Here is a 230,686-nt window from a genome sequence, read left to right as displayed (position 1 = left end):
AGGCACAGGGCCGCGTGAGCGGAGTAGACGGTGCTGCCGCGCAGCGAGAACTTCTGCGCGACGTTGCCGCTGCAATTCGCGACCTGGACGACCGTGCCGGGGGCGGTCCCGCCCCAGGCGGCGTCCATACACAGGTCGTTGGCGCGGATGGTGCCGTCGGGGCTGATGTGCCACCGCTGGACGAGGCTGTCGTCGCACGCCGCGAGCGCCAGCGGGGTGCCGTCCGTACCCGCGCCCGCGGTGAGGCACTTGCCGGTCGCCGCGTTCTTCAGCGGAGCCCCCGGCGGCTTCGGCGCGTTGGCCGCCGACGCCGGTCCCGAGGCCGGCGCGGACGCGGGCGGTGCGGACGCGGGCGGTGCGGACGCGGGCGGCGCCGAGCCCGGCGCGGCACCGGACGGCGAGGCTGCCGACGGCGACGGACCGGCCGTGGTCGGCGCGGGCGCCGTCGTGGTGTCGGAGGCGTGCGCGACCGTGGTCGAGGGCGAGGAGGAGCCGTGCAGCGCGAGCCCGAGCCCGATCCCCGCGAGGCAGAGCACGGCGACCGACGCGACGACGACCCGGCCCCGGGTGACGACGGGTTTGGTCCGCGGGCCGGGCTCGGCGGGCCTCCCGGCCGTGCGGCCGACGGGAATGTCGTCGCCTTCCTGGGACGGGGGCAACTCCGCGTCCGGGTCGAGCCGGTGCGCGACCCGCTCGTCCAGCAGCCCGGTGTCCACGACGCCGGCCGAGTCGATGGTGAAGCGCCAGCGGGGCTGATCGGTGCGGCCGACGACGACGACCGTCCACCGGCCGTCCGGGTCGTCGGCCAGCCGCTGGAAGCGTTCGCGGTCCCGGCCGCCGGGCGAGCCGCCCAGCAGCAGCACCCCGCCCGCCTCGTCCTCCAGTGCCGCGTCGGTGTCGGCCGGGTCCTGCGGCTCGGCCGGCGCCCCCGCGCCGGGGACCGGTTTGAAGCCGACGCGGACCACGCGCACCTCGCGGGACCAGGGGCTGGCGGCCAGTTCGCGGGCCCAGTCGTGGGCCAGGGCCCGCGCCTGCCGGGCGTCGCCCTCCAGACCGATGAGCCCGCCGACCTCGCCGAGGTTGAGCAGCACGAAGCCCTTGCCGGTGTTGCCGAGCGGGACCAGCCGCGGATACGGCTCCGGCAGCGACTCCGCCACGCTCGCGCTCTGGAGCCAGCGCAACTGGGCGTGCCAGGTCCGCCCGTCCTGGTCCGCGGTCCACCCGGCCGGTGGCCGCTGATCGGGCGTCCTGAGGTGGAACCAGACGGTCTCGGGCCCGACGACCACCACATGGGCCACCGGAACGGCACGGTTCTCGCGGTCGCAGGCGGTGGCCAGGACGCGGATGACCCGGTCCACGGTCCACAGACCGTGATCGGCACGCGGCGCCGAACCCGGTCGCTGCCCGGACCTTCGCGACCGGCGCAGCCGGGCGCTCCAGTCGGTGCGGCGAGGAAGGCGATCGGCGGATCGGGACGGGGGTGTCACCTGTGTCTCCTTCACTCACGTCTTCACTCGCGTCCGCCCACGCCGTCAGCACGTTCACTCACGTCGTCACAGAGACGGTCGCGCCGCGCCCGCGGTGTGCCGCGCACGCTGTGTCCTGTGAACGGTGGTAGCCCGCCACGGGGGTGTCAACGCCGGGCGCGGGGCGGCGGCGCCCCCTTGGGCCCAGGGGCCCAAGGTCGCCCGCGAGCCCTGGACCAGGCATCGGAGCCGTTCCTAGCATCGACCGCGTCCGGGCCCGGCGTGCCGCCGCGTACCGGCAAGCCCGGCAACGTCAGAAGGGACGCACGATGACGAATCTGAACATCACGTATCAGGAGATGTCGGACAGCGCGAGCAAGATGCGCAACAACAAGGCCGACATCGACCAGAAGCTCACCGAGTGCAAGAACATCGTCGACAACCTCACCGGCTCGGGGTTCGTCACCGACCAGGCGTCCGGCAGGTTCGACGAGGTGCACACCGAATTCGTCACGTCGGCCAACCAGGCCATGGAGACGCTGGACCAGTTGTCGCAGTGGCTCGACAAGGCCGTGGACGCGATGCAGGACATGGACACCCAGCTCGCCAGCTCGCTCAACCAGAAGTAGCGGGCCGCGGCCGGTCCACCGGCGCCGCCCGCACCCCGCGCCGGGCGTGCGGGCGTCCGATCCACGAGGGGGGAACCATGCCCATGATGATCACCATCGCCCGATCCCCCGACTGGTCGGCCGACGTCGCGGTGGACGCCGATCCCACCACCCCGCTCCGCGATGTCGTCAAGAATCTGCTGGACAGTCTCGACGGGTCGCGGCCCCCGACGCTCGGTGGCCCGGCGGAGGCGGCGGTCTACCTCGCCGACCAGCCGCTCGACCTCTCGCTGCCCCTGGCCGGCAGCGGCATCCACGACGGCACCGTGCTCTGGCTCGACCGGCCCGGACCCGCGGAGACCCCGCCCGTCGGCCTGGTGACCGTCCGGGCCGTCGCGGGCGCGGGCGCGGGACGGATCTGGTTCCTCGGCGCGGGCGAGTACCGCGTCGGATCGGGCGCCGACTGCCAGGTCGACGTGGGCGGCGGGCCGCCGGTGGCCGCCGTCGTCCGGATCTCCCTCGACGCCTCGGTACGGGTGCGCGCCGTCGGGCACTCCGCGCTGCTCGACCGCGTCGCCCTGCCCGACCACGACGTGACCTGGCCCGAGACGGCCCAACTCCTGGTCGGGGAGACCTTCCTGGAGGCGCACCCCCTGCTGCGCCCCGACGCGGTCGTCGAGCCCTCGCCCGACGGCGAGTACCTCGACTACAACCGCCCTCCCCGGCTGCTTCCCCCCGTGCAGCACACCGTGTTCCGGCTGCCGTCCCAGCCCAGGCCGCCCTCCCTGAACGCGCTTCCGTGGCTGACCGCGGCCCTGCCCGCCGTCCTCGGCAGCCTCATCGCGGTGATGTTCCACAACCCGATGTTCCTGATGATGGCGGCGATGTCGCCGGTCATGATGCTCGGGAGCTGGTTCACCGGACGGCGGCAGGGCCGGATCAGCCACCGCCGCCAAGTGGCCGAGTACGGAGCCCAGTTGGAGGCGACCGAGGCCGAGATCGCGACGGCGCTCGAACAGGAGCGCCGCGACCGCCGCGCCGCGAGCCCCGACCCCGCCGAACTGCTCGTCATCGCCACCGGCCCGCGGTCCCGGCTCTGGGAACGCCGCCGCACCGACCCCGACCACCTGCTGGTCAGGGTCGGCATCGCCGACCTGCCCACGGCCATCGCCGTCGAACAGGGCGACGGCACGCGGCGCGGCCGGGACCTGCGCGCGGCCCCCGACGTACCGGCCGCCTTCTCCATCGCGGAGGCCGGAGTCGTCGGCGTCGTGGGACCCGAGGGCTGGCCGCGGCACATGGCGCGCTGGCTGACCGGACAGCTCGCCGTCCTCCAGAGCCCCCGCGACGTGCAGTTGTACATCCTGACCGACCCGGCGGGCGAGTCCCTGTGGGAGTGGGCCGCCTGGCTGCCGCACTCCCGGCCGCTGCTGGGCCAGCAGGCCCTGTCCCTGATGGGCGCCGACGCCGAGACCCTCGGCCGCCGGGTCGCGGAACTGAGCGAACTCATCCACGTACGCCAGCAGGCCCGGCTCAACGCCGGGGTCGGCGCCGCGTTCGCGGACCCCGACGTCGTCGTGCTGATGGACGGCGCCCGGCGGCTGCGGGCGCTGCCCGGAGTGGTGGCGATCCTCCAGGAAGGCCCCGCGGTCGGCGTCTACAGCATCTGCGTGGACGCCGACGAGCGGACACTGCCCGAGGAGTGCGCGACCGTCGTCATCGGCGGCGGCTCGCGGCCGGCCACCCTGCGCAGACAGCGCGCCGCGCAGGTCGACGGCATCGTCTCCGACGAGGTCCCGGAGAGCTGGTACGCCTCGGCCGGACGCCGACTGGCGCCGCTGCGCGACGTCAGCGAGAACCAGGGCGACGCCGCCCTGCCCGCCTCCGCGCGGCTGCTGGAGATCCTGGGCCTCGAAGAGCCGACCCCCGCGGCGATCGCCGCCCGCTGGCGTTCCTCCGGCCGTGGCACCAAGGCCGTCGTCGGCTACTCGCTCAACGGGCCGTTCGCCCTGGACCTGGTCAACCACGGCCCGCACGGACTCGTCGCGGGCACCACGGGCTCGGGCAAGTCCGAGTTCCTGCAGAGCCTGGTGGCCTCGCTGGCCGTCGCCAACCGCCCGGACGCCATGACCTTCGTCCTGGTCGACTACAAGGGCGGCGCCGCGTTCAAGGACTGCGTCGACCTGCCCCACACCGTCGGCCTGGTGACCGACCTCGACCCGCACCTCGTCGAGCGGGCCCTGACCTCGCTGAGCGCCGAACTCACCCACCGCGAGCACCAGTTGGCGGCGGCGGGCGCCAAGGACCTGGAGGACTACCTCGATTACGCGGGCCGCAGGCCGGAACTGCCCCCCATTCCCCGACTGGTCATCGTCATCGACGAGTTCGCCTCGATGGCGCGGGAACTGCCCGACTTCGTCACCGGCCTGGTCAACATCGCCCAGCGCGGGCGCTCCCTCGGCATCCACCTGATCCTGGCGACGCAGCGCCCGTCCGGCGTGGTGTCGGCGGAGATCCGCGCCAACACCAACCTGCGGGTCGCCCTGCGGGTGACCGACGCGGGGGAGAGCACCGACGTCATCGACGCCCGGGAGGCCGCGGCCATCACGACGGCCACGCCCGGACGGGCGTACGCGCGGCTCGGGCACAGCTCGCTGATCCCGTTCCAGACCGGCCGGGTCGGCGGCCGCCGTCCCATGGCCGACAGGACCGCCGCGACGGCCGCGCCCTTCCTGCGCCCGGTCTCCTGGCTCGACCTCGGCCTGCCCGCGCCCCAGCGTCCGCGCACCGTCGCCGAGACCGACGAGGTGACCGACCTGTCGGTCCTGGTGTCGGCCATCGGCCAGGCCAACGCCATGCTGGGCATCCCCGCGCAGCGCCGCCCGTGGCTGCCGCCGCTGCCGCTGTCCGCGGTGGTCGACCTGACGGCCGACCCGGTCCGCGGCTCCCGGCAGGACCCGTCCTTCTCGTGGGCCATCCAGGACCTGCCGATGCGGCAGCGCCAGGAGACGGTGACGGTGGACCTGGCCACCTTCGGCCACCTGCACATCGTCGGCGCGCCCCGCTCGGGCCGCTCCATGGCGCTGCGCACCTTCGCCGCCGCGGCGGCCAGCCAGTCCACCGTCGCCGACCTGCACCTGTACGGGCTCGACTGCGGCAACGGCGCCCTGCTGCCGCTCACCCGGCTGCCGCACTGCGGCGCGGTGGTGCAGCGCTCGGAGACCGACCGCGCCGCCCGACTGCTCAGGCGGCTGCACGCCGAGGTGCAGAACCGTCAACGACTCCTCGGCGAGGGCGGGTTCGCCGATGTGACCGAGCAGCGCGCGGCCCGGCCCGAGGCCGAACGGCTGCCGCACATCGTGCTGCTGCTCGACCGCTGGGAGGGGTTCATGGGCACCCTCAGCGAGTACGACAGCGGGTCGCTGACCAATCTGATCCAGACCCTGCACCGGGAAGGCGCGAGCGCCGGGGTGCACCTGGTCATCGCGGGCGACCACATGCTGCTGAGCGGCCGGATGAGTTCGCTGTGCGACGACAAGCTGGTGCTGCGGCTCTCCGACCGCAGCGACATGGGCCTGGCGGGGCTGAACTCGCGGAAGATCCCGGAGAATCTGCCGCCGGGCCGCGGCTACCGCGCGCCCAGCGCGATCGAGACCCAGGTCGGGCTGGTGGCGGACGACCCGGCGGGCCCCGCGCAGGCCGCCGCCGTGCACGCGCTGGCGGCCCGGCTCACCGAGCGCGAGGCGGGAGTCCCCAAATTGGCCCGCCCCAACCGGATCGCGGTGCTGCCCACCCAGCTCTCCTTCGACCAGGCGTGGGAGATGGTGGAGGAGACGCCGAAGCCCATGTGGGCGCTGGTGGGCGTCGCGGGCGACGACCTCGAACCCGTCGGCGCCGACCTGATGGGCGATCAGCCGACCTTCCTGGTCGCGGGACCGTCCAGGTCGGGGCGGAGCACCGCGCTGACCGTCATGACCGAGTCGCTGCTGCGCGGCGGCGTCGAGATCGTCATCGGCGCACCCATGAACTCACCGCTGCGGGCCTTCGAGGGCAGGACCGGGGTGCGCGGTGTCATCACCGCGGACGCCCCCACCGAGCAGCAGTTCTCCGATCTGCTGAACCCCGGTGACGGGCCCGTCGTCCTCGTGGTCGACGACGCCGAGACCTGGCGCGACCTGCCGTGCCGCGACTGGCTGAAGGCGTTCGTGAAGAAGGCGTCGGGAAGCAGGCGGGGCGTGGTCCTCGGCGGGGACGTCGCCTCGGTGGCGATGGGCTTCTCCGGCTGGCAGTCCGAGGTCAAGCGCAACCGGCGCGGCGTCCTGCTGTCGCCGCCCACCTTGAACGACGGCGACCTGGTGGGGGTGCGGCTGTCCCGCTCCCAGCTCGCCGCCAGGGTCGTACCGGGCGCCGCCCTGGTGCACCTGGGCAGCGGCAGCCTGCTGCCCGCCCAGATCCCGCTGCCGCCGGCCGCCGGCGAGCCCGCACGCGACAACTCCGCACACGACAACAGGGAGCAGTGATGGCGGACCTCGTGGTGAAGGACCTCCAGAGCCTCGCGAGCGACCTCAGCGAGCTGATCGGTCAGTTCGAGGGAGCGCTGGACTTCCAGAACGACGACAAGGGCCTGTGGGGTCAGCTCAACGCCAACCTGTCGATGGGCGACTTCGCCGACAACTGGACCGTGCACCGTGACGCGATGGTCAAGTCCATGAAGAGCCTGCGCGACAAGGTCAACAAGGTCGACGAGGCGTGGGCGCAGGCGGACCAGCAGTTGCTGGACTCGTTCGAGGACGGCTGAGCCGATGACTGGGTCCATGGCCGGGCCCACGGCTGGGTTTACGGCTGAGCGCCAGGACGGCTGACGAGCGTCACAAGGAGAACCGCATGTCCATCAGAAACCTCGACTGGTCGCCACTGGACCGGCACTCGGACCCGATCCACACCGACCTCGACGTGGTGAGCGGCGCGCAGACGCGCTACCAGCACATCGCCGACACCATCGACGACGCGATCACCAAGCTCCAGCGGATCGTCGACACCGACAGCGACAGCCTGGCGGGCCAGTACGTGGAGGGCCTGAGGTCCGAGGCGACCAGCGTCAAGGACAGCCTCACCAAGGCCGCGGTGCGCTACCACGACGTCGCCGCGGAGATCAAGAAGTACGAGCCCGACCTCGAACAGGGGCTGAACGAGACGGCCGCCGCGCGCACCGACGCCGAAGAGGCCAAGAACGACCAGACCAAGGCGCACGCCATGCCCGACCCGCAGAAGCAGCCGGACGGCACCACCACCCCCGAGGAGCAGCAGAAGGGCTCCGACAAGGACAAGGCGAACGCCGACGCGGACGGGAAGCTGGCGGCGGCCAAGACGCGGCTGACCAACGCGATGGACGCGCTGAACGTCGCGGGCAAGCGCTTCGGCGACGCGGTCAACTGCAAGAAGTACGACGACGGCCTGACCGACTCCTGGAAGGACAAGCTCGACGCCGTCATGGCCAAGATCAGCCAGATCTTCGCCATCATCGGCATGATCCTCGGAGTCCTCGCGATCCTCATACCCGGTGTGAACGCGCTGATCATCGCCGGAGTGGTGGCAGGCGCGATCACCCTGGTCGCCAACATCGTGCTGTACGCCCACGGCAAGGGCAGCCTGGTCGACGTGATCCTCGGGGCGGTCGGTCTCGGCCTCGCGGGCATCGGCGCCATCGCCTCGCTGGCCGCCAAGGGCCTGGCCAACGCGGCCAAGACGCTCGGCCAGCTGGCCGGCCGGCCCCGCCCGGTGACGACCAACCCCCCGCAACTGCACTGGGGTCCGGGCGCGCCGATCGAGCTGACCCCGATGGGGCCCGCGGCGGGCGCGGGCACCCGCACCGGGCCGAGCGTGATCGGCGGGGTGAACACCGTGCCCGGCGACTTCGTCATGCCGATCAACCCGGCCACCGGCTGGACGAACATGTCGGACTGGTTCAACAACCCCGCCACCAACTGGCTGTTGGGCAAATTCGGGGCCATCACCCCCGAACTGGGCTTCTGGGAGTCGGCGGGACTGCAGTTCAAGGGCGCCGGCGCGATGTGGGGAAAGCTGTTCACCGATCCGCTGAACTTCGCCAAGGACTGGGCGGGCGTCATCGGCGGTCTGAGCGGCTTCCGCGACCTGTCGGCCGTCATGGCGGCCATCGGCGGCAAGATCTCCCCGCTCTGGTACGTCTGGGGCGGCCTCAACGGCGCCTTCGGCATGGGCGGTCTGATCTACACCGGCGGACGCCTGGTCGGCTGGATTCCCGCGGTCAACCCGCCCGGTGCGGCCGCCTCATGACCAGGGGAGACGACATGAGCGACGACCTGGCCGCGCCGGACGGACTGCCCTGGCACTGGGAATGGGTGCCCGACATCCGGCCGGACGACGAGGAGTACGCGGCCTGGACCGCGCACATCGTGGCGCTGTTCGCCGACTGGACGTCCGAGGGCCTGGACTCGGCGCGGCTGGCCTGGCCCGCCGAGGCGGGCGTCGAATTCCCCTTCACGTCCGACATGGTGGGGCAGGGCGCCGCCGCATGGCTGCTGCACCGGGCGGGCCAACTGCCCGCGTGGTCCCGGCTCGCCTGGGGCGCGGCGTTCGTTCAGGGCAGCGCGCGCTGGGCGCCGGTCCCGGTGGTGGTGGAATTCCGCCGCCCCCGGGAGGAGGACCCCAACTACCTGATGGAGGTCGTCGGCGCCTCCGGCCGCGACGGCGACGCCCGGCAGCCGACGATCGACTACGTGACGACCCCGATCGGCGACGGAGTGCAGGTCTTCGCCCTCGGACGGACCCCGGAGGGCGCGGCGTTCGGACGCGCCGAAGCCGCGATGCGCCTGGACGTGCCGCCGGTCGGCGGCGCCGCGAGCGTCAGCTCCGACGTCGTCCTGACCACGGTCGTCTTCGAGATGGGGCTGATGGCGCTGATCAGCGCGGGCGTGGAGCAGTTGATGCAGCAGATCGCCCACGACTGCGCGCCCCCGGCCGACGGGGGCCCGGCCAGGCTCGGGTTCGCCACCACCACCGAGGGGAGCCAGCGGTGATCGACTTCGAACTCGTCCTGCCCGACGGCTGGGTGCAGATTCCGACCACGCCCGACACGACCGCGCTGCGCCGCAGGACCGTCGACGCGGTGATCCGCCACCATGTGCCGGACTCGCTGCCGCGCGACTCGGCGGGCCCGTGGCGGCGGATGCTGCGCAAGGAGCTGACGGAGGCGACGGAGGAGGCCGCGCGGCAGAACGCCCGCTCGGTGCTGCTCCCGCTCCAGGAGTTCAGCGGCGTCCGGCTGCCCGGATCGATGCTGGTGACGGTCCTGGAGAGCCAGGACGAGACCGAGGACCCGGAGAAGCTGCTGGCCTCCCTCCTCGCCGACGCCGGGGCCGGCGGCACCTATCTGGAGATCGGCGGAGCCCCGGCGGTACGGGTCGCCTCGGTGGTGGACAGCAGCCGGGTCGGCCGCAAGGCGCCGTCCTGGCGGGTCTCGTACTACGTCTCGAACCCCGACGCGCCCGGCACCTGGGGGCTGCTGACCTTCACCGTGCTGACCGACGGCGACATCGACGCGGAACCCGTACAGGCCGTCGTGCTGCTCTTCGACATGATCGTCACGACTCTGCGCTGGGCGAACCGCGTCGACGTCCCCACCCAGGACGAGGTGCTGGCCCAACTGGCCGAGATGGACCGGCCCGCGCCGGATCAGCAGCCGACCGGCTCGTCGGCCTCCGCGCGGAGCGAGCCGTCGGCCGACGCCTCCGGCGCGTGAACCGAACGCGAAGAAAGTATGAAGCGGCCCCGGCCACGCTGGTCGTATGACAGTCGTCGCCGCTTCCGCGCCGATCAGCCCGACCCGGGTGCGGATCGCCATCGTGAGCCCGGACATCCTCGCCCAGATCCGCCAGGTCTTCGCCCGTAAGAACCTCGACGTGGAATTCCTGCGGATGCCCTACGTCGAGGTCGCCGTCGCCCCCGCCGCCGCGCCCGCCGTCCCGCAGGTTGGGCAGGACCCGCGCCGGCTGTGCGCGGAGTACCGGCTGAGCGCGGTCGCGGTGGAGAGCCTGCCGCCCGCGGGACCACCGGCCCTGGAGGTACGGCCGCACGCGCCCGCGACCCCCGAGGACACCGCCCCCGAGGACACGGCCCCGGCCCTGTCCCGCCGTCAGCACGAAGTGATGGCCCTGGTCTCCGGAGGCGCGCGCAACGCCGAGATCGCCGCGCGCCTGCACGTGAGCGAGAAGACCGTGAAGAACCACATCAACCGGATCTTCAGGTCGCTGGGTGCCGAGAGCCGGGTCGAGGCGGTGCTGATCTGGCAGCGGGGACAGCGCGGACCGTGGGACGGTACCGACCGGCGCGCGGTCCTGGCTGCTCGGCCGGAGCTTCCTGCGGTCCCGTGTCCAGAGCGCGCAGGAACTCCGTGACGTCGCCGACCTCCTCCGCGCCCAGCTCCCTCAGGCGCGACAGCGCCCGGTCCGCGAGGGCGCGGGCGGAGTCCGGTTCCGCCCGGGCCCGCTTCACCTTGGCGAGACCGAACAGCGTCAGCGCCTCGTGGTAGTGGTCGCCGCTCGACTCGCACAGCGTCAACGCCTCCTGGAAGTACCGCAGCGCCTTCTCGTCGTGGGCGAGCCCGTACTCGGCGCCGCCCAGATTGATCAGGATGTTGGCCTCCAGCAGGACGTTCCCGCAGCGCCGTGACACCGCGAGGCCGAAGGTGCCGTACCAGAGCGAGTCCTCGAACTCGCCCAGCTCGGCGTGGAGCTCGCACAGCACGTCCAGGCAGCCCGCCTCGTAGTACTCGTGGCCGCTGTGGCGCGCCAGGTCCAGGGCCTGACTGGCGTAGGACAGCGCGGCCCGGTACTCCTTGGCCTCACGGAGCGTGGACGCCAGATTCCCCAGCAGGCTGGTGCGCAGGACGTCGTCGCCCAGGTCCTCCAACAGCCGCAGACCGCGCCGCTGTTCGTGCACCGCGGCCTCGTTGTCCCCCAACCGGGAGTAGGCCACGCCCAGATGGTTGAGCAGCACCGCCTGGGCTCGCCGGTCCTCGACCATCTCGGTGCTGCGCACCCCGAGCCGCAGCACCTCGACCCAGTCCTTGGTCTGCCCGGCCGCGTAGAAGTAGTCGAAGAGCAGATAGGCCAACTGCCACGCCTCGTCGTGGCAGCCGATGCGCTGCGCGGTGCGCAGGAGCGGGGAGATGTTGTCCCACTCCTGCACGCACCAGGTCACCAACTCCTTCTGGTCCGCGAAGCGCAGCGGCGCGTGCGGGGCCACCGGGTCGAGGGTGAAGGGGAGTTTGACCGCGTTGGACTTGTAGTCCTGCGTGAGGGTCCGCACATACCAGTGCAGCACCCTGCGCAGCGCCCCCTTGCGGGACTCGGCGCTCTCGCCGTCGCCGGAGACCTCCTCGGCGTAGATACGGGTCAGGTCGTGCATCCAGTAGCCGTTGCCGGTGGTCTCCATCAGGTGCTGCGCGGCGAGATTGCGCAGCGCGGCGGCGGCCACCGGCGCCGGGACGTCCAGCAGCGCGGTGGCCGCCTCCGCGCGGATGCTCACCCCGGGGAACAGCCCCAGCGTGCGGAAGGCGTGCGCCGCCCGCGCGTCCAGCCGGGCGTAGGACCAGGAGAGCACGCCGCGCACCGAGTACAGCTCGTCGTCCGGGATCTGGAGCGCGTCGAGCCGGTACCGCACGTCCTCCAACTCGGCCGCCAGGTCGGCGATCCGCACCTGGGACGAACCGGAGGTCACCTGCTCCGAGGCGATCCGCAGGGCCAGCGGCAGGCGGTCGCACAGCTCGGCCAGCCGCCGGGCCGCGGGCAGTTCGGCGCCGACCCGCGCGTCCCCGATCGAGGTGCGCAGCATGCTCAGTGACTCGTCGGCGGTGAGCGGGGAGAGCGTCTCGCGGTGCGCCGAATAGCGCACCGCGAGGCCGCTGAGCCGGTTGCGGCTGGTCACGACGACGAAGGACGGGCCGTCGCCCGGCAGCAGGTCCTCGACCTGGTCGGCCGACTCGGCGTTGTCCAGCACGATGAGCACGCGCTTGTCCCGGACGATGCTGCGCCACAGCGCGACCCGCTCCTCCTGGTCGGTCGGGACCGTCCCCGCGTGCGAGGAGGCGAGCAGGTGGTGCAGGGCGTCGGCGGGGGAGCGGGCCGGGCGCTTGGGGTCGAAGCCGCGCAGGTTCACATACAACTGGCCGTCCGGGTACGCGTCGGCCAGCAGGTGGGCGCACCGCACCGCCAGCGCGGTCTTGCCCACGCCCCCGACCCCGACGACCATCACGATCCGCGGCGGCGCGGCCGCGCCCCCGCCGTCGGGCGCGGCGTCCCGCGCCGCGTCCAGCACCCGGCGCACCGCGTCCTCCCGGCCGATGAAGTCGGCGACCTCGCGCGGCAGTTGCGCGGGGCGCACCGGGGCCGCGGCGGGAGCGGGGGCGGCGGGCGCGGTGTCCGCACCGGCGCTGTCAGCCAGCAACGACGCGTACAGCGCCCGCAGTTCGGCCGACGGGTCGATGCCCAGATCCTCGGCGAGGAGCTTGCGCAGATCGTGATAGCGGGCGAGCGCGTCGGCGGTCCTGCCGCTGCGGCTCAGGGCCGTGATCAGCAGGGCGCGCAGCCGCTCGTCGTAGGGATGGTCGGCCACGTGGAGCGCCAACCGGTCGGCTGCGGCGGCGGGTTGGGCCAGTTCCAGAAGCAGTTCGGCGTGCTCCACCACCAGCCGTAACCGAAGGTCGGCCGCCCAGGCGCGGTGCTCCGCGCCGAACGGTCCCGGCAGACCGCCGAGCGCCGTGCCCGAGCGCCACAGGGCCAGCGCCTCCTCGAAGACGGTGACCGCGGCGGCCGGTTCCCGCCCGGCGGCCAGGGACCTGGCCCGCGCCGCCAGCCGCCCGGCCACCGTGACGTCGAGGCCGTCGGGGTCGAGCAGCAGCGAGTAACCCGCCGCCGAACTCGTCAGCGGCTCACCGAGACCGTCCAGCGCCCGGCGCAGACCGGACACGTAGGTGTGCAGGCTGCCGACGGCCGTGGTCGGGGGCGACTCGCCCCACACCCCGTCGATCAGACGGTCGCGCGAGACGACCGCGTTCCCGCTCAGCGCGAGGACGGCGAAGACCGCGCGCTGCTTCGGCGGGCCGAGAGCGAGTTCCCGTCCCGCCGCGTACGCGCGCAGCGGCCCGAGCGTCTCAACCCTCAGACGACCGTTGTCCATCACGGAACTCCCAGGAGGCGGTGCCCCGGCCCCGCACGGCACGCGCGCGCGGTTCCACGACTGCGATTCACGTCGTGGTTTCCTCCGCGTCGCATCGTCGCAACCGCACTATAGGCCGCGCCAACACCGTCCGACAGCCCGCACTCCGGCAGCACTGACGCCCCAGGCGTCCCACCGGGCGCGCCGGTGCGCGGGCCGCGGCGGACGCGCGCCCGGCGGTGGCCGAAACGTCATGGAAACCGGGGGTTGACGTGGCCGTGAGCCCGCTCTAACGTTCAGGCAGTTTATTTATCCAGTAAAGAAAGAGTGCGAATGAACGGGTCGTCGGGCGAGGATCTCACCAGCACCGCCGTGCTGGCACTGCTGGGCAGGGCAGGGCCGATGTCGCGGGCCGCGCTCGCGCGGGACCTCGGGATGAGTCCGGCGACGCTGACCCAGGTGACGCGGCGGCTGCTGACGCAAGGAGTGATCGAAGAGCTCGACCGGCAGGAGCCCTCCCGGGGCGGCCGTCGCGGTCGGCTGATCGGTCTGGTCGGCAGCGCCGGCCGGGCGCTGGGCGTCAAGGTGGCCGTCGACCACGTCGCGCTGGTCGACATGCGGCTGGACGGACGGGTCACCGAGACCATGACGGTCCCCTTCGACGCCACGGCGCTGGAGGCGGTGCCCGCGATCGCCGAACTCCTGCGTCCGTTCACCGAGTCCGCGCAGGGGGTGCCCCCGCTGCTGGGGATAGGAGTGGGCGTGCCCGGCACCGTCGACCGCCCGGACAGCGGGGTCGTGGACGCGGCGATGCTGAACTGGGAGAACGTGCCGCTCGGCACCATGCTCGGCGCCTCCTTGGGGCTCGCCGTCCTGGTGGAGAACGACGTCAACGCCCTGGGCAGTGGTGAGCGCCTGTACGGGCGGGGACGCAGCCTCAACGACTTCCTGGTGGTCACCATCGGCCGCGGCATCGGCCTGGCCGTCGTCGCGGGCGGGCACGTCTACCGGGGCGCCCACGGGGGCGCCGGAGACTTCGGCCACGTCCCGGTCGATCCGGACGGGCCGCCGTGCACCTGCGGGAATCGCGGCTGTCTGGAAGCCCTGATCAGCGATGACGTCCTGCTCCGTACGGCGCGCTCGGCCGGCATCCTCGGCGAGGGCGCCACGCCCGCCGACCTCGCGGACCTCGCGAACGGCTCGGGCGGCGCCAACGACTCGGGCGGCGCCGATGACCGTACGGCGACGGCGCGTCGCATCCTGCGCGAGGCCGGACAGCTCCTGGGCCGCCAACTGGCGGGACTCGCCACGCTCCTGGACCCGCAGGAGATCGTGGTCATGGGGGAGGGGACCCGCTCCTGGCCCTGGTGGGAACCGGGCGTCCGGGAGGCGTTCGAACGCCACGCACCCCGCCGCGCCCGGGAACTGGCGATCACCGTCGAGCCGTACACGGACACCATCTGGGCGCAGGGCGCCGCCGCCCTGGTGCTCGCCGCGTCCCTGGACGGCGGCGTCGGCAGCGTCGATCCGCGCCGACGGATCCACGGGCTCGGCGGCGCGGCGGTCGAACGGAGCGCCAGATGACCATCGGCCCCCTTTCCGTACGCCCTGGCCGGGGACCGGTGTCCGCCCCGGCGTCCGTCCCGGCGGCCGCCGCCGCCCGACGGCGGAAGTGGCGCAACCGCGGCGCGGTGCTGTTCTTCCTGGCACCGAGCGCCGTCCCGCTGCTGCTGTTCACCTTCGCGCCGATGGTCTCCTCGCTGTGGATCAGCCTCCACTCCTGGGACCTGATCTCCCCGATGCGCTGGGTCGGATTCGCCAACTACCGCCACCTGCTGGGCGACGGCGACACCCGGGTCGCGTTCCTGCACACCGTGTACTTCATCGCCGGCTACCTCCCGCTGGTGTACGTGGGCGGCCTGGTCCTGGCGCTCGCCCTCAACCGCCGCATGCGGGGCCGCGGCGTCCTGCGGTCGGTCTACTTCCTGCCGGTCATCACCAGTTGGGTGATGGTCTCGCTGACCTGGAAGTGGATCCTCAGCCCCGACGGGGGACTGCTCAACCGGGTCCTGGGCGGCGTGGGCCTGCCCACCCCCGACTGGTGGGCCTCACCGACCTGGGCGCTGCCTTCGGTGATCCTCGCCTCGGCGTGGAAGGACCTCGGCTTCGTCATGGTCATCCTGCTGGCAGGGCTCCAGGCGATCCCGCGGGAGCTGTACGAAGCGGCCACCATCGACGGAGCGAACGCCTGGCAGCGGTTCCGGCGCATCACGCTTCCGCTGCTCTCGCCCTCCACCTACTTCGTCGTCCTCATCTCCCTGATCAACGGCTTCCAGGTGTTCGACCAGGTCTTCGTGATGACCGGCGGCGGCCCCGCCGGGTCCTCGCGCACCGTCGTCGAGGAGGTCTACGACCTGTCCTTCCGGTACGGGCAGGTCGGCGGCGGCTCGGCCCTGTCCTGGCTGCTCTTCGCCGTGATGATGGCCGTCACCGCGGTCATGACCCGAGTCCAGCGGCGGTGGGTGACCCATGCCTGAACTGACCACGACCCCCGCCCGACAGCCCGTGCCCGCGGCGGACCTCCCTCGCGTCCCGCCGTCCCGTACCGCGGACCGGGGCCCGCGCACGAGCACCCGCCGACGGCTGCGGGCCGCCGGCGTCACCGCCCTGGTCGTCCTCGGGGCGGCCGGAATGCTCTTCCCGTTCCTGTGGGTGCTGATCACCTCGCTGCAACCGCACGGCAGCGGGATCTCCGCCCCTTCCCTGATACCCGACACCGTCAGCGCGGACGGCTACCGCAGCCTCTTCCGCGCGATGCCCTTCACCCGGGTCGCCGTCAACAGCCTCTGCCTGGCCCTGGTCTCGACGGTCGTGCAGCTGATCACCAGCTCCATGGCCGCGTACGCCTTCTCCCGGCTGCGCTTCCGCGGCAGGGGCCTGGTCTTCGCCCTCTACCTCGCCACCATGATGATCCCGCTCCAGGTCCTGATCGTCCCGCTCTTCGCGGAGATGAAGGCCCTGAATCTGGTCGACACCTACTTCGCCCTGCTCGCCCCGACCCTCGCCTCGGGCTTCGGAGTCTTCCTGCTGCGCCAGGCCATGGACGCCGTACCCCGCGAACTGGACGAGGCGGCCCGGCTGGACGGCGCGGGACACCTGCGGATCTTCGGCTCTGTGGTGCTGCCGCTGGTACGCCCGTCGCTCGCGACCTTCTCCGTCTTCGCCTTCATGGCCAGCTGGAACAGCCTCCTGTGGCCGCTGGTCATCATCCGCTCGCCGGAGTTCAAGACCCTCCCGCTGGCACTGGCCGACCTCCAGGGCCAGTTCGGCACCCAGTGGAACGTGGTGATGGCCGGATCGGTCCTCAGCACCCTCCCGATCATGGCCATCTACCTCTTCGCCCAGAAGCACGTGGTCCAGAGCGTCGCCCAGTCGGGCCTGAAGTAGCCGGCCGCCCGAGCGGCCCCGCCCCCTGGCGCACCTCCCGAACACCCTCCCACTCGCCACCACCCCGAGGAATCCGCCATGCGCACCCGCCACATCACCCTCGCCACCGGTCTCGCGGCACTGGCCCTGACCAGCGCCTGCTCCCAGGGCTCCGCCACCAGAACGACCTCGGACAACGGTGTGACCACCGTCCGCTACATGACGTTCTCCTCCGCCCCCGACCACACCAAGGACCTCGACACGATCGTCGCCGCGTTCGAGAAGCAGAACCCCACCGTCAAGATCCAGGTCCAGGCCGTCCCCTACGCCAACTACGCCACGACGCTCCAGACCTCGATCGCCGGCGGCACCGCGCCCGACACCTTCGAACTCGACCAGCAGAGCCTGGTCACCTACGCCTCCTCCGGCGCCCTGCTCGACCTGACGGACCCCGCCGCCGAGGAACCGGCCTACAAGGCATCGGCGTACGCCCCGGCCAACCTCGAAGCGGCACAGTACAAGGGCAAGCAGTACGCGCTGCCGGAGTCCTTCTCCACCGTGGTCCTCATCTACAACAAGGACCTCTTCGCCAAGGCCGGCGTCCCCGTCCCCACCGCGGACTGGACCTGGAAGGACGAGCAGGCCGCCGCGCTCAAGCTCACCGACCGCGCCAAGGGCGTATGGGGCGACTACCAGCCCATCAGCTTCAACGAGTTCACCAAGGCCCTCGACCAGGCGGGCGGCTCCTTCTTCTCCGCCGACGGCGCGAGAGCGACCTTCGACAGCCCACAGGGCGTCGCCGCCGCGAGATGGCTGATCGGCAAGAACAACCGGACGATGCCCGACGCCGCGAAGAGCGCGAGCACCCCCGACTTCGACACCAACCTCTTCAAGGCCGGCAAGCTCGCCATGTGGCACAACGGCAACTGGCAGTTCAGCGCCCTGAAGGACGTCCCCTTCGGCTGGGACGTGGCCGTCGAGCCCGGTGACACCCACAAGGCCAGCGCGGTCTTCCAGAACTCCGTCGCCGTCTCCAAGGCCACCGCGCACTCCGGCGCGGCCTTCAAGTGGCTGAACTACCTGACCACGTCCGACATCACCGCGAAGACCCGCGTCGACTCCTCCTGGGAGCTCCCGCCGCTGTCCGACACCGGCAAGGTCGCCGGATACCTCACCGCGGGCAAGCCGGCCAACCGCCAGGCCGTCTTCGACTCCCTGAAGAACCAGGCCGCCTCGCCCGTCATCGCCAAGCAGCAGCAGATGCAGGACATCATCAACAACGCCCTCACCAACGCCGCCGCCGGCCGGACGGACGTCGCCAAGGCGCTGTCGCAGGCGGCCGCGCAGGTCACCGCCCTGCTGAAGTGAGACTTCGGGCGCCCGCGGGAGACCTGACACTCACGCGGGCGCCCGAACCCCCCGCTCCCCGCACCCCTCCGCCACACCCGGCGACACCCGTATCGCCCGCTTAGGAGACACCAGCCTTGTCCACCTCCACGACGCAGTCACCCGGCCACGCGCGCCTCGCCCGCCGCAGCCTGGAGGTGATCACCGCCCACCAGGCCGCCTCCGGGGCGTACCCGGCCTGCCCCGGCTACGAGGTCTACCGCTACTCCTGGTTCCGCGACGGCTCGTTCGTCGCGGAGGCCGCCTCGCGGTACGGCGCGACCGGTTCCGCCGACGCCTTCCACCGGTGGTGCGCCAAGGTGATCACGGACCGCGCCTCCCGTATCGAGCGGATCATCGCCGTACGGGCCGCGGGAGGACAGCCCGCCGAGGCCGATCTGCTGCCCACCCGGTACACCCTGGACGGCGCGGACACCGGGGACGTCGGCTGGTGGGACTTCCAGACCGACGGCTACGGCACCTGGCTGTGGGCGCTCACCGAGCACCTGCGCCGGCACGGCGGCGACCCCGCCCCCTACCGCGAGGCGATCCGCCTCACCGTCGGCTACCTCGCCGCGACCTGGGACCTGCCCTGCTACGACTGGTGGGAGGAGTCCAAGGAGCACCGGCACGGGGCCACGCTCGGCGCCATCCGCGGCGGCCTCGCGGCAGTCGGCGCGGCAGGGCTCGACACGGCGGGGCGCTGCGGACCCACGGTCACCCGGATCGACACCCTCGTCCGAGAACAGGGCCTGTACGGCGGCGGCCTGGCGAAGTGGCTGGGCGGGGCGGCGGTGGACGCGAGCCTGCTGGCCTGCCTGACCCCGTTCGGCTCCGTGGACCCGGCGGGACCGGTCGCGCGCGCGACGCTCGCCGCGATCGAGCGCGACCTGGTGGAGCCCGAAGGCGGCGTGCACCGCTACCTCCAGGACGTCTTCTACGGCGGCGGCCAGTGGCCCGTGCTCGCCGGGCTGCTCGGGTGGCACTACGCACGCGTCGGCCGTACCGGCGACGCCCTGCGCGAGCTGGAGTGGATCGCCTCGCGGTCCACCGCCGACGGACTGCTGCCGGAACAGGCCCCGGGCGTACGCCTGCTGGCGCCGGAACACCTCGCGGAGTGGGAGGAGCGGTGGGGGCCGAACGCCACCCCGCTGCTCTGGTCCCACGCCATGTACCTCATCCTCGCCCATGAACTCGGAGTCTCCGTATGATCCGCCACCGTCCGCACGGCTCGGGCCACCCCTACGAGCCGACCGACGACCAGCGCGTGCCCGTGATCCCGTCGGCGGGTGAGCCGTTCGAGGTACGCGCCTCCACCGGAGCCGATGTCGAGGCCGTGGTGTGCGAGTGGGACGCCGGTGACGGCGTCACCGCGCTGACCGCCGCCGTCGAAGGCGGCACCGACCCGGCCGGTGACAACGGCGGAGACTCGGACAGTCACCTCGCGGCGGCCGCGAGCGGGCGCGGCGACCGTACCCGCTGGGTCGTCCACCCCGCCCCGCTCGCCGAGGGCACGGCCGCCCGCTACCGCTTCGTGGCCACGCACCGCGACGGCCGCACCCGTGCCACGTCCTGGCACACCGTCGCCCCCGCGGTGTGGCGCGAGGGGGCCGCGCTGCTGCGGGTCACCGCGGACACCGGCCGACTGGTCGAGGGGTCCGCCTCCCGCCTGGTGGCCGCCGACGGCGCGGTGCTGCGGGTCCGCTTCGCGCTGCGGCTGGCGCCCGACGCGCATGTGGTCGGCTTCGGCGAGCGCTACAACGCCGTCGACCAACGCGGACACACCCTGGACGCCCAGGTCTTCGAGCAGTACAAGGGGCAGGGCTTCACCACCCGTACGTACCTGCCCATGCCGTTCGCGATGGTGCTCGGCGGGGACGGCGCGGACAACTGGGCCTTCCACGTCCGCACTTCGCGGCGCACCTGGTACGACATCGCGGCGAGCGACCCGGACCTGCTGTGGATCGAGGCGCAGACCCCGCCGGACGGCGCGGTCGAGACGGTCTGCTTCGGCGGCGCGCCCCACGAGTTGCTGTCCGCCTTCCTCGACGAGGCCGGACGCCCCGAGGAACTGCCCGACTGGGTCTTCCGCCTGTGGGCCAGCGGCAACGAATGGAACACCCAGCAAAGGGTGATGGCCGAGATGGACCGCCACCGCGACGAGGACATCCCGGTCGGAGCGCTGGTCATCGAGGCGTGGAGCGACGAGGCGACCTTCACCGCCTTCCGGGACGCGCGGTACCCGGTCACGGAGGACGGCGCTCCGCACCGCCTGGCCGACTTCACCTTCCCGCCGGACGGCGCCTGGCCCGACCCCAAGGGCATGGTCGACGAGCTGCACAGCCGCGACATCAAGGTGCTGCTCTGGCAGATCCCGCTGATGAAGACGCGCCCGGCGCCGCGCGGCCAGGCCGCCGCCGACGCCCGCGCGATGATCGAGCACGGGTACACCGTCATGGAGGAGGGCGGCACGCGACCCTACCGCAACAGGGGCTGGTGGTTCCCCCAGGCGCTGATGCCGGACCTGACCCACCCCAAGGCACGCCAGTGGTGGCTCGCCAAGCGCCGCTATCTGGTGGAGGAGGTCGGCGTCGACGGCTTCAAGACCGACGGCGGCGAACACGCCTGGGGCGACGACCTGCGGTACGACGACGGCACGACGGGCGCGCTGACCAACAATCTGTTCACCGTCGAATACCCGCGCGCGTACGGCGAGTTGCTGCGGGAGTGCGGCAAGGCGCCGGTCACCTTCAGCCGTGCCGGGTTCACCGGCTCGCAGAACGCGGGCGTCTTCTGGGCGGGCGACGAGGACTCCACCTGGGACGCCTACCGGCACTCCCTCACCGCCGGCATCACCGCCTCGGCCTGCGGCATCGTCTACTGGGGCTGGGACATCGCCGGGTTCTCCGGGGACGTCCCGGACGCCGAGCTGTACGTCAGGGCCCTCGCGGCGTCCTGCTTCATGCCGATCATGCAGTACCACTCGGAGTACAACCACCACCGGCTGCCGCTGCGCGACCGTACGCCGTGGAACATCGCGGACCGCTCCGGCGACCCGCGCGTGCTGGAGATCTCCCGGACGTACACCCACCTGCGCGAGCGGCTGGTGCCGTACCTGGCGCAGGAGACCCGCACCGGTCTGGCGCAGGGGAAGCCGCTGATGCGCGGGCTGTTCTTCGACGATCCCCGGGACCGGCGCATCTGGGACTTCCCCGACCAGTTCCGGCTCGGCTCCGCGCTCCTGGTCGCCCCGGTCACCGAGCCGGGCGCCACCGGCCGTGAGGTCTATCTGCCGCACGGCGACTGGGTCGACGTCTGGACCGGGCGGACCCACACCGGCGGCCGGGTCGTCGAACGGGCCGCGCCGCTGGACCTCATCCCCGTGTACGCGACCGCCGACCGATGGGCCGATCTGGAACCGGTCTTCACGACCGGCGGCTGACCGACGCCGCAGAACGGTGGCGCACCCGACGCCTGCTCCGGCTCCGGCTGAGCGGCGTCGGGGCAGGCGTCAGGGCGGCGCCCTCCGTCTCATCCGAGCGTCCGCGGCCGTCCCACGATCGCGCGCACCGTCTCCGTCGGCACCTTCGGCTCGCGCTCCGCCGTGAGCAGGCCGTTGGTCTCCTGGAGGGTGTCGGTCAACTGGGTGTAGCAGAAGCCGGCCAGGCCGGAGTCGACGGCGGCGGTCACCAGGGCGTCGAGGCGCGCGGTGAAGTCCTCCTCGGTGGCCACCGTGTCGTACCCGAACCAGTTCTCGCCGTCGGCCGGTTCGAAGGTGGCGCCGCCGAATTCGCTCAGCACCACCGGCTGGCCCTGGTGGCGTACGCCCTCCAGGGTGAGCCGCTTGCCCGCGGGCCACCGCTCGGTGAACGCGCCCTGGCGCAGGGCCGCGTGGCCGTAGCGGTCGGCCAGGACCGAGGCGTGCTGGGTGTAGTCGTGGACACCCCAGATGTCGGCCGCCGACAGCTCCCAGCCGTCGTTGGAGACGGCGGGCCGGGTCGGGTCGAGCGCCTTCGTCAGGTGGTACAGCGCGTCCATGAAGTGCCGCTGCTCCGGCACCAGCGCCGGATTCGGCACCGACCAGGACTCGTTGACCGGGACCCAGGCGACGATCGCGGGATGGCTGAGGTCCCGGCGGATCGCCTCGGTCCACTCGTGCGCCACCCGCTCCACGGTCGGCGCGCCGAACACGTAGGCCGACGGCATCTCCTCCCAGAGCAGCAGGCCGAGCCGGTCGGCCCAGTACAGGAACCGCGGGTCCTCGATCTTCTGGTGGATCCGCAGCCCGTTGAGCCCCAGTTCCTTGGCGAGTTCCACGTCCCGGCGCAGCGCCTCCCCGGGCGCGGCGAGGTGGGACTCGGGCCAGTAGCCCTGCTGGAGCGCCATGCGCAGGAAGTACGGCCGGTGGTTGAGCAGGAAGACGCCGTCGTCCCAGCCGAGGTCGCGCAGGCCCAGGTAGGAGGAGACCTGGTCGAGGCGGGCCCCGTCGGCGGGGTCGGTGACCGTCACGGCGGCGTCCACCAGGTGCGGCTTCTCCGGGCGCCACAGCAGGTCGTCGAGGTCCTGGCCGTGCCGAAGCGCGGGGACGGAGATGTCGAAGGCGGTCTCCTGGCCCTCGGTACGGATCCGCTGCTCGGCGAGCACCCGCTCGCCGACGGTGAGGCGGACCGTGAGGTCGCGCGGGCCGCGCGGCCAGCGGCTGAGGCGGACCCGGCAGCCGACCCGGGCGTGGGCGACGTCGGGCAGCCAGTGCAGGACGGTGACGTGCTCCTCGGGGACCTCTTCGAGCCACACCGGCTGCCAGATCCCGGTGGTGCGCTCGTACCAGATGACGTGCGGGTCGCGCCGCCAGTCCTGCTTGCCCCGTGGCTGCGCCGCGTCCAGCGGCTGGTCCTCCGCGCGGACCACGAGCACATGCTCGCCGTCGCCGTCGAGAACGTCCGTCAGGTCGCAGGTGAACCCGGTGTGCCCGCCCTCGTGCCGCCCTGCCGGCCGCCCGTCCAGCCACACCTCGGCGCGGTAGTCCACCGCGCCGAAGTGCAGCAGCAGGCGGCCGGAGGCGGGCCGGCGCAGACCGAGGGAGCGGCGGTACCAGACCACCGGGTGGTGGCCGGTGTCGTGGACGCCGGACGCCTTGGACTCGGGCGGGTACGGGACGGTGATCGTCGTGGTGAAGGGCTCGGTGACCGCCGGGTCCATCCAGCGCTCGGCGCGCCCGGTGTCGGCGTCGTCGTGGGCGAAGAGCCAGGGGCCGCACAGGTCGTGCCAGTCGGGGTCGCGGACCAGTTGCGGCCGGGGGTGACCGGCCGCGTCGAGGTGTGTGTGGGGCATGGGGGAGTGCTCCGGAGGTGAGTCTTGACGGATGGCGGGACGCGGGCGGCGGCCGGGTGCGCCGGTCAGCGGTCGTACGGGTCGGCGGGGCGCCGCAGGTCCACGGCGGTCGCGGCGAACGCCAACGGGCCGGGCAGCAGCGGCAGGAGGACGGGCATGGCCCACAGCAGCAGCGCCGCCAGGACGACGGCTCCGGCCAGCAGGGCGGTGCCGCGCGGGTCGGCCAGGGAACGCGCCAGGGCCTCCCGGCCCGAGAGCCGGTGCGGTCCGTCCAGGGCGACCGCGCGCAGGCCGACGGCCGCCGCGCCGAGGGCGAGCAGCATCAGGACCGGCGCCATGAGGGCCGCGCCGGGCAGCCCGGAGCGCAGCAGTTCCTCGTCGAGCAGGAACAGCACGGCGAACGCGGGCGGCACCAGGCCCTTGAGCAGCGCGGGCAGGGTCAGCCGGGCTCGTACCTCGGCCAGCAGGTCGCCGAGCCGGACCTGCACGCCGTTCGCCGCGGTCCGGCGGAACACGGCGCAGGCGGCGGAGAGCGCCGCCGGGGCGGTGACCACCGGCAGGCAGGCCACGGCGGTGACCACGCCCACCAGCAGCATGTCGGCGAAGAGGGTGAAGCCGGAGCCGAACACCTCGCCCGGCTCGCGGTGGGCCCGGCGGGAAACGACGGGTGGGTGACTCATCGGTCCTCCTCAGCTCTTCAGTCCCGAGGTGGCCATGCCCTGCACCAAATAGCGCTGGAACACGAGGAAGAACAGCACGATGGGCAGCACGGAGATCACCGACATGGCGAACATGGGCCCGTAGGCGGAGGTGCTCGACTGGTCGACGAAGCTCCGCAGCGCCAGCGTGATGGTGGCCTTCTCCGGCGAGAGCAGGTAGATCATCTGGGCGAAGAAGTCGTTCCAGGACCAGATGAACGAGAAGATCGCGGTGGTGATCAGCGCGGGCCGGCTCAGCGGCAGGACGATGTGGAAGAACGAGCGGAACGGGCCGCAGCCGTCGATCCTGGCCGCTTCCTCCAGGTCCCTGGGCAGATTGCGCATGAACTGCACGATGAGGAAGACGAAGAACGCGTCCACCGCGAGGAATTTGGGCAGGACGAGCGGCCAGTAGGTGTTCATCATGCCGAGCTTGTTGAAGATGATGTACTGCGGGATCAGCACCACGTGCTGCGGCAGCATCAGCGTGGCCACGGTGAAGGCGAACATCGGGCCGCGCATCCGGAACCGCAGCCGCGCGAAGGCGTACGCGGCCAGCGAGCAGGACGTCACCGTGCCGATCACCGAACCGAGGCCGATCAGCATGCTGTTGCCGAGCAGCCGGGTCACCGACACGCCCGAGACACCGTCGAGCGCGGTGGTGTAGTTGCTCCACTCGAAGTGCCGGGGCCACAGATCGACGCTGGTCACCACCTCGTCGGCGGGCTTGACGGACGTCACCAGCAGCCAGAGCAGCGGGTAGAGCAGGGCGAGCAGCGCGATCAGGGCGACCGTGTGGGGCAGCCGGCGGCGCAGGGTCAGATTCATCGTTCCGCCTCGTCCGCGTAGAACACCCAGGACCGGGAGGTCTTGAACAGCACCGCGGTGACGGCCGCGATGGCGAGCAGCATCAGCCAGGCCATGGCCGAGGCGTAGCCCATGTGCGAGGCGGTGAAGCCGCGCTCGTACAGATAGAGCGTGTAGAAGAGCGTCGAGTCGGCCGGTCCGCCGTTGCCGCCGCTGACGACGAAGGCGGGCGTGAAGACCTGGAAGGACTGGATCACTTCGAGCACCAGGTTGAAGAAGACCACCGGCGAGAGCATCGGCACCGTGACGGACACGAACTGCCGCCAGGCGCCCGCCCCGTCGAGCGCCGCCGCCTCGTACAGCTCCGGCGAGATCTGCTGGAGACCGGCCAGGAAGATGACCATGGGGGCGCCGAACTGCCACACGGTCAGCAGCACCACGACGTAGGTCGCCAGATGCGGATTGCCGACCCAGCCGCCGATGTGGATGCCGAAGGTGCCGAGGACGTTGTCGATCGTGCCGCCGTCGTTGAACAGCGCCCGGAACACCAGCGCGATCGACATGCTCGCGCCGAGCAGGGACGGGGCGTAGAACGCCGACCGGTAGAAACCCCGGCCCCGGCTGCTGAGCCGCTTGAGCAGCATCGCGGCGCCCAGCGCGAGGGCCAGCTTGAGCGGGACGGCGATCACCACGTACTTCAGGGTGGTCAGGACCGACCGCCAGAACCGCGGGTCGGCGGTCAGCATCTCCGAGTAGTTGCGCAGGCCCACCCAGTGCGGGGTGGAGAGCATGTCGTAACTGGTGAAGGAGAGATAGAGGGAGACCGCCATCGGCACCAGGGTCACCGCGACCGCGCCGATCATCCACGGGGTGAGGAACACATACGCGGGCCAGCGCGCCTCCCGGCCGCGGCGGGTGCGCCGGTCCGGTCCCGGCGTGTCCTCGGCCCGCCCGGCGGCCTCGGCCGCCTCGGTCCGCGCGACGCTCATGACTCCAACTCCTGCTTCGCCTGGACGACCAGCTCATGGGCCGCCTTCGCGGGCGACGCCAGGCCGAACTCCACGCGCTGGTACTCGCGGACGAAGGCGCTCTGGATCGCGACGTCACCTTTGGGAGGCGCGGACGGCGGCGGCCGTACGCCGTACTTCTGCATCACCTCGTCGAACTGCCAGACCTTCAACTCCGGTCCTGTCAGCTTGCTGTTCACCTCGGCGGCGATCTTCTGATTGGGCGGCTGGGAGCGGGTGACGCCCAGAATGTCGCCCGCCTGCGGGTCGTTGAGGAGGAAGTTCATCAACTGGGCCGCTTCCTGCGGGTGTTTCGAGTGGGCGCCGATGCCGATCAGCATCGTCGGCTTGAAGTACGACCCCGCCTTGCCGTCGATGGTGGGCACCGGCGCGAAGCGCATCGCGTGCCCGGTCGGGCTGGTGAAGCCGGTGAAGGTCGCGTCCCAGGAGTAGTCCATGGCGTCCAGACCGCGGCTGAAGGCGCTGATGCCCGTCGCGTCGGCCTGCGCGCTGTCCTTGGCCGAGACCACCGCCCCCGCCTTCTGGAGTTCGTGGAAGAAGGTCCAGAAGTCGGCGAGGTCCTTCTCGGTGTAGCCGAGCTCGATGGGGCTCGCGTAGAGCTGCTTGCCGTGGCTGCGCAACCAGTCCTCGAAGACGTCCTCGTTGCTCCCGCCGTCGTTGCCGCCCGCCACGGTCCGCCCGTCGGGGGACTTCAGCTTCAGCCCGGCGATCCTCGCACTGGCGTCGGCCCAGTCCTGCCAGGTCCACGAGGGCTGCGGCGCCGGGACACCGGCGGTGTCGAAGACGTCGGCGTCGTAGACGTAACCGGTGATCCCGCGGCCCATCGGCAGCGCGTACTGCTTTCCCGCCAGGTAGCCGGTGCGCACCAAGGACGTGTCCATCTCGGCGGTGTCGAGGGTGCCGTCCTTGACGTACCGGTCCAGGGGGAGCAGCGCGCCGCCGGTGGAGAACTGGGAGATCTGGCGGTAGTCGAGCTGCGCCAGGTCCGGTATCCCGCCGCCCGCGGCCTGGGTGGACAGCCGCTGCTTGTAGGAGCCGAAGTCGGCGTTGGACATCTGGACGCTGATGTCCGGGTGCGCCTTCTCGAACAGGCGCACCGCCTTCTCGGTACGGGCCTGGCGTTCGTCGTTGCCCCACCAGGAGAAGGTGAGGGTGAGGTGACCGCCCGAGGCGCCGGAGGCGCCGCAGGAGGTGAGCGCGGCCAGCAGAACGGTGCTGCAACCGGCGGCGACCGCCGTGGCGACCGCTCGGCGGCGGAGGAACCGACGCCGGCCGCTTCGGGGCTCGGGCATGGTGGCCTTTCCGGGGTGGGTGGGTGGGTGGGTGGAGCGGTGGCACGAGGCGCCCGCCGCCGCACGGGGGCTGGGAACGGCGACGGGCCGTTCGGCTCACCCGTCGTGGGCGGACGTCGAGGGGCGGGGACGGGCCGTTCGGCTCACCCGTCGTGGTAGACGTCGAGACGGCCGCACATCCCGAACCGTCCGGTCGCGGCGGGTCCGCTCGCGTGGGTACGGGCGTCGGCCAGATGGCGCGCGTCGCCGTCACCGAGAGCGGCCAACTGGTCGCGCGTGGCGGTCACCGCCGCGCGGGCGCCCTCGCGCCAGCGCCGCTCCCAGTCGGCCAGGCGTGGCCGCACCAGCTCGGCCGCCGCGCGGTGGAAGGCGGCCAGCGGCTCCGGATCACCCGCGGCGAGCGCGTCGCGCAGCTCGAGGAACCGGCGGGTGGCGAGGTCACGGCGGGCCCGCGCCGCGCCGACCAGCTCCCGCTCGCTCCCGCTCGTCGGCAGCCGGACCGCCGCCGCGTACACCTCGGGGTCGGTCAGCCGGTCGGGGGGCAGGGTGAGGACGGCGTCGCCCGCCTCGGGGAGTCCGCCGTTCTGCATCACGACGGTGATCCGCAGCCCGCCGCCGTTGACCAGCCGGTGGATGGTGCCGGGGGTGAACCAGGCCACGGTGCCCGCGCGCAGCGGGGTCTCCTCGAAACCGGAGGCGGTCAGGGTCTGCACGGCGCCCTCGCCGTCGGTCACCACGTACCCCTCGCTGCACGTCAGATGGAGGTGCGGGGTGCCGCCGCCCGGCCTGCCGTCCACGGTCGGCCAGTCGTAGACGCTCAGCCGGGAGACCGCGACCGCCCCGGGGAACCCGTCGTAGCCCGCCGTCACCACGGGTGCCGCTCCAGATGGGCGGTGACCGCCGCACGGTCCCAGGCGCCGTCGGCGACATGGACGCGGTACGTACGGTCCAGGACCTCGCCGGGCGCCAGGACCAGCTCCTCGTGGAAGGCGAAGGACGGGGCGACCGCGGCGAACGGGTCGGTGCGCACGAACCAGTGCGCGGGGTGGGTGCCCTTCTCGCCCGCGTGGTCGTTGCCCGGCGCGTGCTCGAAGACGACGGTGGCGTGTCCGTCGCGTCCGTCGTGCTCGCCGCTGTAGGCGAGCCAGGGCGCCTGCTCACCCATGAGGTCGCGCTCGGCGCTGTCGCCGTCCGCGGTGAAGGCGTGCCCGTCGCGGAAGGCGCGCGGCCCGCGCCAGAACAGCCCGGTGTAACCGGCGTCGGGCCGCCCGGCGGTGGTGGGGCTGCCGAACCGCAACGGCTCGGCGCGCCGGTTGGTGACGGCCGAGGACCAGGTCAGGGTCCAACCGCCCTCCTCGGCGGTGACCTCGATCCTGCGGTCCTCCTCGGCCCAGAGCGAGCCGTCGTACGGGTGCCAGGTCAGGCGCTCGGCGATCACCACGCCGTCGGGACCCGCCGACACCTCGTCGAAGCCGACGTGCGCCATCGAGCCGATCCGCTCGGGCAGCGCCACGTACCCCTCGCCGTGCACATACGTGTTGCCGCCCCACAGATTCTGACCCGACAGGTGCGAGGCGGTGAGCTGGAGGCCCTTGTGCCAACGGTGGTCGTTCGGGCGGTAGTCGGTGACCAGACCACCGCCGAGGGTGCGGATCGGGTGGAGGTACGGCTTCGGCGCCTCCCAGGCGGCCTCCGGGCGGTACACGTAGGCGAACAGCTCGGTACCGGTGGCCCGGTGGGTCACGGTGATCCGGTCGTCGTGGACGTGGGTCAGCGACAGCGTCATGCGGCCTGCTCCTCCTCGCGGGCGCCGACCGGCAGCCGGTCGGGTTCACCGCCGTGCATGGCGGCGTAGAACGGGTCGTCGGGGCCGATCTCGCCCGCCCGGACGGTGGCGTCGGTGAAGGCGGACTTGTAGAGCGCGGCGGTGAACTCCACGATCCCGCGGCCGCCTTCGCCGCCGGTCGGGTGCGGGGTTCCGGCCCGGATGTCGGCGACGAGGGCGCGTAGTTGGGCCAGGTGGGAGCTGGGTTCGTCGGGGCCGAAGTCGTTCCAGGCCCGTGCCGTCCGCGCCGGGACGCCGGGGGCCGGGGTGATCCGCCAGTCGGCGTTGCGGTAGCCGTAGAGATGGGTGAGCTCGACGGTCGCCAGCTCGCAGTCGATCCGTATCCGGCTGACCTCGTCGGGGCTGAGCACGCTGTTGACGACGGTGGCGACCGCGCCGCTCGCGAACCGGACCTGGGCGGTGGAGACGTCCTCGGTCTGCACGTCGTGCACCAGCCGGGCGGCCATCGCGCGGATCTCCCGCCACGGGCCCAGCAGGTCGAGCAGCAGGTCGTTCTGGTGGATGCCGTGCCCCATGGCGGGACCGCCGCCCTCGGTGTCCCAACGGCCGCGCCACGGCACGGCGTAGTAGTCCGCGCCCCGGTACCAGGTGGTCTGGCAGTGCGCGACCAGCGGCCGTCCGAAGGCCCCCTCGCGCAGCAGTTCGCGGACGTGGCGGGCGCCGGAGCCGAACCGGTGCTGGAAGACGAAGGCCGCGGTCGGGGCGCCGGGGCCCCGCTCGGCGGCGGCCGTCACCGCGTCGTAGTCGGCGAGCGAGGGGCACGGCGGCTTCTCGCACCACACATGGGCGCCGGTCCGCAGCGCGGCGACGGCCTGCTCCCGGTGGAGCGAGGGCGGCGTGCAGAGGACGACCAGGTCGGGGCGTACCTCGCCGAGCATGGTGTCGAGGTCGGTGAAGGCACCCGGCACGGAGAACTCCTCGGCGGCGGCGCGGGCCGCCTCCTCGGCGACGTCGACCACGGCGACGATCTCCACCGAGCCCTCCGCCGCCACAGCGGCGAGCGCGGGCAGGTGACTTCCTCGGGCGATGGATCCGGTGCCCACCACGGCGGTGCGCAGCGGGAGATTCGGGCGGTGCGGGGACATGCGGGCCCTCTCGTGAGGCTGGCGGTACGTCACGGGCGGTGGCGCGGGAACGGGCTGTCCGGCCGCCGCTCGACCGCCGGGGGCGCGACGGCGGTCCGCCACGCGCCCACGGCGTCCGGGCGCACGGAGACCCCGGCAGGGTCGGCCAGTGGTTCCTTCGCCCGGCTGTTCCAACGTTGTAACCAGTGTGTGTCCTGGCGGTCAACCCTTTGGGCGCGGACGACTGCCGCCTGCACGCGTCTGCGGGACGCTCTGCGTTGAACTGCCCTACAATGAGGCGTCTCCGAGAAGGGCGGGTACGTGACAGCAGTGCGGCTCAAGGACGTCGCCGATCGCGCGGGCGTCTCAGTCAAGACTGTTTCCAACGTTGTACGCGGAATGTCGAGAGTGGCCCCCGCCACCCGAGAGCGCGTCATGGTCGCGGTGAGCGAACTGGGGTACCGTCCGAACCCGTCGGCGGTACGGCTGCGCACCGGCCGCAGCGGGCTGATCGCTCTGGCGGTGCCGTTCCTGGCCACGCCCTACTTCGCCGAACTCGCCCACCACGTCAGGACCGAGGCGTCCCGGATCGGTCTCACCGTCCTGATCGAGGAGACGCTGGGCGACCCCCGCGAGGAGCTGCGGCTGGCCACCGGGCTCGGCGCGGCCCTGCTCGACGGCGTGATCCTCTCCCCGCTCCGGGTGCCCTTCGACCAACTCGCCGCCACCACGGCCGGTTTCCCGCTGGTGCTGCTGGGCGAGCGCGAGGACGGCCGGGAGCAACTCCACGCCGACCACGTCCTGATCGACAATGTGGCCGCCGCCCGTGAGGCCGCCGCCCACCTGGTCTCGCTCGGCCGGACCCGGCTCGCCGTCGTCGGCGTGGACCGGCAGGGCTCGGCGACCAGCAGGCAGCGCCTGGAGGGCTTCCAACTCGCCCTGCACGCGGCGGGTCTGTCCTTCGACCCCCGACTCGCGCCGCAGGTCGAGGAGTTCGACCGGCGCAGCGGGCTGCGGGCGGGCCGCGCGCTGGCCGCCCTGCCCGCCGGGAGCCGCCCGGACGCGGTGTTCTGCTTCAACGACATGCTGGCCGTCGGCGCGATCCGCGCCTTCCACGAGGCCGGTCTCGCCGTGCCCGGGGACATCGCCGTCGCCGGCGTCGACGGCAGCGAGGAGGGCCGTTACGCCACTCCCTCGCTGACGACGGTGGTGCCCGACAAAGCGGCCATCGCCTCGCTGGCCGTCACGTCACTGGCCGGCCGGATCGGGGCGGCGACCCCGCCGGGGCACGCGGTGCACGTGGCCCCGTACCGGCTGGAGGTGGGGGAGTCCACGACGGGGGTGCGGCGTCCGGTGGCCGACTGACCGGCGGTGGCGCACGGGCCGGTCGTGTCCGGGGGCGCCGTGCGGTTTTCTCCGGGGCGCGCGTCGGCGTGCTCCGGGGCGCGGGCCCGTCTGCTCCGGGGCGCGGGCCGGTTTTCTCCGGGGCGCGGCTCCTCAGACCGCGGACGCGAGCGCGACGACGGTGCCGGTCGTCCTGGCCTCCTCCGCGGCCCACACCACGCGGTGGCTGGCCAGACTCGCCGCCGCGTCGGACTTCAGGACGCCGCCGTCTCCGGTGGCGACCGCCTCCAGGAAGGCGTCCATCAGCGCCTCGTCACCCCCGCCGTGACCGTCCGCGGCCGAGGCGCCCGCGGTGGTGCTGGTGTCCACGACGCCCTCCTCGCCGGTACGGAAGTCGACCGTCCTGATGGTGACGCCGTCGCCGTCGAGATAGCCGTGGGTGCCCAGCAGCCGGGTCCTGCGGTGCTCCTGCGGGGTGAAGGCGCTCATCGTGAACGAGCAGGTGGCGCCGTCGTCGAACTCCATCGAGACCACCTGGTGGTCGACGACGTCGTTGTCGCACGCGTAGACGCAGCGCCCGTAGGGACCGGTGCGCAGCGCCTGAAGGACACCGGCCTCGGTGTGGTCCTCGGTGACCGCGGACAGCGGCCAGTAGCGCCGCTCGGGGTCCTCCAGACAGTCCAGGTACAGGCGCTTGGCCGAGTACGGACAGGTGCTCTCGATCGGGCAGTCGGTGCAGCGCGCGGCGGCGCCCGCGGGGGCGGCCTCGGCCCGGAAGTGGGTGAGACTGCCGAAGGAGCTGACCCGGCGCGGCGAGCGGCCGAAGAGGTAGACCAGCCAGTCGATGTCGTGGCACGACTTGGTGAGCAGCATCGGCGCCGAGGTGTCCGAGCGCCGCCAGTTGCCCCGGACGAACGAGTGCGCCTGGTGCCACCAGCCGACCGGCTCCAGGTGCTGGACGCTGACCAGTCGGCCGATCGCGCCCTCGTCCAGCATCCGCTTGAGCGTCTGCGTGTACGGGGTGTACCGCAGGACATGGCAGACGGCGAGCATGATCTTGTTCCGCTCGGCCGCCTCGGCGATCTCCGCGGACTCGGCCTCGGTGGTGGCCATCGGCTTCTCCAGGAGCACGTGATAGCCGAGGTCCGCCAGCGCGACGGCCGGTTCGGTGTGCTGTCTGTCCTGGGTGGCCACGATCGCGGCGTCGGCAAGCCGTCCCGCCGCCGCCAGTTCCGACCAGTCGGCGTACACCCGGTCCTGCGGGACGGCGAACTCCTCGGCCGCGGCGGCGCGCCGCACCGGATCGGGTTCGGCCAGTGCCACCACCCGCCCTGTGCCGGTGACCTGCGCGTGGCGTGCGTAGGTCTGTCCGCGCAGCCCGGCGCCGACGAGAGCTAGAGTCACCCGAGACATAGGATCCTTTCCTATTTATCATGGACTCTCTCATTATTAAGCGCGCAGCAACCAAACTCAAGGGGACGTCGTGACCGAGACTCCGAGCGGCGGCGACCTCTCCCGGCTCCGGCAGCTCAACTCCCTCGCCGTGCTGGGGGAGCTGAGGTCCGCACCGGCGATGACCCTGACCGAGCTGTCCCGGCGGACCGGGCTGTCGCGCGCCTCCACGGAGGACGTGGTGCGCGAGTTGCTGGACAACGGCTGGCTGGCCGAGGTGCCCGCAGCGGCCGGGATGGTGGGCCGGCCCGCCCGGCGGTTCCGGTTCCGCGCCGACGCGGGCCGTGTGCTCGGGGTGGACATCGGCGGCCACAAGATCCTGGCGCTGGTGGCGGACCTGGACGGAACGGTGCTGCACAGCGCCCGGGTCGCGGTGGCGCCGGCCATGGGCCGCAAGGAGCGCCTGGCCGCGCTGGACGGCGCGGTGGCAGGAGCGCTCGCGGGCGGCGGCCTGACCACCGGCGACCTGTGGGCGACGGGCGTGGCCACCACCGGACTGGTGGACGGCGCGGGCAGGGTGATGCTCTCCGAGGCGCTGCCGGAGTGGACCGGCGTGGACGTCGGAGCGCATCTGCGCCGCCTGGTCGGCGGCCCGGCGCTGGTCGAGAACGACAGCAAGCTGGCCGCGCTGGCCGAGTCGTGGTGCGGGGCGGCGCGTTACGCCAAGGACGTGGTGGTGATCCTCGCCGGTCTGCGGACCGGCGCCGGGCTGATCATCGACGGCAAGCTGCACCGCGGCTTCGGCAACGCGGCCGGAGAGATCGGAGCACTGCCCGCCTCGGGCTGGATCAGGGCGCAGGAGCACCTGCGCGCGTGGCCGCCGCAGGCCGGTCCCGCGCCGGAGCGGACCGGGTCGTCGGGACAGGGGCAGGGACAGGGGCGGGGCGCGGGAGCGCACGCGGACACAGCGGTTGACCAGGAGGCCGCGGCCGAGGCGGTGTTCGAGGCGGCGCGGGCGGGCGACCGCAAGGCGGCGGCGGTGGTGCGGCGCTATGTGCGGGACGTGGCCGTCGGGACGGCGGCGCTGGTGCTGACCCTGGACCCCGAACTGGTCGTGATCGGCGGCGGTTTCTCCCGGTCGGCCGACCTGATCGCGGAGCCGCTGCGGCGCGAGCTGGACCGCTGGTGCATCCGCACGCCCGAGGTGCGGATCTCCGAGTTCGGCGACGAGGGGGTGGCGCTGGGCGCGCTGCGGCTGGCCCTCGACCACGTGGACCGGCAACTGCGCGAACGGCACGAACTGGGCGGCGTGGAGCACTTCTCCCGCCGCGTCTGACCGGGCGCGGAGACCGCTGAGAGGAATTCTTCATCTCACGGGTCTTGACTTAATTTCCATGGACTCCATGATTAATGCCACTCGACGACTCCGGCTGACGGTCCACCGCCGGGGCGTGTGGATCCTGGGAGGGCCCGGTATGCGGAAGTCGGTGCGATGGTGTGCGGTGGCGCTCGGGGTGGTGCTGGCCGCCTCGGCCTGTTCGTCGGGCGGGAGCGGCTCGGACGCGGGGGGTTCGGGCGCGGGCGGTTCGGGCGCGGGCGGTTCGGGCGGCAAGGTCACCTTGTCGTACGGGGTGTGGGACGCGACGCAGAAGACGGCCATGGAGCAGCTCGGCCGCGAGTTCACCCGCACCCACCCCGGCATCACGGTCAAGGTCCAGCTCACCCCGTGGGCCGACTACTGGACCAAGCTCAAGGCGGCTGCCACCGGCGGAGCCGCCCCTGACGTCTTCTGGATGAACGGCCCCAACTTCCAGCTCTACGCCTCCAACGGCGTGATCCGCCCGCTGGACGACGGCATCGCCAAGGACAGGACCGACCTGTCCGCCTACCCCAAGCAGTTGGTCGACCAGTACACGTATCAGGGCAAGCACTACGGACTGCCGAAGGACCTGGACACGGTCGGCGTCTGGTACAACAAGACGCTCTTCGACGCCGCCAAGGTCCCCTACCCGAAGGCCGGTTGGACCTGGGGCGACTTCCGGAAGGCGGCCGCGGAGCTGACGGACGCGAGCAAGGGCCAGTACGCCACCGGCGCGGAGCTGACCAGCTTCCAGGAGTACCAGTACAACACCATCGCCCAAGCCGGCGGCTATGTGATCTCACCGGACGGCAAGAAGTCCGGTTACGCCGATCCGAAGACGATCGAGGGCCTGCGCTTTTGGACCGACCTGATCCAGAAGAAGCAGTCGCCCGACCTGAAGACCATGACGGACACCGCGCCGCTCCAACTCTTCGAGGCGGGCAAGCTCGCGATGTACTGGGGCGGCTCCTGGGACTCCCTGGAATTCGGCGGCAACGCCTACACCAAGGACCGGGTCGACGTCGCCCCGCTGCCCACGGGCGAGAAGCGGGCCACGATCATCCACGGCCTCGCCAACGTGGTCTCGGCGCGGACCAAACACGCCGACCAGGCATGGCAGTTCGTGAACTTCCTCGGCTCCGAGCCGGCCGCCGAGATCCTGGCCAAGTCCGGCGCGATGCCGGCGTACAACGGCACGCAGGGCGCCTGGATCGCCGCCTACCCGCAGTTCCACCTCCAGACCTTCCTCGACGAGGTGCCGTACGGCGTCCCGTACCCGGTCTCGAAGAACACCGCCGCCTGGAACGAGGCCGAGTTGACGTATCTCACCAAGGCGTGGAACGGCCAGGAGCCGGTGGACCAGGCGGCGCGCGGGCTGGCCGCGGCGATGGACGACCTGCTCGCCAAGGAGTGACATGACCCTCACGTCCACCCCCGGCGCCGCCGCCGGGGACGTGCAGGCGGCCACCGGCGCCCGGCCGGGGACCGGGCGGCTGTCACGGCTGCCCGGCCGCTTCCGGCGACCGCGCCGCGACCGCGTCACCGAGGCGCTGTGGGGCTACGCCTTCATCGCGCCGACCGGCCTGGGCCTCGCGGTCTTCTACCTGTGGCCGGTCGTGCAGACCGCGTACTTCTCGTTCACCCGCTGGGGCGCCTTCGGCGGCCACACCTGGAGCGGGCTGGACAACTACCACCGGATGCTGCACGACGGCGAGTTCGGCCGGGCGCTGGTCAACACCCTCGCCTACACCGGGCTCGGACTGCTGTCGATCCCGCTGGCGATCGTCTTCGCGGCGCTGCTCAACCGCCGGGGGCTGCGCGGCGTCGGCGTCTACCGCACCTTGTTCTTCCTGCCGGTGGTCACCATGCCGGTGGCGATCGGCATGGTGTGGCGCTGGCTCTACAACGGCGACTACGGCCTGATCAACTACCTGCTGTCGCTGGTCGGCATCGACGGCCCGAACTGGGTGGCCGACCCTCGGGTGGCGCTGTACGCCCTGGTCGTGGTGGGCGTGTGGAGCAGCATCGGCTACAACCTGGTGATCTTCCTGGCCGGGATGCAGGCGATCCCGCGCGAGTACTACGAGGCCGCGGAGATCGACGGCGCGGGCCCGCTGCGGCAGTTCCGCTCGGTCACCCTGCCGCTGCTGTCGCCCACCGCGTTCTTCGTCTCGGTGATCTCGGTCATCGGCTCGCTCCAACTGTTCGACCTGGTCTACGTCATGGCTGGATCGGGCGCCGCGGCCCGCTCCAACCCGGCGTTCCCGCGCCTGGAGACGGTCGTGCAGCTCTTCTACGACCGCGCGTTCGTCACCAACGACCGCGGCTACGCGGCGGCGATCGTGATGGTCCTGCTGCTGATCATCGTCGCGCTGACGGCCCTTCAGTTCCGCATGCAGAAGAGGTGGGTGCACTATGGCTGAGGTCCACACGGCCGGCCGGGCCGCGGACCGGCCCGCCCGCCGCTCCCGGCGCGGACGTCATCCGCTGGTGCACACCGTGCTGATCGCGGCGTCGCTGGCGATGGTCGCGCCGTTCCTCTGGCAGATCGTCACCTCCCTGAAGTCGCTGAGCGACGCGACCCATGTGCCGCCGTCGCCGCTGCCCGGCGGCCACTGGGACAACTACGGCAAGGTCTTCGACCTGCTGCCGTTCGGCCGGCAGTTCCTCAACACGCTGCTGATGTCGCTCGGGCGCACGCTCGGCCAGGTCGTGCTGTGCCCGATGGCCGCCTACGCCTTCGCGCGGCTGCGCTTCCCCGGCCGCGGGATGCTCTTCGGACTGTTCCTGTCGGTGCTGATGGTGCCGCCGCAACTGTTCATCATCCCCCAGTACCAGATCATGTCCGACCTCGGCTGGCTCAACAGCCTCCAGGCGCTGATCCTGCCCGGCATGTTCAGCGCGTTCGGCGTCTTCCTGCTCCGGCAGTCGTTCCTGGCCCTGCCGAAGGAGCTGGAGGAGGCGGCGCGCATCGACGGCGCGGGGCCCTGGCGGATCTACTGGTCGGTGATGCTGCCGCTGGTCCGCCCCGGACTCGTCGCGCTGGCGGTCCTCGCGCTGCTGTGGTCCTGGAACGACCTGTTCTGGCCGCTGGTGGTCAACACCGACCCGGACAAGATGACCCTGTCCGCCGGACTGGCCTCGCTCCAGGGGCAGTTCCAGACCGACTACCCCGTGCTGATGGCCGGATCGCTGCTCGCCTCGCTCCCGGTCATCGCCGTCTTCGTGCTGCTGCAACGGCAGTTCGTGCAGGGAATCGCGCACACCGGGGTCAAGGGCTGACGCCTCCTGTCCCCCTGGTCCCACCCCCTGATCCCACCCCCTGTTCACGCAACCCCCCACCGTCGAAAGGGGATCACATGTCCCTCATCCGATCACTCGCACACACCCGGTCGCGGCATCGCCTCACCGCCGCGCACCGGACCAGGGCCGCCGTGAGCGCGGCGGTCGCCGCCGCGCTCGCGCTGACCATGTCCGGCACGCTGTCCGGCCGGGCGAGCGCGGCAGCCGGAGCGCAGCATCTGGCCGTACCCGCGTACTTCAACCCCTCGGACGCCGCCGGCCGCGCCTTCTGGACCCAGATCGACCAGGCGGGGTCCCGCGTCGGTATCGCCGTCGCGAACCCGTCCAACGGGCCCGGCACCGCGGTCGACAGCGGCTACGCCTCGGCCGTGAGCGCGGCGGCCGGAGCCGGGGCGAAGGTGCTCGGCTACGTCGACACCGGCTACTTCGGCACCACAGGGCGTACCACCCGCGGCGGACAGACCAGCGTCGCCGCGTGGACCGCGCAGATCAACGCCGACGTGGCCAACTGGTACTCCTGGTACGGCTCTTCGGGCCTCGCGGGCATCTTCTTCGACGACGCCCTGGGCGACTGCGGCTCGGGCAACGCGCACGTGAACCTCTACAGCGGCATCAACTCCACCACCAAACAGGCCCACCCGGGCGCCCTCACCGTCGACAACCCCGGTTCGCCCGCCGAGTCCTGCTACGCGTCGGCGGCCGACGTCCTGGTGATGTTCGAGAACACCTACAGCGTCTACGCCTCCTGGACCGCGCCCGACTGGGAGCTGAACTACGCCAACCCCGACAAGTTCTGGCACCTGGTCTACGACACCCCGGCGCAGGCCGACATGGAGAACGCGGTCGCACTGAGCAAGCAGCGCAACGCCGGTTATCTGTACGTCACCCCGGACAACCTGCCCAATCCGTGGGACACCCTGCCCACCGGCGCGTACTGGTCCGACGAACTGGCGAAGGCCGCTGCCGCCGGATCGGGCGGGTCCGGGGGCACCGGCGGCTCCGGCGGGGGCACCGGGTGCACCACCACCGCGGGCTCCGGCGCCATCACCTCGTACTCGGCGTGCGCCTCGGCGGGCACGGCCGTCTTCAAGGCGACCTTCAACAGCTCCGAGAGCTTCCACCACGTCTTCATCAACACCGACGGCAACACCGCGACCGGCTACCAGGCGCCCGCGCCGTCGTCCTCACCGCTCGGCGCGGACTACATGATCGAGAACGGCTCCCTCTACCGCAGCACCTCGACCGGCTGGGCGTGGGCCGCCGCCACACCGGCCCCGACCACCACGATCAGCGGCTCGACGTACACCTGGACGCTGCCGCTGACCGCCCTCGGCTCGCCCCGGGGCACCCAGCAGGTGGAGTTCAACGCCGGCACCGCCTACACGCCGGTGGTCTCCTTCAGCGCGGGCTAGAACCGCCCGCGCCAATGTCCGTGCCCGGCCCGCGACGAACCGCGGGCCGGGCACGGACGACCGGTCACCGGACGAGGCTGCCCGGCACGGAGGCCAGCAGTTCCCGTGTGTACGGGTGGGAGGGCGCGGCGAAGACCTCCTTCACCGTGCCGCTCTCGACGAGCCGTCCGGCCCGCATCACGCCGACCCGTGAGGCGATCTGGCGGACGACGGCCAGATCGTGCGAGATGAAGAGATAGCTGAGACCGAGCTGGTCCTGGAGACCGGCGAGCAGATCCAGGATCTGCGCCTGCGACGACACGTCGAGCGCGGAGACGGGCTCGTCGCAGACCACCAGGTCCGGGTCCAGCGCCAGCGCGCGGGCGATCGCGACCCGCTGGCGCTGGCCGCCGGACAGCTCGGAGGCGCGGCGGCCCAGGAACGCGGCGGGCAGCCGGACCAGGTCCAGCAGATCCGCCGCCCGCCGGGCGCGCTCGGCGCGGGAGCCGATACGGAAGGCCCGCAGCGGCTCGCAGACGATCTCCGCGACGGACATCCGGGGGGACAGCGAGGCGTACGGACTCTGCTGGACGATCTGCATACGGCGGCGCAGTCGGCGCAGCTCACCGCCGTCGAGGCCGGTGATGTCCCGCCCGTCGAAGGTGATCCGCCCGGAGGTCGGCTCGGTGAGCCGTACGAGCATCCGCGCCGTCGTCGACTTGCCCGAGCCCGACTCGCCGACGAGGGCGACGGTCTCGCCCCGGCCGACCCGCAGGCTGACCCCGTCGACGGCCCGTACGCCGAGGCGCCGGTCCCCTCGGCGGCCGGGGTACTCCTTGACCAGGTCCTCGGCCACGACCAGGTCGTCCGCCGCGCCCGGCTCCCCGGCCACGAGCGCCGCTTTCCCCGCGACCGGGCCCGCTCCGTACGCCCGCTCCCGAACGGACCGGAACGCGGCTCGTGACCGGGCCGGAGCCGGTACCGGCGACCGGGCCAGACTCGGGGCCGCCGCGAGCAGGCCGCGGGTGTAGGGGTGCTCCGGCTCTTCGAGCACCTGCCGTACCGGTCCGGTCTCGACGACCTCGCCGCGCGACATGACACTCACCCGGTGCGCCCGGTCCGCCGCGACCCCGAGGTCGTGGGTGATCAGCAAAACCGCGATGCCCCGGTCCCGGGTCAGCGTGTCGATGTGGTCGAGGATCGTCCGCTGGACGGTGACGTCCAGCGCGCTCGTGGGCTCGTCGGCGATGACCAGCCGGGGCCGCGCGGCCAGCGCGATGGCGATCAGCACCCGCTGGCGCATGCCGCCGGACAGCTCGTGCGGGTACTGGCGCGCGACCCGGACCGGGTCGGGCAGCCCCGCCTCGCCGAGCAGGTCGAGGGCCTGCCGGGCCGCCCCCGCCCGGTCGGCGAGCCGGTGGATGAGCAGCACCTCGGCCACCTGGGACCCGACCCGCCGCACGGGATTGAGCGACAGCATCGGGTCCTGCGGGATCAGGCCGATCTCCCGGCCCCTGAGCCCGCGCAGCCCCGTCTCCCCGGCGCGCGCCACGTCGGCGCCGTCGAAGAGGACGGACCCCGCGTCGAGCGAGCCGCCGCGCGGCAGCAGCCCCGTCACCGCGAGCGCCGCCGTGCTCTTGCCCGAGCCCGACTCGCCGACCAGGGCGACCACTTCGCCCGGCTGGACGGTCAGGTCGACGCCGCGGACGGCGGGCACGGTTCCGGTGCGGGTGCGGTAGGAGATCCGCAGACCCCGGATGTCGAGCAACGGACCTGCGGACGGCGGGGATGCGCCGTCCGTCGGTGTCGTGTGCGTCATCGGTCCTCCGTGTCTTCGCCGTCGAGGGAGCGGGCGATGCGATTGGCGGCGAGCACGGTGGCCGCGATCACGAGCCCCGGCAAGGTGGTGAGCCACCAGGCCGTGGCGAGGTAATTGCGGCCGTCCGAGACCAGCGAACCCCACTCCGGCGCCGGGGGCTGCGCGCCGTAGCCGAGGAACGACAGCGAGGACACCTGGAGGATGACCGCGCCGAAGTCGATGGCCGCGTAGACCAGTACGGGACCGGCCGCGTTCGGCAGCACGTGCCGCCACAGCACCGCGGGCCATCGGGTGCCCGAGGCCCGCGCCGCCTCCACATAGCCGGACCCCGCGACCTTCAGTACCTCGGCGCGCATGATCCTGGTGAAGGTCGACACGCTGGTCACCCCCACGGCGAGGGCCACCTTGACGGTGCCGAATCCCAGCGCCGTCACCAGCGCGAGCGAGAGCAGCAGGCCGGGGATGGACAGCAGGACGTCGGTGAGCCGCATCAGCGTGTCGTCCACGACCCCGCCGAGGTAGCCGGCGAGCAGCCCCGCCAGCGACCCGACGACGAGTCCGACCAGTACGGCAAGCCCGCTCGCCTGGAGGGTGAGCAGGGCGCCGTGCACGACGCGGGCGAAGACATCGCGGCCCAACTGGTCGGTGCCGAAGAGGTGTTCCGCGCTCGGCGCCGCGAGCTTGTCCCGCGGCGCCGCGGCCAGCGGATCGCGGGAGGTGAGCAGCCGGGGGAAGAACGCGGTCGGCAGCAGCACCGCGATCAGCAGCGCCGACAGCAGCAGCCCCGGCCGCGTCAGCCAGAACCGCGCGTACCGGCGGAGCCGGGACCGCGGGTGCGGCGACCGCGCGGGCTCGGCGCGGGTCAGGTCCGCGCCCGGCCCCGCGGTGTCCGCGTCCGGGAGGCTCAGTTCGGTCATGTCCGCACCGTCGGCTTCGTCGTCGCGGTGATCCGCGGGTCCAACAGGGGCAGGAGCAGGTCGACGGCGAGAGTCGTCAGGACGAACGTGACGGCGCCGAGGACGACGACGCCCTGGACGACCGGGATGTCCTGGGCCGTCACCGCCGCGGCCGTCTCACGCCCTATCCCGGCACGGGCGAAGACGGTCTCCACGACCACCGCCCCGGCCAGGAGATTGCCGATCATGATGCCGACCAGGGTCAGCGGGGCGATCGACGCGTTGCGCAGGGCATGTCCGAACAGCACCCGCCGCCGGTTCGCCCCCTTGGCCAGGGCCGTCTGGACGTACGGCTCCGCCAGTGCCGTGCGCAGACTCTTGGCGAGAACCTGCGCGATGAGCGCGGCACCGGGCAGCGCGAGCGTGACCGACGGGAGGACCAGGGAGTCGAAGCCCTCGTCGCCGAAGGCCGGGAAGACATGCCAGCGGAACGAGAACAACTGGACCAGCACCAGCCCCACCCAGAAGGTCGGCGCCGACACCCCCAACGCCGGTAAGGAGAGCAGGAGCTGGCGCAGCGGCCCGCTCCGCGTCCAACTGGCCAGCAGCGCCACGGCGCTGCCCAGCACCAGGGCCAGCAGCAGCGCGCTGGCGGCCAGTTGGACGGTGGTCGGGAGGTCGTGGGAGAGCAGCCGGGTCACCGGGACACCGTTCTGCACCGACCGCCCCAGATCACCGTGCAGGGCATGGAGCAGCCTGGTGCCGTACTGCTCGGCCAACGGCTGGTCCAGGCCGTACTGGTGGCGCAGTGCCTCGGTCTGCGCCGGGGTGACCGTACTGGCGTCACCGCCGCCCGCCGCCATGATCGTCGCCGGGTCGCTGGGCAGCAGGTACAGCACACCGAAGGACACCGTGTAGGCGGCCCACAGCACGAACACGGCCTGGAGCAGCCGCCGTAGGAGATAGGTCCTCATCGTCGCCTTCGTTCAGGAGAGCCAGGCGTCGTGGAACTGCGCCTGGGACGACGAGCCGAGGGTGATGTCGTGCACCTTGCCGCTGAGCGCGTACACGCTGGTCATCTCGAACACCGGTATCTGGTAAGCCTGTTCGAGCACGCGGCGCTGCGCCGAGGCGACGATGGCGGCGCGCTTGGCGGGGTCGGCCGCGGCGGCCTGGGTGTCGAGCAGGGTCTGCAACTCGGGGTCGTCGATGTGCGAGAGGTTGAGCAGCTTGCTGGAGAAGGCGGTGCGCAGGATGTCCGGGTCGGCCCTGGTGCCGTTGCCCCAGGACAGGTCGTAGTCGCCGCTCTTCTGGGCGACCTGGTAGTCGGCGATGCTCAGCACCTTGAGGGTGAGGCCGATGCCGGCCTTCTTCACCTGCTGCTGCACGAGTTCCAGGACGGACTGGTTGGGGCCGAAGTTGGGCGCGAGAATGACCTTGAGGTCGAGCTTCGCGCCGTTCTTCACGCGGATGCCGCCGGGCCCCGGCTTCCAGCCCGCCGCGTCCAGGATCCGCCCCGCGGCGGCCGGGTCGTGGACGAGGAGCTTGGAGTTGTCCTGGTAGCCGTCGGTGGTGCTGGACAGCGAGCTGGTGGCCGGGTGGTAACTGCCGCTGAGGACGGTGTCGACGACCTCCTTGCGGTCGATGGCGACCTCCAGCGCCCGGCGTACCGCGATGTCGCCCGCCTGGGGCCGCGAGGTGTTGACGCTCAGCGCGACCGGAACGCCGGGGTTGGAACGGGACAGCAGCTTCGCGCCCTGGCCGGTGACGCCCGCCTCGTCCTGCGGCGCGACCCCGGCGATGGCGTCGACCTGCCCGGATTCCAGGCTGCCGGTGCGCACGCCCGACTCCGGTACGACCTTGAAGGTGATCTTGTCCAGGTAGGCGGGGCCGCTGTGCTTCCACAGGGCCGAGCCCCCGGTATAGTCGGCGCGCCGGTTGAGCTCCACCGAGCGTCCCGGGGTGTAGCTCGCCAGGGTGAAGGGGCCCGAGCCGATCAGCGGCCCCGCGCACAGCTTCTCGGCGCTGCCCTTCAGGCTCGCGGGGGCCAGCAGGCCGAGCGTGGTGGTGGAAGTGGCCTGGAGGAACTGGGCGTTGGGGTGGTCGAAGGTGACCTTCGCGGTGTGCGCGTCGATGACCTCGGTACTCCGGTAGCCGCTGAGGTAGCCGGATCCGAAGATCGACTTCGCCCCGAGCTTCACCACGGCGTCGAAGTTGGCCTTCACGGCGTTCGCGTCCACCGGGCTGCCGTCACTGAAGGTCGCGCCGTCGCGCAGATGGAAGGTGAACGCCGAGGCGTCCGGGCTCACGTCCCAGGAGGTGGCGAGCCAGGGGGCGATCTTCCCGGTCGCCGCGTCCTGGTCGGTGAGCGAGTCCACCAGCCCGCGCGCGGCGTAGACCGCGTCGTTGGTGGCCGCCTGGTGCGGGTCGACGCAGATCGGGTCCGAGCCCAGCGCGAAGGTCAGATGACCGCCCGCGTGGGGCTTGGCCGTCTTCCCGTCGGTCGACGGGGACGTGGAGTCCGACGACGAGCAGGCCGCCAGCGTCAGGGACAGGACGACGGCCGTGGCGAGCAGGTGGGCTTGGTGGCGTGAGCCGGGCATGAGGCAGGGCCTTCCGGGCGAGATGTACCGGACACAAGTTCCGGGGTGCGAGATACCGGAACGGGTGTTCCGGCGGTGAAGTGAGGTGGGGGCGGCGGGAGTCGTTCAGCCGTGTCCCATCCGGAACCCGATCCCGCGGAGCGTGACGACCCAGCTCGGGTCGCCCAACTTCTTCCGCAGCGCGCTGACATGGGTGTCGATGGTGCGGCTCGCCCGCGCGCTCAGCGGGCGGCCGTCGTGCTGATAGCCCCACACGTCGGCCATCAACTGCGTACGGGTGAAGACCGTCTGCGGCTGTGACGCGAGTTGGAGGAGAAGGCAGAACTCGATCCGGGTGAGCCTGATGAGCCGGCCGTTCACCCGGACCTCCCGGGTGTCCGGGTCGACGCACAGCGAGCCGATCATGATCGGCTGCGACCGGACGGCGGCCGAGAGTTGCGGTCCTGAACGCCGCAGGACGGCCTCGATACGCGCGTGGAGTTCGCGGTATCCGAAAGGCTTGGCCATGCAGTCGTCGCAACCGGCCTGTAAGCACAGGATCCGGTCGAGTTCGGTGTCGGGGTCGGTGAAGGCGATGATCGGTATGTCGCTCGCCGACCGGAGCAATCGGCACACTTCGAGACCGTCCATGTCGGGCAGCGCCAGGTCGATGAGGAAGAAATCGAACTTGGAGTACTTCTCCAGCGCCTCCGCACCGGTGCCGCACTGCTCGATGTCGAATCCGTGCCGCTGCAACTCGGTACTCAGGCTGCCGACCCCAATCGTGTCGGAATCCGCTACCAGCACCCGCATGACTTTCCAACCTCGATGGGGATCGCTCAAATTTCTTTGGCAGATTAGCGGCCGCCGGGCCCGCTTTGAAGATCCGGCGGGACATTTCATACTCCTGCAAGGTTCCCGCAACTATCCGGCGCATACGCGCAGTTGGGGCGGAGCGGCCGGTCGTGCTCGGTCAAGAAACCTGTACATCCCTTGACGGTTTCTTATGAATCGCCGTCGAGCGGCGTGGCGCCTGACGTCGGCTTCATGGTCGGAGTGTCAGGAACCTGAAGACACGGTTTGACGTTCCTCTGACGGTCATTTTCAGATACCCTTTAGATTTTTGCTTGAATTCTGGGCAGGGCGTGACGGACGATATTTGCGTCCAACGGAAACCCGGCGGACGCGATTGCCCTTTCAGATGGGAGAGGTGTATGAGCGCTTCGGTCATCATTGCGGGAGCCGGACCGGCCGGGCTCGTACTCGCCGGGGAACTGCGGCTGGCCGGTATTGACGTCATTGTTTTGGAGCGCCTTTCCGGACCCACCGCGGAATCACGCGGAATAGGATTGGCGATTCGAACAGTCGAGACTTTCGCCCAGCGCGGACTGCTCCGCCGCTTCGGTGAGCTCACGACCAGCGAGCAGGGCCACTTCGGCGGGGTCCCGCTGGACCTCGGCGTGCTCGACGGCCCGTACCGCAGCGCCAAGACCGTGCCCCAGTCCGTCACCGAGACCGTTCTGCAGAACTGGGCGCTCGAACTCGGCGCCGAGATCCGCCGCGGTCACGAGGTCCGCTCCTACCAGGAGGAGGACGCGTCCGTCGCCGTACGCGTCGGAACCCCGGACGGGGAGCGGACACTGCGGGCGGACTACCTGATCGGCGCCGACGGCGGGCGCAGCACCGTCCGCAAGGCCGGCGGATTCGACTTCCCCGGCACCGCGGGCGCCACCGAACTGCTGCTCGCGGACATCCGCGGCATCGACGTGGCGCCCCGTATGACCGGCGAACTGTCGGCCGGCGGCATGGTGATGTCCGCCCCGCTGGCGGGCGGCGTGCACCGCGTCATCGTCGGCGAGCGCGGCACACCGCCGCGTAGGCGGAGCGGCCCGCCGCTCTTCCACGAGGTCGCCGACACCTGGAAGCGGCTCACCGGGGACGACATCTCCGGCGCGGAGCCGGTGTGGATCAGCGCCTTCACCGACGCCGCACGCCAGGTCTCCGACTACCGCAGGGGCCGGGTCCTGCTGACCGGCGACGCCGCCCACATCCACTTCCCCGCGGGCGGCCAGGGCATGAACACCAGCATCCAGGACTCGGTGAACCTCGGCTGGAAACTCGCGGCGGTCCTGCGCGGCACCGCGCCGCAATCCCTGCTCGACACGTACCACACCGAACGGCACGAGGTCGGCAGGCAGTTGCTCGCCAACACCGGCGCGCAGAGCCAGTTGATCCTCGGCGGCAAGGAGGCGCAGCCGCTGCGCGACGTGCTCGCCGAGCTGACCGCGTACCAGGACGTGACCCGCCATCTCGCGGCGCAGGTCAGCGGGTTGGCGATCCGGTACGACGTGGGACCCGGCCCCAATCCGCTCCTCGGGGCGCGGATGCCGCATGTGGAACTGAGCGTGCGGGGCCGGCCGACCAGCAGCACCGCGCTGCTGCACGCCGGCCGCGGCGTCCTGCTCGACCTGGCCGACAACCCGCACGTGCGCCGCCGCGCCGCCGACTGGCGCGAGCGGATCGACATCGTCACCGCCGTCCCGCGCGGCGACGGACCCGACCCGCTCGACGGTACCACCGCGGTGCTGATCCGCCCCGACGGCTATGTGGCGTGGGCCGGACCCGGCAGCCACTACGACCTTCCGGCGGCACTGGACCGCTGGTTCGGTCCCGCCCGACTCGATTCGCGAGAGAGGTAGAGATGCACAGCACACTGATCGTCGCCCGAATGAACCTGGGCTCGGCCGAGGAGGTCGCCCGGATATTCGGCGCCTTCGACGGGACCGACATGCCGCATCTGATGGGCACGCGCCGCCGTGAGCTGTTCTCGTACCGCGGTCTGTACTTCCACCTCCAGGATTTCGACGCCGAGAACGGTGGCGAGCGCATCGAGACCGCCAAGAACGACCCCCGGTTCATCCGGATCAGCGACGACCTCAAGCCGCACATCGAGGCGTACGACCCCGCCACCTGGCGCTCGCCGGCCGACGCGATGGCCCAGCGCTTCTACCACTGGAGCGCTTCGTGAGCAGGTCGACCGGCCGCCGCGTCGTGATCACCGGAGTCGGTGTCACGGCCCCCGGCGGCATCGGGGTCAAGGACTTCTGGCAACTGCTGGCCGACGGACGCACCGCGACCCGCCGGATCTCGTTCTTCGACCCGGCGCCGTTCCGCTCCCAGATCGCCGCCGAGGCGGACTTCGACGCCGAACTGTCCGGGCTCACCCCGCAGGAGATCCGCCGGATGGACCGCGCCGCGCAGTTCGCCGTGGTCACCGCCCGCGAGGCGGTCGCCGACAGCGGACTGGACTTCGACTCCGTCGACCCGCACCGCGTGGGCGTGACCATCGGCAGCGCCGTCGGCGCCACCACCGGCCTCGACCAGGAGTACCGCGCGGTCAGCGACGGCGGACGGCTGGACCTCGTCGACCACGAGTACGCGGTCCCGCACCTCTACAACTTCCTGGTGCCCAGTTCCTTCGCGACCGAGGTCGCCTGGGCCGTGGGCGCGGAGGGGCCCGGCACGGTGGTCTCCACCGGCTGCACCTCCGGCCTCGACGCCGTCGGCTACGCGACCGACCTGATCCGCGACGGGGCGGCCGACGTGGTCGTGGCCGGGGCGAGCGACGCCCCGATCTCGCCCATCACCGTCGCCTGCTTCGACGCGATCAAGGCCACCACGGCGCGCAACGACGACCCGGAGCACGCCTCCCGGCCGTTCGACGCCAGCCGCACCGGCTTCGTACTCGGCGAAGGGGCGGCCGTGTTCGTCCTGGAGGAGTTGGAGAGCGCCCGCCGCAGGGGCGCCCACATCTACGCCGAGGTCGCCGGTTACGCGACCCGGTCCAACGCCTTCCACATGACCGGACTGCGCCCGGACGGCGCGGAGATGGCCGAGGCGATCCGGGTGGCGCTCGACGAGGCCAGGATCGATCCGCAGGACATCGACTACATCAACGCGCACGGCTCCGGCACCAAGCAGAACGACCGCCACGAGACCGCCGCCTTCAAGCGCAGCCTCGGCGACCACGCCTACCGGACGCCGGTCAGCTCCATCAAGTCGATGGTGGGCCACTCACTCGGCGCCATCGGCTCGATCGAGATCGCGGCCTCCGTGCTGGCGATGGAGCACAGCGTCGTACCGCCCACCGCCAATCTGCACCACCCGGACCCGGAGTGCGACCTCGACTACGTGCCGCTGACCGCGCGCGACTGGCGTACGGACACGGTGCTGTCGGTCGGCAGCGGCTTCGGCGGCTTCCAGAGCGCAGTAGTGCTCGCCCGACCGGATCGGAGCGCTCGATGAACGCCCACCCCGTGGTGACCGGACTCGGTGTCGTCGCGCCCAACGGGCTCGGCGTCGAGGAGTACTGGGCCGCCACCCTCGAAGGACGCAGCGGCATCGGACGGATCACCCGTTTCGACCCCTCGGACTACCCGTCGCGGCTCGCCGGTGAGATCGGCGGCTTCGACGCCCGCGAGCACCTGCCCAGCAGGCTGCTGCCGCAGACCGACCGGATGACCCAGTTGGCCCTGGTGGGCGCGGACTGGTCGCTGAAGGACGCCGGGATCGACGCCGACGACCTGCCCGCCTACGCGGCCGGGGTGATCACCGCCAGCCACTCCGGCGGCTTCGAGTTCGGCCAGAACGAACTCAAGGCCCTGTGGAGCAAGGGCGGCCGGTACGTCTCCGCCTACCAGTCCTTCGCCTGGTTCTACGCCGTCAACAGCGGGCAGATCTCCATCCGGCACGGACTGCGCGGCCCCAGCAGCGTGGTCGTCAGCGACCAGGCGGGCGGCCTCGACGCGCTCGCCCAGGCCAGGCGCCAGATCCGCAAGGGGACGTCGGTCGTGGTGGCCGGCGCCGTCGACGCGTCGATCTGCTCCTGGGGGTGGGTGGCCCAACTGGCCGGCGGACGGCTGGCCACCGGGGACGACGCCGAGCGCGCCTACCTGCCCTTCGACGCGTCCGCCCGCGGCCATGTGCCCGGCGAGGGCGGCGCGTTGCTGGTCGTCGAGGACGCCGAGCACGCGCGGGCCCGAGGCGCCGGGAACATCTACGGCGAACTCGTCGGCCACGCCGCCACCATGGATCCCCGGCCGGGCAGCGGCCGGGCGCCCGGCATCGAACGGGCCATCGAGGAAGCGCTGTTGGACGCGGGCACCGGCCCCGACGAGGTGGACGTGGTCTTCGCGGACGCCGCCGCGATCCCCGAACTCGACCGTATCGAGGCCGAGGCCATCACCAAGACCTTCGGCCCGCACGGGGTCCCGGTGACCGCGCCCAAGACCATGACCGGCCGCCTCTACTCCGGCGCCGCGCCGCTGGACGTCGCCGCCGCGCTGCTGAGCATCCGCGACGGCGTGATCCCGCCGACCATCGGCACGGCCCTGGCCGACCGGTACGACATCGACCTGGTGGTCGGCGCCCCCCGCCCCGCGCCCGTACGCACCGCCCTGGTGCTCGCCCGCGGCCAGGGCGGATTCAACTCGGCCCTCGTCGTACGCGCCGCCGACCGCTGAACCCACCCGGCGCCGACGGTTGTTGTCGCCCGCCCACGACGGCTGAAGCCACCTGCCGCCGACCGCTGTAGTCACCCGCCGCCGACCGCTGAGGCCGCCCGCCGCCGGGACCACCGGCCACCGCGGGCTCCGGCCTTCGCGCCCCGGCCACCATCCCCACCACGAAAGGCACCGGACATGTCCACCACCAGCCCGTTCACCCTCGACGACCTCCGCCGCATCCTGCTGGAGGCCGCGGGCGAAGAGGAGGGCGTCGACCTGAGCGGCGACATCATCGACACCGAGTTCCAGGCGCTCGGCTACGAGTCGCTCGCCCTGCTGGAGACCGGCAGCCGGATCGAGCGCGAGTACGACATCTCGCTCGACGACTCCGCCCTGACCGACGCGGTCACACCGCGCGGCCTCATCGACGCCGTCAACTCGCAGCTCTCCGCTGCCCCGAGCGTCTGAGGAGACGGCACATGTCGCAGAACACGGAGCGGGTCGCCCTGGTGACGGGCGCGACCAGCGGTATCGGCCTGGCGGTCGCCCGCCTGCTGGCCGGCCAGCGGCACCGGGTCTTCATCGGCGCCCGCAACGCCGACAACGTCGCGGCCACCGTCAAGGAACTGCGCGCCGAGGGGCTGGAGGTCGACGGCGCGGTCGTCGACATCCGCAGCGACGAGGAGGTCAGGTCGTTCGTCCAGGCGGCCGTCGACCGCTTCGGCACCATCGACGTGCTCGTCAACAACGCGGGCCGCAGCGGCGGCGGAGTGACCGCCGACATCACCGACGAGCTGTGGTACGACGTGATCGAGACCAACCTGAACAGCGTCTTCCGGGTCACCCGTGAGGTGCTGAACACGGGCGGTCTGCGCGACAAGAGCCGCGGCCGGATCATCAACATCGCCTCCACCGCCGGGAAGCAGGGTGTGGTGCTCGGCGCCCCGTACTCCGCCTCCAAGCACGGCGTCGTCGGTTTCACCAAGGCCCTGGGCAACGAGCTGGCGCCGACCGGGATCACGGTCAACGCGGTCTGCCCCGGCTACGTCGAGACGCCGATGGCCGCGCGGGTCCGGCAGGGATACGCGGCGGCCTACGACACGAGCGAGGACGCGATCCTCCAGAAGTTCCAGTCCAAGATCCCGCTCGGCCGCTACTCCTCGCCCGAGGAAGTGGCGGGACTGGTCGGCTACCTCGCCTCCGACACCGCCGCCTCCATCACCTCGCAGGCGCTCAACGTGTGCGGCGGCCTCGGCAACTTCTGAGCCCTCGCCGATCTCCGGCCGATCCCGTTTGCCCTTTGCCCGACCCCTGACCGACCGCTGCCCGACCCCTGACCGGCCCCTGACCGACCGCGGACGACCGCCCGGTCCCGCGGTCCTTTCCACCACCGATCGGAGCTGTGACATGACGACCCGTGAGGTCGAACACGAGATCACCGTGCGGGCACCTGCCGCCGACGTCTACCGGCTGCTCGCCGAGGTCGAGAACTGGCCCCGGCTGTTCCCGCCGTCCGTCTACGTCGACTACCTCGAACGCGACGGGAACGAGGAGCGCATCCGGATCTGGGCCACCGCCAACGGCGAGGCCAAGAACTGGAGTTCGCGGCGGACGCTGGACCCGGAGGCCCTGCGTATCCGCTTCTGGCAGGAGGTCTCGGCGCCCCCGGTGGCCGAGATGACCGGCACCTGGATCATCGAGCGGCTGGGGGAGCGGGAGTCGCGGGTACGGCTGCTGCACAGCTACCGCGCGATCGACGACGACCCCGAGGGTCTGCGATGGATCGACGAGGCGGTCGACCGCAACAGCCGGGCCGAACTGCCGGGCCTGAAGACCAACTTGGAGCTGTCGGCGCAGGACGCCGGGCTGAGCCTGTCCTTCGAGGACAGCGTGCGGGTCGAGGGCGCGGCCAAGGACGTCTTCGACTTCGTGAACGAGGCCCACCTGTGGACCGAGCGGCTGCCGCACGTCGCCAAGGTCGAACTCACCGAGGACACCCCGGGCCTCCAGACCCTGCGGATGGACACGCTCACCAAGGACGGCTCGACCCACACCACAGAGTCGGTCCGGGTCTGCTTCCCCCACCACAAGATCGCCTACAAGCAGACCACGCTGCCCGCGCTGCTCGACCTGCACACCGGCTACTGGACCTTCGAGGAGGGCGAGGACGGGGTCACCACCGCCACCTCACAGCACACCGTCGTGCTCAACGCCGAGAACATCGGCAAGGTGCTCGGCCCCGAGGCGGGGGTGGAGGAGGCGCGCCGGTTCATCCGTGAGGCGCTCGGCAACAACAGCCGGGCCACGCTGAACCACGCCAAGGAGCACGCGGAAGCGCGGCGCTGAGCATGGCGGGCCCACTGGACACCGATGTCGTCGTGGTCGGAGCAGGACCCGTCGGGCTGCTGCTCGCCGGTGAACTGCGCCTCGGCGGAGCGCGGGTGACCGTGCTGGAGCAGCTCACCGAACCGACCACCGAGTCCCGGGCGTCCACGCTGCACACCCGCACGATGGAGATCCTGGACGAACGCGGGCTGCTGTCACGGCTGGGCACGCTGCCCAGCGGCGGCCCCGGGCACTTCGGCGGCCTGCGCCTCGACCTGACCGCGGCGGCTCCCGGCCACCGCTGGGCCGGGCAGTGGAAGTGCGCCCAGGCGCGTCTGGAGGCCGTGCTGTACGCCTGGGCCACGGAGTTGGGCGCGCGGGTGCTGCGCGGGCACGCGGTGACGGGCCTGCGTTCGCGGACCGACCGGGTGGAGGCCGGGTTCATCGAACTGGGCTCCCAACCGGGCGTCCTGACCGCCTCCTACGTGGTCGGCTGCGACGGCGAGCGCAGCACCGTACGGCAGTTGGCCGGATTCGAGGTGGACGGCGGGGACGGCACGCTGGAGATGCTCCGGGCCGACCTCGCGGGCATCGACATCCCCAACCGGCGCTTCGAGCGGCATCCGAACGGGCTCGCCACCGCCTTCCGCTGGCCCGACGGCAGCACGCGGGTGATGGTCCATGTGCACGGCGAAGGCAGCGGTCCGTCCGCCGAAGCCGAAGCCGAAGCCAGCACCGGCCCCAGCACCGGCACCGGCACCGGTCCCAGCACCGGCACCGGAACTGGCACCGGCCCCGGACGGCGGACCGGCGCCCCGAGCCTGGACGAGGTCGTCCGGGCCTGGGCCCTGGTGACCGGCGAGGACATCGGCGCCGGCACCCCGGTCTGGCTCAACGCCTTCGACAACACCACGATCCAGGCCACCCGCTATGTGAAGGGCCGGGTGCTCCTCGCGGGCGACGCGGCCCATGTGCAGATGCCCGTCGGGGGCCAGGCGCTCAACCTCGGCCTCCAGGACGCCGCCGACCTCGGCCGCAAGCTCGCGGAACAGATCGCCAAGGGCGACGGGGGCAGCGAGGACAGCGGCTCGGCCCTGCTGGAGAGCTACCACGACACCCGGCACCGGATCGGCGCCGCGACGCTCACCAACATCCAGGCCCAGGCCCGGCTGCTGCTCGGCGGTCCCGAAGTGGACGGCCTGCGGTCGGTCTTCGGCCAACTGCTGGAGATCGACTCGGCCCGGCGCCATCTGGCCCGCGCGATCAGCGGCCTCGGCGGCGCCCCCGACCCCGCCGAACCCGGTCCGGCCGACCCCGACCCCGTCGACCCCGACCCCGACCCGTCCGGCCCCGCGGCACCACACCAGACCACCACAGATGACGTCACCCCAGGAGAGGCATCATGAGCAGGCTCATCGGCAAGACGGCGCTCGTCACCGGCTCCAGCCGCGGCATCGGCCGCGCCATCGCCGTACGGCTGGCCAGGGAGGGCGCACTGGTCGCCGTGCACTACGCCGCCAACGAGGCGGCGGCCCAGGAGACCGTCGAACTCATCGAAAAGGACGGCGGCCAGGCGTTCACCGTCCGCGCGGAGTTGGGCGCGCCCGGCGATGTGCACGAACTCTTCCTCGGCCTGGAGAAGGGCCTCAAGGAGCGGTCCGGCGGCACCACCCTCGACATCCTGGTGAACAACGCCGGTGCGACCAGCGCGAGCGGCATCGCACCCGAGGACGTGACCCCGGAGCAACTCGACCTGTTCTTCGCGGTGAACGCCAAGGCCCCGTACCTCATCGTGCAGCGCGCCCTGGCGCAGATCCCCGAGGGCGGTCGCATCATCAACATCTCGTCCGGCCTGACCCGGGTCGCCAACCCCGACCAGGTCGCGTACGCGATGACCAAGGGCGCGATCGAGCAGCTCACCCTGCACCTCGCCCGCCACCTGGCGCCGCGCGGCATCACCATCAACAGCGTCGCGCCCGGGATCACCGACAACGGCAGCGCCGTCTTCGACATCCCCGAGGCGGTCGAGCAGATGGCTCAGCTCTCGGCCTTCAAGCGGGTCGGCAAGGCCGGTGACGTCGCGGACGTGGTCACCTTCCTCGCCACCGACGAGGCCCGGTGGATCACCGGTGCCTTCATCGACGCCACCGGCGGCACGCTGCTGGGCTGACCGCCCAAGGGGAGCAGGAACCGACCGAATCGAACGGGAGAGGAGGTGGCCCGGCATGCCGACAGACGTCCCGGGAAGCATCGCGGACCGCACGTCCGAACTCGGCGCCCTGAAGGATCGGGTCCGGCAGGGACCCGATCCGCGGGCGACCGAACGACAGCACGCACGCGGCAAGCTCACCGCGCGGGAGCGGATCGAACTGCTCCTGGACAAGGGCAGTTTCACCGAGGTCGAAGGGCTGCGGCGGCACCGCGCCAGCGGCTTCGGCCTGGAGGCGAAGAAGCCGCACACCGACGGTGTGGTCACCGGCTGGGGCACGGTCGAGGGCCGGACGGTCTTCGTGTACGCCCATGACTTCCGGATCTTCGGCGGCGCGCTGGGAGAGGCGCACGCCGAGAAGATCCACAAGATCATGGACCTGGCCATCGCGGCCGGCGCCCCGCTGGTCTCGCTCAACGACGGGGCGGGCGCCCGTATCCAGGAGGGCGTCTCGGCGCTCGCCGGTTACGGCGGGATCTTCCGGCGCAACACCAGCGCCTCCGGGGTGATCCCGCAGATCAGCGTGATGCTCGGCCCGTGCGCGGGCGGAGCCGCCTACAGCCCGGCCCTCACCGACCTGGTGTTCATGGTCCGGGAGACCTCGCAGATGTTCATCACCGGCCCGGACGTGGTCCAGGCGGTGACCGGCGAGGAGATCACCCAGAACGGCCTCGGCGGCGCGGACGTGCACGCCGCGACCTCGGGGGTCGCCCACTTCGTCTACGACGACGAGGAGACCTGCCTGGCCGAAGTCCGCTATCTGCTCTCGCTGTTGCCCGCCAACAACCGCGAACTGCCGCCGCGCGCCATCACCGCGGATCCGCCCGACCGCGAGTCCGAGGCACTGCTCGACCTGGTGCCCGCCGACGGCAACCGGTCCTACGACGTCCGGCGGGTGATCGAGGAGATCGTCGACGACGGCGAATTCCTCGAAGTGCACGCCGCGTTCGCGCCCAACCTGGTCTGCGCGCTCGCCCGGCTGGAGGGCCGGGTGGTGGGCCTGGTCGCCAACCAGCCCGCGGCGATGGCGGGCGTACTGGACATCGACTCCAGCGAGAAGGGCGCCCGGTTCGTCCAGTTCTGCGACTCGTTCAACATCCCGCTGGTCACCCTCGTCGACGTCCCCGGCTTCCTGCCCGGCGTCGACCAGGAGCACAACGGCATCATCCGGCGCGGCGCCAAACTGCTCTACGCGTACTGCAACGCCACCGTGCCGCGGGTCTCACTGATCCTGCGCAAGGCGTACGGCGGCGCGTACATCGTCATGGACTCCCGCTCCATCGGCGCCGACCTGGCCTTCGCCTGGCCCACCAACGAGATCGCGGTCATGGGCGCCGAGGGCGCCGCCAACGTGGTCTTCCGGCGCGAGATCGCCGCCGCCGAGGACCCGGCCGCCATGCGCGCCCAGAAGATCGCCGAGTACCGCGACGAGCTGGTCCATCCGTACTACGCGGCCGAACGCGGCCTCGTCGACGACGTGATCGACCCGCGCCTGACCCGGCCGGTGCTCTGCCGCGCCCTGAACATGCTCAGCGCCAAGGGCGCCGACCTGCCGCACCGCAAGCACGGCAACCCACCCCAGTGAAAAGGATCGTGGCATGGACGTCGGACTCCTCTTCGACCTGCGCAACCCCGAGCAGTGGCACCGGCCGTGGGCCGACCACTACGCGCATACTCTGGAACTCTGCGAAGAGGCCGACCAACGCGGTGTCGGCGGCCTGTGGTTCACCGAGCACCACCGCTTCGAGGACGGCTATCTGCCGCAGCCGCTGACCGTCGCGGCGGCCGTCGCCGCGCGCACCCGGCGGGCCCGGATCGGCACCTCGGTGGTGCTGCCCGCGCTGCACCACCCCGTCGACCTCGCCGAACAGGCCGCGCTCGTCGACCTGATCAGCGGCGGCCGGCTCGAACTCGGCCTGGGCGCCGGGTACCGGGTGCCCGAATACGAGCTGTTCGGCGCGGACTTCGGCCGCCGGTTCGCGGGCACCGGCCGCAACATCCGCGAGATCCTGCGCCTGTGGCAGGAGCGGGTGATCTCGCCGCTGCCGATCCAGGACCCGCCGCCGCTGTGGGGCGGCTTCTACGGTCCGCGCGGCGCGAAGCTCGCGGGCGAGCTGGGCATCGGGCTGCTGCACATCTCGCGCCCCATGTTCAAGCACTACCGCAAGGGCCTGGTCGAGGCGGGCCACGACCCGCAGGCGGCCCGGGTCAGCGACCTGATGCCCCTCATCCTCGCCGAGGACCCGGAGAAGGCGTGGCACCAGGTCGCGCCGCACCTGGCCCACCAGGTCAACTCCTACCGGCAGTTGTCGGTGGAGGGCCGGGAGAAGTCCGAACCGCTGCTCACCGCCGAGGATCTCCGCGACCCGAACGCCGAGGACACCCGCGGCCTGCTCGACATCCTCACCCCCGAGGACGCGGCCGTCCGGATCAAGGAACTGACCGGTGACCTGCCGGTCAAGCACCTCATCTTCTGGGCGAGCATCGCCGGGATGCCGGACGAGCTGGTCGCCGAGAACATCCGGCTCGTCACCGAGAAGCTGCCCGCGCTGCTGCCGTGAGCCGGACCCGACGCCGAAGCCGACACCGCGACCCCATCCGACACAGACACGGCGGCCCCTCATGACAGCTCCCTCGTGGACCGACTCTCCCGATGCCGATGCCGATGCCGATGCCGATGCCGATGCCGATGCCGATGCCGAACCCGAGGCCACGGGAACGGGCACGGGAACGGGCATAGGACCGGCGGCGGAATCGTCGCGCTGGGACGCCCGGCTCTGGACCGTCCTCCTGATCCTGTCGGCCAACATGATCCTCGACGCGATTGAGGTCTCCCTGGTGCTCGTCGCGCTGCCCTCCATCGGCGCCGCGCTCGGCCTTGACCTGTGGACGGCGCAGTGGCTGATGAGCGGCTTCGCCGTCGGATTCGCCACGCTGCTCGTCCTGGGCCCCCGGCTCAACGCCCGACTGGGCCGCAGGTGGGTCTACCTCGCCGCGATGCTGCTCTTCGCCGCCGCCTCGGTGGTCGGCGGACTCACCGACAGCGCGGCCCTGCTGATCGCCACCCGGGTGGTCAAGGGGCTCAGCGCGGCGCTCACCGCACCGACCGGTCTCGCCATCATCGGCACCACCTTCCCCAGCGGACCGCAGCAGCGGCGGGCGGTGTCCGTCTACGCCCTGTTCGGCGCGGCCGGTTTCACGGTCGGACTGCTGCTGTCGGGCGCGCTGCTGACCGAGAGCTGGCGCTGGACCTTTCTCTTCCCGGCGCCGGTGGCCCTGATCCTGCTGGTCTTCGCCCTGCGGATCATCCCGCGCGACCGGGGCGCCGTCCCGGCCCCGCGCGTCACCCCCGCGCTGCTGCGCAACCGCCAACTGCTGCGCTCCGCCGTCGGCGCGGCCTGTCTCAACGGCACGTACCAGAGCCTGTTGCTGCTGCTCGTCTTCCAGACCCAGCGCCAACTGGGCTGGTCTCCCTGGCAGTCGGCGGTCGCCCTGCTGCCCGCATGCGTGCCGTTGGCCGTGACCGTGCCCTTCGCCGGAGCCATGACGGCGCGGTGGGGCACGGGGCGGCTGATCGCCCTCGGCGCGACCGCGCCGCTGCTGGGCTACGCCCTCTACCTGTGGCGGCCCGACAGCGGTTCCTACCTCACGGGAATGCTGCCGACGCTCCTTCTGGTCGGCGCCGGGTTCGTGCTCTCCTTCGCGGCCCTCAATCTCCAGGCGACCGGGGCTCTGCCGCCCGCCGAACGGGCCGCGGCCGTCCCGCTGTTCCAGACCGCCGTGCAGGTCGGCGCCGTCGTGATGCTCCCGGCCACCGCGGCGCTGCTCGGCTCCCACCACGGTCACCGCCCGGCGCTGACCCTGATCACCGCCGTCTCCGGGATCGGCCTGCTGGCCGCACTGACCGGACTCCGTACCCCTCACAGACAGGTCGCACCATGACGGATGACCAGCTCTCCCTCGCCATCATCACCGCCAGCGTCCGCGACGGGCGGCTCGGTCCCGCCGTGGCCGACTGGTTCCTGTCCCAGGTCAAGGAACGCCCCGAATTCACCGTGCAGAGCGTCGATCTGATCGACCATCCGCTGCCGCTGGTCCTGCCGGGGCCCGGCAAGGACGTGTCGCTGGAGACGGCCAGGACCCGCGAAGCGCTGCGTTCCGTGCTCGTGGCGGCCGACGCCTTCGTCGTAGTCACGCCCGAGTACAACCACAGCTTCCCGGCCGCGCTGAAGAACACCGTCGACTGGTTCTACGAGGAGTGGACCGCCAAGCCGGTCGGCTTCGTCTCGTACGGCGGCCTCAGCGGCGGCATCCGCGCCGTCGAGCAGCTCCGGCAGGTCTTCGCCGAGGTGCACACCCTGACCGTACGGGAGAACGTCGCCTTTCCCCTGGCGGGAAACCGTTTCGACGAGGCGGGCCGGCTGATCGACCCGGAGCCGAGCGTCCTGTCGGCCGGACTGCTCCTGGACCAACTGCACTGGTGGGGCAACGCGTTGCGGGCGGCCCGCGCCGAGCGCGCGTACCCGCGCTGAACCGGTGCCCAATTCGTACCCGCGCTGAGCCCGCGCCCAATTCGTATCCGCGCTGAGCCCGCGCCCAATTCGTACCCGCGCTGAGCCCGCGCCCGATCCGTACCCGCGCTGAGCGCGCACCCGGCCGGTGACTCCCCACGCACCGCCCGCTTCCCGCCCCGAACCCCCGGACCCCGGTCCTCTGGAAGGACGACGGCAATGACCCAGCAGATCTCCTCCGCACCGCCGGACATCCGGCGCGCCGACAGCACGGCCGCGCACGTCGCGCAGTGGCACGTCCCCGACCGCGAGTCCGGGGTCGAGGCCGTGGCCGAGACCGTCGAGCAGTGGCGCGCCGCCGACTGGCCGACCGGGCTCCTGTCGGCCTCCGCGTATCTCAGCACCGAGGACGACACGGTGCTGACCTACCTCCAGACCTCGCGAGCCTCGGCCCACCGCGACTTCACCTCGGGGCTGACGGGACTGGCGGGCGCCGCGACGGTCGCGTACACGCTGCGCCGCGCGATCGTGCTGCACAAGGGGCCGCTGGTGCCGTCCAGCTTCGTGGTCGCGACCTTCGACGTGGACGGGCCCGCCCCGCAGGAGCACATCGTCGAGTCGATCGCGGGCGCCCTCGAAAGCGCCCCCGGCGCGCAGCACCCCGGCCTGCTCTCGGCCAACTTCCACCTCAGCACCGACGGCACCCGCGTCCTGAACTACGCCGAGTGGACCAGCGACGAGGCGCACATCTCGTTCCTTGAGGGCGCCACGCGGGCGGCCACCCTGCGCGCCACCCACGACACTCCCGGCGTCCGGCCGATCGGCTTCAAGCGCTACCACCTCCTGCACAGCCTTACCGCCTGACACCACGTCACATCCGCGCGCCCACCGGCCCATCAGCCCACCGACCTACCGAACGGAGTCCACCGTGCAGGGCGGAAGGAACGAATCCGCGCCGCTGCGTCTCGCCGAGGCACCCTCGGCGGTCGCACGGTGGCGTCACGAGGAATACGCGGCGGCGCACCCGCCCGCACCGGGCATCCGCCGCGCCGACGACGGCGAGCGCGCGCGTCCCGACGAGACCGAGGTGCCCGCGGCCCCCCGCGTCCTCGAACTGGCCCACCGCGGGGTGAACCGTTCCACGGCGATGCGCCAGGCCGAGCGCCTGCTCGCCGCGGACGAGCGGCGAGCCGACGCCGACAGCGTGTGGCAGGCCGTTCTGACCCTGCTGTACGCGGGGGACACCTCGTCCGCGAGCGCGCACTGCGCCCGGCTGGCCCGCGAACCGCTCTGGTCGGGCTCGGTCCGCCACCGCCAGACGCTGGCCCTGCTGCGCGCACGGATCAAGCTGCTCGGAGGGGATACGAGCGGGGCCGTACGCATTCTGCGCGCGGTCCTCGCCCGGGGCCGGTCCGGTACCCGCGTCCCCCTCGCCGCGGTCTGGCTGACCGAGGCGCTGGTCGGGACCGGCGACCTCGACGGCGCGTGGACGGTGCTCCAGGAGAACGGTATGGTCGGCGCGCTCGACCTCGAAGGCCACGACCGGGCCCACGTCCTGGCGGCCCGCGGCGCGCTGCACCTGGCCGCGGGCCAGTTCCGGCAGGGGATCGACGACTGCCTGAGCAGCGGCCGGCTGCTTGCCTCGCACGGCATCGACAATCCCGCGGTGGTCGCCTGGCGTTCGGCGGGCGCGCTCGGGGCCGCGGTCGCGGGCCGCCGTGACCTCGCCGTCGCCCTGGCCGAGGACGAACTCGTCGCCGCGCGGAAGTGGGGGTCGGCGCGCGTCCTGGGGACGGCCCTGCGCGCCGTCGCCGTGGCACGCCGCGACAAGACCTCCCTCGTACTGCTGGAGGAGGCCGTCGATCTGCTCCGCCTGGCGGACGCCCAGGGCGAGGTGGCTCAGGCCCTCTACGACCTCGGCGCGCTGCGGGCCGAACGCAAGGACGCGGCCGGGGCGCGGAGCCGGTTCACGGCCGCCGCCGCGGTCGCGCGCACTTGCGGCAACACCTTCTGGGCGCACCGCGCCGAGTCCGCGCTGCGCCGGCTGGGCGGACCGGGCGCCCCGCGCGGACTCACCCCGCAGGAGGCCAGAATCGCGCAGCTGGCCCGCGCCGGATACAGCAACCGGCGCATTGCGGAAGCCCTTTTCCTCAACGTCAGAACCGTCGAATTCCATCTGTCGGGCGTCTACCGCAAACTCGCCATCTCCGGCAGAGGCGAACTCGTCATGGTGCTGAGCGCGGTCGGGGAATCCCCGGCAGTGCGACACAAACCTGCGGGCGAACCGTAGGTTTCCCCGGCTCCTTCGCCGCCGCTTCGCCGAGGGTGCGAGGATCGGGAAAACGGTCGGTCGGTGATCAGAGCACCGAACGCATTCCGTTCTCAACTCCCCTTTCCCGCCGGCGATGTCAGCGCGCGGACCGTCCGGAATACCGGTGCCCGGCAGCGGGCGCGTCAAGTGCAACCCACATCGGGAGGAACCCATCATGACCACCACCGCGCCGTCCCGGGACGATCTCGTCGAGGCCGCGGGGAAACTCGTGCCCCTGCTGCGCTCCCGGGCGCTGTGGATCGACGAGAACCGCAGGCTCCCGCAGGACGTCATCGAGGCGATCGAGGCGTCGGGTCTGCTCAAGATGCAGGTGCCCACGCAGTACGGCGGATACGAGTCGGACGCGCGCGCCTTCGTCGACGTGCTGGCCGAGGTCGCGAAGGGCAACAGCTCGGCCGCCTTCGTCCTGTCCATCTACGCCTCGCTGACCTGGATGGTCGGCCTGTGGCCCGACGAGGCGCTGGACGAGGTGTTCGCCGAGCCCCATGTCCGCGTGACGGGTACGACGGCCGCGTCCGGCAAGGCGACCCGGGTCGACGGCGGCTATCTGTTCAACGGTAGCTGGGGCTACAACAGCGGCGTGCTGCACGCCCACTGGAAGATCACCGCGGCGATGCCCGAGGGGCCCGCGGGGGAGACCCTGCCGGTCTTCGCCCTCATCCCGATCTCCGAACTGGAGATCGTCGACGACTGGAACACCATCGGCCTGGCGGGCTCCGGCAGTGTGACCACTGTGGCGAAGGACGTCTTCGTCCCCGACCACCGGGTGATCTCCGGCGCCGACTTCTACCAGAACGTCTCGAAGTCGCAGGCCAACGCGGCCAAGGGCGCCTACCGGGTGCCGATGCTGGTCAGCGCCACGGTGATACAGACGGGCCAGCTCGTCGGCGCCGCCAAGTACGCCCTGTCCAGCTTCCTGGAGCGGCTCCCCGGCCGGCCGCTGACGTACACCAGCTACCCCAGCCAGTTGGAGGCGCCGATCACGCATCTCCAGGTCGGCGAGGCGGCCCTGCTGATCGAGGACGCCGAGGCCCGCGCCCACCGGTTCGCCGATCTGCTGGCCGACAAGATCCGGCGGGACGAGCCGTGGTCCCAGGACGACCGGGTCTTCTCCCGGGTGCAGATCGGCTGGATCGCCAAGCAGACCAAGCAGGCCGTGGAGATCCTCGCCGCCGCCAGCGGCGGCTCCTCGATCTTCCGGGACGTGCCGATCACCCGCATCCAGCGGGACGTGCACGCGACGTCCCTGCACGCCCTGATCACGCCGAGCACCAACATCGAGCTGTACGGCAGGTCCCTGACCGGCCTTGAGCCCAACTCGCTGTACCTGTGAGCGACATGCCGCGCTGAGCGGAGCGTGACGCGGGCGCGCGTACGGCGGGGCCCCCGCCGTACGCGCGCTTCCGCTTCCTTTTCCCGTGCCGTGCGGGCGGGCCCGGGGGCCGGATCAGCCGAGGCCGACCCGGAATCCGACCCCGCGGACGGTGACGATCCAACTGCTCCGGCCCAACTTGTTGCGCAGCGAGTTGACATGGGTGTCCACCGTGCGGCTGGCCTGGTAGCCGACCGCGAGCACCGTCGGGATCTCCCATATCTCGGCGAGCAGCCGCTGCCGGGTCACGACCATCTCGGGGTGCCGCGCGAGGTAGTACAGCAGGTCGAACTCCTTGCGGGTCAGCTTCACCGGCTTCTCGTGCACCTGCACCTTGCGCGAGGCCGCGTCGATCCGCAGACCGCCGATCGACACCGTCGTCTTGGGGGTGACCACCGGTCGGCGCGGCTCCCGCCGCCGCATGACGGCCTCCATGCGGGCCGCCAACTCGCGGATCTCGTACGGCTTGTCGATGCAGTCGTCGGCGCCCGCCCGCAGTCCCAGGACCCGGTCCAGTTCGGTGCCGCCGCTGGCGAACGCGATGACGGGGATGTCACCCGTCTCCCGCATGCTGCGGCAGACGGCCAGGCCGTCGATGTCCGGGAGATCGAGGTCGAGCAGGACGAAGTTCGCCTGCCGGAAGGTCTCCAGAGCCGCGGTTCCGGAATCCACGGTCGTCACCTCATGGCCGTACCGCTCCAGATTGCGGGCCAGGGCCGCGGCTTCGTGCTCCTGCGCCTCCACAACGAGTATGCGCACGGTATCTCCCTTGGAGTTGTACGGACCGAAGGTGGATTCACGGCCGCAAGCTCCATTGCCTGCATAGCTGTTAGGTGGACACATCCATCTAGTGCTGATCCGCGGCGCGGATTCTCAAACCGTTCTCATCGATTCGAGCCAGGGAGTTCATGCGAGGACACACGGACTTCGCGGATCCGCTTCGGAGATATCCGTTCGCGGGAAGGCGCGGTAAACCGTGTCGAATCGTCAGAGGTCAGGGAGCGGTCACCGGCAGGGAGCGGTTCTGCTGGACATCTCGGAACGCGCGCAGGAATGTGTCGACCGCGGCGTCGGCCACGGTGTGGAGTTCGGTGTCCGGTACGGGTCGGGTGCCGAGTTGGGACCGCGCCTCCATGGGGCCCGTGAGCAGAGCGAGGAACTGCTCCGCGGCCTCGACGGGGTCGCAGGGGCGCAGCAGACCGGCCAGGGAGAGCCGGGCCATCCGGTCGGCGAGGGTCTGCCGGAGCCGGTCGGCGCCGCGCCCCCAGACGACTTCGAGCAGTCCGGGGAAGCGGGTGATCTCCGCGTGCAGCAGTCGGCGCAGCGCCCAGGAGCGGGGGTCGCAACACTGGAGCAGCATGCGGTATCCGACCTCCTCCAAGCGGGACCTGACCGGGTCGGAGCCCTCGCCGTCCCCGCTCTCCTCGTCGGCCTCGCCGTTTCGGCCGTTCGCGCCGCCCTCGACCGTCAACTGCTCGGCCAGGGCGAGGTTTCCGTCCATCACCGCGTTCCCCGTCGCCTCCATCGCGGCGTGGAAGAGGTTCTCCTTGTCGCCGAGGTGGTTGTAGACGGTGTGCTTGGCGACGCCCGCCACTTCGGCGATCTCCTCCATGCACGCACCGGCGTACCCCCGCTTGGCGAACACGGCGAAGGCCGCGTCGAGGATCGCCTGACGCTTGTCGATGCGGCCTCGCGAGGCCGTTCGGTTGCCTGATGCCGATGTCGCAGTTCCGCCCACCCTCGCAGCGTACCCGATACGGGCGTTGAGTTACACCGGCCGGTGCAGTTTGTTGCCCACCGACGTTGTCAGCGTCCTGAGTGGTGCCCTAATCTGCACTGGCGAGTGCAATTTGGCTCGCTGTCATCTGACGTGCCGCCATCTGACGCGCGGCCACCTCACGCCACCTCATGCCACTTCACGCCACCGGAGAGACTCATGGCGCATCCGTCGAACGAGGGCCTTGACCCCGCGCTGCGGCGACTGATCGGAGTGATCCTGTTAGGCGGGATCATGGGGATCCTCGACGGCTCGATGATCGCCGTCGCAGCGGACACCCTGGTCAAGGACTTCGACACCTCACTCAGCGCGGTCAGTTGGGTGTCCACGAGCTATCTGCTCGCCCTGACCGTGAGCATCCCGGTCACCACCTGGGCCGTCGACAGGTTCGGCGGCCGGCGGCTGTGGCTGCTCGGCCTGGTGATCTTCCTCGCCGGTTCCATCAGTTCCGGACTCGCGTGGAACATCGGCAGCCTGATCGCCTTCCGCGTGCTCCAGGGACTCGGCGCGGGTCTGCTCGACCCGCTGATGCTGACCCTGCTGGCCCGTTCGGCCGGACCCAGCCGGATCGGACGGGTCATGGGCCTCATGGGCGTCGTCGGCTCCAGCGGCCCGGTGTTCGGCCCGGTGATCGGCGGATTCATCCTGCAAGGCGTGTCCTGGCGCTGGATGTTCCTGGTCAACGTCCCGATCGGCCTGCTCGCGCTGGTGCTCGCCCTGCGAGTGATTCCGGACGACAAGCCGACCGGCGAGCAGCCGGTGGGCAAACTCGACACCGTCGGCGTCGCGCTGATCGGCCCGGGCGTCGCCGCCGCCGTGCTGACCTTGTCGCAGTACGCCGAGCGGACCGAGTTCTCCGCCTGGCAGGTGCTCGTCCCGCTGGTCGCCGCGGTCGTGCTGCTCGGCGCCTACGCCGTCCACGCGCTGCGCGAGCGCACCACGCAACCGCTCATCGACCTGCGGCTGTTCGCCTCGCGCAGCTTCTCCGCCAGCGTCACCGTCGGCGCCCTGGTCGGTCTGGCCACCTTCGCCAGCCTGTTCGCGCTGCCGCTGTATTACCAGCAGGTACGCGGCCACGACACCTTCGCGTCCGCGCTGCTGCTCGCTCCGCTCGGTGTGGGGTCGGCCCTGTCGATGCCGCTGACCGGACGGCTGTCCGACAAGGTCGGCTCACGGACCCTGGTGATGTGCGGCGGCGCGGTCGCCACGCTGAGCGCGCTGGCCTTCACCCAGCTCAGCGCGGACACGTCCCAAGTCTGGACGGCCGTGGTGGCGTTCACGATCGGCCTCGGCCTCGGCAGCGTGGGCGCGCCCACCATCGCCTCCCTCTACCGCACGCTCCCGCCGCATCTGGTGCCTCAGGGCAGCACCGTGCTGTACATGCTCAACCAGCTCGGCGCCGCGATCGGCATCGCGCTGGTCGCGCTGCTCGTCCAGAGCGCGGGCAGCGGCGACGCCCTCGGCGGCTTCCGGCACGCATACTGGGGCGTGACCGGCGCGCTCGTCCTCGCCCTGATCGCCGCGACCCAACTGCCGGGCCGTCCCAAGCCGCAGGAATCCGACGGCGGTACGCCGCAGGAACAGCACCCCGACGTGAACTCCGACGTCACCGCCGACGTCCACTCCCATGCCGACTCCGCGGTCGGCTCCGACATCCGCTCCGCGGAGGCTCCCGCCTCCCTGGCCGCCCAAGGGGACACCCTGTGAAGACCATTGTGATCGCCGGTGGCACCGACGGCATCGGAAAGGCGCTGGCGGCCACCCGGCTCGGCAACGGCGACACCGTCGTCGTCATCGGCCGCAGCGAGGTGAAGGGGAAGGCGTTCCTGGAGACCGCCGCGACCGTCGGCGCCCAGGACCGGGCCTTCTTCATCCCGGCCGACCTCAGCCTGCTGGGCGAGAACGAACGGGTCCTCAAGAAGCTGCGCGCGCGGTTCCCGACGATCGACGCCCTGGTCCTGTGCGCCCGCCACTACCGCACCGAGCGCGCCCTCACGGCCGACGGCATCGAGGAGAACTTCGCGCTGTTCTACCTCAGCCGCTACCTGCTCGGACACGGCCTGGTCGACACGCTGTCCGCCGCCGAACAGCCCGTGGTGGTCAACGTGGCCGGTCCCGGCGCGAGTCTGAGCGTGGTCCGCTGGGACGACCTGGAGCTGCGCCACGGTTACCACGGCGGCGCCGCGCTCGGCCAGGGCGGAAAGCTCAACGACCTGCTCGGCGTCACCTTCGCCGAGCGGTACGGGGACAGCGGCATCCGCTACGTCCTGATCCACCCGGGCGTCACCGCGACGAGCTTCTCCGGCGAGTACGACGATGTGACGCTGCGTCAGATTCTGTCGATGCAGTCGTTCGCCAAGCCGGTGGAGGCCGCCCTCCCGCCGATCGTCGACGCCATCGACGCCCCTCCCGCCGAGCCGTTGAGCGCCTTCGTCGAGGGGCTTCGGATCGGGGTGAAGGACCGGTCCTTCGCGCCGGACGCGGCCGAACGCCTCGACGCGGCCACCGAGCGGATCCTGGAGGAGCACCGGGGGCGGACCGGCGGTCCCGGCGGGAATTGACGGTCTCCAGAAGGTGTCACAAGCGGAATTGATGTTCTTTTCACAATCCTGAGCCGGGATTCCTGGGCGCGGGTCACCGCTGGTCGGAGAATGTTCCGTACCACGCCGTGGCCCGCGCCTTTCGTGGAGCCACCTCATTCCCGAGGAGCCGAAGAATGTCCCACGCGTCCACCTCGCGGCCCGTCATCGAGAATCCCCAGAGCGACATCGTGCTCGTCGGCACGGTCCCGACGGAGAGCGGAAAGGCGGCGCAGACCGCGGAAGCCGTCGTCGCCCACTGGCGGTCCGGCGAGTGGCCGCCGGAGCTGCTGTCGCTCACGGTCTACACGAGCAGCGAAGGCGACTCGGTGCTGACCTACGCGCAGTGGTCCGCGGAGGAGCCGCTGCGGCAGTCCCTGAAGGAGGAGGGCAGCCTCTCCGACACGGCGTCCGCCGTCCCCGGCGCCCCGGCGCCCGTGCCCTACCGCCTGTACCGCGCGGTCCGCGGCTCCGGCATCGCCGACCCCGCCCCCGTCGCCGAGTCCTTCCCCGTGGCCTTCTTCGGCGCGGAGAACGACCAGGCCGCCCGCGCCTTCGTGGACGCCCTGTTCGCCGGCGAGGAGGCCACCGAGGGCCAGGACCGCGACTACCCCGGCGGGATATCGGCGAACATGCACATCAGCGTGGACGGCACGAGCGTCCTCAGCTTCTCCGAATGGGTGACGGAGGCCAACGCCGTCGCCCACATCGAAGCCGTCTGGGAGCCGGTCCTGAAGGACCTCGGCGGCACCGGTCTGCTCTACCGGCACTTCAGCACCCTGCTCCCGACCGCCTGAACACCCCACCGGCCGGCCCCCGCCCTCGGGGCGGGAGCCGGCCGGTTCCTCATGGCTCAGGACCTCAGCGGCTCATCCGCAGGACCTCGGCGGCTCATCCGGCCGCGCGCGCGTACGCGTGCCAGACGCGAGGCGCGTCGAACAGGTGCACCCGCTCCGACCGCCGCCACCGCGCGGCGGGCACCGACACCACGTCCCCCGGCACCGGCAGATCGGGACCCGCCGCCGTACGGGCGAAGAGCACGGCGACAAGCGCGGCCAGTTCCTCAGGAGTCGCACAACCGCGCACCACGCGCAGCTGACGAGAATCGATCGAGTCGGTCATCACACATCCTTCTTCGCGCGGTCGGAAAAGTCGAGGCCACACCGGCAGCGGAAATGCGCCGCACCTCAACCTCAAGGTTCCAGGGAAACCGGCCCCCGCTCAAGACACCCCGATTCAGGACTCCGTCAGATTCCACAAGTCCTCGCCAGCCGAATTCAGCGACCGCCAGCCGAATGTCAGATCCCCTTGACCCGGCCCGCCTTCCGCGCCGCGGGGGCGGAGCGTCAGGCGAAGGACGGCCAGCGATGGGCGGCCCAGTGGCGCCAGTCCGTCCAGCCGGGCGGTGGGCCGGTCGGCCGGTCGGCCGGATAAAGCGGTGGCCGCCCGACCGCCCTCACCGCCCCGGCCGCTCCGACCGCCCCGACCGCCCGGGCGGTCCCCGTCGAACCGGCGCACCCGCTCCCGGACCTGGAATGATCGGGCCATGCGCGCCGCCCGGCTCCTCTCGCTCATCCTCCTGTTGCAGAACCGGGGGAGGCTGACGGCCGGTGAGCTGGCGCAGGAGCTGGACGTCTCGGTGCGGACCGTCTACCGGGACATCGACTCGCTGAGCGCCGCGGGCATTCCGGTGTACGGGGACGCGGGGCACGGCGGGGGATACCAGCTGCTCGGCGGCTACCGGACCCGGCTGACCGGGCTGCATGTCGACGAGGCGGAGTCGCTGTTCCTGGCCGGACTGCCGGGCGCGGCCGACGACTTGGGCCTGGGGGAGGTCCTGGCGGCGGCGGAGCTGAAGCTGACCGCGGCCCTGCCGCCACCGCTGCGGGACCGGGCCGGGCGGATCCGTGAGCGGTTCCACCTCGACGCGCTCGGCTGGTACCGGGAACAGGACTCCCCGTCCGCTCTCGTACCGCTCGCCGACGCGGTGTGGAATCAGCGGCGGATCCGGGTGCGCTACCGCCGCTGGGCCGCGCCGCAAGAGGTCGAGCGCGACCTCGACCCGTACGGCCTGGTCCTCAAGGCGGGGGTCTGGTACCTCGTCGCCGCGGTGGACGGCGCGGTGCGCACGTACCGGGTGTCCTCGATCCTCCGCCTGGACGTCGGGACGACCGGCTTCGAGCGGCCGGACGGGTTCGACCTGGCCGCTCACTGGCAGCAGTACCTCGCCGTCTACGACGCCCGAAGGCTGCGGCTTCAGGGCTCCGTACGGATCGCTCCCGCGCTGCTGTCCGCGCTGCCGGACCGCCTGGACGCGGCTCTGGTCCGCGCGGTGGAGACCTCGGCGGGGCCGCCGGACGCGGACGGCTGGGTGACGGCGACGGTGCCGCTGGAATCGGTCGAGCTGGCGGTGCCCGTGCTGCTGTCACTGGGCCCGGACATCGAAGTGCTCGGCCCCGAGGAGCTGCGCCGCGCGATCGCGGAGCGGGCGGCGGCCGTGCTCGACCGGTACCGGCCGGCGGACTCGCCCGGCCGGGCGGGGGCCGACGAGCGCAGCAGCACTCCGGCGGACAGGGTGGCCAGCAGGGCGAGAGCGGCGAGGACCCCGAAGCCGTAGCGCGTGTCGGTGCTGTCGGTGACCTTCCCGACCAGGAACATCACCGCGACCGTGGCCGCCAGCCCGCCGCCGTTCGCCAGCCCGAAGACCCTGCCCACCGAGGCGTCGTCGGCCGAGGTCATCAGCATGGTCCGCGAGGCGATCCGGGCCTGCCCGAAGAAGAACGCGCCCACCGGCACTCCGACGAGATAGCCGGCGATCCCGAACTGGCTCTGGAGTACCAGGCCCACGGCGCAGAGCAGGAAGCCCACGACGGCGATGCGGAGGTCGGGACTGCGTCTGCTGACGATCCGGTACGCGCCGGCCGCCGCCAGGAAGCCGAGGCAGCCCAAAGCGTCCACCGCGCCGAACGTCCCCGCCCCCAGGCGGAGTTCACCGATGACCGCGGTGGGCAGCAGGGCGTTGAAGACCGTGACGACCACGCTTCCCTGGGCGTAGAGCAGGATGAAGTGCCGCATCCGCATCGGTGTCCGCGTCGGCGTACGCGCCGCCACCGGCGCCGACTCCCCGGCGGCGGTGGCCGTCGGCGCCCGTTCCGGGCGACGCCCCACCGCGGCCACGCACAGCGCCGAGACGGCGAAGGTCCCGGCGTTGAACACCAGCAGCGGCACGGCGCCGAACGCCTGGACGGACAGCCCGCCGACCGTCGCCGACAGCAGCATCCCCGCCTGGGTCCCCATCTCGTAGCGGGCGTTGAACCGCCGCAGCCGGTCCGCCGGGACCCGTTCCTTGATCAGCGCGGAGCTGGCGGGGAAGAACAGCGCGCCGACCACGGCGAGCGCCAGGTTGGCGCCGTAGATCCCGGCTCCCGGAGAGCCGCCGCAGACCAGCCAGAGCGGCAGGGCCAGGGCCAGCGCCGCACTGGAGAGATCGCAGCCGATCCACAGGGCCCGCCGGTCGAAGCGGTCCGCCAGCCGCCCGAAGAAGGGTGACAGCAACGCCTGCGGCCCGGCGACGGCGATGAAGAGCCAGCCGACGGCCATCATGGTGCGCTGTTCCCTGATCATGAGCAGCGCACCGACGATGAGCTGGACGTTGTTGCCGAGAGCGGTGGCGAAGGCAGCGGGTACGAGCAGCCGCTCGGCCCGCCGGGAGTGCCGACTGAGGATCATGGCACCACTGTCCGGCGCTTCACTGACATCCTGTGTCAGTGAAGTCTCCGCACCCGGTGACGTCTTCGCACCGCCCCCGAGCGGCCGGGCCGCCCGCTACCGCCGCTTGACGGTGTAGGTCAGGTGGGTCACCCGGGACGACGCGTCCGTGCGGGTCTGGTCGAGGGCGAGACGGTCGGGGTCCACGCGCTCGAACAGGCGGATGCCGGTGCCGAACAGCACGGGCGCGAGGGTGATCGAGAACTCGTCGACCAGGCCGGCGTCCAGGTACTGCTGGATCGTCTCGGCGCCGCCGGAGATACGGATGTCGCGGTCGCCCGCGGCCTCGCGGGCCCGGTCGAGCGCGCTGGAGATTCCGTCGTTGACGAAGTGGAAGGTCGTGCCGCCCGGCCGCTCCCACGAGTCACGCTCGACGTGGGTCACGACGAACACCGGGGTGTGGAACGGCGCCTCCTGGGGCCATGCCAGCTCTCCGGCGTCGAACATCCGCTTGCCCATGACGCTCACGCCGGTGCGCTCGTACGTCGCCCGGGCGATGTCGTTGTCGATCCCCTCCTCGCCGCCCTCGCCGAGCTTGAGATTCTCGCGGAACCACCGCTGCGGGAAGATCCACGCCTGGAGCTCCGACCACTTCGCCATCCAGCGCCGGACGCCGGGGTCGCTCTGGCCTTCGGGCGAGAAGACGTCCTCGACGGGCACGGCGTCCGGCGCCATGAAGCCGTCGAGCGACATCGTCACACTGAAGAACACCTTGCCTGCCATCAGTCGTCCGCTCCCTTCGACGCGGTCCCGTTCCCGGTGAGTTCGGCGACGTAGACCGCCAGATTGCGCAGCGTCTGCTCGCCGCCCTCGACCGCGTGGTACTTCTCCGCCGCCTCGTCGCGCAGCTCCCTGGTGGGGAACACCGTGCGCATCACGAGCCGGGTCTCCTCGTCCGCCGGTTCGAAGGTCAGGACCGACTCGAAGGTGTGGGGGTCGTCGCGGGACTCGCCGTGCAGCAGCGCGATCCGCCGCGACGGGACGATCTCGGTATAGGTGATCCACTCCTGGTAGTCGGTCCCGTCCGGCCCGTGCATCACGAAGTCCCAGACCCCGCCGACGCGGAAGTCGAAGGACCGCGTCGTGGTCGTGAACCCTTCGGGGCCCCACCACCGCGAAAGGTGCCGGACCCGTGTGAACGCCTCGAACACCAGCTCCCGTGGGGCGCCGATGGTCCGGGAGACCACGATCTCGCGGTCCGCCGCCGCCTCGCCGCCGCTATTGGTCGTCGTCATCCGGTGGTTCCTCCTGCCTTGCCTGTTTCAGATCTCGTACGTACGTGTCCAGCCGGTCGAAGGTCCCGTTCCAGAACTCCTCGAAGCCGCCCGTCCACTCATGGATCGGCCGCAGCCCGCGGGCGTCCAGTCCGTAGAGCCGCTGCTTGCCCGCGCCGCGGACCCGCACCAGCCCGACCTCGCGGAGCACCCGCAGGTGCTTGGACGCCTGCGGCTGGGTCATCCCCAGCTCCCGCGCCAGCTCGGTCACGGGCCGCTCGCCGCCCCGCAGCAGCGCCAGGATCTCCCGCCGCTGCGGCTCGGCGATCGCGTTGAACGCGTCCGAGGTCGTCGCCGCTCGTGCCATGACTCCATCGTATGCCTATATCGGCATGCGTCAACCGCGGCATGCCGCTCCTGAGGTTCCGCGCCCTCGGTGCGGGCCGCTCGTCCCGGCCGCCGCGCCCGCCGGGCGGCTCGGTACCCTCGGCGGAGGGAGACGGCCCCTGGAGGCGCTGGTGGGACTGCGGGAACGGATCGCGAGGGAACTCACCGCGACCATGCACGGCGGGGACCTCGAACTGGGACGGTACGCGGCGCCGCCCGGTGATCCCGGACTGTTCGGGATCGCGCCGGGGGACCCGGTGTGGCGGGTGCACGGGCACGCCACCGGGATGCTCACCGGCGGATTCGCCGCGCTCATGCTCCAGTCGCTGCATCCGCTGGCCATGGCGGGGGTCGACGACCACTCCGACTTCCGCGCCGATCCGGTCGGACGGCTGAACGGCACCGTACGGTTCATCACCACGACCACTTTCGGCTCCTCGGCCGCCGCCCGCGAGGTGATCGACCTCGTCCGGCGGATCCACACCCGCGTGCACGGCACCGCCCCCGACGGCCGCCCGTACCGCGCGGACGACCCCGATCTGCTCACCTGGGTGCACACCGCCGAGGTGCGCAGCTTCCTCGCCGGCCACCAGACCTACGCGCCCCGGCCGCTGCGGCTGACTCCCGCCGAGTGCGACGCCTACTACCGCCAAGCCGCCCCCGTGGCCGAGGCGTTGGGCGCGCGGAACATACCGCGCACATCCCTCGACGCCGAGCGCTACCTGGCCCGCCAGCGCCCCCAACTCCACGCCACCGCAGCCGCGTTGGACTCGGTACGGTTCCTGCGCCGCTTCGGACGCACACGACGGGAGCGGCTGGTCGTCGGCCGGCTCATGAACGCCTCGGTCGGACTCCTCCCCGGCTGGGCCCGTACCGAATTGGGCGTTCACCGCCCGGCCGCCGTCCGCACCGGCTGGGACCGGCCCCTCGCGACGGCCGTGGGCCGCACCATCGAATGGGGGCTCGGGCCCTCCCAGATCCAGGCCGCCGCGCGAGGGCGGCTGGCGCAGGCGCCACAGGGATGACGGGGGCGCGGACCGGACCGCGGCCGACGTACGGGCCTCACGATCCGGGGGCGCGCCACCCGCGTGGGATCATCGGTCCATGAGCAGCGACCTGGAAGTGAGCGCTCTGGCGATCAACGTGACGATCCCGCGGGAGCTCCGCTGGACGGACACCCGACGCGGCGAGGAGTTCACGCTGACCACACTCAACGTCCGGCTGCTCCCGGACGGTCGACTCGCCGCCAAGGCATACGGCCGGCCGGTCGGCGGCGGCAGGGGCGCCTACGTCTCCTTCCCCGTCCCCGACAGACCCGAACTCGCCGCCCTGGTCGACGCCGCCGCCGGCCGGGCCGGGGCGCTGTGGGCCGCCCATCGCGGTCTTGGCTGAACCCGTTTCGCCGCGAGGGGGAGAGGGCTCGCAGGGGAGCGCGGCCCGAGACGCCGATCGATGCCAGGTCTGCTCCGTGACGAGGCCGTTCTGGGGTAGCAGACGGCTATGACGACAGGCGTGACCATTGGGGTCGAAGAGGAATTCCTGCTGCTCGACCGCAGGACCGCACTGCCGGCGCCACGCGTCGGCCAGCTCCGGATCGCGGCGGAGCGCGAGCCCGACCTGGGGAGCGAGGAGGTCGACACCGAGCTTCTGCAGTCCCAGGTGGAGGTCGCGACCCCGGTCTGCTCCGACCTGGACGAGGTCGCCGCGCATCTCACACGGTTCCGGAAGTCGCTGAGCGCCGCGGCGCGCAGCGTGGACTGCCGCCTGGCGGCGACGGGCGGCGCACCCCTCATGGCCGAGGCGTCGGTGCCGGTGACCGGTGAGCAGCGGTACCGGGACATGCGGGTGGACGCGGCGCGACTGGTCGACGAGCAGTTGATCTGCGGTATGCACATCCATGTCGCCGTGCCCGACCGCCAGGCCGGGGCCGCCGCGCTGGGCCGGATCCGTCCCTGGCTGCCGCTTCTGGTCGCGCTGGGAGCCAACTCCCCGTTCTGGGACGGGCGGGACACCGGCTTCGCCAGCTGGCGCACCGTGATCTTCGGCCGCTGGCCGGTCAGCGGATCGCCGCCGTTCTTCTCCGGCGCCTCCCATTACGAGGAGCGGGTCGACGCCCTGCTGGGCACCGGGGTGGTCGCCGACCGGCACCAGCTCTACTGGCACGCCCGGCTCTCCGACGAGTACCCGACGCTGGAGGTCCGCGCCCCCGACGTCCAGCTCGACGTCGACAGCGCGATCACCCTCGCCGGGCTCGCCCGCGGCCTGGTGGTCACCGCACTGCGCGAGGGCAGCGTCGGCGGCCGTCCCCTCGACCCGCCGGCCAGCGTCCTCCAGGCCGCGGGCTGGCACTCCGCCCGCCACGGCCTGACCGCCAACCTGGTCGACCCCCGCACCAATGAGCCGTCCCAGGCCGCCGACGTGCTCGGCGCCCTCCTGGACTGCGTCACCCCAGCCCTGAAGGAACTCGACGACCTCGACCGGGTGACCTCCGGCGTGCGACGACTCCTCGACAAGGGCACCGGCGCCGCACGCCAGCGCGCCGCCCTCGCGCACGGCGGCACCGAGGAACTCCTCGACCTGATAGCACCCGAGCCCGTCGATCCGGCGGACGGTGACGACGCCCGGCAGCCGGAAGCGCCCGTCATCGCCCGGGCGGGACGCCCGTAGGGCATGGAATCGGCGCCGGCTCCCGGCGACGAGCGGCAGCCGCGCGCCGATTCCCCGCTACGCCCCGGACGACCCGCTGAAGCGGCTCGCGAGCAGGAGCGTCGCGGCCACGGACTTCACGGGGATGTCGCCGAGCTTCTGGCAGAGGGTCATCGCCTGTCGCAGCGCGAGGTCGGCTTCCGCGGGGTGTCCGGAGGCCAGGAGGTGTGAGCCGAGGTTGGTCAGGACGATCGCCTCGCGCTCGCTGTCGCCGCGTTCACGGAAGACGGCGAGCGCCCGGCGAAAGGCCGCTGTGGCGTCCGCCTCCTGACCGGTCTTGGACAGGGCCAGGCCCAGGCGGTTCTGCGATTCCGCTTCGCCCGCGCGCGCACCGGCTTTCCGGCTGAGCGCGATGGCCTGCCGGAGGTGGTCGGCCGCCTCTTCGTAGCGCCGCGCCGCGAGCAGTGTCGCGCCGAGGCTGTCCAGGAGGACGGCCTGATTCGGTTCGTCGTCCTCTTCGCGCCGTACGGCGAGCGCCCGGCGGAGGGTCTTCTCGGCTTCGTCGTACCGGCCGAGCCAGTGGAGGGCCGCGCCGTGCGCGGCGAGCCGTCGGCGTTGGTTCGAGGCGCTGCCGCTCTCCTCGGCGCAGGCGGCGGCTTCCTCCAGCGCCCGTAGGGCCTGCGCGAACCGGCCCACGCGCACCAGGGCCTCGCCGATGTCCCCCTGGATCTCGCCTTCGACGCGGCGGTCGCCGATGTCGCGGAAGATCGAGACCGCCTGCTCCAGGGCCTCGATGCCCTGCTCCTCCTGTCCGTTCCGGCCGTGGACGAGACCGAGGAAGCCCAGCAGCCTCCCCTCCCCGAAGCGGTCGCCGCTCTCCCGGCAGACGAGCAGGCCCTTGCGGAGGGCCGCGACGGCCTCGTCGTCCTGTCCCGTCCGGCTCAGACGCGCGCTGTCAACGACGATAGCTCTGCCCTCGGCGGCGCGGTCGCCGGTCCTCCGGTGGATGGCCAGCGCCCGCTGGTTCGCCTCCTCCGCTTCCGCCGCGCGCCCCGTATGGGCCAGGGCGAGCGCCAGATACGTCAGCGCCGACGCCTCGTCGTCATCGGCGCCGGCCTCCCGGAAGAGCGAGGCGGCCGTCCGGAACGGTTCGACGGCCTCCTGCTCCCGCCCCGGCAGCAGCACGGACAGCCCCAGAAGATGCTGTGCCCAGCCCTCCGCCGCCCGGTCACCGGTCCATCGGCAGACCGGCAGGGCGACGGCCGCCAGAAGGGTCATCTCCTCGAAGTGGAGGCGCAGGGAGCAGAATTCGGCGAGGCAGTACGAGAGGGCGACGGGCACGGCGGGGTGGCCGAGTCCCGTGGCGAAGGCGGCGGCACAGATCAGGTTGGCGAATTCGTCCTCCAGCCAGGACAGTGCCTGCGCGCGATCCCGGGCCAGGGGCGCGGGCGACGGTACGGGGCCCTTGAGGTGTGCGTCGGCCGCGACCGCGGTCCGTACGTAGTAGTCCATCAGCCGGGCCAGCGCCGCCTGCGCCTGATCCGCGTCGGCGCGCGCCGCGCCGCGTTCGTCCGCGTAGAGGCGTACGAGACCGTGCATGCGCCAGCGGCCCCAGGTGCGCGCGGGTTCGATGAGGTGGGCGCGGGCGAGGTCGCGCAGCATGACCTCCGCGGTCGTCTCGTCGGCGCCGCACAGGTGGGCCGCCGCGCTGGTGCCGATGTCGGGGCCGCTGTTGAGGGGGAGCAGCCGGAAGAGCCTGGCGCACGCGGGGGAGACCTGTTCGAGGTGCTGGTGGGAGAGGTCGAACGCGGCCCGTACCGCCCGGTCCTCGCGGGTGAGGTGGTCCAGGCGGCGCTGGGCGTCGGCCAGTGCCTGGGCGAGGGACGCGAGCGGGCGGCCGGGGGTGTCGGCGAGGAGCGCCGAGCAGATCCGCAGGGCGAGAGGTAATCGCCCGCAGTATTCGGCGATGCGCAGGGCGTCGTCGGGTTCGTCGGCGACGCGGGTGTCGTGCGGGCCGCGGGCCTGCCGCAGGACACTGCGGATCAGGTCCACCGAGGCGTCGGCGGCGAGAACGTCGAGTTCGCACAGGCGGGCGCCGACGTCGAGGGTGTGGCGTGAGGTGACCAGGGCCGCGTTGCGGCCGTCGCCGGGAAGCAACGGGAGCACCTCGTCGGCGCTCGAGGCGTTGTCGATGACGACCAGGACCCGGCGGCCGTGTTCCGCGCAGGCGGCCAGCACCGACCGGTACAGCGCGACGCGGGCCCGCGGATCGGCGGGAATGTCCGCGTCGGCGATGCCGAGAGCGCTCAGCCATGGGCCGAGGACCCGTTCGGGGAGCAGACGCAGGTCCCGGTCGTAGCCGAGGAGATCGGCGAAGAGGACACCGCCGGGGAACCAGCCGGGTTCTGCGGTCGCCCGCGCGGCGGCCTGGAGGACGAGCTCCGTCTTGCCAACGCCCGCCAGCCCGGTCACCACGGCGGCGACGGGTCCGTCGTGCCGCTCGGTCCGTGGCCGCAACAGGTCCAGCAGCTCGGCGAGTTGCTTGTCCCGGCCGGTGAAGTTCGAGGCGCGGACCGGCAGTCCTGACCCGGCCAGGGGAGTCTCGCGCGGCACCTGCACGGTGATGTCCCGGCCCTGGAACACGGCGCTGAAGAACGTACCGCCGTGCACGTGGTTGGCGACGTCGCTCGCCGAACCGGCTGCGGAGGCGGGGTCATTGGGCTCGTCCCGGCTCCCGCGCCGCCAATCGTCCAGCCCCGCGCGGAAGTCCGGATCGACGGCGGCGCGCTCCGCGAGTGCGACGCTGAGCGCCTGCGCGCGTCGCAGGTCACCCGGCGCCCGCTCCAGCGCCCGCAGCTCCGCCGACGCCGAGCTGACCGGGAGCGGTGAAGCCGGTCGCTCCGGGACGGGGCTGCTGACGAGTTCGCCCAGCTCCCGCCAGGCAGCCCGCGCCTCGTCCCGCCTGGCCGACAACTCCGCCAGCCGTCGCGCCGAGATCACCTCCACACGCGCCCCGCCCCGGTCACCGCGTCCGCCGTGGCTACGCGTCGGAGGGCCGGCGGAGTGTGTACCAGGCCGCTCCCGCCAGGGCGGCGGCGGTCACGGCGAGGGCCGCGTGCGGCAGGAACCGTCCCGGCCGGCTGGCCTTACGGTAGGCCAGCACGGCGCCGTTGGACTGCCAGCTCAGCGCGGAGCGATTCGACTGGCCCGACAGCAGCGAGCCGGCCGACTGGAACGAGCCGATGGACGTCGCGGACATCACCGATCCGAGCGACCCGATGGACAGGACCGACGCCACCGAACCGATCGACAGGACCGACCCGGCCGAGGCGATGGACAGCACCGAATCCGTGCACCCGATGGACAGCAGTGAGTTGTGTGACCCTGTCGGCCAGCGTGAGGACATAGGGACACTGTCTCACCCCGCACCCCATCGCACCCCCCATTCCCGGCCGCGAGACAGCGCCCGGCAGCTTCGGCGCCGCACCGCTCGCAGAGCCGTGACGACGCCCTCGCCCGGCCCCGCGCCGGATCGATCGGCCCGGTCACCGGCCATGTGCGAGCGTGCTAACCCACCGCGTAGGCGCGGTAGTTCGCGGAGCCGGGGCCCGCGGCGCGGTTCTTCAAGGTGGCGGACCGCTGATAGGTCGCGGACGAGTGGGGGGCCGAGACGGGCGGCCGGTCGGGGGTGAGCTGCTCCGCGGCCTCGAGCGCCGTGATGATCGTGGAGACGAACACCGGCAGGTCGTCCGGCAGCGGTGACGTGATGAGATTCCCGTCGACCACGATCGGCTCGACGACGTAGTCGGCCCCGGCGTGGATCAGGTCGTCACGGATCGGCGCGACCGAGGTGACGCGGCGGCCCGAGACGATTTCGGCGGAGGCGAGCAGCCATCCCGCGTGGCAGATCGCCGCGACGATCCTTCCCTGCCGGTCCACTTCACGGACGAGCGCGACGATGTTCTTGTCGCGTCGCAGGTATTCGGGCGAGAAGCCGCCGGGGACGACGAGCGCGTCGATGTCCTCGGCCACCAGGTCCGCGACGTTGACCTCGGCTCGGGCCGGATAGCCGATCTTGCTCGCGTAGACCGCGTCCGTGGCCGGTCCCGCGATGACGACCTGGGCACCCGCCTCGCGGAGCCGGAGCACCGGGTACCACAACTCGAGTTCCTGGTAGAGGTTCTCGACAAGGACGACGACTCGGGCGTCTTGAATTCTCATGTGCTTCCCTCTTGGGCGACGGATCGATTGCGGGGCGGCTCAGACGTCGATCGCGAAGATCCGCCGCGGGTTGTGAATCATGAGCGCGTCGAGCTGCTCGTCGGTGACGCCCTTGGACTTCAGGCGCGGGACGAAGCTGGTGAACATGTAGCCGAGGTCGACCTTCTCGTTGAGCAACTGGGGGTCGGACTCGGTCACCCCGGCGCGCGGATTGAAGAACCAGCGGTCGAACGAGATGACCACGTTGTCCAGGTATCCCTCGTCGATGAGCGTCACCAGGGCGTTCGCCATGGCTTCGTCCAGTTCCTCGGCGCTGCCGACGCGCCAGGGGATGCCGACGTGGTCGAGCTGGACGTTGGCGCCCATGGCGAGGATCTCGCGCATCATCTCGACCTGCGGGGGGACGAAGGCGTGGCCGATGATGACCTTCGCCAGGTCCATGCCCTCCTCCGCGAGGATCTCCAGTTGCTCGCGGCCGGGGTTGGTCACCTCGAAGTCCATGGGGTCGATGTGGGTGTTGATGGCGCAGCCCACCTGCGTCGCCGCCCGGGCCGCGGCGCGGATCACCCGGTCCTCCACCTCGTGGATGTGCCGGCCGTTCGGGCCGAGCGGGCTCGGCTTCGGCGTGACGCTCTCCTGGCCGGTCGCGATCTTGATGGCACCGGCCCGGTAGGGGGTCTGCTGCCAGGCGAAGACCATTCCCTCGGTGAGGTCCTTGACGAAGAACTCGGTCAGCTCCTCGACGGTCTGGCGCCGCCAGTAGTACGGCACCCCCATCCGCTCGGGGAAGAAACCCGTGATGGCGACGACGTTCATGCCCGTCTGCTTGGCCACGTCGACCATGAACTGCGGGTGGCGGCCGACCTCGGGCGGGGTCATGTCGACGATGGTCCCGTAGCCGTACCCGTCCATCCCGCGCTGGACCTGGCCCGCGACGAAGTCGACCGCGGCGCTGTAGTCCAGCACGGTGCGGTGGTCCAGCTCCGCTCCGGGGTAGCCGTAGAGCAGGTGCTCGTGGCTGAGGATCTTGCCCGAGTTCTCCGCGGGCACGTCACCGAGGACTGTTCGTAGAATCTTCAACGTTTCTGCCTCCTGCTCTCGAATGCGGTCGTCGTCACTTCTGGGACCAGCGGCTGAACAGCTCCCGGTACAGCTCGGGCATGCCGTCGGCGTCCGGCGCGGTCAGCCAGTTCGGGCTGGTGAAGCCGGGGCCCAGCAGCGAACGCACGAGGTCGGTGCCGGTTCCGCTGGAGACCAGGTGGCCGTGCCGGACGGAGAAGTCGCCGATCAGGGCGCGCTGACCGGCCGAGGCGACCGGTGCCGCGCCCACGCCGCCCGGCACCACCAGGGCGTCGATGGTCAGCCCCGCCAGGTGTTCGACGGTCGAGGTCGGGACGACGGGGTAGCCGAGGTGGCTCTCGCAACCCTCCGGGTCCGACGTGACCAGGTGCAGGTCGGCGCCGGCCTCCCGCGCGCGGAACACCGGGTACCAGAACTCGACCTCCTGGTACCCGGGGAACGACAAGACGACGACTGTCCGGGACTGGGGCATACGACTTTCCTTCGGGTTGCACACGGCAAATGAACCTGGCTGGTTGTCTTACAGGTTGAGTATGCGGGATATGTTCAAGGTTCCGCAAGGTTTGTGACCCGAGGTGGGGGAGTGTCCGCGGGGTATCCGGCGGGCTGGTGATTGCGCTCGACCCCCTGACTGGCGCAGACTAGGGTCCGTGGAAGAGCAGCCAGACAGTCTGTCAATACCGGTCCGGGAGCGGCAGTCGCGCAAGCTCGTGGCGATGAAGCGGGTGGCACGGCACAGCGCTGTCGATGTCGTACGCAATCAGCTCGTCGAGCTCATCGAGCGCGGCGAGATTCCCGTGGGGGACTGGCTGCCCTCAGAGGCGGAGATGTCGCGCGCGTTCGGGGTCAGCCGGCCCGCCCTGCGCGAAGCCCTGGGCAGCCTGCGGGCGTTCGGCTACATCGAGTCCCAGACCGGCCGGGGTTCGATGGTGGTCTCCAACCGGGCTTCCAGCTCACTGACGTTGAGCCAGTACTCCTCGACCGATCTCAACGAGGTGCGCCGCCACCTGGAGGTGCCGACGGCCAAGCTGGCCGCGACCCGCCGGTCCGAGGAAGAACTCGCGGTCATCGTGGAGGCCTGCGAGGCGTACGCGGTGGAGGCGGACCCGGAGATCAGGGTCCGGCTGGACAGTGAACTGCACATCGGGATCGCGTCCGCGACGGGCAACCCCCTCTTCCCTCGGCTGATCAAGGACATCCGGTCGATCCTCGAGGAGCAGTCCCTGGCGCTCTCCGTGTCCGCCGAGCGCTGGCGGCACTCCACGGAGGAGCACTTCGCCATCTGCCGGGCGATCCGCGACCGCGACCCGGACCGCGCCTCCGAGGCGATGGTCGCCCACCTGCGCGCCGTCGAGGACGCGGTCAGCATGCTGCAACGACCGGAAACTCCGCTGTCGTCGACCTGAGGTGACCGCGGCGCCACGAAAGTGGCGTCGTCGCGGTCGTGAGGGCTGGAACGCCCCGAAGGGGCGTACGACCCGGCTCGCACTCCACGTCCTAGCTGTCTGACAGGTCAGCCCGGACGTCGTCACGGGACCCGGCCCGCCGTCTGTCGCGGAGCCGAGCCGTGCCGAGCCGCGCCGAGCCGCGCGTTGGTGCGCGCCGCCGCGCCGCCCTCCGGCATGCGTCCCATGCCCCATGCCCCATGTCCCGTGTGCCCGTTACCCCGTGTCCGGGTACGCGTCGGCGCGCGCACCGCCGCGACCTGTGACGCGCCTGCTCCCCGCCGCGTCGCCGTGCTACATTTCAACCTGTCAGACTGCCTGACCTTTGGGGGAAATGTGGGTGACTCGGAAGTGATCGGGATCATCGCGGACGACATCACCGGCGGGTCGGACGTGGCCGCGGCGCTCAGCGCGGCGGGCAGACGGACGGTCCAGGTGGTGGGCGTGCCCGGCCCCGACCTCGAACTGCCGCCGCATGACGCCGTCGTCGTCTCGCTCAAAACGCGCAGCGTGCCGCCGGAAGAAGCGGTGGCCGAATCGCTGGCGGCACTGCGCCGGCTGCGGGACCTCGGGGCGCGCCGGATCGGCTTCAAGATCTGCTCGACGTTCGACTCCACGCCTCGCGGCAACATCGGACCCGTCGGACTCGCCCTCGCGGACGCGCTGGACAGCGGGATCACGCTGGTCTGCCCGGCCGCACCGGCCAACGGCAGGACCGTCTACCAGGGAAACCTGTTCGTCCACGACCTGCCGCTGGCGGAGTCCTCGCTGGCCCGGCACCCCCTCAATCCGATGACCGACTCCAACCTCGTACGGCTGCTGACCGCCCAGACCACCGCCGAGGTCGGTCTCGTGGATCACTCCCTCGTACGGTCCGGGGCCCCGGCCGTACGCGCCCGGCTGGCGGACCTGCGCGCGGCCGGTGTGCGTTTCGCGGTCGCGGACGCGATCTGCCGTGACGACCTGCTCGTCCTCGCGGACGCCATCGGTGACGCGGCCTTCTGGATCGGGGCGAACGGTCTGCACGCGGCGGCCGGGGCGGCGGCTCAGGACAGCGCGACCTCGCACGGCACGGTCCCGGCCGACGCGGTCGGGCCCGGCCCCGGCGACTTCGCGGACACCATCGCGGGACCCACCTTCATCGTCGCGGGCAGCTGCTCGGACGCCACTCGCGGCCAGATCGCCGCTTTCCGCGAGAGCGGCCCGGCCATCGCCCTCGACCTCGCGCGGGTACGGGACGACGCGGGGTACGCGGCCGAAGTCGTCGCGCGTGCGCTGACCTTGCTGTCGGACTCGCCTGCGGTGCTGGTCCACAGCGCGGCGGACGCCCGCCAGCCGACCGAAGAAGCCGAGGCCGAAGCCGGGGCCGGAACCGGGGCCGGCTCGACCGACCTGGGCTCCGCCATCGAGACCTTCCTCGCCGAACTGGCCGCCGGAGCGGTCGACGGCGGGATACGGCGTCTGGTCGTCGCCGGAGGCGAGACCTCCGGCGCGGTGCTGCAACGGCTCGGCGTACGGGCCCTCCAACTGGGCGGCCCCATCGATCCGGGCGTGCCCTGGATGCGTTCGCTCGGCCCGACCGAGCTGGCACTCGCGTTGAAGTCCGGCAACTTCGGCGGACCGGACTTCTTCCTCAAGGCCGTGGCCCGATGACGCCGACAGCCGCGGGCGACCTGGTCGCGTACGCCAAGCTCCTGTCCGACCGCGGGCTCGCGCACGGCCGTACCGGAAACCTGAGCGTGCGCACGACGGACGGCGTGCTGGTCACCCCGACCGGCTCGGCACTCGGCTCACTGACCGAGGACGGCCTCGCGCACGTCGACGAGCGGGGCGCCCGGTTGTCCGGCCCGCCGCCGACCAAGGAACTCCTGCTGCACCTGGCGGTGTACCGCGCCCGCCCCGAACTGCGCGCCGTCGTCCACCTCCATTCCCCCTGCGCCGTCGCGGTCTCGCTGCTGCGGGACACCGATCCGTCCGACGCGATCCCCCCGCTCACCCCCTATTACGTGATGCGGGTCGGCTCCCTCCCGGTCGTGCCGTACTTCCGGCCCGGGGACCCGGCCATGGCCGAGGCGGTCCGCCCGCTGCTCACGCGGTCCCACTGCCTGCTGCTGGCCCACCACGGCACGCTCGCCGGAGGCGGCACGCTCGCCGACGCGGCGGAGGCGGCCGAGGAGATCGAGGCGACCGCCAGATTGTGGCTGGCCGTCCGGTCCCATGACATATCCACTCTGACCAGCGACCAGATCGGTGCCCTGCGTCCGGCCGACCCGAACAGGTGACCCATGTCCGACCGTCCTGTCATCACCATGATCCACACCGTGACCACACTGCCCCCGGTCTTCACCGCCCTGGCCGCCGAGTCGCTCCCTCACGAGATCGAGCTGCGCCACATCGTGGACGACAGCCTCCTCTCGGTGACCCGCGCGGAGGGAGGAGTACGCGCCGGAACCGCCCGGCGCCTGCTCGGGCATGTCTGGTCGGCGGCCGACGCGGGCGCCGACTTCGTACTGGTCACCTGCTCGTCGCTCGGCGAGGCGGTGGAGCTGACCAGGCCCTTCAGCACGGTCCCGGTGCTGCGGATCGACGAGCGGATGGCCGAGGAAGCCGTACGGAGCGGTCCGCGGATCGGGGTGATCGCGACCCTCGGCACGACGCTGGCCCCGACCGCGAATCTGATCCGCCGGGCGGCCGAACAGGCCGAGGCGCCGATCGAACTGGTCGAGACGCTGTGCGTGGGCGCCTTCGAGGCACAGGCGGCAGGCGACCCCGCCGCCCACGACGGGCTGGTCCGTGACGCGCTGGGCGAGCTGATTCCCCGGTGCGACGTCATCGTGCTCGCTCAGGCGTCGATGAGCCGCATCGTCGCGGAACTCGACGAAGCCCCGCGGATTCCCGTACTGGCCAGTCCCCGGTCGGCGCTTGAAGCGCTCGCCGACCGGCTGCGCCAGTCGTGACGGGTACGGCCGAGGACCGGGAGGCGAGCCCGGCCACGCGTATCCGGGCGCGGTGGCTGTACGGGGGAGCGGGCGTCGCGCGACGGGGGGCGGCGATCCTGGTCCGCGGCGACAGGATCGCCGCGGTCGGTCCCGACGCCGATGTTCCGCACACCGGCGGTCCCGAGCTGACGTTCGAGGCGGCGACGGTACTTCCCGGCCTGATCGACGCGCACACCCACCTCCTTCTGCCGTACGGCCGGGATCTGACGCGGGTGGACAGCGGTTCCGCCGCCGCGACGGCCACCGCGCGCGCCGTCGCCGCCCGTCTGCTGGGCAGGGGCGTCACCACCGTCCGCGATCTCGGCTCACCCGGGACCGACGGCCAGGCCCTGCGGGACGCGATCGGCGCGCGGCCCGCGGACGGTCCCACCGTCGTGGCCGCGGGCCGCCCGATCACCTCACCCGACGGCCACTTCCGCTCGTTCGGCATCACCGTCGAGGGGGCCGCCGAGGCGGCCGGGGCGGTGCGGCTGCTGCACGACGAGGGAGCCGACCTCGTCAAGATCGCGGTGACCGGCGGTTCGCTGACCCCTGGCACCGATATGAGCAGGGCGTATCTGGGGCGGTCCGAGATGGCCGCGATCGTGGCCGCCGCGCACGCCCGCGGCATGCGGGTCGCCGCCCACGCGCACGGCACCGAGGGGATCGAGATCGCGCTCGCCGCCGGGGTCGACACGATCGAGCACTGCACCTGGCTCGATGCCCGCGGCCGGATTCAGGCGCCGCCACCCGAGCTGCTGCGCGCCCTGTGCGACCGGAAGCAGTCGGTCGTTCTCGCCGGTCCGATCGAGCCGGCGATCGCCGATCTGCTGGACACGCCAGTGCCGTCCGGCGCGGATTCACCGATGGCGCCCGGCCTGGAGCGGCGGCTGCGGATCTGGCGGAACGGACGGACGCTCGCCCGTGCGGGCGTGCCGGTGGCCCTGGGATCGGACTCGATCTACGGGCAGTTCCCCGACTGCCGCGACCTGACGGTCAGGGCGCGCGCGATGGTCGCGTTCGCCGGATGGCGACCGGCGGAGGCGCTCGCGGCGCTGACCTCCGGAGGCGCCCATGCCCTCGGCCGCGCCGGCGAGGTGGGCACGATCGCGCCCGGCGCGTACGCCGACCTCCTGGTCGTCGCGGGAAACCCCACCGAGTCGATCGGCGACCTCGACCGGGTCGTCGCGGTGTTCAAGCGAGGCCGCCGGGTGGCGCGGGACGCACCCGTGAACGGCTGACGTTTCTCTCCGCCCAAGAACACGGACGGCGACCGCCGCCTACCCGAGGGTAGTCGGCGGTCGCTCATGTCCTGCCGCTGCGCCGGCGGTCGGCCTGGGGTCAGCCGGTGGCCGGCAGGTAGTCCGGGGCGACGCAGAACACCGCGCGGGCCCCCTTGGCCGCCACGTTGTAGAACGAGTGCGGCGTACCTTCCGGGATCTGGCACGAGTCGCGCGGGCCGAGCTCGAAGAAGACCCGCGTCTCCGGGAACTCGACATGGACGGTGCCTTCTTCGACGAAGAACAGCTTGTCGCCCTGGTGGGTGAACACGTCGCTGCGCTGGCCCGGCAGGAAGCGCTGCTTCCCGATGGTCACGTGCTCCGTGCTCAGCATGATGCCGGTGAGCAGCTCCCGGCCGCGCTTGTGCCCCTCCAGGCGCCACAGGATGTCCTCGTCCCTGGCCGCCCACATGGTCTTCGCGGCGTCGGCCTCGGCACGCGCCATCGGCCAGCGGCCGATGTACTCGTCCTGCTTGTGCTTGTACGTGGTGATGTTCTCGTGGGTCTGCGCGTACGGCTGGCCCGTGCCGGTCTTGGGCGAGGGGTGGAAGAACTCCACGAACCGCAGCTCGGTGTCGCTGTAGTTCCACTGGTGGTGCCAGGTGTCCTTGCGGAACCAGGCCGCGTCGCCCGCCTCGATGACGAGGACTTCACCGGTGGTCGGGTTCGACTGGACCATCGTCCCGTCGAGAACGTAGAAGAACTCGTCGGATCCGAAGATCGACCGGTTCTCGTCCGAGTGGATGACGGCACCGCCGACCGGGATGGCCACGATGTTGACGCTCATCTTCTCGTCGCTCGCCAGGAACCAGTCCGGCAGCTTCCCTGACTCGTCGTCGCCCCACACCAGTCGCAGTGCGTCCCGGTAGGGCACGAGGCGAGGCTGTTTGCCTTGGTCGGTCTCTGTCATGTCACTTCTTTCTGCTTGCGGCGGTTCCGTGCGAACTGCCGGCGAACCCAGAACACGTCGTGCGCGGAGGCACCGCGTGACCGCGCCTCGCGTCCTGCCTGGCTGTCAGACAGCAGTGTCATAGTGCCATGGGCTGAGCTTGGCTTGCAATCACCTTGCGGTCACGGTTCGTCCGATTGAGCCCCGGTGGAAGTCCAGGTGAAACAAGTGCGACCTGGCTCTTGACAGGCCCGGCGGACGGACTCATCGTTACCTGCCAGGCAGCCAGACGACTTTTGAAATGTCAGAGAGACGTGGACTCGGTGAACTACGAACCCGGACATATTGCCGCATTTCGCACGATCTGTGTGGAGGGCGACCCGCGGAGACGCGGGGAGTCATACGGCCGCGCCGCCGCACCGGAGATCAAAGAGTCAATCCACCGCTACACCAGGGTCTTCCGGCACATGGTCGGCTGGGACTGGCAGCAGGTGCGGAAGTTCGCCCTGCGGTACGAACGGCCGATCGGCGACTTCTCTCCCGCCATCGGTGAGGAGATCGCGGGCATCGCCGCAGGCGCGGGGGTCGAGTTGAGCGACATCCTCGCGCTCAACGCGCGGAGCGAGATCATGTTCGCCGCCGCCCCGGCCCGCGCCCGGTCGATGCCGGCGGAGTGCACGTCCTTCGCGCTCATGCCGGAACGCACGGGCCAGGGCATCGTCACCGGGCAGAACTGGGACTGGCTGACCCACGCGCGACGGACCACGGTCGTCCTCGACGTCCGGCGGACCGACGCGCCCAACTTCGTGACCGTCGTCGAGGCCGGGCAGTTGGCCAAGGTCGGACTGAACTCGGCCGGCGTCGCCCTGTGCACCAACACCCTGATCGGCGACGTCCGCACCGACGGAGCCGGCGTCCCGTACCACATCCTGCTGCGGTCGGTCCTCGACGCCGGATCGGGGGCGGAGAGCGCGGAGCGGATAGCGACCGCCGACCGGGCGATGTCCGCGAACTACCTGATCAGCGACGGCACCGGCTTCTGCCAGAACCTGGAGACGCCCGCCAGCGACGGGGCGCCGGAGCGGATCACCCCGCGCGACGGGGTGTTGACGCACACCAACCACTTCCTGTCCGCCGGGCTCACCACGACGGACGACTACGCCAGGCGGAAGCCGCACACGCTCGACCGGCACCGCAACATCGAACTGCGCCTGCGCGACCCTCGCGTACGCACGATCCACGAGGTCAAGGAGGCCCTGTCCGACCACCACGACTGGCCCGGCAGCATCTGCCAGCACCCCGATCCCTCGATCGCGATCGAGGAACGGACCTGCACCATCGCCGGATTCATCATCGAACCCGACCGTGGCGTCATTCAGTACGGCGCCGGCAACCCCTGCTCGACCCATTGGCGGCAGCGCACCGTCTCAGGTGCATAACGTCCGTCGCCGCACTGGTGCGATGTAAGGCTGTCAGACATAGCGTAGAGGCGGAGAAGGTTGGACGTAACCGCCCTAAACGACCTATAGGCACGGCCGTCGAGTATTCCGGCCACCACATCAACGACCGAAGTACCGACCCAGGAGGTCACGTTGAGACGTTCTTCCCGGTGGCGAGTCGCCCTCGCCGGACTCACCGTCATCAGTGTCATCGGCGTCGCGGGATGCGGCAGCCCAGGTTCCAAGAGTGTCGAAGAGACCCCGGCCGCCGCGGACGGCAAGTTCCCCGCGGCCCCCAAGAAGCCCGTCACGCTCACGATCATGGACTCGGCCGGCGGACTGTCCGTCGCCAAGCCGCTGATCGAGGAGTTCGGGAAGAAGCACCCCGAACTGGTCAGCAAGATCAACTACACCACGACGACCTCGCCGGAGATGCCCGGCAAGCTCAAGGCCCAGCAGAACGCCGGCCGGGTAGGTGTGGACATCGTCCTGCTGGGGCCGGACAGCCTCGCCGCGGGCGTGAGTCAGAACCTGTTCACCAAGATCTGGCCCGAGTACAAGGACGGCCTGCCCGATCTGGAGAACACCTACCTCGACAACGCGAAGAAGCTCTGGAAGAACGCGCACGGCCAGGCGCTGATCTACGACACCGGCACGTTCGGCCCGCTGCTCGAGTACCTGCCGGACAAGCTGTCCGACCCGCCGAAGACCGCGCAGGAACTGCTGGAGTGGGCGAAGCGGAATCCCGGCAAGTTCCAGTACGCGTCCGTCGCGAACTCCGGACCGGGCTCGGCGTTCCTCCAGGGCCTGCCGTACCAGCTCGGCGACTCCGACCCGAGAGACCCGGAGAAGGGCTGGGACAAGACCTGGGCCTACCTCAAGGAGCTCGGCAAGTACATCGACAACTACCCGGCCAAAACCAGCGAAACCTACGCCAACCTCACTAATGGAACAGTGAAGCTGGTACCGTCCACCTTCGGATGGCACGTCCAGCCCCGTGCGGACAACCTGATTCCCGAGTCCGCCACCTTCACGGTCCTGGAGAACACGAAGTTCATCCTGTCCGGCGGATCGGTGGCCATCCCGAAGGGCGTCTCGGCCGACCACCTCGCGGTGTCGCTGCGGCTGCTCGGATTCATGCTCCAGCCCGAGCAGCAGGCCATGACCTTCGACCACGGTTACGTCTATCCGGGCCCGGCGATCAAGGACGTCACGGTCGACATGGCACCGCCGGAGATGGCCGAACTCAACAAGAAGTACGGCGTCGCCGACTACGACGACTACATCGCCAAGTATCCGGGCGCGGACCCGCTGCCCGCGGACGTCCTCGTCGCCGCGTACGACAAATGGAACCGAATCATTGGTGGTAAGTGACGTGAGAGCAACCCAGCGACGCGGTGAGTTCAGCGAGCTTCGGCTCGAAGGTCTGACCTGTGTCTACAACGGGAGCGTGGTCGCACTGGACTCCATGACTGCGACGATCAAGGCCGGAGAGTTCACCGCGCTGCTGGGTCCTTCTGGCTGTGGAAAATCCACCCTCCTCGGCTGTCTGGCCGGACATGTCACGGCCACCGAGGGCCGGCTCTGGGTGGACGACGAGCGGATCGACCAGCGGCCCGCGGAGAAGCGCGGCTTCGGCATGGTGTTCCAGAACTACGCGCTCTTTCCGCACCTGTCCGTCGCCAAGAACGTCGCGTTCGGACTCGAAGTACGCCGCATGCCCAAGCCGGAGGTGCGCGAGCGGGTGAAGTGGGCGCTGGACCTGGTCCAACTCCCCGACTACGCCGACAATCTGCCCGGCCGCCTCTCCGGCGGCCAGCAGCAGCGGGTCGCCATCGCGCGGGCCCTCGCACCGCGCCCGTCGATCATGCTGATGGACGAGCCGCTGTCCAACCTCGACGCCAAGCTCCGCTTCGAGATGCGCTCCGAGATCCGGCAACTCCACGACGAGCTGGGGCTGACCACCGTCTACGTCACGCACGACCAGGAGGAAGCCCTCTCGATCGCCGACCGGATCATCGTCCTGCGCAAGGGAAAGACCGTGCAGGACGGTACGCCCCAGCAGATCTACAGCGAACCGGAGGCGGATTACGTCGCCGACTTCGTCGGCTACCGCAACCGGCTCCAGGCGCACGTGGTCGGGGGGACCGGCCGCGAACCCGTCGTCGAGGGGCACGGCATCACGCTGCGCGCCACGTCGAGCACCGACCTGCGGTCCGGACAGTCCGTGACCGTGCGGATCCGGCCGGAGGAGGTGAGCGTCACGGACTCCGCCTCCGCGGTGAACACGTTCGAGGCGGTGGCGCGCTCCACGCAGTACCACGGCCGCGACTTCACCGTGCAGGCCGAACTGCCGGACGGCGCGACCCTGTCCGTACGGACACCGGTGCGGCCGGAAACGGGCACGGTGCTGAAGCTGTCGATCCCGGTGGCGAGCGTCCGGGCCTTCGCCGCGGGAGAGCCTTCCACCGCCCCGGCGGAGGGCTCCGACGACGGCGAGTCCACGGCTCTCGAACCGAGCGCGCTGTCATGACGGCGACCGTGGACACCACACCGGCCCGCGCCGACCGGGCGCCGGGAGGCCCGCCCGACTCGGGCGACCGCCGACGGGCGTGGCTGCGACGTCACGGACTCCACTGGGGGCTGCTGGCCATGCTGCCCGCGGTGGCGCTGATCGGGGTGCTGTTCCTCTACCCGATCGCCTACGGCATCGGCCTGTCGGTGACCCCCGACAAGGGCGGGACCTTCAGCAGCTACCAGCGGTTCTTCGAGGATCCGTATCTCCGCGAGACGATCTGGAAGACCCTGCGGATCGCGGTGGTCGTCGCCGTGATCAACACGGTGGCGGCGATGATCTTCGCCTACCCGCTGCGCGGCGCCGGACGGCGGAAGAAGTACCTCTCGACGGCCTTCCTGATCCCGATGACCCTCGGCAACGTGCTCGTCTCCAACGGGATGATCGCCTACATGTCCCCGCGGGGCTGGCTCAACCGGACCCTGATGAAGATCGGGGTGATCGACGAGCCCCTGATGCTGCTGCACAACTACACCGCCGTCGTGATCTCGATGGTCATCACGGGTCTGCCGCTGGCGTTCCTGCTGACCATGAGCCATCTCGCGTCCATCGACACCCTCTACGAGCGGGCCGCCGCGTCACTCGGCGCGGACCGGTGGACCCGGTTCCGGCGGATCCTGCTCCCTTTGTGGGCGCCGGGTGTGACCGTGGTCCTCTGTCTGACCTTCGTCCTGGGGTTCTCCGTGTTCGCCAGCGCGACCCTCGTGGGTGATCCCGCCGGCTCCACCCACGTCATCTCGGTCGAGGCCTACTTCCAGGCGTACCGGACCCTGGACTACTCGATGTCCATGGCGATGGTGGTCATCTCCGCCCTGGTCCAGATCCTCATCGTGGGCGCGATCCTGCTCCTGCGTTCCCGCCTGTACACGGGCCCGAGTTCCGGTCAGAAAGGGTGATCGAGGTGTCCGAGTCGTCTCCTACCGCACTGCGGAGCCGGATGCGTCGCACCTGGGCCGGTGTCCTTCCCCGGTGGTTCTACCGCCTGCTGGTCGCCGTCTTCCTCGTCAACATCGCCGGGCTCGTCGCCTCCGTGACGGTCAGCTCCTTCGGCCGCCAGTGGTTCACCGGGTGGCTCCCGAAGGGGTACACGACGGACTACTACCGGTCGTCGTGGAACGAGTACGACCTCTCCCACGTCATGGTGATCACGGTCACCGTCGCGGTGGTCGTGGCCGCGCTCGCCGTGATCATCGGCGCTCCGGCGGCGTATGTGCTGGCAAGGGGGAACTTCCCGGGCAAGAAGCTGCTGATCCTGGCCTTCCTGCTGCCGCTGATGCTGCCGCCGGTCACCTACGGTCTGCCGCTGGCGACGCTGCTCTACCGGCTCGGCCTCGGCGGCCATCTGTCCGGGGTGATCGTGGCCAACCTGGTGCCGTCGGTGCCCCTGGTGGTCCTGCTGATGATCCCGTACATCCAGCAGCTCGACACCAACCTGGAACGGGCCGCGCGCTCCTGCGGGGCGAACGGTCTTCAAACGGTCCGGCGGGTGCTCGCGCCGCTGCTGCTGCCCGGAATCCTGGCGTCGGGCCTGCTCACGCTGATCCACACCGCGGGCAGTTTCGAGCTGACCTTCTTCAACTCGGGGCCGGGCAGCGAGACGCTCGTCGTCGCCCTGTACTCGGCCCTGTGGACGCCGGGCTTCCGCCCGCAGCAGTCGATCGACGCGATGTCGGTCATCTACATGCTCACCTGCCTCGTCCTGCTGTTCGTCGCACTGCGTTTCGTCAGCCCCGGCCAGATAGTGACGCACTCGCGCGAAGACGACTGACGCGCGCGCGAGGAAGACCAGCCACAGCCCCTGGTGCCGCGAGCGGCCATGTCTGCCCCGCTCGCGGCACCAGGCCCATCAGCCCGAGCCCGTTCCACCGAGGAGATCACCATGCCCGCCGTCATTGTCGCCGGAGGCGCCACGGGAATCGGACGCGCCTGCGTACGCCGCCTGCGTAACCGTGGTGTCGACGTGTACCTCGCGGACATCAACATGGCGGCCGCCGGTGAACTGGCCGCCGAGGAAGCACCCGGCCGCCTCGTCATCGGCGAGCACGACCTGTACGACGTGGACGCCGCCCGGGCCATGGTCGACGCGGCCTGCGCGCGGTTCGGCGGCCTGGACGGACTCCTCATCACCACCGCGCTGCTGCGCGAGGCGCCCGTCGCCCGGTACCCCCTGGAGGACTGGACCGCGACGATGGACCTGAACGTCCGCGCCGCGTTCCTGCTGGCCCAGGCCGCGATCGGGCCGCTGAGCCGGTCCGCCGCGCCGCGGATCGTCTTCACCGGCTCGACCTCCGCGTTCCGGGGCGGCTTCGGGTCCTTCGCGTATGCCGCGTCCAAGGGGGCCCTCGTCAGCATGACGCGGGCGATGGCGGTCGAGTGGGGCGCGCTGAAGGTCTGCGTCAACTGCGTGTGCCCCGGCTGGATCGACACGCCGTTCAACGACGAGCACTGGAAGCACTCCTCCGACCGCGACGCGGCGGTCGGCGAGCTGGAGGCGAAGATCCCGCTCGGCCGCCAGGGCGAGCCCGACGAGGTGGCCGCGATGATCGACTTCCTGCTCTCCCCGGCGGCCGGTTACGTGACCGGTCAGGCGATCGTGGTGGACGGCGGACTGCTGTCGTGGTGAGAGGAACCGCGACCGTGCCGAACGCGGCGGCGCCGCTCCACGGAGAGGCGCTGCCGTGCGGATAGGAACATGCGTGATCGACGGACGGCCCGAGCCGGTCGTGTTCGATCCGGCCGGCCGGGCGGTCCCGGTCGGCGACCTCGTCGGCGGCCCCGGCCTCTACGGCGTGCTGACGCTCATCGAACGCTGGGACGACCTGCGCCCGCGCCTGGCCCGCGCGCTCGGGACGGACCGGTCCCCGGCCGCCACCAGCGTGGCCGAGATCGACCGGCTCGGCGCCTGGCTGCCGCCGGTCCCGCGGCCGGGGAAGATCCTGGGCGTCGGCTTCAACAGCCCGGTATTCGCCGCGTTCGCGTCGAGCGTCCCCGACCATCCGCCGTTCTTCTCCTCACCCGGTTCCGCGCTGGTCGGACACCGGCAGCCGATCCGGCTGCGACCGTCGTTCGGACTCGTCCATCCCGAGCCGGAGCTGGCCGTGGTGATCGGACGGCAGGGCACGCGGATCGACCCGGCCGAGGCACTGGACCACGTCTTCGGGTACACCCTGATCGACGACGTGTCCGCGCCCGGGCTGCGGGCCGGTGACACGGTGGTGGTACCCGGCTCCATGGCGGGGGAGCTGGACCGGCGGCACAGCGGCCGGCCCCGGGCCGCGTCCGGCTTCGAGCACGGGGACATGAGGGTCACCTACCACCTGCGGGCCAAGGGCACCGACAGCTTCAAGCCGTGCGGACCGTGGATCGTGACCAGGGACGAGATCCCCGACCCCGACCGGCTCGGCATCACCCTGGCGACCGGCGACGACGTACGGATCGAATGCCGGACCGAGCGCCTGATCTATTCGGTGGCGGAAGTCATCGCGCACGCCAGCGACCACCACACCCTGTTCCCCGGCGACATCATCCACGTGGGCACCGACATCACGGGGACGCACACGCTGCGGGAGATCGACTACCAACACCGGATCGGCGCGACGCGAACGATCGAGTGCGAGGCGATCGGCACGCTCGTGAACGAGATCCGCACGGTCTGACCCGGCACCACCGGCCGACCCCGCACCACCCGGCACCCGTACGTCCCCGGTCGGACCACGGGCAGCCCGGTTCTGTCTGACGGAACGACGCGGCACCGCATCGGGATCGGAGAGCGGACACTCTCCGAAGGCGGTGCGGCCGCGCCTTTTCGGATGACACGCGCCGCGAGAAATGTGCGGTGCGATCGGAGACTCGTTGAACGACGTCGGCTCTCAAAAGGTGAAGGTCTTCGATCGACGCATGACTCTGGTCGCGACGGTCACGATTCTCGGCTCCCTGATATCCATCTTCGACACGACGATCGTCCAGGTGGCCGTGCCGTCGTTGGTGAGGAGTTTCGACACCTCGCTCGCCACCGTCCAGTGGGTCAGCACGGTCTACCTTCTCGCCCTCGCCACGGTGGTGCCGCTCACCGGCTGGGCCAACGACCGATTCGGCTCCAGACGGGTGTGGATCGCGTCCATGGCCATGTTCCTGTTCGGCTCGCTGCTGTGCGGACTCGCCAACTCGATGGCGCTGCTCATCGTCGCGCGCGCGGTTCAAGGGATCGGCGGCGGGATGCTGCTGCCCACCGGGCAGACGATCCTCGCCAGGGAGGCGGGCCCCGGCCGCCTCGGACGCGTCATGGCCGTGGTGGGGATTCCGTCCATGCTGGGGCCCCTGTTGGGGCCGATCCTCGGCGGACTGATCCTCTCCAGCCTGTCCTGGCGGTGGATCTTCTTCGTCAATCTGCCGCTGGGCGCTTTCGGGATCGGCTTGGCCTGGGTCGTCCTCCACCGCGGCGAACCCGGCGTGCCCCGGAAGCTCGACCTCATCGGACTGGCCCTGCTGCCGCCGGGACTCGCGCTGCTTGTCTACGGCATCTCCGATTTCGGCGATGCCGGGCGCGTGTCCCCGTCCGTCGCGCTCACCGGAGGTCTGGGAATCGCCCTGACCGCCGCGTTCGTCGTGCACGCGCTGCGGGCCGCTCATCCGCTGCTCGACCTGCGGCTGTGGAAGCACGCGGCCCTCAGATCGGCCCAGACCGCGATGTTCCTCTACCTCGCCGGTACCAACGCGGTGCTGTTCCTGGTGCAGCTCTACTACCAGTTCGCGCGGGGGGACAGCGCCATCGAGGCGGGCCTGCTGGTGGCGCCGTCGGCCTTCGGCGCGATGCTGGTGCTGACGACGGCCGGGCGGGTGATGGACAAGCGCGGTCCCCGGGCGGTGATCGTCTTCGGCCTGCTCATGGTGACCGCCGGAGTGCTTCCGCTCACCATGATCGGGCCCGACACCAGCGACGTATGGCTGTCGGTGTGCTGGTTCGTCCGCGGCGTCGGGGTCGGCGCCACGGCCACGCCGCTGACCGCCGCCGGATACGCCGGTTTGCGCGGCCACGAGATCCCCGGCGCGTCGACGCTGATGAGCATCGTGCAGTACGTCGCCGGGGCCATGGGCACCGCTGTGGCGGCGGTTCTGCTCCAACGTCGGCTCAGCGGCTTCACCGACGGCGGCGGGGTCCAGTCCCTTGCCGCGCTGAGCGACACCGCGCGACAGCGCCTGGCACCCGAACTGGCCGACGCCTTCGGCGGGTTGTTCTGGCTGGCCGTCGCCCTGTCGGTGCTCGCGATCGTCCCGGCCGTGATGCTGCGCACGCGGGCGCCGACCGATGTGGAACGGGACGGGACGGGAGCGTCGAAGACCGCCGACACGCTGACGGGCTGACGCCTGCGGCACGTCGTCGGCCCGGTGCGCGCCGCCGCGGGCCCCCGGCCGTGAAGGCGGCGGTCACGGCCGCGGCGTGAGACCTTCGAGCAGCAGATTCAGTGCGTGGTGCGCGTCCAGGGCCCGGGCAGCGGACGCGGACGCGGAGCCGCCGAGCGTGTGGACGGCCAGGGTGATGCCAGTGAGCAGCGCCACGAGCTGGTCGGCGGTGAGGTCGTCGCGGATCGCGCCGAGGTCCTGGGCGGGCCTCAGCAGCAGATCCGCCGCCGACACCAGCAGCGACTGACCCCACTCGGTGTTGGCGACGGGGTCGGTCTCACGGAGCCCCTGCGCGAGCAGTCCGGCGAGGACTCCCTGCGCCTCGACTCCCAGATCGACGAACTGGCGCAGCCAGTTCAGGAGTGCCGCCGTCGGCTCGTCGCGCTGCGCCAACTCCGTTGCCATGGAGGCCAGTCGCGCGACGCGACCGCGGTAGACGCCCTCGAACAGATGCATTCTGCTCGGGAAGTGCCGGTAGAGGGTGGCGGGCGCGACCCCGGCCTCCTTGGCGATCTCGTCGAGGGTGACGTCGGGCCCCTCGCGTTCGATCAGGGTCTGGGCCGCCGCCAGGATGCGATCGACGTTCCGCCGGGAGTCGGCGCGAGGTGCGCGCTTGCGTACCGGTACCGGTGCTGCGGACTCGTCCGGCAATCTCCGCTCCCCACTCTTGCGATGCGACTGCGGGCAGCCTACTGTGACGGCTAAGTGAGAGTTTACTCCCATTTAATGGCTGGTGACCTCGTACCTTGAGGAGGAACCCGATGCCTGCTCCGGAAAGCCCGCGGCGGGTGCACGACGCCGCCGCGGCGGCCGGCGAAGTGCGCGACACATCCGTCGGCAAGGCGCTCGCCGTGCTCGACACCCTGTCCGGTTCGCGGAAGTCGCTGGGCGTCTCGGAGATCGCCGCCCGCACCGGGATGGCCAAGTCGACCGTCCACCGGCTGCTGAGCGCGATGATCGAGCACGGTTATGTGGCCAAGGAAGGCGAGCGGTATCTGCTCGCCGAGCGCGTCTTCGAGCTGGGCAGCCGGGTGCAGGTCGGCGCCGCGAAGGACCTGCGCGAACTGGCCTCTCCCTATCTGGCGGAATTGTTCGCCCTCACCCGGCAGACCATTCATCTCGCCATTCTCAGCGGTGCGGACATCCTGTACATCGACAAAGTCTCCGGGCTGGGCGCGCCGAGAATGGACACGCGTATCGGCGGACGCAGGCCCGCTTATGCCACAGGGCTCGGGAAGGCGCTGCTCGCGTTCGCTCCCTCCCTGCATCTGAGGACCGTTCTCGACGGATCCTTCAAGCGGTTCACCGCGTACACCATTCCCGACGCCCAGCGGATGAAGCTCTCACTGCTCCGGGTGCGCGAGACCGGTATCGCGACGGATCACGAGGAGTCGTTCCTCGGCGTGGCCTGCCTGGCGGCGCCGGTCTGGGCCGCTGATCACAGCCGCGCGGTCGCCGCGGTCTCGCTTTCCTGCCCGGTGCTCGGCCGCACCCCCGCCCGCTACAAGTCGGTGCTCGTCGACACCGCGCAGCAGCTCTCGTCCGCGCTGCGTCGCAAGTGACCCGGGGGAGCACGCCGGAACAACTGCTTTCCGTCTGACGGAACAGAATCCTGGCTTCTTTTCGTGCGCTCAATACAGTTATGCGCAGGCCCTTCCCTTGTGTGTTTTCCGAGGGCTTCCGCGTCATTCATTGGGAATCGGAGGAATCGCGCGTGAGTTATGTCAAAGCGCTCGGTTACATCGGCATAGGTGCGCAGGACCTCGACGCGTGGGAGGACTTCGCGGGCGACATTCTGGGCCTGCACGTCACCCGCGGACGGGACGCCGACGACGTCGAAACGCTGTTTCTGCGGATGGACGCCAGGCACCACCGCATCGCGGTACGCGCCGGGGACGACACGCTGTCCTATGTCGGATGGGAGGTGGCGACCGAGGAAGACCTCGACGCCCAGGTGCGGGACCTGGAGAGCGCCGGGGTCGCCGTCACGGAGGATCCGCACCTCGCCGACCTGCGCGGAGTCCGCCGACTGGTGCGGTTCGCCGATCCGGCCGGTTTCCGGTTGGAGCTGTTCTACGGCGCCGTCACCGTGTCCTCCGCGTTCGTCTCGCCGACCGGCGTCCGGTTCGTGACGCGCGACGACAAGGGCAACGACCTCGGGGTCGGCCACATCGTGCTCGTCTCGTCCGTCGTGGACGAGATGGTCGCCTTCTACCGCCACGTCCTCGGTTTCAAGGTGAGCGACTACATCACCTTCAAGCCCCTGGTCCTGACGTTCACCCACGTCAATCCCCGGCACCACTCACTCGCGTTCGGCCCCGCGCCGGACGGCAGGAAGCCCTTCATCGACCACTTCATGCTCGAGGTCGACAGCGTCGACGGCGTCGGCCGCGCACTGGACCGGGTGCGCGCGAGGGAGATCTCCCTCACCGCGACGCTCGGCCGTCACACGAACGACGAAATGCTCTCGTTCTACATGAAGTCGCCGTCCGGGATCGGCGTGGAGTACGGAACGGCCGGCAAATTGATCGACGACGAGACCTGGACGATCACGAATTGGGACGCCGCCCAGTTCTGGGGCCACGACCGCAATCACACCCACTGACGGTGACGTGTACGCCAAGGAGAACACCATGAACGACTCCCCACGCGCGGTGGACCAGCTCGATGACCTGGTCTCGCTCGAAAGAGGCGAGATCGACCGGCGCATCTTCAGCGACCAGGAGATCTTCGATCTGGAGATGACACGGATATTCGGCCGGGCCTGGCTCTTCCTGTGCCACGAGACGCAGATCCCCAAGCGCGGCGACTTCTTCGAGGCCCCGATGGGATCGGACAACGTCCTCGTGGTCCGGCAGCGGGACGGCTCGATCCGCGCCTTCCTCAACACCTGTTCGCACCGCGGCAACGCGGTGTGCCGGGCAGAGGAGGGAAACGTCCGCAATTTCATGTGCACGTACCACGGGTGGACCTTCGGACTGGACGGCGAACTCATCGGCGTGCCCGGCAAGTCCCTCTTCTACAAGGACAAGCTGGACCTGTCCAAGCACCCGCTGCGCAAGGTGGCCCAACTCGACTCCTACCGCGGCTTCGTGTTCGCCACCATGGACGCGGACGCGCCGCCCCTGGAGGAGTACCTCGGCGCGACGGGCCGGCTCGGACTGGACCTGCTCGCCGAGCGCGGCGACATGGAGGCCGTTCCCGGCGTCCAGAAGTTCACCGTCAGGACCAACTGGAAGTTCACCGTCGACAACGTCTTCGACTACTACCACCCGCAGATCACGCACATGTCAGCCTTCGCCGTCGGTCTCATCCCGGCCCCGCCGGACGAGTTCGTCGACGGCGGGGCCAGGACCGAATCCGGCGCCGACCTCGAAGTCCCCTTCCTGCCCAGCGACTTGCACAACGTCGTGATGGTGGGCGAGTACGGGCACGCGATCTCGGGTCCCGACCAGGAGTCGCTGGAGGTGACAGCCGGGGGCCGGGAGCTGTTCGAGTGGCGCTACACACCGCAGACCCAGGCCAAGCTCGGACGGCACGGAAGCCGGGTGGGCGGCCACCCGCACATCTTCCCGACCGCCTGGGTCACGGCGAACGCGCAGCTCAGCCTGCGGGTGCCGCGCAGCCCCGACGTCACCGAGATCTGGTGGTACTCCTTCCGCGACAAGAACGCCTCGCCGCAGGAGCAGGCCGCCGCGCTGCACGCGCAGATCCACTTCTTCGGGCCCGCAGGAATGCTCGAACAGGAGGACGGCGAGAACTGGGCGCAGTCCACCCTCCAGACCAAGGGCACCAAGAGCCGCGAGATCCCCCAGCTTCTGAAGATGGGTCTCGGCACGTCCGAGGTCGTCAAGGACGACGGCCTCGCCGTCATCGACGCGCCCATCAACGAGCACGCCCAGTTGTGGACCTACCACTCCTGGCGCGAGTGGCTCCGCAACCCCACGTGGGAGGGGCTGCGCAAGAGCACGGCTCCCCACGACCGCTACTAGGCCCAGGAGCCCGCGATGACGACCCACGCCGTACCCGCAGCGCGTGCCGTACCCGCCGCGCACGCCGTCGACCTCGACACGCTGCTGCGGCAGCACGAGGTGGAGCAGTTCTACTCCTACGAGTCGGCGCTGCTCGACGCCCACCAGTACGAGGAGTGGGTCGGCCTCTTCACCGAGGACACCCACTACTTCATGCCGCTGCGGCGGACGATGACCAGGCGGCAGTTGCACCTGGAGTTCACCAAGCCCGGCGAGATGGCCTACTTCGACGAGGACAAGCAGTTCCTCCGGACGCGGGCCAAGAAGTTCGCCACCGGGACCTCGTGGGCCGAGGACCCGCCGTCCCGTACCCGGCACCTCATCACCAACGTCCGGGTGACCGGGGACAGCGGCGACGAACTCGTGGTGCAGAGCAATTTCCTGCTCTACCGCACCCGGCTCAAGAGCGACACCGACCAGTGGGTCGGCCGCCGCGAGGACACGCTGCGGCGTACGGAGAACGGGCTCGCGATCGCCAAGCGGTTCGTCTACCTCGACCAGACGGTGCTCCAGTCCGGCAACCTCAGCAACTTCTTCTGACCCCGACCCGCCCCCGCGCGCCGCCCCGCGCCTACCGAAAGGTGCAGCAATGCCGTGGATCCGTGCCTGTTCCGTCGACGAACTCGACGACGGTGACGCACTCCAGATGCCGACGGTGCCGCCCGTCGCCGTGTTCAGGGCGGACGGCGAATTCTTCGCCCTGAACGACACCTGTACGCACGGCCAGTCCTCGCTGGCCGACGGATACGTGGACGGCGACCAGGTCGAATGCGCCTGGCACTTCGCGAAGTTCGACCTCAGGACCGGTTCCGTGCTGTCGCCGCCCGCGTCCCTCCCGCTGTGCACCTACCAGGTGAAGCTGGACGGCGACGACGTCATGGTCGAGATACCGGAGCGGAGTTGAGCACGTCGGCCGTCCCCGGCCAGAGCTGCGTCATCGTCGGGGCCAGCGCCGCCGGAGTCTGCGCGGCCGTGGCCCTGCGCGGCCACGGCTACCGGGGCACCGTCACGCTGGTCGACGCGGACCCCAACCTCCCCTACGAACGGCCGCCGTTGTCGAAAGGACTGCTCGACGGGGAGTCGGCCGGTCTCGTGCCCATCCAGCCCCCGTCGGTCTACCAGGACCTCGACATCGCGCTGCGGCTCGGCGAACGCGTCGTCGGCATCGATCCGGCCGCGCTCACCGTACGGCTGAGCGGCGGCGACGTCCTCGCCTGCGGGCGACTGGTGCTGGCGACCGGTGTCGCGGCGCGCCGCCTCACCACGCCCGGCGCCGACGCCGACAACGTCCTGTCGCTCCGGGACGCCGCCGACGCGGTACGGCTCCACGCGCGGCTGGCCCGCGGCGGCCCGCTGGTCATCATCGGCGCGGGCTTCATCGGCCTCGAACTCGCCGCCGTCGCCCGTCGGCGCGGCATCGAGGTGACCGTGGTCGAAGCGCAGCCGTATCCGCTGGCCTCCGTGCTCGGACCGGCCGTGGCGGACCTGATGACGCGGCTGCACCGCGACCACGGGGTGCGGCTGCTGACCGGCGTCACGGTCACGGAATTCCTCGGCTCCCCGGCGGGCGTGGAGGCGGTGCGTCTGTCGGACGGCCAGCGCGTACCGGCCGCCACGGTCGTCGTCGGGATCGGCGTACGCCCGCGGACGGAACTGGCCCGTACGGCGCGTATCGACGTCGACGACTGGGGCATCCCCGTCAACGAGTTCGGCCAGACCAGCCGGGCGTGGATCTACGCGACCGGCGATGTCGCGAGCCAGCCGCACCCGCACCTGACCGCCCGCGGCCGGCTCGAGCACTGGGAGGCGGCGCAGCGGCACGGTACGGCGGTGGGCAGCACGATCGCCGGCAGCCCGGTGCGGTACACCGCACCGCCCTACGCGTGGTCGGACCAGTACGACACCACGTTGCAGATCATCGGACGGCCCCGGCGCAGCGACGACTTCGTCCTCCGGGAGGGCGCAGTACCCGACCGGTTCCTCGCCTTCTGGCTGCGCCACGGCCGGATCGCGGCGGCAGCGGGCATGGGCGCCGCCCGCGAGGTCGGCGTGGTGAAGCGGCTCATCGCGGGAAACGTGCCGGTCGACAGCCGACTGCTGTCCGACCCCGGCCTCGACCTGCGCGGAACACTCAAACAGCACCTCGTGAGAAAGAGCGCGCAATGACGACCGTCACCTCAGAGATCACCCACGACTCCACCTACCGGCTGGTCGACACCGCCGACTACCAGATCCAGATCAACGAAGCCGGTGACGGCGATCCCGTGTTCCTGATCCACGGCACCGGGCCCGGCGCCACCGGCTGGTCGAACTTCGAGGCCAACATCCGCGCGCTCGCCGCCGACTTCCGGTGCGTCGCCGTCACGATGCCGGGCTGGGGCGACTCCAACCCGCAGAGCGTGGCGACCGGACGCGACCAGGGCGCGGCCGTCACGCAGTTGATGGACGCCATGGGCATCGACCGCGCCGCCTTCGTCGGGAACTCCATGGGCGGCGCGATCGGGATGGTCATGGCCACCGAGCACCCCGAGCGGGTCTCGCACCTGGTGACCATGGGCTCGGGCATCTGGGGCGTCAACGTGATGGCGCCGAACGGCATGTCCGAAGGCATCCGGATCATCTTCGACACCTACGAGGACCCCTCACCGGAGAACTTCCAGAAGCTGGTCGAGGTGATGTGCTTCGATCCGGCCCACGCCACCCGCGAGTTGGCCGAGGAACGCTCGCGCACCGCCGTGAGCAGGCCGGAGCACCTGCGCAACTGGCTGGAGGTGATGCGCGCGGGCGTCGGCGCGACCGGCTTCGCGCAGGCGGGGGAGAAGATGGCGCGGTCCGACGTGCCGACGCTGATCATCCACGGCCGGGACGACCGTACGGTGCACTACGAGACCAGCCTGCGCGCGCACGCGGTCATCCCGGACTCCCGGCTGCTGATGTTCGGCCGCTGCGGTCACTGGGCGCAGCTCGAACACGCCACCGAGTTCAACGCCACGGTCAAGCACTTCCTGGAACACCACTGATGGCCGCCGGACAGGGGCGTCTCGCCGGGCTGTCGGTGCTGGTGACCGGCGGCGGCTCGGGACTCGGCCGGGCCGTCGTCGACCGCTTCGTCGCCGAGGGCGCGACGGCCACGGTGCTCGAACGGTCGCCGGAGAAACTGGACAACCTGTGGGAGGCGCACGGCGACCGCGTACGCGGCGTACGCGGTGACGTCACCTCGGGAGAGGACAACACCGCCGCCGTCGAGGCGGCCGTGTCGGCCTTCGGAGGACTCGACACGTTCGTCGGCAACGCGGGCCTGTGGGACTTCGGCCGGGCGGCGCTCGACATGTCGATGGCCGAACTGGAGAGCGGCTACGAGGAATTGTTCGGCGTGAACGTCAAGGGCTACCTGCTCGGCGCCCGGGCGGCGGCCCAGGCGCTCGCCGAGCGGCGGGGATCGATGATCTTCACCCTGTCCAACGCCGCCCTGTACCCACGCGGCGGCGGCGTGCTCTACACCGCGTCCAAACACGCCGGAGTCGGACTGGTCGCGCAGTTGGCGTACGAACTCGCGCCGCGCGTGCGAGTGAACGCCGTCGCGCCGGGCGGGATGGCGACCGATCTGCGCGGGCCGCGCGCCATGGCGCTGGGCGACACCTCCATCAGCGACATGCTGCCGACCGGCGACCGGCTCCGTCGGTACTCCGCCCTCGACCTGGCCCCCAGCGCCGAGGACTACGTCGCCCCGTACGTCCTGCTCGCCTCGCGCGAGGAGTCCGCGACCGTGACCGGCGCGGTCCTCGACGTGAGCGCCGTGGGCACCCCGCGCCGCCCCGACCCCGCGCCGTAACGCTGTCCCGCGCGCCGTCCCACCGCTCCCGGCGGTGACGTGTTTCGGCCGCGTTCCCCCAGGCAGAACGTATTGCTGGCCGCTCACCTGGCCGAATCACATACTCCGGTCACCGGTCGCTCGCCGAGCGGCCCGCCCTCCGCTCGCAGGTGCCGACACCGCGGCGGGGATGGCCCCAGGGGCGTTCATGACATGAGGAGAGGCAGTGCGATGACGCACAGCGAAACACACCACCAGGAAAGACCGCGCGTCGAGAGACCCGTCCGTACCCGCGGGAGGAATCCCCTGATCGCCGTGGCCGCGCTGCTCGGCTTCACCTCGTCCGCGGTGACCTTCATGCTGACCCCGCTGCTTCCCGTGGTGCAGCGCGAGTTCCACCTGACGGTCGGCGACGTCGCGTGGGTGCTCACCTTGCTGCTGATAGGCGGCGGCGTCAGCACGATCCTGCTGCCGCGGCTGGCGGACGTGCTCGGCGACCGCGGAGCCGCGACACTGGGCGCCGCGCTCCTCGCGACCGGCATGCTCGTGCCGGGCATCTCGCACACCTTCCCCGCGATGCTGATCGGCGCGGCGGTCATGGGACTCGGCTCCGCGGCCGGTCAGCTCGGCGTCGGCGTCCTGCGCCGCCACCTGGCGGGCTCCTCGGTGCACACCGCGGTGATCGTCAGCCAGGTCGCACAGGCCGTCGGGGCCGGAGTCGGGCTCGTCGCCGGGGGGCTGGCGCTGAGCCGGGTCTCGATGCAGGACTTCTTCCTGGGCGCGACCGTCGTGTACGTCGTGGTGGGGATCTGCGTCTGGGCCGTCATCCCGTCGAGTTCCCGCGACGCCACGGCCGCGTTCGGCATCGGGAATGTCATCGGCCTGGTCGCCTGGATCGTCCTGCTGCTCTACGGCATCAAGACGGCCGGATCCGACGGCATCTCGTCGGCGAAGGCGATCGGCTTCGCCGCTGCCGGTCTCGCGGGCGGGGCCGTGTGGGTGACGCTGGAGAAGCGGTCGAAGACCCCGGTGTTCCATCTGGCGCTCCTGAGGTCCGGGACCGTCGCGCGGACGGTCGTGGCGGGCTTCACGATCGGCATGGCGATCCAGTCGGTCACCTTCCTCATCCCGTTCTACGTCCAGACGCCCTCCGCCGCGGGATACGGCCTCGGGTACGACGCCCTGGACACCGGGCTGTTGCTGCTGCCCTACTCGCTGCTCGGCGCGCTCGCCGGTATCGGCGCGGGCGTCCTCGGCGCTCGTACCAGGCCGCTGCTGGTGGCGGGAGTCGGCGCGACCTGTCACTGCGCCGCCGCGCTGACCTTGATCCTGGCCATGTCCGGGGGCGCCTCCGTGGCGTCGTTCCTGGTCGCCGCGTGCGTCTACGGCGTCGGCAGCGGCCTGGTGGGCGTCGGACTGTTCAGCTCCATCCAGAGCAGCGTCCGCGCGGAACTCACCGGAATGGGGATCGGCATGATCGGCATCATCATGACGATCTCCGGGGCGCTCGGCCCGGCGATCTATTCGAGCATCCTCCAGTCGAAGAGTGTCGCCGCCGTCCCCGGGGTGCCGGCCGAGGACCGGTTCCGGATCTGTCTGCTCGTCGCGGGCTGCTGCGACGTCCTGGTCGCCTTCATCTGCTACTCCGCCCGCCGCGGACGGGTGCCCGCGTCCGCGCAGCCGTCCGTCGGCGCACCGGCCGACCAACTGACCAACTGACCAACTGACCTCGTGACCTCGTGACCTCCTGAGGAGGGGCCGGGCCGGGCGACGCTGCCGCCCGGCCCGGCCGGTCACCACCGCGTCGGATGCGCGGCGAAAAGGCACCGACGACAACCTCTGCCAATCATTCGGCCGTCGCCACCGGATCTCCGGTGGCCCCTGTTCTGTTGGGTGGCACACCACCATGGTTTCTTCCCGATCATCCACACGCCCGCACGGGACCGGCGCACCCCGCCGGCCGGCCGCGGCCGACGAGGCCGCCGTCGCCGCCGCGGCGGCCCGGCTCATCGACGCCGCGGCGCGCGGCGTGCCCTGCGCACCGGTCCGCGACCTGATCGGCGCGGACGACCTGCCGAGCGCCTACGCCGTACAGGCCGCCGTCGCCGCGCACCGCCTGCGGGCCGGCGCCCGCGTCGTGGGGCGCAAGATCGGCCTCACCTCACCGGCGGTCCAGGAGCAACTCGGCGTCGACCAGCCGGACTTCGGCGTCCTCTTCGACGACATGGCGTTCCTCGGCGGTGACACGGTCCCGATCGACCGCGTGACGCAGCCGCGGGTCGAGGCCGAGATCGCGTTCATGCTCGGCGACGACCTGACCGAAGGTCCGCTCGACCACGCTCAGGTCCGGGGCGCGATCGCCTGGGGTTCGGCGGCCCTCGAAGTGTGCGGGAGCCGGATCGCCGACTGGGACATCAGCTTCGCGGACACCGTCGCCGACAACGCCTCGGCCGGGGCGTACGTCATCGGCCCGCGGCGGCTCTCGCTCGACGCGTTCAGCCCGGTGGAGCAGCGGATGTCGATGTCGATCGGCGGCGACGAGGTCTCCACCGGCACCGGCGCCGCGTGCCTGGGCGATCCCGTCGCGGCGGTCGTCTGGCTCGCCCGGACCGCGCGGGAACTCGGCGATCCGCTGCGCGCGGGGCAGCTCGTGCTGTCCGGCGCGCTCGGTCCGATGCGTCCCGTCGTCGAAGGCGATGTCGTCGTCGCCCGGCTGTCCGGGCTCGGCGCGGTGCAAGTGCGGTTCGGCAAGGGAGAGCGGGCATGACGAAGACAACGGGCACGCCGCGTACGGCGGACGCGACGAAGACAGCGGGCGCGACGCGTACGGCGGACGCGACGAAGACAGCGGGCACGACACGTACGACGGACGCGACGACGGCAACGGGCGCGACGCGTATGGCGGGTGCGGCCAGGACGAAAGTCGCCGTCATCGGATCGGGCAACATCGGCACCGACCTCATGATCAAGGTGCTGCGCAACGCTCGGCACCTGGAGATGGCGGCCATGGTCGGCATCGACCCCGCCTCCGACGGGCTGGCGCGTGCGGCCCGCCTCGGGGTCGCGACCACCCACGAAGGCGTCGACGGTCTGCTGCGGCTGCCCGGCGTCGAGGACATCGCCATCGTCTTCGACGCCACGTCGGCCAAGGCCCACGAAGCGAACTCCGCCAAGCTGGCACCGCTGGGCAAGCGGCTCATCGACCTCACGCCCGCGGCGATCGGGCCGTACGTCGTCCCGGCGGTCAACCTCGACGAGCATCTCGCGGCGCCCAACGTGAACATGGTGACCTGCGGCGGCCAGGCCACCATCCCGGTCGTGGCCGCCATCAGCAGGGTGGTGCCGGTGCCGTACGCGGAGATCGTCGCCTCGATCTCCTCGAAGTCCGCGGGGCCCGGCACCCGGGCGAACATCGACGAGTTCACCGAGACCACGGCCGCCGCCATCGAGCGGGTCGGCGGGGCGCGGCGCGGCAAGGCGATCATCATCCTGAATCCCGCGGAACCGCCGCTCATGATGCGCGACACCGTCTTCGCCCTCGTCCGGGCGCCCGACGCCGAGGACCGGGAACGGATCAGCGCGTCGGTGGAGCGGATGGTCGCCGACGTCGCCGCCTACGTGCCCGGCTACCGCTTGAAGCAGCGGGTGCAGATCGACCGCATTCCGGCCGGGCAGCCCGTGCACAGCCTGCTGGACGCCGCGGCCGACAGACCCACCCACCAGGTGTCGGTCTTCCTGGAGGTCGAGGGAGCGGCGCACTATCTCCCGGCCTACGCCGGGAATCTCGACATCATGACCTCGGCGGCCCTGCGGGTCGCCGAGCGGATCGCCGCGGCGAAGGCAGGAGTCTGAGATGTCGGCTGCGATATTCGTACAGGACGTGACACTGCGGGACGGCATGCACGCCGTACGCCACCGCATCACCCCCGAGGACGTGCGACGCGTCGTCACCGCCCTCGACGCCGCCGGAGTCGACGCGATCGAGGTGGCGCACGGCGACGGACTCGCCGGGGGATCGGTGAACTACGGTCCCGGATCCCACACCGACTGGGAGTGGATCGAGGCCGCCGCGGACGTCCTGCGGCACGCCCGCCTGACCACCTTGCTGCTCCCGGGCGTCGGAACGATCCACGAGCTGAAGCGGGCGTACGAACTCGGCGTGCGGTCCGTGCGCATCGCGACGCACTGCACCGAGGCGGACATCTCCGCGCAGCACATCGCCGCTGCGCGCGAACTCGGCATGGACGTCTCGGGCTTCCTGATGCTCTCGCACCTGGCCCCGCCCGAACAGCTCGCGCGGCAGGCCAAGTTGATGGAGTCCTACGGTGCGCAGTGCGTCTACGTCACCGACTCCGGCGGGCGGCTCACGATGGCCGACGTCGCCGCCCGCGTACGGGCCTACCGGGACGTCCTCGACGACGGCACCGAGATCGGCATCCACGCACACGAGAATCTGTCGCTGTCGGTCGCCAATTCCGTCGTCGCGGTGGAGAACGGCGTCCGGCGCGTGGACGCCTCGCTTGCGGGCCACGGCGCGGGAGCGGGCAACTGCCCGCTCGAAGCCTTCATCGCCGTCGCCAACATCTCCGGATACCAGCACCGCTGCGACCTGTTCCGGCTCCAGGACGCCGCCGACGACATCGTCAGGCCCTTGCAGGACCGCCCGGTGCGCGTGGACCGGGAGACCCTGACCCTCGGATACGCCGGTGTGTACTCCTCGTTCCTCCGGCACGCCGAGGCCGCCGCCGCCCGCTACGACGTGGACGTCCGGACCATCCTCATGGAGTGCGGCAGCCGACGCCTGGTCGGAGGGCAGGAGGACATGATCGTGGACATCGCGCTCGACCTGGTGGCGGCCCAGAGCCCGTCCGTCTGAGACGGCCGCGACCGGCGCGGGCCCGCAGCTGCCCTGCGCGGTGGGGGAAGCCGGATCGTCGCGGCGGCTGCCCACCGCGCGGGACACCGCTGTCCGGGCGGCGTGCGGCGCGGGCCCACGCCGGAGACGGGCCCCGGTTGGCCCCCCGAGAACGCGCACAGCGGGCGCGGACGTCAACGACGGGAGGCGGCGGGCATGGTGCGCGCGACCCCCAGGACGTGCGCGCCGGATCGCCTGCCGGGATTCGCCGGTCTTCGGGGAGATCCACGAAGAGAGCTGTCGGCGCTTCGGCCGCGAACCCGTAGCCGTCCCGGCCGGTGAAGCGGCCGACCGGGCAGAGTCGCTCGCGGACTCCATCGCGCGGCCCGTGTGAGGCCCGCCGCCAACAGCCGCGCCCAACACCCGCCCCCCACAGTTGCCTTGCGCGATTCCCCGGGCGGCCGGTGCCGGGGGATCGCTCCTCGTAGACGTCCCCATTCGCGTGATCGCCGCTCGCCGCGCGCCCCGCGTGCATCCAACCGGGCCTTCGCTGCGGAAAGATCTGCAACGCGGCAGCCGGGCCCGGACGGCCAGGTGTTCGTCGCGCCGGGAGGAGCACGAGTGCGGGACGCGGACGTCGTGATCGTGGGTGCGGGCGCGGCCGGGCTCTCGCTGGCCCACCGGCTGTGCGCGCCCTCGGCCGCCCGGCACCGGCCCGCCGTGGTGCTGGTCGACGCTCCGTCCGGTCCGCTGCGACCGCCCGAGCGCACCTGGTGCTTCTGGGAGCCGCCCGGCGGCCCGTACGACGCGGTCCTGGCCGCCTCCTGGGACCGGTTGCGGGTCCGGGGACCCGACGGCTCGGCCACCGTGGCGGATCCCGCGCCGTTCCGCTACAAGATGCTGCGGTCGGGCGCCTTCGAACGGCTGGTGGACGAGCGCCTGTCGGGACCGGACGGCTGCCGCCGGATCGAGGCGACGGTCGAGTCCGTGCAGGACACGGCCACCGGCGCGCGGGTCTCCGGGCACGACACGGCAGGTCGGTCCCTGGAGCTGAACGCCCGCTGGGTCTTCGACTCCCGCCCGCTCCCACGGCTCCCCGCGGCCCGCACGACGCTGCTCCAGCACTTCAGGGGCTGGTTCGTCCGGACCGCGGACGACGCCTTCGCCCCCGCTGTCGCCGACCTGATGGACTTCCGCACACCGCGTCCCGCGCACGGGCTGTCCTTCGGCTACGTGCTGCCGCTCGGGCCACGGCAGGCGCTCGTGGAGTACACGGAATTCTCCGCCGGGGTCCTGGACACGACGCGGTACGACGCGGCGCTGCGGCACTACACCGACGACGTGCTGAGGCTCGGCCGGTTCGAGGTGACCGGCGTGGAGCAGGGCGTGATCCCGATGACCGACGGACGGTTCACCCCGCGCGCCGGGCGTTCGGTGTTCCGGATCGGCACGGCGGGCGGCGCGACCCGCGCGTCGACCGGTTACACCTTCGCCGCCGTCCAGCGGCAGACCCGGGCCGTCGCCGACGCCCTCCTGACCGGCGATCCCACGGTCGGCGGCCGGCCGCGCCGCGCCCCCGTACCGCCCTCCCCGCACTCGCGCCGCTCCCGGGCGATGGACGCCGTCATGCTGCGGGCGCTGGACACCGGGCGGGTGGACGGCGCGGACTTCTTCACCGGGCTGTTCCGCCGGGTGCCGACCGAGCGTCTGCTGCGCTTCCTCGACGGCGGTTCAGGACCGGGGGAGGACTTCCTGATCGGCCTGAGCACCCCGGTCGCCCCGATGCTGCGGACCGTGGCCGAACTGCCCTTCCTGCGCAGGCGCGAGCCCGGCGAATCTGGCGCCCGCAGACCCGACCCGCCCCCGTCGCGCCGGTGAGCCCCCGCCCCGGCGCGGCCCCTTGATGCCGCGCGCCCCGACGCCTCCCGCCCCGATGCCGCCCCCCCCAACAGGAAGTCATGCCCCATGCCCCTGCTGCGAGACGACGAGTTGTCGTCGGCGTTCGACCACGGCTCCGCCCGCTACGACCGGCTGACCGCGATGAACCCCGGCTACCACGCGCACCTGCGCCGCTCCGCCCGGCGGCTGCGGCTGCCGCACGGCGGGGCCGGGCTGCGCCTGCTCGACCTCGGCTGCGGCACCGGCTCCTCGACCGCCGCGCTGCTCGCCGCCGCTCCGCACGCCGAGATCACGGCGGTGGACGCCTCCGCCGGAATGCTGGAGCGGGCGGCCGCCAAACGCTGGCCCGCCACCGTCTCCTTCCTCCACGCGCCCGTGGAGAAGCTGGCCGAAGGGGGCTTCGTCACCGGGCGGTTCGACGCCGCGTTCGCCGCGTATCTCGTGCGCAACGTCGCCGACCCTGACCGCGTCCTCACCGCCGTCCGCGACCGGCTCCGCCCCGGCGGCCGACTGGCCGTGCACGAGTACGCGCTCGGCGGGAGCGCCGCGCACTGGGCGGTCTGGGCGGGGGTGTGCAAGGGCGTCGTGCTGCCCGCAGGACGGCTCACCGGCGACGCCGGTCTCTACCGCCACCTCTACACCAGCGTGGTCGCGTTCGACACGGCCGCCGCCCTCGGCGACCGGGTGCGCCGCGCCGGATTCGGCTCCGTCCGTGTCCTGCCGCTGCCCGGCTGGCAGACCGGCATCACCCACACCGTGCTCGGCCGCGTGCCCCAGGACCCGCCGCGCGCCGAGCCGGAACAGGGGCCACCCCACCCGCCCCGAAGTCTGGCCCAGCCGCAGCCGCAGCCGCAGCCGCAGCCGCAGCCGCAGCTCCGCAACCAGCACGGGGACCCGCGGTGACCGGCCGCCCCGCCGCGCCCCGCCGTGGCCGCGACCGGCGCGCCCGGACGATTCCCGCGCCGCCCGGCCGCCCCCGCTTCGGCGCCGACGCCCCCGAGGTCGCCGTCATCGGAGGTGGTATCGCCGGGCTCGCCGCCGCCACCGGCCTGGCGGAGCGCGGCGCCCGGGTCACCTTGTACGAGCGCGAGCGCGGCCTCGGCGGACGCTTGGCCGGCTGGTCCACCGACTTGGCCGACGGCTCACCGGTCACCATGAGCCGCGGCTTCCACGCCTTCTTCCGCCAGTACTACAACCTGCGCGGCCTGCTCCGCCGCGCCGACCCTTCCCTCGGCATGCTCACCGCGCTGCCCGACTACCCGCTGCGGCACAGCAGCGGCCTGTACGACAGCTTCGCGCGCGTCCCGCGCACCCCGCCGTGGAGCGCCCTCGGCTTCGTCGCCCTCAGCCCCGCCTTCGGCTGGCGGGACCTGCTCCGGATGAACCCGGCCGCCGCCCTGCCCCTGCTGGACGTGCGCGTGCCGCAGGTCTACGCACGCCTCGACACGGTCAGCGCCGCCGACTTCCTGGCCCGTATCCGCTTCCCCGACGCCGCGCAGCACCTCGCCTTCGAGGTGTTCTCCCGCAGCTTCTTCGCCGACCCGCGCGAACTCTCGGCCGCGGAGCTGGTCCTGATGTTCCACATCTACTTCCTCGGTTCCAGCGAGGGCCTGCTCTTCGACGTCCCCGACGAGCCGTACCCCCGGGCGCTCTGGGAGCCGCTCGGCCGCTACCTGGAAGGCCACGGCGCGGACGTGCGCACCGGCACCGAAGTGAGCGCGGCCGGGTCGTCGGGGCCCGACGGCCCGACGGTCACCGCCGACGGCAGGACGCGGCGCTTCGACGCCCTCGTCCTCGCCCTGGACAGCGGCGGCCTGCGCCGCCTGGCCGCCGCCTCGCCCGGCCTGTGCGACGCGCCGTGGCGGGAGCGGGCCGAACGGCTGCGCACCGCGCCGCCGTTCCTCGTCTCCCGGCTCTGGCTGGACCGCCCGGTCGCCGCCGACCGGCCGGGTTTCCTCGGCACCAGCGGCTTCGGCCCGCTCGACAACATCAGCGTGCTGGAGCGCTGGGAGGGCGAGGCGGCGCGCTGGGCGGCCAGGACCGGCGGCTCGGTGGTCGAACTGCACGCGTACGCCTACGCTTCCGACGACCTGCCCGCCGCCCAGGACCGGCTGGTGCGGCAGATGCACCGGGTGTATCCCGAGACGGCGCACGCCACGATCGTCGACCAGCGGCACGAATGGCGCGCGGACTGCCCGTTGTTCCCGGTGGGCGGCTTCCACGACCGGCCCACCGTCCGCACCCCGCACCCGACCGTCACGGTGGCGGGCGACGCGGTCCGCACCGACCTTCCGGTCGCCCTCATGGAACGCGCGGCGACCACCGGCTTCCTGGCCGCCAACGCCCTGTTGGAGCGGTGGGGCGTGCGCGGCCAGACGCTCTGGACGGTCCCGGAGCGGGGCCGCTCAGCCGTACTGCGGGCGCTGGCGGCCCTCGGGGACACGTGACGGGCCGCGCGCCGTCAGCCCGGGAAGCGGCCGGCGGCGCGCAGCGCCCACCGCCGCTCCGCGTACGCCAGGTCGTCGCGCCACAGCCGCCCGGCGGCCCCGCGCATCAGCGGGCGCAGCACCGGGGCGGCGGCCCGCGCGACCGCGAACCCGCGGCGGTCCGACGCGGCGACCACCGCCTCCACCACCGCGGTCCGCGGACGCCCCGACCGGTCGGGGCCGAGCGGCGTGGCGTGCGTCTCGACCACGGAACCCCGCCCCTCGCCCTCGGTGATGTGCATGACCACGGTCCTGGGCTCCGGCGCCGTGAACACCGCGCGCACCGGCACCACCGCCCGCCCGGCGACCTTGAAGGACACGTCCACCGCGAAGGCGTCGTGCGCCGCGTCGGCATCGCCGGCGGGTGTGCCGACCACCGTGAGGTCCACGAACGAGTACGGGTGCAGCCATCCGCCGTGCCACGGGTCGAGCCGGTTGGCGACCACGTCCTCCGGTTCGCACACCCCGGAACCCGTATAGACCGCCGCCAGGGCGCCCGCGGGCTCCGGCCGGACCGGCACCAGCGGGGCGGCCGTCGGCTCCTCGCCGCCCACCCCGTCCAGCCGCACCCAGACCAGCAGCCCGTCGTCGTGCACGGGGTACGGCTCCCAGCCCGCGAACGGCGCGCCCTTCAGGGACAGGCCGTGCCAGTGGCAGATCAGCGTCCCGCAGCGCACGGAGCTGTCCTTGAGCGGCGCGCCCAGGTGCGGGCAGGCGCCGGGGCCGCCGCGCAGTGTGCCCGCCGCGTCCCGCCACAGCACCACCTCGGTGCCGCCGACGGTCCTGCCGTACGGGCGGCCGTCCTTGACGGCGCGGGAGCCGCCGACGACGAACCAGTTGCCGGACGGCCGCGCCAGGGCCCGCTTCAGGGCGCCGCCGATCAGCCGCGGCGCCGCGTCGCGCCAGGTCGGCCGCTGCTGCGCCCAGCCGGCCGGGTCGCGGCGCAGCCGCAGCGGAAAGCGGCCGGGCCGGTGGTCGGTCACGACATGTTCTCCTTCTCCCAGCGGGACCACGACGGGCCCACCGACGACGGCCGTTCACGCGGTGGTTGACGTGGCCGCCCCTGCGTCCGTGAAGCCTGCCCTCGGTCCTTCGGCTCCGCTGCCGTCGCGCCGCCCCGGGCGCGCAGCCGCGCCGCGCCCAGCCGGACCAGCCCGTCGAGCGCCACCGCCGCGCGCCGCTCGCGCGGTACCACCGCACGGCGGTGCAGGACCGCGTACCCGTCGTCCTCGATCGCGTCCAGGATCCCGCCGTAGAGCACGAGAGCGGTCCGGATGCACGGCCTGGCCACCGGGTCGAGCATCGGCAGGCCGGGCGCCGCTTCCCGGTAGACGCCGCGGGTCAGTTCCGCGGCGGCCCGCAGCGCCTCGGTGATCCGTGCGTCGCGGGCGCCGGTCGTCCGGCTCCACAGCAGCAGGCCGCGGTCCACGCCGTGCGCGGCGAGCAGGTCCGCGGGCAGATAGACCCGGCCCCGGTCCAGGTCTTCGCCGACGTCCCGCAGGAAGTTGCTGAGCTGGAAGGCGACACCGAGTGCCGCGGCGTGCGGGGCGGCCTCCGCGCGGGGGACGACCGTGCCCAGCACCGGCAGCATCTGGAGGCCGATCACCGCAGCCGACCCGTGCATGTAGCCGCGCAGGTCGGCGTACGTCGGATAGTCGCGCACCTCGAGGTCGCTGCGCATCGCCGCCATGAAGTCGGTGAAGTGCCGGTGGTCGATGTCGTACACGGCGGCCGTGTGCGCGAGTGCCCGCACCACCGGCTCCTTGCTGTTCCCGTGCCGCAGTCCGGCCGCCAGCTCCTCCTGGAGCGCGTCCAGTGCGGCGGCCCGCTCCTGGAGGGTCCGCGTCCGGTCGAGGCTGTCGACGATGTCGTCGGCCCAGCGGGCGAAGCCGTACAGCGCGTGCACGGCCGGTCGCCGCTCGACCGGGAGCAGCCGGGTGGCGAGGAAGTACGTCTTGCCGTGCCGGGCGTTGAGTTGTCGGCAGCGCGCGTACGCGGCGCGCAGCGCGGGCGCGTCGATCCCGGCCGCGTCCAGCTCGCGCGCGGTCACGCCGGGGTGCCTTCCGTCGCGAGCCGGGTCCGGGCGGGCGGGGACGGCCGCCGCGGGCGCGGCCCGGTGACACGGGCCGCGGCGAGCTTGCCGGAGATGAGCACGGTCGGCACGCCCACGCCCGGCGTGGTGCCGCAGCCGGCCAGCACCGCGTTCTCGGTGCCTCGCACGAGGTTCCGGGGACGGAACGGGCCGGTCTGCGCGAAGGTGTGGGCCGCGGAGAACGGCGTACCGGCCGCGTGCCCGTCCGCCGTCCAGTCCGCGGGCGTCACCAGGGACTCCTCCTCGATGGCGGCGCCGATCCCGGTCAGGCCGCGCCGCTCCAGCTCGGCGAGGAGGCTGTCGCGGTAGCGCGGCGAGAGCTCTCCCCATGCGCGCGCGTCCGGCCCGATGGCGGTGTTGGGGCACGGCGCCAGGACGTAGTGCAGATGCTTGCCGGGCGGGGCCAGTCGCGGGTCGGTCGCCGTCGGCCGGGTGATCAGCAGCGACGGGTCGGACATCAGGGTCCCGGCGCGGGTCAGTTCGTGGAAGGTGTCCTTCCACGCGGCGCCGAAGGAGATCGTGTGGTGCGCCAGCTCCGGCCAGGTGCGGTCGGTGCCCGCGTGCAGGATCACCGCGGAGGGCGAGTGCCGCAGCGGGACCGCCCGGCGCGGGGTCCGGCCGAGCAGCCGGTAGGCGACCGGCAGATCGGGGGTGAGCACCACCGCGTCGCAGGCGATCCTGTCCTGGTCCGTGACGACGGCGGTGATCCGGTCGCCGGACCGCTCCAGCCGGGTGACGTCCTGCCCGTACCGGAAGTCGGCCCCCGCGTCGGCCGCCGCGTCCGCCATCGCCCGCGGCAGCGCGTGCATGCCGCCGCGCGGGAAGTAGACGCCCGCCACGGTGTCCATGTAGGCGATCACCGCGTAGGCGGCGAGCGCGCGGGCCGGCGGTACGCCCGCGTACAGCGCCTGGAAGGTGAAGACCCGGCGCAGCCGCTCGTCGGAGACGAAGTCGCCGATGCGGGCGTCGAGTCGGCCGAAGCCGCCGAGCGCCGCGAGCCGGGCCAGGTCCGGGTGGACGAGCTGGAGCGGCGAGTCGAAGTTGGCGTCGATGAACCGCCGCATCTGGACCGCGTAGAGGTCGGTGAGCCAGCGGCGCAGCCGCCGGTAGCCCGCCGCGTCCGCCGGACCGGCGAAGCGTTCGATCTCCGCCTCCATGGCCTCGGCGCCGGTGTGCACGTCGAGGCGGCTGCCGTCGGCGAACAAGGCCCGGTAGGCCGGGTGCAGCGCGATCAGGTCCAGCCGGTCGGTCATCGTCTCGCCGACGGCCGCGAACGCCTCCGCGACCAGGTCGGGCATGGTGAGCACGGTCGGACCCGTGTCGATCCGGTAGCCGCCCCGCTCGATCCTGCCCGCCCGGCCGCCGGGCAGCGCGGCGCGCTCCACAACCGTCACCCGGCGTCCCGCGCCCAGCAGGTGCAGCGCGGCGGACAGCCCGGACAGCCCGGCCCCGACCACCACGACATGGTCGGTGCGTCCCGTCACTGTTCTCATCGGTGGTCTCCTGCGGCAGCGGCTTCCCGCGGGCCCGGTCCGGCGGCTGCCGGTCGGTCCTGCGGGTGCGGGGCGTGGTGTACGGACCGCCCGTCCGGGCATACGCCCGCGGCGCGTTGGAAGAGGTCGAGGAGCCGGGCCCTGGCAACCGGTCCGACGCGCGTCGCGCCCGCCAGGAACCGGGCGCTGTCGGCGGCCAGTTTCTCGATCCGGTGCTCGACGGCGGCCCGCGCGCCGGTCGAGACGAGCAGGTCCCGTACCCGGTCCAGATCGCCGTCGGACAACCGCGGGTCGCCGACGGCCGTGTCCAGCAGGGCGAGGGCCCGCCGGTCGTCCGCGGCCTCGGCGTGGTCGCGGGCCACCGCGATCAGGTAGTTGGGCTTCCCGTCGCGGATGTCCTCGCCCGTCGGCTTGCCCGTGTACGCGGAGTCGCCGAACACCCCGTGCAGGTCGTCGCGCAACTGGAAGGCGATGCCCGCCTGTCGGCCCGCCGCGCACAGCGCCCGGGTGGTCTCCTCGTCCGCGCGGGCCAGAGCGGCCCCGAGCGCCAGCGGGCGCTCGACGGAGTACAGCGCGCTCTTCAGCCGGGCCGTGCGCAGCGCCCGCGCGGCCGACCGCGCACCGGTGGTCTGCCCGTGCAGATCCAGGTACTGCCCGGCCACCATCTCGGTGCGCATGGCCTGCCACAGCACGCGCACCCTGCGGGAGGTGTCGCCGGGCAGCGCGGTGGCCGCGACGGTGTCGTCGGCCCAGGCCAGCGCGAGGTCGCCGACCAGGACGGCTGCCGCCCGGCCGAAGGGCTCGGCGGGGCCGGAGCGGCGCGCACAGGGGTACTGCGCGTCGAGGTCGAGATGGACCGCGGGCTGTCCGCGCCGCAGCGCGGAGCCGTCCATCACGTCGTCGTGCACCAGCGCGCAGGTCTGTACGAGCTCCACCGCGGCGGCGATCCGCAGCGCCGCGTGCACCTGTTCGGCGGACCCGCCGCCGCCCGCGGCCCGCAGCCCCCACCACAGGAACTGCGACCGGGTGCGCTTGCCGCCGCCCAGGGTGAACCCGGCGACCCGCTCGGCGAGGTCCCGCGCGAAGACCGCGTCGATCGCCGCCGCTGCCGCCACCCGCTCGCCGAGCTCATGGGCCAGCACCCGCCCGACGTGGTCCGCGACGTCCGCGTCCACGGCCGCGGGGTCCGGCGGGCGGGGGACAAGGACGCGTGCGGAAGCGTCGTACGGGGCGCCCCGGGCCGCCTGCTCACCGGGGGAGGGGTGCTCGTCCGCCGCGATGCGCCTCATCGACTTCCTCTCCTCGCGTCGTTCGGCTTCGTCTTCGGTCATTCCGTCCGGGACGCCCCCGCGGATGCAGCGGACGTCCACTGCTGCCGGGAGGGGCGAAAACACCTCACCACGAGTGACCCATCGTGATCACGCCGCCACATCGGGTCACTGTCGACGAATCTCCGCATGCGGGTGGTCCGGCCCGCATCCGGCCGACCGGGCCGCGCGGAAGAGACCGTGAAGGGGGACGGTGGGGGGAACACAACGCGCGGAACGGAGCTGCTCATGATCAGCGATGCCACCGAACCCGGGCCGCTGTGCCTGGTCACCGGGGCCTCGGGCTACATCGGCGGACGCCTGGTGCCCGAACTGCTGGCCGCCGGGTACCGGGTCCGGTGCCTGGCCCGTTCACCCGGAAAGCTCCGCGACCACCCATGGGTGCACGACACCGAGGTGGTCCAGGGCGATGTCACCGATCCCGACTCGGTGGCGGCGGCGATGCGCGACGTGGACGTGGCGTACTACCTCGTGCACGCGCTGGGCACCGGCTCCGGCTTCGAGGAGACCGACCGGGAGGCGGCCCGGGTCTTCGGCGAGCAGGCCCGCGCCGCAGGGGTGGGACGCATCGTCTACCTCGGCGGCCTGACCCCCGGCGGAGTACCGGAGGCCGAACTCTCGCCGCACCTGCGCTCGCGCGCCGAGGTCGGCCGCATCCTGCTGGACTCGGGGGTGCCCACCACCGCGCTGCGCGCCGCGGTGATCATCGGATCGGGCTCCGCGTCGTTCGAGATGCTGCGCTACCTCACGGAACGGCTGCCGGTGATGGTCACCCCGAGCTGGGTCCGTACCCGTATCCAGCCCATCGCCGTCCGCGACGTGCTCCGCTACCTCGTCGGGAGCGCCGCCATGCCGCCGGAGGTCAGCCGCCCCTTCGACATCGGCGGCCCGGACGTCGTCACCTACCGGGAGATGATGCAGGGCTACGCGGCGATCGCCGGTCTGCCCAAACGCCTGATCGTCCCGGTCCCCGTCCTCACCCCACGGCTGTCCAGCCACTGGATCGGACTGGTCACCCCGGTGCCCCGGTCGATCGCCCGCCCGCTCGCGGAGTCCCTGCGGCACGAGGTGGTCTGCTCCGAGCACGACATCGCCCGCTACGTGCCGGACGGCGAGGGGCAGCCCTTCCCGCTGCGCCGCGCCCTGGCCCTGGCCCTGCGGCGGGTCCAGGACGCACAGGTCACGACCCGCTGGTCCTCCGCCTCGCTGCCCGGCGCGCCCAGCGACCCGCTGCCCACCGACCCCGACTGGTCCGGCGGCAGCCTCTACACCGACCGCCGCGAGCAGGTGGTCGACGCCTCACCCGAGGCGCTGTGGCGCGTGATCGAGGGCATCGGCGGCACGAACGGCTGGTACTCCTTCGGCCTGGCCTGGGCGGTCCGCGGCTGGCTCGACCGCCTCGCGGGCGGTGTCGGGCTGCGCCGCGGACGCCGTGACGCCGTTCATCTGCGGAACGGGGACTCCCTGGACTTCTGGCGGGTCGAGGAGATCGACCGCGGCAGGATGCTCCGGCTGCGCGCCGAGATGCGACTGCCGGGCCTGGCCTGGCTGGAGCTGCACGCCGACCGGGACGACCAGGGCCGCACCCTGTACTGGCAGCGGGCGCTGTTCCACCCGCGCGGGCTCCTCGGCCACGCGTACTGGTGGAGCATCTCGCCCTTCCACGCGTTCGTCTTCGGCGGCATGGCACGCAACATCGCCAAGGCGGCGGAACAGGGCAGGTCCGCCCCGAGCCCGCGGCCGGTCACCACCCACTGACCGCTACGGTGCGACCGGCCGCTCCTGGCGGGCGGCCATCACGGCCCGCAGCCGGACGGCCGCCCAGTCAGGGCCCCGCTCGCGGACCCGGGCGGACAGCCGCCCGAGTCCGGGCGGCGGCGCGGTGAGCAGTGAGGCCACGGCGTCCCCGATCTCCCGCCCGGTCGCCGCGGCCGGGTCCAGGACGACGGCCGCCCCGGCCCGCTCGGCGTCGTGGGCGACGGCGAACTGGTCGCTGGAGAACGGCAGTACGAGCGCCGGGACGCCCGCGGCGACGCACTCGGTGAAGGAGTTGTTGCCGCCGTGGTGCACCATCGCGTCCACCTCCGCCAGCAGCGCGCGCTGCGGCACGGAGGCCGCGACGCACACCCGCGGGCCCGCCAGATCCGCGAGCGCCGCCGTACGGTCCCCGGCCGCCAGGACGACCGCCGCGTCCGGACAGCGCTCCAGCACGCCGCGCGCCACGGTCCGCAGCACGTCGTCCCTGGCCGACAGGAAGGTGCCGAAGGCGACCAGGACGACCTTCCCCGCCGCCGCCCGCAGCCGGTCGGCCGCACCGCGCCAGTACGGGTCGAGGACCGGCGCGTCCTGCGCGGTGCAGTGACCGGCGTAGAGGGCTTCGCGCCCCTCGGGCGGTACGGGCAGGCCGGGAAGCGGCGGGTAGCAGTAGACGACGGCGTGCGGTGAGGTCAGCGCGAACGCCCGGCCGGGCGGCGGCCGGTGCGGGGCGTGGAGTGCGGCGAAGTCCGCGAACAGCGACGTGAAGGCCGCGTCGTTCGCCCGTACCGCGGTGCGCAGCGCCGCCCGCTCGGCGGGGCGCGGCCGGATCCCGGCGGGCCAGGCACAGGGTTCGCCGAAGAAGGCGTCGGGGCCCGCTGGCAGGTAGCCGGGATGTCCGGGACAGTAGGAGGCGTACGACAGGCCGAGGCAGTGCAGGGCGAGCGTCACCGGGTAATTGAGCTGGTCCACCAGGTACCAGTCCGGCCGCAGCCGGTCGTGCAGCATCCGCAGGTCCGCCAGGATCCGCTCCGGGTCGGCGAGCATGTCGGCGCCTCGGTGCCGGGCCTGGGCGAGCAGCGCGGGCACCGCGCCCGCCCTGGTGGCGTCCAGGAACTCGGTGAGACGCGCCGCCTCCGCCGTATCCTGCTCGGTCGTCTCCGCGATCCCCGTATTGGCGTTCCGCGTCACCGTGAGCGGCACGAAACCGATGTCCGCCTCCCGCGCCAGCTCCTCGAAGGCGGGCGCGCACGCGAAGTGCACCTCGTCGCCCGCCCGCCGCAGGGCTCCCCCCAGGACCGACAGCGGCCGGGCGTGCGACTGGAAGGGCGGGCTGACCACCACGATCCGGGCCATGGGACTCCTTCGGACGAGCGGTGTCCGCGTACGCCGACGCGGCACCCGCGGAACTCCACGACGGCGTGCGGCGCGGCTGCGACGGCAGATCCTGCCAGGTCAGGGGCGTGCGCGCTGTGAGGCAGAACCGGCGCCCGAAGTGCATCCAATCCGCTCGGCCGCACGGAAGCGATGACTGTGCACGATCCGCAGCCCCATTCGCACGGGAGAGGCCGCCATGGAAGACATCGCACTGCCGACCGCCCCCGCGGCGGGCTCCGCCACGGGAGCGGCCGGCGACGGGACGGTCACCGGGAACGTCTTCGCCGGTCCGGGCGCTCGCACGGGGCCCGCGCCGGACGACGACGTCTTCGTCGACCTCCGATCGACCTTCTGGACCGGCCGGATCCGGCCCGCCGCCGCGGGCGCGGGCGCCGGGGCGCTGCTGAACCTCACGCAGGCGGAGTACGGCTGGCCGTTCCCCGAGGGCATCGCCTGGGAGGCGGAGGACCTGTCGCTGGCGCGACTCCGCCGCGCCTGCCGGATGGGCCTGGCCCACAGCCCCGAGACGCTGACCGGCCACGCCGGTGGCTCGGACCGGCTGCGGGCCGCCGCGGCCGAGGCGTGGCCGGACGCGCTGCGGGTGCACGGCGCGGACAGCGCGCGCGACGCGCTGCGCGAGGCGCTGCGCCACCGCCCGGCCGGGGCCGCGACGGCGGCCCTGCTGGACGTCGCCACGGCCCGGGGCCTGCGGCCGCTGGAGCCGGAGGAGGCGGCCGAACTCGCGGCGGCCGGCGACCGCGCGACCCGCCACGCGGCCTGGCGCTACCTCGCCGGTGTGCCGGGCGGCGCGTCCCTGCTGCCGGTCTCCGCCGAGGCGGAAGACCCGTACGAGCGGCTGATGCTGCTCCCCGGCCAGGACCCGCTGCTGCCCGCGGCGGCGCGCAGGCCGGGTCTGCTCGTCGCCCAGCCGATGCTGCTGGGCGGCCTCGACACTCCGGGGGAGGGGCTGAGCGGCGGCCTGAGCGTGCTGCTCAGCGGCCTCGGGGACGCGCTGGCCGACACCGGCGCGGTCGCGGCCGTCGTGACGGTGGTCACCGCCTGCCGCAGCGAACTGGCGCGGGACGACAGCCTGTTGCACGCCCGGGGCCCCGGGCACTGGGTGCTGCGGCTCCCCGTGGACGCGGAACACCCCCTCGGCCAGCACGAGATGGGCGCCCACCGCGAGGCGCTGGCCTGGTGGGCCGTACGGCTGCTCGGCGGCCTCGGCGCACGGCTGGACGTCCTGCACGCGCGCTACGCCGACGACGGCTCGCTCGCCATGGCCCAGGCCGCGGAACGCCTCGGAGCCCGGCTGGTGTTCACCGCGACGCCCGATCCGCACCGGCAGATGACCGTACGCCACGGCCGGGCCCCGGCCGCCTCCGACGACCTGCGCGACGACCTGCACCGGGTGTTCGTCGCCGACCGGCTGGTCGAACGGGCCGCACGCGTGGTCGCCATACCCGGACAGCAGGGCGACGCCTCCGAACTCGTCCGCCACTTCCCCCAACTGGCCGCCGCACGGGACGGCGATGGCCCGGCCGCACCACCGGAGGGCATCCAGCCGTACGTGCCGGCCGCGTCCGAGGCGTCCGACCGGGCGGATCTGCTGGGCATGGTCCTCGGCGGGGGCGGTAGCGGCGGCGCGCGGCGGGCGCCGCTCGGCCCGGACGCCCTGCGGGAGCCGCTGCTGCTCTCCGTGGGACGGCTGCACCCCGTCAAGCAGCAGGACATGCTGGTACGGGCCTGGCTGGAGCGGGGCCTGTACCGGCGGTCCTCCCTCGTGCTGATCGGCGGCGCCTCCGACCGTCCGTCGGCCGCCGAGACCGCGATGCGCACCAGGATCGGCCGCCTGCTCGCCCGGCACCCCGGCGCGGCCCACCGGCTCGTCCTGCTCACGGCCCTGTCCAACACCCGCGTACGCCGCCTGGAGCGGGCGCTGGCCGACCCGGCGTCGGGGGCGCGGGCCTGGTACGTCTGCCCGAGCGCCAAGGAGGAGTTCGGGATCGCGGTGCTCGAAGCCATGGACGCGGGCCTGCCGACCGCCGCCCCCGAACGCGGGGGAGTACGCCACTATCTGCGCGACGGCGACAACGGCGTACTGCTGGACACCTCCAGCGCACCCGCCCTGGGCCTCGGCCTCGAACGGATGCTGGACATGCCGCCCTCCGCCGCCCGCGCCCTCGCCGCGCGGGGCCGCGCCACGGTCACCTCCGGCTACACCCTCACCTCCACGGCTGCCGCCTTGGTCGAGGAATACCTGGCCACCGCCCCGCCCGGAACCCCCGGCTGACGCCCGAGCCGCGACGCGAGGTCGTACCGCCGGGTTGGAGGCGAGCCGCCCACCGGCCTGCGGCGATGTCGGCTGCTGGCCGGGGCGTCCACGGGCTGCCGCTGAGCCTGCTTCGGCCTCGGCTGAGGACTGTTCCGGGCGTACCCCCCCGGAGGGGGTCAGGGGGCGGCGGTGGATGGTGGGGTGGGGGAGCCGATGCGGCTCAGGGCGGACAGGGCGTCGCGCAGGCCCTGGGGTCTGAGCATGCCGGGCATCAGGGGGCCGGCCCAGCCGGGACCGGCGAGGAAGACCATCGGATGGGTACGGGCGCCCTTGACGCCCCAGCTAGTGGCCGCGACATGCCGGGCGAGCGGGCGGTCGGCGGTGGAGCGGGACTGGGACCACAGCACGACGGCCGCCGGGCCGATCCGGCGTACGGCCTCGTCCAGGGCGTCGACCGGCACCGCCCCGCCGAACATCCGGGTCGACAGGCCGAGCTCTCCGAGCCCCGCGGTGAGCGCCTCCAGCGGAAGCGTGTGGTGGTCGCCGGGCACGCACGCGAGCAGTACGGGCGCCGCCCCGGTGACGGTCGGCGCCGGGCGGACCCGGCGCAGCGCCGACGAGACGTGCCAGGACAGCAGGTGCTCGACCTCCACGTACCGCTCCCCGGAGGTCTGCCACTTGCGGCCGACGGCGCGCAGGGTCGGCGCCATCACCTCCTCCCAGGCGACGACCAGCCCGTGCCGCTCGACCAGGTCGGTCAGCAGGGCGTCCACCGCCGGGCCGTCCAGCCGCACCGCGGCCCGCGCGAGCCCGCGGCACTCCTGCCGGACATCCCCGAGCGGCAGGCCGCTCCCGGCGGCCGGTTGCCGAGTGGCGGGCCGGGGCGGCCCGGCCGACGCCGGGCTCGTGGGCGCGGGCGCGGTGCCGGCGGCGGCCTGAGCGGCGCGGGCCGCCTCCGCGGGCGGCACGCCCGAGGCGGTGAGCCGGCACATCTCCTCCAGGACGGCCACGTCCCGCGGGGCCCAGCGCCGGTGCCGACCGTCCGAACGGACCGCCGGGCCGATCCCGTACCGCCGGTCCCACGACCGCACCGTCGTGGCGGACACCCCGAGCCGCCGCGCCAGCGCACCCGTGGCGATCCCGGCCTCGACAGGCTCCCGCGCTCCCGACGCCCCCTGCGTCCCACCCGTCTCCTCGCTCATCTCTTCACTATACGACGCAGAAACGGTGCGAGTTGCTCCACCGGGCCGGTGATTCGCACGCTAGGACGAGCCGACCCCGCCGCATCGGCGGCAAGCGGCCCCGCGCCGGGCTTCCCGGCGGCTCGCGGCCCGCCCGGCAGGAACCCGACCGAAGAAGGGCAGCTCCATGACCGTACGCACCGTCGCGGAACCCGCGCACGAGCCCGCGTCCGCTGCCGCCGCACCCGCTCCCCCCGCCGTACCGGCGCCCGCCCGCTCCGCCGACGGCCGGGGCGGGTCCGACGCGCCGCTGTGGGAACCGGCCGAGCTGGGCCTGGCCGACTCGGAGCTGGCGGCCGGTCTGGTGCGGGGCAACGAGGACTGCGTGGCCGCCGCCTACCACCGCTGGGGCGGGCTGATCCACGCGCTCGCCCGCCGGTCGCTCGGCGACGCACGCGAGGCCGAGGACGTCACCCAGCAGGTCTTCCTCGCCGCGTGGCGCGGCCGGCACGGCTACCGGCCGGACCGCGGGTCCCTGGCCGGATGGCTGATCGGCATCGCGCACCGGAAGATCGCCGACGCGCTCTCCGCCCGCACCCGCCGCTCCGTACTCGTGGCCAACGCCGGTTCCGCCCTGCCGCCCGAGCCGGACGCCGACGCTCAGCCCGACGCCGCGCTCCACCGGGTCTTCGTGACCCGTGAGCTGGCCAAGCTGCCCGCCGCCCAGAAGCAGGTGCTGTGCATGGCCTTCTACTGGGACCTCACCCACGCCGAGATCTCCGAGCGCACCGGTCTGCCGCTCGGCACGGTCAAGAGCCATTCGCGCCGCGGGCTGCGCAGACTGCGGGCGCTCCTCCAGGCGGACGCCGCGCTCGGCTGATGCGGGGCGGCCCGGAGGCCGTAGCGCCCATGACGCGACACGCTGCAAAAACGCTGCGAGATGAGAGATCCGGACAAAAGGGCCACCTTGGGGAGTGCGAAAGCAGTACATCCGCGACATACGGATCTGCCCGCCCCACAGAGGAGACGGCGATGAAGCTGCAGGACGAACTCCCGCGCGATCACCACCTGGCCACCGTCTACCGCTTCGGCGCCGCCTTCTGCGGCCTGGTGCTGATCGTCTTCGGAGCACTCGGGTTCGCTGACGCGCTGGGCTTCTTCGACACCCACGGGTCCAAAGTCGCCGGTCTGAGCACCAATGGCGCGCTGAGCGTGATCTCCCTGGTGGTGGGCGCCGCCCTGATCCTCGGCGGCATCGTCGGCGGTAACTTCGCCTCCACCTTGAACATGACCGTCGGCGCCCTGTTCCTCCTGAGCGGCTTCGTCAATCTCGCCGTCCTGGACCGGTCGGCGAACGTGCTGAACTTCCGGATGCCCAATGTCATCTTCAGCTTCGTGATGGGCCTGCTCATCATCACGTTCGGGATGTACGGCCGCGTCAGCAGCCGCCTCCCGCACGACAACCCGTACTGGCGCAGCCGTCACCCCGAACAGGCCGACCGTGAGGCCGCTGCCGCTGCCCCGTCCGCGGCGCCCCGCCCCGCCCTCGCGCCCCGCGCCCCCGGCGCGCAGCCGCGCTGACTCTCAGCGGGCCGTCGTCCGCCGGGTGATCAGGACCTCGATTCCGTCCAGGATCCGGGTCAGGCCGAAGTCCACGTCGTCGTCGGCGATGTCGTCGTCGTATTCCTCGCGCTCCATCATGGCCGCGAGGATGGGATATCCGTGCTCGTGCAGGAGCGGCTGAAGGAAGCGCGCCACGGCGGCCGACTGCACCGGCGCCGCGGTGCTGTCGCGCACGTCGCGGCGGGCGGCGGCGATGCGCCGCGCGTAACCGTCGAGCAGCAGCGCGCACCCTAGTGATTCGGCGGTGCTCAGCCCGGCCCCGGTGAGCGCTTCGAGCAGCACTTCTGTCCAGCGCAGCAGGTTCGGGGTCGCGGGCGCCCCGCGGATGGGCAGGTCGGGCAGCCACGGGTGCGTGTCGCAGCGCCCGATCATCGCCCTGGTCCAACGGGCGGCAGCCGCCCGCCATTGGTCCGCGCCGGTTTCCAGCTCCGGCGCCGGGCCCCACGCGGTCTCCGCGACCAGGACCAGCAGTTCGTCCCGCGAGCTGACGTACCGGTAGACCGCGTTGGCGGTCAGTCCCACCCGCCTGGCGATGTTCGGCATGGACAGGGCCGCGAAGCCTTCCGCGTCGGCCAGTGCGACCGTCGCTTCGACGATTCCCTCCACGCTCTGCGAGGGCTTCCGGCCCAGCCGTCCCGTCTTGGGGGCCAGTCCCCACGCCAGGGCGAGGCCGGGCGGCAGCGCCTCGTCGTCACCGGTCGTCATCGGGCTCATCTCCATGTCTCGTCCCCGGGGGGAATTGACTTTGTGGGCGCCTCACACTTTATATTAGTGTGGACCCCACACGAATTGTTTGAGGATGTGAACGCCGATGAATCCCCCAGGTCAGAACCGCGCCCCAGGACGTCGCAGGCCACAGGTCAGGGTGCGACCGCGCCTACGGGTCCTGCTGACCGCTCTGGTCGGCGCCGTCATGACCGGCTGCGCCATGACCGGCTGCGCCGCCGGACACGCGCAGCCGGCCCAGCGCGCGGAGGGCGGCCGAGGCGGTCCCGCCACCGTGGTCAGGACGGACACCGGCCTGGTCGAAGGCCGCCTCGGCACGGACACCCGGATGTTCCAGGGGATTCCTTACGCCGCCCCGCCGGTCGGGCGGTTGCGCTGGGCGTCGCCCCAACCGGCCGCGTCCTGGCCGGGCATACGGACCGCGACCGAGCCCGGCAACCGATGCGCACAGTCGGCGGGGCTCATCGACGAGCAGAGCAGCAGCGAGGACTGCCTCTACCTGAACGTCACCACGCCCGCGGGCGGCGGCGCCCGCGAGCTGCCGGTGATGGTGTGGATCCACGGCAACGGCTTCATCAACGGCGCCGGAAGCCTCTACGACGCACAGCGCCTGGCCAGTCAGGGCAAGGTGGTCGTGGTCAGCGTCAACTACCGGCTCGGTGTCTTCGGATTCCTCGACCATCCCGCCCTCGACCACGGCCCGGCCGCGCACCTGTCGGGCAACTTCGGACTGGAGGACCAGCAGGCGGCGTTGCGCTGGGTGAAGCGCAACGCGGCGGCATTCGGCGGCGACCCGGCGAACGTCACGCTCTTCGGCGAGTCGGCCGGCGGCACCAGCGTCTGCGCGCATCTCGTCGCGCCGGGGTCAACGGGCCTGTTCCAGAGGGCGATCCTGCAAAGCGCCGAGTGCACGGGACGCCACTGGTCACCGGGCCCGCCCACCTGGTTCCCGCTGCCGCGCGCGGAGCGCGAGCGGCACGGACTCGACGTCGCGGCAAAGGTCGGCTGCTCCGACCTCCGGACAGCGGCGGCCTGTCTGCGCGCCGCACCCGTGAAGGAACTCCTCAAGTGGTCCGACGACGGAGTCGGTTCAGGGCCGACGGTCGGCGGCGGCGTTCTGCCCGTGAGCCCGGAACAGGCGTTCGCCACCGGCCACTTCAACCGGGTCCCCGTCATCCAGGGAACGACCCGGGACGAACACCGGCTGTTCACCGCGGCCATCGAGGCCGTGACCGGCCGGACGACGACCGACGCCGACTACCGGCAGCAGATCCGGACACTGTTCACCCCGGCCGACGCGGCCCGCGTCCTGGCCCGCTACCCCGCCGACCGCTTCACGTCCCCCGGCGAGGCGCTGTCCTCCGTCGTCACCGACTGGGCCTGGGGGTGCACCGTCCTCGACCGGGACCGGGCCCTGGACCAGCACGTGCCGACCTACGCCTACGAGTTCGCCGACGACGAGGCTCCCTGGTTCAGCACCCTCAAGAAGCCCGACTTCCCCACCGGAGCGTTCCACGGCAGCGAGTTGCAGTACCTCTTCGCTGACGAGCAGCTCCCCGGTCCGGCCACCCCCGCCCAGCGCCGACTCGCCGACACGATGATCCGCTACTGGGCCCAGTTCGCCCATACAGGCGATCCGAACGGCCCCGGCACAGCGCCCTGGCCCCGCTTCGGCACCGGCCGGCACGTCCAGTCCCTGCAAGCGGGGAATACGGAGCCGGTCGACCTCGCCCAGGAACACCAGTGCGGCTTCTGGCGGACCGTCGGCGGCTGACCGCTGCCGCGACGCCCGTCCCCGCCGGGCTCACGGCCCGGCGGGACTCCGGATTCGGAACCCCGGTCCCTCCCTGTGGGGCAACGTCACATTGTATGCTGGGAGTTCGTGTGTCTGGAGGATCGGTCATGGCTCATTTGTCGTCGCGCGGCGTCATTCCCGTACGGGAGCACCTGCGCGACCAGGTGGCCAACGCTCTGCGTGCCGCTCTCATCGCGGGCGAACTGCGGCCCGGTGCGGTGTATTCCGCGCCCATTCTGGCCGCCGAGTTGGGCGTCTCGGCCACCCCGGTCCGCGAGGCGATGCTCGACCTCGCCAAGGAAGGACTCGTCGAGGCGGTGCGGAACAAGGGCTTCCGTATCACCGAGATCACCGAACGCGATCTCGACGAGTACACCGAGATCCGCGCGCTGATCGAGGTCCCCACCATCGGGCGGGCCACCGCGGTGGCCACCCCCGAGCAGCTGGAAGCGCTGCGACCGCTCGCCCTGGAGATCGTGGAGACGGCCCGGGGACACGACCTGATCGGTTACCTGGAGGCCGACCGCCGCTTCCATCTCGGACTGCTCGCCCTGGCCGGCAACGGCCATCTGGTGGAGGTCGTGAGCGACCTACGGAAACGTTCTCGGCTGTACGGGCTGAACTGGCTCGACGAGACCGGTCGACTGGTGGCGTCCGCCCAGGAGCACATCGAACTGCTCGACCTCATGCTCGCCCGCGACTCCGAGGGCGCGCAGGAGTGCATCAGCCGCCACCTGGGCCACGTTCGCTCACTGTGGGCGGACGGCGCCGAGGGGGCGGCGACCGCGCCCAACGGACTCCAGCTCGGGACCGCCTGACGTACGGGATGGCCCGACGTACGGGACCGCCTGACGTACGGGACCGCCTGACGTACGGTCCGGGGCGTCTCCCGGCAGCGGACGAGGCCGTCACCGACGGGAGCGTCCGGCGGCCGTCACCGCCGGACGCCGACCCCGACCGCTCAGGGGTTGAGGAGGCCGCCCATCCACTCCTCGATCGCGTCGGGGGTCCGTGGCAGCGCACCGGACATGAGCCTCGCGCCGTCGGCGGTGATCACCAGGTCGTCCTCGATCCGCAGGCCCATGCCGCGCAGTTCGCGCGGCAGCGTCTCGTCGTCCGGCTGGAAATACAGTCCGGGCTCGACGGTGAGCACCTGCCCCTCCTCCAGAACCCCGTCGAGATACGTCTCGGCCCGTGCGCGCGCGCAGTCGTGCACGTCCATGCCGAGCATGTGACCACTGCTGCACAGCGTCCAGCGGCGGTACACGCCGCTGTCGGGGCTCAGCGCCTGTTCCGGCGGGATCTTCAGGACGCCCCAGTCGTACAGCCCCTCGGCGATGACCCGCATCGCGGCCAGGTGGAAGTCGCGGAAGCGCGCCCCCGGGCGCAGCGCGGCGATGCCCGCCTCCTGCGCCGCCAGCACCAGTTCGTACGCGGTGCGCTGGGCCGGTGAGTAGCGGCCGGACAGCGGCAGGGTGCGGGTGATGTCGGCGGTGTAGAGGGTGTCGGTCTCCACTCCCGCGTCCAGGAGCAGCAGTCCCGCGGGGTCCAGCGGGCCGTCGTTGCGTATCCAGTGCAGGACGCAGGCGTGCGCGCCGGAGGCGGCGATGGTCTCGTAGCCGACCCCGTTGCCCTCGGCGCGCGCCCGCAGGGCGAACACGCCCTCGATCCAGCGCTCGCCGCGCGGGTGCCGCATCGCCTGGGGCAGCGCCCTGACCACGTCCTCGAAGCCGCTCGTCGTGTGGTGGACGGCGAGTTGCAGTTGGCTGACTTCCCAGGGGTCCTTGACCAGCCGGAGTTCGGCGAGGACGGTCGCCAACTCCGCGTCACCGGTGGGCTGGTGGTTCCCGGAGCCGACCAACTCCTCGACGGCCGGGTCCACTCCGGTCAGCAGCCGGACCGGAGGGGAGGCTCCGGTCAGCGGCTTGACCAGGTCGTCCAGGTGCTCGCAGCGCAGCCCGCTGAGCGCGGCGGCCTCGTCGAGGTCGGGACGTCGGCCGACCCAGAACTCGCCGTAACGGCGGTCCCGGTAGAACTCCTGGCCGGTACGGGGCGAGCGGGGCCGCAGGTACAGCACGGCCTGATGGCCGCTGCCCGCCGGCTCCATCAGCAGGACGTTCCCCGGCTGGTCCTCGCCGGTGAAGCCGGTCAGCCAGGCGTACGCCGTGTGCGGGCGGAAGCGGTAGTCGGTGTCGTTGGACCGTACGGCGAGCCGTCCCGCCGGAATGATCAGCCGCTCGCCGGGGAACCGGGCGGAGAGCCGGGCGCGGCGACCGGTCGTCAACTCCTCTGCGGGCAGCCGGGTTTCCGGCGGGAGAGGGCTGGGCGCCCAGGCGGTGGCCATGAAGTCGCCCAGAGCGGAGGACACCGGCAGATCGTGGCTGCCGGTGTGCGGTGGGGTGGTGGGTTCGGTCATCGGTGCGCGACTCCTTCGGGTCGGTGCGCGAACGAGGAAAGCGGCCGAACAGGGCGAACGAGGAGGGTGAGGCACGGATCGGTAACGAGAGAGCTGACGGCTTGTCAATGCAATGTCACATTACTATGTTACGAGTCGCATCGCACAGGTGTCCTGGCGGCCGCCCTTTTCTCACCCCTTGAAGGCGGTCGCGGTGCCGGGAACTCACAACGGAGTGACACACCATGACCAAGCGCATCAGCGTCGCGTTGGCGATCGGCATAACGACCTCGCTGGCCCTCGCCGCGACGTCCTGCTCGGCCGACACCAAGAGCAGGGACGGAGAGCACAAGGCCCCGGGAGTGGCCACCGGCACCGTCATCGGCGGTACTCCCGAGCGCGGCGGCACCCTCACCGTGCTGTCCAATCAGGACTTCGACCACCTGGACCCCGCCCGCAACTGGGTCATGCCGACCATGGACTTCGGCACCCGGCTGCTCTACCGGACGCTCACCACCTTCAAGGCCGCGCCCGGAACCGCCGGCGGCACGATCGTGCCGGACCTCGCGACCGACCTCGGACGCTCCTCGGAGTACGGGCGGGTGTGGACCTTCACCCTCAAACCGGGCCTGACGTACGAGGACGGCACCCCGATCAGGGCGCAGGACGTGAAGTACAACGTCGAGAGGTCGTTCTCGCCGGACCTGACCGGCGGCCCCGACTACGCCCGGCAGTACCTGGCGGACACCGACGGCTACACCGGGCCGCTGACCGGCAAGGAGCTGGACTCCATCCGGACGCCGGACGACCGGACCATCGTCTTCCACCTCAAGCGGCCGGTCGCCGAGTTCTCGTACACCGTCACCCTGCCGACCTTCTCGCCGGTCCCGAAGGCCCGCGAGACCGGGGTGCGGTACGACCTGCGGCCGTTCTCCTCCGGCCCGTACAAGATCGAGAGCTACAAGCGGGGCAAGGAGATGGTGCTGGTCCGCAACGCGCGGTGGAGCCCCGGGACCGACCAGGTGCGCAAGGCGTACCCGGACCGCATCGTGGTCACGATGGGTCTACAGGGCGGACAGATCGACGACCGGCTGATCGCGAGCTCGGGCGCGGACGCCTCGGCCGTCGAATGGGCCAATCTCAGTGCGGCCAGCGTCGCCAAGGTGCTGCCGAACCGGTCGGTGCGGGAGCGGCTGTCCGCCGAGCCGACCGGCTGCACGGACATGCTCTATCTCAACACCGCGCGCGGGCCGTTCACCGATCCCACCGTCCGCGAGGCCATGCAGTACGCCGTCGACAGGTCGGCGCAGGTCACCGCGGACGGCGGACCGGCGCTCAACGACATCGCCACCCACTACCTGCCGCCGCTGCTGACCGGCGGGTTCGTCGCCCCGGTGTACAACGTGCCGCCGTCCGGCGACCCGGCGCGCGCCAAGGAGCTGCTGGCCAAGGCGGGCAAGCCGTCCTTGGACGCCACGCTCACCGTCGCCACCGGGGACAAGACCAGGGCCGAAGCGCTTCAGGCGTCGCTGTCCAAGGCCGGGGTGAAGGTGAGGATCGACGTCGTGGACCCGTCCGTCTTCTACGACACGGTCGGTGACACCGCCCACGCACCCGACATGACGCTCAGCGGCTGGTGTCCCGACTACCCCTCGGGTTCGACCTTCCTGCCCTTCGTCTTCGACGGTCGCACCATCAAGGCCAAGGGCAACCAGGGCAACTTCTCGCAGTTCCGCGACAGCGCGGTGGAGCAGCGGATGGACCAGATCGCCGCGATGTCCAACGCCAACCAGACCAAGGTCGCCTGGATCGGCCTCGACGCGACGATCATGCACAAGTCGCCCGCCGTACCGCTGCTGTGGCAGCGCAAGCCGCTGCTGGTCGGCACCAACGTGGCGGGCGCGTTCGGCCACTCGGCGTGGACCGGGCAGTTCGACTTCGCGGTCATCGGCCTCAAGGACCCCGCGAAGAGCCAGGGGTGAAGGGCGCCACCGGCATGACCACAGAGCGGAAGACCGCCCGGCGTCGGCGCGCCGGGCGGTCGCGGCCCAGCGGCTCCACCGACCTGCCGAATCCGATGCGTCCGACCGATCCGAATCTATCTGACGAACCATCACGTCACCTGTCCGGCGGCTTAGTTGACACCACCGGTGGTCCGTGGCGGCGTGCCTGGCGGCAGTTGTGGCACGAGCCCGTCGCCCGCTGCTCCCTCGTCGTGGTCGTCGTGCTTATCGTCGTGTCCGTCGCGGCGCCGCTCCTGGCCCGACTGGGCGGTTGGCGCCCCGACGAGTTCGACGAGAGCGCCATCGACCCTTACCTCGGCGGCATGCCCCGCGGTTCGTTCGGCGGCATGAGCGCCGACCACTGGCTGGGCGTCGAACCCGCCACCGGACGCGACCTGTTCGCCCGCGTCGTGTACGGCGCGCAGGTGTCGCTGATGATCGCCTTCGCCGCCACGGCCATCGTGGTCGTCGTCGGCACCGCCGCGGGCATCACCGCCGGTTACTTCGGCGGGCGGGTGGACAGCGTCCTGAGCAGGCTGATGGACCTGACCATGTCCTTCCCCTCCCTCATCTTCATGATCGCCATGATGTCGGTGGCCCAGGACGTCAACCGCGTCGCGCTGATGACCGGCGTCATCGGCCTGTTCGGCTGGCCCGGTATCGCGCGCATCGTCCGCGGCGAGACGCTGTCGCTCCGGCACCGCGAGTACGTCGACGCGGCACGGGTCGGCGGCTCCACGGCGCCGCGCATCCTGGCCCGCGAGGTTCTGCCCAACGTGTCAGGGCCGGTCATCGCGTACACCACCCTGCTCGTCCCCGGCATGATCAGCACCGAGGCGGCGCTCAGCTTCCTGGGCGTGGGTGTGCGGCCCCCCACCTCGTCCTGGGGGCAGATGATCTCCCAGGCCGTCGTCTACTACGACACGGACCCGATGTTCTTCGTGATCCCCAGCGTCTTCCTCTTCCTGGCGGTCCTCGCCTTCACCGTCCTGGGCGACGCCCTGCGCGACATCCTCGACCCGCGGGGAGGGCGGTCGTGACGCTCTACGTGATCCGCCGGCTGATCGGCGTGACGGGCGTGCTGCTCGCCGTCTGCGCCATCACCTTCACCATCTTCTATCTGCTGCCCGCCGACCCGGCCGCGGCGGCCTGCGGAAAGTCCTGCAGCACCGAACGCGTCGAGCAGGTCCGCCACATGATGGGCCTCGACCGGCCGGTCTGGCGGCAGTTCGCGGACTACCTCACCGGTATCTTCGCGGGCCGCGACCTGGGCAGCGGCCCGCACGCCGTGCACTGCGGCTTCCCCTGCTTCGGCTACTCCTACGAGAACTCGCTGCCGGTGTGGAGCCTGCTCACCGACCGGCTGCCGGTGTCCGTCTCGCTCGCGGTCGGCTCGGCCGTGCTGTGGCTCGTCCTCGGGCTGGGCGCGGGAGTCACCGCCGCCCTGAAGAAGGGGTCGCTCACCGACCGCGGACTGATGGTCGGCGCGGTCGCCACCGCCTCGCTTCCCGTCTACTTCACCGCCATGGTGCTGATCTGGGGAGCGGTCCGCATCGCCGGGGTGCTGCCCTATCCGTCCTACGTGGCCCTCACCCGCGACCCCGTGCACTGGGCGTCCAACCTGCTGCTGCCCTGGATCGCCCTGGCCCTGCTGTACGCGGCCATGTACGCACGCCAGAGCCGCAGTTCGATGATCGAGGCGATGGCCCAGCCGTACATCAGGACCGCGCGGGCCAAGGGCATGCCCGAGCGCACGGTCGTGCTCAAGCACGGGTTGCGCTCCGGGATGACACCGGTCCTGACCCTCTTCGGCATGGACCTCGGCGGCCTGCTGGCGGGCGCCGTGATCACCGAGAGCATCTTCGGCATTCCCGGTGTCGGCCAGCTCTTCTTCGACGCGCTCCGCCGTTCCGACCAGCCGGTGATCCTCGGCGTCACGCTGCTGGCCGCCTTCTTCATCGTCGGCGCGAACCTCGTCGTGGACCTGCTCTACGCCGTCATCGACCCGAGGGTGAGGTACTGAGATGGACCAGGACACCGCCGCCGCGGCCACGCCGCCGCTGTTGCGCGTGGACGGCCTCACCGTCTCCTTCCGCACCAAGCGCGGTCCGGTACGGGCCGTCGACGGCATCGGCTTCACCGTCGAGAAGGGGCGGACCCTCGGCCTGGTCGGGGAGTCGGGCTCCGGGAAGTCCGTCACCTCGCTCGCGGTCATGGGACTGCACGAGGACGCCGAGGTCACCGGTTCCATCGCGCTGGGCGGCCGGGAGCTGACCGGTCTGAGCGGTGCGCGACTGAGCGCGCTGCGCGGGCGCCGGATGGCGATGGTCTTCCAGGACCCGCTGTCCAGCCTGCACCCCTACTACACGGTGGGGGAGCAGATCGCCGAGGCGCACCGGCGGCACTTCCGCTCCGGCCGGGCGGTCGCCCGGCGCCGCGCGGTGGAGATGCTCGGCGAGGTCGGCATCCCCGAACCCGCCCGGCGGGTCGCGGAGTACCCGCACCAGTTCTCCGGCGGCATGCGGCAGCGCGTGATGATCGCCATGGCCCTGGCCTGCGAGCCGGACCTGCTCATCGCCGACGAGCCGACCACCGCGCTGGACGTCACCGTGCAGGCGCAGATCCTCGAACTCATCGCCCGCATCCAGCAGGAACGCGGTCTGGGGGTGGTGATGATCACCCACGACCTGGGAGTGGTGGCCCGCGTCGCCCACGAGGTGCTGGTGATGTACGGCGGCAGGGCGACCGAACAGGCCACGGTGGACGCGCTGTTCGCCGAGCCCGCCCACCCGTACACCCGCGGGCTGCTCGACTCGCTGCCCCGGCTGGACGACGCGGACGACGCGCCGCTGCGTACTGTCCCGGGCTCACCGCCCTCGCTGCTCAGCCTGTCCGAGGGCTGCGCCTTCCTGCCCCGCTGCCCCCGGGCGGCGGTCGCGTCCGAGCCGGAGCGGGAGCGGTGTGCCACCCGGCGCCCGGCCCTGGAGGCGGTGCGGGGCGCGGGGTCGGCCCCGCCGGGGAAGGGCGGCGGGGGAGTGGTCGCCGGGGTCCCACGGGTCCCCGGCGACGAGGGAGAGGCTGCCGCGGCCCCGCCCGGCCCGGCGCATCTGACCGCCTGTCATCTGACGACGGCGGCGCGGTCCGCCGCCGATCCGCCCGCGGACGCCCGGAGCGGGCCGCCCCTCACCGTCAAGGAAACGCGATGAAGCGCACGGACCGAGCACGACCGGCGACGGGATCAGGCCCCGGTACGGGGGCGGCCGTCGCCGATACGAACGGACAGCGCGCCGGGACCGCCCCCGACCGGCGACGGCACCTCGAACCCGTCGCCGCCGCGGACGGCGGACCGCCGCCGGCCCTGGAACCGGGCGGCGACCCGCCGTTGCTGTCGGTCCGCGGCCTGGTCAAGACCTTCCCCGGACGACGGCGGCTGGGCAGGGCGACGGCCCCGGTGCGCGCGGTGGACGGGGTCGGCTTCGACCTGGCGGCCGGTGAGACGCTGGGGCTGGTCGGCGAGTCGGGATGCGGCAAGTCCACCACCGGACGGATGGTGGTGCGGCTGCTCGAACCCACGGCCGGCAGTATCCGGTTCGCGGGACAGGACATCACGCATCTGGGCCAGCGGCGGCTCCGGCCGCTGCGGCGGCACATCCAGATGGTCTTCCAGGACCCGTACTCCTCGCTCAACCCCCGGCAGACCGTGGCCCGTATCGTCACCGACCCGCTCCTGGCGCAGGGCACGTCGGCCGGCCGCGCCAGGATCCGCGCCGCCGAACTGCTCGACCTCGTCGGCCTGTTGCCCGAACACCTCGACCGGTATCCGCACGAGTTCTCCGGCGGGCAGGCACAGCGGATCGGCATCGCCCGCGCCCTGGCCACCGAACCGCGGCTGGTCATCGCGGACGAACCCGTCTCGGCGCTCGACGTCTCGGTGCAGGCGCAGATCGTCAACCTGATGGAACGTCTCCAGGACGAACTCGGCCTGGCCTACGTGTTCGTGGCCCACGACCTCTCGGTCGTCAAGCGGGTCTGCGACCGGGTGGCGGTGATGTACCTCGGCCGTGTCGTCGAGATCGGTGACAAGTCCCAGGTGTACGAGCGCCCCGCGCACCCGTACACCGCGGCGCTGCTGTCGGCGGTGCCGGTACCCGACCCGGCGGTGGAACGCGTGCGGCAGCGGATCGTGCTGCGCGGCGATCCGCCCAGTCCCGCGGCGCCGCCGTCGGGCTGCGCCTTTCACCCGCGCTGCCACAAAGCACAGGAGATCTGCGGCGTCACCCGCCCCGAACTGGCCGGTCCGCCGCGCCGACAGGTCGCCTGCCACTTCCCGGACGCCGATTGAGGGAGCCGATTGACAGGGCCGGTCGACCACGCCGACTGACGGGGCCGCACGACCACGCCGATTGACAGAGCCGCACGCTCGGACCGCTTGACGGGGCCGCCTGACCGGCCGAGGCACGGGTCCGGTCGGCAGGGCTGCTCCGTGCGCCGGACAGCGGGGTCGAGCGACTCCGCCGCGTCCGCCTGCGCGCGGGCGGGCCCGGTCCGGGCGCGGGGGAGCAGGGAAACGGCCTGGGGCCACCGGAATTCCGGTGGCCCCAGGCCGTTTTCGCGAGTTCTCCACCCAGGGTTCCCAAGCGATGTGACATGTGCAATGGTACATGGCGCACAACCTGAAAGCCGTGCTCATGCCAAAAGCTGAGGCACGGCTCGCGGTCCGTCCGGGACCGCACCGCCCACTCCCCACAGTGCCGGGCGGGCCCGGACGGGTGCACCGCGAATCCCCCCTCGCCGCGCAACGGAGCGCGGCACACACCGCTGGGAGGCGGCACGTGAACACCCAACCGGTACGACGAAGTCTCACCGGGTTCCTGATACTCGCCCTGGCCATGTGCCTGGGCATCGGCATGCTGATCCACCCGGAACGGGCCGCGGCAGCGCAGCCGAAGCCCGCCGGGACCGCGGCCACCCGCCCCGGCCCGGCGGCCCAGCCCGCCACGGTCGCCGCGGCGAAGTCCGACCACACCGGAGCCGGTTCGCTCAGCGCGGCCGACCGGGCGCCGCTGCCCGCGTCCAAGGACGCGCTCAAGCAGGACTACGACGCGCCGACGGCGCCGGTGGTCAGCCACTCCGCGCCGTCCATGAAGGCCGCGGCGCGGGCCAAGGCCAGGGCCAACGGCCTGACCGCGGCGGCGACATGCAACGCCTCGGACTTCACCGGCCGGACCGGCAGCGCCCTCGTCGCCCAGATCAAGGCGTCCACCACGGACTGTGTCAACACGCTGTTCAACCTGACCGGCACCGACGCCTACAACGCCTTCCGCGAGGCGCAGATGACCACCGTCGCCTACGCCATGCGCGACGGCTCGGCCGCCTACCCCGGTGACAGCAGCACCGGCATGCCGCAGCTCGTGCTCTACCTGCGGGCGGGCTACTACGTCCAGTACTACAACTCCTCGGCGGTCGGCAGTTACGGCACCGCCATGGTCACGGCCATCCGCAGCGCCCTGGACGCCTTCTTCGCCAGCGCCCACTCCGGCGACGTCACCGACGCCAACGGCGAGGCCCTCGCCGAGGCCGTCACCCTGATCGACAGCTCCGAGCAGGACGCCCGCTACCTGTACGTCGTCAAGCGGCTGCTGAACGGCTACAACAGCTCGTACGACGCGTCCTGGTACATGCTCAACGCCGTCAACAACGTCTACACCGTGCTGTTCCGCGGCCACCAGTTCCCGGACTTCGTCGCGGCCGTCGTGGCCGACCCGAGTGTGCTGGACACGCTGTACAACTTCGCCGGCTCGCACCTGGCGCTGCTGAGCACCGACCAGGCGTACCTGACGTCCAACGCCGGGCGTGAACTGGGCCGGTTCCTCCAGGAGTCGGCCCTGCGCGCCAAGGCCAGCCCGCTGGTGGCCGCGCTGCTGAGCCGGACCGCCATCACCGGACCCACCGCGGCCCTGTGGGTCGGCCTGGCCGAGATGACCAGCTACTACGACGCGTCCAACTGCTCGTACTACGACACGTGCAACCTCGCCGACCGGCTCAAGAGCTCGGTGCTCACGTCCAACTACACGTGCAGTTCCAGCATCCGCATCCTCGCCCAGGACATGACGGCCGCTCAGCTCAGCTCCTCCTGCGCCAGCCTGCGCGCCCAGGACGCGTACTTCCACGGCCTCGTCCACGACAGCGGGCCCGTCGCCAACGACAACAACTCCACCATCGAGGTGGTGGTCTTCAACTCCAGCACCGACTACCAGACATACGCCGGGGCCATGTACGGCATCGACACCAACAACGGCGGCATGTACCTGGAGGGCGACCCGGCCGCGGCCGGCAACCAGCCGCGCTTCATCGCCTACGAGGCCGAGTGGGTGCGCCCGGACTTCCAGATCTGGAACCTGAACCACGAGTACACGCACTACCTCGACGGCCGGTTCGACACCTACGGCGACTTCACCGCGAGCACCGCCACGCCGACCACCATCTGGTGGATCGAGGGCTTCGCCGAGTACGTCTCCTACTCCTACCGCAACGTGGTCTACACCGACGCGCAGAACCAGGCCGCGACGCACGGCTACACCCTGCGGTCGATCTTCGGCAACACCTACGACTCGGGCCAGACCCTGGTCTACAACTGGGGCTACCTCGCGGTGCGTTACATGCTCCAGTCGCACCCGGCGGACGTCACCGCGCTGCTCGCCGACTACCGCAGTGGCAACTACGCCGCCGCGCAGACCCTGCTCACCAGCACCATCGGCACGCGCTACAACAGTGACTGGGACGCCTGGCTCACCAAGTGCGCGGTGGGGAACTGCGGCAGCATCGGCGGCGGCAACCCGCCCGGCAACCAGGCGCCCACGGCCGCCTTCACCTCGGCCGTCAGCAATCTGACCGCCGCCTTCACCGACAGGTCGACGGACAGCGACGGCACCATCGCCTCCCGCGCCTGGAACTTCGGTGACGGCACCACCTCCACCGCCGCCAACCCGTCCAGGACGTACACGGCCGCGGGCACGTACACCGTGACACTGACCGTCACCGACAACGGCGGCGCCACCAACACCACGTCGCAGACGGTCACGGTCGGCAGCGGCGGCGGCACGGCGCCCGAGTGCACCGGCGCCGACGTCAACCAGCTCGGCAAGAACTGCAAGCGCAGCAATCTGTCGGCGCCCACCGGCGACTACGCCTACCTGTACCTCTACCTGCCCGCGGGCACCACGACCCTGAAGATCACCTCGGCCGGCGGGACCGGCAACGCCGACCTCTACTACAGCAGCACCGGGTGGGCCACGACCGCCAGCTACACCAGCAAGGCCACCGGCAGCGGCAACGCCCACACCCTGACCGTCACCAACCCGACGGCCGGTTACGTCTACGTCAGCCTCTACGCCGTCCAGGGCTTCAGCGGAGCCTCGGTCACCACGTCCTACTGATCCCGGCCGCCTGCCGGTAGCGGGCGCACGGAACAGGAGGCACCACGGTCCGAAGGGGCGGACAGCGGTCACCACCGCTGTCCGCCCTCCGGGCCGCCCGTACCCCGGAAGCGGGGCGACCCCTCGCTTCCGGCCGGTCGGTCAGCCGGGTCGGTCGGGTCGGTCAGCCGGTCGGTCAGTCAGTCGTCGACGGCGCACCGGAAGCCGCCGTGCGCCGTGGTGCTGTCCGGAGTGTTGGAGGTACGGGCGGCGACCCGGTAGCGGTTGCAGTAGGAGTGGTGGCACAGATACGAACCGCCGCGCAGCACCCGGTTGTCGCCGTCGGGAGGACCCACCGGGTCGACCCGCGTCTCGGGCCGGGGCGCGGCGTGCCAGTCGGGGGAGAACCGGTCCGCGCACCACTCCCAGACATTGCCCGAGGCGTTGTGGAGCCCGTAGCCGTTGGGAGTGAAGGCGTTGGCGGGCGCGGTGCCCAGATATCCGTCCTCGCGGGTGTTGCGGACCGGGAAGTCGCCGCGCCAGATGTTGCAGCGGTGCCGCCCGTTGGGGGTCAGCTCGTCCCCCCAGGGGAAGCGGGCCCGTACCAGTCCGCCGCGTGCGGCCTTCTCCCATTCCGCCTCGGTGGGCAGCCGCTTGCCCGCCCAGGCCGCGTAGGCGACGGCGTCGTGCCAGGAGATGTGCACCACGGGGTGGTTGCCGCGCTCCCCGATCGAGGTGCCGGGGCCTTCGGGCGAGCGCCAGCAGGCGCCCGAGACCGCTCGCCACCACGGCGCGCCCGGCACGCGGCCGGGAAGCACCGCGTGCCGCGCCCGCGGAGGCACGAAGCCGCCGAAGACGTAGGACCAGCCGCTCAGTTCGGCCTGGGTGCGGTAGCCGGTGGCCTTGACGAACGCGGCGAAGCGGGAGTTGGTGACGCATGTCGCGTCGATGCGGAAGGCGCTGACCGTCACCTCGCGCACCGGCCCCTCGCCGTCGTCGGGGAACGCGTCCTCGTCGTCGCCGCCCATCAGATAGGGGCCTGCGGGCACGGCGACCATGCCGCGCAGCACCTCCGCGCGCGGGCGGTCGGGAACGGCGAAGTCCCGTGGCGGAGGCGTGAGTTCGGATCCCGTCCCGGCTCCGGCCTCGGCCGTTCCGCCGTGACCGCCGGGGCCGCAGCACGCCGTCACCGGGCACCACCGGCGTCACCCGCGCCACCGGCCGGATCGCCGCGGCGTCCCGGCGGCGGCGCACCGCCGTCCACGAGGACGTCGACCCGCTCGCCCGCCGCGTGCAGCAGCATCGCGACGGCGCCCTGGGCCGCGGCGTCGTCGCCGAGCGTGGAGGCCCTGACGGGGATGGTCCGCGCGGCGGCCGGCAGGGAGAACGCCGTGAGCTGCGCGCGGACCGTGTCGAGGACCGGAGCGCCGAGGGCGGCGAGTTCACCGGCGATCACCACGCAGGCGGGGTCCGTCTGGGCGGCGAGCGCGGCGAGCACACGGCCCGCCGCCGTCGCGGCCCCGGCCACGACGTCGGCCGCCGGTCGCTCGCCGGACGCGGCCCGCGCCACCAGTTCGCGCGCGTCCCGGACGCTCGCCCCCCTGGCGCGGCACTCGGCCAGCAGCGCGGGGACGCCGATCACGCCCTCCAGGCAGCCGCGGCCCCCGCAGTAGCAGTCCGCTCCGCGCGGGTCGCAACTGGTGTGGCCGATCTCGCCCGCCGCGCCGTGCGCGCCGCGTACCAGTCGGCCGTCCACCACGAGCCCGCCGCCGACCCCCTGCGACCAGTGCAGGTACACGATGTCGGACAGGCCGCGCGCCGCGCCCCAGGTGATCTCGGCCAGCGCGGCCAGCCGCGTGTTGTTGTCCGTGACCACCGGCGCCTCGAAGTGGTCGCCGAGCCCGGCGACGATCCGGGCCGCGGAGGCCGCCCGGTCCGCGGGGTCCGGCGGGCGCTCGTCGTCCGGGCGCCGCACCGGTCCCGGCAGGCCGAGGCCGACGCCGGTCACCGGGGCGAGGCTCACCCCGCGCTCCGCGACCAGTTCGCCGACGGCGGCGACGACCGCGGCCACCCGCTCGTCGGGTCCGGCGTCCGCCCGCAGCGCGGTGCTGGACCGGGCGACGACCTCGTGGGCGTGGTTGGCGATCACGATCTGCAAGCGGGTCGGAAGCAGCCCGATGCCGATGAGCTGCGCGCCGCGCGGGTTGAGGGAGACCGCCATGGCGGGGCGGCCGGGGCCCCTCGGCGGCCGGGTGCCGGTGCGGGCGCCCGCGTCGGCGGTCGGGTCCGGGGCGCCGTCCGCCGGGGATGCGGTCGCGGCGGCCGTCCCCGTACCGCCGCCGGAGCCCGCCGCCCAGGTGCCGTCCGGCGCGGTCATCGGGCGCTCGACGACGGCCTCACGGGCGAGCAGGTCCGAGACGATCGTGAACAAGGTGGTGCGGGAGAGCCCCAGCCGCTCGATCAGCTCCGCGCGGCTCAGCGCTCCCGCGCGCCGCAATTCGCCGAGCACCGCCGCCTCGTGGGCGGCGCGCAGTCGGTGCAGTGCGGCTCCGCGTCGATCTGGCATGTCCGCATGATCGGACCGCGCCGTGGATTCTGTCAAGTTTCGGGACTAATCTATCCGCGCTGGTCAGTGCCTTCGGCGGTGAGGTGCTCGGCGGATTCGGGGACCTCGGCCGGTGATTAGTCCCGAGGGTTGACCAAAATGCCGGGCCGTCCTTACGGTGCACGGGAGCCGACCAAGCGACGACAGCGCCGCGAGCGGCGGGAGCGGAGGGGCGGCGGCCGGTGAGCCCGCACAACATCCTTTTTCTGATGACCGACCAGCACCGGGTGGACACCCTCGGCGCGTACGGCAACACCGTCGTCGAGACCCCGGCCCTGGACGGACTCGCGGCGCGGGGGACGCGGTTCGACCGGTTCTACACTCCGACGGCGATCTGCACACCGGCGCGCGCGTCGCTGGCCACCGGCCTGCACCCGTTCCGGCACGGCCTGCTCGCCAACCCCGAGCGCGCCGCCGGCGGCCAGGACGAGCTGAACGAGAGCCAGCCACTGCTCTGGCCCCAACTGCTGGCGGCCGGTTACCAGGTCGGCCACGTCGGCAAGTGGCACATCGGCCGCGAGCACGGCCCCGAGCACCACGGCCTGGACGGCGAGCACCTGCCCGGCGCGCTCAACCCCGTACGCCACCCGTCGTACCAGCGATGGCTGGCGGACCGCGGCCTGCCGCCGTTCGCGGTGACCGACCCCGTCTTCGGCACCGCCGCCAACGGCGTCGGCCGGGGCCACCTCATCGCGGGTCGGCTGCGGCAGCCCGTCGAGGCCACCGTCGAGGCGTTCCTCACCGACCGGACCCTCGCGCTGCTGGAGCGGTACGCCGCCGGCCGGCGCACGTCAGGGCGGCCGTTCATGCTGTCCTGCCACTGGTTCGGACCGCATCTGCCCTATCTCGTGCCCGACCACTACTACGACCTCTACGACCCGGACGATGTCGTGCTGCCCGAGTCGATGGCCGAGACCTTCGCGGGCAAGCCCGACGTACAACGCCGCTACAGCGAATACTGGTCGGCCGACGCCTTCGACGCGGACGCCTGGCGCAAGCTGATCGCCGTCTACTGGGGCTACGTCACCATGATCGACCACCAGATCGGCCGGATTCTGCGCGCCCTGGAGGAGTACGGCCTGGGCGACGACACCGCCGTGTTCTTCACCGCGGACCACGGCGAGTTCACCGGCGGCCACCGGCTGAACGACAAGGGCCCGGCGATGTACGAGGACATCTACCGCGTCCCCGCCATCGCCCGGGTGCCGGGCGGGCCCGCCCAGGTCTCGGACGCCTTCGCCACGCTCACCGACCTCAACCCCACCCTGCTGGACATCGCGGGCCTGCCCGCCCCCGAACCCTGCGACGGAGACAGCCTGTTGCCGCTGCTGACCGGCGACACCGGGGGAGCGCGCGCGGTCCTGGACCGGACCGAGGTCGTCGCCGAATTCCACGGCCACCACTTCCCGTACTCCCAGCGCATGATCCGGGACCGCCGGTACAAGCTCGTCCACAACCCGGAGAGCGTGCACGAGCTGTACGACCTGGACCGCGATCCGCACGAGTTGCGCAATGTCCACGGGTCCCCGGCGTACGCCGACGTCAGGCGGGAGCTGACCGGGCGGCTCTACCGAGAACTGCTGCGCCGCGGCGACCCCGCCCACAGTTGGATGGGCTACACGGCCGACATCGGCGGCCACCGCGCACCGGACCTCGACGGCGTGGCCGACGACCTCGGCTGAACCGGCCGGTCACCCGGGGCCGGCCGTCCCGCACCGGCCCGCCCCCGACCGCCGGGCCCGTCCGCCCGCGCCCCACCTCACCTCACCTCACCATCAGCCCACCAGGGAGACCCACCATGGCAAGCCACGACCCGCGGCGCCCGAACGTCCTGCTCATCCTCAGTGACGACCAGGGCCACTGGGCCCTCGGCTGCGCGGGCAACGACGAGATCGTCACCCCGTCCCTCGACGCGCTCGCCGAGAGCGGCACCCGGCTGGAGAACTTCTTCTGCACCTCCCCGGTCTGCTCACCGGCCAGGGCCAGCCTCTTCACCGGCCAGATCCCGTCCCGCCACGGGGTGCACGACTGGCTCTCCGGCGGCCACGCGGGCCCGGACGGCCAGGACTTCCTCGCCGGACAGCGGCTGTTCACCGACGAGTTCGCCGACGCCGGCTACCGGCTGGGCCTGTCCGGCAAATGGCACCTCGGCGCCAACGACCGGCCGCGCCCCGGCTTCACGCACTGGTACGCGCACGAGAGCGGCGGCAGCGCCTACCACGACGCACCGATGTACCGGCACGGCACGAGGGAACCGGCCGCCGGATACCTCACCGACGTCCTGGCCGACGACGCGGTGGACTTCCTGAACGGCGAGGCCGGACGGGAGGAGCCCTTCTACCTCTCGCTGCACTTCACCGCCCCGCACAAGCCCTGGAAGGGCCAGCACCCGCCGCAGGTCGAACGCCTCTACGCGGACTGCGCGTTCGACACCTGCCCGCAGGAGGAACCGCACCCGTGGCAGCCGCTGGTCGACGGCGTACCGGTCGGCGGCGAGGCCGACGTCCGGGCCGCCCTCGTCGGTTACTTCGCCTCCGTCACCGCCATGGACACCGCCGTCGGACAGGTCCTGCGGACCCTCGCGGACCTGGGCCTCACCGACAGCACGCTGGTGGTGTTCTCCAGCGACAACGGCTTCAACTGCGGCCACCACGGCATCTGGGGCAAGGGCAACGGCACCTTTCCGCAGAACATGTACGACAGTTCGGTCAAGGTCCCGGCGATCATCGCGCAGCCCGGCCGGATCAGCGCGGGCTCGGTGCGCCACGAACTGCTGTCGGCGTACGACTTCGCCGCCACGCTGCTGGAGTGCGCCGGGCTGGACGCGGAACCGTTCGAGACCGGACCCGGCAGATCCTTCGCGCCACTGCTGCTGACCGGCCGGCCGAGCCAGCCGCCGCCGCCCCGGCCCGTGGTCGTCTACGACGAGTACGGTCCCGTCCGGATGATCAGGACCGCCGAGTGGAAGTACGTCCACCGGTACCCGCACGGTCCGCACGAGCTGTACGACCTGGCTGCCGATCCGGGCGAGCGCGTCAACCTCGTCGCCGACCCGGCGCACCGCGAACGCGTCGGCGACCTGCGGCGCCGGCTCGACGCGTGGTTCACGGAACACCGGGACCCGGCGCGGGACGGCAGCCGCCTGCCGGTCACCGGAGCCGGGCAGCGCGCGCCGCTGGACGCCGGACGGGGCGGCGCCGACGCTCCGGACGCGGACCCGCTCGGCGCCTTCGACGACCCCGAGTGGCAACCGCCGCATCCGCCGTTCAGTCCTTCTTGAATCGTTCTGTCCCCGGCCGCTGTGATGCAGGCGAACCCCTCCCCTCACGGGAACCCGGCGAGGGAGTACCGGAGGACAGACCATGCCAGAGCAGGCCCAAGGATTCACGCGACGCAAGGCGCTGATCGGCGCCGCACTCGGATCGGCCGCCGCCGCGCTGCCCGTCGCGGCCGCACCGGCGGCGGCCGACAGCCCGGCGGCGAACGGCACCGCGGCCGGCCCCCCGGGGCAGGCCGCGGACGCGCCGAGCGTCGAGGACCAGGCACTCGCCCTCGACCCGCCGGTGTTCCTCTTCGAGACCCGGATCCCCGAGCACCTGCGCACCGGGCCCGGTTCGCGGGTGAGCATCAGCGCCGCCACCGCCCGGATCGGCCCGCACTCCCTGCGCTGGGACTACCGGCCGGGCGCCGAACTGGAGATCCGTACCCCGCTGCGCTACGCACCCGACGCGTATCGCGACGGCGACGACCAGGCGACCATGGGGACGGTCGACACCTTCGCCGTGTGGATCCACAACGACCGGGCCCTCGACGACGTGCTCCGGGTGGAGTTCGGGCGCGGCCGGCGCGCCGACGCGTGGTGCGAGATCCACCTCGGCTTCACCGGCTGGCGGACCGTGTGGATCCGCTACGGGTACGACCTGTCGGGAAAGCCGCGCGCGGGCATGGATACCCTGCGGTTCGTCGCGCCCCGGCGCTCCGGCGCGGGCACCTTCCACCTCGACCAGCTCATCGTCAACACCGAGCTGCGCCCCGACCACCCCACCCGTGACCGGCAGGTGCCGTTCGTCAACCGCGAGGGCGGCCAGGCCGCCAACGCCCATTGGCTGGCCCTGCTCTCGTACGCCGACCGGCTCGCCGCGCACCCGCTGCCGGAACCCGAGCCCACAGCGGGGGAGAGCGACTCGCTCGCCGAGGTGACCCGGCGCTATCACGCGGTCCTGCGCAAGTCCCTCACGGTGGACGACGCGGCGGTCGCGGCGCTGGCCGCCGCGACCGACGGCCTCGGTGTGCCGTACCCCGGTGAGCGGGTGCCGGGCCGGGCCGTCGACTCCTACCAGACGGAGATCTACCCGCCGCGGATCGCCGCCGCGCTCAACGCGTTCGTCGCCGGCAGCCCGCTGCGCCAGGTCACCGACCTGATGTACCAGATCGCCTGCGCGTACGACGCCGCGTCGCACGACGCGCACCGGACCCGGCTCACCGATCTGTACGTACGGATGCTGGACCACCTCCGCGAACAGGGCTGGGCGGCGGGGAGCTGCCAGGGCACGATCCACCACCTCGGCTACCAGTTCCGCGGTTTCTACGACTCCGTCCACCTGATCCGTGACGCCCTGGCCGAGCGGGGGCTGCTGGACGGTGTCCGGGAGGACCTGGCCTGGTTCACCGGACTCGGCCGACTGCTCCAGGACTTCGGCGACGCCGAGTCCTACGGCGGCATCTTCGACATCCTCAACACCAACCTCCAGGGCATGCTCGGCACCGCCCTGCTCATGCCGACCCCGGCCGGGCAAGTGGCGCACCTGCACGCGCTGCGGCGCTGGCTGGACGCCGCCCTGACCGTCTCGCCCGGCATCATGGACGGCTTCAAGGCCGACGGCTCCGTCTTCCACCACCTGGGCATGTACCCGGACTACGCCCGCGACGGCTACAAGGGGTCGGCCCCGACCGTCGACATCCTCAGCGGCACCGCCTTCCGGGTGGGGGAGGCGGCACACGGCCGCTACAAGGACGCGTTGCTGCGGATGCGCGTCTACGCCAACGCCTCCGACTGGCCGCTGTCGCTGGCCGCCCGCCACCCCACCGGTCTGACCGCGCTCGCCCTGCCGCCCTACCAGTCGCTCACCACCGCCGGGTCCCCGGACGGCTCGCGGGAGCTGGACCCCGAGGTGGGCGCCGCGTTCCTGCGCCTGCTGCCCGCCAAGCCGAGTTCCGTACAGAAGGCGCTGGCCCAGCGGTTGGCCGCCGCGGGCGTCACGGCGGAAGCCGCGCCGACGGGCAGTTGGGCGATGAACCACAGCGCGCTGGCCCTCCACCGACGCGACAACTGGCTGGTCGCGGTCCGCGGCCACAACCGCTACCTGTGGAGCACCGAGATCTACGCCACCGACAACCTCTACGGGCGGTACACCACCTACGGCCAGATCCAGGTCCTCGGCCGCGGCGACCCGGTCGACAACCTGGCCAGCGGATTCCGGCAGCCCGGCTGGGACTGGAACCAGTGGCCGGGCACCACGGCCATCCGCCTGCCCTACGAAGAGCTGCGGTCCAACCTCGCGGGCGCGATCGAGCAGATGCCGCTCACCGAGTCGCGGTTCGGCGGCGCGGGCACCATCGACGACCGGCACGCCGTCTTCGCGATCGACCTGCGCGAACACCCCGTCTTCAACCCCTCGCACCGGGCACGTAAATCGGTGTTCCTCTTCGACGAGCGGGTCATCGCCCTCGGCTCCGGCATCCGCAACGACGACTCCGTCCACCCGACGCGGACCACGCTCTTCCAGTGCCACCTGGCCGAGCCCTCGGAGCCGGTGATCCACAGCGCCCTGGGCGCGGTCGCCGACTTCCCCTACGCCGTCGACCGCACGCCGTCCGACCCGACGTGGCTGATCGACCCGGTCGGCAACGGCTACTGGATACCGCCGGGCCAGCGGCTCGCGCTGACCCGCGCCTCCCAGACCGCTCCCGACCAGAGCACGGGCACACCCGGTACCGCCGACTTCGCCACCGCGTGGCTCGACCACGGGAGCGCGCCGCGCGGCGGCCGTTACGCCTACGCCCTGATCGTGGACGCCACACCGGAGGACATGAGGGACTTCGCGGCGCGGATGGCCGACCCGACGATCGCGCCGTACTCGGTGCTGCGCCATGACGACGGCGCGCACGTCGTGCACGACCGGGCCACCGGGATCACCGCGTACGCCGTCTTCGAGCCGCAGCGCACCCTGGCGGCGGGCGGCCCGATCACGGCGGTGGACACGCCCTCGCTGCTGCTCGCGCGCCCGGACTCGGGCGGCCTCGTGCTGTCCGTCACCGATCCGGACCTGCGCCTGTACGAGGGCCGGGACCGGGACCAGTACGACCGGAACGGCGCGTTCGTCGGCGTGCTCAGCCCCTTCACCAGGCCCTGGCGGGACAGCCGGGGCGGCACCCACCGGCTGCGGCTGGTCCTGCGTGGCGCCTGGCGGACCGCCGAGCCCCACACCGAGGTCCGCACCGTCGTGCACGGCGGCCTGACCTCGGTGGACGTCCGGTGCCACCTCGGCCTGGGGGTACAGATCCGGCTGCGGTCCGCGTGAAGGCGCCGGGCGGCGGATGAGCGGGCGACGGGAAGGGCCGGTGCCGGGGTTTCCCCCCGGGCACCGGCCCTTCCGGGCGTCGGCGTCAGACGCTCTGCGCGGCGCCCACCCCGACCGGCTCTCCGGTCGCGGCCGAGGCGTACGACGCCAGGACGAGTTCCACGATGTGGCGGCCGTGTTCCGGGGTGACCCGGGGGGCGGCGCCGCCGACGGCCGCGACGAAGTCGGCGAGCTGCTCCCGGAAGGCGTCCGGGATGTCGGTACCACTCGGGGTGTGGATCTGCCGGGTGCGGCCGTCGATGCGCAGAAACGTTCCCGCCCGCGGGTCGGCGACCACCGAACCGCGTTCGCACACCACGGTCAGCTCGTCGACCTTGTGGGGCGGGTCGGAGATCACCGAGACACCGGCCAGCCCGCCGTTGGCGAGCCGCAGCGCGACGGTGCCGTCGGTCTCGACGGGCGCGCCGAACCGCTCGGTGACGGCCGCGGTCAGCGAGACCGCGGGCGCGCCGCCCAGCCAGACCGACCGGTCCAGGCAGTGGGCGCCGATGTTCATCAGCGCGCCGCCGCCCGCCAGTTCACGGGAGAAGAACCAGGGGGAGCGGGTGCCGGGCCGGTAGTCCGTGCTGCGGTAGTCGTGCACGGCCAGCGGCGCGCCCAGCACACCGTCGGCGATCGCCCGCTCGGCGGCGCACTTGTCGGGCAGGAAGTGCTGGATGTGCCCGACTGCCAGGGTGACCCCGGCCTGCGCGCAGGCCGCGGCCATCGCGTCGCAGTCGTCGAGGGTGGTGGCCATCGGCTTCTCCACCAGCACATGCAGGCCGTGCGCGGCGGCGTCCAGGACCATCCGGCTGTGGAGCGCGTGCGGGGTGTTGACGATGACCGCGTCGACCGAGCGGCAGGCGAGCAGGTCGCGGTAGTCGGTGAAGGTCGCGGCCCCGTGCGGCGCGGCGACCCGGCGGGCCGCCGATTCCTCCAGGTCACAGACCGCCGTCAGGCGGGTGTCCGCGATCCGGTCCGCGGCCAGGGCGTGCAGGTCCGCGACCGCGCCCGCGCCGATCAGTCCGATACGCATGGAACTCCTTGTCGGTGGGATTCAGGACATCTCGGGGAGCGGTCGCGGCTCCGCGCGGAGCGCGGCGGCCCCGCAGGAGGCGCGCACGACGATCCGCGGGCGGAGCAGCACTTGGTGCAGGGGACAGGCGTCGCCCTCGGAGAGCCGGCGCAGCAGCACCTCGGCCGCCATCCGGCCGACCCGGTACTTCGGCGGGGAGACCGCGGTGAGCGGCACCTCCGCTATGTCCGCGGTCTCGTCGTCGTACGAGACCAGGGCCAACTGCCCCGGGATCTGCGTGCCGTGACGTCGGGCGGCGGCCTCCAGCAAAATCGCCTCCCGGTCGCCGAAGACCAGGGCCGCGGTCGTCCTGGACTCCATCAGGTCGGCGATCATCCGGTCCGCCAGAGCGGCGGTCCACTGCGCCTTCTCGGCTTCGTGGCGGAAGCTCCCCGACAGCCCGAGGTCGTCCATCGCCCGCCGGAAACCCAGCGCGACGGCGACCCCGGTCGGATTGCGGCTGCGGGTGATCAGCGCGATCCGCTCGTGCCCCAGCCGGTGCAGATGCAGCACCGCGTCGTACGCGCCGCCCAGATGGTCGGAGCAGACGTGCTCGGTACGGTCACCGGGACCCGCGTCGATGAGGCGGCGCTCCAGCAGGACCGCGGGCACCGGCAGCGACATCAGCTCACCGGCCCGGACCCCGGGGTCCTCGATTCCGGTCAAGGTGGGCACCAGCAGCAGCCCGTCGACGCCGGACTCCAGCAGGAAGTCCAGGTCGCGGTCCTCCTCGGCGCGGTCGTAGTGGTACGTGGCGAGTTGCAGGCCGACACCGGCCGCGGACAGCGCCTCCTCGATGCCCTGGAGCACCCGGGGGTAGTACAGCTTGGTGTCGGGGACGAGCACGCCCACGGTCCGCCGGGTGCGCGGCGCCTGCTGCCGGGGGCTCGCCACGAAGCTGCCCGAGCCCTGCCGCCGTACCACCAGACCCTCTTCGACCAGCAGGTCGAAGGCGCGCCGCACCGTGGTCAGCGACAGGCCGGTCTCCTGGGACAGCCCGCTCTCGGTCGGCAGCTTCGCGCCGGTGGGCCAGTCGCCGGCCAGGATGCCGCGGCGCAGTTCCGCCGCGAGCGACTGGAACTTGAGGTTGCGCGCGGCGGTGTCCCGCACCGAGCCGGTCCTGCGGCGGCTGCCACCGGAACGGGATGAATCGGCCATGTCGTCCCTCTGCTGGAGTGTCGCCGAGCGTGGTCCGCTCCGATTGTCGCGCCCGGCAGGAGAGCAATAAAGGACTAATCAGGGACGGCTTCATGACGGACCGGCGGACTTCTCCGGTGACGGCGGAGCATCCGCCGACTACCAAGCGGATTCGGGACGCAATACGTCTTGAATGCTCTCTTCCGCGCTCGTGACAGTGGGCCGCACAGAGCAGTCATCCACTGCCCTCATCCAGAGGCGGGAAGTATGGGCACGCATATCTCAGGTCATCGCTGGCAGCTCCCGGTCGCGCTGGGCGCCGTGGGCGTCCTCCTGTGCGCCGCGACGGCGTGCTCGGGCGCCACCTCCTCGTCGGGCTCGTCCCGGCAGTTCACCTACTGGTCGATGTGGAAGGAGGGCGAGCCGCAGCAGAAGGTGCTCGCCCTGGCCGTCACCGACTTCGAGAAGCAGACCGGCATCAAGGTCAAGGTCCAGTGGCAGGGGCGGAACAACCTGCAGAAGCTGGTGCCCGCGCTGAACACCAACAATGTGCCCGACCTGGTCGACGGTCCCTATGTGAAGCTCGTCCCCGCGCTGGTGGCCACCCAGCAGTCGCTCGGCCTGACCTCGGCCTTCGACACCGAGGTCGACGGCTCCACCGCGGGCAAGCTGATCCCGGCCAAGTACCTCAAGACCATCGACATCGACGACGCGGCGGGCCGGCCCTGGATGGTGCCGTACAGCATCACCTCCGACGCCGTCTGGTACGACGCCGCGGCCCACCCCGAGCTGAGACGCGAACCGCCCCGCACCTGGGACGAGTTCATCGCCCTGCTCGACCGGATCAAGAAGGACGGCCGGACCCCGCTCGCCGCGGACGGCGACGTGACCGGCTACAACGCCGCGTTCCTGTCCACCCTGATCGTCCGCAACCTCGGACCCGGCGGGCTCAAGAAGGTCGCCTCCGACCGGACCGGCAAGGCGTGGCTCGACCCGGCCGTGCTGGACGCCGCCAAGAAGGTCGAGCAACTCGTCCGCGGCGGCTACCTGATCGACGGCTACAAGGCGAGCAAGTGGCCCGCCGAGCAGCAGAAGTGGGCGAACGGCAAGGCCGAGCTGATGTTCAACGGCTCGTGGCTGCCCACCGAGTCCGCCACCTACGCGGCCAAGGGCTTCGCGTACGCGGCCTTCCCCTTCCCGGTCACCGCCGCCGGTCACTCCAGCATGCGCGCCGACTTCGTGGGCTTCGCCGTACCGAAGAAGGCCGACGACGCCAAGGACGCGCAGCGGTTCGCCGCCTTCCTGCTCGGCAAGAAGTACCAGGACGCGATGGGCCGGCAGGCCAAGGTCATCCCGGTCCGCGCGGACGCGGCCACCTCGCCCGAGATGGCCGACGTGAAGAAGGCACTGGACCAGGCGGACTCCTTCCACCAGCAGAACGACGGCGTGGCCTTCCCCGGCTACAACGAGAAGCTGTTCTGGGCCAAGGACGACGAACTCTTCTTCGGCAAGATCTCCGCCGAGGAGTTCGTGCACCAGATGCAGGGGGCCCAGGCCACGTACTGGAAGGACCAGCCGCAGTGATCAGGACCGCACCGGCCGGTCCCGACACCGGCCCGGCCGCCGACTCCGCGACCGGCCAGGAGCCAGGACCGGTGCGGCCCGAGCGGGCGCGTCCGGGCGGCACCGCGGCGGGCGGAACGCTCGCCCGGCAGCGGCGGCGGCTCTTCGTGCCGTTCGTCGGCCCGGCCCTGCTGCTCTACACCGTGGTCTTCGTGGCGCCGATCGGCGGCGCGGTCTGGATCAGCCTGCACAACTGGGCCGGCTCCGGGCCCATGACCTGGGCGGGACTGCGCAACTACACCCGGCTATTCCACGACGACCTGTTCGTGGAGTCGCTCGGCAACACCCTCAAGCTGCTCTTCCTCGTCGGCATCGCGGTCTTCGCGATCAGCTTCGCCCTGACCCTGATCCTGCGGGACATGGCGGGCCGCAAGGTCGTCCGGTCGATCATCTTCTTCCCGCACCTGGTCAACGCCCTGGTCTACGGAGTCCTGGTCGGATTCATCTTCAACCCCGACGGTCTGGCCAACTCCCTGCTCGCCCACCTCGGCATCCACTCCCCGCCGCAGTGGCTGTCCCAGGACAACATGTTCCCGCTCATCATGGTCACGATGACCTGGATGACGACCGGTTACTTCACCACCATCCTGATGGCCGGTGTCGACCGCATCCCGGTCAGTTACTACGAGGACTGCGCGCTGGCCGGCGCCGGCGCCCTCCAGCGGCTCCGCTACGTCGTCCTCCCGCTGACCTGGGACGTCTTCGGAGTCTGCGCGGTCCTGTGGACGATCTCCTCGGTGAAGATCTTCGAGATCGTCTGGATCTTCGGCGGCAGCAGCGGCAACGGCATCCCGCCCACCAAGACCTGGACCTCCGCCGTCTACACCTACGCCACCGCCTTCTCCGGCGACTCGGTGCCCTCCTACGGGGCGGCCACGGCGTCGGCGATCCTCTCCCTCCTGCTGGTCACCGTGCTCGTCGTGCTGTTGCGGCGCCTGATGCGCAGGGAAGCCGTCGAGTTCTGAAAGGCGCGTACCCCATGAGTTCCCTCTTGCAGGTCAGACGGCCGGCCGGGCCGCGCGGCCGGACACCGCTCGGCGGACGCAGTCCGCTCCGCACCGCGGGCGTGGCCGTGACCTGGCTGTTCGTCGCCGCCAACGTCGCCGGACTGGTCTGGCTGGTGCTCCAGTCGTTCCGCGACACCCGGTCCATCCTCTCCTCGCCGTGGGGTCTGCCGCACTCGCTGTCCGCGCACAATTTCGTGCACGCCTGGACGGTCAGCGGATTCGGGCGGGCGGCGTTCAACTCGGTGGTGGTCACCGGGATCTCCTCGGTGCTGACCGTCGCCGTCGCCGCGCCCGCCGGGTACTACCTGTCCCGGCAGGACACCCGACTGAGCCGCGGACTCACGCTGTTCTTCGTGCTCGGCCTCGGTGTGCCGGTGCAGGTGATCCTCATCCCGCTGTTCGTCATGCTCAACCGCGTCTACCTCACCGACAGCCTGCTCGGCCTCAATCTGGTCTACATCGGCGTCTCGCTGCCCTTCACCGTCTTCCTGCTGACCGGCTTCTTCCGTTCGCTGCCGAAGGAGTTGGAGGAGGCCGCGGCCCTGGACGGGGTCTCCCCGGCCGCCACCTTCTGGCGGATCATGCTGCCCGTCGCCCGTGGCGGCATCGTCACCGCGTTCGTTCTCCAGGTCATCGCGCACTGGAACGAGACGCTGCTCGCCCTGACCCTGCTCCAGTCCACCGACAACTACACGCTGCCGATCGCGCTGATCTCCTTCGTGCAGCAGCAGACGTACAGCGGCGCCGACTGGGGCGGCCTGTTCGCCGGGCTGTGCATCGTCGTCCTGCCCATGCTGGTCGTCTACATCTGGCTGGGACGGCGGCTCACCGAAGGTCTCACCCTGGGGATGGGCAAATGACGCCGGGGGAGGACGGTTCCGTACGGCGCCCCAACCTCGTCCTGGTGATCGCCGACCAGTGGCGGGCCGGCTGCCTCGGCTTCCTGGGCGAGGACCCGGTCCGCACCCCGGCCCTCGACGAACTGGCCGAAAAATCCAGGGTGCTGACGCAGGCGGTGAGCAACTACCCGGTGTGCAGCCCCTGCCGGGCGATGCTGATGACCGGACGCTACCCGTACGGCAACGGCGTCCACCTCAACGTCAACTCCGCGACCGCCGAACTCGGCGTGGGGCTGCGGCCGGAAACACGGTGCTGGTCGGACGTCCTCGCCGACGAGGGGTACGCGCTCGGCTACATCGGCAAGTGGCATCTGGAGGCCCCGGTGCCGGCGGACGCGGCGGCCGGGGAAGGCGTCCGCGAGGACGGCCGGGTCTGGGACGCGTACACCGCGCCCGACCGCAGGCACGGCTTCGGCTTCTGGTACTCCCACGGCTGCTGCGACGACCACGCCCGGCCCCATTACTGGACCGGCGACGCGCCCCGCGAGGCCCCGGTCAGGGTCGACCAGTGGTCGGCCGAGCACGAGACCGATGTCGCCCTGTCCTTCCTCGACGGCGCGGCACGCGACTACCACCGCGGCGGCACGCCGTTCGCCCTCGTGCTGTCCTACAACCCGCCGCACCAGCCCTTCGACCAGGTGCCGCAGCCGTACCTGGACGGCTACTCGACACGGTCAGCGCGGGAACTGCTGCCCCGGCCGAACGTCGACTGGGACCGTCCGGAGGCCGCCGAGGCCGCACGCGCCGCGCCCTCCTACTACGCCGCGGTCACCGGCGTGGACCACCAGATCGGCCGGGTGCTCGCCGCCCTGGACGAGCACCGGCTGACCGGCGACACATTCGTGGTGTTCACCTCGGACCACGGCATGCAACTGGGCAGCCACGGTCTGATGTACAAGAACGTGCCCTACGAGGAGTCGATGCGCGTGCCGTTCCTGGTCTCCCGGCCCGGCCACGTCCCGCCCGGCCGCGACGACCTGCTGCTGAGTTCACCCGATGTCGCGCCCACCGTTCTGGGCCTGCTCGGCGTGGCGGACGCGATCGTCGAGGGCACGCAGGGGCGCGACCTGTCCGGGGCGCTGCTCGCACCGCCCGGCGACCGCGGCGCCGTACGGCCAGGAGCCGCGCTGTATCTGGGACCCGCGGCCGGGCCCGGCGACCCCGACATCCGCGGCCTGCGCACCCGCACGCACAAGCTGGTGGCCGCGTACGCACCCGAAGGCACGGTCACGGTACGGCTGTTCGACCTCGCGGCGGACCCCTACGAGCGCACGGACGTCGTCGCGGACCGGTCCGCCCAGGCGGTCGCCCTCGCGGCGGCGCTGACCGGCGAACTGGACCGCACCGGCGATCCGTGGCCGGGCCGGTCGGCCCTGGCGGCGTGGACGGCGCGAGCGCGGAAGCAGACGGAGGACCCCGGTCAGGCGTCCCGTGGCGCCGCGCGATGAAGGCCCCCGCCGGGGCCGAACGCCCCAACATCCTCGTGCTGCTGACCGACCAGCACGCGGCGCACATGCTCGGCTGCGCAGGCGCCGGTCATGTCGCGACACCGCACGTGGACCGCCTCGCCGCGCAGGGCACCCGTTTCGACCGTGCCTACACCACCTTCCCGCTGTGCGTCCCGGCGCGCGGCAGCCTGCTGACCGGGCGGTACCCGCACGAACTGGGCGTCAACGGCAATGCCCCGGCATCCTCCGCCCCCGGCAGCGATCCGGGCCGTCGTCCCGACAGCCTCGGCCACCTGCTCAGGGCCGCCGGCTACGACACCCTCTACGCGGGCAAGTGGCACGCGCGGACTGCGAGCGCGACGCCCGAGGACGGCTTCACCGTGCTGCGCCCCTTCGGCGACGCCGGTCTGGCCGACGCGTGCGCGCGCTGGCTCACCTCCCGCGTGCCCGGCGACCGGCCCTTCGCCCTGGTCGCCTCCTTCGACGATCCGCACACCGTCTGCGAGTACGCCAGGGACCAGCCCATGCCGTACGGGGACGTGCCCGCGGTTCCGGTACGCCGAGCCCCGCCGCTCCCGTCGAACTTCGGCCGCCATCCCTACGAACCCGAGGCCGTCCGGCACGAACAGGCCGTCCAGGCCGCGGTGTACGGGACCGCCGGCTACACCCCCGACGACTGGCGGCGGTACCGTCACACCTACGCCCGCCTGGTCGAACGGGCCGACGCGGCACTGGGCACCGTGCTCGACGCGCTGCACTCCACGGGCGCGGCCGACGACACCCTGGTGGTGTTCACCAGCGACCACGGCGACGGCGACGCGGCCCACGCGTGGAACCAGAAGACCGCGCTCTTCGAGGAAGCCGTCAGGGTCCCGCTCGTCATCCGGCCGCCGGGCGGTCGCGGCAGCGGCGGCGTGAGCGACGCGCTGGTCTCCGTCGGCCTGGACCTGCTGCCCACCCTGTGCGCCGCGGCGGGCGTCCCGGCCCCGCCCGGACTGCGCGGCAGGAACCTCCTGGCCGCCCCCGAAGTACCCTGCGGCCACGACCACATCGTGGTCGAGACGCTCTTCGAACGTCCGGACCCGCCCCTGACGCGCGGGCGCTCACTGATCACCGCACGCCACAAATACACGGTCTACAGCTGGGGCCGCTGGCGCGAACAACTCCACGATCTGCGCGCCGATCCGGGCGAGACCCGGAACCTGGCGGTGGAGGAGAGCCACGACGCCCTGCGCGAACGGCTGCGCGCGACGCTCCTCCAATGGTGCCTGGACACCGGGGACACGGACTTCCTCAAACGCCTCGTCCTCCCCGACGGCGTCGCGAGCCGGACCCGCGACCGCGTCTTCGCGATTCCCTACTGAGACCTCGCGCCCCGATCCGCCGCCCGGCCCTCCGGGAAACGCCTCGCTCTGCTGGTCCAGCTCAATTGTGTGTCGTTTCAATCGGCGATGAACGTGTGTCAGGTGGTGCGGTCGCGCACCTTGGCACGGTCAAGCGCGTGCTGATCTTGTCCAAACTCTTGACATGAGACGGCCGTCACATCATTTTTGGAACGTTTCACCTCGTGGCGAGAGCCGCGAGGGCTTTCTCTTGCCACGAACTTGCCACGAAAGGCCCGTCGACATGACGCCTGCCAGACCAGTTGCCGGACTTCCCGCTCCACCCGCCGCGTCCGGAGGGCGACGCCTGATCGCTCTGCTCGCGGCGCTCGTCATGCTTGCCGTCGCCTTCCTGGCCGCCGACCCGGCGGCCGCCGCGGCGCAGGGGAACGGCCTCACGGTCGGCGCTCTTCAGACGAATGCCCGGACCAACCCGCTCGGCATCGCGGGCGACGCCCCGACGTTCAGTTGGAAGTCGACGTCGAGCGCCCGTGGCGTGGTGCAGACGGCGTACGAGGTCCGGGTCGGCACCAGCGCTGCCGCCGACGACGTGTGGTCCTCGGGGAAGGTCGCGTCGAGCGACCAGCTCGATGTGCGGTACGGCGGGCCGAAGTTGACCTCGCAGACCCGCTACTACTGGCAGGCCAGGGTCTGGGACGGAGACGGCCGGGCCAGCGACTGGAGCGCTCCCGGCTGGTTCGAGACCGGCATCCTCGACGCGGCCGAGTGGACCGGCGACTGGATCGGCAAGTCCGCCGGCGGTGAGATCGACAAGTGGAACGACTACACCACGGACATCGACTTCACCCTCGACAACCTGGCGCTGGGCGTCTACCTGCGCGCGTCGGACACCGGCAACGCGTACATGTGGCAGATCAGCACCGCGGACGGGACCGGAGTCCCGAAGTTCCGGCCGCACAAGAAGGTCAACGGCGGCTTCTCCCTGCTCGGGAACATCCCGATCACGACGATGACGTCCGCCCAACTGCTCACCGGCACGCACCGCCTGTCGCTCACCGTGGACGGCCCGACGATCACCACGAAGCTCGACGGCGCCCAGATCGACAGCCGGACCGACACCACCTTCGCCAAGGGCTTCATCGGTTTCCGCCAGGACCTCGCCAACGAGGGACCGGAGGCGGCGCACATCCACGCCGTCAAGGTCACCTCGAAGGCCGGTGACGTACTGTTCCGGACCGACTTCTCCGGGACCGAGAACCCGTTCACCGGCGGCGCCCTGACGCCGGACGGGCTGCTCGTGGAGAAGAAGCTCGACGTGATCCTGCGGACCAGCGACAGCAATCTGCCGCTGCTGCGCAAGGAGTTCACCACCGAACCCGGCAAGACGGTCGCGCGGGCCCGGGTGTACGCCTCGGCGCACGGCACCTACGAGCTGGAGCTCAACGGCAAGAAGGTCGGCGATCAGTTCCTGGCCCCCGGCGACACCGACTACCGCAAGCGCGTCCAGTACCAGACGTATGACATCACCGACCAGGTCGGCAACGGCCGGAACGCGATCGGCGCGGAGCTCGGTGACGGCTGGTGGGCCGGCAAGGTCGGCATGTGGGGTCCCGGCATGTTCGGCAACTCCGTCGGCCTGATCGCGCAGGTGCGCATCGACTACACCGACGGAACGCACCAGATCGTCAAGACCGACAGCACGTGGAAGAGCCACTCGGGTCCCTACGCGGCCGCCGACAACATCGACGGCGAGACGTACGACTCGCGGGCCGAACAGCCCGGCTGGGACCGCCCCGACTACGACGACGCGGCGTGGAACCCCGTCACGATCGGCGCCTCCGACACCGCCAAGCTCGTGGCCCAGCCCGATGAGCCCGTGCGCGTGACCGGCGAGCTTCCGGCGCTGACGCGGACCAGTCCCGCCGCCGACACGTACATCTACGACCTCGGCCAGAACATGGTCGGCGTCGCCCGGATGCGCCTCCAGGGTGTCGCGGGACAGACCGTCAAGATCCGCTACGGCGAGGTCCTGAACAAGGACGGGAGCCTCTACACCGCCAATCTCCGCGCGGCGAAGGTCACCGACTACTACACGTTCAGCGCGACCGGCACGGTCGTCTACGAACCGAAGTTCACCCAGCACGGCTACCGCTACCTCGAGATCTCCAACATCAAGAGCGCACCCGCGCTCGGCGACGTCACCGGCGTCGTCTGGGGCTCGGACCTCAAGGCGACCGGAACGCTGACGACCTCCAACGCGATGCTCAACCAGCTCCAGAGCAACATCTCGTGGGGACAGCGCGGCAACTTCCTGTCGATCCCGACCGACACCCCGGCCCGTGACGAGCGCCTGGGCTGGACCGGAGACATCAACGTCTTCGCGCCGACCGCGAGTTATCTGCGCGACACCCGCGCCTTCCTCAACAAGTGGACGACCGACCTGCGGGACTCCGCCTACAGCGACGGCAACTACCCGGGCATCGCGCCGTCGGTGCCGACGATCGACCTCGGCAGCGGCCTCGGCTGGTCCGACTCGGCCGTCACGGTGCCGTACGCGGTGTGGCACGCGCAGGGCGACAACGCCATCGTGCGGGCCAACTACGCCTCGATGACGAAGTTCCTGGGCTTCGTGAAGAAGGGCGCGGGCGACGACCTCATCGACTCGGCGCGCGGCAACTGGAACGACTGGCTCAACCTCGACGACAACACCGGCACGGACGTCCTCGGCACCGCGTACTACGCCGAAGACGCGCGCATGCTCTCGGAGATGGCCAAGGCGATCGGTGAGGACGCCGACGCGGCGACCTACGCCAAGCTGTCCGCCGATGTGCGCGCCGCGTTCACCGCGAAGCTCGTGGGGGCCGACGGCACCGTCCAGGGCGGCAGCCAGACGGCGTACGCCATGGCGCTCGGCATGAACCTCGTGACCGATCCCGCGCTGCGCGCGAAGGTCGCCGAGAAGTTCGTCGCCAAGCTCAAGACCACCGACTACCACCTCACGACCGGCTTCCTCGGAACGCCGTGGCTGCTCCCCGCGCTCACCAGCATCGGGCGCTCCGACCTGGCCTACACGATGATCCTGAAGAAGGACTACCCGTCGTGGGGCTACGAGATCGAGCACGGCGCCACCACGATGTGGGAGCGCTGGAACTCCATCAACCCCGACGGCAGCTTCGGCGATGTCAGCATGAACTCCTTCAACCACTACGCCTACGGCGCGGTCGGTGACTGGATGTACCAGAACATCGGCGGCATCTCGGCGCTCAAGGCCGGTTACAAGGAGTCGAGGATCGCCCCGGCCGTGGGCGGCGACCTGACCAGCGGTCAGGGCACCTACGAGTCCGTGTACGGCACGATCGGGTCGAGCTGGAAGAAGACCGACCAGGGAATGTCCCTGGACATCACGGTCCCGGTCAACACGACCTCGCGCGTCAGCGTCCCGGCCCGCAACATCGAGGCCGTGACCGAGGGCGGCACGCCGATCACGAAGGCCGAGGGCGTCAGCGACGTCTCGGTGGCCGACGGCGTCGTCACGTTCACCGTCGGCTCGGGTACGTACGCGATCCACTCCGACGCCAAGCGCGCCCTGTTCGGCGACATCGTCACCGAGATCCACAAGACCGACGCGCACGCCGGTGACCTGGCGGCGGCGGGCGACCTCGGCGCGGACGACCGCGCCCGTGTCGGCGCCGCGCTCGACACCGCGAGCGGCAAGGTCGAGGACGCCGTCGCGGCGGACGTCGCGGGCGACTCCGGTCAGGCGTCGCAGCGTCTGAGCGAGGGCGTCGCGCCGATCCGTACCCTCAGGACCTGGCTGGCCGGCTCGTCGGTCGACGGACCGGTCAAGAACGACCTGACGGCGCGCCTGGACGCGATCGAGGCGCTGTTCGGCAAGGCGGTCGCCGCGAATCTCGGAATCTCGGTGGTCGTCCCGCCCGTCGCCGAGCCCGGCGGCCCCGGCGCGAACATCCCCGGAACGGTCGAGATCGCGAACGCCGGTACGGCCGCGATCCGCGACCTGAAGGCCGTCGTGACGGTCGACGACTGGAATGTCGACCCGACCGCTTCGGCCAAGGACACGCTGGGAGCGGGCGACCGCGTCCAACTGCCGTTCACGGTCCGCGTGCCGAAGCACCAGAAGCCCGGCACGTACAACGCGTCGGTCAAGCTGACCTTCACCAGCCAGTACGGCACCTTCACCCTGAACGACTCGACGCCGTGGGTCTCGGTGACGTCGGGGGTCGAGATCACCACCGTGACGTCGGCCGGTCCGGTCGACGGCTCGGACGAGAAGGCGACCCTGACCGCGACGGTCAGGAACAACGGCGGCTCGGCGGTGTCGGGCCAGCTCACGGCGGCCGTGCCGGACGAGTGGAAGACCCCGCCCGCCTCCGACCGGGTCACGATCGAGCCCGGGGCGACCAAGACCGTCGTCCTGCCGCTGTTCCCCGGACTGGAGACCGTCGCGGGTGACCAGGCCGCCGAGGTCCACTTCGTCGACCAGGGTGTGACGCTCGCCGACAAGGCCGCGAAGATCACGGTCAACCTCCCGGCGCCGCCGACCCAGGAAGTCCTCGACTACATCGACTTCGGCAACGCGGCCTCGGAGAAGGCCCACGCGATCATGGCCGCACCGGCCAGCGGGACGAACACCGAAGCCGGTTTCGACCGACGTTACGCGAACTCGGCCAACCCGGGCTCGTGGTACTCGGCCGTGGCGCACGTGACGCCGGGCAAGCCGTTCATGCTCCGCAACCGGGAGACGTTCGACGGCGCCAGGACGAAGAAGTACAACATCTACGTCAACGACACCCTGGTGAAGACGTACACGCTCAAGCGCACCGAGACCGGTATGGGCACGAAGACCTACCAGACGGTCATCGACACCCCCGCCGCGCTCGCCAACGACGGCACCGTACGCATCAAGTACGAGTTCCCGCTCGACGCCTCGGGCTACTTCGACCCGTCGATCGCCGACAGCTGGGTGCTGCCGGTGCCCGCCGACAGCCTGGCTCCGCTGGCCTCCGCGACGGTGACCAGTGCCGCCGCGCCCGGCGACAACGGCTGGTACCGGGGCGACGCCTCGGTGGCCGTCACCGCCGTCGACAACCGGGACGCCGCTCCCACGGTCGAGGTCGGCGGGTCCGCCGGCTGGCAGGCGTACGTCGCTCCCGTCCTGGTCAGCGGGGACGGCAAGCACGCGGTCTCCTACCGGGCGAAGGACGCGGCTGGCAACTCCACCGGTCAGCGGACGGCGTCGGTGTGGATCGACGGGACCGCTCCCGTCACCAAGGTCGCGGTGACCCGCAAGTCCGGGACGGCGGAGGCGGACCGGGCCACGGTCGGCCTCACCGCCCAGGACGCGCTCAGCGGCGTCGCGTCGACGACCTACCGGATCGACGGGAGCGCCTGGAAGGTGCTGGCCGGGGAGACCCCCTCGGTCAAGGGATTCGGCCGGCACACGGTCGACTTCTTCTCCACCGATGTGGCCGGCAACCCTGAGCCGGTGCACTCGGTGGTGGTCGACCTGGCGGACGTGGACACCATCAAGGCCCTGGTCGCGCCCCAGATCGGCGGGACGCCGAAGTACGGTTCGGCGCTGACCGCGACCACCGGTTCGTGGAACACCACGGGCCTGTCCTTCCGCTACCAGTGGCGGCGCGACGGCCGGCTGATCGGCGGCGCGACCGCGTCGGCCTACCGGCCGGTCAAGGCCGACATCGGGCACCGGCTGTCGGTGACGGTGACCGCGTCCAAGTCGGGCAAGGCATCCGCGTCGTCGACCTCGCCGCAGACCGCCAAGGTCACCGCGGCGAAGTCGCGGGTCGCCGTCGGGCTCTCCGCGACATCGCTGAAGAAGAACCAGTCGGTGACGCTCAAGGTCACGGTCTCGTCCACGGCGGGCACGCCCGGCGGGAACGTAGTGGTCTACGAGAACGGGCGCCGGGTCAAGACCCTCAAACTCACGGCCCGAGGCACCGCCTCGGCTTCGCTGAAGATGAGCACCCGGGGCCTGCGCACCCTGAAGGTGGTCTACGTCGGCAACTCGTCGATCGAGGGCTCCTCCACCCAGACGCACATCCGCGTGCGCTGACCCGCCGTCGGCCACCGGCCGACCAACCCCCATGAAGACCGCCCCGCGCCCACGGCCCGCCACCTCAGCTCTGGCACCGGCCGTCGGCGCGGGGCACTCTTCTGCGCCGGTCCGACCCCAGGCCAGGCGTCAGGGCGCCCGCTCATCCCGACGACCTCGACGGACGGCGCCGACCGCTCAGGCGCGCAGGCCCATCTCGGTGGAGAGCTTCGCCAGGGCGTCCAGGCGGCGTTCCAGGCTGGGGTGGGTGGAGAAGACCGAGGCGAGGGCCGAGCCCTCCTTCAGGGCCGGGGTGAAGAAGAAGGCGTTGAAGGCCCGGACGGTGCGCAGGTCCTCGGTGGGGATACGGGCGATGGTGCCGCTCACCTTGACCAGCGCGGACGCCAGTTCGGAGGGGCGTCCGGTCAGTTCGGCCGCGCTGCGGTCGGCCGCCAGCTCGCGGTACCGGGACAGCGCCCGGATCAGCAGGAAGCTCAGCCCGTACACGACCACGGACACCGCCATGATCATCGCGAGCAGCGCCGCGGTGTTCTGGTCGCGGCGGCCCCGGCCGAACAGTTCCGAGTAGAAGACGAAGCGCACCAGCAGCCCCGCGAGCACGCCCAGGAAGGAGGCGATGGTGATCACCGCGACGTCCCGGTGGGCGACGTGGGACAGCTCGTGGGCGAGCACGCCGTCCAGCTCGCCCGGTTCCAGGCGCCGCAGCAGGCCGGTCGTCACGCAGATCACGGCGTGGTCGGCGTTGCGGCCGGTGGCGAAGGCGTTCGGCAGGTCCATCTCGGAGACGGCCACCAGCGGCTTCGGCATGTCGGCCAGGGCGCACAGCCGGTCGACCGCGCCGTGCAGTTCGGGCTGCTCCTGCGAGGTGACCTCATGGGCCCGCATCGCGAACAGCGCGATCCGGTCGGAGAACCAATACTGCGCCGCCAGCACGCCGGCCGCGATGACCACCACGACCACCACGGACTTCAGCAGCGCGACCAGCACGGCGATGAAGGCCACGAACACCAGGCCCAGCAGGAACATCACCGTCACCATGCGGACCGTGAGCCGCCAGTCGGGCGCGAACCGGGAGCGCACCACCGCTCACCACCTCATCTCAAGCGGGCCGGACCCGGCCCGCCGACCCGCCGTGTGCGGCGGTCGGCCGCCGTGGTCCACTACCTCCCAGTATGCTCCGCGAGGTCGCCCGCGAGACGGTGCCGGGCAGCCGGGCCCCGGCCCCGGGGGGTGCCCGTCGGCGCAGGTCAGCGCGCTCCGGACCCGGACCCGGCTGCGGACTCGGACCCGGCTGCGGGCTCGGGCTTGGCTGCGGGCCCGGGCTCGGAACCGTTCCGGTGGACGGTGAGGATCGACAGCAGGTCCGCGACGGTCGGGCCCATGTCGGCGGGGTGGCGCAACACCGTGCCGGCCGGGATCTCGTAGAGGTTGGAGCGTCCGACCCGGGTGTGCGTGAGATACCCCTCGCTCTCCAGGTCGGCGATGATCTTCTGTACGGCGCGCTCGGTGAGCAGGCAGCGCGCCGCTATGTCCCGCACCCGGCTCCCGGGGTCGCGGGCGATGACGGCCAGGACACGTGCGTGATTGGTCAGGAACGTCCATCCGGTGGCGGGGCGCGGCTCAGAATCGTCCATCGCCCTATCGTAGGATCTCCGATTCACGATCCGCAAAGCATGAACACAGATTCACGTTTTGCTTGACGCCTCTGCTGCCCGCCCACAAACTTGGTGTGGCCACCGGATCGGGAAGGCGAGGGCCCTCGACATGTCCGAATGGGATCGCGGACTCTCCGCGCACGACGACGACGCAGGCGCGGCGGTCCACACCTCCCGGATGATCACCCATCCGACCGACGCCCTGGCCGTACGGGTGAGCCAGCGCGCCGGCCACACGGTCGTCACGGTCAGCGGCGAGATCGACTTCACCGGCGCGGACACCTTCGCCCGCGTCCTCATCGACCATCTGCTGTGCGAGAGCGACAGCCTGAGCCTGGAACTGAGCGGCGTCGTCTTCTTCGACTGCGGCGGGCTCAACGCGCTGCTCCGGGCCCGGCGCGTGGCCGAGTGCACCGGAGCGGTACTCCGGCTGACCGCCGTCAGCCCGGCCGTCCAGCGGGTGCTGGGCCTGACCGGCGCCGCGGGGCTCTTCGACTACGCCGGGGGCGACGGGCCGCCGCCCCCGGATCCGGGCCGCCCGCCGGAAGCGATCCGTTCCGCCCGCGAAAGGCCGCTCCGTATGACGCGGGCGGAGACGTCATTGCCCGGATGGCAGGCCCCCACCCACGAGGATGGGGGCCATGCACCCACTCCTGCACGCGTTGTCCATCACCGGGTCGATGACGTGGGAGATCACGTGGGCGCTGATCCTGGGATTCGCGTTGTCCGCGGTGGTCCAGGCGGTCGTGCGCAAGTCCACGGTCGTACGACTGCTCGGTGACGACCGGCCGCGTACGCTCCTGCGGGCCTCGGCGCTCGGGGCGGCGTCGTCGTCGTGTTCGTACGCGGCCGTCGCGCTGGCACGCTCGCTCTTCCGCAAGGGCGCGGACTTCACCGCGGCCATGGCCTTCGAGATCGCCTCCACGAATCTGGTGGTCGAGCTCGGCGTGATCCTCGCCCTCTTGATGGGCTGGCAGTTCACCGCCGCCGAATTCACCGGCGGCCCGGTCATGATCCTGGTACTCGCGGTCGTCTTCCGGCTCACCCTGCGCGAGCCGCTGGTGAGGCAGGCCCGTGAGCAGGCCGGGCGCGGGCTGGCGGGTTCGATGGAGGGGCATGCGGCGATGGACATGTCCGTGCGGCGGCAGGGCTCCTTCGCCCGGCGGCTGCTGTCGGGCGAGGGCCTCACCTCCGTGGCGCACGTCTTCGTCATGGAATGGGCGGCGATCGCGCGCGACCTGGCGATCGGTCTGTTCGTCGCGGGGGCCGTCGCGGCCTGGGTACCCGACGCCTTCTGGGGCGCGTTCTTCTTCGACGGCCACCCGCTGGCGTCCAAGCTGTGGGGCCCGCTGATCGGTCCCGTGGTGGCGTTGCTGTCCTTCGTCTGCTCGATCGGGAACGTGCCGCTGGCGGTGGTGCTGTGGAAGGGCGGCATCAGCTTCGGCGGGGTCGTGGCCTTCCTCTTCGCCGACCTGCTGATCCTGCCCGTCCTGAACATCTACCGGCGGTACTACGGCGCCCGCATGGCGCTGTACCTGCTCGGCGCCTTCTACGCGGCCATGGTCGTCGCCGGATACGCCGTCGAGTTCGTCTTCGGCGGGCTCGGCCTGATTCCCGATCAGGCCGACGCGAGGATTCCCACCGCCGGGATCTCCTGGGACTACACGACCTGGCTCAACATCGTCTTCCTCCTGGTCGGCGCCGCACTGGTGATCCGCTTCTGGCGGACCGGCGGGATGCCCATGCTCCGCATGATGGGAGGGGCGCCCGAGGGCCCGGACCGTCACGGCGGCGTCCGGGGGCACGACGGCGGACCGGCCCGCTGACGCCGAATCGGCCCGCTGACGGCGGAACGGATCACCCGCCGCAGGCCCACCGACGCGACATCCCGCGCGGTGGACGTCGTATCGTCCATATAACGGATGATGTGCGATCAGTGGCCGGCGCCGCCGGAGAGCGAGGGACATGCCGAAAGCAGAACTGCCGATCCTCCAAGAACGCCGGGACGACGAGGCGGTGGCCCGCCCCCGGCGCGGCAGCGCGAAAGGCCGCTGGCTCCGGCGCGGCCGGAACAGCCTCCTGGCCGTCGTCGCGCTGCTCGCGGTCTGCGTCGCGTCCATCTGGCTGGCGGTACGTCTCACCCCGATGCAGTCCGTCACCGCGGCGGGCCAGACCGTCGAAGTGGGCGCCGTCGCGCCCGACCTCAGCCTGTCAGGACCCGGCGAACTCGACCTGTTCGGAGAAGCGCTGGCGACCGAACCGCACTTCCAGGGACCGATCCGGCCGCGCCTGAAGCTCGCGGACATCAGCATCAACTCGCAGGTCAACCAGATCGTCCGGTCCGACGACCACGACACACTCCAGCTGACCCTCAGCCGGCAACTGGCCGCCGGGTGGATCCGCTACTGCGTCTGGGAGCTCCTCATCGCGGCCGGCTGCGCGGCCGTCGTCGCGGTGGCCGTGGCCGGAATCCGGCGCGCCCCGCGCCGTACCACGCTGACGATGGTCGGTGTGTGCGTCCTGACCGTGAGCGCCGTCAACGCGCTCGGCGTGTACCTCATGGCGTCCGGCACTCCTCAGGCGCTCCGGCAGGTGCGTACGCTCGACGACCTGGTGGGGCGCGCGCCGACGGAGCCGGTCGCCCCGGCCAAGGGACCGCAGCTGACCGGCGTGCACGCCGTGGTGCTGGGCGACTCCACCGCCGCGGGAATCGGCAACCAGCCGGTCAAGGACCCCAGCGCGCTGGACAAGACCTGCGGGCGCAGTTCCGACGCGTTCGCCGCCGTTCTCGGCCGGGTCAACGACTGGAACGTGCTGAACCTCGCCTGCCAGGGCGCGACCGTGACCGACGGCCTCCTCGGCGTACAGCTCCGCGGCGACCAGGCCGTACCGCCGCAGCTCGCGGTGGCGCAGCGCGCGTCGAGCGCGTCGGTGATCATCGTCAGCGTCGGGGCCAACGACATGAACTGGGCCGTGCTGACGGGCCTGTGCGCCAAAGCGCCCGTCTGCGACGACAAGGCGTCCACGGCGTACTTCAAGGAGCAGCTCTCGACGTTCTCGCAGAACTACCTCGATCTGCTCCAGCAGCTCTCCGACCTCCCTCACCACCCCGACGTGCTCATCAACCAGTACTACGAGCCCTTCGGCCCCGACATCAGGTGCCTCGAAAAGGACGGCCTCACCGAGGCGAAGGTGAAGGTCCTCAAATCCCGCCTGGCCAACCTCAACGCCGTGCTCCAGCAGGGCGCGGACGCCTTCCACTTCGCCACCGCCCAGCCGGACTTCGAAGGCCACCGGCTGTGCAGCGAGCAGCCCTTCGTCCAGAACGCCGCCGATCAGGCTCCGCTGCACCCCACCGCCGCCGGTGAACTGGCCATCGCCCTCGCCGACCAGCAGGCACTCGCCGAGCTCCGCAATACACCGAGCGACGCGCCCACGGACGGCACGTCACCCGGTACCACGGACAGTTCGTCGCCCTCGGCTCCGGTGCGGTGAGGCGATCGGCCGCCGGGCGTCGGGATCGTGGCGGTAGCGGGCGGGGGTCGCTCCGAGGGCGGCGGTGAAGGCCTCGATGAAGCTGGTCGGGTTGGCCCATCCGCAGGCCGCCGCGGTGTGGGTGACCGTGTGTCCGGCGGCGAGGAGGGTGAGGGCGTGGTGGAGGCGCAGTTGGGTACGCCACTGCCGGAAGCTCATGCCGAGCTCGTCGTGGAAGAGCCGGGTCAGGGTCCGTTGGCCGGCGCCGACCCGCGTGCCGAGTTCGGTCAAGGTGGCGTTGTCGGCGGGGTCGTCGTGCAGGAGGCGGCTGAGCGCGCGGAGCCGGTCGTCGCGTGGCTCGGGCAGGTGCAACGGTTCCTCGGAGGCGGGCACGAGTTCGTCGATGACGACGGCGCGCAGCCGGTCGAGGGCCGCCGGTGACCGGGGCGTGTCGGTGTCGTCGGTCAGGGCGAGCAGGACCTCGCGGACCAGGGCCGAGACGGCGAACACCGCGGGGCGGTCCGGGAGGCGGGCGGCGAGGGCGGCCGGGAGGAAGATGACGCGCATGTCGGTGAACCCGTAGGCCCGGTGATGGTGCTCGAAGCCGCCGGGCGTCCAGGCCAGCCGGGTCGCGGGTGCGATCCAGGTGCCTTCCCTGGTCGTGACCGACAGCACACCGGTGGCGGGGTACACGAGATGGCCCTGCCCGTGGCGGTGCGACGGGACATGGTCGCCGTGCAGGAGCGGCAGGCTGCCCATCTCCAGCGCGTTGTCGACGATGTGGCTACTTTCCGGCATCACCTGGCACTATACCGGTGGTAGGTCGGGCGGGGAATGACGATCTTGGACTCATGACCGTTTCCACCACCGGGCAACCCGTCGCCTCACTACGACCGGTGCCCTCTCCGCGCCATCACCATTTCGGCTTCTGGGCCGCGACCTGGGTCTTCCTGGCGGTGCTCGCCTTCTCCACCGCGCCGAGCCCGCTCTACGTGCTCTACGCCGACCGGGATCACTTCTCGTCGCTGATGGTGACGATCGTGTTCGCCGCCTACGCGGTGGGCGTGGTCGCGAGCCTGTCCCTCGCCAGCCACCTCTCCGACGTCCACGGCCGCCGCGTCCACCTGCTCGCCGCCGTGTGCCTGTCGAGCGTCAGCGCGGTGGTGTTCATCTTCTGGCCCGGCCTGGCCGGGCTGTTCGTCGCGCGCGTCCTGACCGGGGTGGCCGTGGGTCTCACCGTCTCCACCGCCACCGCCTACCTCAACGAATTGCACACGGGACACCGCCCCGGGACCGAGACCGTCCGGCGACCCCAACTGGCCGCCGCGGGCGCCAACTTCGGCGGGCTCGGCCTCGGCGGACTGTGCGCGGGCCTGCTGGCCCAGTACGCGCCGCACCCGCTCGTCCTGCCCTACCTGGTGCTGCTCGCCGCTCTGGTCGTCGGGGCGATCGCCCTGATCGCGTCACCCGAGACCCGCCACCGGCCGCGCCCCCTGCCGCCGTACCGCCCCCAGCGGGTCTCGGTCCCGATCCATGCCAGGCCCCGGTACTTCGGGCTGCTGGTCGAGGTGTTCGTGGCCTACGCCGGAGTCGCCATCTTCCTGGGCCTGGCCGGGACATTCCTGGCCACGGTGATCGGCGACACGTCGCTGGCGATGGCCGGGCTGGCGATCTTCATCGCGTGCGCCGTCGGCATCGTGGCCCTGGTCGCCACCGGCACGTGGCCGGTCAGGCGACTGCTCGTCGTCGGCCTCCCGATCGACCTCGCCGGCCTGGCGATGGTCGTCGTGGCGGCCTGGCTGCCCACTCCCAGCCTCGGTCTGTTCCTGGCCGGCGGCGGCGTGATCGGCGCCGGGGCCGCGATCCTGTACAAGGGGACCCTCGGCAGCGTCGTCGCCCTCTCGCCTCCCGACAAGCTCGGCGAGAGCCTTTCCGGGTTCTTCCTCGCCGGCTACGTCGGGCTCTCGCTACCGGCGGTGGCGGGCGGCATCGCGCTCCAGTACCTCACCCCTCGGACCACGCTGCTCGTCCTCGGCGCGGCGGCCGGGGCCGGGGTCCTCGCCTCTTCCTGGCTGGTCCTGCGCAAGCGTGCGTAGGCGAGCGCAGGAGCGGGGTTCGGCTGTTCTGCCCCGCAGGGAGCCGCACCGCGCCGCACCGCTGGGGAAGCGGGTCAGCGGCGCGGCGCGCGGGGCTCAGTCGAAGTGGCGGACTTCCGTGCGCGGTTCGGTCCGTGCCTCCGCCGGTGCTTCCACCGGCGGTTCGCTGAGCGCTTCGGCCCGGGCTTTCGTCGCCTTGTGGCGGCGGATCCAGAGGAGTCCCGCGCCTCCGGCGCCCAGGACGAGGGCGGCCCAGGCGACGGTCCACACGGCGGCGCGGGCCGTGGGGTGGGCCGTCAGGAGGGCGATAGTGATTCCCGCGACGTAGACGAGGGCGCCCAGCACGTAAAGGCGCTGGCCCCATCGGCGGGTGCCGCGGTCGGGCTCGGCGGCGGGCGTGAAGGGGGCGGGGGAGAGCGGGGAAGGGCTCGTGTGGTCGGCAGGCTGCGTCATACGGGGGCGTCTACCCGGTGCGGGGAGCGCGACTCCGCGCGGGCGCGGGGTGGCCGAGGGGATGATCAGGATCGCCAGACCCAGCAGAGCGCAGCCCACGGCGCAGTCGAGCCAGTAGTGGTTGGCCGTGCTGACCACCACCAGGAGAGTGATCAGGGGGTGGAGCAACCACAGCCAGCGCGCCCGGGAGCGGTGGGCGGCGATCATGCCGACCGCGATGGCCAGGGCCCAGCCGACGTGCAGGGACGGCATCGCCGCGAACTGGTTGGACATGGAGTGGTTCTGCGGGGTGCCGTGGTAGACGGCGGGACCGTAGCGGGCCGCGGTGTCGACCATGCCCGAGCCGGTGAGCATCCGGGGCGGGGCGAGCGGGTAGAGCAGGTGGCCCACGAGCGCCAGCGCGGTCTGGACGACGATCGCGCGGCGGATCCACACGTAATGCGTCGGGCGGCGCAGGAACATGTAGCCGAGGAAGAGCGCCATCGCCGGGAAGTGCACCGTCGCGTAGAGGTAGTTCGCGGCGTGGATCACCGTTTCCCAGTGCATGGCGGCGCGTTGGACGAGCCGTTCGCTCGGCAGGTGCAGGGCGCGCTCCAGGCCCCACACCGAGTGCGCGTGGGGAAACGCGTCGTCCGTATGGCCGTTGGCGATTTTGCGGCCGTATTTGTAGCCCGCGTACACCGCCGCCAGCAGGGCCGCCTCGGGCAGCGCGCGGGCCAGTCGGCCGGGCCCTGGTCGGTTGACGGTCGCGATCGGCAGAGCGACGTTCCCGAACACGTTCTCCCCTGTCTCCCGGTGGCGACGTCGTACGTGACGCGTACGAGTTCGTCTGCCCTCGGTCGGCGGGTTCAGTGGCACCGGGTGGGGCCGCGGCGCGGCTACGTATCGCGGCCGGGCCGCGGCCGGGCCGCCGCGCCGGTGATCTACCAGATCGATGACCTCGACGAGCACGGGGAATACCTGATGGCGCCCTCGCGCGCCCTCACCGACCGGATCGACCTGCGGCTGCTGGACGGTCGGCCGGATCGTCGTCGTAGGTGACCTGTGTGCGCGGTGTCAGGGCTGGTCGGTCGGCGCGGCGGCCTCCAGGTCGGCGATGGTCCCCGACATGATCGTCCGTACCTGCCCGGTGATGTGCCGCATCGGCCAGTCCCACCACGCCACGGCGAGGAGCCGGGCGATGTCGGCGGCGTCGTAGCGGGTGCGGATGAGCCGGGCGGGGTTGCCGCCGACGATGCCGTAGTCGGGGACGTCGCGGGTGACCACGGAGCCCGCGGCGACGATCGCGCCGTGACCGATGCGTACGCCGGGCATCACCGTGGCGCCGTGCCCGAACCACACGTCGTTGCCGACGACCGTGTCGCCCCGGCCGGGCAGGTCGGTGATCAGGTCGAAGTGCTCCGCCCAGGAGCCTCCCATGGTGGGGAACGGGAAGGTGGAAGGGCCGTCCATACGGTGGTTGGCGCCGTTCATGATGAACCGGGTGCCCGCCCCCAGCGCGCAGTACTTGCCGATGACGAGCCGCTCGGGACCGTAGTGGTAGAGAACGTTGCGCGTCTCGAACGCGGTCGGGTCGTCCGGATCGTCGTAGTAGGAGAAGTCGCCGACCTCGATCAGCGGCGACTTCACCAACGGCTTGAGCAGCACCACGCGGGGGTGCTCGGGCATCGGGTGGAGCACGGTGGGGTCGGCGGGAACGGGCGGCATCGTGGAGGCGGTTCCTCTCCGGCGGTTAGAGCGACAAGCGTCGCGTTAAGATGCTGGCACGGCCCTGCCGCCTGGATCAACCGGATAATGACTGCCGATGACAGACCCGCTGAACACGACATCGGACCGCCGTCCCGGCGGTCGCACCGCCCGCGTCCGCGCCCAGGTTCTCGACGCGGTGCGAGCCGAACTGGCCGAGAGCGGCCACGAAGGACTCACGATCGAGGGCGTCGCGACGCGGGCCGGAGTGCACCGCGCCACGGTCTACCGGCGGTGGCGCGATGTCGGCGGCCTGCTCGTCGACGTCATCGGCGCCGCCGGCGAGATCGACTGGATACCGCCGGACACCGGCTCGCTGCTCGGCGATCTGACCGCCCTCAACCAGGAGATCCAGGAGTCCCTGGTCGTACAGCCGTCGTTCGCCGTCGCCCTGATGGCCGCCTCGTTCCACTCCGAACAGGCCGCGCTGGCCCAGCGGCAACTGTGGGCCGACCGGTACGCCCAGTGCGAGATCCTCGTCGAGCGCGCCGTCGAGCGCGGCGAACTCCCCGCCCCGCACACGGACGCGCGGAGCCTGCTGATCGCCGCCACGGCGCCCGTCTACCACGAGCTGGTACTCCTGCGCGCCGACCCGGACCCCCGACTCCCCGAACGCGCCGCGCACACCGTCACCCTGGCCGCCGCCGCAGGGGCCTTCTCCACCCGCCGAGCCCCGACCGCGCCACCCCACCCGCCCCCCGCCGCCACGCCATGAACCGCGCGCCACCGGCGGCGGGGCCCCTTCCGTCCGGCCTTCCGCCCGACGCGCGCAGGAAGTTGCCATCGGGGGCGTCTGGAACCGGGCGGGTGGGCCTTCCCACAATGTCGGTGACGGCCGACGCGCGTTCGGCCGCAGCAGGGGGAAGCCATGAAGCACACGCAGCGTGCCACCGCCCTCGCGGTGGCCGTGGGATCCGCCGCCGTCCTCGCCCTGGCCGCCGTGCCGTCGGCGGATGCCGCGACCGCCGTCAACTGTTCGGGCGGTTCGGTGAGGGCCGCGGGCAACCCCAACAACATCACCTCGCCGCTGACGACCACGACCACAGCCTGCCCCGGCTGGGCGGACTCCGGTCCCACGTACGTCTTCCACCTGGCCAAATTCGTGGAGGAGGTGCTCATTTCCGGGCGCTGGGTGCCCTTCAACGCCTCCAACGTCATCGCGACCTGCTCGCTGGTAGCGGTGTCCGGCACCACGATCACCGCGGGCGGCTGCGCCTACGCCGCCGGCTGACGCAGCGTCATGTTCGGTGCGCGCGGGCGCGGAAGGGTCCGACGCGGCAGAACCGCACGCCCCGTCACGCGGGTCCGTGATCAGAACCAGGAGGGTCCGGCGTTGACGTAGGGGGCCTCCAGCGCGGCGGCTTCCTCGTCCGACAGGCTCAAGTCGAGCGCGTCCACGGCCTGTTGAAGGTGGTGGGGTTGCGTCGCGCCGACGATGGGCGCGGAGACGAGCGGGTTGCGGAGGACCCAGGCGAGTGCGATGTGGGCCATGGGCACGCCGCGGGATTCGGCGACCTGCTGGACGGCGTCGATGACGGGTCCGTCGTGGGGGCTGTCGAAGGACCGCACGACGTGGTCGGTACGGGAGCGGGCACTCTGTTCACCGGCGGGGCGGGCGAGGCGGCCCTTGCCGTTCGGGGAGTAGGGAACGAGCCCCACGCCCATGTCGCCGCACATGGTCATGAGTTCGGGTTCGTCCTGGCGCCGCAGGAGGTTGTACTGGTTCTGCATGGACCCGAAGCGGGTCCATCCGCCGAGGTCGGCGGCGTGCTGGAGCTTGGCGAACTGCCAGGCGTACATCGACGACGCGCCGAGGTAGCGGACCTTCCCGGCCTTCACGAGGTCGTGCAGCGCCTCCATCGTCTCCTCGACCGGGGTGTCATCGTCGAAGCGGTGGATCTGGTACAGGTCGATGTAGTCGGTGCCCAGCCGGGTCAGGGAGGCGTCGACCTGTTCGAGGACGGCCTTGCGGGACAGGCCCTCGCCGCCGGGACCGTCGTGCATCCTGCCGCGGACCTTGGTGGCGAGCACGATGTCCTCGCGCCGCGCGTACTCGCGGATCGCGCGGCCGGTGATCTCCTCGGACGTGCCCGCCTGGTAGACGTTGGCGGTGTCCCAGAAGGTGATGCCCAGGTCGACGGCCTGCCGGAAGAACGGTCCCGCCTTGTCCTCGGTCAGGGCCCACGGGTGGGCGCCGGGCACGGCCGGGTCGCCGTAGCTCATGCAGCCCAGCGCGAGGCGGCTGACCTTCAGGCCGGTGGCGCCGAGGCGGACGTACTCCATGGTGAGGCTCCCTTTCGTGCTGGACGTCCGTGGACGGATCAGTGCTGCCCGGCGCCGCCGGATTCGGCGTGCTGGTCGATGAGGGCGCCGAGGGCTTCGGGGTCGTTGGCGGTGCGGTCGCGCTGGGCGGAGCCGAAAGGGCCGTAGGGGTACGGGGCCGGGTCCGGGTCGCTCGCGGTGTCCAGCGCGGTGACGGAGTCCGGGTCCAGGCGCAGGTCCGCGGCGCGCTCGGGCAGGCCCACCAGGCCGCCGAGCGAGGAGCAGTTGACGATCGCGCCGGAGCCCTGGGTGCGCATGTGGCGCAGTTCGTGCTTCTGGGCGGCCCAGACGCCGCGCAGATTGACGGCGTTGACGCGGTCGAAGTTCTCGGCGCTCTCGTCGGCGGCGTCCGTGGGCGGGGCCTGGATGCCGGCGTTGTTGAAGGCCATGTCCAGGCGGCCGTAGGCGTCCACCGCGCGGTCGACAGCGGCGGCGGCCTGGGCCTCGTCGGTGACGTCGCAGACCACGCCGAGGGCTTGGTGACCGGCGTCGGTGAGTTCCTTGGCCGCCTTGTCCACGGCGTCCTTGTCGACGTCGGCCAGGACGACCGCGGCGCCCGACCGGGCGAAGGCGCGGGCGGTGGCCAGGCCCATGCCGGAGGCGGCGCCGGTGACCAGGGCGACCTGCCCCTCGAAGCTGTACTGGGGGTTCACGGGAGGGTTTCCAATCTCCGGGCCGGTGTCATTCGCGGCCCGTATGGCGCGGGGGAGGAGGGCGGTGTGCGGAGCAGGGCGGTCCGGGGCAGGGCGGCGGGCCGTGGACGCGCCTCGGCGACCGCGCCGGGTACGGGGGGCGCCGTCGGCGAGGGGCACGCGGACGTACGCGGTGACCGTGCGGGCCGTTGGTCAGGAGGTGCGGGCGGGGCGCCGGGGGCCGGTGTACTCGGCGTCGCCGACGTGCTCCAGCCAGTCGACGTCGTCGCCCTCCCACAGCGCGATGTGCGCCATGAAGCGGTCCGGCGCGGCGCCGTGCCAGTGCTCCTCGCCGGCGGGGGTGACGATGACGTCCCCGGGGCGGGCCTCGACGATGTCGCCGCCGCGGGACTGGACCAGGGCGATGCCCTCCACGATCCAGAGGGTCTGGCCCAGGCCGTGCGAGTGCCAGGCGGTACGGGCGCCGGGCGCGAAGCGCACCATGTTCATCCGCACGCGGGAGGGGTCCTCGCCGCGGTGGATCACGTCCGCCCACGCGTCTCCGGTGAACATCTCCGGCGGCAGCTTCGCCGTCGCGGGAGGCTGGATGATCTCCATGGTCGTCTCTCCTTGTGTCCGTAAAGCGGCGGCCGACTCACGCGCGGCGGGTGACGGCCGCGCGCGGAGCGAAGCCGGGCCGAGCGGTGTCGGCGAGCGCCTGGCGGGCCGTGCGTCAGGCGGTGTCGGCGAGCGCCTGCCGGGCGGCGGGTCACGCGGTGTCGCGTGTGCCTGGCGGGCCCTGCGTCAGGTGCCGTCGGCGAATACCTGGCGGGCGACCGTGAGCGCGGACATGGCCTTGGGCCATCCGGCGTAGAACGCCAGGTGCGTGACCGTCGCGATCAGCTCCTTGTCGCTCAGCCCGTTCTCCCTCGCCCTGCCGAGGTGGAACGCGAGCTGCTCGGTGCTGCCGCTGCTGATCAGACTGGCCACGGTCACCAGGCTGCGGTCGCGCGAGGACAGGTCCGGGTCTTCCCACACCTGCCCGAACAGCACGTCCTCGGTGTATCCGGCCAGTACCGGGGCGATGTCCCCGAACTGCTGACGCGGTCCTCCGGGCTGCTGGTCCTCCGGCATCACGGTCTCCTTCCACGGGGGCCCGGCGCCTTCTCACGCGACGGCGCGGGTGCCCTCTCGAACGACGGCGCGGGCGTCTGTCCCCTTCCATTCCGCCCTGCCCTCACCGGGGGTGCCAGCGCAGCGGCGGACGGCCGTCAACCGGCCTGTCAACGATGAAACGGCAGGTCGCAGGCGTGCGGAAGGACCCGTTGATACGTGTACTGGCAGTACACCCCTCACCGCTCGGGATCGTCGTAGCCTCGAAGGCATGGACAACCGCAGCGAGGTCCGCGAGTTCCTCACCAGCCGCCGCGCCAGGATCACCCCCCAGCAGGCCGGTCTGCCCGCCGCAGGCCACCGCCGGGTCACCGGGCTGCGCCGCGAGGAGGTCGCGTTGCTCGCCGGGGTCAGCGCCGAGTACTACGCCCGCATGGAACGCGGCAACCTCTCCGGCACGTCGGAAGCCGTCCTGGACGCCCTCGCCCGCGCCCTCCAACTGGACGAGTCCGAGCGTGCCCACCTCATGGACCTGGCCCGTACCGCCAGCTCCACCCGGCGCCCCGCCCGCCGCCGGGCCGCACAGCCCGTCCGGCCCGGTCTGCGGCAACTGCTGGACGCGATGACCGACGCACCCGCGTTCATCCGCAACGGCCGCCTCGACATGCTCGCCACCAACCGCCTCGGCAAAGCCCTGTACTGGCCCCTGTTCCAGGACCCCGCCCGCCCGGTCAACATGGCCCGCTACCAGTTCCTCAATCCGGGCGCCGACCAGTACATGACCGAACTCGACACGCAGCGCGCCTCCGCCGCGGCCCTGCTCCGCACCGAAGCGGGAAGGGACCCCTACAACCGCGAACTGAGCGACCTGATCGGCGAGTTGTCCACCCGTAGCGAGGCATTCCGTACGCTGTGGGCCGCGCACAACGTCCGCCTGCACCACACCGGCGTCAAACGCTTCCACCACCCCGTCGTCGGCGACCTCGACCTCGCCTTCGAGGCCCTGCCCGTACCCACGGACCCCGGCCTCACCCTCACCGCGCTCAGCGCCGAGCCCGGCAGCCCCGCCCACGACGCGCTGAAACTGCTCGCCACCTGGTTCGCCACCCTCGAACCCACCGGACCCGACCCTCGGCCCTCCGTCGGCGCCGAGCACCATTTCCCCGGCGGCGCGGAGCATGGCGGCCACCTGCACCAGTGAGCCCCGGCGCCACCTGACACCGGCCGACGACCCGGCCCGGCGCCCCCGCTCATGAACGCATGATGACGTCCGCGATGGCAGGCTGGCGGGTGGCCGTGCCGACAAGGCCGCCGCCGCTGGTCGGCCTCCTGGCCACTGGCGCCAAGCCAAGGGCGGCGGACCGTGACCTGGTCGTCCGAAGTTCCGACGTACGTACGCGAGGAGCCCTATGAGCACGCCCGCCCCGGACCCAACCCCCGCACCCGCCAGGCCAGTTGTGGTCCTGCGCCCCGCCCCGCAGCGCACGGACCGCATCTTCACCCCCGCCGCCCTGGGGTCGCTCCGCGACCGCTTCACCGTGGTGGACCTGGAGAGGGACCCCTCCGAGGAAGCGCTGGAGGAGGTCCTGCCCGACGCCTTCGCGATCGTCGGGCAGCCCGACCTTCCGGCCCAACGGCTCTCCCGCGCGGGCAGGTTGCGGGCTCTGCTCAATGTCGAAGGCAACTTCTTCCCCAACGTCGACTACGCGACCTGCTTCGAGCGCGGCATCCACGTCCTGGGCTGCGGCCCCGCCTACGCGCCGGCCGTCGCCGAGTACGCGCTCGCCCTCGCGCTCGACCTCGCCCGGGGCATCAGCCGGGAGGACCGCGCCTTCCGCGCGGGACGGGAGCGGTACGTCTCCGACGGCAACGCGGACGCCGTACTGCTGCAAGGCTCCGACGTGGGCCTGGTCGGTTTCGGCAACCTCGGCCGCGGCCTCAACCGCCTCCTCGCCCCCTTCCGGCCCACCATCCGTGTGTACGATCCCTGGCTGCCGCCCGGTGTCCTGCGCGAACACGGTGTACTGCCCGCCTCGTTGGACGAGACCTTGTCCCGCAGCCGCTTCGTGTTCGTGCTGGCCACCGTCACCGACGAAAGCCGCCACCTCATCGGCGAGCGCGAGCTCCACCTGCTCCCGGACGGCGCCCGGCTCGTCCTGGTCAGCCGCGCCCCGGTCGTCGACTACCCGGCGCTCCTCTCCCACGTCGCGCGCGGGCGCGTCATGGCCGGCATCGACGTCTGGCCGGACGAACCGGTCGCCCCCGACGACCCGGCCCGCTCCCTCGACGGTCTCGTCCTGTCCGCACACCGCGCGGGCGGCATCCCGGCGGCCTTCGAGACCATCGGCGACATGGTTCTCGACGACCTCACCCTCATCGCCCAGGGACTCCCGCCCGCCCGGATGCAGACCGCCGCCCGTGAACTGGTCGGCCGCTACCGCAACCGCCCCGTGACCTGAGGGACCGTCCATGACCGCACAGCCCCACCCGGCCTCCGCGCTCGACATCCCCTGCGACGGCCTGCTCTTCGACAACGACGGGGTCCTGGTCGACTCCGATCACGGCGTCGACCGGGCATGGAGCCAATGGGCCCGTGACCGCGGCCTGCCGCCGGAACAGGTGACCGCCATGGTGCACGGCCGCCGGTCGGCCGACACCGTCGCCCTCCTGGTGACCGACCCGGACGAACGGCCGGCGGCACTCGCCGCGATCGACCGTATGGAGGTCGAGGCCGCGGCCACCACCACAGCGCTCCCCGGTGCCCTCGGCCTCCTCACGAGCCTGCCGCGCGAGCGGTGGGCGGTGGTCACCTCCGGAGTCACCCTCCTGGCACGGGCCCGCCTCGCGGCGGCGGGACTGCCCACTCCGCCCGTGCTCATCACCGCGGACGACGTCAGCCACGGCAAACCAGCCCCTGACGGCTACCGCGCCGCGGCCCGGAGACTGGGCTTCGCCCCGGCCCGGACGGTCGTCTTCGAGGACAGCGCCGCGGGGGCGGCGGCCGGAGCCGCGGCAGGCGCGGTCGTCGTCGGGGTCGGGCGGCGCGCACTGGCCACCCACGCCCCCGTCGTCGTCCGCGACCTGCGCGGCCTCGCCTGGCACGACGGCGTACTCAGTCTCGCCGCCGCGGACCTGCTGCGCCGGTGAGCGGAGTGATGGACGGGACCGCGCCTCAGTACCCGCCTCCGCCGCTGGCGGAGCCGGTCGACGGTGAGGCCGACGTGGAGGCCGCGGTGGTGACCGCGTTGCCGCTGGGGCTGACCACGTACCACAGCGCGCCGAATTCGTTGAGGCCCTGGCCGTTGGTCTCTCCGGGCTTGGTGTCCTTGGCGAAGTAGTACAGCGGGTGGCCGTGGTAGGTCACTTGGGTCGAGTGGTCCGACCGGGTGCTCGTTCCGACCATTGAGGCGGTCACGCCGCTGTTGTGGGGCTTTCCGGTCGTGGTCTGCGGGGGCCAGGCCCGCGTGCAGGATCCGTTGCAGGTCGACGTCTTCCCGGTGTCGGCCTTGAACAGGTACAGGGTCCTGCCGGAGGCGTCGACCAGGATCTGACCGAGCGGCGAGTTCGCTGTCTTCACCGTGGCGGCGCCGCCGGTCGACGCGGAGGCGCTGGCGCTCGCGGTGGTGGCGCCGGCGCTGGAATGGGGGGTGAGGGACGTCGTGGAACTGGAGCTGCCGCATCCTGAGGCAGTGGCCGCAACGGCGGCCACGCCAACGGCGAGGGAGATGACGCGCTTCATGACAGACCCCTTGACCTGGGGGGATGTGGTGACACCGACGCGCCGACGGCGGGCCGCGGCACCAAGTTACGCACCGGCGCCCCGCCCCCTTGCCCGGTCGAACCGCCCCACGCCGAACCTCACCCGCGCGGGTGACCGAAGGGCCGCGATGGCGTCCCATTGACCTCACAGGCAGGTCCGTGGAAGCCGATCGGAGTCCTTCGGCGCCGAGGTGCGGAGTGCCCGTCAGCCGTTGTGTCCCGACGGGTGCTTGTCGTAGTTGTCGTTCCAGGACGCCTTCGCGCCGGAATCACCGATGCGGTACACGTCGACGACCGCGCCGGCGGACACGATCACCGCCACTACGGCGGCGGTCGCGCGCACAGCCGTCGGCAGGCTCCGCCGCGCGCCGGCGGACGGAACGCTCTCGGCGGCCGGCTCCCCGGACCGTGCGGTCCGGCGCCCCAGCCACCAGACCCCGAGCGTCACGAGGAACAGCCCTATCGCCCACGGCAGCAGACCGTCGCCCAGTTCCGCGTGCTTACGCACCAGAGGATCGTCGCCCACACGGGCCTTGAGCCACTCCCCGGCATGCGTCGTGACCGGCACCAGCGCCAGGGTCACCAGCCCCAGCAGCGGAAGCGACAGCCCCATGCGCCGGGCATACCGGGGCTGGACCGCGCAGACCACCGCGGCCAGGGCCGTCAGCGGCACCAGCACCACCACGAAGTGCACGAACAGGACGTGCGCCGGAAGGCCGTTGATATGCGTAAGACTCATGGGGGGCTTCTCCACAGACGAGGACGTGCGCAGCGGGCCCACCGGGCAACCCGGCCGCCGCTGCTCGGAAGGAGATCGCAGCCTTCCACGCCAACTTCTCAAGTCCTTCTGAAATACGGCCCGCCGGCAGCCGTCCGCCCAGAGGAGTCCCCGGCTCAGCGGCCGGTCAGGCTGAGCGCGACATCGACGATCGTCGCTGTGTCGATCCCGTGAATCCTGTAGGCGTCTTGGAGGGCGGACGACTGGCCGAACTCGGTGACGCCGAGGTTTTTGGTCCGGTCACCGCGCAGCCCCGCCAGGAAGGCAAGCGTGTGGGGGTGGCCGTCCATGACGGTGAGCAAGGGGGCAGGGCTCTCCGAGGGAAACAGAGCCGAGGCGATATCGCTCCCCTTGCCTTGCGCGGACCGGAAGATGAGGTCCGGGCTCGTCAGGCACACGATGCCGGCGGTCACACCGAGCCCGGTCAGGGCATCGGCCGCCGCCACGACCTCAGGCATGATCGCTCCCACCCCGACCAGGGTGACCCGCTCGTCCGCGAGGGGATGATCGGTCAGGCGGTAGCCGCCGGCAACGGCATGGCGTCGGCGCCGCTCCAGCAGGAGAGGGTCCTCGGGCAAGCGGGCAAGCGCTTGGTCCATCGGGCGGGTCGAGAGCCGGAAGTACGCCGACGTCCCGCCGGGGACCCCCACGTGGTCGATCGCGTCCAGGAAGCACCACTCGAGGTCCTGGGCGAACGCGGGCTCCCACGCGACGCAGCCCGGCTGCTGCAAGCCGATCGACGGAGTCGTGATCGACTGGTGCGCTCCTCCCTCGGGAGCGAGGGTGACGCCCGACGGCGTGCCGACGATGATCGACTGACCACCGGCGTAGATGCCGTAGGACCAGGGTTCCAGGGCTCGTGAGAGAAACGGGTCGTAGATGGTGGCGATCGGGACCAGCCGCTCGGCCCACCGCGACCAGGTCGAACCGAGCTCGCTGAGCAGGCTCACCAGGTTGACCTCGGCGATACCGAGCTCGATGTGCTGACCACCGGCGCCCTCGGACCATTTGAGAACCCGTTCGGGGTCATCGGCGAACCAGTCCGGTCGGTCCGCGACCGACCAGACCCCCGTCTTGTTGATCCAGCCGCCGAGGTTGGTCGAGGACGCGACGTCCGGACTACAGGTCACCACGCGGCGCGCCACTTCCGGTGCCTCGCGGGTCAGATCGGTGAGAAAACGACCCAGAGCCGCCTGGGTCGAGATCGGAGCGCGGTGCTTCCGGGACAAGGTGGCGGGAACGGCATCGGGCCGAGGATTCGTGACAGCGGCGCGCCGCCGCAGGGCGTGCCCGCGCTCCGCGCACAGCGTCGCCGCGAAGGACCCGTCCTGGAACCGTCGCCACGGGTCGGCCGGGTTCGCGCCGACCGACTCGGCGAGCGCCTCCATCTGGACGTCGGTGAGCAAGGCAGAGTGGTTGTTCGGATGCCCTTCCGTAGGCAGGCCGCGCCCCTTCACCGTGTAGGCGAAGACGACCGTCGGCCGATCCGGATCCACGTGGGCGAAGGTGTCGAGCAACAGGCCGATGTCGTGCCCGCCCAGGTCCCGCAGGGCCACCGCGAGATGGTCGGAGGGTACCGACCGCAGCAGCTCGCGCAGCGCTTCGGACCCGTCGTCGCCGACGATCCGGTCGGCGATCTGCTCGGCGTCGACACGCAGGAGGCGCTGGTACTCCTCGTTGGGCATCGTCTCCAGCCGCGTACGCAGGTCGTCCCCTCCTGGACGGTCGAAGAGCGCGCTGACCTTCCGCCCCCACTTGAGCGTGATCACCTGCCACCCGGCTGCCTCGAACATGCCCATGAGGCGGTGGATCTGGACGTCGGGCACGATGCGGTCGAGCGACTGGCGGTTCAGGTCGACGACCCACAGCAATTCGCCCATCTTCGCCGTGGAGGGGTCCGCGACGGCCTCCCAGACCGCGCCCTCGTCGAGCTCGGCGTCCCCGAGAAGGCTGATGAAGCGGCCTGCCTCGGGCGTGGAGTCGAAGTGCGAGGTCAGATAGCGGTGGGACATGGCCGCCCAGAGCGCGGCAGTCGCCCCGATGCCGACCGAGCCGGTGGAGAAATCCACGGTGTCGGGATCCTTGAGCCGACTGGGGTAGGACTGCAACCCGCCCTTGGAGCGGAGTGTCGTGAGGTACTTGGCGTCAAGGTCGCCGATGAGGTAATTGATCGCGTGGAGTACGGGGGACGCGTGCGGTTTGACCGACACCCGGTCGTTCCGGGTCAGCTCGGCGAACCAGAGCGAGACCATGATGTCGACCATCGAGGCGCTGGACGATTGATGGCCCCCGACCTTGACGCCACTGGCGTTGGGACGGCCGCGGTTCGCCGCGTCGACGATCGACGTGGCGATCCAGAGCACCTTGCGGGCGATCTCTCGCAGCACCTCCTCCGCGGGAGCCGCCGATGCCACGGAAGAGGAGGTCTCGGTCATCGGATTGCCTCGCAGACATGCGGTGGACGCGCGCGGTGTACGCGCCGCGACGGGGTGGGATGACACGGACGACGACCTCCGGGGCGCGCCGGACCGCCCGGCCGCCGCACGGCCCGCGTACCGCCGGCCATCACGGCGCAGAGGACTCCGACCGGGGCCGTCACCGCGGAGAGGCTTCCGACCGGGGAGCGACCCGCATCTGCGACGCGAGGTGGGTCGCGGGTCCGCCAGGCCCGTCCGCCCAGAGGAAGGTGGCCGCCACCGGCTCGGTCACGGGCGGCATCGACATGAGGAACGTCGTTCCGCCCGCGTAGGTCATCGGCGTCGAGAAGTCCCCGTGGAAGTCTGCCCACCGGCCGCTCGTCGTGAAGGACGCGATGAGACCCGATGCCTCCGCCCGTACGTCGATCGTCGCCTCGTCGCTCATCCGGAACCGCCCGACGTACGGCGTGACGTCGATGTCCGCGTCGACCGGGCCCGGCGTGGTCGGCAGGCCGACGCCGACCAGCTCCCGCAACAGCTCGGACACCAGCTCGTCACCCATGCCCTGGATGTCACCGCTCGCCATGACGCAGACGGCGACGCCGTGGTCGGGCGCCAGGACCAGCCGGGACTGCTGACCGCAGGTGCTCCCGATGTGGCCGACGATCCGCGGCTCGAGACGCTCGATCGACCATCCCCAGCCCCACGCGGGACCCCGGCTCGGATCCGGCTGCGCGATGTGGGGCTCCCGCATGGTCCGCGCGGTCCGCGGACTCATGAGTCGCGCGCCCGAAGGCGCCAGACCGTCCTCGAGGTGGTGCCGGGCGAACGCCAGGAGGTCGGCCGGGGTTGCCGCCAGCGTCCCCCCGCACGGCCCCGACGTCCTGGGGTCGAGCCAGGTCGAGACCGGCGTGAGATCGTACGACCCCGGCGCCGCCGGCACGTGGCCGACCACGAGCGGTCTCGTCATGGTCTCCTCGGGAAGCGTCGAGGTGCTGCCGAGCCCCAACGGTTCGATGAGGCGCGTCCGCAACGCCTCGTCCCAGGTCGATCCGGTCACGCACTCGATGAGCCGGCCCAGCACGTTGTACCCGGAGTTGGAGTAGGAGAACACCGCTCCCGGCCGGTGCAGCTGAGCCAGGCCGCTGTAGCTTTCAACGATCTTCTCGACGGCGTCGTCGCTCCGGACGTCCGGCTCGGCGGCATCGCCGAAGAACCCGCCGGAGTGCGAGAGCAGTTGTCCGACGGTGACGGTGCGCGCCACCTCCTCGTCCTCCAACCGCAGCGGCGGCGTCAGGTAGTGATTCACCGGCGAGGACAGGTCGACCAGCCCCTCGTCCACGAGCTGGAGGACGAGCGTCGCGGTCCACACCTTGGTGATGGAGGCGAGCAGGAACACCGAGTCCGTCGTCACCGGAACGGTCGTACCCAGCTTCGCGATCCCGGTGGCGACGACCGTGGTCCTCCCGTCGACCAACACGCCGGCCGCCGCCCCCGGGACGCCGTACCGATTCGCGAGATCGTCCAGGCGCTGCTGGAACTCCCGTCGGTCCACCCTTGGTGTCGTCATATCGGACAGTGTGCCGGGCCGCTGCCCGGGATTCGTTGTCCGGCCGTACGAAGAGCGCCGCTCGTCTTCGGCGCCACTCACCAATCACGCCGTCGGAGCGGCGAGGAGGATTCGGCCATGCCCAACACCCCCTACCTGCACGTCGACCTGGATCGGCTCGACCGGAACATCCGGCGAGTCGCACAGTGGGCCGCGACGAACGACCTCGCGCTCCGCCCGCACGCCAAGTCCCACAAGTCGCCCCGGATCGCCCGGCGCCAGATCGCGGCCGGCGCCGTCGGACTGACGGTGGCGACGATCGGTGAGGCGGAAGTCTTCGCGGACAGCGGCGTGACCGACTTCTTCATCGCCTACCCCCTGCACATCGACGGCCAGGCGGCCGGCCGGCTCGGCGCTCTGGCGGACAGGGCCCGCATCGCGATCGGCGTGGACTCGGCCGAGGGCGCCGCCCGGGCGGGTCACCTGGTCGGCCGCCTCGGCGTGGAGGTGGTCATCGAAGTGGACTGCGGTCACCACCGCAGTGGTTGTCGCCCCTCGGACGCGGGCCTGGTCGCGACCGCCGCCGAGCTCTCGGGTGCGAAGGTCGCGGGAGTCTTCACGTTTCCGGGACACAGCTACGCCATGGACGCCGGGGCGACGGCCGCCGCTGACGAGGCACGAGCGCTCTCGGTCGCGCGCGCGGCCGCGGAGGACGCCGGAATCGAGGTCGCGGTGGTCAGCGGCGGATCGACGCCGAGCCTGGCCGACACCCGGCCAGAGGCGGTCACCGAGGTGCGACCCGGGGTCTACGTCTTCGGGGACGCGCAGCAGTGGGAGCTGGGGACGACGCAACCCGATGACGTCGCGCTGACCTGTCGTGCGACGGTCGTCAGCCACGCCGGAGGCCGTGCGGTCCTGGACTCCGGCAGCAAGGTGCTCGCCGCCGACAAGGCTGCCTTCAACACCGGAGGAGGACGTCTGCTCGACCACCCGGACGCCCGGATCGTCCTCGTCTCCGAGCACCACGCCGTCGTGGACCTGGGCGGCGCCCCGTTGCCTCCGCTGGGCAGCCAGGTCGCGGTGGTGCCCAACCACTGCTGCGCGGCCGTCAACCTGGCCGAGCGGCTATGGATCGACGAGGGAGGCGGCCTGCGCCCCTGGGCCGTCGCCGCGCGAGGGCGCAACAGCTAGCAGACTTCCCGCGCCGCGGGTCCTTGTGTGGTGAACCCGCACCAATCCCCGCCCGAGGTTCGGTCTCATTCACGAAACGAGGCCGCCGGGGGAGTGACAGTTTGATCGCTCGAGGCACCTTGACGGCCTCGTCGTCGATCGCCAATCCGCGAAGGAGAACGCGCTGTGTCCATCGAGGACTTCGCCCGCCACCCGCTCACCTTCGGCCCCAGTCCGGTGCACCCGCTCCCACGTCTGAGCGCCCACCTCGGCGGTGCCTCGATCTGGATGAAGCGGGAGGACTGCAACTCCGGGCTGGCCTACGGCGGTAACAAGACCCGCAAACTGGAGTACCTCATTCCCGACGTGCTGGCCCAAGGAGCCGACACGCTGGTGTCGATCGGGGGCCACCAGTCCAACCACACCCGGCAGGTCGCCGCGGTCGCCGCCCACCTCGGGCTGGAGTGCGTCCTGGTCCAGGAGAACTGGGTGCCTTCCTGGACCGATCCGCTGAGCACCGAAGTCGGCAACATCCTGCTCAGCCGGGTGATGGGAGCAGAGGTACGACTCGACCCCGCCGGTTTCGACATCGGCTTCCGTGACTCGTGGCGGCAGGCCCTCGACGACGTGGAGAAGCGCGGCGGCAAGCCCTACGGCATCCCCGCCGGCGCGTCCGACCACCGCCTCGGCGGTCTCGGCTTCGCCAACTGGGCGTACGAGGTGGCCCGGCAGGAGCAGGAGCTCGACACCTTCTTCGACACCGTCGTGGTCTGCACCGTCACCGGTTCGACGCACGCGGGCATGATCGCGGGCTTCGCGGCACTCGAAGACGCGGGCGGCCGACCCCGCCGGGTCATCGGCATCGACGCCTCGGCCACCCTCGACAAGACGGTCGACCAGGTCGGTCGGATCGCCCGGAACACCGCGGATCTCATCGGGCTGAGGCGTGACCTGCGGGACGACGAGATCACCGTGCTCCCGGGCTGGGCCGGAGACGAGTACGGGGTCCCGGTGCGGTCGACCCTCGACGCGATCCGCCTCACCGGCAAGACGGAGGGGATCATCATCGACCCCGTCTACGAAGGCAAGTCGATGGCGGGCCTCATCGACCTGATCCGCGACGGCGACATCCCGAAGGACTCGAACGTGCTGTACGCGCATCTCGGCGGCCAGCAGGCACTGAACGCGTACGCCAAGGCGTTCTGATGCCCGCGCTGAGGGGGAGCACGAGAGAGGTCCGAGCCCTGTGGAACTGCCGGATCCCGATGCGCGACGGCGTCGAGCTGGCCGCCGACATCATGGTCCCGGCCGGTGACGGCCCGTTCCCGGCCGTGGTGACACGAACCCCGTACAACCGCAAGCCGGGAATCTGGATGCGGCGGCTCGTCGCCGCCGGTTACGCCTACGTCATGATCGACATGCGCGGACGCGGCGACTCCGGCGGTGACTTCCAGCCCTTCGTCCAGGACAGCGACGACGGCTACGACAGCGTCGAGTGGGTCGCCGAGCAGACCTGGTGCACGGGCCGGGTCGGCATGGTCGGGCTCAGCTACGAAGGTCTCACCCAGTGGTGGACCGCTCGGGCCCGGCCGCCGCACCTGCGGTGCATCGCGCCGATGGCCATTGGAGTCGCCGGCCTCGGCCCGCGGCCGAGCTTCAACACCGGTGTCCCGCACCTCTACTGGAGCTGGTGGTTCCACCAGGTGACCGGACGTACCCAACAGCACTACGGCGCTCCCTCATGGGGGCACAACATCAGGCACCTGCCGCTGCGCACCCTCCACGAGCAGGTCGGCACCGGTGGACGGTGGTGGCCGAAGTACGTGGACGGGGAGATCGACTACCTCGGCGAGGCGTTCGTGCTCAGCGACGACGACTGGGCGAACCTCGACCTGCCCGTGCTCGTCACGGTCGGCTGGTGGGACGACCAGACCACGATGGCGACGTGGGCCCGGCTGGCGCGGTCGCCCGCGGGCGCCAGGGCCCAGCTCCTGATCGGAGCCTGGGACCACGGAGGGAACCGTTCGCCGAGCCCGGTGCTGGGAGGACTGGATGTCTCCTCGTCGGTCATGGACACCGTCGGACACGTCGAGCGCTTCCTCGCACGGCACCTCAGGGACGACGACGAACCCGCTGATGCCCACCCGTGCCGGGTCTTCCGGACCGGGACGATGCGGTGGGAAGACCTGGACGAGTGGCCGTCCGCCGCGGTCGAGCCGACGAGTTGGTACCTGGCCAGTGGCGGCGACGCCCGCACACTGAGCGGAAACGGCCGGCTCACGCGGACTCCGGAGAAAGCCGCCCGCGACACGTACGTCTTCGACCCGGAGAACCCGGCCAGGGACTTCACCAACCTCGACCTGTTCGCCTGGAGCGACCCGCCCCACGACCATCGCTACCTGCTGCGCCGCCCCGACGTCCTCGTCTACCCGGGTCCGGCCCTGGACGAGCCCGTCCACGTGAGCGGCCAGGCCGAGCTGGACGTCTTCGTCTCGCTGGACGCGCCCGACGCGGACCTGAGCGTCCTGCTGCTCGACGTCCATCCCGACGGCCGGATGATGCTCGTCGGCAGCGAACTCGGGTCGTGCGGGCTACAGCGGATCTCGATGCGGTCCGGGCCCGGCTCACCGCCCGTCAGCCCCGGGGAGATCGTCGGCCTGCGCATCCCGCTGGTCTGGCTCCACCACACCTTCCTGCCGGGGCACCGCATCGCGCTCGCGGTGACCGCGGGCGCGTTCCCCGCCTTCTCACGCAACCTCGGCACCGGTGAGCCCTGGGCCGACGCCGTGGAATCACGCGTGGTGAGCGTGACCGTTCACCACGGCCCGGAGCACCCCTCGCGGCTCGTCCTGCCCGTCGAGAACAGCGGGGGAGCGGTATGAGGTTCACCGATGTCTCCCGTGTGCGCTCCCGCTTCGACGTACGGGTCGAGGCGAGGGACGGGGTCGACCTGTCCGTCGACGTCTACATGCCGCCTGCCCCCGGTGATCACCCGGTCCTCGTCACCCGCACGCCCTACGACAACAACCGCGCGGACCAGAAGCCTCCTGCGAGCACGGCGCCGCAGGTCCCCTCGGACCGCTTCAAGCTCCTTGCCGCGCGCGGATACATCGTGGTCGCGGGTGACGTGCGCGGCCGGGGTGACTCGGACGGGGATTTCGAGCCGTTCCTCCACGAGGCCGCAGACGGCGCCGACATCGTCACGTGGGCCCGTGACCTTCCCGGGTCCAACGGCCGCCTCGGCTGCTTCGGCGCGGGCTACGCCGGGTTCGCGGCGCTCGCCGCCGCGTCGGCGGCTCCGGTGGACGCGCTCGCCGTGTGGTCCCCGTTCGCCGCGGGCGAGGGCCTGCCGTCGCGGGGCGGTGCCGTGCGACTGGACTGGTTGTTCTGGATGCACCTCGTCGGTGGCCGGGTGCGCGGGCCTGTCGACGCGCCGCCCTGGAAGTCGGTCTTCAGCAGCAGGCCGCTGGCCGGTATGCACGAAGCGCTGGGCAGACCGGACGCGCCGTGGCCCGACTGGCTCGCCCACCTCGACCCCCAGGACCCGTACTGGAGCAGCCTGGCTGTGGGCGGCGGGACGAATGCGAGCGCGCCGACCCTCCTGGTCTCCGGCCGGTGGGACAGCGGGCTGGGCGCCACGATGGCGCACTGGGAGACCGTCTCCTCCGCCGGAGGGGAGCACTCGCTGGTCATCGGCCCGTGGGACTCAGCCGGAACCCGGAGACCGGTGAGCGTTGTCGGCGGGGTCGAATGGGGGCCCCGTTCCGTCGTCGACCCCGACGAATTGCTCCTCGAGTGGTTCGACCACCACCTGCGGGACGACCCGTCGTCCTGGGCTCCCGCCCCCGTGCGCGTCTTCGTCACGGGCCGCAACGCCTGGGAAGACCTCGACCATTGGCCGGTGGCCGACGAGGTCGAGACCTTGTGGCTGACCTCCGAAGGGCGGGCGAACACCCGGATCGGGGACGGACGACTGACGCGCGACGCGACACCCCGCGAGGCGGCCGATCACTTCGTCCACGATCCCGGGAATCCCGTTCCGTGGCAGCCGGATCACGGGTCCTTCTCACGGACCGGCCCAGCGGGATTCACCCTTGAGACATCGTTCGCGACCAGCCGCGACGACACGCTCACGTACACGGCGGCGACCGTCAACGTTCCCACACTGGTCCGCGGCACGCCGGTGGTCCATCTGTTCGCCGGGACCGATCGCGATGACGCGGACTGGATGGTGTCCCTCGAGGACGTGTTCCCGGGCGAGACGAGAACGGTTCACCTGGCACACGGGGTCGTGCGCGCGGGATCGGTGCCCGCGTTCCGGACAGGTGTGCCGGTCGGCTACAGGATCGCGATGACGGACGTGGCGCACGAGCTCCAGCCGGGGCACGCCCTGCGCCTCGTGGTGACCTCCAGTCTCTTCCCGCTCTACGCAATCAACCTCGGCTCCGCCGACTACCTCGGTGCGACGGAGGCCGAACGCGGTACGCACTCCGTCTTCCACGGGCCCCGCCTGCCCAGCAGGATCGAGCTCCCCCTCCACCGAATGGAGAACCATGACCAGGCTCCGTGACCTCGGCATCGAGATCGGGATTCTTCCCTCAGGACCCCGCAACGCCATCAGCGACGTCTCCGGCGTCACCGTCGGTCACGCCACCGTCATCCGCGACGACCACGTCATCGCCCGTACCGGCGTGACCGTGATCCGTCCACGGCCGGGACACGTCCGAACACATCCGTTGTTCGCGGGCTGCGCCACGCTCAACGGCAACGGTGAGATGACAGGTCTCGAGTGGGTTCGCGAGAGCGGTCTGCTCACGACCGACCTGGCCCTCACGGGCACCCACAGCGTCGGCGTCGTCAGGGACAGCCTGGTCGCGATCGAGACGGCGCACGACACCTTCCGCAACGCCTTCTCCCTGCCGGTGGTGGGCGAGACCGCGGACCTCGCCTTCAACAGCGGGAACGCCCAGTTCGTCACCGGCGAACACGTCCGAGCGGCCTACGAGTCGGCGTCCGCCGACGTCGAGGAGGGGAGTGTCGGAGGGGGAACCGGCATGGTCTGCCACGGGTTCAAGGGCGGGATCGGAACGGCGTCGCGTCGTCTCGACGCGTCCGCGGGCGGCTGGACCGTGGGCGTGCTCGTCCAGGCGAACCACGGGACCCGCCCCGACTTCAGGGTCGACGGCCGGCCCGTGGGCCGTGACGCGCGCCTGGCACACGTCCCGCTGCCGGCCCGGACCCAGCCGGGCGGAGACCCGCCCATGCCGCCCGGCTCGGGTTCGATCATCGTGATCGTGGCGACGGACGCTCCGCTGCTGCCCGGCCAGTGCCGTCGGCTGGCCACCAGGGCGAGCATCGGCATCGGCCGGGTCGGCGGCGGCATCCAGGACTCGAGCGGTGACATCATGCTCGCCTTCTCCACGGCGCCGCAGAACGTGCCCACCGAGGGCTACGCGGGCGGTCACCCGCTGGTGGCGCCCCATTCCGCGGTTCCGCACCAAGCCTTGGACGACCTGTTCCGCGCCGTCGTCGAGGCCACCGAGGAGTCGATCATCAACGCGATGCTCGCCGCTCCCACGATGACCGGTGCGCGCGGCTTCACGGCGTACGGGCTCGAGCCGGACGCACTCCTCGCGGCCTTCTCATCGGCGACCTGAGGCAAGCCGCCCCCGGTTCGGCTGGCAACCACCCGGTGAACGGCCGGGTCAGACCAAGGAAGAAGGGACGGTCTCATGGCCGGTTCTGTCTACATCAGCGTGGACATGGAGGGAGTCGCGGGTGTTTCGCGGCTGCACAACACCGTCCCCGGGCACCGGACCTACGCACGCGGCCAGGAGCTCATGACCGAGGAGGCCAACGCCGCTGTGGCGGGGGCGTTCGACGCGGGAGCCACCCACGTGGTGGTGGCGGACAGCCACGGGCCGATGGACAACATCCTGCCCGCCCTGCTGGACCCGCGTGCACGTCTCGTCAACGGCAGCCCCCGTACCTGCGGCATGGTGCACGGCCTGCACGGCGACTTCGACGCGGCCCTCTTCATCGGCTACCACGCGGCCGCGGGAGCGCCCGGAGTGCTCTCACACACGTTCACCGGATTCTGGTCGGAACTCCGGCTCAACGGTCGGGCCGCGTCCGAGGCAGACGTCAACGCCCTCTACGCCGGCCGGTTCGGAGTCCCGGTGAAGCTCATCACCGGAGACGACCGGACCTGTTCGGCCGGTCTCGCCGGAGTCGAGGCGGTCCACCGCGTCGAGGTCAAGCGCTACCTCTCCTACAACTCGGCCGACGCCCTCTCCCCGGCCACCGCCAGGGCGCACATCCGGGAAGGCGCGGCGCGAGCCGTGGCGGATTCGTCGATCCGGCCGCCGGTCGTCCCTCACGACCTGGTGGTGGAGATCGACCTGAAGCTGTCGACGAGCGCTGATCTCGTCGCCATGATTCCGACGGCCGAGCGCTCGTCGGAGTACACCGTGCGGATCCGGTGCGCCACCGTGGATGAGATCTACGACTTCGTCAGCGTCGCCGGAGCACTGGCCGCGCACGTGGTCGCCACTCAGGCGACCGCTTCGCCGTGACGCGGCGAATCACTCGACGGCGGGGTTCATCAGACGCATCTGGAGCATCAACGCGAATCTCTCGTCCGGGTTCTCCAGGTCGATCTTCCCGACCTCGCTGAGCCGCTTGAGCCGGTAGCGGAACGTGTTGTGGTGCACACCGGCCGAGGCCGCGGCGGCGTGGATGTCGCCGAAGGCGTTCAGCCAGCACTTGAGAGTTGCCAGGAGGCTGCCGTTGCGCCGCTCGTCGTACTCGAGGATCAGGCTCAACGGGCCGGTCACCGGGTCATGGCGTGCCAAGGACAAGTCCTGGAGCTCCAGCACCAGCGCGTCTATGTGCACCTCTGACATCGTGGCCGCGGTGCCCGCCGTCCCTCGCGTACGCAGTACGCGCAGCGCACGGTCGGCCCGCGTCCGCGACTCGTTCAAGCGGATCGGGTCGCTGATCGCAGTGCCGATGCCGATGACGGCCGGCACCCGCGTGCCCGTCCGCTTCAGGAAGTCGGCCGCGAGCCGCTTGGCGCGCTGCTCGTTCTGGTCGGCGTCCCCGGTGAGCGAGACCAGCCCGTACGACACGTCGCCGAGCAGGGCCGTCGCCGACCGCGGCGCGACCGAGGTGAGGTGCATCGCGAACGCGTCCGCCAACTGCTGGCGTTCCCTCGCCTGCCGGGAGGGATCGGTCTGTCCGTCGCCGTGGTCGACGATGTCCATGGCGACGACATTGACGGTCTTCCCGAGCAGCCCGAGGCGGCCGAGCGCGTGCGCGGCTTTGGGCCCGCCTTCGAGGGCGGTGGCCACCAGGTCGGAGCGCAGGCGGTGGTCGACGTCGGCTCCGGCTCGTCGGCGCAGCAGGTGGAGGGCGACGAGCTTCGCGGCGTCGGCCAGGGCCTGCGACCGCTCGGTGGACGGCGGTCCGGTGACCGCCGCCCAGATCGATCCCAGGATCTCGTCACCGGCACGCACCGCGATGGCCAGGCGCGGGATCTCGTTCTCGCTGATCTTGGAGGCCTCGATGTACAGCGGCTCCTCCGTTTGGTAGAGGGCCTTGAACACCCCCCGGTCCTCGTCCTCGCGGAGGTAGACCTCGGGCACCTGGCGGTCGAGGATGGTCCGGATGCGAGCGGCGTCGGCCTCGTCCTGCCGTCCCGAGAACGCCAGCACGCGGTACCGGCGGTCCTCGATGGTGACCGGCGCGTCGATCAGTGCCGCCACGGCGTTGGCGAGGGCGAAGAGGTCGCCCGCGGCGACACCGCCCAGGGTGCTCGTCACCTCGTCCCCGACATCGTCCTGGGCCACGATGGTCCGGAGCATGTCCGCGAGCTGAAGCCAGTCCGCGTTCTCCGCCAGCGCGAGCAGGGCGACGCCCGCGTCGCGGGCGGCGTTGAGCACCTCTGGCTCGCGGTCCACAGGCGCCCGCACGATCAGGGCCGCGGCGCTCTGTGTCCCGAGAACGCGCAGCAGCTCCGCGATGTCGGACGCGCCGTACACCCCGATGCCGAGGACCAGCGCCTTGGGCAGGAGCGTGTGGTTCTGTCCGTGGTCGTGGACGACGACGGCCCCGACCTGCTCGTGGGCACTCACGTCGGCGACGACCACGTCGAGGAACGTACCGCCGAGGTCGTTGAGGATCCTCGACAAGCTCGCACGCTGCGGTTTGGACGTCTCGCTCATATCCGCCGGAGTCTACGGGACGCTCCGCCGCGCGTCTTGGGAAGAACGAACGAACGCGCGGCCTCCGTTCGTTGACCGAAACCGAGGCGTGGTCGGGCCGTTGTGCGCCTTCGTTACATTGAACGATTCCAGGCGGAAAATTGGGCGGATCGTCACCAGGTCCGCGCCGTTCGACGGCCATAGCCTCATCCAAACCCGTGAGCCTGATCACACGGGCGGCACACAACCGGCTGGGGGCTGGACCTCTGGCCCGAGGAGGACGGGTCATGAAGCGTAAACGGTCCATCAGACTCGTGGCGGTCAGCGCCACCGTTGTCTGCTTGGCAGCGCTACTGGCTGCCTGCAACGGCGCCGAGAAGCCGGGAGCGACCGGCGGCAGGGCGGACCTCCTGCGGTGGGGCATCGTCGCGGACAGCCTCGACAGCATCGACCCGCTCACGCTGACCTCGGGCAACAACCTTCTCGCCACGGTCTACGACGCCCTGCTCACCGCCGACCCGAAGGGCCAGCTGGCCCCGGGGCTCGCGGAGTCGTGGGACACCCCGGACCCGCGCACGTACATCTTCCACCTGCGCAAGGGCGTCACGTTCTGGGACGGCACCGGGATGACGTCCGCTGACGTGGTCGCCTCGCTGGACTACGAGCGCCTGGCGCCGTCCCCGTACGAGTCGCTGTTCGTGAACGTGAAGGACGTGACCGCCAGGGACGCGAACACCGTCGTCGTCACGCTCAAGCAGGCTGATTCCAGCGTCCTGTCGCTCCTCGCCAGCGTGGGAGCGAGCATCTTCCAGAAGAAGTTCTACGACGAGCACAAGGCCGACTTCGGCAAGCCGGGCACGCTGACCATGGCGACCGGGCCGTACCGGCTCGACCGGCTGAACCCGACCGAAGGCGCGGACCTCACCGCCAACCCGGACTGGTGGGGAGGCAAGCCGGCGATCCAGAGGGTGTCGGTCAAGCCCTTCAAGACCGTGACGAGCGCCGCGCTCGCCTACCGGTCCGGCCAGCTCGACGCCGCGTACCCGCTCGCGGACCCGCGAGCCTTCGCCGCCAGCTCCAAGGCGAAACTGGTGAAGGTCCCCGGGTGCAAGCAGACGTTCATGTCACTGAACACCCAGGTCGCCCCGTGGGACGACGTGCACGTCCGGCGCGCCTTCGCCTACGCGTTGGACCGCAAGGGCCTCGCCGCCGCCGAAGGCGACGGCGCCGTCACCTATGACAGCCTGTTCCCGGCCCAGGTCCTGGCCAAGGTGGCCGACAAAGCGGACATCGACACCATGATCGGCTCGCTCCCGCCCTACGCGTTCGATGTGTCCAAGGCGAAGGAAGAGATCGCGAAGTCGAGCCACCCGGGCAGCGTCAAGGGAACCTTCGAGGTTCCCGACGACGGAATCCGCCCCAAGATCGCTCAGGCCATCGCCGGAATGGTGGCGAAGGCCGGCATCGAGCTGGACGTCAAGGTCCTCTCCGAGGCCCAGTACACCCAGCGCGTCGGCGAAGGAGCGGCCAAGAAGAAGATCCAGCTCACGATCCAGCGACTTGACTGCTCGGAGGAGCCGAACACCACGGCCAGCTATCTCCTCGACAGCTCGCAGGCGGACATCGCCTACGCGAACTACGCCGCGTACAGCAATCCGGAGGCCGACAAGCTGGTCAACGCGGGGATCTCCACGGCCGACCGGGCGGGACGGTTCCAGGCGTACTCCGCCCTGGACAAGCTCGCCGCGCAGGACGTTCCCTACATCCCGCTCTACCTCGGTGAGAACGTCCTGGCGCTGTCGGACACCTTCACGTGGCCCGAGCTGAACCCGTTCTCCTCGGCCTACGGTCCGGCCGCGTGGGTGGCGCAGGTCAAGCCCGCGTCGTGACGGTGCCACGCGGCCGCGGTGACGCCGGCCGCGTGGGCCGCGAGCCCCAACGAGAAAAAGGCAGCGATGCAAACACGAGCAATTTTCTTCCTAGTGCTGAGTCGGGTCCTGGTGTGCGCCGCGATGCTGGTCCTGATCTCGTTCGTCATCTTCTCTCTGCTGTACATCACGCCCGGCGACGCCGTGAGCAATCTGCTCGGCACCCGGAGGCGGACTCCCGAGACAGAGGAGCTGCTCCGGCAGCAGTACCACCTGAACGACCCGTTCCTCACCCAGTACTGGATCTGGTTGAAGGACGCCGTCCGGTTCGATTTCGGAAACTCGTCGGTCTCGACGCTTCCGGTCACGGACGAGATCAAGGCGCGGCTGCCGAATTCCCTGCTCCTCGCGGGCGTGGCCTATCTGCTGACCATGCTCATCGGAATCCCCCTGGGGCTGGCCGCGGCGGTGAAGAAGTCGACGTTCGTCGACCGCGGGATCGTGGCGTCGGTGATCGTCGGATTCAGCACACCGGTCTTCGTGGGCGCCGTGGCCCTGCTCTACGTGTTCGGGGTCCTTTTCGGATGGTTCCCGGTCTTCGGGGCCGGCAGCGGCTTCGTCGACAAACTGTGGCACCTGACCCTCCCGGCGCTCGCGCTCGCGATCTCCGGCGTCGCGCTCATCGTCAAACACACGCGGGCCGTGATGATCAAGGTGCTCGACCAGGACTACGTGACCTTCGCCCGGGCACGCGGGATGTCGTCCCGCCGGGTGTTCCTGTTCTACGCGCTGCGCAACGGCATGATCCCCGTGATCACCGTCAGCGTGCCCCTGCTCGCGTCCTTGGCCACCGGAGCGGTCCTCGTCGAGGTCACCTTCTCGATCCCGGGGATCGGCGACCTGCTCGTGCGGTCCGCGTCGAGCCAGGACCTCCCCACACTCCAGGCCATCGCGCTGCTGGTGGCCGCGCTGATCATGTTCGCGAACCTGGCGGCAGACATGCTCTACCTGGCCGCGGATCCACGCATCAGGCACGGAAGGCCGACGGCATGAGTGCCGCAGTCCCGCAGCTCGAAGATCCCGCCAGGCCCACGCGTCGCTCGGCGCGCCCGTCCTGGACCGTACTGGCCTGCCTGGTGATCGTGGTCGGGGTCGTCGTCATGACCGTCCTGGGATCGGTCCTGGCCCCCCAGGACCCCGGCGCCCAGAACGTCTCGGACGTCCTCGCCTCGCCCAGCGCCGGGCACTGGCTCGGCACGGACGAACTCGGCCGGGACGTCTTCTCCAGACTGATCGCCGGAACACGCACCGCGTTCATCGGCCCGCTGGTCATCACCGTCGGCTCCATGCTGATCGGCAACCTGCTGGGTCTGTGGAGCGGCTACAAGAGAGGTGCCGTCGACGCGGTCGTCATGCGCTGGGTCGACTTCATGTGGGCGCTCCCCGGACTTCTCGTCATCGTGGTTGTCGCCGGTGCGTTCGGCGGCGGCTATTGGATGGCGGTGGCGCTCCTTCTCGTGCTGACGATCCCCTTCGACACACGCGTCATCCGAGGCGCGACACTGGAGCAGGCACTCCTGCCCTACGTGGAAGCCGCGCGTGCGCTGGGCCTGTCGAACCGACGCATCATGCTCTTCCACATCTGGCCCAACGTCTCCGCGACCGCCGTCGCCAACGCGTTCCTGACCTTCGCCGGCGCCATCGTGACGCTCTCAGGACTGTCGTTCCTCGGATTCGGGGTCGACGCCGGTTCGCCGGACTGGGGTCTCATGCTCAAGGACGGAACCAGCCTGCTCTTCGAGAACCCCGCGGCGGCGCTCGGGCCCGGCGTCATGATCGTGGCGACGGCGATCTCGATGAACATCATCGGCGACTGGATGTACGAGGCGCTCTCGAGTCGTGGAGGAAGCAAGTGATGGCCCCCGAACAGTCGGACCGCATGACGCGAGGGATGACCTCGGACACGGTCCTGAAAGTGCGCGCCCTCGGCGTTGACGCGGTCGGTCCCGACGGCACCCACCCGATCGTGACGTCGTTCGGACTCGACCTGTCCGCGGGAGAGACGATCGGGATCGTGGGCGAGTCCGGAAGCGGCAAGACCATGACCGCCCGCGCCATCATGGGTCTCCTGCCCGGATCGCTCGTCGCGCGCGGCGAGGTCGAGTACGACGGCCGCAATCTGCTGGAGCTGTCAGAACGCGAGTGGAGTCACGTCAGAGGACGGGAAATCGGGCTCGTACTCCAGGACCCGTTCACGATGCTCAACCCCGTGTTCCGCTGCGGGCGCATCATCGAGGAGTCGCTGATCTGGGAGGGCCGTCGGCGCCCGCCGCGATCCGAACGCAGGGCGGAGGTCAACCGCCGGCTCGCCGAGGTCGGACTCACCGACCCCTCGGTAGCGGATCGGTACCCGTTCCAGCTCTCCGGAGGCATGCGTCAGCGCGTCGCTGTGGCCGCGTCGCTCGCCCGCGACCCGAAGATCCTGATCGCGGACGAACCGACGACGGCTCTGGACGTCACGACCCAGAAGGAGATGCTCACCCTCCTGCGCGGTGTCCAGAAGTCGCGCGGAATGAGCGTCGTACTGATCACGCACGATCTGCGGGTGGCCTTCGCGATGTGCGACCGCGTCTACGTGATGTACGGCGGATCGCTCATCGAGGTCGCGCCCGGCTCCGACCTGGAGGCCAAGCCGCTGCACCCCTATACGCAGGGCCTGTTGCTGGCCGAACCGTCGGTCGACCGTCGGGTCGCCGAACTCCCCTCCATCCCGGGGTCGGTCCCCAAGGCCCGGGAGACCACGGGCTGCTGTGCCTTCGCCACCCGGTGCGAGTGGGTCACGGACCAGTGCCGCCAGGGACCGCCGCCACTGATCGAGGTCGCCGACCTGCGGTATTCGGCCTGTGTCCGCCTGCCGGAGATCAGTTCCGACATGGCGGCGAAGCGGGCCAGGATCGACGTCGTGGAGGCTCCGGTGCGAGACGTACGGGCGGAGCGGCCGCTGATCGACATCCGGGACCTGCGCAAGGAGTTCCGCGTCGGACAGCGCACCGTCCACGCGCTCGCCGGGGTGTCGCTACAGGTGAACCAGGGGGAGAGCGTCGCCGTCGTGGGGGAGTCCGGTTCCGGCAAGACCACCCTCGCTCGCACGCTGCTGGGACTCGAGCGGTGCACCAGCGGCGACATCATGATCGACGGCATTCCCGCGCACGACTGGTCGCGGCTGAGCGCGGCGGATCTCCGTCGCCTTCGCGGAACCGTGCAGATGGTCTTCCAGGACCCCTACGCGAGCCTCAACCCGATGCGGAGCATCGGCTCGGCACTGTCCGAGGCGATCAGGTCGCACGAGAGCGCCACCAAGCACGCTTCGGGCGCGGTGGCCGACCTGTTGAAGACGGTCGGTCTTCCGGCCTCGTACGCGCAACGCAGGCCGTCGGCCCTCTCCGGCGGAGAGCGTCAGCGCGTCGCGATCGCCAGGGCCCTAGCCGTCAACCCACGGCTTCTGGTCTGCGACGAACCCGTCTCCGCCCTGGACGTCTCGGTGCGAGCCCAGATCATCAACCTCTTCGCGACGCTCCAGCGCGAACGCGGAGTCGGTTTCGTCTTCATCACGCACGACCTCTCGATGCTGCGGCAGATCACCGAGCGCGTCTGCATCATGTACCGCGGACGGCTCGTCGAATCCGGTCCGGTGGACCAGATCCTGGACCATCCGACCGATCCGTACACGATCAAACTGCTGCGGTCGATCCCCCGGTCGGACGCCGACTGGATCGACGCACCCGTCTCGACCGAGGTCTGACCGGCCGATACGCGCGCGATCCGCGGCGAAATCCGCCGGTTCGCCGCGGCGCGCCGCGCCCGGCCCGTCTGTCCGGGCCGACATGATCATCCGGCTTTCTGGTCCGAATGAACGAACAACGCGTCCGGAAGCCTTGGCAAAGTCCCTCCTTGAGTAACTGACGCACACGAGTGGAAGGGCTGCCGATAGTGGTGAATGGCGAGCATTGCGTGGTCGTTGGCGCCGGCGCCGCCGGCTTGTGGACGGCTTGGGCGCTGACCGAGGTCGGAATGCGCGTGACGGTGTTCGACGCCGGTGCCGCGGCGGCCGGCGCGTCCTGGGGCAACGCGGGCTGGATATGCCCCGCCCAGGCCGGGCCGGTGCCCGAGCCCGGCATCATCATGCACGGCCTCAAGGACCTGACCCGGCGTGATTCCGCGCTCCACTTCTCGCCCGCGGCCCTCTTGCGCCTCGGACCCTGGATCGCGACGTTCGCGCGCTACTGCAACGACCGGTCGTACTCCGACGGGCTGGCGGCGTTGTCCACGCTCGGGTACCCGTCCTTCAAGCTCATCGAACGGCTCGGCCTCGACGAGCACTTCGACAAGACCGGTCTCCTGACCGTCTCCAAGAACCCCGCGGACATCGAGCACTTCATCGAGAAGATCGCGCCGCTGGCCAAGTTCGGGCAGGGAGCCACGACAGAGGTCCTGACGGGCGGCGCGGTCCAGGACCTGGACCCCACGGTGCCACGAGGCCAGGCGGCAGCGTTGATCGGCAACCACTGGCAGATCGTTCCCCACGCCTACATGGCGGCGCTGGTAGAGAAGGTGGTCGCCGCAGGTGTCGAGATCCGCGAGCACGAGCCCGTCGAGCACCTCCACGCGCAGGGCGGACGGGTGCGAGCGGTGCGCACGAACCGCGGTACGTACGAGGCCGACCACGTGGTTCTCGCGGCGGGAGTGGACACCACCGCGCTGGCACGCTCGATCGGCCATCCCCTTCCGGTGATCGGCGGCAAGGGCTACAGCTTCGACGTCCGGCCGGGGCGGATGCCGAGGCAGGCGATCCAGACCCTCGACACGCACCTGGCGATCTCGCCGATGGGCGGCACGCTTCGCGTCGCCGGGGCGATGGACTTCACCAACTCACCGACCCGCATCCCCCCACGGCGCGTCAGGGCGATGCGGCGCTCGGCTCAGGCCCTCCTCGGGCCGTGGACCGACGAGTCGGCCGCCTGGTCGGGCCTGCGCCCCGTGGCTCCTGACGGCCTCCCCATGATCGGCAGGCTCGCGCCGGACTCGAACGTGTTCGCCGCCACCGGGTACCAGATGCTCGGCATGACGATCTCACCGGCCGCCGGAGTGCACCTCGCAGAGGCGATCGCCTCGGGGGACGACGGTCGTACCGGGCCGTTCTCGGCGCAGCGGTTCGCCCGCGGGAAGACGCGCAAGACGATGAGGGCCCAGGAGGGGAGTCGGGATGCGTAGTGATCTGGTGGTGCGCGGCGGCCTTGTCGCCGACGGCACCGGCGCACCGCTCAGACGCGCGGACGTACTGGTCCGGGGTGACCGGATCGTTCTCGTCGGCGAGGTCCCCGACACCGACGTGCCCGAGGTGGACGCCGCCGGCGCGTTGGTCGCGCCCGGCTTCATCAACGTGCTCAGCCAGGCCTACGAGTCGCTCCAGCGTGACCCCCGAGGTCTCTCCGACCTCTACCAGGGCGTCACGACCGAGGTGTTCGGCGAAGGCTACTCGCTCGGCCCCGTGGAGGGCCGGATGCGCGCCATCGCCAAGGACTACGCCGAGCGGACCCACGTCCGGCATGAATGGCCGCGGATCAACGACTTCCTGAACCACATGGCCGACGCGGGCGTCGGACCGAATGTCGCGAGCTTCGTCGGGGCGGACAACCTCCGCATGGCCTTCGCCGGTCAGCAAGACCGTCCGCTGACGCCTGACGAGCTGGCCGCCGCCCGCCGGCTCCTCGACGAAGAACTGGCGGACGGCGCGCTGGGTCTGGGCTCCGCTCTCATCTACGCCCCGGGCATGTACGCCTCGACCGACGAGCTGACCGCCTTCGCGGAAGTGCTCGCCGAGCACGACGCGCTCTACATCTCGCACATCCGCAACGAGTCCGACTCCCTGCTCGAAAGCCTGGACGAGCTCATCGGGATCGCCGAGAGGTCGGGAGCCCGGGCCGAGGTCTACCACCTGAAGGCGGCAGGCCGGGACAACTGGCCCCTGATGGCCTCCGCGATCCAGCGCATCGAGGAAGCCAGGGCCGGCGGCCTCGCCGTCACGGCCAACGTCTATCCGTACGAGGCGGGCGCTACCGGCCTGGACGCGTGCGTCCCCCCACGATTCCACGACGGCGGCCCGGACGCTTTGCGCGGCAAGCTCGCGCATGAGGACTTCCGGGAAACGGTCAAGGAGGCCATCCGGGCCCCGGGCGCCGACTGGGACAACTGCTACAAGAGCGCGGGCGGCGCTGACGGAATCCTGCTCCTGGGCGGCAACACCTCCGAGTGGAACGGCATGACACTCGCGCAGGTAGCGACGCGGCGCGGTGACGCGGATCCGCTCGACACGCTTCTGGACATCGTCGTGGCGGACTCGCAGATGATCATCGCGCTGTTCGAGATGACGGAGGAGAACGTCCGTCTCGCGCTGCGGAGCCCATGGGTCTCGGTCTGTTCCGACGCCGAAGCGTGGACGGCCTCTCCGCCGTACACCGACGCCCCGACGCATCCGCGGGCCTACGGGTCCTTCGCCCGCGTCCTCGGTCCGTACGTCAGGGACGGCGTCCTGCGGATCGAGGACGCCGTCCGACGGATGACGAGCCTGCCCGCGCGGACGCTGCGTCTCACCGACCGCGGCGTCATCCGCGAGGGCGCCTTCGCGGATCTCGCGATCTTCGAGCCCGACAGGGTCCGGGACCTCGCCACCTACTCCCACCCACACCAGTACGCCGACGGGATGCGGCACGTGATCATCAACGGAGTCGTCGCGTTCCGCGGGGGAAAGCCGACCGACGAGCTCGGCGGGCGCGCGCTACGACGCGGGACCCGGCCGACGACGAGCGGCTTCCGAGCCCGGTGAACCCGTCGACGAACGACGAAGGAGAGCGATGACAACGCCGTTCAGCGGCATACTCGCGGCAGTGGTGACCCCCTTTCGCGCTGACGGTTCGACCGTCGACGCCGGGGGAGTCCGTCGCCAGGTCGAGCACATCGTCGGTGCGGGCGTGCACGGCGTGGTGCCCTTGGGCAGCACCGGCGAATTCACGACGCTCAGCAACGCGGAGCGGAAGGAGGTCGCGGACCTCTACCTGAAGGCTGTGGACGGTCGGGTGCCCGTCGTCGTGGGCACCGGAGCGTTGACCACCGGCGAGACGATCGACCTCACCCGGCACGCGGCTGACGCCGGTGCGACGGCGGTCATGATCGTGCCCCCCTACTACGGCGCTCTCGGCTGGGAGGAGGTCGTGGCGCACTACGGGGCCGTCTCCGACGCGGTGGACATCGACATCATGTTCTACAACCTGCCGGACGCCACGGGACTGGACATCTCGGCCGGGCGGTTGGCCGAGCTCGCCCGGAGCACCCGCGTGACGTCGTTCAAGGACACCGGGGGTGACGCGGTGAAGTTCGCCACGGTCCTTCACCACTACGCGGACGTCATCCAGCCGCTCAACGGCTACGACACCCTCACGTTCTCCGGCATCGCCGCCGGCGCGCGGGCGGGAGTCTGGGGAGCGGCGAGCGTCATCCCTCAACTGTGCGCGGACTTCTACGAGACCCTCGCGGTCCGCGGCGACATCGCCGAGGCACGGGAGCAGTGGACGAAGATCTTTCCGATCTGCGAATTCCTCGAGGCGCACCCGTACGCAAGCGCGATCAAGACCGGCCTCGACCTGGTCGGCGTCCCCAGCGGACCCCCCCGACTCCCGGCCCTCCCCCTCACCCCCGAGCACGCGACCACCTTCGCCCGGCTCCTCCGCGAAGCCGGGATCGACCTGGCCCGCTGAGGGGTTCTTCACATCGACCTCGTACATCACCACCGGCGTGGTCGTCTCGCACCGCAAACGCCTCGGGCCGGTCACAGGTGCCCGGCGGAGCAGCAGCCGACGCCTCGGATGCGACTGCGCCGGGTCCTGAGCCGGGACCGGCCGAATTCGCTTCGCCATGACGCCACTTCATGCGCTCTTGCATCCGACGGGCTGTCAGGACAGGCTTTCCGCGGAGCCCTGTGAACGCCTGTTCAGTGGGAGGTGAGGCCGTCAAGGGAACCGACGTCCTGGGATTCCTCCTGGCCTACAGCGACGCCCAGATCGAACCTGACGAGTGGCTGAACCACCGGATCAAGACCACGCTCGGCAGCTTCCTGGTGATCAAGCAGGTGTGCGTGGCCCGTGACGCGTCGCGGCAGGGCGTCGCGTCACGCCTGTACCACCATGTGCTGGAGCGCTGGACGGCCAACCCGGTGATCGCCGCGGTGGTCAACGAGCCGCTCAATGAGGCGTCGAGCCAATTCCACCGGAAGCTGGGCTTCGAGGAACTGACACGGTTACGACCGCCGGACGGCCGTCTGCGCGTGGTGTGGGTCTCGCGCAAGCCGCGTGAGTCGATGTTGCAGACCCAATACGAGATCGCGGTCGACTTATACAAGCATGAGGACCTCCTCAACTGGAACAAGCTCAATAACTTCCTCTACATCACCGCGGGCCTCGCGGCCACCTTGGCGTTTACCCTCGGTAAAGAGGGCGCTCAGTCAAGGGAAGTGGCCCGCGGCGTCGGAGCGGTCATCACGGTGATCGGGTTCGTTTCCGGGCTGGCGTTCGCCGTCATGCTGCGCTATGGACGCCGCTATTTGCAGACCCGCAAGAGCACGGTCGTGGAGCTGGAAGAGCACATGGCGTGGCACGGCGGGCAGCGGATAGTGGGACGCCGGCTGACAGAGCCGGGATCAGGGTGGCTCCAGGCGTCCCCGACCGGTCTCGTGATGGTGCTGCTTCCCGTCTTCGTCTCACTGGGCTGGCTGGCGATGCTGGTGGTCGTGCTGACGAACTGATGCTCCCTCAAATACCCGCCTCCGACGGTGCCGTGTGGGGTCAGTGCGGCTTTCGGATGCTGTCGATGATGCGGGTCCAGTTGTCGCTGCCGTGGCCGTTGTCGATGGCGCGGCGGTAGTGGGCCTGGACGGCCAGGGGGAGCGCGGGGTCGAGGCCGAGTGACGTGCTGGTTTCGACGATGTGGTCGGATGTCGCGCCCATCATGGTGACCGTGCTGAGGCCGCCGGGGTGTTCTCCGGCGTCCAGCGCGGTGCCGGGGGTCGCTTCGCCGGCCCTGAGGATGGCGCCGATCGAGTCGGCGGAGGAGAGCAACTCCGGCAGTGCTTCCTTCGCCGTCATTCCCGCGGTGCCCAGCATCGCGGTGGCGTGCATCAGTGCGGACAAGGTGGTGAGGAATACCGTGAGCTGGGCTTGGTACATCATCTGGGCGAGACCCGGATCCACGCCCAGATACTTCGGCGCGCCGAGCAGCGCCAGTGTCGGCCGGTGGCTCTCCATCGCCTCGGTGGGGCCGCTGTAGTAGACGTGGGCCGCGTCCGTGCCGACCATCGGTGCCGGGACCATGACACCACCGGTGAGGAAGGTGGCGCCGTGGGCCGACGCCCAGGATGCCGCTTCGCGTGAGCGGTCAGGGGTGTCGGAGCTCAGGTTGACCAGTGTCCGGCCGGCGAGCGACGCGGTGGCGCTGTCGAGGATGTCGTACATCGCCTGGTAGTCGGTGAGGCTGAGGATCACGAGGTCACTTGCCTCGACCGCCTCGCGGGGTGTCGGTACGAGAACCGCTCCGTCGGCGACGACGCCGTCGGCCCGGCCGGCGGTGCGGTTCCAGACGGTGACCGGGTGGCCGGCGGCGAGGAGGGTACGGGTCATCGCCTGGCCCATCGGGCCGAGTCCGATCACGGTGACAGTGCTGTGTTGCCTGGTGGTGCCGTGCTGTTGTTCGTTCACCTCTTCATGCTCGGAGAGGGCCACTAATCTGGGAAGTACCCACTATTTTCTGCGGTACTTACCTTTTAGTAAGGGGATCAGCGATGGCGAGGGCGCCGAGGTGCGGGCCTTACATCTGCGGCATCGACGCCGCGCTCGACGTGGTGAGCGGCAAGTGGAAGGGACTCATCCTCTGGGAACTTGACGCCCATCGTGTGCGCCGCTTCGCCGAGCTCCGTCGCGGCCTGCCCGGAGTGAGCGAGAAGATGCTGACGCAGCACCTGCGCGAGATGGAGGAGGACGGACTGGTGCACCGGAAGGTCTTCGCCGAGGTGCCGCCGCGGGTGGAGTACTCCCTGACCGAGCACGGGCGCACGCTCAATCAGGCGCTCGGGCCGCTCGGCGTCTGGGGGAGCGAACGGATGCGTCGCGAAGGCTCCGAAGTGGTCGAGGTAGCCGAGATCTCCCACGGCTGAGGGCTGTCCGGTACAGATCCTGACCTCGTCTCGGGCACGGTGAGCCGCCGTGCGGCCGTACCGGTGGTTCTTCGGCGCGGTGCGCTTCGGCGGGGCCTATGGGCCCGCGGCGCGTCCTCCCGTGCCCATTCGGGTGCGGCTGTCGGCAAGGGCCGCCCGGACCTCGCCCTCGATCTGCTCGGGGTCCAGGCCGAGGGCTTTGCCCATGTGCGCCGACCACACCTCCGAGCGCAGATTCGTCTCGAACATGCCGCGTGCAGAGAGACGAAGCCCATCGTGCCCGCGAACGAGGTGATGGCGTCGGCCATGCGGTCCTGCGTGCCCCGCATCCTGGCGTACACCACCCGTTCGTGCCGGAGCCGGACCGGCGGAAGATGGGGGAGCGGACGGTTTTCGGCGGGGGAGTCGAAACGGCCGATAGTGCCGGTGATCAGTCGGATGACGGCGCGGTTTCCCTGACCGAAGCGGGTGCGGGGCGGATCTGGGTTCCGGTGGTGCCGAGGAGGATGCCCAGGGCGTTGTCGACCGGGCCGATCGCCGCGACGCCGCCGGTGCGGGTGACGAAGTCGGCGGCGATCGCGGCGCGGGTGATCACGGCCTCGGGCAGACGTACGCCGGACAGTTCGTCGGGGGTCAGCCGCAGCAGCGGCCTGGGGCGGCCGTGTCCTCCCGCGGCGAACAGGTGCGTGGCGCCGGTGAGGAACAGCATGATGTCCGCGTCCAGTTCGACGGCCAGCAGCGCCGCCGTCCGATCCGGGTCCACCGTCACCGGTACGGTCCGCAGGCGCGCGGTGCCGCGTTCCCGTATGACGGGGATGCCGCCGCCGCAGACCACCACGGTGCCGTCGGCCAGCAGTTCCCGGACGACCTGAGCCTCGGGAACGGCCTGCGGGCGTACGCGGGGCCGGTCCGGCACGCTCACCTGTGGGTCGTGGGCGCCGACCTGGGCGTGGGTCACGAGCGCGACCACGGTACGGCCGACGAGCACGGAGTCCAGCGCGCGTACCAGACGCGATCCGGTGACGGCCTGGGTCTCGGCGGGAGCGCCGTGGACGATGACGACCTCGTGACCGGCCCGGAGGAGTTCGGCCAGCGACGCGGCGGCCGGATCGAGACCGTCGTCGCCGACGAAGGTGTCGGTGTCGATGCTGACGATGATGCGCATACGGACGCTCCTCGGGAGGGGCGGGACTCCCGAGGGCGCGTATCGCCGTGGCGTCCCGCCCTGTCCACGCTCCCGCGCGCAGGGCAGGGTGTCGTGGGGCCCAAGGGCCCGAGACGGGTGCCGGTCGGCCCCGCCCGGTCGGCGCCTGACGGCCCTGCGGCCGTAGCAGCGTCCGTCGCAGGAAGGCGGCAGCGCCTTGCCGGCCGGGCCCCGGTGGACGGCCGGTGCGGGACAGGTCTCAGCCGGCCGGCTGCAAAGCCCAGTAGTGCGGGTCGATGGGGGCTTGTCGCACCACGATGCGGCCGGTGACGTCGGGGCTGTCGACGAGTTTCCCCCACGAGTTGGAGTGGTCGCTGGGGGTGTGCTCGATGTCGGCCCAGACGACGCTGCCGGGTCCTGCGGAGCCGTAGGACACGGTCCACTCGGCGTACTTGTCGGAGCAGGCGTCGGTGACCTTCACGTGGTAGTCCGTCGTCAGGCCCAGGCAGGTGCGCGGGTCGGAGTCCGGTGTGGAGACCTCCATGGTTCCGTTGGGGCGTTGCCGTACCTGCCAGTTCGCCGACGTGGAGGCGGTGTCCGTGCAGGCGCCCAGCGCCACCATGCCGATACGCGCCTTCGTTTTGGGCCAGGTCAGGCACATGCCGTCCTTGAGGGCCGCGAAACGGTAGACCCCGTCGACGAGCGGGGCGGCGTGGGCGGGTTGCGCGAGTGCCGCCGTGGCGGCGGCAGCGGCGGCCATGATGGCGATGACGCGTGAACGCATGGGGTGGGACTCCTCGAACAGCCGTGGTCGATCTGATCGCGCGTCACGGGCGCGCGGTCGACGCGCGGCCCGCCGGAGACGGCGGCGGCACCGATCCTGGAGCACCGGCCCGCCCGGCGGCAGCCCGCGGTGGCCGCTGTCACCCGGCTGGCTGAGCCGCGTCACCCGATGGCGTGGCGGTGAGAGGTCCCCGCGCCGTCGCGGGTGCCAGCGGTGCCGCTCGTCGGTGGTTCCACGTACCCCTTGGCCGATACGCCGCGCCGGTCAGCTCGCCGGTTCGCTGCGGGCGGTGTGTTCGGCCTGCGCGGCGAGGAAGTCCGCGAAGCCGCCGCGGGCGCGGCCGTGCAGACGGGGCGAGGTCATGACAGGGGCGGCCGAGGTGCGCAGGACGCGATGACCGCGGCCGACCAGCGCGGCGACCAGTGCGTGGTCCTCGCCGACGTCGAGCGGCGGGAACCCGCCCACATCGCGGTAGGCGCTGACGCTCAGGCCCAGGTTGGCGCCGTGGACATGGGGGTGGTGCCAGTGGGCGCCGTCGGCCGGGCGGGTGGCTTCGTAGCTGAGCTGGTGCCGGACGGTGAGGGCGGTCGCCGTCGGCACGGTCACGGTGCCGACCACCGCGTCCCACCCGTCACGGGCGAGAGCGCTGTGGTGTGCCAGCCAGTGCGGGGGTACGGCGCTGTCGGCGTCGGTGGTGGCGAGCCACACCCGCTCGTGCGGGACGGCGATCTCCGCCAGCGCGTGCTCGGCGCCCGTGGCGCGCGCCCGGCCCGGACTGCGGAAGCCGACCGGCACCACGAGGGCTCCGGCCCGGTGCGCGATCCGGGCCGTGCCGTCACGGCAGGAGTCCGCGACGACGACCGTGCGAATCCGCACGGCGGCGAGTGCGGGGTGGCGCGCGGCAGCCGCGACCGCCTCCAGCGCGGCGGGCAGGAGCGCCTCCTCGTTGTGCGCCGGGATGACGACGGCGATGGCCTCGACCCTCACACCAGACCCTCGCGCTCGGCGGGACCGGGCGGGCTGCTCCCGTCGGCCAGGTCACGGCCGTGGACCTGGAGGACGAAGTCGGCCTCGCGGTGATCGGCGAGCAGTGACAGCCCGGGCAGGCCGGTCACGCGGTCCGCGATCTCGGTGCCCGTCCACAGGTGTTCGGGCACCGGGTGGTTCCAATGCACGGTGACGAGATGCCCGCCGGGCTCCAACGCCGTCCGGGCCCGGTCCAGAAGCATGTCGAGATCGGGAGCGGCGAAGTAATAGAGCACTTCGGACAGCACGATCAGATCGAAGGAGCCGTCCGGCCACTCGTCGGGCAGCGTGAGCTGACGTACCGTCACATTTTCTGCTGCGGCGGTACGTTGCCGCGTGGTCGCCACGGCGGACGCGACCCGGTCGCAGGCGAGTACCTCGTCGCAACGGGTCGCGAGTCGGCGAGTCAACTCACCGACCGAGCAGGCGGGTTCGAAGGCACGGCGGTAGCGCGGCAGGGGGAGCGCGGCCACGGTGATGTCGTACTTGCGCCGCTCGTACCAGCGTTCGGCGAGGTGCCAGGGGTCCTCGCCCCCGCCGTACATCGTCTCGAAGTAGGCGGCGGGCGTACTCGCCGCGTTCGTCCGGCTCACTGGAACATCACCTCGTGCGCGCGGAGGTGGTGGGCCACCTCGTCGGGCGGCAGGACCGCGGCGTCCTCCGGCGCGGGGCCGATGGGCTCGACCTGGGTGGCGAACCGGGCGACGGCGGCGCGCTTGCGGGCCTGGACGTCCGCGGGCAGGGTGACCCGGTGCGCGGAAGGCCACGGGACACGCGGGTCGCCGGGGTGCGCCCAGTGCCACATCCACACGGGGTACATCAGGCAGGGCACGGACGCCTGAGCGGCGGCGGCGAGCGCGGCCCGTCCTGCGGCTTCATGGTCACCGTGGACGTCGCCGATCCACGGCGCGAGGCACAACGCGGCGCCCTCCAGCACCGGGACGAGTGCCTTGACGATCTCGTCCTCGTGGAAGGCCACCCGGGTGTCCGGCACTTGCAACCGGACGACGTGGGCCGTGCCCGTGCCCAACGCCGCGAGGGCCTGGCGGAGTTCTTCGGCGCGCAGTTGTGTCAGCCGCTGGGGCGTGACGGCTTTGCTGTCGGCGTGCGACTGTTCCCCGTCGGTGACGGAGACCACGGTGAGGGCGGTCCCCGCGTCCGCCAGCATCGCCATCGTCCCGCCGGCGCCCAGCACTTCGTCATCGGGATGCGCGGCCACCACGACCACCCTGCCCGCCTCGGGCAGCCGCAGCTCGGGAAGCGCGCGCCAGCCGTCCCAGTCCCGCCAGAGCGCCTCGTCGGTGCCCGGCGCCTGGATGGGGTTGGCGTATGCGGGCGACGGGCCTGGTTGCTCGCTCACGACGGCTCCTTGCGGGCGGCGAGGCCGCCCAGTTCGGCGAGGTTGCGCTCGGCGTGGTGTTGGCGGATGTACACGGTCAGGTCGGCGGTGTTCCGGGCGTGGCGTTCGTCGTGGCACAGCGGACCGGCGCCGGTGGCCCGTCCCACGTGGGTGAGGACGTCCGCGCACACGGACTCGACGAACGCGCGGGTGCGCAGGCTCCGCATCCGCGCGGTGCCGCCGGTGTCGGACGGATCGCCGTCGATCTCCGCTGCGGCCTGCTTCAGTACGGCCGCCGCGGCATGGAGCAGCATGTCGACCGCGCCCATGTGCGCGTCGGTGTGCGGGTCGGGGCCGCGATCGGCGGCGGCGCGCAGCAGAACGTCGGCGACGGCGCGGGCCCCGCCGTACCAGCAGGCGGCCACGCCGATACCGCCGTGCTGGAACCCCGGCCGCTTCAGATAGCCGCCGACGTCGCCGACCGGCACACCGGGCACATGGTCGAAGCGCACGTCAGGGGTGTCGCTCCCGGCCATCCCGACGGCCTGCCAGGTGCCCGGCACCGGGCGGCAGCCGTCGGCCACCCCCGTCCGTACCGCGAACAGCCGCTTTCCCCGCTCCGTCGCCGCGGTGACCAGCGCGTGGGTGCAGCTGTGGGCTCCCGAGCAGTACTGCTTGAGCCCGGTCAGCACCCAGCCGTCGCGGTCACGGGTGGCGTGCAGTCCTTCGCCCGGCGGTTCGGCCGCCCACACGCCCCACCGCTCTCCCGGCCGGGGCGGCGGCGCGTCCAGTTCCGCCAGGATCGCCGCCGCGTCCACGTGTCCTTCGAAGAGCCGGGCCGCGCACAGATCCCGCTCGGCCACCGAGGTGAGGACGGCGAAGCGCTCCGCCGTACGACCCGAGCCCGGCAACGGGCAGTCCAGCGCTCCCGACGTCAGAGCGGCCACCAGCTCCGCGAAACGCTCCGCCGACTCCCGGGCCGCCGCCGCGACGGGAAGACCCGTCGCCGCGTCGTGGCCCGCCGGACCAGGAGCGGTCGCCGGTGGAGCGGTGGCGGGCCCGTCCTGCCGCGTGGTGCTCCGCATGTGTGGTGGCCTCCCTCGGTGACGACTCGTACGCATTCACAGCCTCACCCGGGACAGTGGCGTACGCATCCGGATGCCCCGCGGGGGCCGTCCTACACGGTCGCGCGGACAGTTCCCATGAGAACGAGCGGGAGAGCCCATGGGTGGCCACTATCCGGGTAGGGGACCATGTGAGGCTCCACACGCGGTGCCGGACAACCGCACCGCGTACCGAAGGAGGGTGAGCCATGTTCAAGGCCATCGCAGATGTACTCGGAAAGATCGGCAGCGCTGTCGCCACGGTGGTGTCCCTGCCGTTCCGGGCCGTGGGCCGCCTGTTCGGCGGAGCGTCCGACACCGCCCACGGTCACCACTGACACATCGGGCACCCTGGCGTCGCGCCGCGGGGGCTTGTCTCGGGTCACCGCTCCGGATGCGGGCGTCCGCCGCTTCCCGCAGGATGACAGAGTCGCCGACGTTCTCGGGACCGTCCTGAGCTGGGCTTTTCAGAGGGCGCCGCACCATGGCGGGACCGGAGCAGCGTCGCCTCGGCCGCGACCGGTGCCGCGGGGTGCGTACGGCCCGGTGTGCTCTGGCCGCACTCGACCGTGATGAGCCGGTGGCCGCGCGCCCCGAGCACGGAGCCGGACGGTGCCAGCCGTATACCCCTCTCCGGGCGCTCGGTCGCGGCCCTCGTCGGCCTTGACGGAAGAAGGAGTCAGCCATGCAGATCACGATCGTCGGTGCGGGCAACATGGCCCGCGGCATAGCCACCCGCGCCCTCGCGGGCGGCCACCGGGTCCGTCTCGTGGACAGCAACCGGGCCAAGGCGGACGCCCTCGCCGCCGACCTCGGCGCGGACGCGAGCGGCGCGGACTTCGACGCGCTGGACGGCGCGGACATCACCGTGCTCGCCCTGCCGTTCGAAGCGGCGAAGACGGTGGCCCGTGAACACGCCCGGGCCCTCGCGGGCAAGGTCGTCGTGGACATCTGCAACCCCGTCGACTTCTCCACCTTCGACTCGCTCGTCACCCCGCCCGGCGTGACCGCAGTCAGCCTCGTCGCGGCCGAGGCTCCGCAGGCCCGCTTCGTCAAGGCGTTCAACACGACGTTCGCGACCACGCTCGTGGCCGGCGAAGTGGCCGGTCAGCCTCTGGACGTGTTCATCGCCACGGATGACGACGACGCACGGGCGACCGTCACCGAATTCGTCACGAGCGGCGGCCTGCGCCCCATCGACGCCGGACCGCTGCGCCGCGCCCTGGAACTGGAGGCGTTCCAGTTCCTGCACATGACGCTCCAGGACCGGCTCGGACTGAAGTGGTCCAGCGCGATCAAGATCATTCCCGAATCCTGAGGTGTCCCCATCGTGTCCGCCGCGAAGGGCTGCCCGGGCGCCCGCGTCGTGGTCGGCCCAACCAGCTCGGTTCAGGGGCGCAGGCCCCGGACGGCGTCCGGCCGCGTCCGGCTCATGTACCAGCCGTCGACGCGGGGCCCGATGAGGTCGGACGGCCAGCCCGACAGCCCGACGGCGGCGTCGTAGACGGCGTCACCGAACGTCACGATGGCCTGGTGCGGGTCGGCCGTCTCCCTGAGCCTGTCCCACGGCAGGAGAACCAGACCGGCGTCGGGATTCCAGACCGCCCCGTCGACACCCCAGGACCGGCCGTCGAGGCCGTCCGGCTGAGGCCAGATGTAGGCGTACATACCGGCGCCGGGCGCTGTGGCGTCCCCGAAGGAGAAACCCACCGCCACGTACTCCCGGAGCTGGGCGTTCTGCATGAACGCCGGACGATCGGGCGGCGGCTCGGTGGGCCGCGCCCGGTGCCGCGTCGCGGACAGGTCGAAGCCGCCCCACATCACCCCGACCCGGGGGCGGTGCCCGAGGAAGGGCGCCTGCCACGTTTCGAGTCCGCCGGCGGCGAGGTTCAGCGCTTGCCACATCAGCCGGGCGACGCCGGGATCCCAGGCGCGTTCGACGTGATCGTCCTCGAAGGTCGGCTCGCAATCCGGAATCTCGCAGATCAGCGAAGTACGCGGCCGGGTTATGCCCAGCTCGGCCGCCGCGTCGCGGAACGCCGCGTAGAACGCGGCGACTGATCCGTTCGACAAGGGCACCGTCCGCGAGCCCGCGTCGGCCTCGACGACCACGTCACCGTCGAGCAGGCGGTAGTGCACAGCGAAGGTCACCCCTCGCCGCCGGAACGTCGGCGTCCTGAGCCCGCGGGGAGTGACGTCGAGGACGACGTTTCCCCAGCCGACTTCGAAGAGCTCGTCGAGGGTGTACTTGCCCGCGACCTGCACCACCCGGTTGACGTATCCGACCATGGCCGCCATGTCCTCGTGGACCAGCGTCGGCCATCCATTGCGTCGTTGGCTCACCGAGAGCCTCCCAGTGCGTCGATCGGGTCGGCAGAAGGGATGCGTCGTGGATCGCGTGGGCTTGCGGATCGTGGCGCGATCGTAGGGCCATTTTCGCACGCGGGTCACGGGCCTGCCCGCTCGGTCACGGCGCTTCCCGCCCGCTCACGGTCTGATCGACGCCGAGCCGACGCGTGCGTACACGGCCGTCCGCGCGTCGTGGCGCGCCCGCGGAAGGCGGAAGGCGGAAGGCGGCCGGTGCGGGTACGCGGGCGGCGGGCGGCCCCGGCTCACCCGGCAGCGGTGATCACGAATGCCAGGTCAGGCAGCACGGCAGGGGCCGGGTTACCGTCGGGTCATCGAGCTGGTCGACCAGCTGGTCAACCATCCGGGCAACCCCCATCGGCGAGGAGCTGGCGGCTGTGGCGATCGACGATTCCACCGGTACGGCGGCTCCCGCGGACGTCGTCCTGGCCGGACTGCCGGAAATCCGTTCCGAGCTGGAGGACGTCTACCGGGACCTGCACGCCCATCCCGAGCTGGGCCACCAGGAGCACAGGACCGCGGCTCGGGTGGCCGAGCGCCTGACGGAGTGGGGCTACAGGGTGCACGCGGGTGTCGGCGGCACCGGCGTGGTCGGCGTACTCGCCAACGGCGACGGGCCGGTCGTCCTGCTGCGGGCCGACATGGACGCGCTGCCGGTCCGGGAGGACACCGGTCTCCCGTACGCCAGCACGGCCACCGCCACGGACGCGTCCGGCCGGGACGTCCCCGTGGCCCACGCCTGCGGCCACGACATGCACGTCACCTGTCTGCTGGGCGCGGCCAGGCTGATGGCGGCCTCCCCGACGTCGTGGCAGGGCACGCTCGTCGCCCTGTTCCAGCCCGCGGAAGAACCCGGGGACGGCGCCGACCGCATGCTCGCCGACGGTCTCGCCGACCGCGTCCCCCGCCCGGACGTGGCGTTCGCCCAGCACGTACTGCCCTATCCCGCCGGGACTCTGGGCACCCGCTCCGGGTCGTTCCTCTCGGCGGCGGACAATCTGAAGATCACCGTCCATGGCCGGGGTGCCCACGGCTCCGCTCCCCAGGCCGCGATCGACCCGGTGGTCATGGCGTCGATGATCGTGGTCCGCCTTCAGACGATCGTCTCCCGAGAGCTGGCCGCGACCGAGCCCGCCGTGCTGACCGTGGGTTCCGTCCACGCCGGTACGACCGGCAACGTGATCCCGGACACGGCCGAGATCCAGCTCAATGTGCGCACCTACGACGAAGGCACCCGTGAAGCCGTCCTGGCCGCCGTGCGGCGCATCGTCACAGCCGAGTGCGACGCCTCCCGCGCGACCCGGGACCCGCAGTACGAAGAGGGCGGCCGCTTCCCGCCGACCGTCAACGACGAGGCCGTCACCGCCGACGTCTCCGCCGCGTTCACCGCCTACTTCGGCGAGCGGGCCCGTACCAGCGCGTTGCAGAGCGCCAGCGAGGACTTCAGCCGCGTCCCTGACGCCTTCGGCACCCCGTACACCTACTGGGGCATCGGCTGCACCGACCCCGACGCCTACCGTGCGGCCGAGCGGCGCGGCACCGTCGCCCAGGACATCCCCGTCAACCACAGCGCCCGCTTCGCCCCGGTCCTCCAGCCCACCTTGGACACCGGCGTGCAAGCCCTGGTCGTCGCCTCCCTGACCCGGCTCGCCCGCCTCGACGACCGACGCGGCTGAAGCGCCGGTGGTCAGCGCTTCGCGCCGTCGTCAGGAGCGCGCGAGGCGGGCCGCGAGGTAGGGCGCGGTGGCGCTGCGGCGGGCCTTCGCCACCTTGTCCGGCGGCCCCGCCGCGACCACCCGCCCGCCCGCGTCGCCGCCGCCCGGTCCGAGGTCGATGACCCAGTCGGCGGTGGCGATCGTGTCGAGGTCGTGCTCGACGAGGACGACCGTGTTGCCGGCGTCCACGAGCCGGTGCAGCTGTCGTAGCAGCAGCGCGATGTCCGAGGGGTGCAGCCCCGCCGTCGGCTCGTCGAGCAGGTAGAGCGCGTGCCCGCGGCGGGCCCGCTGCAATTCGGTGGCCAGTTTGATGCGTTGCGCCTCGCCACCGCTGAGTTCCGTCGCGGGCTGCCCTAGCCGCAGGTACCCGAGTCCCACCTCGCGCAACGTCTCCAGACTGCGGGAGGCGGCCGGGACGGCGGACAGGAACCCGGCGGCGTCGTCGACGGACATTCCCAGCACTTGCGCGATGTTCTTGCCGCGGTAGGTGACTTCCAGCGTCTCGGCGTTGTAGCGGGCGCCCCGGCAGGTCGGGCACGGCGCGTAGGTGCCGGGCAGGAACAGCAGCTCCACCGCGACGAATCCCTCGCCCTGGCAGGTCTCGCACCGCCCTTCGGGCACGTTGAAGGAGAACCGCCCGGCCGAGTAGCCGCGCGCCCTGGCCTCCTCCGTCCCCGCGTACAGCCTGCGCACCGCGTCGAACATCCCCGTGTACGTGGCCAGGTTGGACCGGGGAGTCCGGCCGATGGGCCGCTGGTCGACCCGGACCAGCCGGTCGAACGACTCGACCCCCGACGCGTCCTGGACGTCGACCTCCAGCTCCGCCTCGTCGGGCTCCTCGGGTACGAGCCCGAGGTGGCCGCGCACGACCTCGGCGAGCACCTGCGTCACCAGCGTCGACTTCCCGGAACCGGACACACCCGTCACCGCCGTCAGCACGCACAGCGGCACGTCGACCGACACATCGCGCAGATTGTGGCGTGAGACGCCGCTCAGACGCAGCCAGCCGTGCGGTGTGCGCTGGCGGTGTTCGAGCGGCTGAGCGCGCCCGAACAGGTACTGGCTCGTGGCCGACTCCGCGACCCGCTCAAGACCGGCGACCGGGCCGCTGTACAGCACGCGTCCGCCGCCCTCACCCGCGCCGGGGCCGATGTCCACCACCCAGTCCGCCCGCCGCACGACGTCCATGTCGTGTTCCACGACGAACAGCGAATTGCCCGCCGCCTTGAGGCGGTCCAGCACGTCCAGCAGCGGTTCCGCGTCGGCCGGGTGCAGCCCGGCGGAGGGTTCGTCGAGGACGTAGACGACGCCGAACAGCCCCGAGCGCAGTTGGGTGGCGATCCGCAGGCGCTGCGCCTCGCCGGGCGACAGGGTCGTCGAGCGGCGCCCGAGGCTGAGATATCCCAGGCCCAGGTCGAGCAGTACGTCGATCCGCGCGACGAGATCGCCGCAGATCCGGACCGCGGCCTCGGTCGTCTCCCCGGACCGGGCGGTCGACGTGGTGGCGTCGGCCTCGGACCGCCCCACGACGGGCCGCAGCAGCGCCACGACCTCGGTGAGCGGCATCGCGTTGATCTCGGCGATGGAACGTCCGGCGAAGGTCACCGCGATTGCCTCGGGCCGCAGTCCGCTGCCGTGGCACTCGGGGCAGGGCACACTCCTGACGAACCGGAGCGCCCGTTCGCGCATCTTGTCGCTCTTGGAGTCGGCGAGGACGTGCATGACGTGCTTGCGCGCGCTCCAGAACGTGCCCTGGTAGCCGTAGTCGACGCGGTCCTCCTGCGGCTGGATGTACACGGAGGGCTGCTCGTCCGTGTACAGCAGCCAGTCCCGGTCCTTCTTCCTGAGCCTGCGCCACGGCCGGTCGATGTCGATCCCCAGGCCGCTCACGACACTGCGCAGATTGGCGCCCTGCCAGGCGCCCGGCCAGGCGGCGATCGCCCCCTCGCGGATGCTCAGCGAGGGGTCCGGGACCAGCAGGTCCTCGGCGACGTCGTGCACGACGCCCAGTCCGTGGCACTGCGGGCAGGCACCTGCCGCGGTGTTGGGTGAGAACGACTCGGCCTCCAGCCGCGCGGCCCCCGGGGGGTAGGTGCCGGCGCGGGAGTACAGCATGCGCAGCAGATTGGACAGCGTCGTGATGGTGCCGACCGTCGAGCGCGAGCTGGGCGAGCCGCGTCGCTGCTGCAGGGCGACGGCCGGCGGCAGTCCGGTGATTTCCCGCACATGCGGTGCGCCGACCTGTTGCAACAGCCTTCGGGCGTACGGTGCCACGGACTCGAAGTAGCGTCGCTGGGCCTCCGCGTAGAGGGTGCCGAACGCGAGCGAGGACTTGCCCGAACCGGAGACGCCGGTGAAGGCGACCATCGCGTCCCGCGGAACGTCGACATCGATGTTCCGAAGATTGTTCTCACTGGCGCCCCGGACATGCACGAAGGGGTCGGTCGCGTCCTTGTCCACTGTTCCTGACTACCCGATCGCGCCCGGATCCGCGCGACAGGCGCCGCCACCGGGCCTAGGTTCTGTCCGGCGGATCACGAATGGCCCCTTCGGCGACCGTGCTCCGGGCGCCGCGCGGGCCCCCGTCCGTCCACGCGACGGGACGTCTTCCGGCGCGCCCCATGGCGCCGGAAGACGTCCCTCACCTCATCGGATGAAGTGGGGCGCGGTCAGTTGCCGGCCCATGTCCATTTCTGGTTGCTGCCGCCGGAGCAGGAGTACATCTGGATCTGGGTGCCGTTGGCGGTCCCGGTGCCGACCGCGTCCAGGCAGAGCCCCGACTGGGTGCTGGCGATGGAGCCGTCGGAGTTCAGGCGCCACTTCTGGTTGGCGCCGCCCCAGCAGGAGTAGATCTGCGCCTTGACGCCGTTGCTGGTGCCGGCCGCGTCCAGGCACTTGCCGAGGGATTTGAGTTCGCCGTCCGACGTCAAGGTCCACTTTTGGTTGCTGCCGCCGGAGCAGTCCCACAACTGGACCTGCGTGCCGTCGGTCGTCGTGGAGTTGGGCACGTCCAGGCACCGCCCCGAACCCGTCCCCTTGATCTGACCGTTGCTTCCGCCGCCCGGCGGGGTCGTGGGAGGAGTGGTCGGGGGCGTGGTCGGAGGTGTGGTGGGAGGCGTGGTCGTGCCACCTCCGGCCGCGTTGAGAGCGTTCAGGACGGCTGTGTACGCGGCCTTCTTGTTGCCGCTGTTGTCGAACAGCAACGGCGTGTCCTGGCTGCGCCACGAGTCGCTGTCCCGGACGCCCCATACCGTCGTGCCGAGGCAACGCGAGACCGCCAGGCAGTCGTTGGTGATGTTGGCGTACGTGGTCGGCGACGCGCCCTGGACGTCCAGCTCGGTGATGGCCACGTCGACGCCGAGAGCGGCGAAGCTCTGGAGCGTGGTACGGAAGTTGCTGTTGTACGGGCTGCCGCTGTTGAAGTGGGACTGGAAGCCGACGCAGTCGATCGGAACGCCGCGGGCCTTGAAGTCCTTGACCATGTTGTAGACACCCTGTGTCTTGGCGTCGTTCCAGTTCTCGATGTTGTAGTCGTTGTAACAGAGCTTCACGTTCGGATCGGCCGCCCGCGCCGTCCGGAAGGCGACCTCGATCCAGTCGTTGCCGGTGCGCTGGAGGTTGGAGTCGCGTCGTCCACCGGAACCGCCGTCGGCGAACGCCTCGTTCACCACGTCCCACTGCGCGAGCTTGCCCTTGTAGTGACCAACCACGCCGTTGATGTGGTTGATCATCGCCTGGCGCAGCGCGCTGCCGCTGAGGGACTGCATCCAGCCCGGCTGCTGGCTGTGCCAGGCCAAGGTGTGGCCGCGTACCTGCTTGCCGTGTTGTACGGCCCAGTTGTAGACCTGATCGCCGCCGTTGAAGTTGAACTGGCCCTGCTGGGGCTCGGTGGCGTCGATCTTCATCTCGTTCTCGGCCGTCACCATGTTGAACTCGCGGTCGGCGATCGTCGTGTAGGCCGAGTCGCCGAGCTTGCCCGAGGAGATGGCGGTGCCGAAGTACCGCCCGCTCTGCGCGGCTGCCGCGCCGAGGGACGTCGCGGCGGCGCCCGAGGGAGCCGCCGCCACCAGGACCGCCGTGGCCGCCACGACCGAGCCGGTCGCGACGGCGACGACGGCCCGGTGGACACGGCTGAGCCGTCGTCGGGTCCCGGGCGGGGGCGGGGGTATGGCCTTTGTGCTCATCGCAGAGCCTCCATAACCGATTCACAGAACGTGGGGGGACACGCGGGACACGCCCGCGGATTCGTAGGCGTCGACCGTTCCGGCTCCACCGAGTCGGCAGGGCCGTCGCCTCGGGGACTCAGTGTGGAAACGCCCGCGAAACGTGTCAACACTTTCGGAGAAGTTTCGGAAACTATGGCTGGTCGAGGTAATGGCTGCACGGCTTCTGAGCACGTCCGAGGCACCGAAAGTTTCGATCTCATGGGTCACCTCGCCGCGCTCGCGCAGCCGCGCCAGATGTTCCGGTCCCACCGGGCCGGGTGCGCAGGGCAACAAGTAGCCGCACCGCAGGCGGCAGCCCGTACACGTCGAGGCCGGTGAAGCTCCTGCGGCGCTGCCGCCCCCCGCCTCCGGCAGACAGGAGTTGGGGCTCGGGCATCCTCCGGGCCTGGGCTTCAGCAACGTCGTTTTCCCAAGCCCATGCTTTCGCGATCGAGGCGAGCTGCGCCTCGTACGTCCGCGGGTCTGACATCTGCAGGCCCCGCCCTGTTCGGGCGAACCAACGCAGATCGGCGAGCCGTCCTGGATAGTCCCGGTCACCGGGGCTGAGCCCGCGCCAGTTCGGGAGGCTGGTGCCGGTTCTGCGGCGTGCGGGCGCGGTTGATCGAGGTGGGATCACCTAATTCCTGCGAGGTTATTCGTCGGCCGGGTCGCTGGTCGCGACCGGCTGCGGAACGACTACGACGGGGCAGGACGCGTGCTGGACGCAGTGCTGGCTGACGGAACCGAGCAGGACGCCGGCGAAGGTGCTGTGTCCCCGGGTTCCCACCACCAGCAGCCGGGCGTCGCGTGTGGCGTCAGTGAGGACTTGTGCCGGGTGCCCCTCCACCGAGTGGGTTGCCACCTGGACCATGCTGCCGTTCTGGTTCTTCAGGACGCGCGCGACGGTTTCTTCCAGGCATTTCTCGGCCGAAATGGCGAAGTTTCCGCCGTCGGGCATGGACGGCAGGTAGCCCCAGGAGTATCCGTACATGCTGGGGTATTGCCATGCGGCGACCGCCGAGAGCGACGCCCCCACCTGTCGGGCGTACTCCATCGCCCAGTGCAGCGCGGCCTCGGACCCGGCGGAGCCGTCCACTCCCACGACGATCCGGTCGGTCTGGTCCACGGGCAGATCTTTCATCGGAACTCCTGCTGATCGTTTGCGTTCGGATCTCAAGCTCGGGTCTCAAGCTCGGACCTCAAGCTCGAATTGTGCGGGCCATGCCCTTTGTTCGGTCTCAGCCGACCGTCCGCTCTTCCTTCGAGTCACCCGTCCACCGAGGCGCGTCGGCCACCGTTTCGGGAGCGCGCGTCCACTTGTCCGAGCCGGTGTTCGGCGATGGTGGTCCCGGCGCTGCCGTTCAGGACCGCGGCGGCCTGGGACAGCGAGCCGATGGCCGCTTTCCGGCCAGTCGCGGTGACGAATCGGGCGCAGGCGGTGAGTTTGGGGCCCATGGAGCCGTCAGGGACGGATATCCGGCTCATGTCGTCCACATTGATCCGCCTGCGCAGCATCGCCTGGGGTGTGCCGAAGTGTTCCATCACGCCCGGCACGTCCGTGAGGACGAGCAGCCGGTCGGCGTTCACCTTGATGGCGATCAGCGCCGCGGTGAAGTCCTTGTCGACGACGGCCTCCACGCCGTGGATCCGTCCGGCGTCGTCTTCGGCGACCGGTACTCCGCCGCCGCCACCGCAGATGATCACGGACTGCTGCCTGAGCAAGTGGGTGATGGTGCCCTGTTCGAGGACGCGCTGCGGGTGGGGCGAGGACACGACGCGTCGCCAGCGTCCGCCGTCGGGGGCGATGTCCCAGCCGTGGAGTTCGGCGAGCAGGCGGGCCTGCGGCTGGTCGTAGACCGGTCCGACGAACTTCGTCGGTCTGGCGAAGGCCGGGTCCTCCGCGTCCACGACCGTTTGGGTCACGATGCTGAGGATCGGCTTGGTCACCCCGGCGTTGCGCAGTTCCTGGACCAGCCAGTAGCCGATCATTCCCTGGGTCTGGGCGACGAGTACGTCCAGCGGGTAGGGGCGCGTCAACGAGGTGTCGCTCTCGCTTTCGAGCGCGAGCATGCCGACCTGCGGTCCGTTTCCGTGGCAGATGACCAGTTCGTTCTCGGCGGCGAGCGGGGCGAGGGCCTCAGCCGCGGCGCGGATGTGACCGATCTGGAGCGCGGCATCGGGCTTCTCGCCACGACGCAGGAGCGCGTTGCCGCCGAGGGCGACGACGATGCGCACCTCAGTCACCCAGCGCGGCGACGAGGACGGCCTTGATGGTGTGCAGGCGGTTCTCCGCCTGGTCGAAGACGATCGATCGAGCGGATTCGAAGACCTCGTCGGTGACCTCGGCGCCGGTGAGCCCGTACTGGTCGTTGAGGCGCTGACCGAGTGGTGTGCTGCTGTCGTGGACCGAGGGCAGGCAGTGCAGGAACTTGGTGTCGGGCTTGCCGGAGCCGAGCAGGACCTTCTCGGTGACGCGGTACGGCAGGAGCAGCGGAATGCGCGTCTTCCACTGCTCGTCGGACTCGCCCATGCTGACCCACACATCGGTGTAGACGAAGTCGGCGCCCGCTGTGGCCTGCTCGACGTCCTCGGTCACCAGGACGCGCGCGCCACTGTTCGTGGCGAGGTTCCGGGCGGTGGCGATGACGTCGTCGGGGGGCCACAGTTCGCGCGGCGCCGCGATCCGCACATCCATGCCCAGCAGGGCGCCGGTGACGAGAAGCGAACGGGCGACGTTGTTGCGGCCGTCCCCGAGGAAGCAGTACGCGATCTGCCACATGGGGCCGGGGTGGTGCTCGGTCATGGTGAGCACGTCGGCCAGCGTCTGGGTCGGGTGCCAGGAGTCGGTGAGCCCGTTCCATACGGGGACGCCGGCATGGTCGGCGAGCTGCTCCACGGTGTCCTGGGCGAAACCGCGGAACTCTATGCCGTCGAACATCCGGCCCAGCACCCGCGCCGTGTCGCGTACCGACTCCTCACGACCGATGTGGGAGCCCTCGGGCCCGAGGTAGGTGACATGGGCGCCTTGCTGGTGTGCGGCGACCTCGAATGCGCAGCGGGTGCGGGTGGAGCTCTTTTCGAAGACCAGCGCGATGTTCCGGCCTGTCAGCGCGGGCCGTTCGGTGCCGCCGGCCCTGTCGCGCTTGAGCTGCGCCGCGCGCGTGATCAGCGCGAGGAACTGCTGCTTGTCGAGGTCGGTCTCCTTCAGGAGCGAACCGGGATGCCGAAAGGCGGTGGTCGGGGCGGTGGTCGTCGTCATGGGGCGGACCTCGTTTCTGAGCGGTACGGCGGCGTGCGGGCGGGGCGGAGGCGGTTCAGATGCCGTCGCGCTGAGTGGGACAGGTCATGCACCGGGCTCCGCCGCGGCCTCGGCCCAGCTCGCTGCCGGGGATGCTGATGACCTCGATGCCGTTGTCGCGCAGCATGCTGTTGGTGACGGTGTTGCGTTCGTAGCCGACGACGATGCCGGGGGCGATGGTGAGGAAATTGTTGGCGTCGTCCCACTGCTCTCGCTCGGCGGCTCGCGCGTCCTCCTCGGCGGACAGGACGCGTAGTTTCTCGATGCCCAAGGCGTCGGCGATGGTGGCGAAGAGGTCGTCGCGCTGCTCCACGTGCAGCGCCGCGGTGTCGTGCTCGACGACCTCGTGCGGGTCGGCCGGCTCGATCACCCAGGTGCGCATGTCCTTCGGGTCGAGGTTGGGGTAGCGGACGAAGGTGTCCGTGTCGATCATGGTCAGGACGGTGTCCAGGTGCATGAACGCGTGGGACTTCGGGAGCTGCACGGCGATGACGGTGGTGGCCTGACCGGTCCGGAAGAGCTCTCGGGCCAGGATTTCCACGCCCATGGGGGTGGAGCGCTCTCCCATTCCGATCAGGACGGCGCCTCGCCCCAGGACGTGGATGTCACCGCCTTCCAAGGTGGCCGGCTGGTGATTGCTGTCGTCGTCTCCGTAGTAGCGGGGAAACGCGCGGTCGGCGAAGAGCGGATGGAAGTCGTACACAGCCCTGCTGTGCAGCGATTCGCGCTGCCGGGCGGACTTGGCCATCGGGTTGATGGTGACACCGCCGTATATCCAGGCGGAGTTGTCGCGTTGGAAGAGCGTGTTGGGCAAGGGCGCCAGTACGAAGTCGTCGGGGTCCAGGGTCTGCCAGCGCAGGCTGCGTACCCGCAGCGGTGACAGGTCCGTGCGAGTGACGCCCCCGATGAGCAGCTCGGCCAGTGTCGCGGCGTCGGTCTCGTCGGCGAGCGCCCGCAACGGGGCTGCCAGGGTGGGTCCGACCTGTTCGGCCGTGCAGACGCGGTCCAGCACGAACGCCCGGGCCTCGGGGAGGGCCAGTGTTTCGGCGAGCAGTACGTCGAAATGGTGCACGGTGACGAAGCGGTCGCGGAGGGCCTGGGTGAACGCGTCGTGTTCTTCGCGGGCTCTGGCAGCCCACAGCACGTCGTCGAAGAGCAGTTGGTCGCAGTTGCCGGGAGTCAGGCGGCTGAGTTCCAGCCCGGGACGGTGGACAACGGCTTCACGCAGTTGGCCGACCTCGGAGTGGACTCCCGGCGTGCGGGTCGACCTGGTTTTCCCGGCGGCTCGGTCGGCGGGGCGCTCGGCGGCGGGAACAGCTTGTGTCGGTCGCGTCATGACGGGATCTCTCCGGTGTCGGTGGTGAGGGTGGCGGGCGCCGGGGTGAGCCGACTGCCCACCGGGGTCTCAGGGACCTCGGGAAGGGCGGCGCTGTCGAAGGGCACGACGAGGCTCTCGCCGTACTCGCCCCGCCCCGACTTCAGCCAGATGTAGACGGGCAGACCCAGCAGGACGCAGAACAGGCCGTAGTAGACGGCCTGGTACCCGCTGCCGGCCAGCGACCAGAAGGAGAAGACGAGGGCGACCGCGGACACTCCGCAGTCGCGGACCAGGTGCTGCCAGTGGGTCTGCCGGCCGCGCGTGAGGAGCCAGTACAACTGCGCGGCCGCGCTGAACAGATAGGGGATGACGGCGGTGACCACGGAGAGCAGGACGAGCGTGGTGAAGACCTTCTCGAAGCGCGTGTAGCTGACCACGGTCAGGACCGAGGCGAGGAAGGTCGAGCTGATGATGCCGAACGCGGGTATGCCGCGTCGGCCGCGGGCGAACACCGCCGGGAACAGGCGGTCCTTCGCGGCTGCCATGGGCATTTCGCCGACGACCAGGGTCCAGCCGATCAGAGCGCCCAGGCCGGAGACGATCGCCGCGACGGCGACGGTCTGGCCGGCCCAACGGCCGCCGAAGATGGCGTCGGCCGAGTCGGTGAACGGTGCTGTCGACTTCTGCAGGGCGGCGTTGGAGACCGTGCCGAACACGGTGACCGTGCCCAGGATGTACACCACGGCGCAGCCGATGGTGCCCAGCACCGTGGCCCGTCCGACATTGCGCCGAGGGTCACGTACGCGGCCGGCCACCACCGAGGCGGTCTCGATGCCGATGTAGCTGAACAGCGCGATGGCCGCGGCGGCCGAGATCGCCGCGGTCGCCGAGGTGCCGGTGGGGTTGAGCGGCCCGAAGTTGTGCGCCTTGATGAACAGCAGCCCGACGGTGGCCATGAACAGCAGGGGAATGAATTTGAGCACGGTCGTGACGTTCTGCGTGATGGCGATGTTCCGCACCCCGGAGAGATTGATGACCGCGGGTATCCACAGACCCGCCATGGCGATCACGACGGACCAGAGCTTGGCGTGCCCGGTGTTCCAGAAGACCTCGACGTATCCGACCCACGCGACGACGATCGCGGCGTTGCCGGCCCAGGCGGTGATCCAGTAGGACCACGCGTTGAGGAAGCCGCCGAAGTCCCCGAAGGCGTCTCTGGCGTAGACGTACGGGCCGCCGGAACCCGGCACTCTCTTCGACAGCGACCCGAAGGTGAACGCCAGCGCCAGAGCGCCTACGGTGACCAGGACGAACGCGACCAGACTGATCGGGCCGTACGGCGCCAAGGCACTCGGCAGCGCGAAGACTCCCGTGCCGATCACCGATCCGATGACCAGTGCGGTGGCCGTCGGCAGTCCGAACTGCCGCTTCTTCGCCGTCTTGTGCGTACTCGTCGGGTGCGAGGTTTCTCCGGACGCCTCATCGTGCACCTGCGTACTCAACTGAGTTCCTCCTCGACTCTGTTCACGACGGCCCACGCTGGGGGCTCGGCAGCGGCAGTCCGGCGGTCCACGTCGGGCTGCCGCTACCGGTCGATCACACCGATGCGTTGGCGTTGGAGCCGTTCAGTACGGGGACGGGGACGGGGACGGTCTTCACCATGCCGGTCGGCGGTACGGGGGCCGCGGCGGCTGCCTTCTCACGGGCGAGGAAGGATCCGAGCTCGCCGATGGTGCTCATGAGGGGGGCGGGGAAGACCACGGTCGTGTTCTTGTCGACGCCTATCTCGACCAGGCTCTGCAAGTTGCGGAGCTGGAGCGCCAGCGGGTGGTCCATCATGATGTCCGAGGCGTCGCCGAGCGCGGCGGCGGCCATCGATTCGCCTTCGGCGTTGATGATCTTCGCTCGCTTCTCCCGCTCGGCTTCCGCCTGGCGGGCCATCGCGCGCTTCATGCTGTCGGGCAGTTGGATGTCCTTGAGTTCGACCAGGGTGACCTCGACGCCCCATTCGGTGGTCGTCACATCGAGGATTTCGCGGATGTCCAGATTGATCCGGTCAGTTTCCGACAGCGTCTGGTCGAGGGTGTTCTGGCCGACGACCTTGCGCAGGGTCGTCTGCGCTATCTGATTGATCGCCGTGTTCACGTTCTCTATCGCGATCACCGATTTCACGGCGTCCGCCACTCGGAAATAGGCGACGGCCGACACATCGACGCTCACATTGTCCCGGGTGATGATGCCCTGGGACTGGATGGGCATGGTGACCGTCCGCAGCGACACCCGGTGCAGGACGTCGACGAACGGAACGATGAACCGCAGCCCCGGCGGACGGGCACCGACCAGCCGCCCGAACCGGAACAGAACTCCCTGCTCGTACTGCTTGATCACCTTGACCGCCATGGCGATGGCCACGATGGCCAGGATGACCACGATGACGAGAAGGAAAATCAGAAGTGCCATTGCGTTGCTCCTCAGAAAGGATGGCGGATTCCTGGTCCAGGACATATCGACCGGCAGGACCGCGGGCAGTGCGTGACGGGCGGAGAGGATGTGACCGGCGGAGGTCATATCAGCAGCCCTCAGACGCTCCCGTTCGTCCAACTCGTCTGTGCCGTCCTGTAGTTCATATCCGCATCGTCGCCGCGCCAGATCGTCGTCGGTAGGGCCGGGTGGTCCCTCCTCTCCGGCTCAGCGGCCCCCTGCGTCCACCGGATTCTCCTGAGGACTGGCCGCAAATCCATTTCGGAGAGCCGGTCGGCCCTTGGCCGCCGTACCGGTGCCGCACCATCGTGGAGTTATGAAAATCCAAGAGACCAAGCTGAGGGAATTTTCCGGAGCGCGGCCGATCGTCGTCGGGGTGAACGGTTCCCGTGCGTCCCTTGCTGCCTTGCGATGGGCCGTGGCGGAAGCGGAGGCACGCAAGGTGCCCCTGGTGACGGTGCACGCCTGGGAGCCGTCGGTACGTCGGCGTGCGCCGTATGCCACCGTGGCGGAGCGCCGTACACCGGCCGAGGACCGGGAGTCCGGGCAGAGGCTGGTCCAAGTCGCGGTGGCCGCAGTCCGGATGGCCCATCCGGGCGCTGACGTGCGGGCGGTGCTGGCCGAGGGGCCGCCGGTCGCGGTACTCCTGCGCTACAGCGACGACGCTCTGCTTCTGACGCTCGGGCAGAGCCTGTACAGGGACGGCTCGCCGACCGAACTCGGTCCGGTGACCCGCGCGTGCGTCAGGGAATCCCATTGCCCCGTCGTTACGGTTCCGGAGCTCCGCACCACAGCCCGGCACAGCGAACTCCCGCCCGTGGCCCCCGTGGCGACGGCCTTGGCCGGCTGACCTCCTGCGGCCGCGGCGCGAGCAGTTGGGGCTGAGTCGCGAGGAGGTCGCAGGACGGGCTGGTTCCGCGGGTGGCTACCTCCAGCTTGTGGAGGAGGAGGCCGCTGTGCCCGGCGTCACGTTCCTGCTGTGGTTGGCGAACGCGCTGGAGACGACGGTCGCGGAGCTGGTTGCGCAGGGCAATGTGTCGTTCAGAACCGCACCGGACGCGCTGCCCGCACAGGCGGCGGGCACGGATACCGCATTCGAGGCGGATCACCATCGTGCCCCGGCGGGTCACCGGTCGCAGGATCGCCGTGCGGCAGAATCCCGCCGCGGCGGGGCCGTCAGGAAAACCGCGGTGAGACGCGCCGTCGGGGGACCGTTTCGTCCGCTTGCGACCTCACCGCCGGACAGGGTCAATCGCGGCGGACGGGGACGGTCGGGAGACCATGGAGTACGGAGCGGACCGAATCGCCGTCGCACGGGGCGAACAGGGCCGACAACCCCGCGTTCAGGCGGACGCTGACGGAGCGTTCGGAGACTCCGAGCCGCTGCGAGGCGTCGGCGCAGCTCTGGTCACCGATCAGCATCAGCGCCAGCTCCACCCGGTCGAGCGCGACTGACGCCGTTTCGGGGCACCGGTCCCTTATGTGGGGGACGTGAGGTGGGACAGGTGAAGAGCGCGTCCGATGCGTTGTGATGACGGAGTCCGGTGCGGCGAGCACTTCGGCCATGGCGGCTTCGACCACGATCGGATCGTCCGTCATCAGGGCTGACAGGGCGTGGATGGCGATCAGGTGGCGGTCGCACCAGATGATGATCGAGCGTCGGCGGGCGAGGAGTCGCTCGGTTTCGCGGTTCCGGGTGGAAGCGGCGGCCGGCTTCGTTCTGCGCAGAGTCACTGCGGACCTCTTTTCGAGGCGCGGGTCCCGGTCACCGGGCGCGGGCGCTGAATTGAGCACGAGTTGAGCGAACCTGCGGAAGGAATGCCGCGCGGTGCCGCGCTCCGGTCACGCGGTGCCC

Annotated in this window: 191 protein-coding genes and 3 pseudogenes (1 of these 194 running past the window's edge); 120 read left to right on the top strand and 74 right to left on the bottom strand. The window is 71.4% G+C overall.

Annotated features, from left to right (window positions below):
- Positions 1–1,358, bottom strand: partial view of an RICIN domain-containing protein gene (locus ABZX65_RS06665; RefSeq protein WP_355335549.1) — the 5' portion only. It extends 79 nt beyond the left edge of the window; 1,358 of the gene's 1,437 nt are visible here — the first part of the coding sequence; its start codon is at positions 1,356–1,358; the stop codon falls past the left edge of the window.
- Positions 1,359–1,795: 437 nt separating this feature from the next.
- Between ABZX65_RS06665 and ABZX65_RS06660 the strand changes: the two genes are divergently transcribed.
- The 7 genes and pseudogenes from ABZX65_RS06660 to ABZX65_RS06630 form a co-directional block, all read left to right on the top strand.
- Entirely contained in the window at positions 1,796–2,095 is a 300-nt protein-coding gene (locus ABZX65_RS06660; RefSeq protein WP_188285763.1) for a WXG100 family type VII secretion target, read from the top strand.
- Positions 2,096–2,172: 77 nt separating this feature from the next.
- Positions 2,173–6,594 carry an FtsK/SpoIIIE domain-containing protein gene (locus ABZX65_RS06655; RefSeq protein WP_355335546.1) on the top strand — a complete coding sequence of 1,474 codons (4,422 nt, stop codon included), beginning with the start codon at positions 2,173–2,175 and terminating at the stop codon, positions 6,592–6,594.
- Positions 6,594–6,872, top strand: a complete 279-nt coding sequence (locus ABZX65_RS06650; protein ID WP_355335544.1) for a hypothetical protein — start codon at positions 6,594–6,596, stop codon at positions 6,870–6,872. The genes ABZX65_RS06655 and ABZX65_RS06650 overlap by 1 nt, the downstream gene beginning before the upstream one ends.
- Positions 6,873–6,958: 86 nt before the next feature.
- Positions 6,959–8,389: a hypothetical protein gene (locus ABZX65_RS06645; RefSeq protein WP_355335542.1), complete on the top strand. Its 1,431-nt coding sequence runs from the start codon at positions 6,959–6,961 to the stop codon at positions 8,387–8,389.
- Between the two features lie 14 nt (positions 8,390–8,403).
- Positions 8,404–9,132 (top strand): hypothetical protein, encoded by a 729-nt coding sequence (locus tag ABZX65_RS06640; protein WP_355335539.1) that lies wholly within the window; start codon positions 8,404–8,406, stop codon positions 9,130–9,132.
- Positions 9,129–9,854, top strand: coding sequence for a hypothetical protein (locus ABZX65_RS06635; RefSeq protein ID WP_355335537.1), 726 nt, complete (start codon positions 9,129–9,131; stop codon positions 9,852–9,854). Before ABZX65_RS06640 ends, ABZX65_RS06635 begins: the two co-directional genes overlap by 4 nt.
- 46 nt (positions 9,855–9,900) lie before the next feature.
- A pseudogene (locus tag ABZX65_RS06630) lies at positions 9,901–10,335 on the top strand (helix-turn-helix transcriptional regulator); the annotation flags it as partial.
- A 19-nt stretch (positions 10,336–10,354) separates the two neighbouring features.
- Here the strand turns inward: ABZX65_RS06630 and ABZX65_RS06625 are convergent.
- Entirely contained in the window at positions 10,355–13,291 is a 2,937-nt protein-coding gene (locus ABZX65_RS06625) for a BTAD domain-containing putative transcriptional regulator (RefSeq protein WP_355335534.1), read from the bottom strand.
- 312 nt (positions 13,292–13,603) lie between these two features.
- Here ABZX65_RS06625 and ABZX65_RS06620 point away from each other — a divergent pair, with 312 nt between their 5' ends.
- The 6 genes from ABZX65_RS06620 (at position 13,604) to ABZX65_RS06595 (ending at position 21,524) form a co-directional block, all read left to right on the top strand.
- Positions 13,604–14,854: an ROK family transcriptional regulator gene (locus tag ABZX65_RS06620; RefSeq protein WP_355335532.1), complete on the top strand. Its 1,251-nt coding sequence runs from the start codon at positions 13,604–13,606 to the stop codon at positions 14,852–14,854.
- Positions 14,851–15,807 carry a sugar ABC transporter permease gene (locus ABZX65_RS06615; RefSeq protein ID WP_355335531.1) on the top strand — a complete coding sequence of 319 codons (957 nt, stop codon included), beginning with the start codon at positions 14,851–14,853 and terminating at the stop codon, positions 15,805–15,807. The genes ABZX65_RS06620 and ABZX65_RS06615 overlap by 4 nt, the downstream gene beginning before the upstream one ends.
- A complete protein-coding gene (locus tag ABZX65_RS06610; protein WP_355335528.1) occupies positions 15,800–16,717 on the top strand; it encodes a carbohydrate ABC transporter permease in 918 nt (305 codons plus the stop codon). Before ABZX65_RS06615 ends, ABZX65_RS06610 begins: the two co-directional genes overlap by 8 nt.
- Before the next feature lie 78 nt (positions 16,718–16,795).
- Positions 16,796–18,064, top strand: coding sequence for a sugar ABC transporter substrate-binding protein (locus ABZX65_RS06605; RefSeq protein WP_355335526.1), 1,269 nt, complete (start codon positions 16,796–16,798; stop codon positions 18,062–18,064).
- A 116-nt stretch (positions 18,065–18,180) separates the two neighbouring features.
- The gene (locus ABZX65_RS06600; RefSeq protein WP_355335524.1) at positions 18,181–19,293 is read left to right on the top strand and encodes a glycoside hydrolase family 15 protein; all 1,113 of its coding nucleotides are present in this window, start codon (positions 18,181–18,183) and stop codon (positions 19,291–19,293) included.
- Positions 19,290–21,524 carry a TIM-barrel domain-containing protein gene (locus ABZX65_RS06595; RefSeq protein WP_355335522.1) on the top strand — a complete coding sequence of 745 codons (2,235 nt, stop codon included), beginning with the start codon at positions 19,290–19,292 and terminating at the stop codon, positions 21,522–21,524. The genes ABZX65_RS06600 and ABZX65_RS06595 overlap by 4 nt, the downstream gene beginning before the upstream one ends.
- Before the next feature lie 89 nt (positions 21,525–21,613).
- On the opposite strand, the gene ABZX65_RS06590 is transcribed toward ABZX65_RS06595, so the two are convergent.
- The 8 genes from ABZX65_RS06590 to ABZX65_RS06555 all read right to left on the bottom strand — a co-directional run bounded on the left by ABZX65_RS06590 (position 21,614) and on the right by ABZX65_RS06555 (position 30,169).
- The gene (locus tag ABZX65_RS06590; protein ID WP_355335520.1) at positions 21,614–23,413 is read right to left on the bottom strand and encodes a glycoside hydrolase family 2 TIM barrel-domain containing protein; all 1,800 of its coding nucleotides are present in this window, start codon (positions 23,411–23,413) and stop codon (positions 21,614–21,616) included.
- Between the two features lie 65 nt (positions 23,414–23,478).
- Positions 23,479–24,093: a hypothetical protein gene (locus ABZX65_RS06585; RefSeq protein ID WP_355335517.1), complete on the bottom strand. Its 615-nt coding sequence runs from the start codon at positions 24,091–24,093 to the stop codon at positions 23,479–23,481.
- A gap of 9 nt (positions 24,094–24,102) precedes the next feature.
- Positions 24,103–24,939: a carbohydrate ABC transporter permease gene (locus tag ABZX65_RS06580; RefSeq protein ID WP_355335515.1), complete on the bottom strand. Its 837-nt coding sequence runs from the start codon at positions 24,937–24,939 to the stop codon at positions 24,103–24,105.
- The gene (locus ABZX65_RS06575; protein ID WP_355335513.1) at positions 24,936–25,907 is read right to left on the bottom strand and encodes a sugar ABC transporter permease; all 972 of its coding nucleotides are present in this window, start codon (positions 25,905–25,907) and stop codon (positions 24,936–24,938) included. The genes ABZX65_RS06580 and ABZX65_RS06575 overlap by 4 nt, the downstream gene beginning before the upstream one ends.
- Entirely contained in the window at positions 25,904–27,238 is a 1,335-nt protein-coding gene (locus ABZX65_RS06570) for an ABC transporter substrate-binding protein (RefSeq protein WP_355335511.1), read from the bottom strand. The genes ABZX65_RS06575 and ABZX65_RS06570 overlap by 4 nt, the downstream gene beginning before the upstream one ends.
- Positions 27,239–27,381: 143 nt before the next feature.
- Positions 27,382–28,110 (bottom strand): cupin, encoded by a 729-nt coding sequence (locus tag ABZX65_RS06565; RefSeq protein ID WP_355335509.1) that lies wholly within the window; start codon positions 28,108–28,110, stop codon positions 27,382–27,384.
- Positions 28,104–29,024, bottom strand: a complete 921-nt coding sequence (locus ABZX65_RS06560) for a PmoA family protein (protein ID WP_355335506.1) — start codon at positions 29,022–29,024, stop codon at positions 28,104–28,106. The genes ABZX65_RS06565 and ABZX65_RS06560 overlap by 7 nt, the downstream gene beginning before the upstream one ends.
- Positions 29,021–30,169, bottom strand: coding sequence for a Gfo/Idh/MocA family oxidoreductase (locus tag ABZX65_RS06555; protein ID WP_355335503.1), 1,149 nt, complete (start codon positions 30,167–30,169; stop codon positions 29,021–29,023). The genes ABZX65_RS06560 and ABZX65_RS06555 overlap by 4 nt, the downstream gene beginning before the upstream one ends.
- A gap of 300 nt (positions 30,170–30,469) precedes the next feature.
- Between ABZX65_RS06555 and ABZX65_RS06550 the strand changes: the two genes are divergently transcribed.
- Positions 30,470–31,513, top strand: coding sequence for a LacI family DNA-binding transcriptional regulator (locus ABZX65_RS06550; protein WP_355335501.1), 1,044 nt, complete (start codon positions 30,470–30,472; stop codon positions 31,511–31,513).
- 132 nt (positions 31,514–31,645) lie between these two features.
- Here the strand turns inward: ABZX65_RS06550 and ABZX65_RS06545 are convergent, their stop codons facing one another.
- Positions 31,646–32,905 (bottom strand): Gfo/Idh/MocA family oxidoreductase, encoded by a 1,260-nt coding sequence (locus ABZX65_RS06545; RefSeq protein WP_355335498.1) that lies wholly within the window; start codon positions 32,903–32,905, stop codon positions 31,646–31,648.
- A 70-nt stretch (positions 32,906–32,975) separates the two neighbouring features.
- Here ABZX65_RS06545 and ABZX65_RS06540 point away from each other — a divergent pair, with 70 nt between their 5' ends.
- The 5 genes from ABZX65_RS06540 to ABZX65_RS06520 all read left to right on the top strand — a co-directional run bounded on the left by ABZX65_RS06540 (position 32,976) and on the right by ABZX65_RS06520 (position 38,959).
- A complete protein-coding gene (locus tag ABZX65_RS06540) occupies positions 32,976–34,220 on the top strand; it encodes an ROK family transcriptional regulator (RefSeq protein WP_355335496.1) in 1,245 nt (414 codons plus the stop codon).
- A 139-nt stretch (positions 34,221–34,359) separates the two neighbouring features.
- The gene (locus tag ABZX65_RS06535; RefSeq protein WP_355335493.1) at positions 34,360–35,658 is read left to right on the top strand and encodes a sugar ABC transporter substrate-binding protein; all 1,299 of its coding nucleotides are present in this window, start codon (positions 34,360–34,362) and stop codon (positions 35,656–35,658) included.
- A gap of 1 nt (position 35,659) precedes the next feature.
- Positions 35,660–36,667: a sugar ABC transporter permease gene (locus ABZX65_RS06530; protein WP_355335491.1), complete on the top strand. Its 1,008-nt coding sequence runs from the start codon at positions 35,660–35,662 to the stop codon at positions 36,665–36,667.
- Entirely contained in the window at positions 36,660–37,526 is an 867-nt protein-coding gene (locus tag ABZX65_RS06525; RefSeq protein ID WP_355335489.1) for a carbohydrate ABC transporter permease, read from the top strand. Before ABZX65_RS06530 ends, ABZX65_RS06525 begins: the two co-directional genes overlap by 8 nt.
- Before the next feature lie 77 nt (positions 37,527–37,603).
- Positions 37,604–38,959 (top strand): spherulation-specific family 4 protein, encoded by a 1,356-nt coding sequence (locus ABZX65_RS06520; protein WP_355335487.1) that lies wholly within the window; start codon positions 37,604–37,606, stop codon positions 38,957–38,959.
- A gap of 64 nt (positions 38,960–39,023) precedes the next feature.
- On the opposite strand, the gene ABZX65_RS06515 is transcribed toward ABZX65_RS06520, so the two are convergent.
- The 5 genes from ABZX65_RS06515 to ABZX65_RS06495 all read right to left on the bottom strand — a co-directional run bounded on the left by ABZX65_RS06515 (position 39,024) and on the right by ABZX65_RS06495 (position 45,048).
- A complete protein-coding gene (locus ABZX65_RS06515) occupies positions 39,024–40,757 on the bottom strand; it encodes an ABC transporter ATP-binding protein (protein ID WP_355335485.1) in 1,734 nt (577 codons plus the stop codon).
- The gene (locus tag ABZX65_RS06510; RefSeq protein WP_355335483.1) at positions 40,754–41,674 is read right to left on the bottom strand and encodes an ABC transporter permease; all 921 of its coding nucleotides are present in this window, start codon (positions 41,672–41,674) and stop codon (positions 40,754–40,756) included. The genes ABZX65_RS06515 and ABZX65_RS06510 overlap by 4 nt, the downstream gene beginning before the upstream one ends.
- A complete protein-coding gene (locus ABZX65_RS06505; RefSeq protein WP_355335481.1) occupies positions 41,671–42,627 on the bottom strand; it encodes an ABC transporter permease in 957 nt (318 codons plus the stop codon). The genes ABZX65_RS06510 and ABZX65_RS06505 overlap by 4 nt, the downstream gene beginning before the upstream one ends.
- Positions 42,628–42,639: 12 nt before the next feature.
- Positions 42,640–44,256, bottom strand: coding sequence for an ABC transporter substrate-binding protein (locus tag ABZX65_RS06500; RefSeq protein ID WP_355335479.1), 1,617 nt, complete (start codon positions 44,254–44,256; stop codon positions 42,640–42,642).
- A gap of 105 nt (positions 44,257–44,361) precedes the next feature.
- Positions 44,362–45,048: a response regulator transcription factor gene (locus tag ABZX65_RS06495; RefSeq protein WP_355335477.1), complete on the bottom strand. Its 687-nt coding sequence runs from the start codon at positions 45,046–45,048 to the stop codon at positions 44,362–44,364.
- Positions 45,049–45,449: 401 nt separating this feature from the next.
- Here ABZX65_RS06495 and ABZX65_RS06490 point away from each other — a divergent pair, with 401 nt between their 5' ends.
- From ABZX65_RS06490 to ABZX65_RS06420, 15 genes and pseudogenes are all read left to right on the top strand, one after another.
- The gene (locus ABZX65_RS06490) at positions 45,450–46,934 is read left to right on the top strand and encodes an FAD-dependent monooxygenase (protein ID WP_355335475.1); all 1,485 of its coding nucleotides are present in this window, start codon (positions 45,450–45,452) and stop codon (positions 46,932–46,934) included.
- Positions 46,935–46,936: 2 nt separating this feature from the next.
- Positions 46,937–47,263, top strand: a complete 327-nt coding sequence (locus ABZX65_RS06485; protein ID WP_355335472.1) for a TcmI family type II polyketide cyclase — start codon at positions 46,937–46,939, stop codon at positions 47,261–47,263.
- Positions 47,260–48,540 carry a beta-ketoacyl-[acyl-carrier-protein] synthase family protein gene (locus ABZX65_RS06480; protein WP_355335471.1) on the top strand — a complete coding sequence of 427 codons (1,281 nt, stop codon included), beginning with the start codon at positions 47,260–47,262 and terminating at the stop codon, positions 48,538–48,540. Before ABZX65_RS06485 ends, ABZX65_RS06480 begins: the two co-directional genes overlap by 4 nt.
- Positions 48,537–49,757, top strand: a complete 1,221-nt coding sequence (locus ABZX65_RS06475) for a ketosynthase chain-length factor (RefSeq protein WP_355335468.1) — start codon at positions 48,537–48,539, stop codon at positions 49,755–49,757. The genes ABZX65_RS06480 and ABZX65_RS06475 overlap by 4 nt, the downstream gene beginning before the upstream one ends.
- 177 nt (positions 49,758–49,934) lie before the next feature.
- A complete protein-coding gene (locus ABZX65_RS06470; RefSeq protein WP_355335466.1) occupies positions 49,935–50,207 on the top strand; it encodes an acyl carrier protein in 273 nt (90 codons plus the stop codon).
- Between the two features lie 11 nt (positions 50,208–50,218).
- The gene (gene fabG / locus ABZX65_RS06465; protein WP_355335464.1) at positions 50,219–51,004 is read left to right on the top strand and encodes a 3-oxoacyl-ACP reductase FabG; all 786 of its coding nucleotides are present in this window, start codon (positions 50,219–50,221) and stop codon (positions 51,002–51,004) included.
- 142 nt (positions 51,005–51,146) lie between these two features.
- Positions 51,147–52,085, top strand: coding sequence for an aromatase/cyclase (locus ABZX65_RS06460; protein WP_355335462.1), 939 nt, complete (start codon positions 51,147–51,149; stop codon positions 52,083–52,085).
- Positions 52,086–52,087: 2 nt separating this feature from the next.
- A pseudogene (locus ABZX65_RS06455) lies at positions 52,088–54,234 on the top strand (SDR family oxidoreductase).
- A 55-nt stretch (positions 54,235–54,289) separates the two neighbouring features.
- Positions 54,290–55,858: an acyl-CoA carboxylase subunit beta gene (locus ABZX65_RS06450; protein WP_355335459.1), complete on the top strand. Its 1,569-nt coding sequence runs from the start codon at positions 54,290–54,292 to the stop codon at positions 55,856–55,858.
- A gap of 13 nt (positions 55,859–55,871) precedes the next feature.
- A complete protein-coding gene (locus ABZX65_RS06445) occupies positions 55,872–56,834 on the top strand; it encodes an LLM class flavin-dependent oxidoreductase (protein ID WP_355335457.1) in 963 nt (320 codons plus the stop codon).
- Positions 56,835–56,895: 61 nt separating this feature from the next.
- Entirely contained in the window at positions 56,896–58,215 is a 1,320-nt protein-coding gene (locus ABZX65_RS06440) for an MFS transporter (protein WP_355335455.1), read from the top strand.
- Positions 58,212–58,805, top strand: a complete 594-nt coding sequence (locus tag ABZX65_RS06435) for an NAD(P)H-dependent oxidoreductase (protein WP_355335452.1) — start codon at positions 58,212–58,214, stop codon at positions 58,803–58,805. The genes ABZX65_RS06440 and ABZX65_RS06435 overlap by 4 nt, the downstream gene beginning before the upstream one ends.
- A gap of 198 nt (positions 58,806–59,003) precedes the next feature.
- Positions 59,004–59,648 (top strand): hypothetical protein, encoded by a 645-nt coding sequence (locus ABZX65_RS06430; protein ID WP_355335450.1) that lies wholly within the window; start codon positions 59,004–59,006, stop codon positions 59,646–59,648.
- Positions 59,649–59,712: 64 nt separating this feature from the next.
- The gene (locus ABZX65_RS06425) at positions 59,713–61,074 is read left to right on the top strand and encodes a LuxR C-terminal-related transcriptional regulator (protein ID WP_355335447.1); all 1,362 of its coding nucleotides are present in this window, start codon (positions 59,713–59,715) and stop codon (positions 61,072–61,074) included.
- Between the two features lie 196 nt (positions 61,075–61,270).
- Positions 61,271–62,449 (top strand): acyl-CoA dehydrogenase family protein, encoded by a 1,179-nt coding sequence (locus ABZX65_RS06420; protein ID WP_355335444.1) that lies wholly within the window; start codon positions 61,271–61,273, stop codon positions 62,447–62,449.
- A 114-nt stretch (positions 62,450–62,563) separates the two neighbouring features.
- On the opposite strand, the gene ABZX65_RS06415 is transcribed toward ABZX65_RS06420, so the two are convergent.
- Entirely contained in the window at positions 62,564–63,247 is a 684-nt protein-coding gene (locus ABZX65_RS06415) for a response regulator transcription factor (RefSeq protein ID WP_355335441.1), read from the bottom strand.
- Between the two features lie 235 nt (positions 63,248–63,482).
- Complete coding sequence (locus ABZX65_RS06410) at positions 63,483–64,226, bottom strand: TetR/AcrR family transcriptional regulator (RefSeq protein WP_355335438.1); 744 nt, start codon at positions 64,224–64,226, stop codon at positions 63,483–63,485.
- Between the two features lie 198 nt (positions 64,227–64,424).
- Here ABZX65_RS06410 and ABZX65_RS06405 point away from each other — a divergent pair, with 198 nt between their 5' ends.
- The 3 genes from ABZX65_RS06405 to ABZX65_RS06395 all read left to right on the top strand — a co-directional run bounded on the left by ABZX65_RS06405 (position 64,425) and on the right by ABZX65_RS06395 (position 67,641).
- A complete protein-coding gene (locus ABZX65_RS06405; RefSeq protein WP_355335435.1) occupies positions 64,425–65,972 on the top strand; it encodes an MDR family MFS transporter in 1,548 nt (515 codons plus the stop codon).
- Positions 65,969–66,826, top strand: a complete 858-nt coding sequence (locus tag ABZX65_RS06400) for an SDR family NAD(P)-dependent oxidoreductase (protein ID WP_355335433.1) — start codon at positions 65,969–65,971, stop codon at positions 66,824–66,826. The genes ABZX65_RS06405 and ABZX65_RS06400 overlap by 4 nt, the downstream gene beginning before the upstream one ends.
- Positions 66,827–66,981: 155 nt before the next feature.
- On the top strand, positions 66,982–67,641 hold the full coding sequence (locus tag ABZX65_RS06395; protein WP_355335430.1) for a hypothetical protein: 660 nt from the start codon (positions 66,982–66,984) through the stop codon (positions 67,639–67,641).
- Between the two features lie 94 nt (positions 67,642–67,735).
- Here the strand turns inward: ABZX65_RS06395 and ABZX65_RS06390 are convergent, their stop codons facing one another.
- Entirely contained in the window at positions 67,736–67,966 is a 231-nt protein-coding gene (locus ABZX65_RS06390; protein WP_355335427.1) for an acyl-CoA carboxylase subunit epsilon, read from the bottom strand.
- Between the two features lie 424 nt (positions 67,967–68,390).
- On the opposite strand from ABZX65_RS06390, the gene ABZX65_RS06385 reads away from it, so the two are divergent.
- Positions 68,391–69,461 carry a WYL domain-containing protein gene (locus tag ABZX65_RS06385; protein ID WP_355335425.1) on the top strand — a complete coding sequence of 357 codons (1,071 nt, stop codon included), beginning with the start codon at positions 68,391–68,393 and terminating at the stop codon, positions 69,459–69,461.
- Positions 69,462–69,592: 131 nt separating this feature from the next.
- Here the strand turns inward: ABZX65_RS06385 and ABZX65_RS06380 are convergent.
- From ABZX65_RS06380 to ABZX65_RS06365, 4 genes and pseudogenes are all read right to left on the bottom strand, one after another.
- Positions 69,593–70,468: pseudogene (locus ABZX65_RS06380) on the bottom strand (MFS transporter); the annotation flags it as partial.
- Between the two features lie 201 nt (positions 70,469–70,669).
- Positions 70,670–71,335 (bottom strand): dihydrofolate reductase family protein, encoded by a 666-nt coding sequence (locus ABZX65_RS06375; RefSeq protein WP_355335422.1) that lies wholly within the window; start codon positions 71,333–71,335, stop codon positions 70,670–70,672.
- Positions 71,335–71,847, bottom strand: coding sequence for an SRPBCC family protein (locus tag ABZX65_RS06370; RefSeq protein WP_355335420.1), 513 nt, complete (start codon positions 71,845–71,847; stop codon positions 71,335–71,337). Before ABZX65_RS06370 ends, ABZX65_RS06375 begins: the two co-directional genes overlap by 1 nt.
- On the bottom strand, positions 71,831–72,193 hold the full coding sequence (locus ABZX65_RS06365; protein WP_355335418.1) for a metalloregulator ArsR/SmtB family transcription factor: 363 nt from the start codon (positions 72,191–72,193) through the stop codon (positions 71,831–71,833). Before ABZX65_RS06365 ends, ABZX65_RS06370 begins: the two co-directional genes overlap by 17 nt.
- Positions 72,194–72,344: 151 nt before the next feature.
- Between ABZX65_RS06365 and ABZX65_RS06360 the strand changes: the two genes are divergently transcribed.
- The 3 genes from ABZX65_RS06360 to ABZX65_RS06350 all read left to right on the top strand — a co-directional run bounded on the left by ABZX65_RS06360 (position 72,345) and on the right by ABZX65_RS06350 (position 74,880).
- Positions 72,345–73,238, top strand: coding sequence for an oxygenase MpaB family protein (locus ABZX65_RS06360; RefSeq protein ID WP_355335416.1), 894 nt, complete (start codon positions 72,345–72,347; stop codon positions 73,236–73,238).
- 79 nt (positions 73,239–73,317) lie between these two features.
- The gene (locus ABZX65_RS06355; RefSeq protein WP_355335413.1) at positions 73,318–73,605 is read left to right on the top strand and encodes a hypothetical protein; all 288 of its coding nucleotides are present in this window, start codon (positions 73,318–73,320) and stop codon (positions 73,603–73,605) included.
- Positions 73,606–73,725: 120 nt separating this feature from the next.
- Positions 73,726–74,880, top strand: coding sequence for a glutamate--cysteine ligase (locus ABZX65_RS06350; protein ID WP_355335410.1), 1,155 nt, complete (start codon positions 73,726–73,728; stop codon positions 74,878–74,880).
- 57 nt (positions 74,881–74,937) lie between these two features.
- Here ABZX65_RS06350 and ABZX65_RS06345 read toward each other — a convergent pair whose 3' ends face one another.
- The 5 genes from ABZX65_RS06345 to ABZX65_RS06325 form a co-directional block, all read right to left on the bottom strand.
- Positions 74,938–77,865: a tetratricopeptide repeat protein gene (locus ABZX65_RS06345; RefSeq protein ID WP_355335408.1), complete on the bottom strand. Its 2,928-nt coding sequence runs from the start codon at positions 77,863–77,865 to the stop codon at positions 74,938–74,940.
- Positions 77,866–77,899: 34 nt separating this feature from the next.
- Positions 77,900–78,265 carry a hypothetical protein gene (locus ABZX65_RS06340; RefSeq protein ID WP_355335405.1) on the bottom strand — a complete coding sequence of 122 codons (366 nt, stop codon included), beginning with the start codon at positions 78,263–78,265 and terminating at the stop codon, positions 77,900–77,902.
- 161 nt (positions 78,266–78,426) lie between these two features.
- Entirely contained in the window at positions 78,427–79,080 is a 654-nt protein-coding gene (locus ABZX65_RS06335) for a type 1 glutamine amidotransferase domain-containing protein (protein WP_355335403.1), read from the bottom strand.
- Positions 79,081–79,119: 39 nt separating this feature from the next.
- Entirely contained in the window at positions 79,120–80,160 is a 1,041-nt protein-coding gene (locus tag ABZX65_RS06330) for a hypothetical protein (RefSeq protein WP_355335400.1), read from the bottom strand.
- A 34-nt stretch (positions 80,161–80,194) separates the two neighbouring features.
- Complete coding sequence (locus ABZX65_RS06325; protein ID WP_355335398.1) at positions 80,195–80,632, bottom strand: DJ-1/PfpI family protein; 438 nt, start codon at positions 80,630–80,632, stop codon at positions 80,195–80,197.
- 178 nt (positions 80,633–80,810) lie between these two features.
- On the opposite strand from ABZX65_RS06325, the gene ABZX65_RS06320 reads away from it, so the two are divergent.
- From ABZX65_RS06320 to ABZX65_RS06300, 5 genes are all read left to right on the top strand, one after another.
- Entirely contained in the window at positions 80,811–81,566 is a 756-nt protein-coding gene (locus tag ABZX65_RS06320) for a FadR/GntR family transcriptional regulator (RefSeq protein WP_355335396.1), read from the top strand.
- Positions 81,567–81,956: 390 nt separating this feature from the next.
- Positions 81,957–83,258, top strand: coding sequence for a 3-oxo-tetronate kinase (gene otnK, locus ABZX65_RS06315; RefSeq protein WP_355335393.1), 1,302 nt, complete (start codon positions 81,957–81,959; stop codon positions 83,256–83,258).
- Entirely contained in the window at positions 83,255–83,887 is a 633-nt protein-coding gene (locus ABZX65_RS06310) for an aldolase (RefSeq protein WP_355335390.1), read from the top strand. Before otnK ends, ABZX65_RS06310 begins: the two co-directional genes overlap by 4 nt.
- A 3-nt stretch (positions 83,888–83,890) precedes the next feature.
- A complete protein-coding gene (locus ABZX65_RS06305) occupies positions 83,891–84,562 on the top strand; it encodes an aspartate/glutamate racemase family protein (RefSeq protein ID WP_355335388.1) in 672 nt (223 codons plus the stop codon).
- Positions 84,559–85,824: an amidohydrolase family protein gene (locus ABZX65_RS06300; RefSeq protein WP_355335386.1), complete on the top strand. Its 1,266-nt coding sequence runs from the start codon at positions 84,559–84,561 to the stop codon at positions 85,822–85,824. The genes ABZX65_RS06305 and ABZX65_RS06300 overlap by 4 nt, the downstream gene beginning before the upstream one ends.
- Positions 85,825–85,924: 100 nt before the next feature.
- On the opposite strand, the gene ABZX65_RS06295 is transcribed toward ABZX65_RS06300, so the two are convergent.
- Entirely contained in the window at positions 85,925–86,773 is an 849-nt protein-coding gene (locus ABZX65_RS06295; protein WP_355335383.1) for a cupin domain-containing protein, read from the bottom strand.
- A 293-nt stretch (positions 86,774–87,066) separates the two neighbouring features.
- Between ABZX65_RS06295 and ABZX65_RS06290 the strand changes: the two genes are divergently transcribed.
- The 8 genes from ABZX65_RS06290 to ABZX65_RS06255 all read left to right on the top strand — a co-directional run bounded on the left by ABZX65_RS06290 (position 87,067) and on the right by ABZX65_RS06255 (position 96,127).
- Positions 87,067–88,191, top strand: coding sequence for a C45 family peptidase (locus ABZX65_RS06290; protein WP_355335380.1), 1,125 nt, complete (start codon positions 87,067–87,069; stop codon positions 88,189–88,191).
- 153 nt (positions 88,192–88,344) lie between these two features.
- Positions 88,345–89,565, top strand: a complete 1,221-nt coding sequence (locus ABZX65_RS06285) for an extracellular solute-binding protein (RefSeq protein ID WP_355335377.1) — start codon at positions 88,345–88,347, stop codon at positions 89,563–89,565.
- 1 nt (position 89,566) lies between these two features.
- Entirely contained in the window at positions 89,567–90,724 is a 1,158-nt protein-coding gene (locus tag ABZX65_RS06280) for an ABC transporter ATP-binding protein (protein WP_355335375.1), read from the top strand.
- On the top strand, positions 90,721–91,662 hold the full coding sequence (locus tag ABZX65_RS06275) for an ABC transporter permease (protein WP_355335372.1): 942 nt from the start codon (positions 90,721–90,723) through the stop codon (positions 91,660–91,662). Before ABZX65_RS06280 ends, ABZX65_RS06275 begins: the two co-directional genes overlap by 4 nt.
- A 41-nt stretch (positions 91,663–91,703) precedes the next feature.
- Positions 91,704–92,534 carry an ABC transporter permease subunit gene (locus ABZX65_RS06270; RefSeq protein WP_188279655.1) on the top strand — a complete coding sequence of 277 codons (831 nt, stop codon included), beginning with the start codon at positions 91,704–91,706 and terminating at the stop codon, positions 92,532–92,534.
- A 111-nt stretch (positions 92,535–92,645) separates the two neighbouring features.
- Positions 92,646–93,389, top strand: coding sequence for an SDR family oxidoreductase (locus tag ABZX65_RS06265; RefSeq protein WP_355335370.1), 744 nt, complete (start codon positions 92,646–92,648; stop codon positions 93,387–93,389).
- Positions 93,390–93,462: 73 nt separating this feature from the next.
- Positions 93,463–94,422, top strand: coding sequence for a fumarylacetoacetate hydrolase family protein (locus ABZX65_RS06260; protein WP_355335367.1), 960 nt, complete (start codon positions 93,463–93,465; stop codon positions 94,420–94,422).
- Positions 94,423–94,663: 241 nt separating this feature from the next.
- Positions 94,664–96,127: an MDR family MFS transporter gene (locus tag ABZX65_RS06255; protein WP_355335365.1), complete on the top strand. Its 1,464-nt coding sequence runs from the start codon at positions 94,664–94,666 to the stop codon at positions 96,125–96,127.
- Positions 96,128–96,190: 63 nt separating this feature from the next.
- Here the strand turns inward: ABZX65_RS06255 and ABZX65_RS06250 are convergent, their stop codons facing one another.
- Positions 96,191–96,817: a helix-turn-helix domain-containing protein gene (locus tag ABZX65_RS06250; protein WP_355335362.1), complete on the bottom strand. Its 627-nt coding sequence runs from the start codon at positions 96,815–96,817 to the stop codon at positions 96,191–96,193.
- 110 nt (positions 96,818–96,927) lie between these two features.
- Between ABZX65_RS06250 and ABZX65_RS06245 the strand changes: the two genes are divergently transcribed.
- From ABZX65_RS06245 to ABZX65_RS06175, 15 genes are all read left to right on the top strand, one after another.
- Entirely contained in the window at positions 96,928–97,728 is an 801-nt protein-coding gene (locus ABZX65_RS06245) for an IclR family transcriptional regulator (RefSeq protein ID WP_355335360.1), read from the top strand.
- 152 nt (positions 97,729–97,880) lie between these two features.
- Positions 97,881–98,771 carry a VOC family protein gene (locus ABZX65_RS06240; protein ID WP_355335357.1) on the top strand — a complete coding sequence of 297 codons (891 nt, stop codon included), beginning with the start codon at positions 97,881–97,883 and terminating at the stop codon, positions 98,769–98,771.
- A gap of 28 nt (positions 98,772–98,799) precedes the next feature.
- The gene (locus ABZX65_RS06235) at positions 98,800–100,158 is read left to right on the top strand and encodes a Rieske 2Fe-2S domain-containing protein (protein WP_355335354.1); all 1,359 of its coding nucleotides are present in this window, start codon (positions 98,800–98,802) and stop codon (positions 100,156–100,158) included.
- 15 nt (positions 100,159–100,173) lie between these two features.
- A complete protein-coding gene (locus ABZX65_RS06230) occupies positions 100,174–100,737 on the top strand; it encodes a 3-phenylpropionate/cinnamic acid dioxygenase subunit beta (RefSeq protein ID WP_355335351.1) in 564 nt (187 codons plus the stop codon).
- Between the two features lie 49 nt (positions 100,738–100,786).
- Complete coding sequence (locus ABZX65_RS06225) at positions 100,787–101,101, top strand: bifunctional 3-phenylpropionate/cinnamic acid dioxygenase ferredoxin subunit (protein WP_355335349.1); 315 nt, start codon at positions 100,787–100,789, stop codon at positions 101,099–101,101.
- Positions 101,098–102,363 carry an FAD-dependent oxidoreductase gene (locus tag ABZX65_RS06220; protein WP_355335346.1) on the top strand — a complete coding sequence of 422 codons (1,266 nt, stop codon included), beginning with the start codon at positions 101,098–101,100 and terminating at the stop codon, positions 102,361–102,363. Before ABZX65_RS06225 ends, ABZX65_RS06220 begins: the two co-directional genes overlap by 4 nt.
- Positions 102,360–103,217 carry an alpha/beta hydrolase gene (locus tag ABZX65_RS06215; RefSeq protein ID WP_355335344.1) on the top strand — a complete coding sequence of 286 codons (858 nt, stop codon included), beginning with the start codon at positions 102,360–102,362 and terminating at the stop codon, positions 103,215–103,217. Before ABZX65_RS06220 ends, ABZX65_RS06215 begins: the two co-directional genes overlap by 4 nt.
- Positions 103,217–104,029 (top strand): 3-(cis-5,6-dihydroxycyclohexa-1,3-dien-1-yl)propanoate dehydrogenase, encoded by an 813-nt coding sequence (gene hcaB, locus ABZX65_RS06210; protein WP_355335341.1) that lies wholly within the window; start codon positions 103,217–103,219, stop codon positions 104,027–104,029. The genes ABZX65_RS06215 and hcaB overlap by 1 nt, the downstream gene beginning before the upstream one ends.
- Positions 104,030–104,239: 210 nt before the next feature.
- Positions 104,240–105,727, top strand: a complete 1,488-nt coding sequence (locus tag ABZX65_RS06205; protein ID WP_355335339.1) for an MFS transporter — start codon at positions 104,240–104,242, stop codon at positions 105,725–105,727.
- A 187-nt stretch (positions 105,728–105,914) separates the two neighbouring features.
- On the top strand, positions 105,915–106,775 hold the full coding sequence (locus ABZX65_RS06200) for a fumarylacetoacetate hydrolase family protein (protein ID WP_355335336.1): 861 nt from the start codon (positions 105,915–105,917) through the stop codon (positions 106,773–106,775).
- Between the two features lie 131 nt (positions 106,776–106,906).
- Positions 106,907–107,860, top strand: a complete 954-nt coding sequence (locus ABZX65_RS06195) for an acetaldehyde dehydrogenase (acetylating) (protein WP_355335783.1) — start codon at positions 106,907–106,909, stop codon at positions 107,858–107,860.
- Position 107,861: 1 nt separating this feature from the next.
- Positions 107,862–108,884 (top strand): 4-hydroxy-2-oxovalerate aldolase, encoded by a 1,023-nt coding sequence (dmpG, locus tag ABZX65_RS06190; protein ID WP_355335334.1) that lies wholly within the window; start codon positions 107,862–107,864, stop codon positions 108,882–108,884.
- A gap of 600 nt (positions 108,885–109,484) precedes the next feature.
- The gene (locus ABZX65_RS06185; protein ID WP_355335332.1) at positions 109,485–110,741 is read left to right on the top strand and encodes a lycopene cyclase family protein; all 1,257 of its coding nucleotides are present in this window, start codon (positions 109,485–109,487) and stop codon (positions 110,739–110,741) included.
- An 87-nt stretch (positions 110,742–110,828) separates the two neighbouring features.
- Entirely contained in the window at positions 110,829–111,665 is an 837-nt protein-coding gene (locus ABZX65_RS06180; protein WP_355335330.1) for a class I SAM-dependent methyltransferase, read from the top strand.
- Complete coding sequence (locus ABZX65_RS06175; RefSeq protein WP_355335328.1) at positions 111,662–113,209, top strand: FAD-dependent oxidoreductase; 1,548 nt, start codon at positions 111,662–111,664, stop codon at positions 113,207–113,209. The genes ABZX65_RS06180 and ABZX65_RS06175 overlap by 4 nt, the downstream gene beginning before the upstream one ends.
- Before the next feature lie 14 nt (positions 113,210–113,223).
- Here the strand turns inward: ABZX65_RS06175 and ABZX65_RS06170 are convergent, their stop codons facing one another.
- From ABZX65_RS06170 to ABZX65_RS06155, 4 genes are read right to left on the bottom strand one after another with little or no spacing between them, the layout of a single operon-like run.
- Positions 113,224–114,231 carry a DUF5914 domain-containing protein gene (locus ABZX65_RS06170; protein ID WP_355335326.1) on the bottom strand — a complete coding sequence of 336 codons (1,008 nt, stop codon included), beginning with the start codon at positions 114,229–114,231 and terminating at the stop codon, positions 113,224–113,226.
- Complete coding sequence (locus tag ABZX65_RS06165; protein WP_355335323.1) at positions 114,228–115,298, bottom strand: phytoene/squalene synthase family protein; 1,071 nt, start codon at positions 115,296–115,298, stop codon at positions 114,228–114,230. The genes ABZX65_RS06170 and ABZX65_RS06165 overlap by 4 nt, the downstream gene beginning before the upstream one ends.
- On the bottom strand, positions 115,295–116,833 hold the full coding sequence (locus ABZX65_RS06160) for a phytoene desaturase (protein ID WP_355335320.1): 1,539 nt from the start codon (positions 116,831–116,833) through the stop codon (positions 115,295–115,297). Before ABZX65_RS06160 ends, ABZX65_RS06165 begins: the two co-directional genes overlap by 4 nt.
- Positions 116,830–118,122 carry a polyprenyl synthetase family protein gene (locus tag ABZX65_RS06155; protein WP_355335318.1) on the bottom strand — a complete coding sequence of 431 codons (1,293 nt, stop codon included), beginning with the start codon at positions 118,120–118,122 and terminating at the stop codon, positions 116,830–116,832. The genes ABZX65_RS06160 and ABZX65_RS06155 overlap by 4 nt, the downstream gene beginning before the upstream one ends.
- A gap of 267 nt (positions 118,123–118,389) precedes the next feature.
- Here ABZX65_RS06155 and ABZX65_RS06150 point away from each other — a divergent pair, with 267 nt between their 5' ends.
- A complete protein-coding gene (locus tag ABZX65_RS06150) occupies positions 118,390–119,919 on the top strand; it encodes an SDR family oxidoreductase (RefSeq protein ID WP_355335315.1) in 1,530 nt (509 codons plus the stop codon).
- A 3-nt stretch (positions 119,920–119,922) separates the two neighbouring features.
- On the opposite strand, the gene ABZX65_RS06145 is transcribed toward ABZX65_RS06150, so the two are convergent.
- Positions 119,923–121,272 (bottom strand): glycosyltransferase, encoded by a 1,350-nt coding sequence (locus tag ABZX65_RS06145; protein ID WP_355335312.1) that lies wholly within the window; start codon positions 121,270–121,272, stop codon positions 119,923–119,925.
- Between the two features lie 217 nt (positions 121,273–121,489).
- Between ABZX65_RS06145 and ABZX65_RS06140 the strand changes: the two genes are divergently transcribed.
- Entirely contained in the window at positions 121,490–123,586 is a 2,097-nt protein-coding gene (locus ABZX65_RS06140) for a glycosyltransferase (RefSeq protein WP_355335309.1), read from the top strand.
- 158 nt (positions 123,587–123,744) lie between these two features.
- On the opposite strand, the gene ABZX65_RS06135 is transcribed toward ABZX65_RS06140, so the two are convergent.
- Complete coding sequence (locus ABZX65_RS06135) at positions 123,745–124,770, bottom strand: MerR family transcriptional regulator (RefSeq protein ID WP_355335307.1); 1,026 nt, start codon at positions 124,768–124,770, stop codon at positions 123,745–123,747.
- Positions 124,771–124,936: 166 nt separating this feature from the next.
- Here ABZX65_RS06135 and ABZX65_RS06130 point away from each other — a divergent pair, with 166 nt between their 5' ends.
- Together ABZX65_RS06130 and ABZX65_RS06125 are read left to right on the top strand one after the other, a co-directional pair.
- Positions 124,937–125,629, top strand: coding sequence for a sigma-70 family RNA polymerase sigma factor (locus ABZX65_RS06130; RefSeq protein WP_355335304.1), 693 nt, complete (start codon positions 124,937–124,939; stop codon positions 125,627–125,629).
- A 152-nt stretch (positions 125,630–125,781) separates the two neighbouring features.
- Positions 125,782–126,330 carry a DUF4383 domain-containing protein gene (locus tag ABZX65_RS06125; protein ID WP_355335301.1) on the top strand — a complete coding sequence of 183 codons (549 nt, stop codon included), beginning with the start codon at positions 125,782–125,784 and terminating at the stop codon, positions 126,328–126,330.
- Positions 126,331–126,333: 3 nt separating this feature from the next.
- Here the strand turns inward: ABZX65_RS06125 and ABZX65_RS06120 are convergent, their stop codons facing one another.
- The gene (locus tag ABZX65_RS06120; protein WP_355335298.1) at positions 126,334–127,077 is read right to left on the bottom strand and encodes a TetR/AcrR family transcriptional regulator; all 744 of its coding nucleotides are present in this window, start codon (positions 127,075–127,077) and stop codon (positions 126,334–126,336) included.
- Positions 127,078–127,237: 160 nt separating this feature from the next.
- Here ABZX65_RS06120 and ABZX65_RS06115 point away from each other — a divergent pair, with 160 nt between their 5' ends.
- Together ABZX65_RS06115 and ABZX65_RS06110 are read left to right on the top strand one after the other, a co-directional pair.
- Positions 127,238–128,872 carry a carboxylesterase/lipase family protein gene (locus ABZX65_RS06115; protein ID WP_355335295.1) on the top strand — a complete coding sequence of 545 codons (1,635 nt, stop codon included), beginning with the start codon at positions 127,238–127,240 and terminating at the stop codon, positions 128,870–128,872.
- Positions 128,873–129,000: 128 nt separating this feature from the next.
- Positions 129,001–129,711 (top strand): GntR family transcriptional regulator, encoded by a 711-nt coding sequence (locus tag ABZX65_RS06110; RefSeq protein ID WP_355335293.1) that lies wholly within the window; start codon positions 129,001–129,003, stop codon positions 129,709–129,711.
- Positions 129,712–129,854: 143 nt separating this feature from the next.
- Here ABZX65_RS06110 and ABZX65_RS06105 read toward each other — a convergent pair whose 3' ends face one another.
- Positions 129,855–131,309 carry an aminopeptidase P family protein gene (locus ABZX65_RS06105; protein WP_355335290.1) on the bottom strand — a complete coding sequence of 485 codons (1,455 nt, stop codon included), beginning with the start codon at positions 131,307–131,309 and terminating at the stop codon, positions 129,855–129,857.
- Positions 131,310–131,533: 224 nt separating this feature from the next.
- Between ABZX65_RS06105 and ABZX65_RS06100 the strand changes: the two genes are divergently transcribed.
- The 6 genes from ABZX65_RS06100 to ABZX65_RS06075 all read left to right on the top strand — a co-directional run bounded on the left by ABZX65_RS06100 (position 131,534) and on the right by ABZX65_RS06075 (position 140,727).
- On the top strand, positions 131,534–133,270 hold the full coding sequence (locus tag ABZX65_RS06100) for an ABC transporter substrate-binding protein (protein ID WP_355335288.1): 1,737 nt from the start codon (positions 131,534–131,536) through the stop codon (positions 133,268–133,270).
- A gap of 14 nt (positions 133,271–133,284) precedes the next feature.
- Complete coding sequence (locus ABZX65_RS06095) at positions 133,285–134,331, top strand: ABC transporter permease (protein WP_355335285.1); 1,047 nt, start codon at positions 133,285–133,287, stop codon at positions 134,329–134,331.
- On the top strand, positions 134,328–135,314 hold the full coding sequence (locus ABZX65_RS06090) for an ABC transporter permease (protein ID WP_355335283.1): 987 nt from the start codon (positions 134,328–134,330) through the stop codon (positions 135,312–135,314). The genes ABZX65_RS06095 and ABZX65_RS06090 overlap by 4 nt, the downstream gene beginning before the upstream one ends.
- A 1-nt stretch (position 135,315) precedes the next feature.
- Positions 135,316–136,497, top strand: coding sequence for an ABC transporter ATP-binding protein (locus ABZX65_RS06085; RefSeq protein WP_355335280.1), 1,182 nt, complete (start codon positions 135,316–135,318; stop codon positions 136,495–136,497).
- The gene (locus ABZX65_RS06080; RefSeq protein WP_355335277.1) at positions 136,494–137,633 is read left to right on the top strand and encodes an oligopeptide/dipeptide ABC transporter ATP-binding protein; all 1,140 of its coding nucleotides are present in this window, start codon (positions 136,494–136,496) and stop codon (positions 137,631–137,633) included. Before ABZX65_RS06085 ends, ABZX65_RS06080 begins: the two co-directional genes overlap by 4 nt.
- Before the next feature lie 547 nt (positions 137,634–138,180).
- The gene (locus ABZX65_RS06075) at positions 138,181–140,727 is read left to right on the top strand and encodes a collagenase (protein ID WP_355335781.1); all 2,547 of its coding nucleotides are present in this window, start codon (positions 138,181–138,183) and stop codon (positions 140,725–140,727) included.
- Between the two features lie 179 nt (positions 140,728–140,906).
- Here ABZX65_RS06075 and ABZX65_RS06070 read toward each other — a convergent pair whose 3' ends face one another.
- Both ABZX65_RS06070 and ABZX65_RS06065 read right to left on the bottom strand, forming a co-directional pair.
- Complete coding sequence (locus ABZX65_RS06070; protein WP_355335274.1) at positions 140,907–141,764, bottom strand: formylglycine-generating enzyme family protein; 858 nt, start codon at positions 141,762–141,764, stop codon at positions 140,907–140,909.
- 128 nt (positions 141,765–141,892) lie between these two features.
- A complete protein-coding gene (locus ABZX65_RS06065) occupies positions 141,893–143,272 on the bottom strand; it encodes an ROK family transcriptional regulator (protein WP_355335272.1) in 1,380 nt (459 codons plus the stop codon).
- Positions 143,273–143,493: 221 nt separating this feature from the next.
- Here ABZX65_RS06065 and ABZX65_RS06060 point away from each other — a divergent pair, with 221 nt between their 5' ends.
- The 3 genes from ABZX65_RS06060 to ABZX65_RS06050 all read left to right on the top strand — a co-directional run bounded on the left by ABZX65_RS06060 (position 143,494) and on the right by ABZX65_RS06050 (position 149,892).
- Complete coding sequence (locus ABZX65_RS06060; protein WP_355335269.1) at positions 143,494–144,993, top strand: sulfatase-like hydrolase/transferase; 1,500 nt, start codon at positions 143,494–143,496, stop codon at positions 144,991–144,993.
- 116 nt (positions 144,994–145,109) lie between these two features.
- Positions 145,110–146,591, top strand: a complete 1,482-nt coding sequence (locus ABZX65_RS06055; protein WP_355335266.1) for a sulfatase-like hydrolase/transferase — start codon at positions 145,110–145,112, stop codon at positions 146,589–146,591.
- A gap of 82 nt (positions 146,592–146,673) precedes the next feature.
- The gene (locus ABZX65_RS06050) at positions 146,674–149,892 is read left to right on the top strand and encodes a chondroitinase family polysaccharide lyase (RefSeq protein WP_355335264.1); all 3,219 of its coding nucleotides are present in this window, start codon (positions 146,674–146,676) and stop codon (positions 149,890–149,892) included.
- A gap of 85 nt (positions 149,893–149,977) precedes the next feature.
- Here the strand turns inward: ABZX65_RS06050 and ABZX65_RS06045 are convergent, their stop codons facing one another.
- A complete protein-coding gene (locus tag ABZX65_RS06045; RefSeq protein WP_355335262.1) occupies positions 149,978–150,967 on the bottom strand; it encodes a Gfo/Idh/MocA family oxidoreductase in 990 nt (329 codons plus the stop codon).
- A 21-nt stretch (positions 150,968–150,988) separates the two neighbouring features.
- Entirely contained in the window at positions 150,989–152,164 is a 1,176-nt protein-coding gene (locus ABZX65_RS06040; RefSeq protein WP_355335259.1) for a substrate-binding domain-containing protein, read from the bottom strand.
- 246 nt (positions 152,165–152,410) lie between these two features.
- Here ABZX65_RS06040 and ABZX65_RS06035 point away from each other — a divergent pair, with 246 nt between their 5' ends.
- From ABZX65_RS06035 to ABZX65_RS06010, 6 genes are all read left to right on the top strand, one after another.
- Positions 152,411–153,727, top strand: coding sequence for an extracellular solute-binding protein (locus ABZX65_RS06035; protein WP_355335257.1), 1,317 nt, complete (start codon positions 152,411–152,413; stop codon positions 153,725–153,727).
- On the top strand, positions 153,724–154,731 hold the full coding sequence (locus ABZX65_RS06030) for a sugar ABC transporter permease (RefSeq protein WP_355335255.1): 1,008 nt from the start codon (positions 153,724–153,726) through the stop codon (positions 154,729–154,731). The genes ABZX65_RS06035 and ABZX65_RS06030 overlap by 4 nt, the downstream gene beginning before the upstream one ends.
- 14 nt (positions 154,732–154,745) lie before the next feature.
- The gene (locus ABZX65_RS06025) at positions 154,746–155,633 is read left to right on the top strand and encodes a carbohydrate ABC transporter permease (protein WP_355335253.1); all 888 of its coding nucleotides are present in this window, start codon (positions 154,746–154,748) and stop codon (positions 155,631–155,633) included.
- Positions 155,630–157,120: a sulfatase gene (locus ABZX65_RS06020; protein ID WP_355335251.1), complete on the top strand. Its 1,491-nt coding sequence runs from the start codon at positions 155,630–155,632 to the stop codon at positions 157,118–157,120. The genes ABZX65_RS06025 and ABZX65_RS06020 overlap by 4 nt, the downstream gene beginning before the upstream one ends.
- Entirely contained in the window at positions 157,117–158,484 is a 1,368-nt protein-coding gene (locus ABZX65_RS06015) for a sulfatase-like hydrolase/transferase (protein ID WP_355335249.1), read from the top strand. Before ABZX65_RS06020 ends, ABZX65_RS06015 begins: the two co-directional genes overlap by 4 nt.
- Before the next feature lie 352 nt (positions 158,485–158,836).
- Positions 158,837–164,557, top strand: coding sequence for a family 78 glycoside hydrolase catalytic domain (locus tag ABZX65_RS06010; RefSeq protein ID WP_355335246.1), 5,721 nt, complete (start codon positions 158,837–158,839; stop codon positions 164,555–164,557).
- Between the two features lie 177 nt (positions 164,558–164,734).
- Here ABZX65_RS06010 and htpX read toward each other — a convergent pair whose 3' ends face one another.
- Positions 164,735–165,637, bottom strand: coding sequence for a zinc metalloprotease HtpX (htpX, locus tag ABZX65_RS06005; RefSeq protein ID WP_355335778.1), 903 nt, complete (start codon positions 165,635–165,637; stop codon positions 164,735–164,737).
- Positions 165,638–165,804: 167 nt separating this feature from the next.
- Positions 165,805–166,191, bottom strand: coding sequence for a helix-turn-helix domain-containing protein (locus tag ABZX65_RS06000; protein ID WP_355335244.1), 387 nt, complete (start codon positions 166,189–166,191; stop codon positions 165,805–165,807).
- Between the two features lie 130 nt (positions 166,192–166,321).
- On the opposite strand from ABZX65_RS06000, the gene ABZX65_RS05995 reads away from it, so the two are divergent.
- The 3 genes from ABZX65_RS05995 (at position 166,322) to ABZX65_RS05985 (ending at position 169,707) form a co-directional block, all read left to right on the top strand.
- A complete protein-coding gene (locus ABZX65_RS05995) occupies positions 166,322–166,993 on the top strand; it encodes an STAS domain-containing protein (RefSeq protein WP_355335241.1) in 672 nt (223 codons plus the stop codon).
- Positions 166,893–168,038: a permease gene (locus tag ABZX65_RS05990; protein ID WP_355335239.1), complete on the top strand. Its 1,146-nt coding sequence runs from the start codon at positions 166,893–166,895 to the stop codon at positions 168,036–168,038. The genes ABZX65_RS05995 and ABZX65_RS05990 overlap by 101 nt, the downstream gene beginning before the upstream one ends.
- 139 nt (positions 168,039–168,177) lie before the next feature.
- The gene (locus ABZX65_RS05985) at positions 168,178–169,707 is read left to right on the top strand and encodes a GDSL-type esterase/lipase family protein (RefSeq protein ID WP_355335236.1); all 1,530 of its coding nucleotides are present in this window, start codon (positions 168,178–168,180) and stop codon (positions 169,705–169,707) included.
- Here ABZX65_RS05985 and ABZX65_RS05980 read toward each other — a convergent pair.
- Positions 169,660–170,484 (bottom strand): helix-turn-helix transcriptional regulator, encoded by an 825-nt coding sequence (locus tag ABZX65_RS05980; protein WP_355335233.1) that lies wholly within the window; start codon positions 170,482–170,484, stop codon positions 169,660–169,662. The two genes, ABZX65_RS05985 and ABZX65_RS05980, sit on opposite strands and share 48 nt — an antisense overlap.
- A 53-nt stretch (positions 170,485–170,537) precedes the next feature.
- Between ABZX65_RS05980 and ABZX65_RS05975 the strand changes: the two genes are divergently transcribed.
- Positions 170,538–171,782, top strand: coding sequence for an MFS transporter (locus tag ABZX65_RS05975; RefSeq protein ID WP_355335231.1), 1,245 nt, complete (start codon positions 170,538–170,540; stop codon positions 171,780–171,782).
- Positions 171,783–171,878: 96 nt separating this feature from the next.
- On the opposite strand, the gene ABZX65_RS05970 is transcribed toward ABZX65_RS05975, so the two are convergent.
- A complete protein-coding gene (locus ABZX65_RS05970; protein WP_355335228.1) occupies positions 171,879–173,012 on the bottom strand; it encodes a phosphatase PAP2 family protein in 1,134 nt (377 codons plus the stop codon).
- A gap of 84 nt (positions 173,013–173,096) precedes the next feature.
- On the opposite strand from ABZX65_RS05970, the gene ABZX65_RS05965 reads away from it, so the two are divergent.
- Complete coding sequence (locus ABZX65_RS05965) at positions 173,097–173,276, top strand: hypothetical protein (protein WP_355335226.1); 180 nt, start codon at positions 173,097–173,099, stop codon at positions 173,274–173,276.
- Positions 173,277–173,291: 15 nt separating this feature from the next.
- Here ABZX65_RS05965 and ABZX65_RS05960 read toward each other — a convergent pair whose 3' ends face one another.
- Complete coding sequence (locus ABZX65_RS05960; RefSeq protein ID WP_355335223.1) at positions 173,292–173,942, bottom strand: CatB-related O-acetyltransferase; 651 nt, start codon at positions 173,940–173,942, stop codon at positions 173,292–173,294.
- A gap of 97 nt (positions 173,943–174,039) precedes the next feature.
- On the opposite strand from ABZX65_RS05960, the gene ABZX65_RS05955 reads away from it, so the two are divergent.
- Together ABZX65_RS05955 and ABZX65_RS05950 are read left to right on the top strand one after the other, a co-directional pair.
- Positions 174,040–174,696 carry a TetR/AcrR family transcriptional regulator C-terminal ligand-binding domain-containing protein gene (locus ABZX65_RS05955; RefSeq protein WP_355335221.1) on the top strand — a complete coding sequence of 219 codons (657 nt, stop codon included), beginning with the start codon at positions 174,040–174,042 and terminating at the stop codon, positions 174,694–174,696.
- 153 nt (positions 174,697–174,849) lie between these two features.
- Positions 174,850–175,212: a hypothetical protein gene (locus tag ABZX65_RS05950; protein WP_355335219.1), complete on the top strand. Its 363-nt coding sequence runs from the start codon at positions 174,850–174,852 to the stop codon at positions 175,210–175,212.
- Positions 175,213–175,292: 80 nt separating this feature from the next.
- Here the strand turns inward: ABZX65_RS05950 and ABZX65_RS05945 are convergent, their stop codons facing one another.
- From ABZX65_RS05945 to ABZX65_RS05930, 4 genes are all read right to left on the bottom strand, one after another.
- Complete coding sequence (locus tag ABZX65_RS05945) at positions 175,293–176,264, bottom strand: aldo/keto reductase (protein WP_355335216.1); 972 nt, start codon at positions 176,262–176,264, stop codon at positions 175,293–175,295.
- Between the two features lie 38 nt (positions 176,265–176,302).
- Complete coding sequence (locus ABZX65_RS05940; protein WP_355335214.1) at positions 176,303–176,956, bottom strand: SDR family NAD(P)-dependent oxidoreductase; 654 nt, start codon at positions 176,954–176,956, stop codon at positions 176,303–176,305.
- 192 nt (positions 176,957–177,148) lie between these two features.
- On the bottom strand, positions 177,149–177,553 hold the full coding sequence (locus tag ABZX65_RS05935) for a cupin domain-containing protein (RefSeq protein ID WP_355335212.1): 405 nt from the start codon (positions 177,551–177,553) through the stop codon (positions 177,149–177,151).
- Between the two features lie 186 nt (positions 177,554–177,739).
- Entirely contained in the window at positions 177,740–178,069 is a 330-nt protein-coding gene (locus ABZX65_RS05930) for a carboxymuconolactone decarboxylase family protein (protein WP_355335210.1), read from the bottom strand.
- A gap of 250 nt (positions 178,070–178,319) precedes the next feature.
- Between ABZX65_RS05930 and ABZX65_RS05925 the strand changes: the two genes are divergently transcribed.
- The 3 genes from ABZX65_RS05925 to ABZX65_RS05915 all read left to right on the top strand — a co-directional run bounded on the left by ABZX65_RS05925 (position 178,320) and on the right by ABZX65_RS05915 (position 181,195).
- Entirely contained in the window at positions 178,320–179,249 is a 930-nt protein-coding gene (locus ABZX65_RS05925) for a helix-turn-helix transcriptional regulator (RefSeq protein ID WP_355335208.1), read from the top strand.
- Between the two features lie 208 nt (positions 179,250–179,457).
- On the top strand, positions 179,458–180,507 hold the full coding sequence (locus ABZX65_RS05920; protein WP_355335206.1) for an NAD(P)-dependent oxidoreductase: 1,050 nt from the start codon (positions 179,458–179,460) through the stop codon (positions 180,505–180,507).
- A gap of 10 nt (positions 180,508–180,517) precedes the next feature.
- Entirely contained in the window at positions 180,518–181,195 is a 678-nt protein-coding gene (locus tag ABZX65_RS05915; RefSeq protein WP_355335204.1) for an HAD-IA family hydrolase, read from the top strand.
- 25 nt (positions 181,196–181,220) lie between these two features.
- Here ABZX65_RS05915 and ABZX65_RS05910 read toward each other — a convergent pair whose 3' ends face one another.
- The 4 genes from ABZX65_RS05910 to ABZX65_RS05895 all read right to left on the bottom strand — a co-directional run bounded on the left by ABZX65_RS05910 (position 181,221) and on the right by ABZX65_RS05895 (position 186,572).
- Positions 181,221–181,787, bottom strand: coding sequence for a hypothetical protein (locus ABZX65_RS05910; RefSeq protein ID WP_355335201.1), 567 nt, complete (start codon positions 181,785–181,787; stop codon positions 181,221–181,223).
- A 225-nt stretch (positions 181,788–182,012) separates the two neighbouring features.
- On the bottom strand, positions 182,013–182,546 hold the full coding sequence (locus ABZX65_RS05905; RefSeq protein ID WP_355335199.1) for a DUF2231 domain-containing protein: 534 nt from the start codon (positions 182,544–182,546) through the stop codon (positions 182,013–182,015).
- Positions 182,547–182,701: 155 nt separating this feature from the next.
- Entirely contained in the window at positions 182,702–185,020 is a 2,319-nt protein-coding gene (locus ABZX65_RS05900) for a pyruvate dehydrogenase (RefSeq protein ID WP_355335196.1), read from the bottom strand.
- 160 nt (positions 185,021–185,180) lie between these two features.
- Entirely contained in the window at positions 185,181–186,572 is a 1,392-nt protein-coding gene (locus ABZX65_RS05895) for a serine hydrolase domain-containing protein (protein ID WP_355335193.1), read from the bottom strand.
- Positions 186,573–186,689: 117 nt separating this feature from the next.
- Here ABZX65_RS05895 and ABZX65_RS05890 point away from each other — a divergent pair, with 117 nt between their 5' ends.
- The 6 genes from ABZX65_RS05890 to ABZX65_RS05865 all read left to right on the top strand — a co-directional run bounded on the left by ABZX65_RS05890 (position 186,690) and on the right by ABZX65_RS05865 (position 194,296).
- Positions 186,690–187,742 carry an alanine racemase gene (locus ABZX65_RS05890; protein WP_355335191.1) on the top strand — a complete coding sequence of 351 codons (1,053 nt, stop codon included), beginning with the start codon at positions 186,690–186,692 and terminating at the stop codon, positions 187,740–187,742.
- 165 nt (positions 187,743–187,907) lie between these two features.
- Positions 187,908–188,927 carry a 1-aminocyclopropane-1-carboxylate deaminase gene (locus ABZX65_RS05885; RefSeq protein WP_355335188.1) on the top strand — a complete coding sequence of 340 codons (1,020 nt, stop codon included), beginning with the start codon at positions 187,908–187,910 and terminating at the stop codon, positions 188,925–188,927.
- A complete protein-coding gene (locus ABZX65_RS05880) occupies positions 188,927–190,603 on the top strand; it encodes a CocE/NonD family hydrolase (RefSeq protein ID WP_355335185.1) in 1,677 nt (558 codons plus the stop codon). The genes ABZX65_RS05885 and ABZX65_RS05880 overlap by 1 nt, the downstream gene beginning before the upstream one ends.
- On the top strand, positions 190,600–192,291 hold the full coding sequence (locus ABZX65_RS05875; protein ID WP_355335183.1) for a CocE/NonD family hydrolase: 1,692 nt from the start codon (positions 190,600–190,602) through the stop codon (positions 192,289–192,291). The genes ABZX65_RS05880 and ABZX65_RS05875 overlap by 4 nt, the downstream gene beginning before the upstream one ends.
- A complete protein-coding gene (locus ABZX65_RS05870; RefSeq protein WP_355335181.1) occupies positions 192,275–193,378 on the top strand; it encodes a P1 family peptidase in 1,104 nt (367 codons plus the stop codon). The genes ABZX65_RS05875 and ABZX65_RS05870 overlap by 17 nt, the downstream gene beginning before the upstream one ends.
- Positions 193,379–193,453: 75 nt before the next feature.
- Positions 193,454–194,296, top strand: coding sequence for a M55 family metallopeptidase (locus ABZX65_RS05865; protein WP_355335179.1), 843 nt, complete (start codon positions 193,454–193,456; stop codon positions 194,294–194,296).
- A 9-nt stretch (positions 194,297–194,305) separates the two neighbouring features.
- Here ABZX65_RS05865 and ABZX65_RS05860 read toward each other — a convergent pair whose 3' ends face one another.
- Positions 194,306–195,946 carry a helix-turn-helix domain-containing protein gene (locus tag ABZX65_RS05860; protein WP_355335176.1) on the bottom strand — a complete coding sequence of 547 codons (1,641 nt, stop codon included), beginning with the start codon at positions 195,944–195,946 and terminating at the stop codon, positions 194,306–194,308.
- 320 nt (positions 195,947–196,266) lie between these two features.
- On the opposite strand from ABZX65_RS05860, the gene ABZX65_RS05855 reads away from it, so the two are divergent.
- The 8 genes from ABZX65_RS05855 (at position 196,267) to ABZX65_RS05820 (ending at position 206,647) form a co-directional block, all read left to right on the top strand.
- Positions 196,267–197,814 carry an ABC transporter substrate-binding protein gene (locus ABZX65_RS05855; protein WP_355335174.1) on the top strand — a complete coding sequence of 516 codons (1,548 nt, stop codon included), beginning with the start codon at positions 196,267–196,269 and terminating at the stop codon, positions 197,812–197,814.
- Between the two features lie 18 nt (positions 197,815–197,832).
- Complete coding sequence (locus ABZX65_RS05850) at positions 197,833–198,846, top strand: ABC transporter permease (RefSeq protein WP_355335172.1); 1,014 nt, start codon at positions 197,833–197,835, stop codon at positions 198,844–198,846.
- Complete coding sequence (locus ABZX65_RS05845) at positions 198,843–199,709, top strand: ABC transporter permease (RefSeq protein ID WP_355335169.1); 867 nt, start codon at positions 198,843–198,845, stop codon at positions 199,707–199,709. The genes ABZX65_RS05850 and ABZX65_RS05845 overlap by 4 nt, the downstream gene beginning before the upstream one ends.
- Positions 199,710–199,744: 35 nt before the next feature.
- Positions 199,745–201,595, top strand: coding sequence for an ABC transporter ATP-binding protein (locus ABZX65_RS05840; protein WP_355335167.1), 1,851 nt, complete (start codon positions 199,745–199,747; stop codon positions 201,593–201,595).
- A 170-nt stretch (positions 201,596–201,765) separates the two neighbouring features.
- Positions 201,766–203,064 (top strand): FAD-dependent oxidoreductase, encoded by a 1,299-nt coding sequence (locus ABZX65_RS05835; RefSeq protein WP_355335164.1) that lies wholly within the window; start codon positions 201,766–201,768, stop codon positions 203,062–203,064.
- Positions 203,057–204,676 (top strand): D-aminoacylase, encoded by a 1,620-nt coding sequence (locus ABZX65_RS05830; RefSeq protein WP_355335162.1) that lies wholly within the window; start codon positions 203,057–203,059, stop codon positions 204,674–204,676. Before ABZX65_RS05835 ends, ABZX65_RS05830 begins: the two co-directional genes overlap by 8 nt.
- Before the next feature lie 28 nt (positions 204,677–204,704).
- A complete protein-coding gene (locus tag ABZX65_RS05825; RefSeq protein WP_355335160.1) occupies positions 204,705–205,604 on the top strand; it encodes a dihydrodipicolinate synthase family protein in 900 nt (299 codons plus the stop codon).
- 221 nt (positions 205,605–205,825) lie between these two features.
- Positions 205,826–206,647, top strand: a complete 822-nt coding sequence (locus tag ABZX65_RS05820) for a GNAT family N-acetyltransferase (RefSeq protein WP_355335158.1) — start codon at positions 205,826–205,828, stop codon at positions 206,645–206,647.
- 40 nt (positions 206,648–206,687) lie between these two features.
- On the opposite strand, the gene ABZX65_RS05815 is transcribed toward ABZX65_RS05820, so the two are convergent.
- Positions 206,688–207,596, bottom strand: coding sequence for an NAD(P)-binding domain-containing protein (locus tag ABZX65_RS05815; protein WP_355335156.1), 909 nt, complete (start codon positions 207,594–207,596; stop codon positions 206,688–206,690).
- A gap of 83 nt (positions 207,597–207,679) precedes the next feature.
- Here ABZX65_RS05815 and ABZX65_RS05810 point away from each other — a divergent pair, with 83 nt between their 5' ends.
- The gene (locus ABZX65_RS05810) at positions 207,680–208,051 is read left to right on the top strand and encodes a helix-turn-helix domain-containing protein (RefSeq protein ID WP_355335155.1); all 372 of its coding nucleotides are present in this window, start codon (positions 207,680–207,682) and stop codon (positions 208,049–208,051) included.
- A gap of 96 nt (positions 208,052–208,147) precedes the next feature.
- Here the strand turns inward: ABZX65_RS05810 and ABZX65_RS05805 are convergent, their stop codons facing one another.
- The 7 genes from ABZX65_RS05805 to ABZX65_RS05775 all read right to left on the bottom strand — a co-directional run bounded on the left by ABZX65_RS05805 (position 208,148) and on the right by ABZX65_RS05775 (position 213,429).
- The gene (locus tag ABZX65_RS05805) at positions 208,148–208,300 is read right to left on the bottom strand and encodes a hypothetical protein (protein ID WP_355335153.1); all 153 of its coding nucleotides are present in this window, start codon (positions 208,298–208,300) and stop codon (positions 208,148–208,150) included.
- A 181-nt stretch (positions 208,301–208,481) separates the two neighbouring features.
- Positions 208,482–209,216, bottom strand: a complete 735-nt coding sequence (locus tag ABZX65_RS05800; RefSeq protein ID WP_355335150.1) for a hypothetical protein — start codon at positions 209,214–209,216, stop codon at positions 208,482–208,484.
- Between the two features lie 238 nt (positions 209,217–209,454).
- On the bottom strand, positions 209,455–209,979 hold the full coding sequence (locus ABZX65_RS05795) for a hypothetical protein (RefSeq protein WP_355335148.1): 525 nt from the start codon (positions 209,977–209,979) through the stop codon (positions 209,455–209,457).
- A 264-nt stretch (positions 209,980–210,243) separates the two neighbouring features.
- Positions 210,244–210,966 (bottom strand): glycosyltransferase, encoded by a 723-nt coding sequence (locus ABZX65_RS05790; RefSeq protein WP_355335146.1) that lies wholly within the window; start codon positions 210,964–210,966, stop codon positions 210,244–210,246.
- Positions 210,963–211,550, bottom strand: coding sequence for a class I SAM-dependent methyltransferase (locus tag ABZX65_RS05785; protein WP_355335775.1), 588 nt, complete (start codon positions 211,548–211,550; stop codon positions 210,963–210,965). The genes ABZX65_RS05790 and ABZX65_RS05785 overlap by 4 nt, the downstream gene beginning before the upstream one ends.
- A 44-nt stretch (positions 211,551–211,594) precedes the next feature.
- Positions 211,595–212,365, bottom strand: coding sequence for a PIG-L family deacetylase (locus ABZX65_RS05780; protein WP_355335144.1), 771 nt, complete (start codon positions 212,363–212,365; stop codon positions 211,595–211,597).
- Positions 212,362–213,429 (bottom strand): acyl-CoA dehydrogenase family protein, encoded by a 1,068-nt coding sequence (locus ABZX65_RS05775; RefSeq protein WP_355335142.1) that lies wholly within the window; start codon positions 213,427–213,429, stop codon positions 212,362–212,364. Before ABZX65_RS05775 ends, ABZX65_RS05780 begins: the two co-directional genes overlap by 4 nt.
- 227 nt (positions 213,430–213,656) lie before the next feature.
- Between ABZX65_RS05775 and ABZX65_RS05770 the strand changes: the two genes are divergently transcribed.
- Positions 213,657–213,785, top strand: a complete 129-nt coding sequence (locus ABZX65_RS05770; RefSeq protein ID WP_355335140.1) for an LPFR motif small protein — start codon at positions 213,657–213,659, stop codon at positions 213,783–213,785.
- Between the two features lie 347 nt (positions 213,786–214,132).
- Positions 214,133–214,765 (top strand): NAD(P)-binding domain-containing protein, encoded by a 633-nt coding sequence (locus ABZX65_RS05765; RefSeq protein ID WP_355335137.1) that lies wholly within the window; start codon positions 214,133–214,135, stop codon positions 214,763–214,765.
- A 71-nt stretch (positions 214,766–214,836) separates the two neighbouring features.
- Here ABZX65_RS05765 and ABZX65_RS05760 read toward each other — a convergent pair whose 3' ends face one another.
- Positions 214,837–215,790 (bottom strand): DUF5996 family protein, encoded by a 954-nt coding sequence (locus tag ABZX65_RS05760; RefSeq protein WP_355335135.1) that lies wholly within the window; start codon positions 215,788–215,790, stop codon positions 214,837–214,839.
- Between the two features lie 401 nt (positions 215,791–216,191).
- On the opposite strand from ABZX65_RS05760, the gene ABZX65_RS05755 reads away from it, so the two are divergent.
- On the top strand, positions 216,192–217,490 hold the full coding sequence (locus tag ABZX65_RS05755) for an amidohydrolase (protein WP_355335133.1): 1,299 nt from the start codon (positions 216,192–216,194) through the stop codon (positions 217,488–217,490).
- Positions 217,491–217,520: 30 nt separating this feature from the next.
- Here the strand turns inward: ABZX65_RS05755 and uvrA are convergent, their stop codons facing one another.
- The 8 genes from uvrA to ABZX65_RS05715 all read right to left on the bottom strand — a co-directional run bounded on the left by uvrA (position 217,521) and on the right by ABZX65_RS05715 (position 228,810).
- Positions 217,521–219,989: an excinuclease ABC subunit UvrA gene (gene uvrA / locus ABZX65_RS05750; RefSeq protein WP_355335131.1), complete on the bottom strand. Its 2,469-nt coding sequence runs from the start codon at positions 219,987–219,989 to the stop codon at positions 217,521–217,523.
- A gap of 209 nt (positions 219,990–220,198) precedes the next feature.
- A complete protein-coding gene (locus tag ABZX65_RS05745) occupies positions 220,199–221,713 on the bottom strand; it encodes an endo-1,4-beta-xylanase (RefSeq protein ID WP_355335128.1) in 1,515 nt (504 codons plus the stop codon).
- 673 nt (positions 221,714–222,386) lie between these two features.
- A complete protein-coding gene (locus tag ABZX65_RS05740) occupies positions 222,387–222,875 on the bottom strand; it encodes a universal stress protein (protein WP_355335126.1) in 489 nt (162 codons plus the stop codon).
- 125 nt (positions 222,876–223,000) lie between these two features.
- Positions 223,001–223,969 (bottom strand): carbamate kinase, encoded by a 969-nt coding sequence (locus ABZX65_RS05735; protein WP_355335123.1) that lies wholly within the window; start codon positions 223,967–223,969, stop codon positions 223,001–223,003.
- A 1-nt stretch (position 223,970) separates the two neighbouring features.
- Complete coding sequence (gene argF, locus ABZX65_RS05730) at positions 223,971–224,993, bottom strand: ornithine carbamoyltransferase (protein ID WP_355335120.1); 1,023 nt, start codon at positions 224,991–224,993, stop codon at positions 223,971–223,973.
- Between the two features lie 55 nt (positions 224,994–225,048).
- The gene (locus ABZX65_RS05725; RefSeq protein WP_355335118.1) at positions 225,049–226,368 is read right to left on the bottom strand and encodes an arginine deiminase; all 1,320 of its coding nucleotides are present in this window, start codon (positions 226,366–226,368) and stop codon (positions 225,049–225,051) included.
- Positions 226,365–227,852 (bottom strand): amino acid permease, encoded by a 1,488-nt coding sequence (locus ABZX65_RS05720; RefSeq protein WP_355335116.1) that lies wholly within the window; start codon positions 227,850–227,852, stop codon positions 226,365–226,367. The genes ABZX65_RS05725 and ABZX65_RS05720 overlap by 4 nt, the downstream gene beginning before the upstream one ends.
- A 94-nt stretch (positions 227,853–227,946) precedes the next feature.
- Positions 227,947–228,810, bottom strand: coding sequence for a slipin family protein (locus ABZX65_RS05715; RefSeq protein ID WP_355335114.1), 864 nt, complete (start codon positions 228,808–228,810; stop codon positions 227,947–227,949).
- A 337-nt stretch (positions 228,811–229,147) separates the two neighbouring features.
- Between ABZX65_RS05715 and ABZX65_RS05710 the strand changes: the two genes are divergently transcribed.
- Both ABZX65_RS05710 and ABZX65_RS05705 read left to right on the top strand, forming a co-directional pair.
- A complete protein-coding gene (locus ABZX65_RS05710) occupies positions 229,148–229,681 on the top strand; it encodes a universal stress protein (RefSeq protein ID WP_355335111.1) in 534 nt (177 codons plus the stop codon).
- A complete protein-coding gene (locus ABZX65_RS05705; RefSeq protein ID WP_355335772.1) occupies positions 229,587–230,189 on the top strand; it encodes a helix-turn-helix domain-containing protein in 603 nt (200 codons plus the stop codon). Before ABZX65_RS05710 ends, ABZX65_RS05705 begins: the two co-directional genes overlap by 95 nt.
- Here the strand turns inward: ABZX65_RS05705 and ABZX65_RS05700 are convergent.
- A complete protein-coding gene (locus ABZX65_RS05700) occupies positions 230,080–230,565 on the bottom strand; it encodes a hypothetical protein (protein WP_355335108.1) in 486 nt (161 codons plus the stop codon). The two genes, ABZX65_RS05705 and ABZX65_RS05700, sit on opposite strands and share 110 nt — an antisense overlap.
- Positions 230,566–230,686 lie beyond the last annotated feature (121 nt).

This window comes from Streptomyces sp. NPDC003300 (assembly GCF_040610915.1).
Classification (GTDB): Bacteria; Actinomycetota; Actinomycetes; order Streptomycetales; family Streptomycetaceae; genus Actinacidiphila.
The sequence above is the reverse complement of the archived record's forward strand: the minus strand, read 5'-3'. Positions and strand labels throughout refer to the sequence as shown.

Bases quoted from the DNA above. Each gene is read 5' to 3' on its own strand.
- ABZX65_RS05880 (WP_355335185.1), top strand. From the start codon at position 188,927: ATGCCCGCGCTGAGGGGGAGCACGAGAGAGGTCCGAGCCCTGTGGAAC.
- ABZX65_RS05805 (WP_355335153.1), bottom strand. From the start codon at position 208,300: ATGTTCGAGACGAATCTGCGCTCGGAGGTGTGGTCGGCGCACATGGGC.
- ABZX65_RS06645 (WP_355335542.1), top strand. From the start codon at position 6,959: ATGTCCATCAGAAACCTCGACTGGTCGCCACTGGACCGGCACTCGGAC.
- ABZX65_RS06150 (WP_355335315.1), top strand. From the start codon at position 118,390: ATGATCAGCGATGCCACCGAACCCGGGCCGCTGTGCCTGGTCACCGGG.
- ABZX65_RS05980 (WP_355335233.1), bottom strand. From the start codon at position 170,484: ATGCCGGAAAGTAGCCACATCGTCGACAACGCGCTGGAGATGGGCAGC.
- dmpG (WP_355335334.1), top strand. From the start codon at position 107,862: ATGTCGGCTGCGATATTCGTACAGGACGTGACACTGCGGGACGGCATG.
- ABZX65_RS05725 (WP_355335118.1), bottom strand. From the start codon at position 226,368: ATGACGCGACCGACACAAGCTGTTCCCGCCGCCGAGCGCCCCGCCGAC.
- hcaB (WP_355335341.1), top strand. From the start codon at position 103,217: ATGGCCGCCGGACAGGGGCGTCTCGCCGGGCTGTCGGTGCTGGTGACC.
- ABZX65_RS06445 (WP_355335457.1), top strand. From the start codon at position 55,872: ATGGACGTCGGACTCCTCTTCGACCTGCGCAACCCCGAGCAGTGGCAC.
- ABZX65_RS06265 (WP_355335370.1), top strand. From the start codon at position 92,646: ATGCCCGCCGTCATTGTCGCCGGAGGCGCCACGGGAATCGGACGCGCC.
- ABZX65_RS06460 (WP_355335462.1), top strand. From the start codon at position 51,147: ATGACGACCCGTGAGGTCGAACACGAGATCACCGTGCGGGCACCTGCC.
- ABZX65_RS06205 (WP_355335339.1), top strand. From the start codon at position 104,240: ATGACGCACAGCGAAACACACCACCAGGAAAGACCGCGCGTCGAGAGA.
- ABZX65_RS05865 (WP_355335179.1), top strand. From the start codon at position 193,454: ATGGCCGGTTCTGTCTACATCAGCGTGGACATGGAGGGAGTCGCGGGT.
- ABZX65_RS06365 (WP_355335418.1), bottom strand. From the start codon at position 72,193: ATGGCACGAGCGGCGACGACCTCGGACGCGTTCAACGCGATCGCCGAG.
- ABZX65_RS05960 (WP_355335223.1), bottom strand. From the start codon at position 173,942: ATGCCGCCCGTTCCCGCCGACCCCACCGTGCTCCACCCGATGCCCGAG.
- ABZX65_RS06100 (WP_355335288.1), top strand. From the start codon at position 131,534: ATGACCAAGCGCATCAGCGTCGCGTTGGCGATCGGCATAACGACCTCG.
- ABZX65_RS06125 (WP_355335301.1), top strand. From the start codon at position 125,782: ATGAAGCTGCAGGACGAACTCCCGCGCGATCACCACCTGGCCACCGTC.
- ABZX65_RS06020 (WP_355335251.1), top strand. From the start codon at position 155,630: ATGACGCCGGGGGAGGACGGTTCCGTACGGCGCCCCAACCTCGTCCTG.
- ABZX65_RS06000 (WP_355335244.1), bottom strand. From the start codon at position 166,191: ATGGACGATTCTGAGCCGCGCCCCGCCACCGGATGGACGTTCCTGACC.
- ABZX65_RS06605 (WP_355335526.1), top strand. From the start codon at position 16,796: ATGCGCACCCGCCACATCACCCTCGCCACCGGTCTCGCGGCACTGGCC.
- ABZX65_RS06440 (WP_355335455.1), top strand. From the start codon at position 56,896: ATGACAGCTCCCTCGTGGACCGACTCTCCCGATGCCGATGCCGATGCC.
- ABZX65_RS05905 (WP_355335199.1), bottom strand. From the start codon at position 182,546: ATGAGTCTTACGCATATCAACGGCCTTCCGGCGCACGTCCTGTTCGTG.
- ABZX65_RS06475 (WP_355335468.1), top strand. From the start codon at position 48,537: ATGAACGCCCACCCCGTGGTGACCGGACTCGGTGTCGTCGCGCCCAAC.
- ABZX65_RS06450 (WP_355335459.1), top strand. From the start codon at position 54,290: ATGCCGACAGACGTCCCGGGAAGCATCGCGGACCGCACGTCCGAACTC.
- ABZX65_RS06050 (WP_355335264.1), top strand. From the start codon at position 146,674: ATGCCAGAGCAGGCCCAAGGATTCACGCGACGCAAGGCGCTGATCGGC.
- ABZX65_RS06500 (WP_355335479.1), bottom strand. From the start codon at position 44,256: ATGCCCGGCTCACGCCACCAAGCCCACCTGCTCGCCACGGCCGTCGTC.
- ABZX65_RS06625 (WP_355335534.1), bottom strand. From the start codon at position 13,291: ATGGACAACGGTCGTCTGAGGGTTGAGACGCTCGGGCCGCTGCGCGCG.
- ABZX65_RS05745 (WP_355335128.1), bottom strand. From the start codon at position 221,713: ATGAGCACAAAGGCCATACCCCCGCCCCCGCCCGGGACCCGACGACGG.
- ABZX65_RS05895 (WP_355335193.1), bottom strand. From the start codon at position 186,572: ATGACGACACCAAGGGTGGACCGACGGGAGTTCCAGCAGCGCCTGGAC.
- ABZX65_RS06195 (WP_355335783.1), top strand. From the start codon at position 106,907: ATGGCGGGTGCGGCCAGGACGAAAGTCGCCGTCATCGGATCGGGCAAC.
- ABZX65_RS06275 (WP_355335372.1), top strand. From the start codon at position 90,721: ATGACGGCGACCGTGGACACCACACCGGCCCGCGCCGACCGGGCGCCG.
- ABZX65_RS05935 (WP_355335212.1), bottom strand. From the start codon at position 177,553: ATGGAGATCATCCAGCCTCCCGCGACGGCGAAGCTGCCGCCGGAGATG.
- ABZX65_RS06225 (WP_355335349.1), top strand. From the start codon at position 100,787: ATGCCGTGGATCCGTGCCTGTTCCGTCGACGAACTCGACGACGGTGAC.
- ABZX65_RS05715 (WP_355335114.1), bottom strand. From the start codon at position 228,810: ATGGCACTTCTGATTTTCCTTCTCGTCATCGTGGTCATCCTGGCCATC.
- ABZX65_RS06335 (WP_355335403.1), bottom strand. From the start codon at position 79,080: ATGAGAATTCAAGACGCCCGAGTCGTCGTCCTTGTCGAGAACCTCTAC.
- ABZX65_RS06615 (WP_355335531.1), top strand. From the start codon at position 14,851: ATGACCATCGGCCCCCTTTCCGTACGCCCTGGCCGGGGACCGGTGTCC.
- ABZX65_RS06580 (WP_355335515.1), bottom strand. From the start codon at position 24,939: ATGAATCTGACCCTGCGCCGCCGGCTGCCCCACACGGTCGCCCTGATC.
- ABZX65_RS06245 (WP_355335360.1), top strand. From the start codon at position 96,928: ATGCCTGCTCCGGAAAGCCCGCGGCGGGTGCACGACGCCGCCGCGGCG.
- ABZX65_RS06035 (WP_355335257.1), top strand. From the start codon at position 152,411: ATGGGCACGCATATCTCAGGTCATCGCTGGCAGCTCCCGGTCGCGCTG.
- ABZX65_RS06075 (WP_355335781.1), top strand. From the start codon at position 138,181: ATGTGCCTGGGCATCGGCATGCTGATCCACCCGGAACGGGCCGCGGCA.
- ABZX65_RS05890 (WP_355335191.1), top strand. From the start codon at position 186,690: ATGCCCAACACCCCCTACCTGCACGTCGACCTGGATCGGCTCGACCGG.
- ABZX65_RS05990 (WP_355335239.1), top strand. From the start codon at position 166,893: ATGACGTGGGAGATCACGTGGGCGCTGATCCTGGGATTCGCGTTGTCC.
- ABZX65_RS06375 (WP_355335422.1), bottom strand. From the start codon at position 71,335: ATGGCAGGCAAGGTGTTCTTCAGTGTGACGATGTCGCTCGACGGCTTC.
- ABZX65_RS06660 (WP_188285763.1), top strand. From the start codon at position 1,796: ATGACGAATCTGAACATCACGTATCAGGAGATGTCGGACAGCGCGAGC.
- ABZX65_RS06420 (WP_355335444.1), top strand. From the start codon at position 61,271: ATGACCACCACCGCGCCGTCCCGGGACGATCTCGTCGAGGCCGCGGGG.
- ABZX65_RS06110 (WP_355335293.1), top strand. From the start codon at position 129,001: ATGGCTCATTTGTCGTCGCGCGGCGTCATTCCCGTACGGGAGCACCTG.
- ABZX65_RS06520 (WP_355335487.1), top strand. From the start codon at position 37,604: ATGTCCCTCATCCGATCACTCGCACACACCCGGTCGCGGCATCGCCTC.
- ABZX65_RS06230 (WP_355335351.1), top strand. From the start codon at position 100,174: ATGACGACCCACGCCGTACCCGCAGCGCGTGCCGTACCCGCCGCGCAC.
- ABZX65_RS06325 (WP_355335398.1), bottom strand. From the start codon at position 80,632: ATGCCCCAGTCCCGGACAGTCGTCGTCTTGTCGTTCCCCGGGTACCAG.
- ABZX65_RS05710 (WP_355335111.1), top strand. From the start codon at position 229,148: ATGAAAATCCAAGAGACCAAGCTGAGGGAATTTTCCGGAGCGCGGCCG.
- ABZX65_RS05950 (WP_355335219.1), top strand. From the start codon at position 174,850: ATGAAGCACACGCAGCGTGCCACCGCCCTCGCGGTGGCCGTGGGATCC.
- ABZX65_RS05860 (WP_355335176.1), bottom strand. From the start codon at position 195,946: ATGAGCGAGACGTCCAAACCGCAGCGTGCGAGCTTGTCGAGGATCCTC.
- ABZX65_RS06430 (WP_355335450.1), top strand. From the start codon at position 59,004: ATGACCCAGCAGATCTCCTCCGCACCGCCGGACATCCGGCGCGCCGAC.
- ABZX65_RS05870 (WP_355335181.1), top strand. From the start codon at position 192,275: ATGACCAGGCTCCGTGACCTCGGCATCGAGATCGGGATTCTTCCCTCA.
- ABZX65_RS06255 (WP_355335365.1), top strand. From the start codon at position 94,664: ATGACTCTGGTCGCGACGGTCACGATTCTCGGCTCCCTGATATCCATC.
- ABZX65_RS06525 (WP_355335489.1), top strand. From the start codon at position 36,660: ATGGCTGAGGTCCACACGGCCGGCCGGGCCGCGGACCGGCCCGCCCGC.
- ABZX65_RS06055 (WP_355335266.1), top strand. From the start codon at position 145,110: ATGGCAAGCCACGACCCGCGGCGCCCGAACGTCCTGCTCATCCTCAGT.
- ABZX65_RS06155 (WP_355335318.1), bottom strand. From the start codon at position 118,122: ATGAGGCGCATCGCGGCGGACGAGCACCCCTCCCCCGGTGAGCAGGCG.
- ABZX65_RS05840 (WP_355335167.1), top strand. From the start codon at position 199,745: ATGACCTCGGACACGGTCCTGAAAGTGCGCGCCCTCGGCGTTGACGCG.
- ABZX65_RS06070 (WP_355335274.1), bottom strand. From the start codon at position 141,764: ATGGTCGCCGTGCCCGCAGGCCCCTATCTGATGGGCGGCGACGACGAG.
- ABZX65_RS06085 (WP_355335280.1), top strand. From the start codon at position 135,316: ATGGACCAGGACACCGCCGCCGCGGCCACGCCGCCGCTGTTGCGCGTG.
- ABZX65_RS06555 (WP_355335503.1), bottom strand. From the start codon at position 30,169: ATGTCCCCGCACCGCCCGAATCTCCCGCTGCGCACCGCCGTGGTGGGC.
- ABZX65_RS05920 (WP_355335206.1), top strand. From the start codon at position 179,458: ATGAGCACGCCCGCCCCGGACCCAACCCCCGCACCCGCCAGGCCAGTT.
- ABZX65_RS06530 (WP_355335491.1), top strand. From the start codon at position 35,660: ATGACCCTCACGTCCACCCCCGGCGCCGCCGCCGGGGACGTGCAGGCG.
- ABZX65_RS05930 (WP_355335210.1), bottom strand. From the start codon at position 178,069: ATGCCGGAGGACCAGCAGCCCGGAGGACCGCGTCAGCAGTTCGGGGAC.
- ABZX65_RS06560 (WP_355335506.1), bottom strand. From the start codon at position 29,024: ATGACGCTGTCGCTGACCCACGTCCACGACGACCGGATCACCGTGACC.
- ABZX65_RS06590 (WP_355335520.1), bottom strand. From the start codon at position 23,413: ATGCCCCACACACACCTCGACGCGGCCGGTCACCCCCGGCCGCAACTG.
- ABZX65_RS06080 (WP_355335277.1), top strand. From the start codon at position 136,494: ATGAAGCGCACGGACCGAGCACGACCGGCGACGGGATCAGGCCCCGGT.
- ABZX65_RS06435 (WP_355335452.1), top strand. From the start codon at position 58,212: ATGACGGATGACCAGCTCTCCCTCGCCATCATCACCGCCAGCGTCCGC.
- ABZX65_RS06270 (WP_188279655.1), top strand. From the start codon at position 91,704: ATGCGTCGCACCTGGGCCGGTGTCCTTCCCCGGTGGTTCTACCGCCTG.
- ABZX65_RS06595 (WP_355335522.1), top strand. From the start codon at position 19,290: ATGATCCGCCACCGTCCGCACGGCTCGGGCCACCCCTACGAGCCGACC.
- ABZX65_RS06575 (WP_355335513.1), bottom strand. From the start codon at position 25,907: ATGAGCGTCGCGCGGACCGAGGCGGCCGAGGCCGCCGGGCGGGCCGAG.
- ABZX65_RS06295 (WP_355335383.1), bottom strand. From the start codon at position 86,773: ATGACAGAGACCGACCAAGGCAAACAGCCTCGCCTCGTGCCCTACCGG.
- ABZX65_RS06120 (WP_355335298.1), bottom strand. From the start codon at position 127,077: ATGACGACCGGTGACGACGAGGCGCTGCCGCCCGGCCTCGCCCTGGCG.
- ABZX65_RS06505 (WP_355335481.1), bottom strand. From the start codon at position 42,627: ATGAGGACCTATCTCCTACGGCGGCTGCTCCAGGCCGTGTTCGTGCTG.
- ABZX65_RS06620 (WP_355335532.1), top strand. From the start codon at position 13,604: ATGAACGGGTCGTCGGGCGAGGATCTCACCAGCACCGCCGTGCTGGCA.
- ABZX65_RS06485 (WP_355335472.1), top strand. From the start codon at position 46,937: ATGCACAGCACACTGATCGTCGCCCGAATGAACCTGGGCTCGGCCGAG.
- ABZX65_RS06135 (WP_355335307.1), bottom strand. From the start codon at position 124,770: ATGAGCGAGGAGACGGGTGGGACGCAGGGGGCGTCGGGAGCGCGGGAG.
- ABZX65_RS05900 (WP_355335196.1), bottom strand. From the start codon at position 185,020: ATGACCGAGACCTCCTCTTCCGTGGCATCGGCGGCTCCCGCGGAGGAG.
- ABZX65_RS06040 (WP_355335259.1), bottom strand. From the start codon at position 152,164: ATGGCCGATTCATCCCGTTCCGGTGGCAGCCGCCGCAGGACCGGCTCG.
- ABZX65_RS06340 (WP_355335405.1), bottom strand. From the start codon at position 78,265: ATGTCCTCACGCTGGCCGACAGGGTCACACAACTCACTGCTGTCCATC.
- ABZX65_RS06305 (WP_355335388.1), top strand. From the start codon at position 83,891: ATGTCCGACCGTCCTGTCATCACCATGATCCACACCGTGACCACACTG.
- ABZX65_RS06405 (WP_355335435.1), top strand. From the start codon at position 64,425: ATGGCGCATCCGTCGAACGAGGGCCTTGACCCCGCGCTGCGGCGACTG.
- ABZX65_RS06095 (WP_355335285.1), top strand. From the start codon at position 133,285: ATGACCACAGAGCGGAAGACCGCCCGGCGTCGGCGCGCCGGGCGGTCG.
- ABZX65_RS05765 (WP_355335137.1), top strand. From the start codon at position 214,133: ATGCAGATCACGATCGTCGGTGCGGGCAACATGGCCCGCGGCATAGCC.
- ABZX65_RS06650 (WP_355335544.1), top strand. From the start codon at position 6,594: ATGGCGGACCTCGTGGTGAAGGACCTCCAGAGCCTCGCGAGCGACCTC.
- ABZX65_RS06160 (WP_355335320.1), bottom strand. From the start codon at position 116,833: ATGAGAACAGTGACGGGACGCACCGACCATGTCGTGGTGGTCGGGGCC.
- ABZX65_RS06570 (WP_355335511.1), bottom strand. From the start codon at position 27,238: ATGCCCGAGCCCCGAAGCGGCCGGCGTCGGTTCCTCCGCCGCCGAGCG.
- ABZX65_RS06215 (WP_355335344.1), top strand. From the start codon at position 102,360: ATGACGACCGTCACCTCAGAGATCACCCACGACTCCACCTACCGGCTG.
- ABZX65_RS06490 (WP_355335475.1), top strand. From the start codon at position 45,450: ATGAGCGCTTCGGTCATCATTGCGGGAGCCGGACCGGCCGGGCTCGTA.
- ABZX65_RS06610 (WP_355335528.1), top strand. From the start codon at position 15,800: ATGCCTGAACTGACCACGACCCCCGCCCGACAGCCCGTGCCCGCGGCG.
- ABZX65_RS06470 (WP_355335466.1), top strand. From the start codon at position 49,935: ATGTCCACCACCAGCCCGTTCACCCTCGACGACCTCCGCCGCATCCTG.
- ABZX65_RS06545 (WP_355335498.1), bottom strand. From the start codon at position 32,905: ATGTCTCGGGTGACTCTAGCTCTCGTCGGCGCCGGGCTGCGCGGACAG.
- ABZX65_RS06145 (WP_355335312.1), bottom strand. From the start codon at position 121,272: ATGGCCCGGATCGTGGTGGTCAGCCCGCCCTTCCAGTCGCACGCCCGG.
- ABZX65_RS06180 (WP_355335330.1), top strand. From the start codon at position 110,829: ATGCCCCTGCTGCGAGACGACGAGTTGTCGTCGGCGTTCGACCACGGC.
- ABZX65_RS06105 (WP_355335290.1), bottom strand. From the start codon at position 131,309: ATGACCGAACCCACCACCCCACCGCACACCGGCAGCCACGATCTGCCG.
- ABZX65_RS05830 (WP_355335162.1), top strand. From the start codon at position 203,057: ATGCGTAGTGATCTGGTGGTGCGCGGCGGCCTTGTCGCCGACGGCACC.
- ABZX65_RS05995 (WP_355335241.1), top strand. From the start codon at position 166,322: ATGTCCGAATGGGATCGCGGACTCTCCGCGCACGACGACGACGCAGGC.
- ABZX65_RS06065 (WP_355335272.1), bottom strand. From the start codon at position 143,272: ATGCCAGATCGACGCGGAGCCGCACTGCACCGACTGCGCGCCGCCCAC.
- ABZX65_RS06510 (WP_355335483.1), bottom strand. From the start codon at position 41,674: ATGACCGAACTGAGCCTCCCGGACGCGGACACCGCGGGGCCGGGCGCG.
- ABZX65_RS06370 (WP_355335420.1), bottom strand. From the start codon at position 71,847: ATGACGACGACCAATAGCGGCGGCGAGGCGGCGGCGGACCGCGAGATC.
- ABZX65_RS06390 (WP_355335427.1), bottom strand. From the start codon at position 67,966: ATGACCGACTCGATCGATTCTCGTCAGCTGCGCGTGGTGCGCGGTTGT.
- ABZX65_RS05770 (WP_355335140.1), top strand. From the start codon at position 213,657: ATGTTCAAGGCCATCGCAGATGTACTCGGAAAGATCGGCAGCGCTGTC.
- ABZX65_RS05985 (WP_355335236.1), top strand. From the start codon at position 168,178: ATGCCGAAAGCAGAACTGCCGATCCTCCAAGAACGCCGGGACGACGAG.
- ABZX65_RS05915 (WP_355335204.1), top strand. From the start codon at position 180,518: ATGACCGCACAGCCCCACCCGGCCTCCGCGCTCGACATCCCCTGCGAC.
- ABZX65_RS05875 (WP_355335183.1), top strand. From the start codon at position 190,600: ATGAGGTTCACCGATGTCTCCCGTGTGCGCTCCCGCTTCGACGTACGG.
- ABZX65_RS05945 (WP_355335216.1), bottom strand. From the start codon at position 176,264: ATGGAGTACGTCCGCCTCGGCGCCACCGGCCTGAAGGTCAGCCGCCTC.
- ABZX65_RS06355 (WP_355335413.1), top strand. From the start codon at position 73,318: ATGAGCAGCGACCTGGAAGTGAGCGCTCTGGCGATCAACGTGACGATC.
- ABZX65_RS06535 (WP_355335493.1), top strand. From the start codon at position 34,360: ATGCGGAAGTCGGTGCGATGGTGTGCGGTGGCGCTCGGGGTGGTGCTG.
- ABZX65_RS06045 (WP_355335262.1), bottom strand. From the start codon at position 150,967: ATGCGTATCGGACTGATCGGCGCGGGCGCGGTCGCGGACCTGCACGCC.
- ABZX65_RS05800 (WP_355335150.1), bottom strand. From the start codon at position 209,216: ATGCGCATCATCGTCAGCATCGACACCGACACCTTCGTCGGCGACGAC.
- ABZX65_RS06640 (WP_355335539.1), top strand. From the start codon at position 8,404: ATGAGCGACGACCTGGCCGCGCCGGACGGACTGCCCTGGCACTGGGAA.
- ABZX65_RS05795 (WP_355335148.1), bottom strand. From the start codon at position 209,979: ATGCGTTCACGCGTCATCGCCATCATGGCCGCCGCTGCCGCCGCCACG.
- ABZX65_RS06395 (WP_355335430.1), top strand. From the start codon at position 66,982: ATGTCCCACGCGTCCACCTCGCGGCCCGTCATCGAGAATCCCCAGAGC.
- ABZX65_RS06010 (WP_355335246.1), top strand. From the start codon at position 158,837: ATGCTTGCCGTCGCCTTCCTGGCCGCCGACCCGGCGGCCGCCGCGGCG.
- ABZX65_RS06130 (WP_355335304.1), top strand. From the start codon at position 124,937: ATGACCGTACGCACCGTCGCGGAACCCGCGCACGAGCCCGCGTCCGCT.
- argF (WP_355335120.1), bottom strand. From the start codon at position 224,993: ATGACGACGACCACCGCCCCGACCACCGCCTTTCGGCATCCCGGTTCG.
- ABZX65_RS06655 (WP_355335546.1), top strand. From the start codon at position 2,173: ATGCCCATGATGATCACCATCGCCCGATCCCCCGACTGGTCGGCCGAC.
- fabG (WP_355335464.1), top strand. From the start codon at position 50,219: ATGTCGCAGAACACGGAGCGGGTCGCCCTGGTGACGGGCGCGACCAGC.
- ABZX65_RS06310 (WP_355335390.1), top strand. From the start codon at position 83,255: ATGACGCCGACAGCCGCGGGCGACCTGGTCGCGTACGCCAAGCTCCTG.
- ABZX65_RS05810 (WP_355335155.1), top strand. From the start codon at position 207,680: ATGGCGAGGGCGCCGAGGTGCGGGCCTTACATCTGCGGCATCGACGCC.
- ABZX65_RS06235 (WP_355335354.1), top strand. From the start codon at position 98,800: ATGAACGACTCCCCACGCGCGGTGGACCAGCTCGATGACCTGGTCTCG.
- ABZX65_RS05825 (WP_355335160.1), top strand. From the start codon at position 204,705: ATGACAACGCCGTTCAGCGGCATACTCGCGGCAGTGGTGACCCCCTTT.
- ABZX65_RS06585 (WP_355335517.1), bottom strand. From the start codon at position 24,093: ATGAGTCACCCACCCGTCGTTTCCCGCCGGGCCCACCGCGAGCCGGGC.
- ABZX65_RS06385 (WP_355335425.1), top strand. From the start codon at position 68,391: ATGCGCGCCGCCCGGCTCCTCTCGCTCATCCTCCTGTTGCAGAACCGG.
- ABZX65_RS05775 (WP_355335142.1), bottom strand. From the start codon at position 213,429: ATGCGGAGCACCACGCGGCAGGACGGGCCCGCCACCGCTCCACCGGCG.
- ABZX65_RS05975 (WP_355335231.1), top strand. From the start codon at position 170,538: ATGACCGTTTCCACCACCGGGCAACCCGTCGCCTCACTACGACCGGTG.
- ABZX65_RS05845 (WP_355335169.1), top strand. From the start codon at position 198,843: ATGAGTGCCGCAGTCCCGCAGCTCGAAGATCCCGCCAGGCCCACGCGT.
- ABZX65_RS05955 (WP_355335221.1), top strand. From the start codon at position 174,040: ATGACAGACCCGCTGAACACGACATCGGACCGCCGTCCCGGCGGTCGC.
- ABZX65_RS05785 (WP_355335775.1), bottom strand. From the start codon at position 211,550: ATGTACGGCGGGGGCGAGGACCCCTGGCACCTCGCCGAACGCTGGTAC.
- ABZX65_RS05925 (WP_355335208.1), top strand. From the start codon at position 178,320: ATGGACAACCGCAGCGAGGTCCGCGAGTTCCTCACCAGCCGCCGCGCC.
- ABZX65_RS06025 (WP_355335253.1), top strand. From the start codon at position 154,746: ATGAGTTCCCTCTTGCAGGTCAGACGGCCGGCCGGGCCGCGCGGCCGG.
- ABZX65_RS06495 (WP_355335477.1), bottom strand. From the start codon at position 45,048: ATGCGGGTGCTGGTAGCGGATTCCGACACGATTGGGGTCGGCAGCCTG.
- ABZX65_RS06515 (WP_355335485.1), bottom strand. From the start codon at position 40,757: ATGACGCACACGACACCGACGGACGGCGCATCCCCGCCGTCCGCAGGT.
- ABZX65_RS06015 (WP_355335249.1), top strand. From the start codon at position 157,117: ATGAAGGCCCCCGCCGGGGCCGAACGCCCCAACATCCTCGTGCTGCTG.
- ABZX65_RS05740 (WP_355335126.1), bottom strand. From the start codon at position 222,875: ATGAAAGATCTGCCCGTGGACCAGACCGACCGGATCGTCGTGGGAGTG.
- ABZX65_RS06140 (WP_355335309.1), top strand. From the start codon at position 121,490: ATGGAAGACATCGCACTGCCGACCGCCCCCGCGGCGGGCTCCGCCACG.
- ABZX65_RS06200 (WP_355335336.1), top strand. From the start codon at position 105,915: ATGGTTTCTTCCCGATCATCCACACGCCCGCACGGGACCGGCGCACCC.
- ABZX65_RS05910 (WP_355335201.1), bottom strand. From the start codon at position 181,787: ATGAAGCGCGTCATCTCCCTCGCCGTTGGCGTGGCCGCCGTTGCGGCC.